Source organism: Aquamicrobium lusatiense (genome assembly GCF_014201615.1).
GTDB lineage: Bacteria > Pseudomonadota > Alphaproteobacteria > Rhizobiales > Rhizobiaceae > Mesorhizobium > Mesorhizobium lusatiense.
The window spans coordinates 1,628,462-1,858,123 of the sequence record NZ_JACHEU010000001.1 but is presented as its reverse complement, the minus strand read 5'-3'; the positions used below and the strand labels follow the sequence as shown (position 1 = coordinate 1,858,123).

Sequence of the window (229,662 nt, the reverse complement as noted above, 5' to 3'; positions counted from 1 at the left end):
CCTTCCGCGCGATGATCGACAGCGCGCTGGGTCTGAACCCCGAGGACATGAGCGAGGCGGCGAAGGCCAAGCGGGTGCTGCGCGGGCTCGCCGATCTCGACGGGATCAGCTTCGTCGCGAAGATCCAGATCGAGCCGAGCCGCAACCCCGCCTACAAGGACGCCAACAAGCTCGACCATGTCGTGCTGCCCACCGCGCCCGAATGGCAGAAGGTGATGGCGGGCGAGCCCGTGGCCGCCCAGCCCTCGAACAAGCCCCGGCCCGCCGCCGCAGCCGCGCAGTCCGCGACCCCGGCATGGGGCCAGCCGCAGTCGGCCTCCGCGCCGGCGGCGCCGGCCTGGGGCGCGCCGTCGGCTCCCGCCCAGCCCGCCACCCAGACACCGCCCGCCGCCAAACCCGGCAACGGCCCGGCCTGGCTGAACCCGTGAGCCCAGACGAATGGCAGGCGCATGTCACGACGGAGGCGGCACTGGCGATGGGACGCTGGCTCGAGGCGCGCGGGCGTCTCGACCGGCCCATCGCCAGCCTGACCCGGCGCGATCTGGAATGCATGGCATCGAACGCCATCAGCCGGTTCATCGTGCTGTCCTCCGAACGCCGGACCGCCGCGCCGGACAGGGAGGAGCGCGACGCGCTGGACCTGCTGCTCATGGGGTAACGCGCGCCGATCTCGCCCGGCGCGTGCCCTGCGTCCAGTGCGGTCGCGAGGCCCGGGGCTTCGGCTACTGCCACGGTCTGCGCTGGGATCGTCACCCTCATTACCGCTTCTGCTCGATGGCTTGCCTGATGGCGGGCTCGGCCAACGCCAAAAGGAACCACGGCATGATCGACAAGACCGACATGGAGACGCGCGCCATCGTGGAGGCCCGCAGGATGCTCGCCGAGGCGCTGACGGAGATGGGCCTGATGGAGCCCTTCTTCGACCGCCCGGCCGCGGACATCGACCGCGTGATCGAGGCCTGCGTCGACGGCTTTCAGGCTTCGATGCAGCGCCAGTCCGACAATGGCGACGTGCCGTTCTGAGGGGGGTGCTGATGCTGGTCGATTTCAATCACGGTTCGGGTTTCGTCTATGGTCGCGACGCCTCTGAACCGGAACCCCTCGGCGCGCGGATCAACGGCCGCATCGATGCCGCGCTGGAGGCCGAACGCGAGGGCCAGCGCCCGCGCAATTATCTGGGCGCCAGCCGCATCGGCGAGCCCTGCGCGCGGCGGCTGGTCTACGAGGTCACCCACACGCCGCCCGATCCCGGCAAGAGCCTCGAGGGGCGCGTTCTTCGCATCTTCGCGGCCGGGCATGTCTTCGAGGATCTGGCGATCCGCTGGCTCCGGCAGGCCGGATTCGATCTGCGCACGCAGACGCAGGCTGGCGGCCAGTTCGGTTTCGAGACGGCGGGCGGGCGCATTCGCGGCCACGTGGACGGCGTGATCGTCGGCGGCCCGGAGATCGGCCTCGAATGGCCTTTGCTCTGGGAGCACAAGGCGCTGAAAGCCTCGTCCTGGTCCGACACCGCGAAGAAAGGCGTGCAGCTCTCGAAGCCCGTCTATTTCGGCCAGATGCAGATCTACATGGCCTACATGGGCCTCGGGTCCGCGCTTTTCACGGCGCTGAACAAGGACACCTGCGAGCTTTACCACGAGCATGTGTTGTTCGATCCGGCCGCCGCGCAGGCGCTGTCGGACAAGGCGGTCGACGTGCTGCGCGCCGCCGACGCGGGCGATCTGCTGTCCCGCATCGCGGCCAGTCCCGACTTCTTCCTCTGCCGGTTCTGCCCGTTCGCAACCCGCTGCTGGGAGGGCCGCGAATGACCATCACCCTTTCTGATACCCAGGGCCGCGCCATCGCCGCGATCCGTGACTGGTACGAGACGCGGCGGGACGAGCAGCAGATCTTCCGCCTCTTCGGCTATGCCGGGACCGGCAAGACCACCATCACCGCCATGGCGATCGAGGCGCTGGGGCTTGAACCGATGACCCCGGGCGGGCTTGGCGGCGTGCTTTTCGCCGCCTTCACCGGCAAGGCGGCGCTCGTCATGACGCGCAAGGGCACGTCCGCGCAGACCATCCACAGCCTGATCTACCGCGTCTCCGAGGCGACGCCCGAAGAGATCGCGCGCGCGACCGAGGATCTGGCGGCGCTGCGGCGCGACCTGCCGCGCATGGGCCCGGCCGAGCGCGGCTTCGCGATGACGCGCATCGCCCAGCTCGATCTGCGCCTGGAGGACATCCACCAGCCGAAGTTCCTGATCAATGAGCAGTCGATCCTGCGCGACGCGGACCTCCTGGTGCTCGACGAGGTGTCGATGGTGGGCAAGGAGATGGCCCACGATCTCCTGGCCTTCGGCAAGCCGATCCTGGTGCTGGGCGATCCGGGGCAGCTGCCGCCCGTCAAGGACACGGGCTTTTTCACCGAGACCGCCCCGGACGTGATGCTGACCGAGGTGCACCGCCAGGCAGGCGACAGCGCCATCCTGCGGCTCGCGACGCTGGCCCGCGAGGGCCTGCCGATCCCACCCGGCGCGCATGACGACCATGTCTGGAAGATGTCCCGCCACGAGGTCGGTCCCGCGCAGATGCTCCAGGGTGGCCAGGTGATCTGCGGCACCAACGCGACGCGGCGCTGGCTGAACACCGCGATGAAGCGCGCGGCCGGGTTCGGTGCGGATTTTCCGACAGGCGGCGGCGAGAAGATCATCTGTCTCAAGAACCGCCACGATCTCGGGCTGATCAACGGCATGTTCCTGACCCTCACCGAGGTGCGGCAGGATCCGGACGACGCCTTCGCCTTCAGCGCCAAGGTCGAGACCGAGGACGGGGTGAGCCTCGGTGGGCGACAGAGCTTCTGGCGCGGCGAGTATGCCGATCATGTCGCCTACGACCCCGAGCGCGGGCGGCGTGAATGGCAGATCCGGCGCGGGCTGATCGAGTCCAGCTGGGGCTACGCGATCACCTGCCACAAGTCGCAGGGCTCGCAATGGGAGAACGTCGTCGTGTTCGACGACGGCTTCGGACGCAGCGCCGCCGACCGCAACCGCTGGCTCTACACCGCGATCACGCGGGCCGAGAAAGGTCTGGTGATCCTTGCTTGACCTCAACGACGCCAAACCGCTCGGCGGCGAGCCTCTGCGCTACGATCTCGATCTGGTGGTGGCGCGCCTTCGCGAGACCGCGGAAGTCTGGGTGCCACGCCTGTTTCCGCGCGGGCGCAGGTCGGGCGACGAGTGGCGGCTCGCCAACATCCGGGGCGCCGCGCCGCGCAATACCGGCTCCTGTGTCATCACCCTGCGCGGCGCGCATGCCGGCGACTGGATCGATTTCGACGGCAATCAGGGCGGCGGCCCGATCAGCGCCATCGAGGAAGCGACCGGGCTCGACGGCCGGGCGCTGATCGTCGAGGCGGCCGAGATCGCGGGCATTGCGCCCGGCACGCCAGAACGGAGGGCGCCTTCGAGCCCTCCACCCGCCAAGCGCGATCCCGCGCTCGAGATCGCGCATATCCTGACGGCAGCGAAGTCGATCGAAGGCACCCCGGTCGCGCAGTATCTGACGGGTCGTGGCCTCGCCGTACCCGAAAATGCCGATCTGCTGTTTCACGCCGACCTGGCCCACTGGGAGACCAAGACTGGATATCCGGCCATGCTGGGACAGGTCCGCGACCGCAACGACGCGGTGATCGGCCTGCACCGCAGTTACCTCTCCATTGAGGAAGAGGCGGTCACCAAGGCGCCGCTCGACAAGGCGAAGAAGATGCTGGGCCGGGTGGCTGGTGGCGCGGTGCGTCTCGCCGATCTCGGCGACGGCGACAGGCTGGCGCTTTCCGAAGGCATCGAGACCGGCCTCGCGGTGATGACCGCATGCCCCGATCTGCCGGTCTGGGCGACGTTGTCGACATCGGGCCTCGAACAGGTCGATCTGCCGCCTGGCGTCCGGCGCGTGCTGATCCTGGCCGACAACGACACCTCCGGGGCCGGTCTGCGGGCCGCCGAGGCCGCCGCCCGGCGCCTGCGCGCGCAAGGGCGCGACGTGGCCGTCGTCTTGCCGCCCGAGGAAGGCGAGGATTTCAACGACCTGCTGCTGCGCGAGGGGCCCGAGGCTGTCGCCGCCCTGATCGCCGATGCGGAGGCCATCACCGAGGCCGAACCCACACTGCTGATCGGGCAGCATCGGCCGGTCAACTATCAGGGCAGCGGCGAGGCCATCCCCACCTTGCGTGCCGACGAAGGCGATCTGGCCCGCTCGGTCGAGCGGGTCTGGAGCCTGCTGATGGCCTCGAACCGGACGCCATGGGTGTTCCGTTTTGCCGGGCAGCCGACATGGGTGGTGCCCGACGACGAGGGCCGTCCGGTCGCCACCGCGATCACCGAGGAACGGCTGCGTCACATGCTGGCGCGGCTGGCGCACTGGAAGAAGCTGAACGGCAAGGGCGAGCTGGTCGCGGCCCCGCCGCCGATCGCCGTGGTCAAGTCCGTGCTGGCCACGCCCGATCCCGCGCTGCCCGTGCTGGTGGGCATCGTCAACACGCCCGTGTTCGGTCGCGGCGGCACGCTGCTGACCACGCCGGGATATCATCCCGACGCGCGGCTTCTCTATGCCCCGACGCCCGGATTTGTGGTGCCGACCATTCCGGCCAAGCCGTCAACCGCCGAGGTTGCCGCCGCCCGCAATCTGCTCTGCGAGGATCTGCTCGGCGACTTCCCGTTCGTCGGCCCCGCCGAAATGGCGCATGTGATCGCGCTGCTGCTGCTCGGCTTCCTGCGGGGCATGATCGACGGGCCGACGCCGCTGCACCTGATCGAGAAGCCCAGCCCCGGCTCCGGCGCCACGCTGATGGTCGATGCCGTGGCCACCATCCTCACCGGCTCAGGCGCTAGCGTGATGACCGAAGGGCGCGACGACGACGAATGGCGCAAGCGCGTCACCGCCAAGCTGCGCCAGATCCCCGCCATCGTGCTGATCGACAACCTGCGCGCCAAGCTCGACAGCTCCGCCGTCGCGGCCGCCCTGACGGCGCCCTTCTGGGAGGACCGGATCCTCGGCGCATCGGAAATGGCGCGGCTGCCGATCCGCTGTCTCTGGATCGCCACCGGCAACAACCCCGAGTTCTCCAACGAGATGGCGCGCCGCCTCCTGCGCATCCGGCTCGATCCTCACGAGGAGCGCCCGTGGCAGCGCACCGGCTTCCGCCATCCCGATCTGATGACATGGGTGCGTGCCAACCGCCCCCGCTTGGTCGCCGCCTGCCTCACGCTCTGCCAGGCGTGGATCGCCGCCGGAAAGCCGCGCGGGGCGCGCACCATCGGCTCCTTCGAGAACTGGGCGCATGTCGTGGGCGGCGTGTTCGAGGTCGCAGGCATTCCCGGCTTTCTCGGCAATCTCGACGAGATGATGGAGGCCTCCGACAGCGAGGGCGCGGGCTGGAGCGCCTTCATCGCCGCCTGGTGGGACCGGTTCGGGACCGCCGAGGTGGGCGCGGCCGACCTCTTCGACGTGGCCCTGTTCTGCGATCCGGCGCCCCCGATCACCGGCCACACGGATCGCGCGCAAAAGACCAGCTTCGGGATCGCCATCAAGAAGATGCGGGACCGCGTGTTCCGGGTGGGCGATCTGACCCTCAGGCTGGTCCAGGCGGGCACGTTTCGGCGGGCGGTCAAGTGGCAGCTGAAGGTCTCCGAGCAGCCGTCGCGTCCGCAATCCGGCGCACGAGGGCCCGACGCGTGTGAACCTCGGGCCGCGGGTGTGAACCTCCAGAACCGAGGTTCACACGACCAGGCCATTGATCGGAATGATAAATGTGAACCTTGTGAACCTTGTGAACCTCTCCCAACCCTTACGCACGCGCGCGCGCACGCACATGCGAAGGATGATGCCGGAAAAGGTTCACAAGGTTCGCGAGGTTCACAAAGCCCCGTGAATTCAGAGCCTTGTAGGTGTGAACCTCCGTGTGAACCTCCCGCGGCAGGTTCCCGAGGTTCACCCGTCCCCGATTGGCTGCGGGAGCTCGATCCATGAGCCCCGCATGCCCCGGCCGTCACCCCATCGAGCACCAAACCGGAAAGGAGCCCATCATGGCCCACGCATCTTTGACCCCGACCCCCACGAACGCCCCGTGCCCCGGCGTGCCTGTCGTCCTCGCCCTCGATCTCGGCACCACGACCGGGTGGGCCTTGCAGGCGGCGGACGGTCTGATCACCAGCGGCACCGTGTCCTTTCGGCCCAGCCGCTACGACGGCGGCGGCATGCGCTATCTGAGGTTCCGGGGCTGGCTCGAGCAGCTGGCCCACGACGCCGGAGCTATCACCGCCATCCATTTCGAGGAGGTGCGCAGGCACGTCGGCACCGACGCGGCGCATGTCTATGGCGGGCTGCTCGCCACGCTGACGTCGTGGGCGGAGACCGCGGGCGTCGCCTATCAGGGCGTGCCGGTCGGCACCATCAAGCGCCACGCCACCGGCAAGGGCAACGCGAACAAGGAGGCCATGATGGCGGCCGCCCGGGCGCGCGGCTTCAGCCCCGCCGACGACAATGAGGCCGACGCCATCGCGATCCTGCTCTGGGCGCTGGAGACCCGGGGAGGTGTGCAATGAGCGGCATGCGGTTCACGCCCAAGGGCTACGGCGGGCACCGCCGCAACCCCGACGAGGTCAAGCGCGACGGCTGGAAGGAGCAGGGGCTGCTGGCCGTCGCCATCGACGACGACCGTCTGACCTGGCCCGAGCGGGAGCTGGTGCGCCAGCTCGGCGAGCGTCTCTACGGCAAGCGGGAACGGGAGGCGCGCCATGGGTGAGTGGACCACAGCACAGGTGCAGGACCGGCTGGAACTTGCGGCGGGCGTGATGCGGCAGATGCCGGGCGTCATGCCACAGGGCTTCTTCAACGCCTGGCCAGAGTATTTCCACAGCTTCGCCGACAAGGTCGGTCAGGAGCCGCAGATGCGGCGGCCAAGGCCCAGCCCGCGTCAGATCACGCAGGCCGAGGAGGCGATGCTCTGGCTGCGCTGGCTCGAGCCCGAGGATGGCCGCCTGGTCTGGGCTCGGGCCGACGGAATGGCGTGGAAGCCGATCTGCTGGCAGTTTGGTCTGTCGCGCACGGCCGCGACCAAGCGCTGGCAGTACGGCCTTGCGGTGATCACCTGGCGGCTGAACGGTCGCGTGCCGTCGCCTCGACGCTCGCAGCAGTTCGTCATCGAAAACGCCAATCGGCTGTCAAGAAAAATCGTCCTCTGAGGAAATTTTCGGGTGTACATCGCAGGGCCTTACACATTTCGTCGAGGCCGTTAGAAAACCAATATGCTCGGGAGAGGAGCGCGCAGGCAGACGCCGCGCCGCTGGCTTCCGGGGTCCAGCGAAGGGTCCAGCCGGGGTCCAATGGCTAACCCATCGAGTTCTTGGTTCCTTCCTGGCGATATTCGTATGCTGGCGGGCGAAGCGCGGAACATCGCCAGCGACAGGGCCGGATTTTTGGGAAGCCACCCGGAAGCCGGACCCATCCGCGCCCCGCGCAAACACCAATGAACGCTGGCCTTCCGACCGGACACCGCTGGTAGCCGCTGGACCCCGCGTGGAGTCCGGCCCGGCATCCGGAGTCCGGAAGCCACCGGCATCCACCCGACCGAGGAACCTTGCCCACCATGACGCTGAGCTTCGCCCCGGACGCGATCGAGACGTGGCCGCTGTCGCGCCTCCAGCCCTACGCGAAGAACGCGAAGGCGCACGGGCCGGACCAGGTCGCGAAGATCGCCGCCAGCATGGCCGAGTTCGGCTGGACCGTGCCGTGCCTCGTGGGCGAGGACGGGGAGCTGATCGCGGGCCACGGGCGCGTGCTGGCCGCGACGCAGCTGGGGCTGACCGAAGCGCCGGTGATCGTGTTGGGCCACCTGACCGAGGCGCAGCGCCGGGCTTACCGCATCGCGGACAACAAACTGACGGAGTTGGGCACCTGGGACGAGGCGCTGCTGTCGGCGGAACTGAACGACCTTCTAGCCGAGGACTTCGACCTGTCGCTGGTCGGCTTCTCCGATGGCGAGTTGGACAAACTGCTGGCCTTCGATCTCGACGGTGGCGGCGAGGAAGAGGGCGCCGGGGGCTCCGTGCCGCCGGTGACCATCCCCGAACCCCCACGCAATCCGGCGTCGCGGACGGGCGATCTCTGGATCCTCGGCGATCACCGGCTGCTCTGCGGCGACAGCACCAGCGCGGCCGATGTGCGCCGCCTGATGAATGGCGAACGGGCGATCCTGTTCGCGACTGACCCGCCGTATCTTGTGGACTATGACGGCTCGAACCACCCGACCCGCAACAAGGACTGGTCGGCGTCCTACGGCACGACTTGGGACGACAGTTCGCAGGGCGCGGAACTCTATGACGGGTTCATCGCTGCAGCCGTGGCGGAAGCCATCGCCGAGGATGCTGCCTGGTACTGCTGGCACGCCTCGCGCCGCCAGGCGATGCTGGAAGCCTGCTGGGAGAAGGCAGGCGCCTTTGTGCATCAGCAAATCATCTGGGTGAAAGACCGGGGCGTCCTGACCCGGTCGCATTACCTCTGGAAGCACGAGCCCTGTTTCATGGGCTGGCGTCGCCCGAACCGCCCGCCGAAGGTGGCCGAGGAAACGCTGCCATCGACATGGGCGCTTCCCAGCTTCGCCAAGGATGACCGGCCTGACCATCCGACGCCGAAGCCGCTCGACGCCTTCGGGATCCCGATGCGCCAGCATGTGGCGCGGGGCGGCCTCTGCTATGAGCCGTTCTCCGGCTCCGGGTCGCAGATCATGGCGGGCGAGGCCAATGGCCGCCGCGTCTTCGCAATGGAGATCAGCGCGGCGTATGTCGATGTCGCCGTGGAGCGTTGGCAGGCCGAAACCGACAAGGACGCGATCCTCGACGGCGACGGCCGGACCTTCGCGCAGGTGAAGGCGGAGCGGCTGGGCGACGTCACCGATACGCCGGACACGGACGCCGAACCCGAACCCGCGCGAAAGCGCCAGACCGCCGCGTGACATGCATGACCTGGCTCTACCTTCCTCCGGAGACGCTTCCGGAGCCGGAGACGCATGTCTGTTCGGCCTCTCCCTCTGCTCCGGCGCGGGCGGTATCGACCTCGGGCTCACCATCGCCATCCCCGGATATCGTGCTGTGGGCCATGTCGAACGGGAAACCTTCGCCGCAGCCACTCTCGTGGCGCGGATGGAAGACGCGTCCCTGGATCAGGCTGTTGTCTGGGACGATGTTGCAACTTTCGACGGCCGCCCGTGGCGCGGCGCGGTGGACATCGTCACTGCGGGCTATCCGTGCCAGCCGTTCTCCGTCGCGGGCAAACGCCGGGGCGCCGACGACCCGCGCCACCTCTGGCCGCATGTCGCCCGCATCATCGGCGAGGTCGAACCGCCCTTCGTCTTCCTCGAGAATGTCGCCCATCATCTCCGCCTCGGCTTCCCCGAAGTCGCCGCAGGACTGGTCGGCATGGGCTACCGCCTTGCGGCAGGCCTCTTCACGGCGGCGGAAGTCGGCGCGCCCCACAAGCGCGAGCGGCTCTTCATCCTCGCCATCCGCGAAGGGGACGATCTGGCCGACCCCGCGCGCCTGCTCTGGCACCCGGTCGAGTGGCGGGAACCGGACGGAACTGCTGCGGCTCTGGCCGACGCCAAGGGCCAGCGCCAACGAGAACAGGCAGACAATACCGACGCCGTCGCAGAAAGCGGGCCAGCACGGCATGAACCTGGCGACCACGGCTGCGATGTGGCCCACGCCGCAGACCGACAGTTTCCGCAGCCGGGGCGGCGAACGACGAGACGAGAAGGGTCTGGACCGCATGGCGCGGGACTGGCCGACGCCGATGGCGAACGACGGCTGCAAGCCGAGCGAGGGCAACCGCAAGACGGCCGGTCTGACCCATGCGGTGGGATTGTGGATGACGCCGACGGCGCGGGATCACAAGGACGGGGCGACGACACTCGCGAACACGCCGGTGAACGGCCTGCTTGGCCGCCAGGTCCTGGTGACGCCGATGGCTGGGAGCGATACCTCCGAGCCGCGCCGGACCTTGAACCCGCTGTTCGTCGAGGCACTGATGGGTTGGCCCACCGGGTGGACCGGCTTCGCCTCTGTGGCAACGGCGTGGTCCCCTTGGTTGCGGCGCATGCGCTGCGAACTCTCGCGGCTGAACTGCTGGCCGATGGATGAGGCAGCGGCATGAAGCAGACCCGCCTCATGTCGCTGGTCGAGTCCGTCGCCAACGTGATCGTCGGCTACGGCGTCGCGGTCGTGACGCAGATCCTGATCTTCCCGATCTTCGGGCTGCACACGACGCTGGCGCAGAACCTGAAGATGGGCGCCATTTTCACCGTCGTCTCGATCGCCCGTTCCTTCGCCTTGCGGCGGGTGTTCGAGGCGATCCGGATGCGGAGCGCCAAATGATCGACCGCCGCCCCGTAGGGACGGCGGTCATCAGCTTGTCGGGGTCCGGCGCGTCAGGCGGCGGGGAGTTTGTACACGCGCCCCCGATCCTCGACCTTCTCCGAGGTCACCTCGAGCCCGAGCTTCTTCTTCAGCGCCCCCGCCATCGCGCCGCGCACCGTGTGCGACTGCCAGCCCGTCGCGGCCATGATCTCCTCGATGGTCGCGCCGTCCGGTGCGCGCAGCATGGCGATCAGCGTGGCCTGCTTGGTGCCCTCGCGCGGTGTGCGCGTCTTGGGCGCGGTTTCGGCTACGGTGGGGGTGTCCGGCGCGGCCTCCTCGGTAGGCGCGTCCGTCGCGCCCGCAGGCGCGGGGTTCGCGTCCTCGGTCTCGATCCCGATGGCGGCAAGGCCCGCGTCGGTGGCAACCAGCGTGGTGCCGTGGCCTTCACCGGTTTCGCGCCACATGGGTTCGCCCTTGCGCAAGTCGGCGTCGACCTCCTGCAGTAAGCCCTTAGTGAGCATCGCGCCGACTACCTTGGCGGCAGCACCTCCGCGCAGGCTTTCGGGTAGCGGCAAGGCGATGCGCTCGGGCCGCTGGGCGGCAGCGCTCAGGATCAAGGCTTGGGTGTCGGAAAGCTTGGTCATGGGATCGTCTCCGTATTCGGGCCCGCGTCATGCGGCGCCTCCTACGACCCCGAGCCGCGCAGGGCGCGCGGCGGGAGTTCCGGCAGTGCCGGAGATCAGCGGGCGTGCTCGCCCTCGCCGAAGGCGCTGTCGGTGATGCGCTTCAGGAGGCTGGCGTAGTGTTCGAGGGTGCCGACATGGCCCCAGTTGATCTCGTCGGGGTGGGCGTTGAAGTGGTCGTCGCTCAGCGTCTGCAGCCGGGCGAGCATCTCGTCGATCTCGGCCTTCTTGCCGATGAAGGCCGCGAGCGCGGCTTCCTTATTCCGGCGCGCCTTCTCGGCGCGGAGTTCGTGGCGCGGGGTGGTGATCGGGTTCAGGCGCGTGGTCATCGTGATGGCTCCTTGGTGAGTTGCATCGTCCTTCTGAACGGACGTTCGCTCCGGTCGCGCTGCTTATCAACTCGATAAGAACATGATTTCGATAGATAATCGGAGCCGTCGATGCAGGGCATGAGCGAGCGCCAGTACGCCGCGCATGTCGGGCTGTCGCGGGGCGCGATCCAGAAGGCCAAGGCCGCCGAGCGGCTGGTCCTCTATCCCGACGGCAGCATCAACGCGGCCGCCAGCGACGCCAGACGTGCCGAGACGACCGACCCGTCCAAGACCCGCAAGCCGCCCACGCCGAAGCTGAAGCCCGTCCCCGAGGCGGCCGTGGCCGCTGTTGGCGACACGCTGCGTGAACAGGGGCTGGCAGTCCCGGCCGTCGGCGGCGGCACGACCTTCCTGCAGGCGAAGACCGCGAACGAGGTGCTGAAAGCGCAGGAGCGGCGCATCCGGCTCCAGAAGCTGAAGGGGGAGTTGATCGAGCGGGCCCGCGCGCTGGCGCTGGTGTTCCGGCTGGCGCGGGAGGAACGGGACGCGTGGGTGAACTGGCCTGCACGCGCGGCGGCGCTGATGGCGGCCGAACTGTCAGCCTCGTGCGCCGACGTGACCGGCCAGCAGATCACCGTGGAGCCAGCCGCGATGCAGAAGGTCCTGGAGAAACATGTACGCGCCCACCTCGACGAACTCGCCGAGGTCCGGCCCGACTTCCGGTGACGATGATGGCCTGATCGACTTCGACGGCGCGGGCGAAATCCTGCGCGCCTGGGGCAACGGGCTGCGGCCCGATCCGGACCTGACCGTCTCGGAATGGGCGGACCGGCACCGGATGCTCTCGGGCCGCGCCTCGGCCGAACCGGGGCGGTATCGGACAGAGCGCACGCCCTACATGCGCGAGATCATGGACCGGCTGTCGCCCGGCGATCCCACGCAGCGGATCGTGTTCATGAAAGCCGCGCAGGTCGGCGCGACCGAGGCGGGCAACAACTGGATCGGGTTCGCCATCCACCAGGCGCCGGGCCCGATGCTCGCGGTCCAGCCGACGGTGGAACTGGCCAAGCGCAACTCGCGGCAGCGGATCGACCCGCTGATCGAGGAGAGCCCGGAGCTGCGGGAGCGGGTCAAACCGGCCCGGTCGCGGGACGCGGGCAACACGATGCTGTCCAAGGAGTTCGCGGGCGGCATCCTGATCATGACGGGGGCCAACTCGGCGGTCGGGCTGCGCTCGACCCCGGCGCGGTACATCTTCCTCGACGAGGTCGATGCCTATCCCGCCTCGGCCGACGAGGAAGGCGATCCGGTCACGCTGGCGGAAGCCCGGTCGCTGACCTTCGCGCATCGGCGCAAGGTGTTCCTGGTCTCGACGCCGACGATCCGGGGGCTGAGCCGGATCGAGCGCGAGTACGAGGCCAGCGACCAGCGGCGGTACTTCGTGCCGTGCCCGCATTGCGGTGCGATGCAGTGGCTGAAGTTCGACCGGCTGCGCTGGCAGAAGGGCCGCCCGGAGACGGCGGAGTATCATTGTGAGGGGTGCGACACGCCCATCGCGGAGCACCACAAGACGGCGATGCTCGAGGGCGGCGAATGGCGGGCGACCGCCACGGCCGCCGATCCGAGCACGGTCGGGTATCACCTCTCGGCGCTCTATTCGCCGATCGGCTGGCTGAGCTGGGAGCGGATCGTGCGGGCCTGGGACGCGGCACAGGGGTCGGACGAGGCGGTCAAGGCGTTCCGCAACACGATCCTCGGCGAGACATGGGTCGAAACCGGGGAAGCCCCCGACTGGCAGCGGCTCTACGACCGGCGCGAGCGCTGGACATCCGGCACCGTGCCCGCGGGCGGGCTGTTCCTGACCGCCGGGGCCGACGTGCAGAAGGACCGGATCGAGGTCGATGTCTGGGCCTGGGGCCGCGGTCTCGAAAGCTGGCTCGTCGATCACGTCGTCATCGAGGGTGGGCCGGATCGGCATGACGCATGGTCGGAACTGACCGCGCTGCTCGACCGGTCCTGGCCGCACGAACGCGGCGCGCATCTCAGGATCGCGCGGCTCGCCATCGACACGGGCTACGAGGCCCCGGCGGTCTATTCCTGGTCGCGGGCGCAGGGGTTTGGGCAGGTATCGCCGGTGAAGGGCGTCGAGGGGTTCAACCGCTCGAGCCCGGTGTCGGGCCCGACCTTCGTCGACGCGACCGAGGGCGGCAAACGGCTGCGGCGCGGCGCGCGGCTCTGGACCGTGGCGGTGTCCACCTTCAAGGCCGAGACCTACCGCTTCCTTCGGCTGACGCGCCCCACCGACGAAGACATGGCCGACGGAGCCGCGTTCCCGCCCGGATCGGTGCATCTGCCGCACTGGGTCGAGAACGAATGGCTGAAGCAGTTCGTGGCCGAACAGCTGGTGACGGTGCGCACGAAGCGTGGCTTCGCCCGGCTGGAATGGCAGAAGCTGCGCGAGCGCAACGAGGCGCTGGACTGCCGGGTCTACGCCCGCGCCGCCGCCTGGATCGCGGGCGCGGACCGCTGGCCCAACGAGAAATGGCGCGACCTCGAGGATCAGCTCGGGGCCGCCCCCACCGACACCGATCCTGCGGGACAGATCAACCGGCAGGGACAGGCCCCGCAGGGCAAGCGCCGCTCCGACTGGCTCGGACGGCGCGGAGGATGGTTCTGAACATGACCGACTGGACGGAAACCGAGCTTTCGGCGCTGCGCCGGGCCTATGCCAGCGGCACGACCCGGGTCAGCTATGACGGCAAGTCGGTGGACTACGGCTCGGCCGAAGATCTGCTGGCCCGCATCCGCACCATCGAGCGCGCCATCGCCGGGACCACACGACCACTGCCGGTGGCCGGGCTGGCTGGCTTCTCGCGCGGGGATCGCTGATGTCCGCGACCTGGTTCGACCACGCCATCGCCACGGTGGCGCCGCGCATGGCGGCTCGGCGCGTGATGGCGCGTCAGGCATTCGAGACGCTGACGCGTGGCTATGACGGCGCGGCGCGCGGGCGACGGACGGAGGGCTGGCGCGCGCCGGGATCCTCGGCCGACACCGAGATCGGCGTGGCCGGGGCGCTGCTGCGCGACCGGATGCGCGATCTCGTGCGCAACAACCCGCATGCGGCCAAGGCCGTGGCAGTGCTGGTGAACAACATCATCGGCGCGGGCATCATGCCGCGCGCCGCCAGCGGCGACGACAAGCTTGACCGCAAGGTCGACGCGCTGTTCGAGCGCTGGACGGCGGACTGCGACGCGGATGGCCAACTGGATTTCTACGGACTGCAGACGCTGATCTGCCGGGAGATGGTCGAGGCGGGCGAGGTTCTGGTGCGCCGCCGCCTGCGGCGCGCGAGCGACGGCCTGCCGGTGCCGCTGCAATTGCAGGTGCTGGAAGCCGACTTCCTCGACGCCACCAAGTCCGGAGCCCTCGGCGCAGGGCGCCTCGTGCAGGGGATCGAGTTCGACCCGGTCGGGAAGCGCCGGGCTTACTGGCTGCATGCCGAGCATCCGGGCGACGCCTACGGGGCCTTGCAGAACGGGTTGCAGAGCCGCCCGGTCCCCGCGACCGAGATCGCCCATGTCTACGAGAAGCAGCGCACGCAAGCGCGCGGCGTCCCCTGGGGCGCGCCGGTGATCCGGTCGTTGCGTGATCTCGACGACTATGAAGTGGCCGAACTGGTTCGCAAGAAGACCGAGGCCTGCGTCACCGCCATCGTCTTCGGCGACGACGAGGCGCAACAGGGCATCGCGCCCTCCGTGGTCGATGCCGACGGCAACCGGGTGGAACAGTTCGAGCCGGGGCTGATCGCCTATGCCCGCGGCGGCAAGGACATCCGCTTCAACCAGCCCTCGGCGACGGGCGGCTACGGCGAATACAAGCGCGCGAGCCTGCACACGATCTCGGCAGGCTTCCGCGTGCCCTACGAGCTGCTGACGGGGGACCTGTCCCAAGTGAACTACTCCTCGATCCGGGCGGGTCTCGTGGAGTTCCGCCGCCAGATCGACGCCGTCCAATGGCAGCTGTTCATCCCGATGTTCTGCGCCCCGGTGTGGCGGTGGTTCACGGAAGCCGCATGGGCGGCGGGGCAGATCCCGTCGCCGATCGTGCCTGTGGAATGGTCGCCGCCGAAGTTCGAGGCGGTCGATCCGCAGAAGGACGCGATGGCGAACCTGCTGTCCATCCGCTCGGGCACCATGACGCTGGCCGAGGTGATCGCCCGGCAGGGCCGCAACCCCGACGCCGTGCTGGCCGAGATCGCGGCGACCAACGCCAAGCTCGACGCGCTGGGGTTGGTCCTCGACAGCGACCCTCGCCGCGTCACCAAGACCGGCAGCGCACAATCCAAAGACGGGGCCAGCGATCCGGCGAACGATCCGGCCGCCGACGAACCAGACGCCGACGACCCGACCGCCGACGCGGATACAGACCCGGCGCAGGCCGACCAACAGGACTGACCTTCATGGACACGATGATCGAACTGCCGGCCATGCGCCGGTCGGCGGAGCTTGCGCCGAACACGGCCGATGCCGACAACCGCACCGTCGAGGTGGTCTGGTCGGCCGGGGCTCGCGTCCGCCGTGCCACCTTCTTCGGCGAGCCTTATGACGAGGAACTCAGCCTCGACCCGGCCCATGTCCGGCTCGACCGGCTGAACGCGGGCGCGCCGTTCCTGAAGGTGCACGAGCTCGACACGCTCGACGCGGTGATCGGCTCGGTCGTGCCGGGCTCGGCCCGGATCGAGAACGGTCGCGGCATCGCCTTGGTCCGGATCAGCGAGCGTGCCGATGTCGAGCCGATCTGGCGCGACATCCAGGCAGGCCACATCCGCGCGGTCTCCATCGGCTACCAGGTCCACCGCTTCGAGGTCTCGAAGCCCGAAGCCGCGCGCGAACTCTGGCGGGCGGTGGACTGGACGCCCTTCGAGGTCTCCGCCGTCGCCGTCGGCGCGGACCCGGCAGCGGGCTTCCGCGCCCAGCATCCCCTTCACGACTGCGTCCTCCACCGCCGGGACGCCCCCACACCGCAAGGAGCATCCCCGATGACGGACAAGACCCAGACCCCCGCGAGCAACGCCGCAACCACCGCCACCACCCAGCCGACCGAGCCGGTCGAAACCGAGGACACCCCCATGACCGAGCCGAAACCGGCTGCGCCCGACCCGAAGGTCGCCGCAGTGGAAACCCGCTCCCAGCCGAAGACGCAGGCAACGCCCGCGCCCGACACCGAGGCTGTCGCCACCCGCGCCCGCGAGGCCGAGCGCGATCGCGTCTCCACCATCTACGATCTGGCCGGGCGGCTGAACCTCGAGCGCGGCTTCGCGGAGGACCTGGTGAAGCGCGGCGTCAGCGTCGACGAGTCCCGCCGCCTGATCCTCGATCAGGTCGCCGCTAAATCCGATGAGACGCGGACTTTCCCGCATGTATCCGTCCCGCTCGGCGGGCGCGACGAGCGCATCACCCGCCGCGACGCGGTCGCGAACGCACTGCTGCACCGCTACAGCCCGACGCTGTTCCAGCTGGAGGACGCCGCGCGCCAGTATCGCGGCATGACCCTGCTGGAACTGGCCCGCGAAAGCCTCGGCAATGCCGGGGTCAACACGCGCGGCCTGTCGCGCGACGAGGTGGCGACGCGGGCGCTGCACTCGACCTCCGACTTCCCCGAGATCCTGTCGGCGGTCACCAACAAGACCCTCCGGCAAGCCTACGAGGCCTATCCGCGCACCTTCATGCTGTTCTGCCGCCAAGTGCTCGCCACTGACTTCAAGGCGATGCACCGGGTGCAGCTCGGCGAGGCGCCGCAACTGCTGGAGGTCGGCGAGAGCGGCGAGTTCAAGCGCGGGACGCTGGGCGAGAGCAAGGAGAGCTACAAGGTCAAGACCTATGGCCGGGTGGTCGCGATCACCCGCCAGACGCTGATCAACGACGACCTCGACGCCTTCACCCGGATCCCGGCGATGTACGGCAACTCCATCGCGCAGCTCGAGTCGGACGTGGTCTGGGGCATCATCACCGCCAACCCGGCCATGGCCGACGGCAACGCGCTGTTCCACACCACCCACAAGAACCTCGCGGGCACCGGCGCGGCGCTCGACGTCAGCAGCGTCGGTGCCGCCCGCGCCGCCATGTCCAAACAGACCGGCCTCGACAAGAAGACGGTGCTGAACGTCCGCCCCGCCTTCCTGATCGTGCCCGCCTCGCTGGAACTGAAGGCCGAGCAACTGGTCGCGCAGAACCTCGTGCCCGCCGCGACGTCCAGCGTGGTGCCGCAGTCGATCCGGACGCTGGCGCCGATCAGTGAGCCCCGGCTCGATGGGGCGAGCGAGACCGCCTGGTATCTGGCGGCCAGCCCGAACCAGATCGACACCATCGAGTACGCCTATCTCGAGGGTCAGCAGGGCGCCTACATCGAGACGCGCAACGGGTTCGACGTCGACGGCGTCGAGATCAAGTGCCGCCTCGACTTCGGCGCCAAGGCGATCGACTGGCGCGGCCTCTACAAGAACCCGGGCGCGTAACTCGCACCCCATGCTGAACCCTGACATGCGGGCGGTCCTGACGGGCCGCCCTTCGTCTTTCCACGAGGATCACCTCCATGAAAAACTACGTCCAGCCCGGCAACACCATCACCCTGACCGCGCCCTATGCCGTCGCCTCCGGCGATGGTCTGCTCGTCGGCTCCATCTTCGGCATCGCCGCCGGAGCGGCCGCCCTCGGCGAGCCCGTCGAGACCGCGCTCGTCGGCGTCTTCGACATCACCAAGGTCGGCTCGCAGGCCTGGACCGTCGGCGCCAGGGTCTATTGGGACGACACCAACAAGCGCACCACGACCGTCGCGACTGACAACACGCTCATCGGCGTGGCCGTCGAGGCGGTGGCGAGCGGCGCGGGCGACACCATCGGACGGGTCCGCCTGAACGCGGCCTTCTGATGAGCGCCTTCGCCGCTGCCGTGGGCGCGCTCTTCGCCGATCCGAACATCGGCCGGGACGCGGTCTACATCGCCGACGGCGGCGCGCCCGTGCTGGTGCGCGTTGTCGCCCGGCGCGCTGACGCGATCACGGACTTCGGCGACGCGCGGCTCTGGTCCGAGACCACCAGGATCGACCTGCGCGTGGCCGAGGTTGCGACCCCGCGCCCCGGCGACCGTATCGAGATCGATGGCGACGCCTTCCTCATCCAGGGCGAGCCCGTCCGCGACCGCGAGCGGCTGGTCTGGACCGTGGATCTGAGGCCCGCGTGAAACTCAAGCTCGACATCGATCCCGACATCGTCGCGATGATGGCGGCCGAAGTTGCGGCGGGCGAGCGCGCTGTGACGGCCGCGATGCGCGAGGCCGGGACCGGGCTGAAGTCGGCGTGGCGGTTGCAGATCACCGGCGCGGGGCTCGGCACACGGCTCGCCAACTCGATCCGCAACCAGAACTTCCCGAGGTCGGGCGAGAGCCTGGACGCCGCGGCGCTCGTCTGGTCGAAGGCCCCGGTCATCGTAGGCGCGCATGACACCGGTCCTCTGATCCGCTCGAAAGACGGGTTCTGGCTCGCGATCCCGCTGCCTGCCGCAGGTAAATCCCTGCGCGGCGGCCGCATCACCCCCGGCGAATGGGAGCGCCGCCGCGGCCTGCGCCTGCGCTTCGTCTATCGCCGCACCGGTCCGAGCCTGCTGGTGGCGGAGGGGCGGCTGAACACGAAGGGTCAGGCGGTGGTGTCGCGCTCGAAGACCGGGCGCGGCAAGGTCACCGCGCCGATCTTCCTTCTGGTGCCGCAGGTCAAGCTGCCGAAGCGGCTGGATCTGGCGCGGGATGCAGACCGGGCGTTGGACAGCGTGCCGGGGCTGATCGTGGGGAACTGGATAGAGGGAAGGATCCGCAAATAGAGAGGTGGCGGTTGCGCACTTGCCTCACGCAAAGTCATGCAGGAGGATGACGCTCAGGAGGCTGAAGATGGCGTTTTTCAAGTGGTTGTTCGGACGAGAGAGATCGAGTTCCGCTCAGTCGCCGAGCTCTGCCAATCGGTGGACGGTCTCAGAGAACGGCAACCCGACGTTGGTCGAGGGTTCGACGCGCATAACGGTCTTTCAGCAGGACCGCGGTTGGAAATACTGCATTGCGGACGTCGGCGATCGGGAAGACCCACACTTCTCCGACGCGTACGCTACCGAAAGGGAGGCGCAAGAAGAAGCGCTGGCCCACTTCCGAGGCGAACCATCTCGCCACCAGTCCCTTTCCGCCTCCACCACTGAGGATCGTCGGCAGCGCTGGGAAGCGCACATTCAAGAACGCTCGCTTACGATCGAGGAGCTGCAGCGATTTCTCGCGGAGAACAAAGATCTCGGCATCACGGCCCTCCGAAAGCCCGAGGCCAAGATCGCGAGTCATCTGAAGCAACTGGATTGGCAGATCGCAGAATACCGGAACGCCGGTGTTTCAGCGAACCTCATTTCTCTGGCTGAGCGACAGAAATCCGCGCTCGCAAGGCTGGCCGAAGAAGTCGCAGCGCGGATCGAAATCAAACAGGCGAAGCGACCGCCAAAAAGAACGCCGGTGTCGGACAGTCAGTTATCGACCGAGCTTTCTCGGAAAGTCGATGATCTGATCCGACTGTTCGCCGAAACCCCCGTAGTGGATCCGAGTGAGGTGGAAAGGCGATACAGTCGCGCGATGCGTGATGCCACCGCGAAGATGCTCGACGGCGGAACCACTTACGGTCAGGCATCCGGAGCGCCGGAGTTCCTGAGCCAGGACGAGGAATCCTTTCGAGCTTTCATGAAGGAGGCTGATCAGGATCTCGCATGGCAATGCAGTACGGTTTCGGACGCGTTCAAGCGCTATCTCGAAATCGGCGAGACGCCGGCACCTCACTATCCGATGCGTGTGGCCGTGCTTCTCAGCAAGGCCAAGGACCTCGAGCGAGAGAAGCAGTTTTTGGCGGCGTGGTGCATGCATTTTCCATCCGGGAACGGCGTGAAATATGCTGCACTCGTAGAAAGAGCGAAGAAGGTAGGCGCAATTCCCGCCTGACGGTGGAACCAGAAGGCTTCGGTTCAGACCGGAACAAAGATCGGTATTCCGATCCAACCTCAGTTTGTGGTCGCCATGCCCACCTCACGCGAAACCATCCTCGCCGCGCTGCACGCGCGGCTCTCGGCGCTGCCCTCCACCGCTCTGCGCGGCGATGTGCTGCCGGAGCGCGTCCCGGCCGAGGGCCTGCTGATCCTGCGCGACGGTGAGCCGGGCGAGCCGGAGGTGACGTTGTCGCCCCTGCGCTACCATTACCAGCACCGGGCCGAGATCGAGGCGGTTGTCCAAGGCGCTGCGCGTGACGCCGCATTCGACACGTTGTGCGCCAGCATCGGCACGGCACTCACCGCCGACCGCACGTTGGGCGGTCGTTGCGACTGGCTGGAGGCGGAAGCGCCGCGACCGGTCGATCTGCCGGTCGAGGGCGCCGCCAGCCTGAAGGCCGCCGTGATCCCGGTCGTCCTGCACTACACCACGGCCGACCCGCTCGGCTGATCCCGACAACCTGAGGAGACCACCATGGCACGAGCCCAAGGGGCGCGGGCGCAGATGGCGCTTGCGTTCGAGACGACCTATGGAACGCCGCCCGCCAGCGGTTTCACCCGCATGCCCTTCGCCAGCACCTCGCTCGGCGCAGAACAGCCTCTGCTGAACTCGGAGCTGCTCGGCTACGGCCGCGATCCTTTGGCCCCGATCAAGGACGCGGTGACGGCCGACGGCGACGTCCTGGTGCCGCTGGATGCTGAAGCATTCGGCTTCTGGCTGAAGGCGGCGTTCGGACCGCCGACGACCACAGGCGCGGAAGCCCCATACAGCCACGAGTTCCAGTCGGGGTCGTGGACGCTGCCCAGCATGTCGATCGAGACGGGCATGCCCGAGGTGCCGCGCTATGCGATGTATTCGGGCTGCGTGCTCGACCAGATCACCTGGCAGATGCAGCGCTCGGGGCTGCTCACCGCAACGGCTCGGCTGGTGGCGCAGGGTGAGACGGTGGGCGCGACCACTAGCGCCGGGACGCCCGCAGCGTTGGAGCTCAAACGCTTCGGCCATTTCAACGGGTCGATCACGCGGAACGGGTCCGCGCTCGGCAACGTCGTCTCCGCCGATATCACCTACGCCAACAACCTCGACCGGATCGAGACGATTCGGGCAGATGGCCGCATCGACGGGGCGGACCCGTCCATAGCGACGCTGACGGGCTCCATCGAGGTGCGCTTCGCCGACAGCACGCTGGTGACGCAGGCAATCAATGGCGAGCCTTGTGAATTCGAGTTCGCCTATGCGCTGCCCTCGAGCGAGAGCTTCACCTTTACCGTGCACGCCGTCTACCTGCCGCGTCCGCGCATCGAGATCTCCGGGCCGCAGGGCGTGCAGGCCACTTTCGACTGGCAAGCCGCGCGGGACAGCACCGTCGGCAGGATGTGCACCGCCACTCTCGTGAACGATGTGGAGACCTATTAATGCTGACTCTCGACCTGACGAACGCGCCGCGCTGGCATGATCTGGCGCCAGGCGTGCGGGTGCAGTTGCGCCCGCTGACCACTGCGCTGATGGTGGCGACGCGCAGCGATCCAATCATTGAGGCGGTTTCGGAAGAAGCCTCCGACGAGGAGCGTGCCGTCGCCTTCGCCAAAGCGCTGGCGAGGCGGGCGGTGCTCGCCTGGGAGGGTATCGGCGATGCCGACAGCAACCTGATCGACCCCAGCCCCGAGGGCATCGACGCGCTGCTCGACATCTGGCCGATCTTCGAGGCCTTCCAGCTGACCTATGTCTCGAAGGGTTTGCTGCTGGAACAGGAAAAAAACGCCTCCGCGCTCTCGCCGAATGGTCCTTCGGTGGGGGCGAGCGCTACTGCGAAGCCTGCCCGCAAACCTGCCCGGACTGCCCGGCGCGGCTGAACCGTCCGGAAACTCCGGAGGGTTGGCAGGTCTGGGACCTCGTCGGGCGTCTCGGCGGCCAGCTGCGCGTCCTGCCGGGCGCGGTGATCGGCTGGGACATGTCGGCCGCGCTGGCGCTCGGCGACGCGCTCGGCGTGCCACCGCGCGCCATTGCCGAACTGCTGCCCGTCATCGAGGCAGTGATGGTGGTCAAGCTCAACGAACAAGTGGAACGTCCCAATGGCTGAGAAGCGTGTCTCCGTCCGGCTCGCGGCGGTCGGCGGCCGGCAGGTGCGCGCCGAGCTCGAGGGCGTCGGCGAAGCCGGATCGCGCGGCTTCGGGCGGCTCAACCGTGAGATGGAGGCAGCCAACGTCCGGCTCGCAGCGTTCTCCCGCCGTGTCGCTGTAGCTGCTGCCGCCGCCGTGGCCGCCGCTGCTGCTGCTGGCATGGCAATGATGCGCTCTGGGCTCCAGACGGTCGATGCGCAGGCGAAACTTGCACAGTCCCTGGGCACTACCGTCGCTTCGATCCAGACGCTGGAGCGCGCGGGCGAGCTGGCAGGCGTCTCGATGTCCGGCATCGAACAGGCGACGAAGGATCTGACGCGGCGTCTCAGCCAGGCGGCCGCCGGCACCGGCCCGGCTGCCGACGCGCTGGACCGTCTTGGGCTCTCGGCCGGCGAGCTGATCGCCCTGCCGCTGGATCAGCGCGTCGGCGCGATCAACGCCGCCATCGAGCAGTTCGTCCCCGCTGCCGAGCGTGCCGCCGTGGCTGGTCAGCTCTTCGGCGAGGAAGGCTCCATCGCCATGAGCCGGATCGACACTGCGACGCTGCGCCAGGCGACCGAGGACGTGCTCGCCTTCGGGGTCGTGGTCTCGGAGCAGGATGCCGATCAGATCGAGCGCACGAACGACGCGATTTCACGGCTCGGGCTGATCTGGCGCGGGCTGTCAAACCAGCTGGCCGTTGCCGCCGCGCCGGCGCTGGAAGCCGTCGCCAATGCCATGGCGGCGGTCGCCAGCCGCACCGGTCCGCTCGGCATTGCCATTCGTGGTCTCTTCGACAACATCGGTCGCCTGACCACATATGCCGCGACCTTCGCCGCCTTCCTCGGCGGCCGGTGGGTTGCGGGACTGGCAGCAGCGGCGCTGTCGGTTCGCGGCCTCGCGACAGCGCTCGTTGTTCTACGCGGGGCGCTCATCCGCACCGGCATTGGTGCGCTCATCGTTGGCGCTGGCGAACTGATTTATCAGTTTACCCAACTTGCCCAAGGCGCCGGTGGTTTCGGCAATGCGATGGCCCTGCTGGGCGATGTCGCTTCGGAGGTCTGGGATCGGATCAAGCTGGGCGGTCAGTCGCTTTCGCTCTCCCTTCAATCGGTGTGGGCTTCCATTCGCGCAGGCTGGCTTTCAGCGCTCGAAAACATCCAGAAAACCTGGGCGGATTTCCTCCACGCTGTGGCGCGCGGCCTTGACGGCATTCCCGGCATGGAGTCCACCATGCTTGCCGTCTATGGAGCGGCGGTCAGCGCCGGGTCTGCCTTCTACGAAACGGCTGGCGCGGCTGCGGAGGCGAGCGCAGAGGCAGATCGCCTCGCGGCTTCTGCGAGGGCAGCAGCAAATGCCGCAGTAGCGCCCCTCAGCTCGATCGAAGCGCTGCGTCAGGCACTATCGCGCGCCAGTGAACCCGAAGGTTCTGCGCTGACCGATGCCACGGATGCAGCCGAACGCTTCGAAAGCGCGCTCGGCGATGCCGGGCGCGCAGCCACAGAAGCAGGTGCTGCCGCCGGAACGGCGGCCGCCGCTGCGAAGCCCGACACCGAGGCCGCCGTCACAGGGTGGCAGGCGGTCACGGCGGCGCTGTCGGACTACGCCAGCAAGGCGCGCGAGATCGGTGGCGATATCGGCCAGAGCCTCGTTAGCGCCTTCCAGTCGGCGGAGAACGCCGTCGGCGAGTTCGTGAAAACGGGCAAGCTCAATTTCACCGACCTCGTCACGTCGCTCATTGCCGATCTCGCCAAGCTCGCGGCACGGCGGTTCATCCTCGGTCCAATCGCGAATGCGCTGGGCGGCATCCTCGGCCAGGCTGGTGGCCTGTTCGCCAATGTGCTGCACGCGGGCGGCATCGTCGGAGCTGCCGGACCGGCACGCATGGTGCCTGCGCTCGCCTTCGCCGCAGCGCCCCGGATGCACTCCGGGGGAACCGTGGGTCTTCGCCATGATGAGGTGCCCGCTATCCTCCAGCGGGGCGAGCGGGTGCTCTCGAGGCGCGAAGCGCAGAGCTACGGGACGGGCGGGGTCAACATCACGATCATGGCCCGCGACGCCGAGAGCTTCCGCCAGTCACGCACCCAGGTCGCGGCCGACATTGCCCGCGCCGTGTCGCTCGGCCGGAGGGGCATGTGATGGCGTTTCACGAGATCCGATTTCCCGACAATATCAGCAGGGGCGCACGCGGCGGTCCCGAGCGGCGCACGCAGATCGTCGAGCTCGCCTCAGGCGACGAGGAGCGCAACGCCAGCTGGGCGAACTCGCGCCGTCGATATGACGTCGCCTACGGCATCCGTCGCGCCGATGACCTGGCGGTGGTCGTCGCGTTCTTCGAGGCGCGCAACGGGCGGCTCCACGGCTTCCGCTTCAAGGACTGGGGCGATCACAAGTCGTGCCTGCCCTCGGGTGCGCCATCACCGAGCGACCAAGCTATCGGCACCGGCGATGGTGCGACGACCGCTTTCCAGCTGGTGAAGCACTACGCCTCCGGGGCGCAATCGTGGACGCGCGCCATCGCCAAGCCAGTGGCGGGCACCGTGCGCATCGCACTGGGAGGCGTCGAGCAGGTTTCCGGCTGGTCGGTCGATACCACGACCGGCGTCGTCAGCTTCAGCGCCGCGCCGGGCGCTGGTGTCGCCATCACTGCGGGCTTCGAATTCGACGTACCCGTCCGCTTCGACACCGACGCGCTCGACGTGACGCTCGACCTCGAGCGGCTCGGCTCGATCACGTCCATTCCGCTTCTGGAGATCCGGCGATGAAGTCGCTCGACCCAAACTTCCAGGCACATCTTGATGAGGGCACCACGACGCTCGCCTGGTGCTGGCGGATTACCCGTGCCGACGGTGTCACCTTCGGCTTCACCGATCATGACCGGACGCTGACCTTCGACAGCACCGACTTCGAGCCCGAGAGCGGACTCACGGCATCTGAGGTGCGTTCGGGCTCGGACCTGTCCGTCGATGCGCAGGATGCTGAGGGCGTGCTGACCTCCGACCGCATCACCGAGACGGACATTCTCGACGGCCGCTGGGACAATGCCGAGGTGGAGGTCTGGCGCGTGAACTGGACCGACACCGGCCAGCGCGTCCTGATGCGGCGCGGGGCCATCGGCCAGATCCGGCGCGGGCGGCTGGCCTTCGTCGCCGAGGTGCGTTCGCTTGCCCATGTGCTCGGCCAAACTGTCGGACGGACGTTTCAGGCGACATGCGATGCCGCTCTCGGTGATATCCGATGCGGGGTCGACCTGGACGACCTGACCTACAAGGGCACGGGCACCGTCATCGATCTGCTGCGCGATCGCGCCTTCACCGCCTCGGGGCTCGGCGGTTTTACCTCCGGCTGGTTCACCTTCGGCACACTGGAGTGGACGAGCGGCGCGAACGCCGGGCGGCGCACCGAGGTGCTGGGCCATGACCTCACGGACGGAGTCGCGGTGCTGACACTGCTGGAAGCACCGGTGCGCGCGATCGACGAGAGCGACGGTTTCACCATCCGCGCCGGCTGCGACAAGCGCATCGAGACCTGCGGGACGAAGTTCGCCAACACGGCCAACTTCCGGGGCTTTCCGCACATCCCAGGCCAGGACACCATCCTGCGCTACGCCACAAGAGATGGCGGCCATGACGGAGGGGTGTTGTGATCCCCGCCGATCCAGAGCGCATCATCACCGCCGCGCGCTCCTGGCTTGGCACGCCATATCACGATCAGGCGTCCCTCAAAGGTGTGGGTTGCGACTGCCTTGGGCTCGCTCGCGGGGTTTGGCGCGAGGTGGTGGGGTCCGAGCCGTTCACGATGCCGCCCTATAGCCGCGACTGGGGTGAAACTGGCCCCCGCGAAGTTCTGGCCGAGGGCGCACGGCGCATGATGATCGAGGTCGAACCCTCGTATGCCGGTCCCGGCGCGCTGGTCGTCTTCCGAATGAAGCCCCGCGCCATCGCCAAGCATGTCGGGATCCTGACCGCGCCCAACAGCTTCCTCCACGCCTATGAGCAGCTGGGCGTAATCGAAGTGCCACTCACGCAATCCTGGCACCGGCGCATCGCCTTCGCCTTCCTCTTCCCGGAAAAGATCTGATCCACCATGGCAACTCTCGTTCTCGGCGTGGCTGGCGCTGCCATCGGCGGCAGCATCGGCGGGGCCATCCTCGGCGTGAGCGCGGCGACGATTGGCGGCTTCGTCGGCTCCGCCATTGGTTCGGTCGTCGACAGCTGGATCATTTCCTCGCTGGCGCCCACCCAGCGGATCGAAGGCCCGCGGCTCGACAGCTTGCGCATCACCTCGGCCACCGAGGGAGCCGTCATCCCGCGTGTCTACGGACGAATGCGGATGGGCGGCAACATCGTCTGGGCGACCGACTTCCGCGAGGAGATCAGCACAACCACGCAGGGCGGCGGCAAGGGTGGTGGCGGCGGCAAGGTTCAGACCACCGAATATCTCTACTATGCCTCCTTCGCCGTTGCCGTGTGTGAAGGTCCGATCACCGGGATCGGTCGCATCTGGGCCGATGGCAAGCTGCTTGATACTGCCGGGATCACCTGGCGCTGGTATCCGGGTGACGAGACACAGACCGCCGACCCGTTCATTTCGGCCAAGATGGGCGCCGCCAGCACGCCCGCCTATCGCGGTACCGCCTATGTCGTCTTCGAAGAGCTGCCGCTCGGCAACTACGGCAATCGCCTGCCGCAGCTCTCCTTCGAGATCTTCCGGCCGCTCGCTGATCCGGATACCGCCGAGGGTCTGACCCGCGCCGTGACGATGATCCCGGCCTCGGGCGAGTTCACCTACGCCACCGACGGCGTACGCAAGGGCGGCAGCGGCGCTCAGGTCGCGGAAAACCTCAACGCGCTAACGGACACGGCCGACATGATGGTGGCACTCGACCGGCTGCAGGCCATGGCGCCGAAGGTCGAAAGCGTCAGCCTGGTCGTCGCCTGGTTCGGCAACGATCTGCGCGCGGGGGCGTGCCAGATCAGGCCCGGCGTCGAATACGCGGAGAAGACCACGAGACCGAAGACGTGGAGCGTCAACGGCGTCAGCCGGGCTGCTGCCCATCTGGTCAGTCGCGTTGAAAAGGACCGGCCGGTCTATGGCGGGACCCCCGCCGACTTCGCCGTGGTGCAGGCGATCAAGGAGATGAAGGCCCGCGGCCTGCGCGTCACCTTCTATCCCTTCATCCTGATGGATGTTCCGCCCGTGAACACCTTGCCGAACCCGTACTCGGACAACGCCGCCGAGACTGGTCAGCCCATCTTCCCGTGGCGCGGCCGGATCACCTGTTCGCCCGCGGCCGGTTATACTGGCAGCGTCGACAAGACTGCCACGGCGGGCACACAGGTCGCGGCGTTCTTCGGCGGGGCCAGTTCGTCCGACTTCGCGGTATCTGGCGAGACCGTCTCCTGGATCGGTGCCTCCGGGGACTGGGGTCTGCGCCGCATGGTGCTGCACTACGCCCATCTCTGTGCGGCGGCGGGCGGCGTCGACGCCTTCCTGATCGGCACCGAAATGCGTGGGCTGACCACCATCCGCTCGGGCGCCAGCACCTATCCGGCAGTGCTGGCCTTCCGCGATCTGGCGGCCGATGTGCGCAGCATCCTCGGCGGTGCGACCGAGATCAGTTACGCCGCGGATTGGAGCGAGTATTTCGGGCACCAACCCGCAGATGGATCCGGAGACGTTTTCTTCCACCTCGACCCGCTCTGGGCTGACGGAAATGTCGATTTCGTCGGGATCGACAACTACATGCCGGTCTCCGACTGGCGCGATGGTTTCGAGCATCTGGATGCCCAAGATGGCTGGCCGGCGATCTACGACCGCGCCTACCTGCAGGCGAACATCGCCGGCGGCGAAGGCCTCGACTGGTTCTACGCCAGCGCGGCCGATCGCTCGGCGCAGGTGCGGACACCGATCACCGATGGCGCCGCCGGCAAGCCGTGGGTCTTCCGCTACAAGGATCTGCGCGCCTGGTGGTCGAACCCGCACTACGACCGTCCAGGCGGGGTGGAGGCCGGAGCGCCGACGGCGTGGACGCCCGAGTCGAAGCCTATCCGCTTTACCGAACTCGGCTGCCCGGCCATCGACCGCGGCACCAACCAGCCGTACATGTTCTTCGATCCGAAGTCGTCGGAGAGTTTCGTACCGCACTTTTCGCGCGGCTGGCGCGATGACGCGATACAGCGGGCCTATCTCGAGGCGACCTATCTCTTCTGGAGCGATGGGGCGAACAACCCGGTGTCGTCGATCTATGGCGACCGCATGGTACACGTCCCCGAATGCGCGGCATGGACGTGGGACGCGCGGCCTTATCCGTTCTTCCCCGAGCTGACCGACGTCTGGACCGACGGTCCGAACTGGCGACTCGGGCACTGGCTGACCGGGCGGCTCGGGGCCGTGTCGCTGGCCGCACTCGTTCGGCATCTCTCCCTTCGGGCCGGGATGCCCGAGGACCGCATCGACGTCTCCGGCCTTTGGGGTGCGATCGAGGGCTACGCGATCGGCGCGCTTGAAAGCCCGCGCGCCTCGATCACAACGCTCGCCCGCCACTTCGGCTTCGATGCCGTCGAGAGCGAGGGCGTGATCCGCTTCGTCATGCGGGGGCGGGCCGCGGTCGCGAACCTGTCGCTTGACGGTCTGGCTGCCCAGCGGGAGGGCGACATCCTGGAACTCACCCGCAGTCAGGAAACCGAGCTCCCGCAGGCACTGAAATGGCAGGTGGCCCGCGCCGACGAGGACTACGAGGCCGCACAGGTCGAGGCCCGGCGCATCACCGTGGACACGACCCGTATCGCCTCCGAGACCTTCCCCTTTGCCGTGTCGCCCGAGGAGGCCGAACGACGCTGCCGACGCGCGCTCATGGAAGCCTGGTCCGGACGCGAGAGCGCTGTCTTCCGCCTGCCGCCTTCGAGGCTGGCGCTCGACCCGTCCGATGTCGTGACGGTTGATCACGACAGCCGATCGGTTCCGCTGCGCATCGTCTCGATCGCGGATGCGGAGGCGCGGAGCATCGAGGCTCTTTGCCAGGACCGGGAGGCCTACGATCTGCCGCCAGGGGCGCCGCGCCCTGCGGCGCTCTCGAAGGCCGTGGTGTTCGGCGCACCCGAGGCGGTGCTTCTCGATCTGCCGCAGCTGACCGAGAACCAGCCTGCGCACAGGCCCTTCGCGGCGGCCCACGCTACGCCATGGCCCGGCGAGATCGCGGTGTTCCGCAGCGCCTCGACGAATGGATTCGAGCTGCTCACGAGCCTCGGCTCGCGCGCCCGGATCGGCACCCTGGTCTCAGACTTCTACGCCGGGCCCACCTCGCGCTTCGACCTTGGCAATGTGCTGGTGGTCGACCTGCTGTCGGGAACGCTGGAGAGTGTCACCGATCTCACGCTCTTCGGCGGCGCCAACGCACTCGCCATTGAGAGCGCACCGGGTACGTGGGAGATCGTGCAGGCAGGCGCGGCCGAGCTGATCGCGCCGGGCCGCTACCGGCTGACGCGGCTCCTGCGCGGCCAGCGCGGCACCGAAAGTGCGATGGGCAATCCGGCTCCCGCAGGCGTGAGAGTGGTGGTGCTCGACGACAGCCTTGCATCGCTGCCGATCGCCGAGGCAGATCTCGGGTTGCCGTGGAACTGGCGCATCGGTCCGGTGAGCCGGCCGGTCAGCGACGAAACCTACATTGCGCAGGCCTTCACACCCGAAGGCGTCGGGCTGCGGCCGTTCTCCGTCGCCCATACCGAGCAGCCTTGGCGCAGACCGCGCATACCCGGCGATCTGACGATCCGTTGGACGCGCCGTTCCCGCGCGATGTCTGCCGACAGCTGGGGCGCGCTCGAAGTGCCGCTGGGCGAGGAACTCGAAGCATTCGAAGTCGAGATTCTCGACGGCGCCGCCGTGAAGCGGCTGCTTACCGCGACCACCACCAGCGCGCTCTATGCGGCAGCCGACCAGATCGTCGACTGGGGCGCATCGCTCGCCCCCGGCGACACACTGACCGTCCGGATCTTTCAGCTCTCCTCCCTTGTCGGGCGGGGAGCGCCGAAGTCTGTCACGCTATCGTTCTGAAGGACTTCCCATGTCTGACGCCACGACCCATCTGCTGCTGCCCTACATCCTGGCGGCACAGGCCCAGAAGCATGTCGCTCACAACGAGGCGCTGCGGCTCCTCGACGGTTTGGTGCAACTCTCCGTCATTGATCGGGACCTGACCACGCCGCCTGCCATCCCTGCGGACGGCGATCGGTACATCGTCGGCTCTGGCGCAACCGGCGACTGGTCCGGATGGGACCTGAACGTGGCGCTCTGGACCGACGGCGCCTGGCTGCGCCTGCCGCCGCGGGCCGGCTGGCGGTCCTGGATCGAGGATGAAGGCACGCTGCTCGTTTATGACGGCTCTGATTGGGTCAGCACGACGCCTGCGGCGCTGCAGAACCTGGAGTTGCTCGGTATCGGCACCACGGCGGACGCGGCGAATCCGTTCTCCGCCAAGCTCAACGCCGCGCTCTGGACAGCCAGGGCCGTCGGCGAAGGCGGAACCGGCGATCTCTTCTACACGATGAACAAGGAAACGGCCGGCGACGACCTCGGGCTCACGCTCCAGACCGCCTATGTCACGAAAGCGCTGATTGGGCTCTTCGGCTCGGACAAGTTCAGGCTTGCCGTGTCGGCGGATGGCTCGAGCTTCTTTGACGGCTTCATCATCGACAACGCAAACGGCATCGTCGACCAGCCGCGGCTGCCTCGCTTCAAGGCCTACACGAACTACGACAACTACGTCGCCATCGACACCTGGACGAAGATCGGCATCAACAACACGGACTACAATGAACAGGGTGCCTTCGACGCCGGCAACAACCGTTTCGTCGCGCCGGTCGCCGGCACCTACCTCTTCGGCGCGACGCTTCTCTACAAGGTCAATTCCAGCACGACGGCGCGCATGCGCGGTCGCCTGGTTCTGAACGGCACGGCCGAGATCCGGGGCTCCTCCGGCGAAATCTCGGGAACCCATGTCTCCGAGTCTACTGCGCTCTGGCTGCAGACGATGGTGCCGCTGAGCGCCGGCGACACGGTCGAGCTGCAGGGCACGTTCCGCGTCGCCGATGGCTATTTTGCCACCGATCACACCTCGTTTTGGGGTGCGAAGGTCGGCTGATGAGCGGGAAAGGAGAGATGATGACACCCCCCCGTTCCGATCAGGGCTTCATTCGCATTCCGGAGGTCGAGTTTGAGGCGATGCTGGCGCGCGCCGCCGAAGAAGGCGCAAAACGTGCGCTCGCCGACGTGGGGCTGGAGGGCAAGGAGGCCGCCCTAGATATCCGCGACATCCGCTCGCTACTGGAATGCATCCGGCTCGTGCGGCGGACTGCCGTGCAAACTTCGGTGCGGATGATCACCACCGGGATCATGCTGGCGCTGCTCGCCGGCATCGCGATCAAGCTCAAGATCTTCGGCGGTAGCCCGTAGCTGCACCTACCTACCGACCGATTGACCAACCGCACCCGCCCTCGAGGCGGGCTTTTTCATGTCCAGCATCAAGAGGAGAACCGTCGATGAGCACGGCCAAATTCCGGCGCTGCCATGACGTGACCAAGACGTGGGAGGGCGGATGGTCTGATCATCCCGCCGATCCCGGCGGCAAGACAATGTATGGCGTGACCGAAGCCGTGTACCACGCCTGGCTGCGCCAGCAAGGCAAGCCGGTCCGCCCGGTTGGCCAGATCACGATTGCCGAAGCCGAGCAGATCTACTTCGAGCAATATTGGGTGCCAAGCGGTGGGCCGACGCTGGCGATTGGTGTCGATCTTGCGACCTACGATGCCTCGGTGAACTCCGGCGTCTCGCGCGGTCGCAAATGGCTGCTCGCTTCGATCGGCGGGCCGGACCATGAGACGGTAAAGCGCATCTGCGCCACCCGGCTCAGCTTCATGCGGTCGCTGAATATCTGGAACACCTTCGGCCAGGGCTGGGCGCGTCGTGTCGCTGATATCGAAGCCAAGGGCGTGGCGTGGGCCCTGACGGCCGCGAACGACAACCGTGATCGGGTCAAGCAGCAGTTGGGCGAAGAGGCGAACAATGCTCGCTCCCAGGCAGGTAAGCAGGCCGGGGCAGCGGCTGGCGCTGGCGGTGGCGGCGCAATCTCCATCGATCAGGGCGCGCAGCTTGGCGACTGGCTGCTCGCTGGCGTCGTCTCCGTCGCGTTCGCGGCGCTCGCCTTCCTCATCATCCGCGCGGTGATCAACACCCACCGCGCCTCCGCCTATGAACGTGAGGCCGCCAATGTTTAGCTCCCTGGCTCCCGTCCTTGTCAGCCTCGGCGCGCCGATCCTCGGCTCGATCCTGCGCACCCATATTGGCGGCGTCGCCGGTGAGGCTTCTGCGCGAGTGATCGAGGCGCTCGCCCACGCCTTGGGTTCCGAGCCCACGCCAGAAGCCGTGAAGAAGGCGATTGAAGCCGATGCCGATGCTGCCGCCAAGGTGCAGTCGATCGAGCGCGAGCGGAGCGCCGAGTGGGTGGCCTATCTCACCATGGCCACCTCGCAACGCAATCAGATGCTGGACCGGGAGGACGAGCGGGGCGCCGTGTTTTCGTGGGGATGGCGCCCCGCAATGTCCTGGATGTTGCTGTTCCTCTGGTCGTGGAACGGCGTCATCCTTCCGGTTACCAACGCGACAGCCGGAACGTCGATTGTGCCGATCCCATGGGAACACCTGCTGGGATTCGCCGGCCTCTGGCTTGCGATTTATGGCGGGGGCCACACCATCAAGTCGGTGCTGGGGAAATAGCCACGCGTGTGGCTGCAGACGACTGTCTCGTACCCTGCTTAGGAACAATCGAGCTGCAGCGTGCTTCCGCGCCGCGGACATCTCCGGCTTCCGAAAGGCACCCGCTGTGACCGGACCGCCATGATCGTCAGATCATCCGCTTCAGCTCGCTATAAGCCCCCCGGGTCCTCAAGGTTATGGTCAGCGGCTCAGAAGTTCGGTTCCTCCAAAACCAGCCGTGATTGCCCGTGAAAGCCGCTTCGAGCACGCCCTCTTGCTCGCCAACGCCGCGCCCCTTCTCGTAGGAAACGGACTGACCTCCTCCGTCGCCATGTGTATCATAGTTCACGACCGCGCCATTAGCTGTCCAGAAGAACTCTGCTTGCGCCCCCTGGTCCATGACGAGCTTGAACTCGGCCCCTTCGCCTGGAGCGAGCGTGAACGACACCTCGTCTTGCCACTCCGGAGAAGCTGGTTGTCCCTCCGTGACCTGCGGCGCGGGCGCGACCATGGGTGCGGGTACAGCGGCGACCGTCGATGCTGGCTCGGGCACCTCCTCAGGTGAAGCGGGCTGTGCGGCTCCGACGTCTGCGAGCAGGGTCTCGATCCGGTCCAGACGCGCGAGAATTTGAGATTCGGATAAAGAAGGGGCGGAAGCGCCTGCACTGGCCGCGTCGAGCTCGGCCTCCGTGGCAAGCTGAACCTTTATTTCGCCCATCTGCGTCAGGCCGAGCACGCGACCAATGCCGGTAGGATCAACGGCGTATTCGGAGGGCAGGACGACGAAAGCAAGGAGGGCCGTAGCGGTGATGCCGGCGATCGAGGTGGAACGCTTGAGTTGGGCTGAGGTCGGCAGTTCCGCCCGACGGGGAAGGTCAGTGTTGTACATGTGGTCAATCCTTAGACGGCAGGCGCGAAGAAGAAGCCGGCGATTTGGTAACCGGTGAGAACGAATCCGGCGGCCATCATCGCGACGTTCATGGTGTAGGCGTGCTTCCAGAAGCTCGGCTTCCAGCGCCAGTAGCTGATGACGATCAGGATCGCCGACAGCGCAAGAAGCTGGCCGATCTCAACGCCGACGTTGAAGGCAAGCAGGTTCGGCACCAGACCATCCGGCGAGATATTGTATTCGATGATCTTGGTCGACAATCCGAAGCCGTGGAAGAAGCCGAAGATCAGCGTCGCCGCCTTGGTATTCGGCTGAAAACCGAACCAGCGCTGGTAGGCCCCCATATTGTCGAGCGCTTTGTAGACGACCGACAGTCCGATGATGGCATCGATGATGTAGCTGTTGATGCCGATGTTGAAGTAGACGCCCGCAAGCATCGTCGTCGAATGTCCGATGGCGAACAGACTGACATAGGTGGCGATGTGCTTCGGCCGGTAGAGGAAGAAGATCACACCCAGCAGGAACAGGATGTGGTCGTATCCGGTGACCATGTGCTTGGCTCCGAGATAGACAAAGGGGATCAGGTGAACCCCGGTGATCTCCTGAATGTAACCCTTGTCGCCCTCGGCAACGGCGTGCGCGAAGGCTGTGCTGGCAAAGAGCGCCTGTCCCACAAGAACGGCGAGCATAATGAGGGTGGACCGGCCCAGCGCACAGCGCGGCGGACCCTCGCGAGAAGGTTGTTGCATGGATACTCCAATCGTCGTTGTCGACTTTAGCCGCGCATGCGGCCGCGATCAGGCAATGACGATCCGTCTCGGAGGACGTTCGAGCCGGTAGCTCGTGCCGAGATGCGCCACATGCGGTGGCATCGGCACCCACGTCCGCGCCAGCGCCGGCACTACGGGCGCGCTGGCTGGCGGCGCCGTCGGCGTCTCGTGCGAATGGTCGGCGGGGTTGTGGCCGTGGGAATGACCGGCTGCCTGCTCGTGCTCCTCCCCGTCCTCGTGACTATGACCGTGTTCGGCCATTTCCACTTCAGGCTGAACGTGGCGCTTGGCCTCGGTTGCAAGGGCGGTCGGGTTCTGCGACGGGGGGTGCGCGGCATGCGGCAACAACGAACCGAACGCCATCGCGAGAGCGACGACGAGGGAAAGGACCGCTCTTCCTACCCAGTTCGACATGTTAACGGTTTCTCACCAAAATCTTAACAACTCTTTGTCTTTGGGTCGGATTCATTCCCGAAGTGGATTGTCCTATCCCCTCCAGGAGGATAGGACCGATCTATGGATCAGGCATCACACGTTCACAAAACACACTCGCAAATCGTCAAGAGATTGAGGCGAGCCGATGGCCATATACGCGGCGTCATCGAGATGATCGAGGCTGGCCGCCCCTGCCTCGATATCGCCCAGCAGCTCCATGCCGTCGAGAAGGCCATTGCACAGGCCAAGAAGACGCTCATTCAGGATCATCTCGATCATTGCCTTGAGGAGGTGGTTGGGCCGCTGGCGCGTGAGCGGCGGCGGTCAATCGACGAGTTCAAAGAGATTGCGAAGTACCTCTGATGCTGGCCGTCCTCTCCAACCGAACCTATCGCCACTTGTTCTCCGCCCAGGTGATCGCGCTGGTCGGCACGGGACTGCTGACCGTAGCACTCGGCCTACTTGCCTTTGACCTGGCGGGAGAGAATGCGGGTGCGGTGCTCGGGACTGCGCTCGCCATCAAGATGATCGCCTATGTCGGCGTCGCGCCGGTCGCGTCTGCGTTTACGGAACGGGTGCCGCGGAGGGCAATGCTGGTGGTGCTCGATCTCGTCCGCGCCGCGGTCGCAGTGTTTCTGCCCTTTGTCACCGAGGTATGGCAGGTCTACGTCCTGATCTTCCTGTTGCAGTCGGCCTCGGCCGCCTTCACGCCGACGTTCCAGGCGACCATTCCGGACATTCTTCCCGACGAGAAGGAATATACCCGCGCGCTGTCGCTCTCCCGGCTCGCGTATGACCTCGAAAGCGTCGTCAGCCCGATGTTAGCCGCTGCGCTCTTGACCGTCATTTCCTTTCATAGCCTGTTTGCGGGCACGGTTATCGGCTTCCTCGCCTCGGCCGCTCTCGTACTAACAGTGGCCCTGCCAAGCCCGAAGCCAACCAAACCGCGCGGTGTCTACGACCGCACCACGCGTGGCATCCGTATCTACCTCGCCACGCCACGCCTTAGAGGGCTCCTTGCGATCAACCTCGCGGTTGCTTCCGCAGGGGCATTGGTGATCGTGAACACTGTCGTCTACGTGCAGGCAGCGTTCGGGCTCGACCAGCAGGCGATGGCGGTCGCCCTTGGAGCGTTCGGTGGAGGCTCCATGCTCGCGGCGCTCACCTTGCCCCGCCTGCTGGAGGCTTTCCCTGACCGTGTGGCAATGCTTGGCGGCGCCGGATTGCTTGCGGTGGGCACGTTCGCCGCCGCGACCCTGCAATCCTACGAGTGGCTTTTGCCGCTCTGGTTCATGCTCGGGTTGGGTTACTCGATGGCGCAGACCCCTTCAGGCCGACTACTGCGGCGCTCGGCGCACGCCGAGGACCGCCCGGCGGTTTTCGCCGCGCAGTTCGCGCTCTCGCATGCCTGCTGGCTGCTCACTTATCCGCTCGCAGGATGGGCTGGGGCAACGCTAGGCCTACCTGCGACGGCGATGTTGCTCGCCTTGCTCGCGGCTGCCGCAATCGGCATTGCGCTGGTCGTCTGGCCCGCTGCAGATCCCGAGGAACTAGAACACAGCCATCATGACCTCCCGGCCGACCATCCGCACCTTTCTGAGGCTGGCGGACCGCACCGTCATGTGCATGCCTTTGTCATCGACGACCTGCATGTCGCCTGGCCCGGCCGGAGCTGACGGCGCGTGGAAGGACTCCTTGAGCTGTCTGGCCTGTTCGCCGTCGCCTTTCTAGCGGCCACGATCCTTCCCGCTCAATCGGAAGCGGTGCTGGTGGGGCTTCAGCTTGCTGGATACCCCATCGTCCCGCTGGTCGCCGTCGCAAGCGTCAGCAACACGCTCGGCGCGGTTGTTAACTGGGGGCTCGGACGCGGTGTCGAGCGTTTCCAGGAACACCGCTGGTTCCCGGTTTCCGCGTCTGCTCTGGATCGGGCGTCGGCCTGGTATGGCAAGTGGGGTCGATGGACTCTGTTGCTGTCGTGGCTGCCTGTCGGCGGTGACGCGCTCACCGTCGCGGCGGGAGTCCTTCGGGAGCCGTTCTGGAGCTTTCTCTTGCTGGTCGCCATCGCCAAGACGGCACGGTACATGGTGCTGGCGACGGCGACGGCGGAGCTGGCCGCATGATGTGGCTGTTCCAGGATCTCGTAGCGATCCAGCGCGAGATCTATCTCGCCTTTGCCGATCGCATCAAAGCGTTCGCCGAGTCGGGAGACTGGTCGCTGCTGGCAACCTATCTTCCCATGGGCGTTTTGTTCGGCGCCGTCCACGCGCTGACACCCGGCCATAGCAAGGCCGTGCTCGCGACCTATCTGACCGGATCGAGCGCGAGCGTGCCGCGCGGTCTGACGGTCTCCCTAGTGCTCTCCTTTGTCCATGTTGGCATGTCAGTCCTGATCGCGCTTCTGTCGCTGCCGCTCGTCTCCGTCACGCTCGGCAGCGTCGGTCGCGCGCCGCTTCTTGAGGACCTCAGCCGCGGGCTGCTCGGCGCCATAGGAGTCTGGATGCTATGGCAAGGCTTCCGCGGGACCGGCCACGTCCATGGCCACGGCTTGGCTGCAGGATTCGCAGCGGGGCTCATCCCATGCCCGCTGACCCTCTTCGTCATGACCTTCGCGATCTCGCGAGGCGTGCCCGAGGCGGGTGTCGCTTTCGCCGTGGTCATGATGGCGGGAGTGACGCTTGTGCTCGCCTCCGTAGCGCTCGCCGCGATTCTGTTCAGGCGCCAGCTCCTCCAGTTGTTGTCGTCGCGGCCTAAGCTTCTCGACCGAGTCACGCGTGCTATCCAGATTCTGGCGGGGCTCATTCTCGCGGCAGTCGCCCTTAATTCGCTCCTGGACTAGGAAGCTCTTGACACCGTGCCGCCCGTGGCGCGATGAATCTTTCATGGGGACTGCGGTCTCCCCATGAGGCTACGGCTCAAGCATCGCGTCCTGATCAATCCGGCAACGGAGGACGCGCCATGCCATCTCCCACAACAATTTCCATAGAAAAGCTCTCCCGTCTCTATGGCACGCCCGGCTGCCCGACGCTCGTAGACGTGCGGACGGACCAAGACTTCGCCGCCGCACCACGTCTTGTTCCCGGATCGGTCCGCAAATCCCATTCATCGGTTCCAGACTGGGCGGGCGACCTCGATGCTCGCCAGGCGATCGTCATATGCCAGCAAGGCAGGAAGCTCAGTGAGGGTGTGGCCGCTTGGCTGCGACATCACGGGATTGCGGCGGAAGCGTTGGAGGGCGGATACGAAGCTTGGGCGGCTGCGGCACTGCCCACGGTGCCCGAGGAGCGTATCCCGCCTCGTGACGCGCAAGGGCGCTCGGTCTGGGTCACACGGGCGCGACCAAAGATCGACCGCATCGCTTGTCCCTGGCTCATCCGCCGCTTTGTGGACCCGCATGCCGTGTTTCTGTTCGTCGCTCCACAGGAAGTGGAGGCCGTGGCCGAGCGGTTCGGCGCCGCTCCCTTCGACGTGGAGAACGTATTTTGGAGCCATCGCGGCGAGCTGTGCACCTTTGACGTGATGGTCGAAGAGTTCGGAATCGGCACAGAACCGCTGCTGCGGCTGGCGCGGATCGTCAGGGGAGCAGACACCGCCCGCCTGGACCTGGAGCCGGAAGCGTCGGGGCTCCTTGCCGCTTCTCTCGGCCTCTCGCGGATGTTCTCTGATGACCTCGAACAGCTCGACGCAGGATTAGCGCTATATGACGCTTTCTATCGATGGGCGCGCGATGCGACGGCCGAGACGCACAACTGGCCCTCCGCAAAAGCGGGAGGTGCAAGATGAACTCCTCTTCGACCTCTAACCAGATTCCTGCCGAGACCATCGCATCCGGCGGGGCGGCTGACCTGTCGCCACCAGCGCAGTCATCTTGGCAGATCTTCGTTCGTTTCCTCCGCTTCGGCCTGCTCGCCTGGGGCGGGCCCGTCGCTCAGATCGCAATGATACGCCGAGAGCTGGTCGACGAGGAGCGCTGGTTGTCGAGCGAGCGTTTCAACCGCCTGCTTGCCGTCTATCAGGTGCTGCCCGGACCAGAGGCGCATGAGCTCTGCGTCCATATCGGCATGTTGGCGGGAAAGCGCCTCGGTGGTCTCCTGGCTGGCCTGGGATTTATGCTGCCGGGCTTCATATTGATGTTCGCCCTGTCGTGGCTCTACTTCACCATCGACATCACTCAATCGGCGCTGGGGCCGATCTTCCTCGGCGTTCAGGTCGCGGTCATTGCCCTGATCGTCCGCGCGGTTCACCGGATCGGCGAACACGTCCTACTCGACAGATGGCTGTGGGGCATCGGCGCGGCGAGCGCGGTGGCGGCGCTGGTAGGTGCTAGCTTCTGGATCACCCTTCCGGCGGCCGGCATTTGTTACGTACTGGTGCAGCGGGGACAACCCGCAGTCGCGGCAATAGCATTGCTGGCGGCTGCTTTGATTGCCTACGCTGTTGGTCAAGAAAGTGGGATCCTGCCGCCCCTCTCGCCTGGCACGGCATCTGCGGAAGGAATGGCAGACCAGCCTTCGGTTTGGGGCCTGTTCCTCTCGGGCCTGAAGGCGGGGCTGCTGACTTTCGGCGGAGCTTACACGGTCATCCCGTTTCTGCGTGACGATGCGGTTGGCAGTGGCTGGATGACCGACGCCCAGTTCCTCGACGGCCTTGCGCTCTCGGGTATCCTTCCGGCTCCGCTCATCATCTTTTCTACCTTCGTCGGCTATTTCGGAGGTGGCCCGCTAGGGGCTGTCGCCATGACGGTCGGCATCTTCCTGCCCGCCTTTGGCTTTTCGCTGCTCTTTCATGAGCGGCTCGAGCAGGTCGTCGAGAATAGGACCTTGCATGGTTTCCTCGAAGGAGTCGCCGCAGGGGTGGTCGGTCTCATCGCGGCAACGACAGTGGAACTAGCGGTGACGCTTATACCGCGGCTGCCGTCTCTGCCCGCCGGCATGTTGATTTTCGCGCTGGCTCTCGCTGTGCTCTACCTCTGGAAGTCGAAGCTGAACATCGTCCTGGCGATACTCGTCGCCGGGGTACTGGGATGGCTCCTGTTCGGGATATACGGCTGAACGGCGGTTCAGATATGCGAGGGACGCAGTCCGCGAAAACGTTGGCCGCGCCAGAGAAGGTTCGACGTCAGACCCATCCCCTCCGCCAGAAATTCTCCATAAGTATCTGAAATTACACAAGAAAATAAACTCGTACGCAAGGCAGACATACGGTATGACATACATGTCGTGGGTGGCTTTCCGTCCACGTTGATGGCGCTCCGTGGACTGACGCCCCAAGCCGGCGTGGGTTCTGAGGGCCCGGGACAATCGATTCCATCAGTTCGGGCAGCCCTCTTGTCCGGTTCAAGGGCAGGTCCAACTCCCCGGCGTTGCAAGGACGTCGGAAAAGCGATATCCGCAAGACAGGTCGCCCCCACTCGCGTTCACCGCACGCGGGCTTTCTCTTGCATGTTGTTGCCTGCCATGAGCACGACCCTCGCCGGCATATTCCCGAACAACCGTAAATCCGGCAGGCGGAACGCCACGCCGAACAGAGAGCGGGACTGTCACACATGACGGATTTCGCCCTCCCGGAGAAAGGTGACGAGCCCCGGCGCTTGCTGGCGGAGGTCGTCGAGCGGTGCTACGCGGAATTGCGCAGCTATGCCCGCCTGAAGGTTGGCGACGACGGGATTGCCGAGGAGCTTGTTCAGGAAGCCTGCCTGCGGCTGGTGACTTCGGGCGGCGAGGTGCCGCGCAATCCTCGCGCCTTCCTCTACCGCGTGCTTTCCAACCTCGTCACGGATCATCACCGGCGAAGGGCGCGCTTCAACAAGAGCTTCATCCATTCGGACGCGCTGGATGCGGCAGATGACCGGCCGGATGCGGAACGACAGATCATTGCCCGTCAACGGCTGGCCATACTCGTGCGGGCGGTGGCGGAGCTTCCGCCCAGATGCCGGGAATGTTTCGTCCTGCGCCGCTTCGACGGGCTTTCGCACACGGAGATCGCGGATCGGATGAACATAACGCGAAGCGCCGTGGAAAAGCACCTGGCGGCAGCGACCGTTCATTGCGCCCGGCGCTTGAAGGCGCATGATTAGAGCGGCTGCGGACCTGCGGTTTTTGTCTACCCAAACGTCTTATGTGTCGGTCGGAGATGGTCGTCCTGTCCTTCCGGCACAGCGTGAGGCAAGCTGATATTCATGAAAGACCCGGACAGCAGAGATTCGCTCGAGGAAGCGGCCGAATGGTTCTTCCGGCAGGATGGAGGCTCTCTGTCCCCTGCGGAGGAGGCGCGGTTTCGGGCATGGCTTGCCGCTTCGGAGGAGCATCGCGCCGCCTATGCGGAAATCTCCGGCACATGGCATGAGATGGGAAGCGTCCCGGTTCCGGCTCGTCCGCTCCGGGCGCCGGCGCGGCGAGCCCGGACCGGCTTTTCCATGCCCGGCTTCAGGCCGCTCTCGGCCGCTCTCGCCGTCTGCCTGTTCCTGATAGGGGGCGCCTGGTATCTGGATGTCCCCACGCGGGTTCTGGCCGACAATTATGCGGCGGTGGGAGAGCTGGAGACCGTTACGCTGCCCGACGGCTCCGTTGCCGAATTGAACAGCGGCTCGGCGATCACGCTTGCCTACACCACCGGCGAGCGGCGGATAAGGCTGCTGAAAGGCGAAGCCATGTTCACGGTGAGCGCCGATGCCGGACGGCCCTTCATCGTGGAAGCCCTCGGCGGCGAGGCAAAGGCTCTCGGCACGGTCTATGGCGTTCGCGAAGACGCAGGGAGCGTGACGGTGACGGTGGTCGAGAGCCATGTCGCCGTCTCCGCCGGCACTGGTGGAGAGTCCGTGCGGCTCAATCCGGATGAGCGCGTCCGTTATGAAGGCGGGCATCTCGGCGCCGTCGAGCCGGTCGATACCGAGTCCGAAACCGCCTGGAGGCGGCGGAAGCTGATTTTCGTCGACCGCCCTCTCGGAGAGGTGGTCGACGAATTGAATCGCTACCACAGGGGCGTGATCCGGATCATCGACGGCTCCATACGCGCCAAGCGCATCAGCGGCGTGTTCGAGACCGGCGATATCATCGGCGTCATCGACGCGCTGGAAAAGTCCTTCGGCTTCAGGGACACGCGGCTGGGCGACTTCGTGATCCTGATCCACCGATAATTTTTTCGATTTCCTGATTTTTTTACTCCGGTTTTCTCCGGCGCGAACGTCTTAACCGGCGGAAGGGCTGGCCGATCGACTTGTTCGGCTCGTCCGGTTGACGCATGGGGACAGGGTATCGAGATGAATTCCAGCATTGTATCGCAGCGCCTTTCCGCGCGAGGCTTTTCCGCGTTCCTGATGGCGACGGTTTCCCTGGCGGTCTTGCTGCCCGCCGGCGCCCAGGTGGCGTCGGCGCAGGAGCGCGCGGCAGCCGTTCGCTACGCCATTCCGGCCGGACCGCTACCCCAGGCGCTCAACCGCTTCGCGGATACCTCGGGTCTCCAGCTCGTCTACGACGCCGCGGCAACGCGCTCGTTGCGCACAGGCGGCTTCAACGGAGCGGGGACGACCGCTGATGTCCTGTCGCGTCTGCTCGCCGGAACGGGCCTGTCCTACAGCTTCACCAACGCGAACACGGTGACGATCACCGACCGGGTTTCCGCCGCCCATGATGCGCCGGTAGATGCCGATGGTTCGCTGGTGTTGGATACGATCACGATCAGCGGCGGCGGCGGCGCGTTCTCGCCGGACACGCCCTACGAGACGGCAGGTTCGAGCAACTACATTTCGCAGGAACAGATCGAACGGTTCCGGGGAACATCGGTTGGCGACATGCTGTCCGGCACGCCGGGCGTGCTCAACGCCGACAACCGCCTTGGTGGTGGTGCTCTCGACGTGAACATTCGGGGCATGCAGGGACAGGGGCGCGTGCCGGTCAGCGTCGATGGCGCGATACAGGAAACGACCGTCTATCGCGGCTACGCCGGCATTGCGGGCCGTTCCTATGTCGACCCGGATTTCATAGGCAGCGCGATGGTCGAGAAGGGGCCGAGTTCCGCGGCGGACGGGGCTGGCGTGGTCGGCGGCATCGTTCGCATGAATACCATCGGTGTTGACGACATCCTACTGCCCGGCAAGAGCTTTGGCGTGCGGTTCAAGGGCGGATTCAACTCAAACAGTTCTTCCGTGCCGCCGATCGACACTGTAGGCGGTCTGCGCGGTGCCGGCACTTATCCCAATAATGCGCTTCCTTCTTCCTTCGGTGGACCGGAAGGAATGGACAGGCCGGGATTTCTGGAACCAACCGGAGGCAGCGGCAGCGTGGCAGCCGGCTTCAGGTCGGAATATATCGATCTCGTTGCGGCCTATGCTCGCCGCAAGAATGGCAATTATCATGCGGGAACGAGAGGCGATGGAATTCCAAGCCCCGTGATAAAGCCGGCAGAAATCTGGAATGGGACTGAATGGGTCAATGAATCCCCGACCCACAGCGCAATGACATTCGAAGGCCTGAATCGCTATCGGGCGGGCGAAGAAGTATTGAACACTTCACAAGACAATAAGTCTGTCCTCCTTAAAGGTACGATCCGTCTCCCATACGATCAGCAGATAGATTTGGGCTACATGCGATATGAGAGCGACTATGGCGAGATGATGCCGTCGCAGGTCGCGCGCGGAGACGGCGCTTATCAGGCGCTGCTCAACAGCGTTACCATGGACACCTATACTGCGAAATATAAATGGAATCCGTCGGATAGCGACCTGATCAATCTGAAAACTGGTCTATGGATGACCGACGTCGATATGACGGTGCCGAACCAGGCATACGGAAGGGGCAACGATGCGACTTATGTGAACTATGGCGACACCGCTAACAAGAGATGGGGGTTCAACGTCGAAAACACCTCCGTTTTTGACACAAGTTTTGGCGCGGTCTCGCTGACATATGGTGGCTCCTACACCCATGAGGACATAAAGCCGGGAGAGGGAGCGCGGCTCAATTACGGCAGTTCCGGGAACCGCCGCGAAGTGAGCCTGTTTACTTCCGGCGAATGGAAGCCTGCGGACTGGCTTACGCTCAACGCGTCTCTTCGTTATTCTGATTTTAAGTCCAACGACACTCAATTGCAGCAAAGAAACGTTTCTTATTACACGATTTCAGACGGGAATGGTGGAACAACCGAGATCAGTGCTCTTGAGTGGAGTACGTTGCCGGACCCCCGCCCTGATATAATCAGAATAAGGCGCGAACAATTGTGGGAGCGTGATGATAAAAGCTTCAATGGTGATGGACTCGCGCCCATAATAAGCGCAACGGTCGAGCCTTGGGACGGCATCCAGTTCTATGGCAAATATGCCGAGGCAATACGGCTTCCGAGCCTGTTCGAGACGACGCGCAGCTTTTCGACTAGGCCTACCGCGTTCGGTCTGGAGCCGGAGCATGCCAAGACTTGGGAGGTCGGCCTCAACGTGCTTCGCGACGATGTATTCATGGGAGGGGATAGGCTTCGGTTCAAGGCAAACTATTTCAACAACAATGTCGATAATTACATAACACGTACGAACACGCCTGAAGCAAACCTGATAACTGTCAATATCGACAAAGCTGAACTGCGCGGTTTCGAGATTTCAGCTTCCTATGACATGGGAAGATTCTTCGGAGACCTGGCCTATACCCAGTATACACACACAAATTTTTGCGTGAAACCGGGGCAGATATCTGGCTTGATGCTCACCGAGCTTTGTTACGCAAGCGGTATCGACTCTAGTTATATCATCAACCAGCTTCCACCGAAGAACAGTCTGTCGCTCACGCTCGGCACTCGTGCTTTCGATGAAAAGCTGACCGTTGGAGGCCGAGTGACCTATATCGGCAAGAGGCCAACCGGTAACATCGGTGGCGCCTATACGGTCGAAAGTACGGTCTCACAAATCGACTGGAAGCCTTACACGCTCGTCGACCTTTTCGCGAGCTACAAGGTCAACGATCAGTTCGAGATCGATGCGGCGATCGATAATGTCACCGATGTCTATTATATGGACGCGCTTACGCTCGGCCTGATGCCTTCGCCCGGCCGCACCTTCCGCCTCAACATGACAGCGAAGTTCTGACGCTCGTGTTTCATAGGGCGGGCGTTGGTCCGCCCTGACCTGTTTTCCATGTCCATTCCCACGAGGCCGTATCTATGAATGAAGCTGTCATTCTTGACAATCCTCCTGCCTTGTCCCGCTCCAAGCGGCTGAAGGCTGCAGCACACGACACCCATGATCGTCTGGACAAGGCGATCATGGCGGGTGAACCGTTTACGAGCCGCAAGCGATATGGGCTGTTCGTGCAGGTGCAGCATGCCTTCCACCGCGACATCGACGCGCTCTATGACGACCCGGAACTGGACGCGCTGCTGCCCGATCTTGCCGGACGGCGACGCCTGCCGCAGATCAAGCAGGATCTCGTCGATCTCGGCATGGGAACGCTGGCTTTCGATGCGCCGCCAGTGTTCACACCCGGCGCTGTCTTCGATCTGCCGAACGCGCTCGGCTGGCTCTATGTCGCGGAAGGCTCGAACATGGGCGCGGCCTTCCTGCTCAAATGGGCGAAGGAGACGCTCGGCCTTTCGGAAGATTTCGGCGCGCGGCACCTGGCCGGCGCGCCTGAAGGGCGCGGCCTGCATTGGCGCACCTTCACTGCCGCACTCGACGAGATCGCGCTGTCGGAGGCGGAAGAGGCCCGCGTCGTCGCCGGCGCGCAGGCCGCCTTCCGCCAGGTGCATGGTCTGGTCGACGCGGTGTTTGGATGACCATTCCGCTCTTTCACTACTCCTCCGCACCGGCCGCCGCGTCCCTGCCTTGCAACCCCGCGCCGGAGCCTGTGTGCCTCATGGGCCACGGCTTCCTGCGCTGTCTCAAGACGCGGCTGCTCGAACGAGAATGATGGGGCTGGCGGACGACAACCGGCGGCTTGCCGGCCGACGCTTCGCCAGCGAACTTCGCCGGAGCTGGTTCTTCGCCGCCGGCGTCGTCATGCTGGCGCTCGGCGTGATCGGTGCGTTCCTCCCCGTCATGCCGACGACGATCTTCCTGATCCTTGCTGCATGGTGCTTCGGCCGGTCCTCGCCACGGCTCGAGGCCCGGCTGCTCGATCATCCTCGCTTCGGCCCCGTCATTCGCGACTGGCGCGAATACGGCACGATACCGCGCCGGGCGAAGTGCATGGCCTGCTCGGGCATGGCGCTCGGCTACGGCCTGTTCTGGATCGGAGCCCGGCCGTCATTTTCGCTGGCGATGCTTGTCGCAGCCCCGATGCTCCTCTGCGCTGCGTGGATGGTGATGCGGCCCGAAGGAGGACGGCGACCATGAGGATGACGCGGCAGGCGGAGATCGCCATCGACGTGCTGGTGCTATGCGCGCTCAAGGCCGGTTCCACCACTCCGGTCACGACGCAGATCGCCGCCGACCATGCCGGAACCACGAAGAACCATGCCGCGCAGGTCGTCGCCAGGCTGTCGCGCAACTTCTATCTCGTCAGCGAGCGCGGCCGTGCGGGCGGCCTGCGGCTGGGGCGGCCGGCTGACGAGATCAATATCGGCGCGGTGCTGCGGCTCACCGACCCCGTCATCGGCGGGGTGCTCGGCCAAGACACGGCCACGCCCGCGTTCAGCGCGCTGCGCCGCGCGGCGTGGGAGACCTATCTCTCCACCTTCGACGGCTTCACCATCGCCGATCTCGTCATTCACCCGAAGCATAGCCGGACGAATTGCCTCGACTGCGACCTCACCCGATTGGTCCGGCATGGACGAACCATGTCGCGGCTGCACGACCATGTCGGTTGCCGTACGCCGTTTTCCGGACCCGACGCCGGCGCCACAGCCTGATCGCCATAGCGCCAGATACCGAGAAGAAGAGCGTACCCATGTTCCTTTCCGTCTTGTCCCGACCGCTTCGCAGCACGCGCACCGGCGCGGGGACGGGGGACGCGCGGCGGCGCAGGCGTCAACAAGACAGTCACCGCTCCGGTCCGGTTCAGCGTGAGGTGAGCCAGCGGGAAGCAACGGAGGAACAGCACCCGGAGGCGGTTGGGGGATCAAGAGGCGAAGCGCGCTGGCGTGAGCATGGTCATCGGCAAGGGAGGATAGTCCTGATGAAACTGCGTCTCCTGAGATACTTCGTCGTCGTGGCCGAGGAAAAGAGCTTCGTGAAGGCGGCGGTCAGGCTGCGTGTCGACCCCACACCCCTGTCACGCGCAATCCGGGATCTGGAGCACGACATCGGCGTCGATCTGCTCGCTCGCGCCAAGGGCAGGGTCAGGCTCACCCCGGCGGGCCAGGCGTTCCGCGAGTCCTGCCTGCGCCTGCTCGCCCTCTACGACGAGGCGAGGAAGCATGCCCATTCGGTCGCGAACGGCAGCAGGGAGCGCCTGCGTATCGGCATCGCCGATCAGCTGGCGCAGCCGAACCTGATGCGGTTGCTCGCGATGTCCCGGGAGGAAGAGCCCGCGACGGGGATCGGCATCCTCTGGATGACGGCCGGCGACCTGCTACCCGCCCTCGATCACGACCTGATCGACGCCGGCGTCACCGTTGACGGCGATGTCGTGTCGAGCTTCATCAAAGAGCCGATCTGGTCGGAACGCCCGATCGCCGCCATTCCGAGGCATCATCCGCTTCTTTCTCTCGAAAGGGTGTCTATAGCCGACGTGCTGCGCTATCCGTTGGTGCTGTGCCATCCCGAGCAATGCGCCGGGGGCTACAAGCTGTTCATGAAGTCGCTCTACATCAGCGGACTGCCGCCGCCGATCGTCGCCGAATATGTCCTGGGGCATGAGTCTATGATGATGCTGGTGGGAGCCGGATACGGCATCGGGTTCGGGCTCGAGACGCAGGCGGCGACCTACAACTACCCCGACATCATCATCCGGCCGGTCACGGACGAGCTCGCGACCGCAAGGACGTTCATCGTGACCAACAAGGCCCGGGACAGTCACGAACTGCAACGCTTCATCGAACGGGCCAGGCGCATCGGCAGGGCAGCCGAACCGGAAGGCGATGACGCCGCGTCGGTCGAGAACTGACCGGACGGGGGGCGAGGATGCGCCGCTCCAGACTCGTGTTGCGTGGCGCCGGTGATTCGCTCCAGGCGTGGTCTTGCTGCCGCAGCGGTTCGCGGTTCTGGCCCGATTGTTGCCGCATTTTGCCATTCGGCCAACGTCCCGAGAGACCCGTCGCCGCGCTTGCTCGGGTTCTCACGAACCTGCCGCGACGGCCATCCTGATCGGCTGCTGCAATTGTCGGCCGTTTCGGCGGCAGACCCCGCCAGCTTTCGATGGACGCTGCCGCAGCCCGTATATCTTGCTCGCGCCGTCACTGGGGTTCCGCAGTGACGTGGCGGGCAACTGCCGCAACGGCAAGGCGTGGAGCATGATCCAATAATTTGATGGGCTCATGTCGATGGGGGTGGTAGGGTAATTTTGTACTGAGACTGGTGCAGCGCAGTCGTGCCGTAGGCACATATTCTGCTGCAAGGCCGTATCCAGTCGGCCATTCCCAGGCGCGCTCCGGCTCCCTCGCGCGCGTCGGCCCTGCCAACAGGGTGGAGCCATACTTGTCATAGCCGGGCGTCCGTCAGAACGGAGGCTGGCATCTTTTCCCGAGCCTCGCTGCAAATGCGGGGTAGCTTGTTTGCAGCCGCGCATTTTTGTGCGGCCACTCCCACCAGCCGTAGGTTGTTTGCCTGCGGCAGTGCGTGCGTATGCCCAGGTCGCTGCGGCAGTACGCATCTTCTCTCTCTTCCCTGCGGCAGCGGTCACCTGCCGCCCGTTTCCTTTCATCGACCTGGCAGGCCCTCGCGCTCCGCGGGTTTTTCCTGTTCCAGCGACCGCCAGCACTTCGCCAGTGGCCGCTTGCCGGCTGTCGGCCTGCGGCAACGCCTGCCCGTCTTCATCGTCCCGGTCCCGCCTTAGGGCAGGGCTGCTTTTTGCCGTCTGCCTTTCGGCAAGCCGTCAGCTTCCACTCGACCATCATCGGAGATCTACCCATGCACGCCAACACCATTCCTTCGCTTTCAGCATCCCGCTGCGGCAGAACACCAACGCAGCACCCGCCATGACGCGGCTTTTTCGATCCTTGCGTCCCGATCATCGCCGCGCGGTCTTCCCCGCGCCCCCTTCCGTCTGGCCTTCCCGCAGGAAGCAGGACGGACGCCTCATTCGAGGCATCAGGTGATCGAGCGCATCTGGCCCCTGGGCCCCTACGGGGCATCCCGCGTCTCGCGGCGATGGCATGAACACTGACCCAACGCACTCCGCTCGCAACGACAAGACCGACACCATTCGAGGCTCGATGAAGCCGGAGGAAGAACCATGGACGACCTGACCTATGACCTGAAGCAGCTCTGCCGTCGCAACAAGGACGGCGGCGCCATGACCCAAGCCCAGCGGATGCACTCGCTGGCGTCGATCGCCCGGCAGTTGAAGGAGATGGGCTTCTGCAATATGCGCGCCACATCGCTTAAGGGAACGCATGTCGATGCGCTGCTGGAACGCTGGCAGGCCGAGAAACTGTCTGTCGGCACGATCAAGAACAGGCTGTCGCATCTGCGCTATTGGGCACAGAAGATCAGCAAGGCCGGAATCATTCCCGCCGACAACGCCAAGCTCGGCATCCCGCAGCGCCAGTATGCCGGCAGCGGCAGCAAAGCGCGCGATCTTGACGGCGCTCGCCTCGACCGTGTCACCGACGCGCATGTCCACATGAGCCTACGCTTGCAGCAGGCGTTCGGCCTGCGGCGGGAGGAGTCGATCAAATTCCAGCCGGCCTATGCCGATCGCGGCGACCACATCGCGCTGAAAGGATCGTGGTGCAAGGGCGGCCGGGAACGGACGGTGCCGATCACCACGGCAGAGCAGCGCGCTGTTCTGGGTCAAGCCCATGCCCTTGCCGGTTCCGGCTCGCTGATCCCGGCGCACAAGAGCTACATCCAGCAGCGCCATGTCTATGACGGCCAATGCAAGGCAGCCAGCCTCAGCGCCATGCACGGGCTCCGGCACGCCTATGCGCAAACCCGCTACGAGGCGCTGACCGGCTGGAAACCGCCGGCCGCAGGCGGCCCCGCCGTTAGGGAACTGTCGCCGGAACAGTGCGCTGTCGACGCCGAAGCGCGGCAGCAGATCAGCCGGGAACTGGGGCACGAGCGCATCCAGGTTACGTCCGTCTATCTCGGCCGATGAATGAAGCGCCCGGCGCAGGCCGAACGATCGGGCCAATCCATCAGGAAGTCGCGGGGGTTCGTTGAAACAGAGGTAAGGACATAGAGAAAAACCTCTCCTCGCGCCAACGAGAAGAGGTTTCCGGGAAGTCAGATGCCGGCTCTTTGGAAGCCAACCCAAACAGCTTCCGAAAATAGCCGAGTGTCACCGAACCTGCAAGAGACGCCTCTCGCGGGAACGGCGGAGCTTTGCCTGCTGCCCGGCTGTGCCTGCCTGAACGGAAGGTTGAAGGACCCATGTTCGAGCAGATTGGGACGGTGCTCGCGAGAACACTGAGCAACCAACGGGCGCGTGTGCCCGTGCGAGGAGACAGCTACGAGCGCGGCCGGTGCGAAGGCGCGTTCTGGAAAGCGACCAGCCGGCAGGAGGTCCGGCTCATCCTGTTTGCCGCAAAACGCTACGAGCTGAACATGCGCCGCAAGGGCCGGCGCTGCGGCCCGCTCGGCTCGGTGGCGATCGAGGTGCTGGAATATCTCGCCAATCTCGTCGACTTCAGGACTGGCCGGTTGGAGCCGTCGATCGACACGCTGATGCGTCGGCTGAAACGATCACGCGATGCGATCGTGCGGGCGCTGAGGAACCTACGGGCGCATGGCTTCCTCGACTGGCTCAGACGCTACACGCCGACAGGCAACGAAGGACGCGGCCCTCAGGTGCGGCAGGCCAGCAACGCCTATCGCCTGTCGCTTCCCGAACGCGCGAGGCAGTTTCTCGGCAGATGGGGTCGTCCCCAGCCGCTTCCTGAGGACTGCGAGCACGCGCAGGAGGTTCGTGCGGCAGAGTTGGAGCAGCATGACAAATCGCTCTCTCGCGAGGGCCCGGACCTGTCTGTGATCGAGGACGAAGGTTTGAGACAAAGCCTCACCCTCCTTGGAAACAATGTCAAACGCGAGTCCGCCAAACGAGCGGAATCCAAATCTCATTATAATAAACCTGCGCCGGATTGAACGGCGATCGCTGTCGCAGCCTCCGGCACGAGGCATGAGGCGGCTCCGGCCCGTGTGAAGCCAGCCGTCAGACATCCCATGCAGCTCCGAACCGCGACATCCATGTCCGCGGTAGTCGACGCATGGGTTGCCGCGCTGGATGCTGCCGGCGTCGCGCAACCGAACGCGGCGGCCGGTCGGCTCACGTCAGCCCGCCCCGCTCGATGATGCAGCCCCGTCGGATTTGAGCCTGATGCAGCATAAGTGCTTTCTGGTTGCCGGAGCCGGTACGTAAACGGCAAAAGGCACAAGGGCGGAAATGGCTCGAAAGGAATGGGTCAAGGGAACGGGATCAAGGGACAAAGGCCCTATCAGAAAGGGCGAAAGGGAAAGGGAGATGCAGGTCACAGCCTTGGGACCATGAACTGCGGCAGTACGGAGGTAGCCGGCCTTGCTGCAATTATGGGGAAGGTCGTTAACGGGGCCGGTAGCTGACCGGCAGGTTCTGCCAGACGGAGGGCAAAAGCCGACGCTGGATCCCGACCAAGTGTTGCTGACGATTCCAGCGGAACGCGTTAAATAGGTTCCTCAGTCTGGGGCTTAAATCAGCGGCATTGGGGATCGGTATAGAGTGATAAACGGCAACGAGGTTGAAGACGAGACCGACTATGTGCTCAAGCCTGCGTTCTGGCTAAACGGCCAAGCACTCGGATTTCCAGTGCAATTCGACCTGGTATTGAAGCATCTCCGCCAGGATATGCGCGACGACTGGTATTTCGACTGCCTGCAGTACGATGACCTCTTCAACAACCCAGCTGAGGCGAAACAGATCATCATCTCGCTCCTGCAGGAATGGAACGGGGAATATCGCGGCACGCGCAGCGTCGTCCGCAACATCCCGAAGAAGGGATATGGCGAGCGCTATGGGCTAGAAACCGATTTCTTCGACCGCTTCGTCTATCAGGCAATCTGTAGCTTTTTGATCCCGTTCTACGACCCACTCCTGGGACACCGCGTGCTAAGCTACCGCCACGAGCCCGCTCCCCTCAATCCGAAATACCTCTTCAAGAACAAGATCGACCGCTGGTTCACGTTTGAAGGCGTCACGCTGACCTTCCGCAAATCGGGGCGGCATCTGCTTGTCACCGACCTGAGCAACTTCTTTGAAAACGTTTCGCGCGCGCAAATTATCAAGGCGCTTGAGCAGGCAGTTCCCGACCTAGTGGCGACTGGACCGGAGAAGCTGCAGATCCGTAACGCGATCGCCACCCTCGACCGGCTGCTCACGCAATGGACGTTTAGCCGCGACCACGGCCTGCCGCAGAACCGCGACGCATCGGCCTTCCTTTCCAACATCCTGTTGTCCTGCGTGGACAGAGAGATGACGAAGAAGGGGTACGACTACTACCGTTACGTCGATGACATCCGCATCATTGCCAATTCCGAGCTGCACGCACGGCGGGCTCTTCAGGACCTCATTCGGCAATTGCGGACGGTCGGCCTCAACATCAACGCTAACAAAACCGAGATCCTCGCACCTGAGGTGTCGAACGAGAAAGTCTCGGAGTACTTCCCCTCACAGGACAGCTCCACCATAGCTATCAACCAGATGTGGCAGTCACGCAGCCGACGTATCGTGACCAAGTCGGTGACGTACATCTTCGAGATCCTGAGCCGATGCATCGCGGAGGGGGACTCACAGACACGAACCTTCCGCTTCGCGGTGAATCGCGTGGCAAAAATCGTGGATTCCGGACTCTTTGACGTGGGCGACGCGCTGTCGGTCAACCTCCTCGACACGCTGTCGCGTTCGCTGTCCGAGCATGCCGTTACGACTGACCAGTACTGCCGGCTGATCGCCACGCTGGATCGCGACGGACGCTGCCTGCCGACCCTAGAGACGTTTCTGCTCGCCGAGGACGGGGCTATCCACGACTGGCAGAACTACAATATTTGGATGATGCTCGCGGTGCGGCGGCACCGCTCCGACGATCTCGTGGCACTGGCGGGCCGCAAGCTGCAGGAGGACATGAAGTCGGGAGAAGCGGCGGCCATCATGATTTGGCTCCGCTGCGTCGACGAGAAGGCCCTGATCGAGAAATGCGTCCAAGAGTTCGCGAAGCTGCCCTATCAGAACGCCCGCTACCTCCTGATCGCCTCGTCGGTGCTGGACGAAGAAGCGCGGCGTCCGCTGTACGGGCAGGTACCAGTCTCCCTGAAGGGGACGGGGCGGAGGGCCGAGCGTCACTGCAACGAGGACGGCCTCCCGTTCGCCGTGCGGGAGAGCACCGATCTCCTTAACCTCGTCGACGAGGTCAGCGGCTATGATTGACCTGGCCTACAGGCTGCTGCTCTTCATGAAGGACTTCACAGGCAGAGGAGCGGACGCCTTCTACTGGTTCCAAGACGGGCAGCTCCAAGAGACCGACGCCGCGAGCGTGGTCGAATTTCCAGGCATTGTAGTGTGCCACGACTTCTGGATGATCCGCGATGCCCTGTTCGACAGAATGGGCACGCTGCCTGGCACGATCATCGACGTCGATGAGTTCCGTATCTCGATCAGCGGAATTCCCGAGGAGCGGCTCGCCCGCGAGAAGCGCGATGTCACGACGCAGCTCGGGCAGTACGGGGCCGAGCAGGAGGTCCGTGACACCTATCAGAAGATGTTTAACAAGGGCGTCGCGTTTGACGAGGCAGTCGCTACCAAGGCCGCGGCGGCGATCGTGGCGATGTACATCGACCTCTGCGCGCAGGCGTCCGCCAACGGCGAGCTCGAGCGCTTCTTGTCCGTGGAGGTGCCGGCCTATCGGTTGCTCCAGATCTCAATGTCCGCCGGGATCTTGATCGACACGGCGGGGCTCTCAGACAATCGAGCCCAGGCGGAGCACGACTACTTCCTACTGCTGAAGGACTATTCCGCGAAGCACGACATGCCGCTCGAGACGCCAAGCAAGCGCGCCATCGAGGCCAAGTTGCTCAAGGAAGGCTTCGAGCTAGACGAAGTGTCAATCGAGTACCTCCTCGAGTTCGTACCGCACGAGCGTGATTTCGGCAGCGACACCATAGCGCTCCTAGCCCTTGACACGACGCGCAGAGTGCTCGGGTCACTCACCCTGTCCACCGAAAGCACGCGACCTGTGGTGGACGTATTCGGCTCGCGCACATCTCGCGTGCAACTGCGCAGTCCGAGCCTCCAGAACATCCCGAAACGATATCGGTCGATCATCAGCGCGCACGGTAGCGCCCAGCTCGGCTATGTCGACTTCGACCAGTTCGAGGTCGGGATCATGGCAGCCCTGTCCGGCGACGAGGAGCTCAAGCGGCTCTACGCGGCGGGGGACATGTACGAGCTCTTCGCAACTACGCGCCTAGGTCTTGTCGGCAATCGGAAGGCCGCCAAGCAGCTGTTCCTGTCTTATGCCTACGGGATGAGCCGCAAGGCGCTTGTGGATGCCGCCGTCTCGCTCGGAGTTGACAGGCAGAAGGCGAAGGAGGCGTTCAGGCTCTTCCAACGCTACGAGGACTGGAAGAAGGGAGTGTGGACCGAGTTCCAGACCAGCGGCCGAGTGGCCACCGTATTAGGCAACCACTACCGCCGAGCTAAAGTAGGGCAGCTCACCGGCAAAGAGCAACGCGCGGCCGTCAGCCAGGTTGTTCAGGGCACGGCGTCGCTAATATTCAAGCGCGCGCTGCTGGCGGTAGCGTCCATCGAAGACGTAAGGGTCGTCCTGCCGATGCATGACGCCCTGCTATTCGAGTACACGCGCACCGACACGCCGGGCAGGGTCGTCGACGCCTTCCAAGGCGTCATGACTGAAGTGCTCAGCGGACGGGTCGCGGGCAAGGCGTCAATCGGCGACTTCGCCGAACGTGAGCAAATCTCGTCCGCTCCAAGAGACAACGAAGTCTGACGAGTTCAGCTCATTTAGGCGCGTCTACCAGAGCGTTTCGACAGGAAACGGTGACGGGGCCGAAAGCGGTCAGGCGTCTTCTGGGAAGACTGTGCAAGAATTTAGACGTCCCGCCAGCAGTCCCGATGTCTCGAGCAGACAGGTCTCGGACCTTACGAATGTAGACTTCCAAGCGAAGCTTTGCAGCGCATCCGCGCCAACGATGAGACCGGCGCGGATAGGCTTAATCAAATTGTCACGAATGTCAGCGGTTGTTTGATGGGGAGCTCATTCTGCAGGGCGTCAGCCTACTTCGTACGGGGATCTGCTACTCGGCATTCGCCGCATTAATATTCTTGTTTTGTTCTCAGGCATCTTACTGTATATTAGAGGTGTTGACGACAGGAATCATCGTGACGAACCCCTATTCGGCCGGCGGCGGCGGAACACACCTTGAAGCGCGAGTTGCGGCATCTGCCCTCGTAGCAGTGCTTTGCGGAGCACCTTTTCGTAGCCTGCCGGGCCTATATGCAACTGAAGTGCGCACGCAGTGCGCGGCGTTCGGCGAGCCCTTGGACGATCTGATTATCCAAGGGACATGCGAAAACGGCCTTGCGACCCACCTTCACCTCCAAATCAAGAATCGGCTCACCTTTACCGAAAGCGATTCTGAGTGGGCCGATATCCTCGGCCGTGCATGGGACACTTTTGTGGCCAGCGGTGGCGACACATCTCTGCTACGCTATGGCACCGGGTTAGGAACCTACAATGCCCGCATCGATCAGCACTATCAGACAGTACTGACCTGGGCTGCGGAAAGTATCGACGGCGACCACTTTCTTGAGCGTATTGGCAAGAAAGATTTTTCCCATCAGGACAAGAGGGCTTTCGTTGAAACCATACGCATCCATCTTACGAAACATCTCAGCCGCCCCCTAAGCGCCGATGAGCTATGGCGGTTCCTGAAAGGCTTCGTCATTCTCCACTTCGATTTTCAAACGGGCGACGGATCGCGCGACGCGGCCAGTGTCGTTGACAGGCTGGGGCACCTGCTCTCTCCTGCTGAGCGCGGTCAGGCTCGCTCTATATGGGACAATCTGGTCGCAAAGGCTGGTGAACTAATTCCGGCTGGCGGCGGGGCATCGCGCGCTACTCTTGTCGAGCATCTCATTGATGAGAGCCTGCCGACAGGCACAGCGCCGTCCTATTGGAGCGATATACAGGCGATTCACCGGGAATCCCTACGGGCGTTGGGCGATATCACCTCGGCAATCGCCGGATTGCGGCTACATAGAGATGCAGCGCACCGGCAGGTGCGTGAGGCGCTGGATAGCGGTGGGTTCATCCAGATCATTGGCGAGCCCGGCGCGGGCAAATCAGCGATCCTGAAGGCCATTGCGGAAGAGAGCGCGCGTCTTGGTCCTGTCTTTGTCTTGAAGGACCAACGCATCCATCCGCGGGGCTGGAGCGCACATGCTCATACGCTGGAGATACGCGATGATATCGGGGCGTTGCTGCGCGAGTTCGCGTGCTGTGGCGTTTCGATTCTTTTCATCGATGGCATCGACAAGATCACTGATCCTGCGGTTCAGCTCACGGTAAACGACGTGCTGCGGGCCATCGTCACCCAGGAAAGCCTTTCGAACTGGCGTGTGCTGGCGACTGTTCGGGAGCAGAATCTCAAACATCTTGAAACATGGCTTCATGAGGATGTGCTCGCCAAGCTGCCTCTCCGCAGCATCACGGTTGCTGCGTTCAGCAAGGCCGAACTGGATGTGGTGGGCGAGGAAATCCCCCGGCTGCGGCCGCTGCTGGCCCAGTCCGGCAGCATGGATGTTGTCCTCAAACGGCCTTTTTTCCTGAAGGCGATCGCGGGTTTAACCGGCCAGGGCAGCGCAGCACATGTACCGGCTACGGAAGTTGAACTGCTGCAACTATGGTGGACGCTTGGCGGATCCGACCGAAGCGACTTTTCACCAGCGCAGCACCGACGTAACGCCCTTCTCGACTTGGCGCAGCGGCTTGCCCAATCGCCGAACTCGGCGATCACGATTCGCAATCTTGCGCCGGAACCACTTGCCGAACTCATTAGCGCGGGCGTCTTACGCGAAAATGCCGTCGGCCATTCCGTCGTGTTCGCGCACGACATCTACGAGGAATGGGCGCTTTGCGAAGTCTTGGTTGGCGAGCAGGAGAGCGTCGCCGCTTACCTTCAACAGGTTGGGCAGCCGCAAACGCTAGTGCGTCCAATGCAATTGCTGGGTGCCTATGTGCTTGAAACGACCCGAACCAGAGAACAATGGAAGGTTCTTCTGGAACAGATGGCCGCGCCGTCATTGCAGCCGGTATGGCAACGGGCTGTGCTGACCTCCTGCTTTCAATCAACGCGTACCGCCGAACTTCTCGACTATGTGACTGACGAATTGCTGAAGAACGGCGGCGAACTCCTTCAGCGACTGTTGCTAGCGATCGCCACGCTGGAGGTCATTCCAAATCCTCTTTTCCTTGACGAACAACTCGTCCCGGACATGAATGCGGCAGAGCGGGCGCGTTTTGCGCATTACGCGGCTCTGCCCAAGCCGATTATCTGGGTACGGTTCCTCGACTGGCTGGTGCCACGGATCCCCCATTTGCCGCCATCGCTCATTCCGGACTTGTTACCGGTCCTGGCGACTTGGCAGAGCAACTATGCGGGCGGCAACATCCGGCATTGCCGCGAAATCGGGGGGCTGAGCTATCACTGGCTGATAGAGTTTGAATCGGCCTGCCATCCAATCAAATGGAAAGACCGCCGAGATCCGTTCGGTATTGATCTTCCCCATGATGACGAGGAGAAGATCGAAAAGAGCTTGCGCTCGCTGTTTCTCTCATCGGCAGGAAACGTGCCAGAGCTAGCCGCGCAATATCTGCGAGAGATGGCGCAGGACAAGCGCAGGCGAAAGCGGTTTCGGGCTGGAGTCATTCAAAACTGCGGCGCGCTGGTGAAGCATCTCCCAGCAGAGTTCGTCGATTTTTTCCTGAAAGCGTTCATTGAAAAGCGTGACGCTCATCGTGATCCGTTCGGCAGCTATGACCGGTTTTTCATGGAAAAGTTTGGGATTGCCGATCATCAGCAATTCTATCCGGCATCGCCGATTCAAGCTCCGTTTCTGGCCCTTTTACGGCACAATGAAGAACAGGGGCTCAGGCTGGTTCATGTCTTGTGCAATCATGCCATTTCGGTTTGGCGCTGGGCACGTTCAAGAGGCTCTTATCGCCGCGAGTCATTGACGCCACTGCCGGTGCGCGTGACGTTGCCATGGGGACGTCAAACGTTTTGGGGAGACAATCAGACCTACCTCTGGTTCCGGGGCTATTGGGGCAACGATGCCGTGAAATCCGCGCTCATGGCGTTGGAGCAATGGGCGTTCGAGCAGATTGAAATGGGCGCGGATTTTGGCGAGGTTTTTCGCAAGGCGATCCAAGGGAATGACACCGTTGCGGTGCTTGGCCTCGGCGTGAGTCTATGCCTCGCCTACCCGGAAAAAGCGGTCGCCTGTTCGGTCGGTTTGGTGACCTGCCCGCATCTGTGGGAATGGGACATCGCCCGCTTCATTCAGGATAGAAGCACGCCGTCCAACGAAATCGGGAACTGGTATCAATACGAAATGCAGCTCAAAGCGGTGCGGGCACTGAACCGCAAGCCGCATCGCGGGCAAGACGTGCGCTCCTTGGCGCCGCGGCTGTTTATGTCCAACGACGCGGCACTCAAGCGCACCTATCTGCGCGGCATACGGAGTTTCCCGAAACGTCTGCCGTTCCTCTATGAGGAAGAGAAGCAGCATGCAGAGCATGTGGCAGCGCTGCGTGAGAAAATGCAGCTCTTTTCCGAACAAGGCGATCCAAAGTACCTAAAGGCGGCTCAGACGCCAGATGGCACCCAAATCCAGATTTGGATCGAACCACCATCGTTGCAACAGCCGCAATATCAGGAACAGCGGCGCGAGAATGAGCAACTGAATGAATTTTCCGGATTGGCGCTATGGGCGGTCAAGTCGCTGGAAAACGGCCAGCTCCATGAAAATCTCACGGTCGAGCACGCAATTGCGAAGGGCAAGGAGCTCGATGGCGACGATATCTTTGATGGATTAGGGCTGGATTTTCTCGTGCACCAACGTGCAGCAGCCGTTGCTGGCGCTGCATTCGTCACGGCGAGTTATTGCGAGGATGGCGCTTGGACTGATGAGATCGGCGACTGGTGTCTCGATGTGTTCGGCCGAGCAGCGACCGGGCCTGAAGAACCCGATGACATATCGATCCGCGATGGGTTGCTCGTGATGCATCCGGCTGTGTTCGCGGCCCATGGATATTCAGCACTGTTGGCGCGTGGCTTTGCAGCCGAACGCTGCATGAATGCGATTCTTTCCCTTGCCGTGGATGCGCTGGCAGGGGTTGTTGAAGCGGTCTTTATCTCTGCGAAAGCTTATGCGGTGGCGCACCCCAAATTCTATTGGACGCTGTTGGATATCGGGCTTCGACAGTGCGTTCTCGACCGAGAAGAGATACCTGAATTTCATTCGATAGCATGGGACAAACGCGAGGCGGCACGGAATCTGTCGCTCCTTGAACGTGCGGACACGCTTCTCCAATCGCAAGTAGTCACCAATCTTCCCGACATCCCGATGCCGTGGATCAAGACGGGACAGCCGGTCGTGCGAGGGAACCGCGAGACCGACGGATATGACCGCAATGACACAATTTTCATGTTCAACCTTGCGGAGAAAATCCTCTTCAAAGCGACGTTTGATCCGATCTTGAATCAGGGGGAAATGCGCCCGTTGTTCTTGCGCCTGCTTGATCAACTGATGGAATGGAACATCCAGGAAATCGTCCCGCCCTTCGCTACGTCTCGGCGTGAACATCTTGGCGACCACACACCCTTTGAATGGGTGTTCGGTTTTTCCGCCTGGTGCGGAAAGGTTTGTTCGGCCTTGACGCCAGAGGAATGTCGCCAAGTCTTTCTGCAGCGAATTTTTGCGCAAGACAACGAGACCGCGCTGCTCGTTATGCAGAGCCTGATGCGCTCCTTCATGATCAACGCATTCCTCGTTCCGAGTGCGATCAAGGATGCACATGTGGCCCTATGGAAAGAGATGGCGGAATGGGTGTTTAGCAATCCAGAGTGGCGGCATCGCGAGCGACAGCAATATCTCGACCGCGAGTTCCAAAGCTGCGCGCAGAGCCTGCTGTTTTGCATGACGCCTGATTTCTCGCCCAAGATATGCGGCATTGCGCCGAACTGGCCCCATTGGGGGAAGTTCATGCCGATCATAGAGCGTGCGATTCGGGAGTTCGGCCTTCACAAATCGCTGTTCTCGACAGTGGCCATATTTCTCAAGAATGGCGGCGCGGATTTGTTGCCTGATCCGGCGCTTGGCTGGTTGCACGACATCGTCGTTGAGAAAAAGCGCGACCTCCCGTTCTGGAACCAGCACGGCGATCACGCGGTAGAAATCATCAAATCAGTCGTTGAAAAAAAGGCGGCGAGCTTGACGGCCGAGCACCAGGATATGATTTCGCTCATCGCCGACATTCTGGTGGATAACGGCGTCAGGGGCGCGGGGTCCTTTCAGCAGGAGCTCTTACGGGCGAGCCAATAGTCTGAATGATGGAAGTAGCGCAAGCGCGACCGACAGGATGGTGCCCATAATGCCCGCTTTTGGCAAATTTCTAAGCCCATCTCTGCGGCCGCGACGAGGTGCATGATTGCCGTTCAAAGGCTCCTACGCGACTTTTGCGCGGGAGAAAAAATCGGCAATCAACCGGAAGCGATTCGAACGTTTTCACCGCCGAACGCCGTCGTTTCTGAGCCTTTTGTCGCACCGGCCGTCCTTCGTTCTATGCATAGGCGTACGCTCGGCCGCTACAGCATGTATTGTGGAGGGCAATCGGTGGTATTTGGCGTGCCGTCTCAGGCGAGATGAGAACTACGTCTACGCTATAGCCCTCTAAAGCGAAAACAACCGCCGTCGGTATCCCCATTTTCGTAGAAAATCTCCGACCCGCGGCCGGCGACCTATAGGTCGGGAAACGGCTCGAGCCTTTTCGGGCTAATCTTCGTCTCCTTGGGCAACTCGGCCAGCAAACGGCGAGCGAGATCGCCGAGAGGGTCGGTCCGGTCTTGGGTGACATGGACGAGCCACGCAATTGCTATGCGGGCAGACCCGTTGCGCACTTTGTGTTTGCCTTGTCGGCCAGTCAGCGCGCTTCTCCACCCTTTTTCGACTACACTCAGGTCGATGTGACTGAGAATGCTTTCGAAGGCTTCCGGCGCGACCTGCCGACACACGCGCAGGAACAACAATGCATCGTCGAAGAAGCTTGGGCTTTCCTCGGAGAGGGCCTTGGCCATCAATGCTGGATGATTGCCAAGCAACGCTTGAACCAGCTCTGGCCGGCGCTTGTGAAATTCAGCCAGGACGACCGCGCCCAGCTGCCATCGACCAGACAGGTTGACCCGAGCGCCCCGCTCTATCTGCCGAAACGCAGCTTTCGGCGCGATAATGGCGAACCGCGCGTCGAGCCTGTCGATCTCCTCGATATGCTCTTCGATCAGGCGGGCGACTTCCTTTCGCCCGGCCTTGCTCGCATGACATTGAGCAATGAACATGTCCGCATTATGCGGCAGCTTCGCCCAGTTGTCGCCAACGGCTGCTTCGACCGCCTTCCAGTCTAGCGCAGCGACCGTCTCATCATAGATATCCCGACGAGATGTGTGCAGGACATTGAGCAGTTCTGCCGCGCCCTGGAATCCGCGCGGCGTCAGTTGTGAAAGCTTGGCTGCGAGCGCCTTCGGCTCCCATACCGAGCACAACTCGCTGGCGATCGCGCGCGATCGCGCGGTCGGTGCCAACTTGCCCCTATATACCCCCAAGGGGTCGAAGACCCGGAGAGTGCTTCCAAATATATCGTCCAACTGTTCGATGGCGTCGATCGGGTTGGCACGCATCCGTTCGGCGATCGCCGGCCCCAGCGCCTCGGCACAATCGAAGCCGAACTCCCGGTCCAGGTAGGTGAATTGCTCACAGAACCATGCAGCGTGGTAGATTTGGCTCGAAGCCGGCCAGTTGGCGATGAACCTCAGCGCCTTTCTACGATCAACGCGGGTGAGATAACGGGCGATCCATTCCGGCGTCAGCGCGCCGAAGGACTGCGAGACCATTTTTGTGATCTCGCAGGCAAAGTCTGCCGACGCCGCTTCCATTGCTTGGTTTAACGCATCGGCGATCGCTTCAGGGTTTGAGGCGCGGATGATCGCCCGACCGAAGCGCCGGTTGCGGTAAGTGCCGTTGATGAATGCCCCGACCCGGTAGGCCGCCTCGGGCATCGGCCTGCTGAACCAGCTGGCAATCGTCTCAACCTGCGCTTTGGTGGGGTACTTAAAATAGTCATCGATGTAGCTGTCGATCTCACGCAGTGCGTATGCCGCCGCAGCGATGTCCGCCGGCTCGTGCGCGTTCCAGCACCGATCGAGAAAGGGCTCAAGCAAGTCGCGCCCAATGAGAGGGGTCCAGATTACATTGCCTCGGCTCATTCGGAATTGTGTGAGCAGACTGCCGAGACCTGCGAGGGGCATCATCGGGTCGGCCAAAGTGTGACCAATCATAGCGGCGAGCTGCTGGCGCCCGCCTTTGTCTTGTTCAGTCAGGATCGGATCGAAAACTTCGGCGGAGAAACGTTGGTGCGGGCAGCGCAGGTCGCTGGCGGCGAGGACGAGGCGTTGTTCGACGAGCCATGCGATAGCACGCTCGGCGGCGTCTGGCGCAACTTGTGCGGCCCCGAGCAAGGGGGCGAGGTCGCTCGCGCCTGCACGTGCGTCCCGTGACGCGAGTTGACGGATTGCCACAGCCCCGAGCACAATGTCAGCGCCAGCCGCGCGGGCGGAAGCGATGATCGACCGCACCCGGCGCCACCCGCCGCTCAAGACGAAACAGAACTGCCAAGGGAAATCGGATTGGGCTGCGGCATCGAGCCGCCAGTCAATGCTCTCTTCGCCAAGCCCGTCGCCGATCCGATCATCAATTGTGCGAACCGCCGCCAAGGTCTCGTCGCGTCGGGCGCGCAACTCGTCCGCGATCACCCGGACCGCACGCTTGGCATCGAGATGTATTGTGCCGGGCCGAGTGCCCGCTCCGTCAACGCTGGTGAACGTCGACAAGAGCAGCTTCGTCTCGCTCGCGCACTGCTCGGCAAGCACGAGCCCATGAGGAGAGGCGAGATGGGCGTCATCGATAAGATGTACGGTCGGCGCATCATCGTCGGTCAGCTGGATCCGCGCGCTTGCTGGATCGATCAGCCGCAAGACGCGATAGCCTTTACCCGCCCAGGTCTCGGCTGCCTGGAGCGCGCAAACCGACTTTCCCGCGCCCGGCACGCCTGCAAGCCTTGCCGAATAGCTTACCTTCAGCTCCCGGACGAGGTCCCCAGCTTCCGGCAATCGCGGACATTGCATGGTGTCTGCCGCGCCGAGCGCTCGACCGAGCAGCGCCGGACCTAAACCGCGGCCTTGGTCGAAGCGAACCGGCTGCCAGGCGCCCTTCGCATCCGCGGAAGGGTGGTTCGCCGCAACGGTGAATTGCTCGATCATGGCGAACACCTCGTCGCGGCGAGGCAACGCGCGCACGGCGGCAAGCAGCTCCTGCATATGGCCGCCATGCTCAGGATAGAATTGCTCGATGACCTTTGGGTGTTCGCCCATCAAAGCGACCAAGGCTTCCCAACCGAGCACATTGACCGGAAAGGCGCCCCGCGCTTCACGTTTCGCCGAGCGAACCCTAGCGTGCTCCTGCAGGACTCCATCGGTCGGCGCAGTGGTTGCGAGGAACCAATAGGCGGGCTCGGGCTGGAAATGCTCGGCCTTGGCGAGCTCGGCGTCGAAATCGGCGGTCGTGACCTTTCCGCCATAGTTCGCATCCTTGCCTTTGCATTGGACGCAGTGCGTGCCGGCATGAGGTCCGCATGCCCGTCCCCAGACGTCGACGCCGTGCTGGGGCTGGCCCGTCCGACCGTTTTTCTGCGTGTAGGGATCGCCCCATACCGCCGCGAACAGGCAGCGACACAAGTCCTCGAACCGGCCCCAATCCTTGGGCGGCAGAATCTGGAGGGCGGTGAATTCCATCGCTCGCGGCCTCAGAGTTATTTGGTCCAAGAGGTGGCCGATTACGCCGCACGACGGCGCTGGTGCCAATCGTGGGTGCGCTCCATGCCAGCCTCTATCCACTAGGTAAGCGCATCGACCTCATCGAGAGCTTTCGCCAAGCCGTGGGCGCTCACCTTGCGATTTGGCATGAGCAACGAAGCCAGCGAGTCCCGCTCGTCAGAAATAGAAGCATCCATACTCCTATAACTCGCGCATTTGTTCTTGGCTGAGCAAGCACGAAATTGAGGAGAAAACCTTTACCGTGACAGCCACTCTCATCTGGCACCATCCTTTCACGCGGCGACTCATCTATCGGTAGCGAGCCGGCCATCTGAGGAAGTGGCAAGAGCTCGGGAGATGCTCTTTGTCATGCCGTTTCAATACGACGGCCAAGCCTCAATAACGGCCATCTAGCTGAGCCGTCGTACCGATGAACGAACGGCAGCTTCCAGGATCACCATCAGATTCACTGAACGACCGATATTAAGGCGCAAAGCCGTCGCCTAAATTGGCGACGTGATTCAGCTTCTGACATAGTCTACCTCTTTGTTAGCGAAGGCGAAAAAGGGAAAGAGACACACTTATGCGGCCTTCGCCTTCCCGCTCGTGACGAACGCCGCCCAATCCTTCATCAGCTTTGCGCGCTTCACCAGATAGTCGGTACGCTTGTAGGCCAGCTCCACGGCGTTGCCGACTTCATGCGCAAGGCTGGCTTCCACGATCTCGCGGGGATGATTGGTCAGCTCGGCCGCCCATGTCGAGAAGCCAGAGCGGAAGCCATGTACCGTCTCGCCCTTGCCGCCACGCAAGCCCCGAAGGCATTGCAGCATCGCCATGTTGGACAGCGGCTGGGTGGGATCGTGGGCCGCGAACACATGGTCGCCACGGCGCGGCAGCGACTTCAGCAACGCCACCGCAGCATCCGACAGCGAGACGCGATGCTCCTTGCCGGCCTTCATCCGTTCGGCGGGAATCACCCAAACCTTCGCCTTCAGGTCTATCTCGTTCCATGTCGCCCCGATGGTCTCGCCGGTACGCGCCGCCGTCAGGATAGTGAAGCTGAGCGCCCTGGCGCTGATCGATGTCAGTTCGCCGAGACGCTTCATCAGGGCGGGGATTTCGGCATAAGGAACCGCACCATGATGCGCGGTCTTGCGCTGGACCTTGCCCGGAGCCGGCAGGCGATGGCTCAGACCTTCCTTCCACCGTGCCGGATTCTCCCCCGAGCGAAGGCCGGTCGCCCGTGCCCAGTCCAGAACACGCTCCAGACGACCGCGCAGCCGCGTGGCAGTTTCCGTCTTCGTCGTCCAGATCGGCTCCAGAATCTTGAAGACATGATCGGCATCGACCTGATCGACGGCCAGCTTGCCGATGACCGGATTGGCATAGGTCTCCAGCGTCGATGTCCACTGCGCGATGTGCTTCTCGTTCTTCCAGCCTGCCTTGTGCGTTTCGACATACTTCTTCGCGCACTCGGCGAAGGTCATCGCGGCCGGGCGACGTTCGGCCTTGCGGGCCTTTGCAGGATCGATGCCGTCGAGGATGAGCCGCTGGCTGGCAAGCGCCCTGCGTTTCGCTTCAGTCAGCGTGAGTACACGCGCCGGCCCCAGCCCCATCCATGTCGGGCGACCCTTGAACCGATAGCGCAGGAGCCATGAGCGTGTCGCGCCGCCGCGGCGAATTTGCAGATAGAGACCATGATCGACGCGGTGCAGGCCGTCCATGGTCAAGGCCTCGACCTCGCGGGCGGTGAGGGATTTGGGCATGATCGGACCACAAAATCGAAAACATACACGTCCAGAGAGGGTATAATTACCACGTTCCGCTGAGCATGAACATACTAAAAAACATACACTCCTTTGTTGGAAATCAGTAAAACTCACGAGACGCCAGCAGACAATTGGACAGTAGCACAACCACTATCAACATACTGAAAAACAAGGATTTTACCCAGAGAAATCCCTTGTATATCAAGGATCTGCCAAACCCCTTGAAACCCGCCTTCCAGCGGACATCCTCTCCGCCACCATTGAAATAAAAAATCCAAGCATTTTCAAAGCCGTTATCATTACCGGCAAAGCTGGCAGCCGATCAAACTGCTATTCACTTTATGGCATAAGCCTCAGATTCTCCGGTGAAAGCCAGCCCTTGTTCATATTTGCCTCCTGCATCTGAGCAGGGTGGCCAGATGGTGCTTTCCGATCTGTCTGGAATCGGGCTAGGTCACAATCATTCAGGAGGAAACGCATGTTCAGTCACGTCATGGTCGGCTCGAATGATCTCGAGCAATCCAAAAAGTTTTATGATGCCATTTTCACCGCTTCAGGTGGCACCGCAGGTACGATCGATCCGAAGGGGCGCGTTGTTTACAGCAAAGGCGGGCCTCGTTTCATGATTACGGCGCCGATCAACGGAGATTCCGCATGCCATGCCAACGGCGGCACGATCGGTTTTGCCCTTTCGTCGCCCGATGAGGTTGATGCATGGCACGCGGCGGGGGTTGAAAACGGGGGAACGTCGATCGAAAACCCGCCCGGTATCCGCGAAGTCGGAAGCCGGAAGTTATATCTGGCCTATCTTCGTGACCCCACAGGCAACAAGCTTTGCGCAAGCGCACTGGCTCCGTGACCGCATAGATTCCCGGCCATGTTCTGATCCGCATTGATGCTGCGGCGCCGTTGCTGATGGCCAGATGTAACCGGTGTGGGCGACAAGGGAGCGACATGCCCAGACATGCGGCATGGCGGAGATGCCTTTCAGGCGACCCGCCATGCCGGATCCGCTCCGTAGCAGTTGCTCCAGCCACGCCCCCCCGGCAGAGCCTCAAAATCACACATCGCTCCCAAGAGGTAACTACGGAAGCCTTTGCCCGGCGTGAGGGAACAGGGGACCTTGCTCCGCGCCTGCGGCTGCGCTTAAAGCATTGTGTGAGGTCTCGGGGGCTATTTGCGCTGGAGACATCCGGGCTTGCTATTCAAGATGTGCGGTTGCCTTGAAAAGCACCCGCCGTGTGAATGCAGCCCGTTTCGGCCGCAACCGTTTTGACGACTGGATCGCCATGCCCATCTATCCGCCGTTCACGCCCATTATCTCAGCCCTGCCCTCGACCGTTCCGTTCGTGGGGCCGGAAGCGCAGGAGCGCGCAGGCGGCCAGAAATTCCGTGCCCGGATCGGCGCCAATGAAAGCAGCTTCGGTCCCTCCCCTAGCGTCATCGCCAGTATGACCGAGGCCGCGCCCGACATGTGGATGTATTGCGATCCGGACAATCACGACGTCAAAGTCGCGGTCGCAGCCCATCATGGCGTGAAACCTGAGAACATCGTGATCGGGGAAGGCATAGACGGGCTGCTGGGGCTGATCGCACGCATGTATGTGGGCGCGGGCGAACCGGTGGTGACGTCGCTTGGCGCCTATCCCACGTTCAATTTCCATATTGCCAGCGTCGGCGGCAGGCTGGTGCCGGTGCCATACAAGAATGACCGCGAAGATCTTGACGGGTTGCTGGAAGCGGTGCGCCGGGAAAATTCCCGGCTGGTCTATCTCTCCAATCCCGACAATCCGATGGGAAGCTGGTGGGATGCCGACGAGATAAACCGCTTTGTCGAAGCCCTGCCCGAAACCACCATGTTCATTCTCGACGAGGCCTACTGCGAGCTGGCGCCGGCTTCCGCCCTGCCGGCAATCGATGTTTCGTGCCCTAACGTGGTGCGCATGCGCACCTTCTCCAAGGCTTACGGGCTTGCAGGCATTCGCTGCGGGTATGCCATCGGAGAAGAGGCGGTTATCGCCGCCTTCGAGAAGATCCGTAATCACTATGGCGTCAGCCGCATGGCGCAGATCGCGGGCGAGGCCGCGATCAAGGATCAGGCATGGCTGGCAGAGGTGGTGCGCAAGGTGGAAGCCGGACGGCAGCGCATCGCCGCGATCGCTGCGGAAAATGGGCTCGACGCCCTGCCCTCCGCCACCAATTTCGTGGCCGTGGACTGCGGCAGGGACGGCGCTTTTGCGCTGAAGGTGCTCCAGAACCTGCTGGCGCGTGAGGTGTTCATCCGCAAGCCGATGGTGGCCGGGCTTGATCGCTGTGTCCGCATCAGCGTCGGGCTCGACCACGAGCTCGATATTCTGGCTGAGGAACTGCCGAAAGCACTGGCCGCCGCTCGCGCGGGATAGGCTGGCTGTTCATCGGGAGACCATACGCAGAGCCCAGCGACGGCCATCGCTGGTGAAGTGGGTCAGGCTGAGAGGCTGAACATCTACTGCCCGGAAAGCCTGCGATGGCGCGCCAAGCACTTCGCAGACGGCAGCACGAATGACTGCGGGGTGCGTGATTGCAAGCGTATGCCCCGAAAGGCCGAGGTTTTCCTTCAGAAAAGCCGCGATACGCCGGCGCAGATCGTTCAGCGTTTCGCCGCCGTGCGGTGCAACATCCGGGTCGGACATCCATGCGGCAAGTTCCGCCGGATCGAGCTCGGCAAGCCTGCGGCCGGCCCACAAGCCGAAATTCTGGTCGGCCAGCGCCGCGACAGGCTCCCCCTTCAGGCCCAGAGCATTCGCCGTTTCCAGAACCATGAGCTCCGGCCCGTGCCAGACACGATCCGCATCCGGGATTTGAGTGGCCAGCCTTTGCGCCTGAGAGAGCGATTTCTGCTCCAACGGTTCATCCCGATGAAAGGCATTGCGGCGCAAAGCGGCGGTCGCACCACAACAAATCAGGGTCAGGCGTCCTGTCATATTCTCTCGCGTCTCCCCTTCAGTTCAATTGACAGCCATACAGGACGGCGGGTAATTTCGGCAAAGGTTACGGATCCGGAAGCTGGTGAAAATCCAGCACGGTCGCGCCACTGTGACCGGCAGGAGTGCCGGAAGTCAGACCTTGGTTCGTCTCCCCAGCTTGCATGAACGGGACGCAGGATCCCAGGGAGAAGCACGATGTCCGACATTACTTTTGCACCAGACGTGCGGCCGGTTCCTATTCCGGTTCGCGAAATCATGCCATGGGCCATTTTCGGCGGCCTGCTCATGATTCTGGGCATCTATTTCATCGGCGCGGAAGAAGGGGCAACGACCCTGTTCTCAAGCCTGAGCACGCATGAATTTGTTCATGACGCGCGTCACCTCCTCGGCTTCCCCTGCCACTGAAAGAACAGCGCCATGGTTGGAAATCTTCTGCTTCGCGGGATGCTGATCGGCGTCCTCGCTGGTCTCTTCGCATTCGGTTTTGCCCGCGTGTTCGGCGAACCTCACATCGACACCGCCATCGCTTATGAAGAAGCGGCGGCCGCAGCCTCCGGCGAACCGGCCGAGGAAGAGGAAGAGCTGGTCAGCCGCGAAACGCAGGCCGGACTTGGCCTGCTGACAGGTTCGGTCGTCTATGGCGCCGCCATCGGCGGGCTGTTCGCGCTGGTCTTCGCCTTCGTCTACGGGCGTGTCGTCACGCTCACGCCCCGCGCCACCGCCGGCCTGCTGGCGATCGCCGCCTTCATCGCCGTGGTGATTGCCCCAGCCATGAAATATCCGGCGACGCCGCCGGCCGTCGGCAATCCCGAAACGATCGGCGAGCGCACCGAGCTGTTCTTCGTCATGCTGATCGTCTCGATCATAGCGGCCGTGATCGCCGTTGCGCTGGCGCGGCGACTGTGGAGCCAGCTGGGCGGCTGGAATGCCGGCATCGTCGGAGGCCTCGCCTTCCTCGCCATCATCGCCATTGCCCAGTATGCGCTGCCGACGGTAAACGAGATTCCAGAAGGCTATTCGGCCGATCTGATCTGGCATTTCCGCACCTCCTCGCTCGGCATGCATGCGGTGCTGTGGACGGTGATCGGGCTCGGCTTCGGCGCGGTTGCCGAGCGTGCGCTGGCGACCCGCCAGCGCGGCCGGACGGCCTGAGATATGCAGGCGCGGCACGCTTCTCCTCTGGCGCGTGCCGCGCTTGTTCTTGCCCTTGCAGCGACGGGTTTTGCCAGCAGAGAGGCCGAAGCGCACCGGCGCTTCAACCCGGAAGAAATCAAGGGCATTCCGATCGCCAGCCTGTCGCACGGGCAGATGGCGGTGATCGCCGACTACCGCAGCGACATCATGAAACTGGCCGCGCAGGAGCGGCAGATGGACGACACCTTCGTGCGCCTGCTGAACTATGGCAACATCCAGTACACCTATTGCCTGTGGGGTCTGGTTCCCGGCACACTGGCCGACGAGGAAAGCCCCTTCAACGAATGCGCCCACGCCTATCTGTCGGCCGCGCGCGAACTACTTTCCCACATGCGTGAAACATCGGCCAACAAGGAGGCGGTCGAAGATCTCGTGTCGCGCATCGATGCGGACATGGTGCGCAAGGAATCCTCCTTCGTGCTATGCCAGTACAGCGCCGACACCTTCGATACGGCCAGCGTGGTTCGCCCCGTATGGAGCGATATTCCCAAACATTTGCCGAGCCTCGCCGCCTTTTCCGGGTTGGGGCTGGCCTTAGCCGCGGCAGGAATGGTGCTCGGCAAGGGACGCTCGCGGCCTGACAACCACAACTGAGTTCACAATCGACCTGCTATCCCCTGCTATTCATGATCTTGTCTGCCTCTTGAATTAATTGAACGTGCGTTTTATTAAAGGAGTGGAGGAACCCGATGGCACGCACTGCAGGATCGGATGGCGAGAGAACGGAAGCGGCGATCCGCGAGGCGGCCGTCGATCTGATCGCGCGCCATGGCTACGAGGCTGTATCCATGCGCCAGCTTGCGGCGCGGGTCGGCGTCCAGGCGGCGGCGCTCTACCGCTACTTTCCCACCAAGGAAGACCTGCTCTTCACCCTGATGCGCGAGCACATGGAGGCATTGCTCGGCGCATGGAGCGAGGCGCGCCCTGCCACCACGGACGCCACCACGCGCCTTGCCACCTTCGTCGCAAACCACATCGCCTTCCATATCGAACGGCGTTCGCAGACCCATATTTCCAACATGGAGCTGCGCAGCCTCTCACCCGAACGGCTGACCTTCATCCTGCGGCTGCGCACTTCTTACGAAAAAGAGCTGCGCGCCATCCTGCGCGACGGCGCGGAAGCCAGCGTCTTCGATTTGGACGACATCGGGCTCACCGCCATGGCGGTGATCCAGATGATCACCGGCGTCATCGTCTGGTTCCGGCCGGACGAGCGGCTTTCGGTGGAAGGGGTGACGCAGACCTATCTTTCCATGACAATGCGCCTTGTCGGGGCGACCACGAACCGGGAGACACAGCATGTACACGCAGGCACTCGACTTCGGGCTTGACGAAGACGTCGCGGCACTTCGCGACCTCGTTCACCGCTTCGCGCAGGAAAAGGTCGCGCCGCTGGCGGCGGAAATCGACCGTAGCAATGAATTCCCTGCCCATCTGTGGGGCGAAATGGGCGCGCTCGGCCTGCTCGGCATGACCGCCAACCCGGCCTTCGGCGGAACCGGCATGGGCTATCTGGCGCATGTGGTGGCGATGGAGGAGCTTTCGCGCGCCTCCGCCTCGGTCGCTCTCTCCTACGGCGCGCATTCGAACCTGTGCGTGAACCAGATCAATCGCTGGGGTACCGACGCCCAGAAGGAAAAGTACCTGCCGGCGCTGTGTTCGGGCGCTGCGGTCGGCGCGCTGGCCATGTCCGAGCCCGGTGCGGGCTCCGACGTGGTGTCGATGCGGCTGAGGGCCGAGAAGAAGAACGACCGCTTCGTGCTCAACGGCACCAAGATGTGGATCACCAACGGACCGGACGCCGACACGCTGGTGGTCTACGCCAAGACCGATCCGGAGCGGAAATCGCGCGGCATCACCGCCTTCCTGATCGAAAAGGGCTTTGCCGGTTTTTCGGTGGCGCAAAAGCTCGACAAGCTCGGCATGCGCGGCTCCAACACCGGCGAACTGGTGTTCGAAAATGTGGAAGTGCCCTTCGAGAACGTTCTTGGCGAGGAAGGCAGGGGCGTCGAGGTGCTGATGTCCGGCCTCGATTACGAGCGCACCGTGCTTTGCGGGGGACCGCTCGGCATCATGGCCGCCTGCCTCGACGTCGTGGTGCCCTATGTGCGCGAGCGAAAACAGTTCGACCGCCCGATCGGCGACTTCCAGCTAGTGCAGGGCAAGCTCGCCGACATGTACACAACGCTGAACGCCTGCCGGGCCTATGTCTATGCGGTGGCCTCTGCCTGCGACCGCGGCCAGACCACGCGCAAGGATGCGGCCGGCTGCATTCTCTACTCGGCCGAAAAGGCTACGCAGACGGCGCTCGACGCCATCCAGCTTCTTGGCGGCAACGGCTACATCAACGATTATCCGACGGGGCGGCTGCTGCGCGACGCCAAGCTCTACGAGATCGGCGCCGGCACGTCGGAAATCCGCCGCTGGCTGATCGGCCGCGAGATCATGAGCGAGGAGATCTGAGGTGGCGGTGCTTCGCTCGCAGATCTCCCCTTCTTCCGACACCTTCCGCGCCAATGACGAGCGTATGCGCGCATTGGTGGAGGACATTGCCGCCAAGGCCGAAACCGTGCAGCGGGGCGGCACGGAGGAGTCGCGCCAGCGCCATGTGAAGCGCGGCAAGCTTTTGCCGCGCGAGCGGCTGGCGCAACTGCTGGATGCCGGCTCGCCCTTCCTCGAAATCGGCCAGTTCGCCGCATGGGACATGTATGGCGGCGACATCGCCTCGGCCGGCATGATCGCGGGCGTCGGCCGCGTCGAAGGGCGCGAGGTGATGATCGTGGTCAACGACGCCACGGTCAAAGGCGGCACCTATTATCCGATGACCGTGAAGAAGCATCTTCGGGCGCAGGAGATCGCGCGGGAGAACAACCTGCCCTGCGTCTATCTGGTCGATTCCGGCGGCGCGAACCTGCCCAACCAGGACGAGGTTTTCCCGGACCGCGAGCACTTCGGCCGCATCTTCTATAACCAGGCCACCCTGTCGGCGGCCGGCATTCCGCAGATCGCCTGCGTGATGGGCTCGTGCACGGCGGGCGGCGCCTATGTGCCGGCGATGGCCGACGAATCGATCATGGTGCGCAAGCAGGCGACGATCTTCCTTGGCGGCCCGCCGCTGGTGAAGGCCGCGACCGGCGAAGATGTCAGCGCCGAGGAACTGGGCGGTGCCGACCTGCACACGCGCGAATCCGGCGTGGCCGATCACCTCGCTGTGGACGACGAGCATGCGCTGGCGATCACGCGGCGTATCGTCAGAAATCTGAATCGAAAGAAGGAGATCGGGCTCGATCTTCGCGAACCACGCCCACCGCTTCACGATCCGCGCGAACTTTACGGCATCGTGCCGACCGATCTTCGCCAGCCCTATGACGTGCGCGAGGTGATCGCGCGCATTGTCGACGGCTCCGACTTCGACGAATTCAAGCAGAATTACGGCACCACGCTGGTGACGGGTTTCGCGCACCTCTACGGCATGCCGGTCGGCATCATCGCCAACAATGGCGTGCTGTTTTCCGAAAGCGCGCAGAAAGGCGCGCATTTCATCGAGTTGTGCTGCCAGCGCGGCATTCCGCTGGTGTTCCTGCAGAACATCACCGGCTTCATGGTCGGCAAGAAGTACGAGGCCGGCGGCATCGCCAAGGACGGCGCAAAGCTGGTGACGGCGGTGGCCACGGCCAGCGTGCCGAAGGTGACGATGATCATCGGCGGCTCGTTCGGCGCCGGCAATTACGGCATGTGCGGACGCGCCTATTCGCCCCGCTTCCTTTGGATGTGGCCCAATGCCCGCATTTCGGTGATGGGCGGCGAGCAGGCGGCCATGGTGCTGGCGCTGGTCAAACGCGAAGGCATCGAGCGCAAGGGCGGCACCTGGAGCGCGGAAGAGGAAGCGGAGTTCAAGCAGCCGACGCTGGAGAAATACGAGCGCGAAGGCCATCCGCTCTATTCCTCGGCACGGCTGTGGGACGACGGCATCATCGATCCGGCCCGCAGCCGCGAGGTGCTGGCGCTGTCGCTTTCGGCAGCGCTCAACGCACCGGTGCCGGACACCAAGTTCGGCCTGTTCAGGATGTGAGGGCGGCCATGTTCAAGAAGATACTCATCGCCAACCGGGGCGAGATCGCCTGCCGCATCATCCGCACCGCGAGGCGCATGGGCGTGGCGACGGTCGCCGTCTATTCCGACGCAGATGCGGGTTCCATGCATGTGGCCATGGCCGACGAAGCGGTTCGCATCGGCCCCGCACCCGTAACCGAAAGCTATCTCGTCGGCGAACGCATCGTCGCCGCGGCGCTGGAGACCGGCGCCCAAGCCATTCATCCGGGCTACGGCTTCCTGTCGGAAAACCCCGATTTCGTGGACCGCGTGGTCGACGCCGGGCTGGTCTTCATCGGTCCCTCCGCCGCCTCGATCCGGGCCATGGGCCTCAAGGATGCGGCCAAGCGGCTGATGGAGAAGGCCGGCGTGCCGGTGGTGCCCGGCTATCACGGCGAGGCGCAGGACATCGTGCTGCTCGCCTCCAAGGCCACTGAAATCGGCTATCCGGTGCTGATCAAGGCGCGCGCCGGCGGCGGCGGGCGCGGCATGCGGCGCGTCGATCATCCGGGCGATTTTGCCGAGGCGCTTTCTTCAGCACGGCGCGAGGCCAAGGCCGCTTTCGGCGACGACCGAGTGCTGGTCGAGAAATATGTCGAGAAGCCGCGCCACATCGAGGTGCAGGTGTTCGGCGACAATCACGGCAATGCCGTGCATCTGTTCGAGCGCGACTGCTCGGCTCAGCGCCGCCACCAGAAGGTGATCGAGGAGGCCCCCGCCCCCGGCATGACCGACGAGATGCGCGCCGCCATGACCGAAGCCGCGATCAAGGCGGCGAAGGCCATAGCCTATTCCGGTGCCGGCACCATCGAGTTCATCGTCGATGCCTCGCAGGGGCTGCGGCCCGACCGCTTCTGGTTCATGGAGATGAACACGCGCCTTCAGGTCGAGCATCCGGTGACCGAGATGATCACCGGGGTCGATCTGGTGGAATGGCAGTTGCGCGTTGCCCATGGCGAGGTGCTGCCGCTGCGCCAGGACGAGATCGAGCTCGACGGCCACGCATTCGAGGCGCGGCTTTACGCCGAGGACGCCGCGCGCGGTTTCCTGCCGGCGACCGGAACGCTGCACCATCTGTGGTTCCCCGATGAAGCCGCGCCCGGCACGTCGCTTCGCGTGGAAACCGGCGTGCGTGAAGGCGATACGATTTCGCCCTTCTATGATCCGATGATCGCCAAGCTGGTGGTTCACGGGCCGGATCGTAAAACGGCGCTCGACGGGCTCGGCGACATGCTGGCTGAAACCGAAATTGCCGGCTCGACGGTGAACACCGCCTTCCTTGCCGCCCTTGCCGCGGACCCGGATTTCGCCTCCGGCGACGTCGATACCGGACTGATCGGGCGCAAGCAGGACGAGCTGACCGCAATTCCTGCCCCTTCCGGGGCGGTGGTGGCCGCGGCCGTTCTGTCCGCGTCCGGCCTTTCCGACATGGCGAATGCCGGCGATCCATGGTCCGCGCTTGCCGGCTATGCGCATTTCCATGCAACGCCCAGACGCGTCACACTCGGCTATGGTGAGGAAGTCGTCAGCGCCAAGGTGGGTGTCGAGGCAGGCCGGACATTCGTCGAACTGGATGCACGCGATGGCGAAACGCTTCGCCTGCTTCCGCCATCGATCAATCTGGCGCGCTGGCTGGGTCATGTCAGCGTCTTCGACGGGCCGGTCAGCTACACATTCGCCGTTCCCGACCCGCTGGACCGGGCCGACGAAGCGGGCGGCGGCACCGACAGCCTGCGCGCGCCGATGCCGGGGCTGGTGAAGGTGGTGCGGGCTGCCGCTGGCGACAGTGTGACGAAGGGGCAACCTCTGCTCATTCTTGAGGCCATGAAGATGGAACATTCCATCGCAGCACCTCATGACGGCGTGATCGTGGAGATCGCCACGGAAGGCAGTCAGGTGAGCGACGGAACGGTACTTGTGCGCTTTGCCGAACAGGCAGGCGAGTGAACAGCCAGACTGACGAAGGGCGCCTGCTGCCTTTGCTGCCCGCGAACTGAGCCTGTTCTCCGGCCGCGGGACGCTGGAAAAGCCGAAAGCCACGCCGATCTTGTTCCGATCGGTCGCGGCCCGGCTTGCGTGGGTGTTTATCTGCATGGCATCGCCCCTCTGTTAAGGGTCCGATGCTCAAGACGCGCCCCCGCGCCTTTTATTTCCCACGCTTTCCCTGTTTTCTGGCCCTGTGTTCTGGCCCTGTGTTCTGGCCCTGTTGCTGGCGGCTTGCCGTTGGAGCGGCGACCGCCTGTATTCAGGCCGCGTTCTGCGCGCGGCTTTTCTTCCGGATCAGTGCATCGTCATCCATTCACGCGCTTCGCGCAGCGCCCGTGCCAGATCGGTCTTCGACATGCTGGCCGAGATTTCCGAGCGGAGTTCGGCAGCGCGGGCCGACCCCTTGATGGCTGCGATGTTGAACCACTTGTGCGCTGCCACCTGATCGACCTCGCAATCGCGGCCGGTGGCGTACATCATGCCCAGTTCAACGAACATGTCGGCCTGAGCCATCGTGCCCATGGTGCCGAAACCAGCGTCGTGCATTTCAAAACGTGCCATTTTCAAACCCCTGTCCCGTTGCGAGAGCGCCCCTTTCTTTGAAGCTGTGGGGCTGCTCTTCGATGCTTCCGAGAATGCAGCAGGCGCTTGAATTCGCCGTAAAAAGACGTGCTTAATTTGAAGAAAACAAAGCTAAAACAAGAGGTAAACGTGACCATTCGTTAACGATGGAAAGCCCGGCAATCGCTGGCTTTTGTCTCGAATTTTACGGAAAATTCGGAATTGAAATTCAACGCTTCGCTAACCAAGCCAAAGCATCGCTTTTCAGGCAGCGGTCATTTTCAGGCCGGAAAGGCTGCTAATATTTCTTGTCATCCTTCCCCAGCGGCACGGCTTTCGCTTTGCAAAAGAGTGGATTAGCCTGCGTTTTCGTAAGAGGAACGCAGTGCTCAGGGAGGAGACATGTTTCGCATTACCAGCGTGGCGGCACTCGCCATCATCATGACGGCCGGCGTTGCATTCGCCGATCCGATCGAAGGCTCGTGGAAGCGGCCGAACGGCACCGTGATTTCCTATGCTGGCGGCGGAGCCAAATATTGCGGCACCGTGATGACCGGAGAATACAAGGGCAAGTCGATCGGCTGCATGGAAGGCAGCAACGGCGCCTACAAGGGCACCGTGAACAAGCTGGACGAGGGCAAGACCTACAACGGCAAGGCCAGCGTTTCGGGCAACACGCTGTCGCTTTCCGGCTGCGTGCTCGGCGGGCTGATCTGCAAGAGCGAGAAGCTCACCCGTCAGTAAAGCTGCCTGCGCATCAACGGAAAAGGCCGCCGGTCGGAGCATGTCCACCCGGCGGCCTTTCCATTTTCAGGGAGCGGCTTTTCAGCCGCGCGCTGTCTGACCGAACAGAATTTTCTGCGCTTCCTTGTCGTCGGCCAGATTGTTGCGGTGATCCTGACCGACTTCCACCGCCTTCTGCACGGCGGGCCGCGCTGCGATCGCCTCGAACCAGCGCTTCAGGTTCGGAAATTCTTCCAGATCCTGTCCCTGATTACGGTAAGGCCGCACCCACGGGAATGACGCCATGTCGGCAATCGAATAGTCGCCGGCGAGATATTCACGGTCGGCAAGACGCTTGTTCATGACGCCGTAGAGGCGGTTGACTTCGTTGGTGTAGCGATCGATGCCGTACTGGATTTTTTCCGGCGCATACTGGCGGAAGTGATGCGCCTGTCCGGCCATGGGGCCGAGGCCGCCCATCTGCCAGAACAGCCACTGATCCACTTCAGTGCGTTGGCGCTCATCGGCAGGATAGAACCGCCCGAACTTGCGGCCGAGATATTGCAGGATGGCGCCGGATTCGAAGACGGAGATCGGCTCTCCATTCCATTTTCCATCCGAAGAGGGGCCTTCCGGATCGACGATCGCCGGCATGCGGTTATTGGGCGCGATCTTCAGGAAGGACGGCTCGAACTGCTCGCCACGCCCGATGTTCACATAATGCACCTCATAGGGGATGCCTGCTTCCTCCAGGTAGATCGTGATCTTGTGGCCGTTGGGCGTCGGCCAGTAGTGGAGTTCAATGGGAGCGCTCTGCGTCGTCATACGTCTTTCTCCGGCAGCTTGATGACCTGTTCAACCAGATAAGCGCTCCGCCGGCCGGCGCAATGCGCCGGTGTGGTTAAGGAGCGTCAATAATTTTGAACCTCACATGAACGGCCCTCTCAGAGAGGGTTCAGCCGGGCAATGCGATGCTGTTTCCAACATCAAGGGAAACGAGACATGCTCGCTCGCCGCTTCACCATCGTCTGTCTGCTGGCCACCCTCTTCGGCATCGGCTTTGCCATGATCGTCGCGGAAAACGGCCGCCAGCCCCGCCACTGGGAGCAGGTGCGAGCCGGAAAATGCCTCTTTGGCTGCACCAGCATCAGCCGCTGAAGCAGGAACGGAGATCAGGACCATGAACGCCATCACCGAAAACAGCCTGAGCTTCCTGCGTGTCCTGCCCCGCGCGCTGCTCATCCTCACCATGCTTGCAGCTCCGGTTCTCGCCGTTCCGATGGTGCGCGGGGATTTGGGCCAGACCATCGAAGCACCGTCGCTGAAGAAGAAGGGCATGGGCTTCGTGCTTCTGGTCAGCCTGCAGCGGGGCTGAGGATCAACAGCAAGCTCCATCAGCCCCCTTCCCCACCATCCTGCCCCGGCCATATAGTGGGCCATGGAAAACAGAATCTACCCGCAAGCCATCGAAACGATCATCACGCCGGAGCCGGTGAAACCACAGAGCTTCGACGATCCGGCCGCCATCGTCGCGGCGCTGCGCCGCATCTATGAGCGCAACACCCGGTTCCTGAGGGATTCCTTTGCCGCGCTTGCATCGGGCGGCGATACCGACAGGCGCTATCGGGCCTTCTATCCGGAAGTCGGCGTAACGACGACCTCGTTCACGCAGGTGGATTCGCGGCAGGCCTATGGCCACATGCCCCTGCCCGGCTATTTCTCGACCACCATCACCCGCCCAGATCTGTTCGAGACCTATCTCACAGAGCAGTTTCGCCTGATCATACGCAATCACGGCGTCCCGATCACGGTGCAGGAATCGACCACCCCCATCCCCCTGCATTTCGCCTTCCTTGAAGGCACCTATGTGGACGGCGCCGCGGCCGAGCGCATCCGGCGGCCGATCCGGGATCTGTTCGACGTGCCAGACCTCGACGGTATCGACGATCATATCGCCAACGGCACCTTCGACCTTGGGTTGGGCGAGATGCGCCCGCTGGCGCCCTTCACGGCGCAACGCATCGACTATTCGCTGCACCGGCTGCCTCACTACACGGCCACCAGCCCGGAGCATTTCCAGAACTTCGTGCTGTTCACCAACTACCAGTTCTATATGGACGAATTCGTCGCGCTGGCGCGCAAGCTGATGGCGGAAGGCGGCGGCGGCTATACGGAGTTCGTGGAGCCCGGCAATGTCGTCACGCAGGCCGGCGACCAGACCAGCCCGCAGAGCAATCTGGTGCGGCTGCCGCAGATGCCGGCCTATCATCTGAAGAAGCCCGGCCATGCCGGCATCACCATGGTCAATATCGGCGTCGGCCCCTCCAACGCCAAGACCATCACCGATCACATCGCGGTGCTGCGCCCGCATGCCTGGGTGATGCTCGGCCACTGCGCCGGCCTGCGCAACACGCAGGCGCTGGGCGATTATGTTCTGGCGCATGCCTATGTGCGCGAGGACCATGTGCTGGACGATGACCTGCCTGTGTGGATACCGCTGCCAGCGCTGGCTGAAATTCAGGTGGCGTTGCAGGAGGCTGTGGCGGAAGTCACCGGCCTTTCCGGCTACGACCTGAAGCGCATCATGCGCACCGGCACGGTCGCCACCATCGACAACCGCAACTGGGAACTGCGCGACCAGCGCGGGCCGGTGCAGCGGCTTTCGCAGTCACGCGCCATCGCGCTCGATATGGAATCGGCCACCATCGCCGCCAACGGCTTCCGCTTCCGGGTACCCTATGGAACGCTGCTGTGCGTTTCAGACAAGCCGCTGCATGGCGAGCTGAAGCTGCCCGGCATGGCCAGTGAATTCTACAAGCGTCAGGTGGCGCAGCATCTCACCATCGGCATCCGGGCCATGGAAAAGCTGGCGGAAATGCCGATGGAACGGCTGCATTCGCGCAAGCTGCGCAGTTTCACCGAAACGGCGTTCCAGTAGACCCGAACGGTTTCACTCGCCGTTGACCAGCCCCAGAATGAGGCGGTGGATGTTGGCGCCTTCCGCCATTTCCGCCCGGTCGAAATTGCTGCTGCGCTGACGCTGGCGCAGCGACGCAGCTCCGAGAGGCGCCTGAATATCCTGCCGGATTTTCTTGCAGCCGGGATCGTTTTCAGCGGTGACACCGATCGTGTTCGCCTCGATCTCGGCCACCATTTCCTTCATGTGGACGCCATGGACTTCCTCATGAAGCCTGATGCCCTCGATAAAGTTATCCCAGCGTTTCCTGGTATCCGGCGGCAGCGCCTGCGAGGGCTTGGGCAGGGTGTAGGTGATGATCAGGCGTGGCACGGCGGAGACCAGCGTGCATGACGTTCCCTGAGGCTGGTAGTTCCTGCGCCATGTGAGCTTGAAGGTGGTATGGGCGATCGCCCGCCCGACGCCGCTTTTCGGCCCGCGCTCGCCTATGGAACGGTAAAGCTCGATGCCGGTCCGGCCCGAAACAGGATAGTGCTCGACCCGCTCAATGATCTCGCCACCGGCAAAAGCAGGGCTGCCGGAGACAGCAGCAAGCAGGCAGACCATGTATAAAGATGCTGCAATGGTCGCCTTCAAGCGCTTTTCCCGATATTGAACGACTGTTTCCGGGCCGCATCCTATTCGAGCTTCAACGCACCATCAATGAGCCGCAATCAGAACCTCAAGAAGTCCGCATGAAAAGCAGATTGCGTTCCATCGCCACCGTCATCCTGTTCGGCGCTTCTCTGGCGCTTCTTCTGGGTTTTCTCAGCAGCGTTCATCCCGCATTCGATTCCTTCGCGCATTTCCGGGCGCATCTGGCGATTCTGACGATGGCGATCGCGCTTCCCCTGCTTTTTACGCCCGAAAGGCTGCTGGCCCTGTCGGCGCTGGTTTTTGCAGTGACCAGCTTTTCTTCCATCCTGCCGTTCATGCGTGTGCCGATGGTGCCGGCAGCCGCTTTTGCGCCGAAGCCGGCTGACAGCGCGGTATACCGGCTGCTTGAAATCAATCTGCGCTACAACAACCCGACGCCTGAAAAAGTGCTGTCGCTGATCGGCCGGATACAACCTGATGTGGTGACCCTCACAGAGGTCGGGTCGATGTGGGAGGAAAAGCTGGCGCTGCTGAAGCAGGCCTATCCTCAACAGCTTATCTGTCCGCGCATACGTCAGCCATTCAGCGTCGCCATCCTCTCGCGCCGACCGCTGGACGAAAGCCGCGAAGCGCGCTGCGCCGCGCGACTTTCACTGGCTGTTGCGCCGGTCGATTTCGGCGGCACCACGATCGATGTTGGCGCCATACATCTGGGCTGGCCCTGGCCACGGCCGCAGGCCCGACAGATATTCAGGCTTGAGCCACACCTTGCAGGTCTTGGTGACGACGCGATCGTGGCGGGAGACCTCAACGCCGCGCCATGGAGCGCTGCGGCGGCGAGTGTCGCGAAGGCAGGCGGGCTGATGCTCATCCCTTCGCCCGGTCCGACATGGATCCACAGGCTGTTGCCGAAGGCGCTGCTGTTCGCCGGTCTGCCGATCGACAATGTCTTCGCCAAAGGAAGCGTGATCGTCCACTCATCCGAGCGGCTGGAAGATATCGGCTCCGATCACGTTCCACTTCTCGTTGAATTTTCGATCAGACCTTCTTCGGACGAACCGGAAGACGAGCAGGAAAGCGCCACGGTTTTCCTGAGGCAACCGTTACGCCGAGACAGCCCCAGCATGTGAGGGACAAGAAAAAGCCCGACTGAACAAGCCGGGCCAAAATGCCTTACATGTTTGCGTAAACCGGCCCCTCGCCACCCTGCGGCGGCACCCAGTTGATGTTCTGGTTCGGGTCCTTGATGTCGCAGGTCTTGCAGTGAACGCAGTTCTGCGCGTTGATGACGTAGCGCACATCCTTGGCGGTCGGATCGGCCGCGGCATTGCCATCGGCATCCACCCATTCATAGACGCCCGCCGGGCAGTAGCGCGTCGAGGGACCGGCAAACACGTCGTGCTCGGAATTCACCTGCAGGGCCATGTCCCGGACGTGAAGGTGGACCGGCTGGTCCTCTTCATGGTTGGTGCCGGACAGGAACACGGAGGAAAGCCGGTCGAAGGTGAGAACGCCATCCGGCTTCGGATAGTCGATCTTCTTGTGCTTCGCGGCCGGCTCCAGCGAGGCGGCATCGGTCTTGCCGTGTTTAAGCGTGCCAAAGGGCGAGACGCCGAAGAGCGTATTCAGCCACATGTCCAGACCGCCGATGCCGACGCCGAGGATCGTTCCGAACCGCGACCACAACGGCTTGACGTTGCGAACGCGCTTCAGGTCCTTGCCGATGTCGGAACCGCGCCAGGCTTCCTCATAGGAAATGAGATCGTCATTGGCGCGCCCCGCATGAATGGCTTCCGCCACATGGTCGGCCGCCATGATGCCGGACAGCACCGCATTGTGCGAACCCTTGATACGCGGAACGTTGACCAGACCGGCCGAGCAGCCCATCAGCACCCCGCCGGGGAACGACATTTTTGGGACCGATTGCCAGCCGCCCTCGGTGATGGCGCGCGCGCCATAGCCGATGCGCTTGGCGCCCTCGAAGGTGCCGCGAATGGCGGGATGCGTCTTGAAGCGCTGGAATTCCTCGAACGGCGACAGATAAGGGTTCTTGTAGTTCAGATGAACGACGAACCCGACCGCGACCAGATTGTCCTCCAGATGGTAGAGGAACGAACCACCGCCGGTCTTCATGTCGAGCGGCCAGCCGAAAGAGTGCTGCACCAGACCCTGCTTGTGGTTCTCCGGCTTGATCTGCCAAAGTTCCTTCAGGCCGATGCCGAACTTGCCGGGCTCGCGGCCGGCCGACAGATCGTATCTGGCGATCAGTTCCTTGGCCAGCGATCCGCGGGCGCCCTCGCCGATCAGCACATATTTGCCCATCAGCGCCATGCCCGGCGCGAAATTCGGACCCTGCGTTCCGTCACGCTCGACGCCCATGTCGCCGGTGTAAACGCCGGTGACTGCGCCTTCATCATTGTAGATGACGCCGGCCGCGGCAAAGCCCGGATAGATCTCGACGCCGAGCGCCTCGGCCTTGCCGGCCAGCCAGCGGCAGACATTTCCCAGCGAAACGATATAGTTTCCGTGATTGTTCATCAGCGGCGGCATGAGGAAATTGGGCAAACGGATCGAGCCGGCAGGACCCAGAACCAGAAAATGGTCGTCGGTCACGGGTGTCCTGAAGGGATGATCGGCCTCTTCGCGCCAGTCAGGCAGCAGCTTGTCGATGCCGATCGGATCGACAACAGCGCCTGAGAGGATGTGAGCACCAACCTCGCCACCCTTTTCGAGAACGACCACGGAAAGCTCGGGATCGACCTGCTTCAGACGGATCGCTGCCGCCAGACCAGCCGGTCCCGCACCCACGATCACCACGTCGAATTCCATGCTCTCGCGTTCAATATCGCTCATCAATCCCTCCGCATCGGCTTGCTGATACTGTGCTGGCTCCCGCGCTCCATAGCGCATCAGTATGCGACGGGGAACCGGCAGAAAAAATTAGCGGCCATTTTCCCTTGTAACGTAAGGTCGCAGATTTTTACGTAAACGTAAACGTCAAAATATGATTGCAACCGGCTTGTTGTGAGCTTGAGGGCTGCCGATACACCGGCTTCCCCTCGGCCCGACGCCGCCTGCAGACATCTCGACACACGCCAACGCATAATTGAGTGTGCGCCAGCCCGCATATCGGCGATACTGGGCCAATGCGCACCTATGGATGGCCCGGCCTGCCGCAGTTGCGCCTCGCGAAATCGCTCGGCAGTGCCCGGAAACTTGCGGTTTTGACCTTTGTTCCGGTGATGCTTGGTGTTTTCCCGAGCCTCGCCGAAGAGAGCGGCATGTGGCCTGCGGGCTCCTATATGCTCTCCGACGAGCTCGGCGACTTCGTCATCACCGCGGTCGGCGGATCCGGCACGGCGGACGATCCGCTGGTGGTGCTGGAAGAGTTCCGCTCAGCAACCCCGGCCACACTGACAATACACAACGCGATCCGAAGGATGCCCCGCCTGCCTGGCCACGGTCACCTCATGGTGCTTTACCTGCGCATCGACATCCTGAACAACAGCGGTCACCCATGGATCGAATTTGAGTTCGAACTGCAGGAAGGGCGCGACCGGCCGAGCATCTTCGGCGACGGCCTTTCCTTCGACCAGCGCAACCGCTCTCCGGAAGCTATCTTCTCCAGCGCATTTTCCCGTTTCGACCGCAGCTTCGAACCTTATGACCGGCTGTTGTTCTCCGGCGGGCAGGTCGATCCGCTGAGCACCGCGTCGTTTCAGTTCGTGATCACCGATTTCACGCCGCGGTGGACATTCTATCTGGTGCAAGACCCGCGTATTCCCTCGTCCTGACTTGAAAATGCCGGCCGATACGCCGAATGTGGCTCCATGAGCGCAGCCACCCCTGACAGCATTGCCGACATCCACGCCCTGCTGGCTTTCTATGCCGAGGCTGGCGTGGACGAGGCGCTGGACGACATGCCGGCGAACCGATTCGAGGAGCGCGCGCCCCAGCCCCGACCTGTCGACCTGCCAGCGGCCGAAGTACAGGAACACCGGCCGCAGGCCGGGCGACAGGCACCGTCGCCAAGGACACCACCTGCCGAACGCCCGCCGGCCCAGCCGGCCACCGTTCCGGACAGCCAGCAGATCGCCTTTGCGCGCGAGCTTGCGGCAAGCGCCGCAACGCTCGATGAGCTGCGAGAGTGCATGGCCGGGTTCGAGGGATGCAATCTGAAATTCACAGCCAAGAACATGGTTTTTGCCGATGGAAACCCGCAGGCCAACGTGATGTTCGTCGGCGAGGCTCCTGGACGGGACGAGGATCTGGACGGCAAGCCGTTCGTCGGGCGTTCCGGCCAGCTTCTGGACCGCATGCTGGCGGCCATCGGGCTCGACCGCAGCAGCGCCTATATTTCCAACGTCATCCCGTGGCGCCCGCCGGGGAACCGTGCGCCGACCCCGCAGGAAACCGAGATCTGCCGCCCCTTCATCGAACGCCACATCGAACTGGTAAAACCGAAGGTTCTGGTACATCTGGGCGGCGCTTCGGCCAAGACCCTTCTGAACACCACGGAAGGGATCCTGAGATTGCGCGGAAACTGGCGCATCTACAGCGGGGCCGCAGGTCTGGAAATTCCGGCCATGCCGACATTGCATCCGGCCTATCTGCTGCGCACCCCGGCGCACAAGCGGCTGGCCTGGCGCGATTTTCTGGAAGTTAAGATGAAGCTGCGCGCGCTTTCGTAGGCGCACGCCATCCATGCTGTGCCGCAGATTCAGCCCTGCGCAGGCGTGACCTTGACCGCTCTTGCCCGCTCCAGACCCAGCCGGCGCTCGCGGAAGATGATAAACAGCCCGGCCGCGACCACGATGGTGCCACCGATCAGCATGTAGATGCCCGGCAAATCCCCGAACAGCACGTAACCGATGATGATGGCGAGGATGATCGAGGTGTATTCGAAGGGCGCGACCACCGAAATCTCGGCATGGCGATAGGCCGCGGTCATGAAGATCTGAGCCACACCGCCGCAAATGCCGCTGGCAATCAGCAGCATGGCCTGATGAGCCGTGATCGCTTCCCAGCCGAACGGCAGGGTGCCAAGCGAAATGACGCTCGCCATCAGCGAGAACCACAGCACGATGGTGGCGGTGCGCTCGCTGCCGACAAGGTTACGCACAAGGATCGCTGCCAAAGCGGAGGTCGCCGCACCCGCCAGCGCCGCGACCACCCCCATCACCTGCTGATCTTCCATCGCCCCGCCGGAGCGCAGCATGGTCAGTTCGGGCCACGAAATGATGATGACACCGACGAGCCCGATGGCGACGGCTCCCCATCTGTACATGCGGATCGGCTCGCCCAGAAACAGGGAACTGAACACGACGACCATCAAGGGCTGCGCATAATTCAGGGTGATCGCATCCGCCAGCGGCAGCCGCGCCAGCGCAAAGAAAATCAGTCCCATCGAACAAACGCCGACGAAGCCACGCGCCATATGCCCAAAGGGTCGTTCCGTTGCGAAAGCGGTTCTCAGCCTTCCCTTCAGGCCGAGGAAAAGAAGGATCGGAAACATCGCGAAGAAAGACCGGAAGAACACCACCTGCCCGGCCGGCAAGGCGCCGGCTGCCTTGATGAACGAGGACATGCCAACGAATATCACCACCGAAATGATTTTCAGACTAATGGCGGTCAGAGGCCGGCTGTTTTCAGGCGTGAGATTACTCAAATTGGTCCCGCATTCTTCGTCTGTGGATACTCCCCACCTGACGCAGGCTTCCCGACGCAGGCCCTCATCATGTAAAGAACACCAACCGGATTGTCTTGAGCCAAAAGGTGAAGGCGGGCTGCCACGACTGCATCGGGGCAGAGAAGGAAAGAGAGCATATGCGTACAGATACAGGTCAGGTTTTCAGGCTCGAGGATTACCGGCCAAGCGACTACCTGATCCCCCGGACGCATCTGACCTTCCGGCTTGATCCGATCCGGACGATCGTGATCGCGGATCTGACCATCGAAAGGCGCGCCGGCGTTGATCCATCCGCTCCGCTGATCCTCGATGGCGACGACCTCAATCTGAAGCGCATCGAACTGGACGGCATCGAACATACGGCCCATGAAGCGACGCCCGAGCGCCTCGTGCTGAAGGATCTGCCCGAAACGGCACAGTTCCAGCTAACGATAGAAACCGAACTGGAGCCTGACCGCAACAAGGCCCTGATGGGGCTTTATCGTTCCAATGGCGTCTACTGCACCCAGTGCGAACCGGAAGGCTTCCGCCGCATCAGCTATTTTCTGGACCGGCCGGATATCCTGTCGGTCTATCATGTCCGCATCGAAGCACCGCGCGCTGAGGCACCGCTTCTGCTCTCGAACGGAAATCCCGTTGACAGCGGCGAACTCGACAATAGCCGGCATTTTGCCGAGTGGCACGATCCCCACCCCAAGCCGTCTTACCTGTTCGCACTGGTGGCAGGCGATCTCGGGTGCCTGCGCGACAGCTTCACCACCATGGGCGGCAGGAAGGTCGACCTCGGCATTTATGTCGAGCACGGCAAGGAGAGGCTTGCCGCCTATGCCATGGATGCGCTCAAGCGGTCGATGAGGTGGGACGAAGAGGTGTTCGGGCGCGAATACGACCTTGATGTTTTCAACATCGTCGCCGTTTCCGATTTCAACATGGGCGCGATGGAGAACAAGGGCCTCAACATCTTCAACGACAAATATGTGCTGGCCGACGAGGCGACCGCGACCGACACCGATTTCGCCAATATCGAGGCGATCATCGCGCATGAGTATTTCCACAATTGGACAGGCAACAGAATCACTTGCCGCGACTGGTTCCAGCTCTGTCTGAAGGAAGGCCTCACCGTTTTCCGCGACCATGAGTTCTCCGCCGACCAGCGCTCGCGCGGCGTGAAGCGCATCGCAGAGGTGCGCGCACTGAAGGCGCTGCAGTTTCCCGAGGATCAGGGACCGCTTGCCCATCCGGTCAGGCCGCGCCGCTATCGCGAGATCAACAATTTCTACACGGCGACCGTGTATGAAAAGGGCTCTGAGGTGGTGCGCATGCTCGCCACCATTCTGGGCAGGGAAACGTTCCGGGCCGGCATGGACCTCTATTTCGAGCGCCATGATGGCGAGGCCTGCACGATCGAGGATTTCCTCAAAGTGTTCGAGGATGTCTCGGGCCGGGACCTTTCTCAGTTCGGCCTCTGGTACAACCAGTCCGGCACCCCCAACCTGACCATCAAACCGAGCTACGAGGCAGGCACGCTGACACTCGAAATCGAGCAGTCGGTGCCGCCCACCCCGTCCGAAAGCCGCAAGCGCCTCATGCACATTCCACTGGCCTTCGGCCTCATAGGCAGCGACGGCAGGGAATTGCAGTGGAGCTCGGCGGAAGGCGGCACGGTGGACGGCGGCGTCATCCATGTGCGCAAGCGCAGCCAGAAGCTTCGGTTCCACGGTGTTGCCGAACGGCCGGTCCTCTCGCTCAACCGCGGCTTCTCAGCGCCCGTCACGCTCGCGGTCGAGCAGAGACCGGAAGACCTGATCTTCCTCGCCCGCCATGACAGCGATCCATTCGGGCGCTGGCAGGCGTTCAACACGCTGCTTACCGAAGCCCTCATCGCAGCCTACAGATGCGTTCTCGGCGGCAAGGCAACGGTTTTCGAGGACAGCATCGCCCGCCTGGCCGGCTCCATAGCGGCCGATGACGATCTGGAACCAGCCTATCGCGCCCTTGCCATCACATTGCCGTCGGAAGCCGACATTGCCCGCGATATCGGTAAGGATATCGATCCCGATGCTGTGCTTGTCGCCCGCAAGGCGCTGGTGGGCTTCATAGCAGGCGCCAACCGTGACAGCTTCCATGCGCTTTACCAGCACCTCCATGATACGGGACCTTTCAGTCCCGATGCAGCGGCTGCCGGACGGCGCGCCTTGCGCAACGTCCTGCTGGGGTATCTCGCCCGCAGCAATGACGGCACCGACATCGCCACAAGTCACTTCACGCACGCGACCAACATGACCGACCTGATCGCCGGCATGGGCACGCTTGCGCATGAGCATCCCGGATCGCCGCAGGCCCGCGCCGCCCTCGCCGATTTCGAGCGGCGCCATGCCGATATGCCGCTCGCCATGGACAAATGGTTCCAGATTCAGGCCACCGTGCCCGGCGAGCACGCGCTGGAAACGGTGCGCACCCTGATGCGGCACCCCTCGTTCTCCATCGATAACCCGAATCGGGTGCGGTCACTGATGGGAAGCTTCTCCGCAGGCAACCAAAGCGGGTTCCATCGCGCGGATGGAGCGGCCTATCTGTTCTTCGCAGAGGCGCTTATGGATATCGACAAGCGCAACCCGCAACTCTCCGCCCGCCTTGCCACGGCGTTCCGGTCCTGGCGTTCGCTTGAGCCGATACGTCAGGAAAAGGCGCGGCAGGCACTGGTTTCCATGGTGAAAATGCCCGGCATATCAGTCGATCTCGGGGACATTGCCGAACGCTCTCTGGCGTAGTCATTCACCCGTCGCAGCGATCTTTTTACGCCGTGCCTCTGGACAAGGCGAATCAGCTTTGATTCCTTAGGGGCGATTCGGATGTTCAGTGTAGCCGGATCTTCAAACGGGACATAGTTGGGGAGTGCCATTTCATGGCGAAGGCGGACGCGTTCAGCGCGCCCGGTGGGATGTCTGTTGATCGGAAGGGCAAAGGCCTTGCCGGCAATGCACAGCTCATCGCCCAGCCGGCTTATCAGAAGCTGGTTGCTGCGGAGCCGTTCCTGCGCCGTCTCATTCCCGTGCTCATCGTCATTTTCCTGATTGTGGTGGCCGGCCTGCATTTCATTTCGCTGATGAACTGGCGCGATGACGTCGAGAACAGCGCCCGGTCTGCGCTCGCGCTCGCCTCCGGCCAGCTCATCGCTGCTGATTTCGACAGCATCAGCCCGCAGGAACGGCTTGAGCAGGTCAGCCGCACCGCTTCGCTCTCCGAGGGCCATGTGCTGGCCTTCACGAATGAGAAGTTCACCGTTTCGGCCGTAACGCCGCGCTCCACGCGCTGGTATGGCCGCGCACTGGATGAAATTATAAGCGACGGCCAGCCGCTTTTCCTGTTCGGCGAGCGGGCCGGCGTCATCCCCGTCAAAATCGACGGCGCCGACTGGTTCGCGGCTGTGGCCATCGACACCACTGAAAAGCGGGCCGCGGCCGCGCTGATTCCGCAGGATGCGGTTTTCGCGCAGTGGCGCCGGACCGTGTCGCTGAACGTTTCCCTGTTCGTGCTGACGGCAAGCGTGCTGATCGTCATCCTCTACGCCTATTTCAGCCAGGCGGCGCGGGCTCAGGCTGCCGACCGCGTCTATCTCGAAGGTCAGCAGCGCATAGACATGGCGCTGGTGCGCGGCCGCTGCGGCCTGTGGGACTGGGACATGGTGCGCGGCAAGATGTACTGGTCGCCCTCCATGTACGACATGCTGGGTTACGAGCCCTGCGACGCCATGCTTTCCTTCGGCGAGGTCGACCGCATCATCCATCCAGACGACGGCAATCTGTTCGAAATCGCCAATAGGGTCATGGCGCGCGAGATCGACCAGATCGACCGGGTGTTCCGCATGCGCCACGCCAATGGCCAGTGGGTGTGGATGCGGGTACGCGCGCAGGTCGTCGACCCGGACGCCTCCGAAATCCAGCTCATCGGCATCTCGATGGACGTGAGCGAGCAGCGCCATCTCGCCCTGCGCTCGGAAGCGGCCGACCTGCGGCTGCGCACCGCGATCGAGAACATCACCGAATCCTTCGTGCTGTGGGACCCGGCCGACCGGCTGGTAATGTGCAACTCAAAATTCCAGCAGGACAACGGCCTCTCCGACCATGACGTGGTGCCGGGCGCGCATCGCGTGGCACTGGAGGAGCGGATGCAGGCCTTCGCCTCCGAACGCAGGCTGGCCAATGTCAACGGCCCGCGCGGCGGCACCACCTATGAGCGCCAGCTTGCGGATGGCCGCTGGCTGCAGGTCAACGAACTGAAGACGCGCGACGGCGGCACGGTGGCGGTCGGCTCCGACATCACCCAGATCCGCCAGCATCAGGACAAGCTGCTCGACAGCGAGCGCCGGCTGATGGCAACGATCCACGACCTCAGCCTCGCGCGCCGCGCCGAAGAGGAAAAGGCGCGCGAACTGGCCGAGCTGAACCGCAAATACATCAAGGAAAAGGACCGCGCCGAGGCTGCGAACCAGGCCAAGTCCGAATTCCTCGCCAACATGTCGCATGAGCTGCGAACCCCGCTCAACGCCATCATAGGCTTTTCGGAGTTGATGGCACAGAAACTGTTCGGCCCGCTGGGATCCGACCGCTATGAGGAATATGCAACCGACATCAACTCCAGCGGCAAATATCTGCTCGGGGTGATCAACGACATTCTCGACATGTCGAAGATCGAGGCCGGCCAGTTCTCGATGGACCGCGAGGAGATCGACCTGTGCCCGCTCATCCGCGAGACGGTGCGGGTGGTGTCTCTGCAGGCGGCGGAAAAGAAGATCACGGTCGAAACCAAGATCGCCGAGACCCTCAAGCTCTACGCCGACCGCCGCGCCATCAAGCAGATCGCGCTCAACCTGTTGTCGAATGCGGTCAAGTTCACCGGAGAAGGTGGACGCATCTCCGTTCGGGCACGCCATGCGTCGGGTGCGCTGATCCTGTCCATCGAGGACAATGGCTGCGGCATTCCCAGGCATGCGCTGAAGAAGCTTGGCCGCCCCTTCGAGCAGGTGCAGAACCAGTTTTCAAAGAACCACACCGGATCCGGCCTCGGCCTCGCCATCTCGCGCTCGCTGGCGGAGCTGCATGGCGGCGCGCTCAAGATTCGCTCCACCGAAGGCACGGGCACCATCGTTTCCGTGAGGATCCCGGCCACGGCAAAGAAAAAGCCCGCCGGTCAACCCATGAAAGCTGCGGCCTGACTACCCGGCCTTGCCGCCAATGATCCAATCGAAATCGTCTCGTACCGTTTCCGACATATCCCTGAGCTGGGCTTCCATGACAGAGAAATCCGGCATCGCGGTAACCGCCAGCAGCAGATCGGCAAGTCCGGGGGGAACATCTTCCTTGTCGAAATGTCCGGTCAGGCACAGACGGATGATCTGCGTCAGTGACAGATAGAAGGCGAAAGCCTGCATCAGATTTTCGCGCATGCCGGCATCGGCATAGTCGGGTGCCAGATTGGCGAGAACATCGACCGTTGCTGTTGTTCCGGGCTTTCCGGTGAATTTTCCGGTCAGAACCGCCACCTGCGCGATAAACTCCAGGTCGATGAGACCACCGGGAATGAGCTTGATATCCCACAGATCGTGCGGCGGCTTTTCCTCGTCGATCATGCGACGCATCTTCAAAGCCTCGTCGCGCACTTTTGCCGCGTCGCGGGGCTGGGCAAGGATGTCGGCAACCTCCACCGCTATATCGGCGCAAAGCTGGCGGTCGCCGGCCACGGCGCGCGCGCGGGTCAGCGCCATCTGCTCCCAGACCCAGGCTTCCTGCCGCTGATATTTGCGGAACGCATCCATATGGGTGGCCACCGGCCCCTTGTTGCCGGAAGGGCGCAGGCGCAGGTCGAGTTCGTAGAGCACGCCTTCGGCAGTCGGGGCCGAGACCGCCGCGATCAGGCGCTGCGTAAGACGGGTGTAATAGTGGGCGGGTGCGAGCGGCTTGTCGCCGTCCGATTCCTCCGCCTCCGGATCGTGATCGTAAAGAAGGATCAGGTCCACGTCGGAACCGGCGGTGAGTTCCTGGCTGCCGAGCTTGCCCATGCCGAGCAATGCCACCCTGCCCTGTGCAATGCGGCCATGACGCCTCTCGAATTCCGCCGAGACGGCATCGAGCGCCGCACCAAGGGTGAGATCGGCAAGGTCCGAGAAAGCCCGCCCCGCCTTGCGCGCATTGATGGAGCCGGCGAGAAGCCGCACGCCGATGAGGAACTTCTGTTCGGCCGCGAAGATGCGCAGCCGGTCGAGCACTTCCTCGTAAGGTCGGTCGCCGTCCAGAAAGGCGGTGAGCCGCGCGGCCAGATAGGCCCGGTCGGGCAATTCGCTGAGCAGTGCCGGATCGAGCAGCCCGTCGAACACATGCGGGCGCCGGGTGATGATGGCGGCCAGACGCGGTGCTGCCCCCATGATCGTCGCCATCAGGCGCAGAAGGGCCGGATTGGATTGCAGCAGCGAAAAGAGCTGCAATCCGGCCGGCAGGCCGGACAGGAACTCATCGAAGCGCATCAGCGCCTCGTCGGCGCGCCGCGTCTTGCCGAAGGCTTCCAGCAAGGCCGGCGTCAGTTCCGTCAGCCGCTCGCGCGCCTCGGCGGAGCGCGTAACCCGATAGCGGCCGAAATGCCAGGCACGGATGACGCGGCAGATGTCGCTGGGGCGCTGGAAGCCCAGCGTGTGGAGCGTCTGCAAGGTGTCGGGGTCGTCGACATCGCCGGTGAAGACCAGATTGCCGACACCGGACGAAAGCTCGGGCGCCGCCTCGAACAATGCAGCATAATGACCCTCGACCTCTATCAGAGAAGCGCGAAACGCCTGCGAGAACGCATCGGCACTGCCGAAGCCCAGCATGTGGGCGATGCGCTCCAGCCCCTCGTCATCCTCCGGCAGCATATGGGTCTGCTCGTCGGCGACCATCTGGATTGCATGTTCGACGCGCCGCAGGAACCAGTACTGGCGGGTGAGCGCATCGCGCGCGTCCTCCGTGATCCAGCCATTGCCTGCAAGCTGAGCGAGCATGGCCACGGTCTCGCGGCCACGCAACTCGGGAAAGCGTCCGCCGGCTATGAGCTGCTGGGTCTGCACGAAGAACTCGATCTCACGGATGCCGCCGCGCCCGAGCTTGACATTATGGCCTTTCACGGCGATTTCGCCGTGCCCCTTATGGGCATGGATCTGGCGCTTTATGGAGTGAACGTCCGCGATCGCGGCGTAGTCCATGTATTTGCGCCAGACATAGGGGCGCAACTCTTTCAGGAAGGCTTCGCCGGCGGCAATGTCGCCGGCCACCGGCCGCGCCTTGATCATGGCCGCACGCTCCCAGTTCTGGCCGCGCCCTTCATAGTAATTGAGGGCCGCGCCCACCGGAATGGCGAGCGGGGTGGAGCCGGGATCAGGGCGCAGCCTCAGGTCAGTGCGGAACACATAGCCGTGCTCGGTGCGGTCCTGCATGATGCGCACCAGACGCCGCGCAAGCCGCGAGAAAACATCCGTCGCCTCCATCGGATCGCCGACCACCGCCTTGTGATCGAAGAACAGGATGAGGTCGATATCGGAGGAAAAGTTGAGCTCGTGCGCGCCGAGCTTGCCCATGCCGAGAACGATCAGGCCGCTCTCACGCGCGGGCTCCTTCGGGTCCGGCAGCTTAAGCTTCCCCTGCCGGTCGAGATCGGCCAGCAGGAAAGCGCATGCGGCGCGAACACAGCCTTCGGCCAGCACGCTGAGGCGAAAGACGGTCGTCCGGGTGTCGGCCTCCCCGGCAAGGTCGGCCAGAGCGATCAGGAAATGTGCCTCCGTCTTGAGGAGACGAAGCCGCTTCATGAGTTCGGCTTCCGAAATCCCCTCGCCTTGCCAGCAAGCGTCTATATCGGCGGCGATCGCCTCCAGCCGTTCAGCAACCGTCTGGTCGAAAAGAGCATCAAGCATGCGGGGCCTGCGCCGCGCCAGATCGCGCAGGAATGGCGACAGATCGAAAACGGCAGCCAGAAAGCCGCGTGCATCGCTGTCGCCGGAAAGAAATTCCGCAAGACGAGGCAGATCGCTTTCCGCGGCACTGGCGGCGATATCGCCGATTACAGTGGCGGCATGGCTGTCATCGAGCGGCCTGAGTTGCAGCGAGGGGTTCAGCAGCAGCACGGATGCGGCGCGGTCGGCCACGGATGTGGAAGCCATAGGGGGTCAGGACCTGTCCTTGTCGGAAAACACCATGACCACGGATAATCCTGGATCAGCAGGCAAAAGATCAAGCCTGCCGCCATGAAATTTCATCACAGCGCCCGCGAGACTGAGGCCAAGCCCTGATCCCGGCTGCGAACGGCTTTTTTCAAGCCGCACGAAACGCTCTGTCGCGCGCACGCGATCTTCGGCGTCGGGGATGCCATGGCCGTTGTCCGTCACCGAAAGCCGGATCTCGCCACCGGCGCGTTCGAGCCTGACGCTCACGTGCGGGCCTGCATCGGCGTCCGCCGAATATTTGATGGCGTTGTCGACGATGTTGGACAGCGCCTGAGCGATCAGTTCGCGGTTGCCGCTGATGGTCGTCGCCTCCATCGGCCCGGCTTCCAGCGCAACGCCGCTGTCCTCGGCAAGAGGCTCGTAAAGCTCGACGACATCGCGGACGGCTTCCGCGAGATCGACGCCGGTCATGCTCTCGGCCGAATAGCCTGCCTCCAGCCGGGAGATCATCAGGATTGCGTTGAACGTCTTGATGAGCTGATCCGATTCGGCAATCGTGGCTTCAAGTGCCGCGCGGTAATCGGCGGGCTTCTGCTTGCCGGCCAGTGTTGCCTCGGCCCGGTTGCGAATTCGCGTCAGCGGCGTCTTCAGGTCGTGGGCGATGTTGTCGGAAACCTGCTTCAGCCCCTCGTTGAGGGTGTCGATACGCGTCAGCATGGCGTTGAGATTTTCCGACAGCCGGTCGAACTCGTCGCCGGCCCCGGTCGTCGGCAGGCGACCGCTGAGATCGCCCCCCATGATGCGGCGGCTGGCGGCGGAAATGCCGTCGATGCGCTTGAGTGCGGCGCGCCCCACGAAAAACCAGATGACAATGCCGCCGATGCCCATCATGCCCAGCGCCAGCATCAGCGAATGGTTGACCACCTCGCGGAAGCGCTGCGGCTCGCCCAGATCGCGGCCGACCAGCAGGATCATCTGGTTTGGAAGGCGCAGCACCAGCGCCAGCGCATCATGCCCGCGCACCTGCGCGCGCTGAGTCTCGTTCTGGCCGTTTTCGGCCCGTTGACGCTCCGCCTCGGTCTCCCCGTACCGGCGATAATAGAAGGATCTCGTCGTCCAGCCCTCCGTTTCCAGAACGCCGGGTTCGAGGCTTTCAACGTTGCCTGTGAGAATCTGGCCATTGGCGTCGGCCAGAAGGTAAAGATTGGCGCCCGGCTGGCGGGCGCGCTGCTCGACCACACGCACCAATGTCGGCAGGCCGCCGCGCTGATAGGCACGGCCAAGGCTCAGAACTTCTTCATTGATGGTTTCCTGCGTCTGCGTGGTCAGCATGCGCACCGACAGCGAGGTCATGTAGAAAACCAGCAGGATGGCGCAGAGGGCAAAAAGAAGCAGGAAAAGCGCTGAAAGCCGCGCCGCCGTTGTTTTCATGATGGCTGGCATCGGCAGCGCCATGGCCCTCAGCCGTGCTTCAGCATGTAGCCGGCACCACGCACGGTGTGCAGGATCGGCTTGTCGAAGCCCTTCTCGATTTTGCCACGCAAGCGGGAAACATGCACGTCGATAACGTTGGTCTGCGGATCGAAATGATAATCCCAGACATTCTCCAGCAGCATGGTGCGCGTGACCACCTGGCCGGCATGGCGCATCAGATATTCCAGCAGACGGAATTCGCGCGGCTGGAGGGTGATTTCCTGCCCTGCCCGCCTGACGGAGTGAGACAGGCGATCAAGCTCCAGATCGCCGACGCGGTAAACGGTTTCGCTCTCGCGGCTGCCGGCGCGCCGGTTCAGAACCTCGACGCGGGCAAGCAGTTCGGTAAAGGCATAGGGCTTGGTGAGGTAATCATCACCGCCGGCGCGAAGACCGGTCACCCGGTCATCTACTTCGCCCAGCGCCGACAGAATAAGTACAGGCGTCGTATTCCCCCGCGAACGCAGGCCGGCGATGACGGACAGGCCGTCGCGCCGCGGCAGCATGCGGTCGACCACCATCACGTCATAGTCGCCGGCATCGGCCAGCGCAAAGCCGGTTTCACCGTCGCCAGCGACATGGGCGGTGTGGCCGGCTTCCGAAAAAGCCTTCTCAAGATAGTCCGCCGCTTCGCGGTCGTCTTCAATGACGAGAATCTTCATCGCATCACTATAGGTGATTCCGGCATTCATGGTGGAGGATTGCCCGTTCCGGGGTTAGTTCGGAAGAATTGCCGGCCGCTGCACCATTGTGCAGCGGCCGGGAGCGGGGTCAGCCCTGATTGATGGGCAGCGCCACGAAGCGGTTGGCGGAGTCGCGGCTGATCTGCACCAGCACGGATTTGCGGCCCGCCTTGGCGGCCTTGTCCATGGCGTCGGTAACGTCCTTGACGCTGGTGACGTCTTCGGAATTCACCGCCGTGATGACATCACCGGTACGGATACCGCGATCGGCAGCATCGCTGTCGGGGTCGACATCGGTAACGACCAGGCCTTTGCCGTCATCCGCGGTCGTCACGGTGAGACCAAGATCGGCCAGTGTATCGGAGGAAGAGGCCGATGGCGCGGAATTGTCAGCCGATGCCTGCTTGTCCGCGCCCGGAAGCGCCCCGAGCTCGACCTTCACGGTTTCCGCCTTGCCGTTGCGCCACACGTTCATGTCAACGGTGGTCCCCGGCGCATAACCGGCAATCACCCGGGCCAGATCGCGGGAGGACGACACATCCTTGCCGTTCACCTGGGTGATGACATCACCGGAGACAATGCCGGCCTTCTTCGCGGGGCTGTCGTCCTGCGCATTCGCGACGATTGCACCCTTGTCGGACTGCAGCCCGAGCGATTCAGCGATTTCCTTGGTGACTGGCTGGATTTCCACACCGAGCCAGCCACGGGAAACCGAACCGTCCTTGATCAGGCCCTCGACAACCTGCTTCGCGGTGGAGGCAGGGATGGCGAAGGCGATACCGACATTGCCGCCCGAAGGCGAGAAGATGGCGGTATTGATGCCGACAACCTGGCCACTGAGGTTGAAAGCTGGACCGCCGGAATTGCCGCGGTTCACGGCAGCGTCGATCTGGATGAAGTCATCATAGGGACCGGCGCCGATGTCACGGCCACGCGCGGAGACGATGCCGGCCGTCACCGTGCCGCCGAGGCCGAACGGATTGCCGACAGCGACCACCCAGTCACCGACACGCACGTTGGAGTCGTCGGCAAAGTCGACATAGGTGAATTTGGTATCGCTATCGACCTTGAGCACGGCCAGATCGGTGCGCTCATCCTTGCCGACCAGCTTGGCGTCGAGTTCCTTGCCGTCATTGGTGACGATGGTGAACTCCGTTCCGTTGTCGACAACATGGTTGTTGGTGACAAGATACCCGTCCTCGGAGATGAAGAAGCCGGAGCCCTGCGCCACGGGACGCGGCTTGGCCGGACCGCGGCGTTCTGCGCGCGGATGGGAATCACGATCACCGAAACCGCGGAATTCGCGGAAGAAGCGACGCATGGGATGATCGGGGGGCAGGTTGCCGAAGCCTTCTTCGGGGAAGCCGAAGCTCTGGCCGCGATCGGAGGTCTGCTCGACCTTGGCCTTGACGCGGACGCTGACGACTGCCGGCGTCACATTGGACACGACGTCGGCGAAACTGGGAACCTGAGGCGCTTCGACGCGAACGGCCTCGGCGAGCACAGGGGCGGTGCCGGCTGTTACGGCGGTAAAGCCAACGGCGCCGGCAATGGCGAGGGAAGCAGCGGCAGCAGCAAGGCTCCTGCTCCTGCGGGAAACCACATGTGAGATGCTGGTCATCAATCTCGATCCTTCTTGCACTGGATGCTTATGAAGCATCATCGCAGGCAGAGATAGGACACGGGACCTTACGGCGCCATTTCCGCTTGATGAAACTTTGTTAATGTTGCGAAGGAGGATCGCGGCGCAGCACTTCTTCCAGCGCAGCGCGTTCATCGTCACTGAGGCCTGCCTCTGCCACCGGACGCCTGCGCCGCGAGGCAAGCAGCACGAACGCGCCACCCGCAACGAGAAGGGCAAAGGGTGCGATCCACAAAAGCATGGTCTGCGTATTGAAGCGCGGCTTGAGCAGCACGAACTCGCCATAGCGGGAAACGACGAAATCGACCACCTGCTTATCCGAGTCACCGGCCTCAAGCCGCTCGCGCACAAGCACGCGCAGATCGCGGGCCAGATCGGCATCCGAATCGTCGATGGACTGGTTCTGGCAGACCAGACAGCGCAGGCCGGCGGAGATATCGCGCGCCCGCTGCTCCAGCGCGGGATCAGCGAGAATCTCGTCTGGCGTCACCGCGCGCGCCGCCGGCGAAAGCAGTACGGCAGCACAGACTATGGCAAAGGCCGCGCGACGCATCATCTCAGGCCGCTCCAGCAACAGGGGTCGCGGCATTTTTCCTGCCGCGACGCGCCGGCGCGCCGACACGCAGGCGTCTGTCCAGCAACGACATCGTGCCGCCCGCCATCATGACGAGGCCACCGCCCCAGATCAGGATGACGAAAGGCTTCCACCAGATACGCACGACCATGCCGTTGCTGGTGTCCTCGCCAATGGAAATGTAGAGCTGGCTGAAACCCAGCGTGGCGATGCCGGCTTCCGTCGTGTTCATCCGGCGCACCGGATAAAAGCGCCGCGACGACCAGATTTCACGGCGCACTTCGCCAGCAGGGCCAAGCAATGAGAAATGCGCCCGCTCATCATTGTAGTTGGGGCCGCGAACCTCGACCACATTGTCGAAACGCACCCTTTTGCCGGACAGCTCCGTAATCTCGCCCGGCTTCATGGTCAGCACGCTTTCGATGCCGAAGCAGATGGCGCCGACCAGCCCGAGCACCGTCAGGCCAAGCCCGAGATGGGCAAGAGCGGTTCCGAATACGGAACGCGGCAGACCGATGAACCGTCTCACCGCAACGGAAGGGCTCACATTGCCGATACCGGCCTTGATGGCCAGATCCGTCAGCGCTCCCAGTACCAGCCAGACCGCCAGCCCCACGCCGAAGGCGGCAATGGCGGAAGAACCGTCGATCAGGAACGCGGTGACCAGCGCCGCGATCAGGGCAGCGCCAAAGGCGAACATCAGCCTTTGTGCTGCGGCCATCACATCGCCGCGCTTCCACGCCAGTAGCGGACCGAACGGCACCAGAAGAAGCAACGGCACCATCAAGGGAATGAAGGTGAGATTGAAGAAAGGCGGCCCGACGGAGATCTTGTCACCGGAAATGGCTTCGACCAGTAACGGATAAAGCGTGCCGATGAACACCGTTGCCGTCGCGGTGGTCAGGAACAGATTGTTCAGCACGAGCGCGCCTTCGCGGGAGATCGGCTGGAACAGCCCGCCCTGCGTCAGCGACGGGGCCCGCCATGCAAACAGCGCCAGCGACCCGCCGATGAACAGCATTAATATGCACAGGATGAACACCCCGCGCGAGGGATCGGTAGCGAATGCGTGAACGGAAGTCAGCACACCCGAACGGACAAGGAAGGTGCCGAGCAGCGACAGCGAAAAGGTGAGGATCGCCAGCAGCAGAGTCCAGATCTTGAGTGCCGAACGCTTTTCCATGACGATGGCCGAATGCAGCAGCGCTGTTCCGGCCAGCCATGGCATGAAGGAGGCGTTCTCGACCGGATCCCAGAACCAGAAGCCGCCCCAGCCCAGCTCGTAATAGGCCCAGTAGGAGCCCATCGCGATGCCGCCTGTCAGGAACACCCACGCAACCAGCGTCCACGGGCGCACCCAGCGCGCCCAGGCCGCGTCGATGCGTCCCTCGATCAATGCTGCAACCGAAAAGGCAAAGCAGATCGAGAATCCGACATAGCCGAGATAGAGAAGCGGCGGGTGAATGGCGAGGCCGATATCCTGAAGGATCGGGTTGAGATCCCGCCCCTCTATCGGCGCTGGAGACATGCGGGTGAAGGGGTTCGACGTAATGAGAATGAACAGGAAGAAAGCAACCCCGACAGCTCCCTGCACGGCCAGAACGGTGGCCTTGAGGGATGCGGGCAGATTGTTGCCGAACAGGGCAACAAGCGCGCCGAAGAAAGTCAGGATCAGCACCCACAGGAGCATCGAGCCTTCATGGTTTCCCCACACGCCGGTGATCTTGTAAAGCATCGGCTTCGCCGAATGAGAGTTCTCCCATACCGTTTGCAGGGAAAAATCCGACTGGGCATAGGCGATCGTCAGGACGACGAAGGACAAAGCCGTGAAGGCGAAACCCGCAAGCGTCACGGGTATGGCCGCCGCCATCATGCGCTCGTCGCCGGCGCGCGCGCCGATCAGCGGAACAGTCATCTGCACAAGGCCCAGCGCCAGTGCCAGAATAAGCGCGAAGTGACCGATCTCAACCATGACGCCGCCTACTCATTGTGTTGCCACAAGCCTTTTTCCTTCAGGCTGTCGGCAACTTCCTTGGGCATGTAGTTTTCGTCATGCTTGGCCAGAACGGTGTCTGCGACGAACCCGCCATCGGCACCGAAGGCGCCCTCGGTGATGACGCCCTGCTCCTCGCGGAACAGGTCGGGCAGAATGCCCTTGTATGTGACCTTAACCGTCTCGGTGATGTCGGTGACGGCAAAGGTCACGGACGCATCTTCGCCACGAACAATGGAGCCCTTCTCCACGATGCCGCCAAGGCGGATACGCTGGCCGGGCTGCAATTCGGCAGCGGCAAGATCGCCCGGGGTGTAGAAATAGGATGCCTTCTGCCCAAGGGCGACGAATGTCAGCGCCGTGGCAGCGCCGAGAAAAGCCAATCCTCCGATAATGACAGCTAGCCGTTTCTGCTTGCGGGTCATAAACCTTATTCCGTCATTTTCAGGCCATTTGCCGAGGCGAAGGCGACAAGCATGCGTGCCTCTTCGCTTTGAGGTCCGAAAGCCGCGGCCGCACGTGCCAGCGCGTCTCTGGCTTTTTCTTCGTCACCGAGCACAAGATGCGAGCGGATGAGCTGCTTCCAGCCCTCGGCGTCCCTGGGATTCTCGCGCAGGCGTTCGTCCAGCCGCTCCACCATTCCGGCGATCATATCAGCACGGTCGCCGGCCGACATCCCTGCGGCGGCCTCGACCTCGTCCTGACCGGGGCCTCGCGCAACCGGCGCCTGCCCTGCCTGCAAAAGGGCCTGCTCGGCCGCATTGCGCCAGGGCGAACCCTCCGGCAGGTCATCGCGCATCCGCGTCCAGCCTGCAACCGCCTCTTCCATATGTCCATCTTGTGCGGAGGCCATAGCCACGAAGAAGCGTGCTTTCGGATTGGCGCCATCGTGCTTCAGGGCCATGGCGAAAGCGGCGCGCGCGTCATCGGCTATCCGGCCACCTGCCATGTTGATCCTCGCCTCGCCCAGGCCGGCTTGCCGGTCGGCGCTCGAACCGAGAAGCTTGATGGCGTTTTCATAGGCCAGCGAGGCTTCGGCAAATCGCTGTGTGCGCATGTAGATGGGCGCCAGCACGTCCCAGCCTTTGCCATCGGAAGGATTGGACGCCAGATGCGCCTCGGCGCGGGCTACGAGTTCTTCAACCGTGCTCTCGGCAGGATTTCTAGTCAGCCGCTCACTCAGCGGCTGCGACGGCAGATCGGGCGAGCCCAGATTGGCATATATAGTCCAGCTGATCAGCGGAACAGCCAGCACCGCCGCGGCCGAAACCAGACGAAGCCCTGTGCCGCTGCGGGAAACAGAGGCCGGTGCAGAAGACGTATCGCCGAGGCGCAGGATACGACGCCCGATTTCAGCGCGTGCCTGCTCTGCTTCCGAAGCGAGGATCAGGCCCCGCGCCAGATCGCGGTCCAGTTCCGCAAGCTGGTCCCGATAGACCTCGAGATCGTGCCCGGTACCTGACTTGTCGGATTCGGGTCGTGCTGCGAGAGGCAGCAAAACCGCCAGACTCGCGCCCAAAGTCAAGACAGCGGAAAGGACCCAGAACAACATTCCGACTAAATAGCCTCAGCGCTCCGGACTGCCAACATCACGGGCCTGCGACCCTTTGACGAATCTGCGGGAGCGCCCGCGGGGAACTACCCCGTCGTTCAGGTCAGCGGTGTCCAACTCCCGTCTGAATTCCGGCAGGCGGTGCCACGCGCGGTGGCTCCGGCGCCCCCGGTGTAAACCGTGTGCGTGTATTGCCGGCAATCCTGCGAACCAACGCGATAGGGCTGCGCGGCCACCACTTCGCCGTAACGGTTGGGCTGGCTGCCTTTCCATGTTACGGGCTGGCCGCTTGCGGTGTATTCAAGAGCCTTGTACTCGGCTTCCAGCCCGTTGCGTCGCTCTGCGCCGCTCAGCCCCGAACCTATCGAGCCGCTGACGAGACCGCCGCCCATTGCCGAAATCACCGTGGAAGACAGTTGCCCGCCGGGCTGTGCCGTTCCGCCGCTGCGGCCTATCCCTGTCGTGCTGCAGCCGGCCAGCATGAGGGAGCCTGCAACCAGAACCAGACGAACGCTCATTTTATCCCCTGCCCGCTAACACCGTATTTTCCGGACGTGATCCGCATTAATATCCCACTTTGGCTGAAATTGGGTTCGCCACAAGGTCACGCATCACTCAATTTTCCGTAGTTGAATCGCAACCTTAAGCCCACCAAGATCTGCGCGCTCCAGATAAAGCTTTCCACCATATTCATTGACAAGGTCTGTCACGATCGACAAGCCAAGGCCGGTTCCGGGCTTGCTTTCATCCAGACGGCGTCCCCGTTTCAGGGCCTCACGCGCCTTGTCTTCCGGGATTCCCGGCCCATCATCTTCGATGACAATCTCGAGCAGATCGGGCTGATCTTCCACCTCAGGCAGGGATTTTACGGATATCGAAACCTTGCTTCGCGCCCATTTCATCGCATTCTCAAGCAGGTTTCCAAGCATCTCTTCGAGATCTTCGCGCTCTCCTGCGAAGACAAGCTCTTCGTCCGGAAGGGAAACGGAAATGGCCATGTTCGGGTTTAGCTTGCCCATAACCCTTGCAAGACGCTCGATGATCGGCCTGACCGGCGTGCGATAAACCACGCTGTCGCGCTGCGCGGCCACGCGGGCGCGTTGCAGATAATGCTCCACCTGCTGCTGCATCGAGGCGGCCTGCTCCGAAAACAGCCGTCCTTTTTCACCACCAAGCGCCCGCCCTTCATTGAGCATCACCGCCAGCGGCGTCTTCAGCGAATGGGCCAGATTGCCGACCTGCGTTCGCGAGCGCTCGACGATGCGGCGGTTGTTCTCGATCAGCGCATTGGTTTCATTGGCGAGCGGTTCGATTTCCGCCGGGAATCGGCCATCCAGCCTCTGTGCCGTTCCCTCGCGAACCATGGCGAGTGCATCGCGCACCCTGCGCAGCGGTTTCAGGCCATACAGAATGGCGATTGCGTTTATGGCGATCATGCCAAGACCAAATATGGACAGATAAACCAGCAGACGACGCTGGAATGCCGCGATTTCCTGTTCCAGCTCGCTTTCATTGCCCATCACACGAAAACGGGCGATCTGGTTACCAGTGTCCAGAACGAATTCGCTCTCGAAAACAGCGAGGCGCTCGCCGGCAAGACCGTCGGCCATATAGCTGCGCTGGAATTCGACATTGAAGGGCACTTCCGAAGTGCTTGGCGAGGGGATGGCTCCTGTCATGGACGACGAGCGCAGGCCACCCGTGATCCCGTTCGATGCCGGCTCCACCGACCAGTACCACCCGGATCTCGGCTCGGAAAAGCGCAGGTCGCCAAGATCCGGCGCGCCCGTCAGGGCGCCGCTCTCCGAGACGCCGACCGATCCGATCAGGTTGAACAGATGGGCCGAGAGAAGGCTGTCGAACCCCCGCTCGCTCGCCTGCCGATAGAGGGTAGTGATGAGAGTGAAAACGACGATCTGAGCCAGAACCGCCCAGATAGTCGAGAAAGCTATGACCCGGAAGGTCAGAGAGCGCGGCCAGAAACGCATCCGTCCAAAAATGCCGGAACGTTTGCCTGTGCGCATCCGTGGATTGGCAGGCTGACCGGTCGACTTCAAGCCTCAGGCTCTCGAATGCGGTAGCCCATGCCGCGCACGGTTTCTATCAGGTCAACGCCCAGCTTCTTGCGCAACCGGCCCACGAACACCTCGATCGTGTTGGAATCGCGATCGAAATCCTGATCGTAGAGATGCTCGACCAGTTCGGTTCGCGAAACCACCTCGCCCATATGGTGCATCAGATAGGCCAGCAGGCGGAACTCCAGCGACGTAAGTTTCAGAGGAACACCGTCGACATCCGCCTTGGACGACTTTGTATCGAGCCGCAGGGGACCGCAGACGAGTTCGGATGAGGCATGGCCGGCAGCCCGCCTTATCAGCGCGCGAAGCCGGGCCAGAACCTCTTCGATATGAAAGGGCTTTGCGACATAGTCGTCGGCGCCAGCATCGATACCGGCCACCTTGTCGCTCCAACGGTCGCGAGCGGTAAGCATGAGGACCGGCATCTTGCGGCCATCGCGGCGCCATCGCTCCACAACGCTGATCCCATCCATCTGCGGCAGGCCGATGTCCAGCACGACAGCGTCGTAAGGCTCGGTGTCACCGAGAAAATGGCCCTCCTCGCCGTCAAAGGCCTTGTCCACAACATAGCCGGCATCAAGCAGCGCATCAGCAATCTGCCTGTTCAGATCCACATCATCTTCGACGACGAGCACACGCATTGAAAACGATCCTGCCTTTAACGGCCAGTCGGCCAGGGTCCTGTCAGCTATAGAGCGAATCCGGAATCATTGAAATGAAACGCGAATCATCCTTTCGGGACAACGATCTCGGTCCGGCGAGGCCGCTCGCCGTCCTTGCCGGGCACCAGCACTACAATGACGCAGACCGCCTGACCGCCCCTGTTGGCTTCGGAAGCCTTGGCCAGCGTACCGCCGTTCTGGGCCGCCACCTGCTGGCCGATCGAATAGCAATCGGCAGCGGCGGCGGGCGGCGCCAGTATGGCGCCGGCGCAAAGCACCAGCATCGTTGCCCGGATCATGTTTCTGAACTTTTCCATACTCAACGTTCTAACCCGCCATGGCTGAACGCGAAATGAATACCGAACCCACTGCGCATCTCCCCCCAACCAGGCATTTGCACAAAAAAGGCCTCAAGCGAGGCAATGCTTCATGATCCTAACCTATCCTGTCCTTTGCAGACAACCTGCCGATGATTGCAATAAGTCCGGCAACGGCACTCACCCCCTGCAAAAGCGTGTCAGTGATCAGGGTGCCGTCGGCAGCATCGAAGGGCAATCCGGCAGCACCTGCCACACCCGTCAGAACCGCCACAGCCGATGCCCAGATGGTGCGCGAAAGATACCAGGGTTTGGTCTCAGTCATTGACCGTTCCTTTCTCAAACCGTTTTTTTTCAAATGATTTTCAGATGGAAAGAGCTGGGGATTCCCCAGCCGGTCGGCCCGCCGGCCTGACACACGGTCACGTCCAGCGCTCCGGGGCGAACTCCGAAATCCGCCACGATCAGGGCCTCGGGATAAAGCCAGTTTGGCTGCTGGGTGGAGAGCGCCCGCACTGTCTCGCCGCCCGGACCTGCGATCTCGACCCTGTATTCTTCCTTTTCCTCGCCAAGCGGAATATCGGGAAGATCCCAGCCGTCGGCATCGAGGCGTCCGCGACGTTTCCAGGAAAGCATGACATCGGCTCCGGCAAGACGCGCGCTGGCATGAACCGGCGCCAGCGGAATCCGGACCCGCAGGCCTCCAATCTGGCGGCTGGTTGCAAAATGCAGATCGGATATGTCAGTTGCAGCCGGCCCGATCTTCCAGTTCAGCTCCAGACCGATTTCAGATGATCCCAGACCTGCCGGCACGACCGCATCGTCGAGGATAACGAAATCGGAACCTGAAGCAGCCCCTGCAAGCATCGCATCCATGGTTCCCAGCTGGCCGCGCAACAACTCCGAAAGCATCCAGATATTCTCGGCCACCTGTTCGGCACGCCTGAACTGGATCACCTCCCATGCGCCGGCTGCCGAACGCAGCGCGGCGGCATTGGCGCCATTGAGCATCTGTTGCAGGCTGACGCTTGACGCATCCGCATCGAACAATTCGACCCTGAGGCAGGAATTGCGCAAAACCCGGCCTTCCACGCCCGGCCCAAGGTCCTCGACCAGCTGCCCCAGCGAGGCCGGGCGCGTCAGCAACTGTCGCGAAGCAAAGCCGTCATCTTCGGGAGAAGCGAAAACGATCTGGCTTCTCCACGGTTTTTGCCAGACGGCCACACGGAACTGCTCCGTCGGCTCCGTCCCGCCAGCCCCGGCCGGCAGGTCGAGAAACAGGACATGCGGCTTGCCCGCCACCAGCGGCGGCGGCGGCAATGCAGGCAAAACCGTCTCGCGCCAGGGTGCGGGCGCGGCGCGGATGATCTGCCGCGCCTCCACCTTGCGCGTCATCCCGTCATCGATGCCGGTGATGAGGAAATCGGAATTGGTGGCGGATGCAGGCAGCGTCACCAGTGCGCCGGGGCTGAAACCGGCATTGGGCTGCGGCACCGCGAAGGAAACGGTTTCCCGCTGATACCAGACGCGTTTCAGCCAGTCGTCCAGCAGGGCGCCTGCCTGCCCCGGTTCCAGAACGCCCGGAAAGTGGATCATGTGCTGGCGCGCGCCGGGCACGCCTGTGCGGGTACGCCGGACGGTAGCTGCCTGATAGTCCTGCGACGGATTGACGAAGCTGATCAAGGCCTCCGCCGGTAGCTCGTGATCGGGAATGCGAACCGTTTCCAGCACGGTCTCCGCACCGTCCACGACCAGATCACCGGCCTCGATCACCGCACCGGCACCCGCCCCCGAGCGCTCGACAACCAGCCTGCCGTTTTCCTCGCGCAGGCTCAGATCGAACAGCTCGCAAAGCGGCTCGACCGCCGCGCGCGCGGTGGCGGGGTCGGCGATCACATAGCCCTGAACCGATCCTCCCACCTCACCGATGATGGCATCGTCATACCCATGATCCGCCAGAATGGCACCGACAAGCGCGCCGACATCGGGATTGGAGAGCCGTCCGTTCAGCCAGTGGCCCCGGCTCCAGTGGGGCCCGTCCGACCAAAGGTCGGCGCGCTGGGGAAATGCCGGGAACGGGCGCGTGTCCCAGGCCCACAGATAGGTCCTCTCGAAATCGACCATTCTGCCGACATACTCGGGCGAAAGCGGATTGTTCGCCTCCTCGAACCCTTCCGTGGCCGGATCCCAATGCTTCATATGCGCTTCGAGGAAACGAAGCTGCGCCAGATCGGAGCGACCACCCGACGAGAAATAGGGCGTGAAGCTCTCGGCCGACTTCGGGTCCGGGAACACATTCGGCTGGTTTGGGCCCTTGTCGACGGCAGGGCAGCCCAGTTCCGTGAACCAGATCGGTTTTTCCCTGGGAATCCAGTCGGTTGGCGATGTTTTCTCGGTGCCGGCGATCCGCTCGAAATGCTGACTGGACCACCAGTTGACGATGTCCTTGTAGCGGAAAACCCATGGCTTGCCGTGCGCGCCATCGGATATGGCCACGCGCATGCGCGCCTCACGCGCCGCCCCATCCGGATAGTACCAGTCGAAGCCTTCGCCTGCAGCGATGGATGCACCAAGCCCCTGCAAGTCATAGGGACCGGAAAATCCGTCGGGATTGCCGCCGCCGTAATCCCCGTCACGCCAGTCGGAAAGCGGCATGTAATTGTCGATGCCGACCGCATCGATCGCCGGATTTGCCCACAAGGGGTCCAGATGAAAGAAGACGTCACCCGACCCGTCGGGCGGGTGATAGCCGAAATACTCGCTCCAGTCGGCGCCGTAGCTCAGGCGCGTCTGGGCTCCCAGCACCGCGCGCACATCCGCCGCCAGCAACCCAAGCTGCTCCACGAAGGGAAAAGCGTTTGACTGGTCACGCAGGGTCGTCAGCCCACGCAATTCGCTGCCGATCAGGAACGCGTCGACGCCACCCGCCCTTGCGGCGAGATGCGCATAGTGAAGAATGAAGCGGCGGTATCCCCAGTCGGCTCCTCCGGTGAACGAGATCGTCTCGCCAGAGTTGGCGAATTGCGTTCTCTGCGCGGTGCCGCAGAAGGCCGCCACCTGCGTTCTCGCAGCCGGCGTGCGATCCGCCGATGCCGGCTGCATGGGGCCGGGATAGCAGCTTATGCGCCCGCGCCACGGATAGGCCGGCTGGGCCGATCCGCCATGGGGATTTGGCAAGCTGTTGCCGTGCGCCACATCCATCATGATGAACGGATAGAGCGTTACGCCAAGACCCCGTGCCCTGATTTCCGAAATCGCTTCCATGACGCTTTTGTCGGAAGGTGTGCCGCCATAGGCGGAGCCGCCGTCATACTGTGAGACGACCGCAGCATCCTGCCGTGAAAGGCCGGACACTCGCCATTGCTGCGAAAATCCAGCATCGACGGCGGTTGTCGTCATCGGACGGACCTTGCATTGGCCGGCCCGCAGGTCGTCGCCGAACCAGGAAACGACCAGCGCTACATGCTTCAGATTGGGGCAGGTCTGCTGCAACTCGTCGAGCGAGGCCTGAATGTCGGTCGCACCGAAAAGCACGTTGCGGTTCACATATGTCTCGTCGCCGGGCCGCCTGCGGCTCGTCACCGGTGTCGTCGCAAGCCCATATTCGGTGGCGCCGGGCAACAACGTTACTGCCCTGACATCCTTGTGCAGACGGCCGACCGGCCGGATCACCTCGAATTGCAGTTGCGGGATACGGTTGCCGAAGCCGCCAATATCCAGACGCTCGATGACGACATAGGCCACGCCGCGATAGGCGGGCGCGTTACCGGCCCCCTGCCTTGCCTCGATCAGCGGATCGGGCTGCTGCTCCTCACTGCCGGTGTATACCCGCAGTTCCACCGCCTCACGGTCCATCTCGCGCCCGTCGGCCCAGATGCGCCTGATGCCGGCGATCTCGCCTTCGCACAAAAGGAAGGCTGCGTTGGCGTAGTAAGAATATTCGGTAACCTTCGGGCCCAGCTTGCCCTGACGCCGCGTCGAACGGCTCTCCTCGAACCGCGTCGCCCAGATCAGGGTGCCACCCAGCCGCGCCGTGCCGTAGAGACGGGGGATCGACGCACCCTCCTCCGCGCTGAAAGGCCGTGCGCTGGCCAGCCGTGGCCCTTCGATGCGCTGCGTGCCGTTGATCAGTGCCCGGTCGAGCGCATATCCGGCCATGGCGCCCACGGCAGAGCCGATCGCGCCGCCGAAAGTGCCAAGGAAGCCGCCGATATAGGCACCGGCAGCCTGCAACAGGATGGTGGCCATGAAAAGCTCCGGCGCTGTTCAGTTGTCTGGAAAAGCGAAGACGCCGGCGATACGCCGGCGCCATTGCGGAACAAGAGCTGATTTCACCACCCCCCGTCCGCCCTCATAGGCATGCACGAAACTGTCTTCGGCAACGGCGATGCCGGCATGTCGCGCGGGCAGATGCGGCCGCCAGCGAAACACCAGAACCCGGCCGCGCAACTGCTCGCCCGGCCCGCATTCGTCGAGAAGCCGGCGCGCTCCCGTCAGCATCGCCTCATTGGCATCGCCGCAGGACCAGTCCGGCGCGTAGTCCGCCGGCATATCGGGTGCGCGACCGTAGAGCGCCACCCACACGCCTCTCACCAGACCGATGCAGTCGCAACCTATGCCTTTTGTTGCGGCCTGATGCCGGTAGGGCGTGCCGACCCATGACAGGGTTTCTGCAATGATGCGCTCCACATCCATCACGGCACCACCGAGCCACCGTCGAAGACGCCGTCCTCGGAGACGTAGGAATAAGCCACATCGTTGCCGGGCAGATGCGGAAAGCCGCGGAAATTCCGTGCGTTGGCGAACTTAGCCTTGCAGGTTGCGAAGGAATTGTCGCAACCGGCAACCACCGTGAAGCCATCGCCGATGCCGAATGGCGGTCCATTGCTTGCCTGCAGCGTCAGAACCGCCAGCGAGCCGTCATTCCTTTGGTCGACGATCCGCTCGGTTCTGCCCTGCCGTGCGCCGCTCGTCCAGGTCAGCGTGCCAAAGGAAAACCAGCCCGTATCGATGCCATCCAGGCCCGAAACCCGCAGCATGTCGGTTCCATCGAGGCTTTCCACCGCCCCCATCGCATTGAAAGCCGGCTTGCTCAAGCTGGCCCGGCAGCGACCATCACCCAGTTCGGCATCGCATTTGCGCGTTACATAGCGGCCGTTGGGCTGGTCCAGCCTGTGCATGAGGCTTTGCAGCTCCGCCACGAAGCGACCGTCCGCACGGGTGATCTTGCCAATGGTCGCTTTCCTGATCAGCGCGAACTTGGTCGGGCTGCGCCAGTTGACGAGATAGGTCTCCACGGTCGCCCCGTCATAGAGGCCGGCGGCTATGTCCTCATCGCGTATGCGATCCGAGGCCAGCGCTCCCTCCACGTCGACCGTATCGACGGAAAGCCCGAGAGACTGGCGCGCCTCGCTGGCGCTCAGGCCGGTCTCAGGCTCGAAAACGCCGCTGTCGAGAACCAGGCGTCGATCATGATCGGTGAAGCCAAGGACGGTTCCGTCCCTTCGGATCAGCTTCCAGCAGTGGCAGACGCTGGTCACGTCCTGCGCAAAATGATCGAGCAGAGCCTGCGGGTAAGCATTCATGGCTGCACCTCGATGAGTGGAATGGAGGGAATTTGCCCGGCCCTGAAAGCCCTCAGGCTGATGGACAGACGATCCGTATCGAAGCGGACGGGAACGTCGAACTCATAACCGGCCGTCACCGCCTGCCCGCCCGTGGGCGCCTTGCCAGCGGAAAAAACGACCTCTCCGGTTTCGGCATCGAAACTGAAGTTTCCGGCCGCATCCGCTCCTCCCACCGCCACGCGCAGAGAACCGGCCGCCGGTTTGAAGATCGGACGCTGATAGGCATCGGGGCCTGACCCATAGGTCTTCACCAGCGCGAAACGGCGCGCCGAACCGTCGCCGGTTCCGAGCATCTGGTCGAGCGGACCTGGAGTTGCGCCCGGCGCACAGGATTTCATGTCGAACGGATCCCGGAAGCGAAATGCATGCAGCGAACCGCGCCTGGCCTCGAAGAAGGCCAGCACCTCGTGCAGGTCCTCCAGCGAGCGCAGGCCGGTTCCAGCATCGTAGTGGCGGCGGGAATGAGCAAAGCGCGCATTGCGCTTTTCGCGACCCGATGTCAGCGTCACGATCTCGTTGCGGCGTTCGGGCCCGCCGGTCGCCCCGAAGGAAACGGCGAGCGGAAAGAGCACGTCATGAAAGCTTGCCAGTTCGGACACGCGCCACCTCAGAAGGTTCGGGTTCCGCGCGACACCGCACGCGCCAGCATGCCGGTGATCTGCGCTTCGGATTTGCGGAAGGAGGCCGCATCCTGCGCGGTCACGTTGAAAACGACATTGACCGGCGCGCTGGTCCCGCCGGCCGCAACGCCAAGACTGCCATCAGCACCGCGTCGCAGCGGCAGGATCGCCTCGCTGCCCGCTTCGCCCATCAGGCCAACCTGTCCACCCATCGGGAAATAGGTCGGCGACGACACCACGCCGCCGGATGCGAACGGCACCACGCCCCCCTTCGCGAAGGGAAGCGCGCCGCCCAGTCCGCCGAGCAAGCCCGAAAACAGGGACCCGGCCAGCGATTGCAGCGGTTTCAGCCCTTGCGAAAGCGCCATGCCCGCAAGGTTCAGCGCCAGCTTGCGCAGCACGTCGTCAAGCTCGCGTCCGCCAACCACCGCCTGCTTCATCGCGCCGGCCAGATTGGTGCCAAAGCTGTCGGACAGTTTTTCCAGACTGGCGAGCGCGGTCTGGAACGGTGCGACATCGGCCCTGATGGCCACCGTCACGTCATCGGCCATAGTCAGCCTCCTGCATGTTGATCGGGAAACGCACGCATCAGTTTCGTCAGATCGGCACGCGCGGGGGCAGTCTGCCGACGCTGCGAAAACGGTCGCGATGCGCGCTCGAATTCAATGGGCGTCATCGCCCAGAACTCTTTCGGAGAAAGCCGCAGCAGGCCGAGGCCCATGGTCATCACCTCATCCCATGGAAAGGCGGTGACGCCCGCTGCGGCATTCAGGGGCGCGACGGCGTGGTGTCCTCCGCGGCCCCTCCGAAGGTGGTGGTCAGAAGGTCGCTCACGATCGCCGCATAGCCGGCGGCCCCGCCGGTCGCCGCCATTTTGCCGACATCCTCGTCGCTGACCGGCTCGCCAGCCCCGCGCAGGCCGGCACCGATGATGCGGATCATGTCGAGCGCCGAAAGCTTGCCGCTGCTGAAGCGCTCGACCAGCCTGCCAATGTCCTCGGCGGCGAATGCCGATTCCAGCTCGGCCAGCGCTCCCAGCGTCAGGCACAGCCTGTATTGCTTCCCATCCAGTTCGGCGGCAACCTCGCCTCGCCTGCGGTTCGCGCTCATGGCGTCACCGTGAAGCTGACCGGCCCGGCCGATTCCAGCGCCATCTCGAAAGTGACCTCGCCGTCATGCGCGCCGGTATATTCGAGCGAGGTGATCTGGAATGGGCCGGAAATCACACCGAAATCCGGGACGGCAAGCTGCCACGCAACGATGTTCCCGGCGAAGAAATTCTGCCGCATCAGCGCGTCGGACTGAGCATCCTTGAAGATGCCCGACCCGCTCACCGCTGCGCGCTGCACACCGCTGCCGGCGAGAAGCTCGCGCCAGCGGCCGGTCGAATCCGCGTCGGTCACGTCCACGGTCTCGCTGTTGAAGGCGATGCGCTTGGTGCGCAGCCCGGCGACGGTGACGAAAGCGCCAAGCCCCGTCGAATCGATCTTGAGAAGAAGGTCCTTGCCCTTCTGTGCGACCATCTCGATCTCCCTGATTGTGATGAAACGAAAGTTCAGACGGCGCTTTCGGTCACGGCGCGCAGCCGCAGCAGGCCATGGTGGACGGAAATGTCGTCGTCGAAGGTCACTTCCGAGAATTCAAAGCGGAAGTTCACCAGATGCTGGTCGTCCAGCGAAAGCGGAGTGCCAAGTGCTGCGCGAACGGCATCCAGAACGGCGAAAGCCTCTTTTCTTCCCTTCGCCTTGGACCAGACATGCAGCGTGACCAGATGCTCAAGTCCGTCTTCGGTCGACGTGCTCCAGTCGAACACGCTGGTGCGGCCGAAGGTGACAAATGGGAAAGCGGCATCGGTCGGCGCACGGTCGAAGATGCGCGCGCCGCCCATCAGGGCAACGAGCGCCGCATTGCCCGTCAGTGCCGCGAACATGGCTTTCTGCAGGTCAGCGCTGGCTGCGGTCATTGCGCTCCTCCTTTGCCCGATCGGCATCGCGGGATTCCGGCCGGTGAAGCTCGGCTTCATCGGCCAGCTCATGGGCTTTCCGGCGCAGCGCGCGCACCAGCCCGTCGAGCGTCAGGGCGATATTCACATTCATGGCTCGCCCTCCCGCACCCGGCAGACCAGATAGCGGCCGGTCTCGTCCGGATCGTGCACGGTCACGATCCGGAAGATGCGTCCGTTGCGCGTGAAGCGCATGCCGCCGACGATGCCGGCCCGCATGCGCAAGGTGATTCGGTGCGTCACCGATTCCAGAGTCTTGTCGGCTCCGAAGCGGCTATCGGCGGACAGTGTCTCGATATGCGCGAACACCGTCGCCACCTCGCTCCAATGTTCGGCAAAACCGCCCATGCCGTCTGGCACGTTGTCCGCCTTCTCCAGCGCCAGCTCGGCACGCATCGCGCCGGGATTGAGAAAGGAAGCGAGCATCTAGAGCCTCCTTGCCCGGAAAGGCGCGATCAGCCGCTCGTAACCGGCCGGATAGCCGACAGGCTGGTCTTTCGGACCAAAGGCGGTGCGGAACTCGTACCAGTGCGCCACCAGAAGCAGCATGGCCCGGCGCAGCAGATCCGGCACATCCGTCGCAGCCTCGCCGAAACCGGCAGTGAAGTCGATTTCGATACCGTTCATCGTCCGCAACGCAGGCGGTGCCTCGCGAAAGCCGATACGTGCCGGACGCGAGACCGTATCCGCCTGATAGGAGGAAGGATTGACCAGAGAGACCTCCCCTTCCGGCCCGTAAGCCGTCACGGAAAGTATGGTACGAACGGGATGAAGTGGGAGCGTCACGGTCCCGTTGCGCGGCCATCTGTCCAGCACCAGTCGCCAGCTCTGCTCGATGAGCGCCAGCCCGGCTGCCCGCTCCACCTCCTCGCGCGCGGCCCGGATGAGCCCGGACAGCAAATCATCTTCGCTGGAATGGTCGAGGCGCAGATGCGCTTTCGCTTCTGCCAGCGTCACCGGCTCGGCCGATGGCTCCACGGTTCTGATCAGCGTCATATATTCGCTCTGCATTGGGAGAAAGAAAAACGGCCCCGGCGGAGGAAACCGGGGCCGTATCGACAGGCTTATGCAGCGAGCGCTACACTCACGCCGTGCCGAACTTGATCAGCTTGATGGCGTCGAAATCCTGCACGCCGCCGCCTACGCGCTTGGTCGTGTAGAACAGCACATAGGGCTTGGCGGAGTAGGGATCGCGCAGGACCCGCACGCCGGTGCGGTCGACCACCAGATAGCCACGCCCGAAATCGCCGAAGGCGATCGGGGTCGCGTCAGTACCAATGTCGGGCATGTCCTCGGCCTCGACCAGCGGGAAGCCCATCAGCATGGCGTTCTGCCCGGGACCGGCCGGCGGCTGCCACATATAGTTGCCGTCGCCGTCCTTCAGCTTGCGGATCGCCGCCTGCGTCTTGCGGTTCATCACCCAATGCGCGTTCTGGCGGTAGCCCGCCTTCAGCGCATAAACGGTATCGATGAGGATGTCGGACTCGTCATTGGCCGGGAAATCACCGGCCACGCCCGTCACCGTATAGCCGATCGAACCCCAGGCCCAGCTTGCCTCGGCTACTTTGGTGTAATCGAGGAAACCCTTCGGCTTGTTGACGCCGTCGCCCGCCACGAAGGCGGCCCCCTCCTGCTCGGCGAAGGCGGCTTCGACCTCGGAGGAAATCCACTGGTCGAGATCGACCACCGAATCCTCCAGAAGGGTGGCGGTGGCGGCGGGCATCGCATAGAGTTCCATGGTCGGGAACTGAAGCTCGGCCAGCGTCGCCGTATTGGTCTGCGGGCGGGCAGCCGTCTCGGCCACCCAGCCGACAGCCGGGCCATTCACCGCAAAGGGCTTCTTCAGCACCGCCGACGAGACCTGCCGCACCGAGGCGATGGCGCGGATCGGCGACATGGCCGCAAGCCGCTTGCCGATCTCGGCTTCCGTTTCCGGCGGCACCAGATAACCGCCGTCCTGCCCCGAACCGTAGGACATGGCTTTGGCATCGAGCCCGCGCAGATGGCGGTCGTCGCCGCTGCGCATATAGGCCTCGAAGGCCTGCTTGTGTTCGGAAGGCAGCGTTGCCTGTTCACGATCCGAAATCTGGCCGAGCACCGGCCGCGCCCGCTTCAGCGACAGATTGTCGATGGCCCGCTTCTGCTCGTCGAGGGCGCGCGAGATGCGGTCAACCTTCTCCGTGGTCAGCACATCGGCGCCGAGCCGTCGGTCCATCTCGGCCAGCTTCTGGTCATTGCTTTCCTTGAAAGCTTCAAAAGTGGACATGAAGTCGCCGAAGGCGTCCTTCAGGTCCAGATAGTCGGCGCTCATCGACTTGGTCTCGAGCGGCTGGGCAGGCTGCGATGCATTCATAGAGAACGTCCTTTCGGGTTGATGATGCTGATTGCGTGGCGGATTGCCCTTGTGAGCTGGTGCGCTCCGCTTTCGTCGGTGGCGGCGGTTTTCGGGCGTCTGGCCTTGACGGTTTCGACCCGCGCCGCCGGCTGCATGGGAAAGGTGACGACGGAGATTTCCCAAAGATCCGCCTCGACGATGCGGCGGATGCCGCTTGCCGGATCGCGCCGTGTCCGCGCCGCCCGGAAGCCGATGGAGAGGCCGTCCAGCGCGCCGCTGCGCAACAGCGCCAGCACTTCCTGCGCGCGCCACACCCCCGGCGTCAGCCTTCCGCGCACGAACAGGCCGCGCCTGTCCTCGCGGATTTCGGTCCACACGCCGATGGGCTGAGCCGGATCATGCTGGTAGAGCATGCGGATACCGCCGACCTTGCGCTTTTGCAGGGATCTGGCGAAAGCGCCCGGCTCAACCACGTCCTTGCCGAGATCGACGGCGCCGAACACGCTGGCATAGCCGGAGAAAGTGCCGTCGGCTTCCACCTCATCCACCACAAGATCGACATGCTTGCGCTCGAAGCGGCGTTGGATGCGATCAGCTGTCATTGCCGCCCACCCCAGTTTCATTGCGATCCGGACCAGCGGGCCGATAGTGGCCAAGCAGCCTCAGCAAAAAGCCGAGCGCCCACCAAGCGCACAGGCTGGCCAGCGCCGATCCCATCAGCACCATTTCGGAGGAGCCGATCTGCTCCTCGATGCCGAGATCGGTAGCGACCTTCAGGCCGGCCGTGCCGCCAAACACCACGCCGCACATCACGCCCACGATGAAGCGCGAGGCCGCCTCGCGGCGTCCCTGCGGCAGGATGTAGACCAGCGACGCGGCCGATCCTGCGATCGCCCCGGCGCCCTTCGCAGCCCACAGCCAGCTTCCTTGCGACATGTCCGTCATGACAGGTCTCCTTGCCCTGCGTGGCGCGGCCGATAGCCGACAGCCTCGCGTTTTTCGTCCTCGGTCAGGAAGGAAGCCGCCTCCAGCCGCGCCCACAGCGCGTCGCGGTCACTGGTCAGGCCGTCGACGCGGTCGGCGTCGTACCAGAGCCGCAGGCCCTGCCCGAAGGCCGGCCCCATCCAGGCCGAGAGGTCCTTTGCCGTGCGCGCCACCAAAGGCAGCACCGTCAGCCGGTAGAAGGCCCGGTTGGCTTCCTGATAATTCGCATAGGTGTTGTCGCCCGGAATGCCGAGCAGCATCGGCGGCACGCCGAAGGCCAGCGCGATGTCGCGGCTGGCCGAATGCTTGGCCTCGACGAAATCCATGTCGCGGGGCGTCAGTCCCATGGCCTTCCAGTCGAGCCCGCCTTCGAGCAGCAGCGGCCGCCCGGCGCGGGTGGCACCCGCATAGCCCTGCTCCAGCTCGGTCTTGAGCCGGTCGAACTGCTCGTCGGTCAGGTTGCCGCCCTCCTTCGGGGCATAGACCAGGGCCCCGGATGGCCGGGCGGAATTGTCGAGAAGCGCCTTGTTCCAGCGCCCGGAGGCATTGTGCGTGTCGAGCGCCATCAGCGCCGCCTCCAGTGGCGGGAAGCCGTAATGGTCCTCCAGCGGATGGAACAGCGTCAGATGCACAGCACTGCCCGCATCCAGCATCACCCGCCGTCGTGACGCGCCTTCGCGATGGTCCAGCGCCACCGGCCAGCCGGAGCCGTCCGTCACCACCACCACACGATCGGGGCGCAGGAGATGCAGTTCGCGCGCCTCGCCCCCCGCATCGACCAGTTCCACATAGGCATTGCCAGCCAGCAGAAGATGGCCGTAGAGCGCTTCCAGAAAGGTCGCGCCCGCCTGCCGCTGGTTCGGCCGTTCGAGAAGGTCGAGCAGCGGGTGCGTCTCGATCTCGCGAACGCCCTCATAGAGCAGCCATGGGATGCTTGCCGCCGACTCCGCGATCAGCCGCACCGCGCGGTGCACGATCGGGTTGCGCATGAAGCCTTCGCGGGCCAGCGTCGCATAGTCGCGACGGGTCCAGTTTGCCTCGCCCTGCGCATGGAAGGCGATGAAGCCGGTTCCTCCAGCCTCCTTGGTTTCGAGACGTGCACCATCGTTCCCCGCGCTTCGGGGCCAGGGCCATTTCCAAGCCATTGCAGATCCTGTTCCTTAAAGAATATCGCGGATGCGCGGGGCCGAACCCCGGCCGGACGTCAGTTCGGTAATCGCCCAGACCAGCGCATCCATGCGGTCCGGCGAGCGGCCGCCGGGCAGACCGTCCGGGCCGAAGTCACACATTTCATCTTCCAGTTCGGGAAATCGTCCGGCATGGCGCACCCTGCCCTGCTGGTAGAGCGCGGCCACCGGCTCGGCCCGCAACCACTTGCCCCGGCTCGCCCGCACCGGCTTGACCGGCACTGCCGGATCGACCGTGTGCAAGACCGCCGTCGCCATCTCGCCGCCCTGATTGACTTCGACCACCAGGCAATCCGCATGCAGCCGATGAAACAGGCCTATGGCCTTGCTTGCCCATTGCTGCGGCTTTGCGGCACGCACCGTCTCGTCGGCCAGCACCACGGCGAAGCCCTCAGCGTCCAGTCCGGCCGCCACAATGCCGCAGGCGTCCGATGTCCGGCGCGAACTCGCCGGCGGGTCCACGGCCACGACGATGCGCTGCAATTCCACCGAAGAAGCGCCGGTAATCGCCTGCTCCAGCATGGAGCGCGACCACAGGGCATCCTCGCGATCCTCGATCAGTTCGCCGCCCAGTTCCTGCCGCCCGAGCCGCGTTCCCGCATAGCGCCTTTCGATCGCCTCGATGAAGCCCGGCGCCAGATTGGCGCGGTTTTCATGGGTACCGAGCCGCGTCAGCATCATGGCCGGATCGGCCAGCAGCCGCTTCATCAGCGGCGTCGGCCGCGGCGTGGTGGTGATGAGCTGGCGCGGCCGATCACCCAGCCTCAGGCCGAACTGCAACATGTCGTAGGTCGCCTCGGCGTTCTTCCATTTGGCAAGCTCGTCGCACCAGGCGGCCGCGAATTGCGGCCCGCGCAGGCTTTCGGGGTCTTCGGAGGAAAACACCTGCGCCACCGCACCGCTCGGCCAAAGGAGCCGCCGCCGCGAAGCCTCGTAACGGGGCCGGTCGGCGCGCGCCACGCTGGCGATGCCGGAAGGTCCGTCGATCATCACCTCGCGCACGTCGCCAAGCGTTTCGCCCACCAGCGCTATCAGCCCATGGCGGCTGCCGGGCCGCGCGAAGGGCGGCAATCCGCGCGCCAGCGCGATCACCCATTCGGCGCCCAGCCGGGTCTTGCCCGAACCGCGCCCGCCCATAACCAGCCAGCCGGCGGGGTCATGCCCGAGCTGGATCTGGTTGGCCCGGCCGCAGATCAGCCATTCACGCGCCGCCCTCAACGCCTCCTGCGGTTCCAGATTGTTCCTCAACCAGTCGAGCTGCGAATTCACGTGCAAGCTCGACGATGCGCTCCTCGATCCGTCGCAACGTTTCGGCAAGGTCCTCATTATCCCTGATATGGTTTTCCCTGGCGGCTTCTTCCGGCCGCATTATTTCGCCAATCTTTTCCAGGCCACGGATCATTGCGATCAGCCCGTCTATGGCGCCCTTGTCGATGCTGCCGCCGCCTTCTGCGGCCTTGCCCAGCTCCTCCACCTTGCACAGGACCATGCCGGCCGCCTTGCGGATGCGCGCCGAGACATCCAGCGGGCCGGCTTGCGCCAGTTTCCAGCCTTCGTCGCGCGCCAGACGCCGAAGCACCGTGGCCGACCGGCCGCTGGCCAGCGCCAGCCGCTCGATCGTCGCATGCCCGCCCTCGGCCAGAACCCGCAGCGCATGCAAACGGGCCTGCAGTCCGGCCTTTGGCTCCGGCATGGTCCCTGCCTCATCAGAAATGTGTTGATTGGATCGCAAGCCGACTGACCCGGCCGGTTCCTGTGGGAACCACCAGCGCCAGTCACACTTTTTTGACGATAACCAGACACTATCAGAGCAGCGTTACGGTGTCAAGAATTAATTCCTAGGATTTTTATCTTAAACATGCCGTGCACGCTTTGATTGAGAATCCCTCTTGCCGCCCTCTGGCGGATGGGGGAAAAGGAATGTGTGGGCGGTTTCTGACGGAGTGTTTCCGGCGCCCTTTTGCAGCCGGGCAGCTTGTAGATGGTCAGTCCCTTGGAGCCGAAGAAGAAACGTGGCCGTGTCGCCGCCTTCCTGCTGGCGATAGACGCCTGGCTTGACACTACCCTTTATGAGGTCGGCTTCAGGTTCCGCGAATTCTGGGAAGCCGCGACCATTTTCTTCCGCCGCTTCCGCGTCAAAGGCTGGCGGCGCGGCGTCATCGAGATATTGAGCGAGGGTTTCACGCTGGGCGCGGGCGGTGCTGTCGTCATGCTGGCGCTTGCCATTCCAGCCTTTCAGGAAACGGGCGGCGACTGGCGCGCGCAGGACGATTTCGCCGTCACCTTCCTCGATCGCTACGGCAACGAGATCGGCCAGCGCGGCCTCATCCAGCGCGATTCGGTGCCGGTGGACCAGATGCCAGATCATGTCATCAAGGCGGTTCTCGCGACTGAAGACCGCCGCTTCTTCGAGCATTACGGCATCGACTTTCTGGGCCTCATGCGCGCCATGACCGAGAATGTCCGCGCCAATTCCGTTGTTCAGGGCGGTTCCAGCCTCACCCAGCAATTGGCCAAGAACCTGTTCCTGTCCAACGAGCGCACGCTCGAACGCAAGGTCAAGGAAGCCTTCCTGGCGCTGTGGCTGGAGGCGAACCTGTCGAAGAAGGAAATCCTACAGCTCTACCTCGATCGCTCCTATATGGGCGGCGGCACCTTCGGCATCGAGGCGGCGGCCGATTTCTATTTCGGCAAGAGCGTGCGCGACCTGACGCTGGCGGAAGCCGCCATGATGGCCGGCCTTTTCAAGGCGCCCAGCAAATACGCGCCACACGTCAACCTGCCCGCCGCCCGCGCCCGCGCCAATGTGGTTCTGTCAAACCTCGTCGACAGCGGTTTCATGACGGAAGGGCAGGTTCTGCAGGCGCGCCGGCATCCCGCCGATGTCGTGGACCGCGGCGATCGCAAGAGCCCGGATTACTATCTCGACTGGGCGTTCGAGGAAGTCCGCAAACTGGCCGCGAAATCGCGCCAGCATTCGCTGGTCGCGCACACGGCCTTCGATCCGAACATCCAGCAGGCTGCCGAAGAGTCGCTCGAGTTTCACCTGCGCCAGTATGGCAAGGATTACAACGCGACCCAGGGCGCCATCGTCGTCATCGAATCCAACGGTGCGGTGCGCGCCATCGTCGGCGGGCGCGACTATGGCGCCAGCCAGTTCAACCGCGCCACCAAGGCGCTGCGCCAGCCCGGTTCGTCCTTCAAGGCCTATGTCTATGCCGCCGCCGTAGAGCACGGCTTCACGCCGGACACCATCGTGTCGGGCGCACCCGTCAGCTGGGGCAACTGGCATCCGGGCAACTACAACGGCGCGTCCGCAGGTCGCATGACGCTGACCACCGCCTTCGTCAAATCGATCAACACCGTTCCGGTCCGCCTCGCCAAGGACAACCTCGGCATCAAGCCGATCAAGGAACTGGCCGAAGCAATGGGCGTGGAATCGACGCTGGAGTCGCACAAGACCATGGTCCTCGGCACCTCCGGCATGACTGTCATGGATCAGGCAACTGGCTACAGCGTCTTCCCGCAGGACGGCATGGCCGGCACCCGGCATGGCGTCACCCAGCTCGTCACCCATTCCGGCGATGTCATCTATGATTTCGCCAAGGACGCGCCGCCCCCTCGCCGTGTCCTGTCGGAGCAGGCCGTGTCCTACATGAATACTATGCTGGTGCAGGTGCCCGTCATCGGCACGGCACGACGGGCGGCACTTCCCGGCATCGTCTCCGGCGGCAAGACCGGCACCAGCCAGGCCTACCGCGATGCGTGGTATGTCGGCTTTACCGGCAATTACACGGCTGCCGTCTGGATCGGCAACGATGACTACAGCCCGACGCGCAACATGACCGGCGGCTCGATGCCGGCCATGGTCTGGCAGCGTCTCATGGCCTATGCGCATCAGAACATCGATCTGCGGCCGATCCCCGGCATCGCGCAGCCCTTCGTCGATGCGGCCACCGCAGCCAAGGCGCAGGAGGCCGCCAGGGCAAGCGCGCAGGCCGAGGCCGACCGCGCCGCCGCCGAGCGCCCTCCGGTCCTGTCCAGCCGCACGACGCAGTTGCTGCGCCAGATCAACAGGCAGTTCCTGTCCGCTCCGGCCCTGCGCCCCGAGCTGGATCCGGAGACGGTTTCGGCGCTGTGACGGTGCCAGCCACTTGCCAGAAGCCCTTCCCCCGCGATACCAGCTCCCAAAAGATCGATCGGGCCGATAAATGCTCAAGAAAGCCTTGCTGACGCTGATCGCGCTCGTCATTGCCATCGGCGGTGGCGCGGCCAGTGTCTGGTATGCCCTGCATGTCCAGAAGGGCGCCGGCGCCATCACCATCGGTGCATGGACCGCCTTCCCTGACATCGGCACGCCGGAGGCCGATCCCTACACCAATGCCCGTGTTGCCCGCGAGGGCGTTCTGGCGCTTGGCCGCGCCGAAGGTCTCGCCTTCGTGGCCGCGCACGATTCCGCCGGCCAGCCGCTGCTGCGCGAATGCGCCTATCGGATAGAGGGGAACCTTCCGGTCGCCCGTTTCTGGACGCTCTACGCAGCCGACCAGTCGCTCGATTTCATCCGCACGGGAAAACTGCGCCCGGCTGCGTTGCAATCCTATCAGGTGCTGCGCCGGCCGGACAATTCGGTGCTCGTCGACGCCTCCGGCAGCCCCGCTCCCGGCAACTGGCTGATCACCGCGGGCGAAGGGCCCATGTATTTCGTGCTCACCTTCTACGACACCCCCATTGCCAGCAGCACCGGCCTGTCCGGCATCGAGCTGCCGCGCATCGTGCGCAGGGGGTGCAATGCGTAAGCTGCTCTACGCGGTTCTGCTCGGTCTGGTCGGAGCCGGCATCGTCCACATCCTCGTCCTGATGATGGTGCCGGAATTGTCCGAGCGCGATGCCTGGTCACGGCTGTCGATGGCCTCCGATCTCTACCGCATGACCCCGCTCGAAGCGGAGAGCGGCGGCCAGCCGGTGGTGAAATCGGTCGACCCTCTGTTTCTGGCCGCCGCCTGCCGTTTCGATCTGAACGATGGCATCGTCCACGTTCAGGCCGCAGGAAAAGTGCCGTTCTGGTCGGTTTCGGTCTATGATCGCAACGGCCACAACATCTACAGTTTCAACGACCACAGCGCAGCCAGCGCCACGCTGGACACGGTTGTGCTCACCCCGGCCCAGATGCTGGAAGTGCGCCGGCAACTGCCGGACGATCTCGACGGCTCCATCTTCGTGGAAACGCCGATTGGCGAAGGCATTGTTGTCCTTCGCGCCTTTGTGCCGGATGAGAGCTGGCGCCCTGCCGTCTCCCGGTTTCTCGAACAAAGCTCCTGCACGCTGAAGGAACTGTAGTTCAGGCTCAATGCTTCGGTGAGGGTGCGGCACCGTCCGCTGGCACTGCCGTGGATTGGCCCTCCCGCGCCGGTGCTGTCTCATCTGCACGTTCGTAGCGAACGCCGGGGAAAATCACCACGGCTGCCGCCATGCCACAGAGTCCCGAAGGTTTCTTCATGCCCGCCTTTTGCGGCGTGAAAGACAATACGATGCCCATTTCGTGCATTCCTCTCGGTTGAACCGGAGCACAACGCAACGCCTCCTCCGTAAATAAGGCGCTCCGAGGGTTAACGGAGCGCTAACGGATCAGAGCTAATTTGAAACGAGTTCTGTCGGGCATGCCGCTTGTGGCCTGCCGGCTTCATTGCGTATTCTCAAGGCGTATCTTCGTGTCATCCTCGGATTTCCGGCAAATCGCGATCAGGACTGAAGCCGGCAAGGCTGAAAGGCTGTTTCGCGCCGCCATTTCCGCTTTCTGTGCGCTGACCAGACCCTCGCGCCGGGAGATCGCCCAGCTTGACGACCTGACCCTGCCGCTGTTCGACGAAGTCTCGACCGAAGCCCGGCGCTTTGCAGCCGCCGCCCTGTCCGAATGCGAAAGCGCACCGCCGGGGCTGGTGAAACGTCTGGCCAACGAGCCTGTGCAGATCTCGGCTCCGCTGCTGGTTCGCTCGCGCGCCCTCGGCAGCGTCGAGCTCATCGCGCTGATCAGTCGTCATGGTCTGCCGCATGCGCGCGCCATCGCCCGCAGAAAAGACCTCCACCCGACCATCGCAAGCCTTGTTCGCGCCCTGAACGGTCCCGCAGCGAAGACGACGGACGAGAACCAGCACCCTTCCGGTCAGGCGGCCGACCGTGCCCGCGAGCAGCTGCGAACGATCATGGTCGACAACGGGGGGCCCTCGCTCTCCATCGCGCCCGCAACGGCCGGAACCTTCAGGCGGTTGCTCGACGGCGCGCTCAGCGCCAATGCCGCCTTTTTTCAAACCGCGCTGGCAGATGCCCTCGGCGTGGAATTCGGCAGCGCCGTCAGGCTTGTCTCGCCTTCCGATCACTTTTCGCTTCTCGTTTCGCTGCGGGCGCTGGACCTGCGCGAAGCCGAAGCCTTCCTGATCGTAAGCGCCGCCTGCCCCGGCTCCTTCCCGGATGTGGCGAGCGTGCGCCTGTTCGTCGAACGCTACCGGGGCATGGAACGGCAAGCAGCCGTGGCAAAGGTTGCGGCGTGGACGAAGACCGGCAGCTCACAGACCGGTGATGCGGCAAAGACCCTGAAGGCCAGCTAGATCACGTCATGCCGAATGTTTCCATTCGGCTGCAAAGTACTCTGATTTCAGTCCCTGATCGAAACCAGTTCCTCTATCGGCACCGATCCAACCTCGATTTCCACGACCCATATATCGGGGTCGAAGCGCTTCTCGCGCTCGATCCGCGCATCCAGTTGCTCCGCGGTCTCATCCGGCGCGATGCGAACGAACAGCCTCTCGTCGGGCCGGGCTGAGTCATAGCTGGTCTGCGGCGCCGGGCCGAGCAGCGCTAGGCTTCCGAACCTGTCCCTGACCAGCAGGAAAGCAGCTCCCGCCTCGCCCGCGCCGCGTTTCAGCACCGCAGCGAAGCCGCCGGCGCCGAAGACGCGCCGCACCAGCGCCGAGGCCCACAGATCAGTCGTCACGCGCATGTCAGTTAACCAGTCCGATTGTCGGGCGATCTCTGGCTTGAAACCGCTCCAGCCAGATCGCTTCGTACGTTTTCCGGAGTTGCTCTAGTCGGTCAGGCCGACTTCCCGCATCTTGATGTAGACAGCCGCGTCCGGCTCTCCGCTTACGGCGAGACCGAAGATCGACTGAAACTCGCGGATTGCCGCCTTGGTGCGCGCTCCGGCTATGCCGTCCATCTGGATATCTGTATTGCCGAACGCCCTCAGCCCTGCCTGGATCTTCACGATCTGGCTGCTGGCGGAGGTTGGCCCCGGATCAAGCCTCACCGATCCCGTCAGGTCGTCGCGGCTTGCCGGAACCGGCACAGCCGCGGCCTGCCCCGCCCCCAGTTGATTGAGCAAAGCATCGTCGATGGAGCCGGTCGGGGCGAGCCCCACCTTGCCCTGATAGGCGGCTATCGCGTCGCGCGTATTGGGACCGGTGAGCCCGTCTGGTTCGGCCGAATAGAAGCCCAGATCGCGAAGGATCGACTGCACCTGCCGCACGACTGGGTCACCGCGCGGCCTCTCCGGTGCCGGCGCTGCGCCAGTGTCGGGGTTGGGATCGGGACGCACGATATTGATCGTCGTTTCCGGTTCGGTCTGTTCGACAACGGGAAAGTCCTGCTGGCTTCTGGTCGCGAAGAAGGCGCTCGAATGCGGGAATGGCTGATACCAAAGCGCATTGGCGGAGACGTAGAACAACGTCACCAGAAACGCCGTGGAGCCACCAACGAGAACAGGATTGCGCGAGACGAGATCGCCTGCCGCAACCGCGCCCCGCTGAACTATGCCCGGGCGACTGGCCTTCTTCCTGGCCTTGCTGCCCTTAGCCCGTTTTGCGGAGCGAGCCATTCCAATCCCCGTTCTTCCTGCCTGCCGGCGTTGCATCCGCCAGCATCACCAGTCTGTCGCTGTCTCCCTTCGGGCCATCCACCGGAATGCTCACCGAAACCGTCGTTCCTTCGCCGGGCGCGCTGTCGATGGACATCGTGCCGTCGTGCAGGCTCACAAGCCCCTTCACCAGAGACAGGCCGAGCCCAGCCCCCTCGAAACCGCGCGTATAGTCGTTCTGCACCTGAACGAAAGGCTGGCCGATGATTGCCAGATCTTCCTCGGCGATGCCGATGCCTGTGTCGCTCACCCAGAAATGGAGGCGCGAGCCGACACGCCGCGCGCCAAGCGCCACCTCGCCGCCCTCGGGCGTGAACTTGATGGCATTGGAAGCAAGATTGATCAGGATCTGCTGGATGGCACGCCGGTCGGCGTTCACCTCGCCCGCATCTGCCGCCACCCGCAGTTCCAGCCGGATCTTTTTGGCATCCGCCTGCAACTGCATCATCGAACGGCACATCTGCGCCGCCTCCACGAAGCGGAACGGCTCCGGATGGGTGCGGTAGGCCCCGGCTTCTATACGCGAGACGTCGAGGATCGACGTCACGACCTCCAGCAGATGCTGACCGGAATCGCGCACCAGCTCGACATACTCTTTCTGCCGCGGATCGTGGAACGGGCCGAACATCTCATGCAACAGCATGTCGGAGAAGCCGATGATGGCATTTAGCGGCGTGCGCAGCTCATGGCTGACGGCGGCCAGGAAGCGGCCCTTGGTCACGTCGGCGCTGGCTGCGGCCTCTTCGGCGCGCTCCAGATCCTCGCGCAGTTCGACGAGTTCGGAATTGTCGCGCAGCAACGCCAGAAACGCATTGCCCGCTTCGTCGGCCTTGGCCAGTTCGAGCAGGAACGGCCTGTAATTGCCCGCAGAGTGACCATCAGCCTTCGGCACGCGGACGCGCAGTTCCATGCGGGCGGAAGCCGCCCCCTCGCGCATATCGGCAAGCGCGTTCAGATAAGCGATGCGATCGGCGACAAGAATGCGCTCGAACAGCGAATTGCCGAGCAGCAGATCGGGGGCGAGACCAAGCACCTGCGTGGTGCGCTGGCCCGCATCGAGAACCTCTCCCTGCCTGTTGAGGCGCAGCATCACCGCGCCCATCAAGCCTTCGACATTAAGGTCAGGCGCGGTTTCGGCACCTGCATCCGCATTGCCGCGAAGACCGGCCAGACGCGGCACAAGGGTAGCGCCCCACGCCAGCGGCAACAGCCAGTGCCACGGCTGCGGCTGCGTATAGGCAGCCAGCGACACGTCTACGGGAAGGAACTGCATGGCGCAGGCCAGCGCTGCCGCTGCCGCACCGGCCAGCACCCAGTGCCTGGAACGGCTCACCCAGAATGCTTCGATCGGCAGGGCCGCCACAAGCAATGCCACCGGCGATGCAAGGCCACCGGCGGAAGCCACCAGCGCACCCATTGCGACAGCGGATGCCACAAGCACGACCGCTCCCGCTCCCACCAAACGGCCGCTTGCCGAAACCCCGAGCGCTGCCAGCCAGCACAGCCCGAATATGCCGAGTATCGCCGCCAGCGTCGCCGAGGCGCCGAGGCCGGCGGTCACCAGCATCACCGCGCTTGCGGCTGACAGGAAGGGTGCTGCGAGCATCAGTCCGATGAAACGGGCATGACGGGCGCGCGCTTCCGGCTCAGCAACGCGGCTGTGCACGAGACGCTCGCAGCCCGACGCAATCGCGTCAGGCATTCCAACGTATCTTGCCGCAATCGAACTCAACTCAACGCCTCGTACGGACCCGCTTCGCAGATCATTTCTGATTAGAGCCGAAAGTCGCATCCAGCCTTTAAGGAATGGATAAAGCTGGAGCATGAGCAGCGGATTCGGAGTCGTTTTTCTGCAAAAACAGCGTTTGCGGGAATGCAATTCAGCCCATGGTAAACACGGGGTTAGCTGTCACGGACAGCAACACGCTCCTCACGACCACCGCACAGAACGCGGCTTTCCACAGCGAATCAAACGGATAGGGCACGAACAGCAGTGTAAGGCGTAGGCTTCATGCCCCGTTCAGGTCGGCGGGTGTGAATGAAAGCGGGAAGTCGATTGCTTCAAATTTTAATAAAGTTGTCCTCTTGCTTGCAATCGCTCATTTGGCCGGCCCGGCTAAACTGGTTTTGTTGAAGACAGGTGCTCTGGAAAGAAGACGGATATGGGTTTCCTGATCAGGTTTGCGTTCTGGTTTTCGCTCGTTCTGCTGGCTCTTCCCTTTGATGTCGGGCCAGATGGGGAGGGGCGCGAAAACGTCAATCCCGTCCAAGCGCTTCTGGCGGCAAAGGATGCTGTCGGCGACATCGCCGGTATGTGCGAACGCCAGCCGGACGTGTGCGAGACCGGCGCTTCTGCGCTCCACACGGTGACGGAGCGCGCCAAACTGGCAGCACGCATGGCGGTGAGCATGATCGAAGATGCGCCTTCGCAACCAGCCACCACACCAAAAGAGCCTGTCACGACCGGCTCCATCAGGCCCGCCAACTGATCTGCTTCGGACGCTCCTGAAGAGCGTCTTCCGCGTTCGCGCCTTTTTTCCGTGACGCCCGGCTGCCACCGAACTATATCGTTCGGCATGAGTACGACGATCCAGAGCATTACCGAAGACTTTGCCCTCCTCGACGACTGGGAGGAGCGCTACCGCTATGTCATCGAACTTGGCGAAGCCCTCCCCCCGTTCCCCGACAGCGAGCGCACCCCCTCCAACAAGGTTCCCGGCTGTGTCAGTCAGGTATGGCTGACCACCCGCTATGGAGAGGGGCCGGATCCGGTCGTCACTTTTGCGGGTGATTCCGATGCCCATATCGTGCGGGGTCTGGTGGCGATCCTTCTCGCCCTTTATTCCGGCCGCAAGGCCAGCGAAATTCTGGCGACCGATGCCGAAGGCACATTGCGCACGCTCGGCCTTGACGAGCACCTGACGCCACAGCGCTCGAACGGACTGCGCTCCATGGTCAACCGCATCCGAACCGATGCGCAAAAGGCAGGTGAGAACGTCTGAGCCGAGCCTCAGACGCTCCGCTTCCAGTCTTTTTTCTAGCGCACGTGCAGGCTCGGCCTGTAGTCCTGTGCGCCCCAATGCAGCATCTGGGCTGGTTTGCCGCTTTGCTGAGCCGCGCCCGGCCAATAATGGCGGGCCAGTGCCGCCAGAGCCGTCTTCAGCACCACCTTTCCCGAGCGCACCGGCCATGCGCGTTCAGCCTCTACGGTTTCCATTCCCTTGAGAAAACAGCAGACATCGATCAGGACGCCTGACAATTCGGGTCCAACTGCCACAATGGCTTTCTCTACCCGCATCCGCGCGCCAAGGGCGACGTCTGTAAGTTCGGCAGCACCACCTCCGCCCGCACGCTTTCCGGAAGCGACACTTGCAATCCAGTTTGCACCAAGCCGGGGCAGGAGCTGGCCCCGGGTGTAGTCGGCCCGCAGCCGCTCGCCCGCCTCGAACTCGCGCGCTGTCAGAAAGGCAGCGCCGGTCTTTGTCCGGAGGCGCGCCAGTTGTGCAAGCGGCGATTCCGCGAGATTTATCTGCGCCAGTTGCGGGCCCTCGCCCGCATCGACGCAGATGGTTTCGATATCTCTCGGCGAAGCATCGGAAGCACGTGCTGCATCCATTTCACGCATCATCCGCTCTCCCTTAGGCGTCACGGAGACACAATTGCCGTTCAGCATCAGCATCTGCTCCGCGACCAGGCAATCGAAAGGCACACGCCCCACACTGACGGTACCGCGCTCGCCGGCTTCAATCAGGACCTTGTTTGTCTGCGCAGCCGGGCTGACCTGACCCGGCCCCTTCTGCAGGAATTTCAGCACGCGCAACGTCACCTCGCGGAAAGAAGCCTGCATGCTCATATCCCCAGCCGGTTGCGGAAAGCTGCCGAGGCAATCTGCTCGAACATATGCACCACCCGGTCGAACTCGGGATCGTCACGAAGATCTTCGATGGTCTGGCATGCGTGAACCACCGTCGTGCGATCGCGCCCGAAACCGCGTCCCACATCGCCCATCGATAACCGCAGAACGACGTGCGCCACATACATGGCGATCTGCCTCACCCGTGCCACCGGCTGCGACGTGCGCCCGGGTTTGCGCAGCTCCTTCGATGAAAGCGAAAACAGCGCCGAAGCTATGTCGATCAGGCATTCGCAGACGTCCAGCGTGATCTCGTCACGCCGTTTGGGAAATGCATGTTCAGGCTCTCCATCCGGAGCAGGTTTGACTATCGGATGAATGGGATCATCTGGAATAGCGGTCATGTTGGCGTGCACGAAATTTCCTCCACCATAGGAATAGATTCCTTATAGAGGGTGTTCGCCGACATGTGAACAAACAAAGAACCCAACACAGCTTCGCATTAGGATAACATATTGATTTCATTTGAAATTGGAGAATGACCGCTTCCAGACGCAATGCATTTACTCCCCACCGCGGTTCCCCGGCCGATAGTAAGCCCCTATTTCACAGGAGGTGGCACATGCGATCGTTGAACGAGCAGGCGCAAGCTTTCGGCCAACAGAAACGGCAGCATGCCAGGCACGCCGGACAACTGGCAGCGTTGCAAATTTTATGCGGGATTGATCTGGGGGAAGCTTCGGTCAGTGAAGGAGCGGCAAGAACGAAGCTGCTTGACCGCATAGAACGCCTTCTGGAGCGCGAACGTCTGCGAGGCTTGCGCCGGCATTGGAACTACGATCTGAACCGTCACATCGCTCTCAAGCAGGCGCGCGATCAGCTCAGGGGCAATGGCAAGCCGACTTCTCCGTCGCATGCGCTTGTTGTGTGATGACACTCGAAACTGAAAAGCCCCCTGATATCTTCAGGAGGCTTTTTCGATTGGTGAGGCCGCAGGAAGGCTGCTTCTTTGAACTTCAAGGCTTCCGTCAGAACCAGGAGCGGGTGGCGCGTCCGAGCAATGTGGAATCTTCCGGCACCCCGGCATCGACCGGCGTGCCGCTCGGGTCATAGCTGGCGACCCGGGCGCCAAGCCCGTTGGTGACGACGATCGGCGTCTTGCCGGGAACGCGGCTGTGGAGATCGATGATGTCCTGATTCATCAGGCGCACACAGCCGGATGAAATGGACTTGCCGATCGAGTGCCATTCCGGAGAACCATGGATACGATAGAGCGTATCCTCGTTGTTCTGGAAAATGTAGAGCGCGCGCGCGCCGAGCGGATTCATCAGCCCCGGAGGCATGCCGCCATTGCGGACGCTGTATTTTTCGAGTTCAGGCTGACGGGCGATCATCTCGTCCGGCGGGGTCCACTTGGGCCATTCGCGCTTGTACTGAACCACTGCGCGCCCGGCCCATTCGAAACCGGCACGGCCAAGGCCAACACCATAACGGATGGCCTGTCCGCCCTCGCGCACCAGATAAAGGTAGTGCTGCGACGTATCGACGACAATTGTACCCGGGCGTTCGCCTGTCGGATCAGGAACGATCTGGCGCAGGAACTTTGAATCGATCTTGCGATAGGGAACGGCCGGAATTTCATAGCCGCCATCGAAAACTGGCCCGTACATGATGTCGTAGCTGCCGAGTTCAGGATGGGCTTGTGGTTCCGCAGGTTTCAGGGGCACCGGTGGAGCCGTTGTGGTGCAGGCCGAAACGGTGGCTGCGGCGGCTCCCATTGCCGTCAGGTTGAGAAAACGGCGTCTGGTCAGCAGGACGGGAGGTGAATCTGTTGCCATGAATTGTGGTCTCGATCTTTCTCTACTGTTCACATGGGCGAAGCCGTTGCCGGCATCGCCGCTCCCGACAGGGGCGATAGGTAGCGCCAAATCTGGCCGCAGGTAGGACAAATAAAGGCGAACATGTGACTAAGGTTCCACTGTTGCCGATCGGCAACGGGTTGTGTGAACCCTATATGGGGCGGCTGAAAGGAAGGTAAACAGATTATCCCTCCGATCACCGGCCAACTGATATGACGTCTTTGTGATCGCCATCCCGGCAATGCGGCTATCCGGATCAGGAGCAGTTTGTTCGCTTCGGAAGCAGGCATTTAGCATCTGGACCAATGGTCAAGATGCCGCGAGCCCTCTATTGAGAGAAGCGCATTCGACTCCCCCTTAGCGAATGGCTGAACGGGGAGTGATGCCTGCCCGCGGGGTGTTGTTCCCGGGGCTTACAGACCTATGTTAGTCCGGTAACCCCCCGGATTTATTTGAGGAGTAAGACGAATGGCTTTCGAACTTCCCGAACTTCCCTATGACTATGAGGCGCTTCAGCCCTTCATGTCGAAGGAAACGCTCGAATATCACCATGACAAGCACCACAAAGCCTATGTCGACAACGGCAACAAGCTGGCGGCCGAAGCCGGGCTGGGCGACCTGAGCGTCGAAGAAGTGGTGAAGCAGTCCTTCGGCAAGAACCAGGGTCTCTTCAACAACGCGGCCCAGCACTACAACCACATCCATTTCTGGAAGTGGATGAAGAAGGACGGCGGCGGCAACAAGCTGCCGGGCGCCCTGCAGAAGGCCGTCGACAGCGATCTGGGCGGTTATGACAAGTTCAAGGCCGATTTCATCAACGCCGGCACCACGCAGTTCGGCTCCGGCTGGGCATGGCTTTCGGTCAAGGATGGAAAGCTGGAGATCTCCAAGACCCCCAATGGCGAGAACCCGCTGGTTCACGGCGCTTCGCCGATCCTCGGCGTCGACGTCTGGGAGCACTCCTACTACATCGACTACCGCAACGCGCGTCCGAAGTATCTGGAGGCTTTCGTCGACAGCCTGATCAACTGGGATTATGTCCTTGAGCTGTACGAAAAGGCAAACGCCTGATCGTTTCAGCGTGAAACCCCGGGGGTAGATCCCCGGGGTTTCAGTCTTCAGGTCTTCACCAAAGCTTCACGCAAGCGTGAAGCGAAATCATCCAGATTTTGAGACAGTTTAGCACCATCTCCGATTCTGTCGGAGCAGCCACGTTTCTTCATCAGATTCGGAGCCAGACATGAAAAAGCTTCTACTCGCCATTTCCATCTTCGCCATTGCCGGCTCTGCCGCATTTGCCGACACTCTGGCCGACCGCAAGGCCCTGATGAAAGAGCGGGGCAAGCTGACTGGCGAGCTCTCCAAAGTGGTGAAGGGCGAGACCCCCTTTGACGCGGCTGCCGTTCTCAAGACCCTGCAGGACATGCAGGCTAACGCCGAAAAGTTCGATGTCGAGGCGCTTTATCCGGCCGGTTCGGATACGGGCGATACGACCGCCGCGCCAAAAATCTGGGAAGACCCGGACGGGTTCAAGGCTGCTGAAGGCAAGTTCGAGGCCGCCGTCAACGCGGCCGTGACCGATGCACCGGCTGACGTCGATGCACTCAAGGCGAAGTTCGGCGCCATCGGCGCAAGCTGCGGCGCCTGCCACGAGACGTTCCGCGTCCGCAAGGGCTGACCGGCCCCGATGTCCAGACGCGGAAAAATCGCCGCCACTCTTGGCGTTGTGGTTGGGCTGGGCGCGGTAGCTGGATGGGTCGCCTCCGCCCCCCATCGCCCGGATTCCCAAATCATGGCCTCTGCCGCGCCGGGAGACGCTGAACGCGGAGCGCGTATGTTCCATGCAGGCGGCTGTGCTTCCTGCCATGCCGCCAAGGGCGCAGAGGGCGATGCGCGCTTCACGCTTGCCGGCGGTGTGGAGCTTGCCACACCGTTCGGCACCTTCGTCGCACCGAATATCTCGCAAGACAAAAATGACGGCATAGGGAACTGGACGCTCGACGATTTTGCCGCCGCAATGCTGAAAGGCGTTTCCCCGGACGGACGCCACTACTACCCTGCGTTTCCGTATGCCTCATATGCCCGTATGAAACCGCAGGACATAGCCGATCTGTTCGCCTTCATGCAGACGCTTCCGGCAGCGGCCGGGCATACAGCTGCACATGATCTCACATTTCCCTACAACATCCGCCGCGGGATCGGGCTGTGGAAGCTCCTCTATCTTGACGAGCGGCCGGTGGTGGAATTCGCCGAAGGCACGCCGGACAAGGTTCTGGCCGGGCGCTATCTGGTCGAGGGCCCCGGCCATTGCGGAGAATGCCATACACCGCGCGATTTCGCCGGTGGAAGCGACAGGAACCAGTGGCTCGCCGGCGCGGTTGCGGCGGAAGGCGAAGGTGTTGTGCCCAACATCACCGCCGGTGAAGGCGGCATCGGCGACTGGTCGGAATCCGACATCGCCGGCTATCTCGAAACGGGCTTTACGCCAGACTTCGATTCCGTCGGCGGATCGATGGTGGAAGTGCAGAAGAACATGGCGGAACTCACCAGCGAAGACCGCGAGGCGATCGCGGCCTATCTGAAAGCCATACCGGCACGCCAGAACGGTTATCCGGCGCGCCAGTAGCGACCGCTGTCAGGTGGCGGGCTTCACGTCCGCCTTGCCGGTAGCCTTCAGGGCAAAGGAATAGGTGTAAGCTATCTCCTCCAGCCGCGAGAAGCGGCCTGACGCGCCTGCATGGCCCGAGTCCATGTTGATCTTGAACAGGACGGGATTGTCGCCGCTTTTAGTGTCGCGCAGGCGCGCCACCCATTTCGCCGGTTCCCAGTAGGTCACGCGCGGATCGGTGAGCCCGGCCAGCGCCAGGATTGGCGGATAGTCGAAAGCACCGACATTGTCGTATGGGGAATAGGCGGCAATCGTCCTGTAATCCTCTTCCGAGGCGATCGGATTCCCCCATTCCGGCCATTCCGGCGGCGTGAGCGGCAGCGACGCGTCGAGCATGGTGTTGAGCACATCCACGAAGGGCACTTCCGCTATGATGGCGCCGAAAGCTTCAGGCGCCATGTTGGCGATTGCGCCCATCAGCATGCCACCCGCCGAGCCACCCTGCGCCACGATGCGGTCATGCGACGTGTAGCCTTCATCGACGAGATGTCTTGCGACGGCGATGAAGTCGCGGAAGGTGTTTTGCTTGTGCGCCCTTTTTCCGTCGTCGTACCAGGAATAGCCCTTATCCTTGCCGCCGCGCACATGGGCGATCGCGTAGACGAAGCCGCGGTCCACCAGCGACAGGCAGTTGGTGTTGAAGGATGCGGGAATGGTGATGCCGTAGGACCCGTACCCGTAGAGCAGACACGGAGCTGTACCGTCCAGCGGCGTATCGCGCCGGTAAAGCAGGGAGACCGGCACGGCCTCGCCATCCGGTGCGGTGGCCATCAGGCGGCGGGTGACATAGGCGTCGGCGTCGTGACCGGAGGGAACCTCCTGCGTCTTGAGCAGGGTGCGCTGGCGCGTGCGCATATCGTAGTCGAAGACCTGTGCCGGCGTGGTCATCGACGAATAGGAGAAGCGCAGAACGTCCGTGTCATATTCATATGATCCTGCCATGCCGAGGGAATAGGCTTCCTCGTCGAAGGCAATGGCATGTTCCTCGCCGGTGGCGCGTTCGTGAACCACGATGCGTGGTAGGCCATCGAGCCGTTCGAGCCGGACGAGGTAATCGCGAAACCCCATGATGGACAGGATCAGGCGACCCGGCTGATGCGGTACCAGCTCGGTCCAGTTGGCGCGCACCGGGTCGGAAACCGGAGCGGTCATGATCTTGAAGTCTCTGGCTCCGCCTTCGTTGGTGAGCACGAAGAATATGTCGCCACCTTCCTCCAGATCATACTGAATGCCCGCCTCGCGCGCGGCGACGAGCAGCGGCGTGCCAAGAGGGTCGGCTGCGTTGAGTATGCGATACTCCGAAGTCTCATGATCGCTGATGCTGATCATGATCCAGTCGTTGCGGCGTGTGCCGCCAACGCTCATGAAGAAACCGGGATCCGTCTCCTCGTAGATCAGTCGGTCATTGGCAGTATCGTCGTCGAGCTGGTGGAAGAATACTTTCGACGGCCTGTGGTTATCGTCCAGCAGCGTGTAGAAAAAGCCGTTGTTATCGGATGCCCATGTGCCGCCACCGCCCGTGCTTTCGATACTGTCTGCAAGCTCGGCACCCGTGGCAAGATCACGTACGCGCAGCGTGTAGAATTCGGAACCCTTGTCGTCATAGGCCCACAACAGGCGCTTGTGGTCGGACGAATGGTCGATGCCTCCAAGCTGGAAATAGGGCTTTCCCTCAGCTTCATGGTCGCCATCCAGCAATATCTCCTCATCTCCGCCCTGGGCCGGCTTGCGGAAATAACGCGGCTGCTGGCCGCCCATGCGGTAAGACGAACCGTAGGCAAAGGGTCCATCTTTCATAGGCACCGACGAATCGTCCTCCTTGATGCGTCCTTTCATCTCGGAAAAGAGCGCCTCACGCAGCCCCGCCGTATCAGACATCAACTGCGCCTGATAGGCATTCTCCTCTTCAAGATGAGCGCGTATATCGGCGGCGAGCCGTGCAGGGTCGCGGAAGACTTCCTGCCAGTTTTCGGCCCGCATCCAGGCATATTCATCCGTGCGGGTTATACCGTGCCGCGTGTCCTCGACCGGGACTTTCACAGGGCGGGGAGCCTGCCCGGAACCGAAGGGTGCCTTTGTCGTCATCTTAAGCTTTCCATTTATTTCACAGTTCAAAGAACATGCTGCTCACCAGCGTTCAAGTCCCGTCTGCCATGGGAGATACATATTGTAATACTCTTTGCTTTGTCAGGCAGATGAACGACAGCTCGTATTGAGGCAGTATGTAGTTGTGTATTGATAATTGAACTAGGCGGTCAAAAAAAATCATTGAGCATTATGCCACCAAAGAACATATGCGATTGACTTGACAGTCATCTGGGATCATGAAGTTGACGCTGAGCGAATCGCTGACGCTCCTGCCATTAAATTCCGCAGATGCCATGCGCTGATCATCGGCATCGTTATCATGTCTCTCGTTGGGATTTCACGAACATGGACACTGCCGACACGTTCCCGAAAAATATCGATACGCTTATCGAACTTACTGCTGATGTCGTCGCAGCCTATGTGAGCAACAACCCCGTTCCGGCATCCGAGCTCTCCAATCTGATCGCCGATGTCCATGCAGCCCTTGGCCGCGTCGCCGGCAGCGCGTCGCCCGAGCCCCTGCCCGTCGACAAGCAGAAGCCGGCAGTCAATCCCAAGAGATCGGTCCATGACGACTACATCATCTGCCTTGAAGACGGCAAGAAGTTCAAATCGCTCAAGCGCCATCTCATGACACACTACAATCTGACGCCTGAGCAGTACCGCGAGAAGTGGGGCCTGGATGCCAATTATCCGATGGTTGCTCCCAGCTATGCAGCCGCTCGTTCGGAACTTGCCAAGCAGATGGGCCTCGGCCGCAAGCGCAAGGCGCGCTGATACAGATTACCTGACGAATGAAGAAACGGCGCCTTGTGGCGCCGTTTTCTTTTTAGACGTTCAATGTTCCGGACTGTTCCGAGCAGAGTTCCGTTTAAGCGCCGCCGGCACAAATCAGCGCTTGCGGGTCAGGCTACCCAGAATGCCACGCACCAAAGCGCGCCCGATCGAAGATCCCACTGAACGCACAACCGACTTAACAGCGGCTTCCGTAACGGTCTGCCGGTTCGATGTGCGCGGCGCCGGCGCTTTGCGCGTGCGGCTGGTCGGTGCGGGTGTGCTGCCAAAATCCGGCAAGGTCCACCCGCCCCCTCCTCCGCCACCCGTCTGGCTCCGGGTCTGCTGCTGTGGCTGCTGCGCTGTCTGAGCCTCGGCAGCGCGCTTCTGTAGCATTTCAAAAGCGGATTCGCGATCGATCGGCTGGTCATACTGGCCGGCGACAGGGCTGACGCTGAGAATATCCTGCCGTTCCTGCGGTGTGATTGGCCCAAGCCTTGAGGAGGGCGGACGGATCAATGTGCGTTGCACCATCGAAGGCACGCCCTTTTCCTCCAGCGTGGAAACCAGCGCCTCGCCGGTGCCAAGCTGGGTGATTGCCGTGGCGCAATTGAAATCCGGATTGTGGCGAAACGTGTCGGCTGCGGTTTTCACCGCCTTCTGCTCGCGGGGCGTATAGGCGCGCAGGGCATGCTGTACACGATTACCCAGTTGCGCGAGCACGGTTTCCGGCACGTCGAGCGGATTCTGGGTCACGAAATAAACGCCAACCCCCTTCGAGCGGATAAGTCGCACCACCTGCTCCACCCGGTCGACCAGCGCCTTGGGTGCATCGTCGAACAGCAGATGCGCCTCGTCGAAGAAGAAGACCAGCTTCGGCTTGTCGGGATCGCCGACTTCGGGCAGCACCTCGAACAGTTCCGACATCAGCCACAGCAGGAAAGTCGCATAAAGGCGCGGGCTCATCATCAGCTTGTCGGCGGCAAGCACGTTGATGGCGCCGCGCCCGTCACGCGTGGTACGCATCAGATCGTCAATGCGCAGCGCCGGCTCGCCGAAAAAATGGTTACCGCCCTGCTGCTCAAGAATCAGCAGCGACCGCTGAATGGCACCGACCGACTGCTTTGTGACGTTGCCGTAGCGTGCTCCGATTTCCGGGGCCCGCTCTGCCAGATTTGCCAGAAGCGCCTGCAGATCCTTCATGTCGAGGAGTAGAAGGCCCTCCTCGTCGGCGATACGGAAGGCAATGTTCATCACCCCTTCCTGCGCGTCGGTCAGGTTCATCAGCCGCGACAGCAGCAACGGCCCCATTTCGGAAATGGTGGCGCGAACGGGGTGTCCCTGCTCGCCGAACAGATCCCAGAAGATGACCGGAAATTCCTGAAACTCATAAGGATCGAGGCGGACTTCTGCGGCCCGCTTCTGCAAAAAATCTTTCGCCTCGCCCATCATGGCGATACCTGAAAGGTCACCCTTTATGTCGGCGCAGAACACGGGCACGCCGGCATTGGAAAAACCCTCCGCCAGCACCTGCAAGGTCACGGTTTTACCCGTACCCGTTGCGCCGGTAACCAGCCCGTGGCGGTTGCCATAACGCAGCAGCAATTCCTCCGGCCGCTGATAGCTGTCATCAGGCTTTCGGCTGGCACCCAGGAAAATGCTGTCTTCAGCCGCCATCATGAATTCTCCGCGATCGATTGGCCGGCAGGAAACCGGCCAGCTTCGCAGGTATAGTAAGGCGAAAGCCAAATTCAAAGGTGCAAGTTCCCTCCCGCCTCATCTGCTGCATTGCCGTACGTGAACAGGGACCTTACAGTGCACCACATCCGGGCCGGCGCGGCGCTCTCCCGGATAGCAGTAAAGGACCAGATTCTTGACCGACACAGCAGCAGATCGCCACGGCCAGGACAACCGTTGGAAAGCTATTGCCGAACAGGCGCTTGGCGACGGCGCTATCGCACCTGCCTCCGGCAAACCGCGCTGGGCGATCTGTCAGCGCATTGACGACCCAGATGTGGAGCGCGCGCGCGCCCAGATCGCGGACGATCTCGCGCAAGGCGCGACCGGGCTTGCGCTGGTTTTCGACGGCGCTCCCAATGCATTTGGGTATGGTCTGCCGGGGACGCCTCAGGCGCTCGGACGGATTCTTGAAGATGTGCCGCTCGACAGGATCTACCTTCGGCTTGACGTTCACCCCGCCAGCCGCGCCATGGCCGACTGGCTGGTTGGAAGCCTTGGCAAGGGAAATATCGACCCTTCACGTCTCAACCTGTCCTTCGGCATAGATCCGGCCGCGACATTTGCCGGCACGGGCCGTCTGCGCATGACCATCGAGGCATTGCAGGCCTCTATGCCGCAATCTCTGGCCTATTTCTTCGCCATGGATGTACCCGGCATCCTGCTCGAAGCGGACGGCCGCGTTCTGCACAATGCCGGCGCGACCGAAGCGCAGGAGCTTGGTGCCATGCTGGCTTCCGCCGCAGCGCATCTGCGCCTGTTTCAGGAAGCCAGGCAAGCTCTGGTCTATGCCGCCCCGCATATCGGGTTTGCCGTTGGCGTCGATGACGATGCTCTGGCATCTGCCGCCAAGATCAAGGCTCTGCGCCTACTCTGGGCGCGCCTTCAGGAAAGCTTTTCAATTTCACCGACGCCCACCGAAATCCACGCAGAAACCTCCATGCGCATCGTCGGGCGACAGGATCTTTCCGGCAATGTCGCCCGCAATGCCGCTGCCGTTTTTGGCGCTGCCGCTGGCGGTGCTGATTCGATCGCGGTTCTGCCGCACACGATTGCTCACGGCCTGCCGGAAGGAAATGCCCGCCGTATCGCGCGTAACCTGCAGATGCTTGTCGCTCAGGAACAGGCGGACCTTTCCGACGTCGATGAACTGGTCGAAGATTTTTGCCAGCAGGGCTGGGCGGAATTTCAGCGGATCGAGCAGGAAGGCGGGATTCTGCCGAGCCTGAAAGCCGGTCACATCCAGAGCCGGGTAAAGACTTCGGCCAGTCAGCGCCGGACCGTATCAGCAACTCAACAGAACGCTGATGCTGCGGCCTCCGTGCCGACCCTCTCCGCAGAGCGCCATCCGGCGCCGACGGATGGCGTGGTCTTCTGCGAGGCTCTGCATCCCCTGTTGTTCGACGGAAGCGTGGAAACGGTCGCACAGGAATAAAAGGACCCGCTTTCGCCTGGAGCCTTCGGTTTGTCGCTTTTCCGAACCGGAAAAGTGTTTCCACTTTTCCTGGAAACGCTCTGGGCGGCCAGTCGTCTTCAAGCTTCTGCGATCAGGTCGACGATCTCCCATTCGCGACCGTTGACGGTGATCAGCTCGCCAACCTTCTGGCCGAAGAGAGCCTGCGCCATGGGTGAGATATGCGAGATCGACCCTTTGGCAGGCTCGGCCTCGTCCTCCCCCACGATCTGCCATCTGGCCGTCCTGCCGTCTTCATCTTCCAGCGCTACGGTCATGCCGAAGCGGACGACATCAGAATCGGCATCCGGAACGGACAGCTCGGCATTCTCGCGCCGCGCTCCCCAATACCGCAGATCGCGTGCGGCAAGCTCCAGTCGTTCCCGATCCCCTTCGGCCTCGGCCCGCACGATCTCTTCGCGCAACCGAACGATTTCCGCCTCGATAAGCGCCAGACCGCGTTGCGTGACGAGATTGCGATGCGGGCTCACAGGGCGCTCGCCGAGGGCTGCAATCGCACTTTCGTTATCGTCCTCCCGGGTAAAAGCCCTGCTCATGGCGGTTCAGTCCGCAAATGCGGCCGGGCGGACCTCGCCAACCTTAGCGCCGTTGCGGCTCATGATAGGCTTGTGCGCCAGCTTCCGCAGTTCATCCGCAAGCGGCTCGTCCTTTTCAAGAAGCTTGGCCAAAACGCCCGCAATCATCGCTTCGGCCGCGCGGACGGCTCCGTCATCGCATTTCAGCGCGATACCGAAGCCCAGTTCCGGCACCGCGGCGCAATAGACGCCCTCTGCCCCCATCTTGACGAAGATGCGGCCGGGTGCGGCCTTCATCAGAGCTTCGTCGGCACGGCCGGTTCCCGAAACCATGAAAGGCTCCGCCATGCAGGCCGACATCAGCCGCCGTCCGGCCTTTGCCCGCTCCGGCTGCAAGCCGTTTCCGGTCGCTATTCTGGCAAACCCAACCGCGAAATTGCGCAGCGGAACCGCATAAGTCGGGATCGAGCAACCGTCAGTGCCGCAAATGTCCACCTCATGGGCCGCCCCGGTCACCGCCTCCATGGCATCACGCACCAGCCCCTGCAGCCTGTGATCCGCCTTCACATAGCCCTCATGGGCGATGCCGGAATGGCAGCAGGTGCAGAGAAATCCGGCATGCTTACCGGAACAGTTGTTGTGCAGCGCATTGGGTTCACCGCCTGCCCGCGCCATCGCTATGGTGGCGGCATGATTGTCCGGCCAGTGGCAGCCGCATTCCAGCGCTGTTTCATCCAGCCCCGCGCGCAGCAGCATCGAAAGCGCCGTCTCGGCATGAAGAGGTTCGCCGGAATGCGACGCGCAAGCCAGAGCCAGCTCACGATCTCCAAATCCATAGGCGTCCGCCGCGCCGCTCTCGACCAGAGGCAGGGCCTGAATGAGCTTTACCGCAGAGCGGGGAAAGACTGGTCGGTGCGTCTCCCCGATTTCCCAGACGGATTTTCCGTCGCCATCAAAAACCGCCACCGAACCACGATGAACGCTTTCCACCAGAGTTCCGCGAAGAACCTCTGCCAGTACCGGATTTGTCACGTCTGCCGGCTCCTCCCAGGCCAGAGCAATTCCGAAATTGAATCACGAGGCGATCTAATTTCGGAACTGCGAAAACCGCTCGCAGCGCTCGCGCGCTTCGCGTCAGTTATGAATCCGCTTTAGCGGATACGATCGAGAATCGACACATAGTTGGCGACAGCAGCGCCTCCCATGTTGAAGATGCCCCCAAGCTTTGCATTGGGCACCTGAATGCCGCCCGCCTCGCCCGCAAGCTGCATCGAGGTCAGCACATGCATCGAAACCCCCGTCGCGCCGATCGGGTGGCCCTTTGATTTCAGTCCGCCGGAAGGATTGACCGGCAGCTTGCTGTCCTTGGCCGTATAGCCTTCGAGCGCCAGCTTCGCGCCCTCGCCGCGCTTCGCCAGTCCCATCGCCTCATATTCGATCAGTTCGGCAATGGTGAAGCAGTCATGCGTCTCCACGAAAGACAGATCGTGCAGCGTCACGCCGGCCTTCTTCAGCGCCTGCGCCCAGGCCTGTTCGCAGCCCTCGAACAGCAGGATGTCGCGCTTCGACATCGGCAGGAAATCCTGCACATGCTCATTGGCACGGAAGGCGATGGCGCGGCGCATGGACAGCGCCGTCGTGGTATCGGTCAGCACAATCGCTGCAGCGCCGTCCGAGACGAGCGAGCAGTCGGTGCGCTTGAGAGGTCCCGCCACATAGGGGTTCTTCTCGCTTTCCTGCCGGCAGAAGTCGTAACCCAGATCCTTGCGCATCTGCGCATAGGGATTTTCAACGCCATTCTTGTGGTTCTTGGCGGCAATGGCCGCAAGCGCGTCCGACTGGTCGCCATGACGCTGGAAATAGGCATGGGCGATCTTGCCGAACACGCCGGCGAAGCCCGCCGGGGTGTCGCCGTCTTCCGGCAGATAGGATGCCTTCAGGAGATTGGCGCCGATCTCCGGTCCCGGTGTGGTCGTCATCTGCTCGGCACCCACCACGAGAACGAAGCGCGCGCCCGAGTCGACGGCCCGGATGCCCTGCCGCACCGCAGCCGATCCGGTCGCGCAGGCGTTCTCCACCCGCGTCGCCGGCTTGAAGCGCAGGCGGTCATCTGTCTGGAGCACCAGGCTCGCCGTGAAATCCTGTGCCGAAAATCCTGCGTTGAAATGACCGAGCACGATCTCGCCCACGTCTTCCGGTCCGATGCCCGCATGCTCCAGCGCTTCAGCGGCTACCTTGGTGATCAGACTTTCCAGCGTTTCGCCTTCCAGCTTGCCGAAGCGCGAATGCGCCCAGCCGACGATACATGCGATCATGACAACATCTCCCTGTCCGTTCAGCTGTCCGGCTGATCACGGCGCTCTAATCCGCGCAGGATAACCACCCCGCCGGCCTCGTAAAGCACCTTGTTGTGGGTCAGGTACAAATTGCTCGATTTTTTATTGATTGATCAGTCAATCAAAAATACACTTGACCTAAGGAGAGACAAGCATGCCAAAAATCGGAATGGAGCCCTTGCGCCGCCGGGCGCTGATCGACGCCACCATTTCCACCGTGGGCGAACGCGGCACGCTGAACGTGACCGTTTCGGAGATCGCCGGGCGCGCCGGCGTTTCCTCCGCCCTTGCGCATCACTATTTCGGCCCGAAAGAAGTGCTTTTGCAGGCCACGATGCGACAATTACTGGCCGATCTCGGCCGTGATGCGGTCGTGGCGCTTCAAAAGGCCAGCACCGCGCGCGAACGGCTGTCGGCGATCATCGCCGTCAATTTCAATGCCGCGCAGTTTCGCGAGGAAACCGTGCATGCCTGGCTGGCCTTTTATGTGGAGGCTCAGAACTCCCCGCCCTTGCGCCGCCTGCTGCGGGTTTATGCAAGGCGTCAGCACTCGAACCTGTTGAGCGCGCTCGTTCCACTGGCAGGCCGCACGGAAGCCCGGCGCATGGCGGAAGCAATCGCGGCCATGATCGACGGGCTCTACATCCGCCGCGCCTTGCGTGACGGTCTTCCCAATCCCGCAAGTGTGGCCTCGCTGGTCGAGGACTATGTCGATGCGAAACTCAGACAACAGGCGAATTCATCATGAGCAACCGGCCTAACATCCTGATCCTCATGGTCGACCAGCTTGCCGGAACCCTGTTTCCCGATGGCCCGGCCGAATTTCTTCATGCGCCTAATCTTCGCGCGCTTTCGGCCCGCTCGGCCCGTTTCCGCAACAACTACACCGCCTCCCCCCTGTGCTCGCCTGCCCGCGCCTCGTTCATGAGCGGCCAGCTTCCCTCACGCACCGGCGTCTATGACAACGCCGCCGAATTCGCCTCATCGGTTCCCACCTTCGCCCATCATCTGCGCGCCGCCGGCTACCACACCTGCCTGTCGGGCAAGATGCACTTCGTCGGACCGGATCAGTTGCACGGCTTCGAAGAGCGGCTGACCACCGACATCTATCCGGCCGATTTCGGCTGGACGCCGGACTACCGCAAGCCGGGCGAACGCATCGACTGGTGGTATCATAATCTGGGCTCCGTCACCGGCGCGGGCGTCGCCGAGATCACCAACCAGATGGAGTATGACGACGAGGTCGCCTTCCTCGCCGGCCAGAAACTCTACGACCTGTCGCGCCAGTCCGGCGAGGAAAACCGCCGCCCCTGGTGCCTGACCGTCTCCTTCACCCACCCGCACGACCCCTATGTAGCGCGCCGCAAGTACTGGGACCTCTACGAGGACTGCCCGCAGCTGGAACCGGAGGTGGGCTTCATTGCCCAGGACGAGCAGGACCCGCATTCCCAGCGCCTCTATATCGCCAGCGACTATGCCAGTTTCGACATCAAGCCCGAGCAGGTGCACCGCGCGCGGCAAGGCTATCTCGCCAACATCTCCTATATCGACGACAAGGTCGGCGAATTGCTGGACGTGCTCGACCGCACGCGGATGGCCGACGATACGATCATCCTGTTCTGTTCCGACCATGGCGACATGCTGGGCGAGCGCGGCCTGTGGTTCAAGATGAGCTTCTTCGAAGGTTCCGCGCGCGTTCCGCTGATGATCGCGAGCAAAGGCATCGCGCCTTCCCGTATCGACGCGCCTGTCTCCAACCTCGACATCTGTCCCACCCTCTGCGACCTCGCCGGCATCGACATTTCCGCAATCATGCCATGGACGGACGGGCAGTCGCTGAAGCCCCTCATGCAGGGCAAAGAGCGCAGCGAGCCGGTACTGATGGAATATGCGGCGGAGGGCTCCTATGCCCCGCTGGTCGCCATCCGCGAGGGCAAGCACAAGTTCGTGCACTGCGAGATAGACCCGCCGCAACTGTTTGATCTGGAATCGGATCCGCTCGAACGGGAAAACCTTGCGGCCGCTCCCGAAAATGCCGGTCTGGTCGCTGTCTTCATGGAAAAAGTCCGTACGCGCTGGGACATGGCCGCCTTCGACGCGGCCGTGCGCCAGAGCCAGGCACAGCGCTGGGTCGTCTATCCCGCGCTGCGCAACGGCGCTTACTTCCCGTGGGATTTCCAGCCTCTGCAAAAAGCGTCCGAACGCTACATGCGCAACCACATGGATCTCAACACCCTCGAAGAACAGAAGCGCTTTCCGCGAGGTGAATAGCCATGCATGAGGCAGACTTCGTCGTCATCGGTTCCGGTTCCGCCGGCTCGGCCATGGCTTACCGACTGTCCGAGGATGGAAAGCATTCGGTCATCGTCATCGAATATGGCGGCACCGATTACGGCCCACTGATTCAGATGCCGTCCGCTTTGTCGATCCCGCTCAACATGCCGCTCTACGACTGGGGTTTTTCCAGCGAGCCGGAACCGCATCTGGGCGGGCGGGTTCTCGCCACGCCGCGCGGCAAGGTTCTGGGCGGATCCTCCTCCATCAACGGCATGGTCTATGTGCGTGGCCACGCCCGCGATTTCGACCATTGGGCGGAGGAAGGCGCTGCCGGCTGGAGCTATGCCGACGTGCTGCCCTACTTCAAGCGCATGGAGCATTCCCATGGCGGCGAGCAAGGCTGGCGCGGAACCAGCGGACCCCTGCACGTCCAGCGCGGCAAGCGCGCAAACCCTCTCTACGCCGCCTTCATCGAGGCCGGCCAGCAGGCCGGTTTCGAGCTGACCGCTGACTACAACGGCTCGAAGCAGGAAGGTTTCGGGCCGATGGAACAGACCATCCATCGCGGCCGGCGCTGGTCCACCGCCAATGCCTATCTGCGCCCTGCCCTCAAACGCAGAAATGTGAGTCTGGTCAGTGGCTTCGCACGTAAAGTCATCATCGAGAATCAACGCGCCACCGGCATCGAGATCGAAGTTCGCGGACAGATTCAGCTTGTTAAAGCGCGACGTGAGGTGATCGTCGCTGCATCCTCGATCAACTCGCCGAAAATCCTGATGCTTTCCGGCATCGGCCCCGCGCGGCATCTGCACCACAACGGCATCGCCATTGTTGCCGACCGGCCGGGTGTGGGCGCCAATCTCCAGGATCATCTGGAACTCTATATCCAGCAGGAATCCACCAAGCCGATCACGCTGAACTCGGTTCTTAATCCGATCTCAAAGGCGCTGATCGGCGCACAGTGGCTGCTGTTCAAGAGCGGTCTCGGCGCCACCAACCATTTCGAGGCAGCCGCCTTCCTGCGCTCCGCCGCCGGCATCGACTACCCGGATATCCAGTATCATTTCATCCCCGCCGCCGTGCGCTATGATGGCAAGGCGGTTGCCAACACACATGGCTTTCAGGCGCATGTCGGCCCCATGCGCTCCAGATCGCGCGGCTCCGTCACATTGCGTTCGCCCGATGCATGGGACAAGCCGGTCATCCGCTTCAACTACATGTCGCATCCGGATGACTGGACCGAATTTCGTCACTGCATCCGCCTGACCCGCGAAATTTTCGCGCAGGCCGCCTTCGATCCCTATCGCGGCAGCGAGATTTCTCCGGGCGGCCATGTGCAGACCGACGAGGACCTCGACGCCTTCATTCGCGATCATGCCGAGAGCGCGCTGCATCCCTGCGGCACCTGCCGCATGGGCCGGGCCGACGATCCGATGAGCGTTGTGGACCCCGAATGCCGGGTCATCGGCGTTGAAGGTCTGCGTGTCGCGGATTCGTCCATCTTCCCGCGTATCACCAACGGCAACCTCAACGCACCGTCGATCATGACCGGCGAAAAGGCCGCCGATCATATTCTCGGCCGCGCCCCGCTGCCGCCGTCCAATCAGGAACCCTGGATCAATCCGCGCTGGCAACAGTCGGACAGATAAGCCAAAGTCCCTTCAACCGATCCGATGGAATTACCGGAGCCTGCCATGCGCGCCCAGCCGACCGCCTCGCATTACGTCAATGGACGTTACATCGACGATGACCGCGGCGCCGAGATCGCCGTCATCTATCCGGCAACCGGCGAGTGCATCGCAACGCTGCATGCGGCGACGCCCAACATCATCGAGCTGGCCATCGAGTCGGCGCGCGCCGCGCAGGCCGAATGGGCGCGCCTCAAGCCGGTCGAGCGCGGCCGCATCCTGCGCCGCGCCGCCGATATTCTGCGCGAGCGCAATGAGGCTCTGGCGCGGCTTGAAACGCTGGACACCGGCAAGGCCATTCAGGAAACGCTGGTGGCGGACGCCCCTTCCGCCGCCGACTGCCTCGAATATTTCGCAGGCGCCATTGCCAGCTTCAACGGCGAGTTCATCGACCTCGGCGGCCCCTTCGCTTATACGCGCCGCGAACCGCTCGGCGTCTGCGTCGGCATCGGCGCGTGGAACTATCCGATCCAGATCGCCGGCTGGAAATCCGCTCCTGCGCTCGCCATGGGCAACGCCATGGTGTTCAAGCCCTCCGAAAACACGCCCTTGTCAGCGCTGGCGCTGGCCGAAATCTATTCCGAAGCCGGCCTGCCGGATGGCCTGTTCAACGTGGTGCAGGGCTATGGCGACGTCGGCGCATCCCTTGTCGGTCATCCGTCCGTGGCCAAGGTGTCGGCTACCGGTTCGGTCGCAACAGGCAAGCGCGTTCTGGCACAGGCCGGAGCCGACATGAAGCACGCCACCATGGAGCTTGGCGGCAAGTCGCCGCTCATCGTCTTCGACGATGCCGATCTCGAAAACGCCATCGGCGGCGCGATGCTCGGCAATTTCTACTCCACGGGGCAGGTCTGCTCCAACGGCACCCGCGTCTTCGTCCAAAAGGGTATGCACGACCGGTTTGTCGAACGCCTTGTCGAACGCACCAAGAAAATCCGCATCGGCGACCCGCTCGACCCTGAAACCCAGATGGGGCCGCTTGTCAGTAAGGCCCAACATCAGCGTGTGCTGTCCTATATCGAGGCCGGCAAGCAGGAAGGTGCTGTCCTCGCCTGTGGCGGCAATGCCCCCGCCCTGCAAGGTTTCGACGGCGGGTTCTTCGTCGAACCGACCGTCTTCACCGGCGTCACCGACACGATGCGCATCGCGCGCGAGGAGATTTTCGGCCCCGTGATGAGCGTCTTGTCCTTCGAGGATGAAGACGAGGTGATCAGCCGCGCCAACGGCACCGAGTTCGGCCTTGCCGCCGGCGTCTTCACCCGCGACATGCCCCGCGCACACCGCGTCATCGCTGAGTTGCAGGCCGGCACCTGCTGGATCAACGCCTATAATCTCACCCCGGTCGAGATGCCGTTCGGCGGTTACAAGCAGTCGGGCATCGGGCGCGAGAATTCGCTGGCCGCCCTGCAGCACTATTCGCAGATCAAGTCGGTCTATGTGGAGACCGGCGACGTCGACAGCCCCTACTGACCTGTCTCCGCCGTCGCGTCCAGATACTGCATCAGCGCGTAGACGAGGTGATAGAAGATCGAGGCCGGCACTTCGGTCGCCACCGAGCGGCCGCGTTCGTCGATGCGATCGACCCACAGCCCCACCGGTGCCGGATCGATATGCCAGCGGAACAGGCGGCCCACGCGCGCCTCGATCTCGGGCTTCAGGTCCGGCCCGTCGGCCCGGTCCAGCGCGATCGAGGCTTTGATCGCTTCCGTCTGCGGCCAGCTTCGCGACACCAGATCGAGCGGCATGCCCTGCTTTGACACCGCGCCATAGGCAAGGCCGGTCGCGCGGTTCAGGCCGTTGGCCACCGCCGAGGCATAGAGCTTGCGGGCATAGGCGGTCAGGCTCTTCTGGCCACTGCGATTGGCGAAGTCGATCAGCAGCGAGGCCCATTCGAAATGATGGCCGGGTTCGGTCCAGTCGCCCTTGCCGTCCGGCGCAGGCGCCCAGCCATCCTCGAAAAATTCGCCGACGGTCCATGAATCGGCGTCGAAGAAATAGCTGCGGAACAGATCGACGATGCGGGCGGCACGGCGCAGATAGGTCCTGTCGCCGGTCGCCTCATGCCAGGCCAGAAACGCTTCCAGCAGATGCATATGCGGGTTGGAACGGCGCAGGCTGCCACCCTCCGGCGCTTCAAGAAAACCGGCAAGGCTGCTGTCCTCCAGATGCTCGTCGAGGAAAGCGAAGGTTTCCCGGCCAAGCCTCAGCGCATCGGGATTGCCGCACATATGAGCGTGGGCGAGCGCCAGAAGCACGCAGGAATGGTCGTAGGCGTCCTCCGTCGCGTCGTTTACCGAGCCGTCGACATTGAGAGTGCGCACCCAGCCGCCCCGGTCGGTGCGCCCGCGCGACATGAACTCCAGCCCGTGCGCGATCAGCCGGTCGGCAGGCCCGTCCCAGCCGCGCGACCCCGCGACCGCGAAACCGTAGACCTGCCGCGCCATGGTGCGCATGCGCTTCGGCCTGGCCAGCGGCACGGCATCCAGCCCCAGCGCCTCATGAAACCCGCCATGGCGCTCGTCCACGCCGACGGTCGACCACAAGGGCAGCGCCTCATCGAACAGCCAGTGCCGCACGCGGCTGCGCCACGCGCCACTTTCCACCACGCGGTCATGCGAAGGCGTGAAGCGCGTTTCCAGCCTTCCGCTCTTTTCGAGCTGCTGCACCACCTTGCGCACATTCTGGCTGTGCGAGACAGGCGCCACGAAGGTCGCGTCGGCGGTGGCGACCACGGCCGTATCCTTGAGGCCGACCGCCGACAGAAGCCGGCCATGGCTGCGGATATAAGAGTTCTCGCAATCGATGGCGACGACATCGCCGATGATGACATTGCCGTTTTCGTCGGAAGGCCCGACATCGAGCAGCGACTGCCACGAACCGAGATCGTTCCAGCGGAAACCCGCCGGCACCATGGCGATGCCTTCGGCGCGTTCCATGACGGCATAGTCGATGGAATCGGACGGGATCGCCGCATAGAGATCCTCCGGCATATAGAGCCCGGAAAGATCGCTGGTTGCCGCAGCGAAAGCTTTCTCCGTGGCTTTCCAGATTTCCGGCTGGAAGCGCAGGAAAGCATCGCGCATCACGCTTGCCCGGAACAGGAAGATGCCTGCATTCCAATAGTAATTGCCTGCCGCGAGATATTTCTGCGCCGTCTCGGTATCGGGCTTTTCCACGAAGCGCGAGACATCGAACACGCCGCCTTGCTCCGCGCCGACCTCGATATAGCCATAGCCGGTTTCGGGCTGATCGGGACGAATGCCGAACACCACCAGCCTGCCCGCGCCAGCTGCCGGCACGCCCTGCTCCACCGTCTGCCAGAACTGCGCGGTGGTGGAAATTTCGTGGTCGGAAGGAACCACCAGCACGAGGCTGTCGCCGAAATCGGCCAGCGTGCGCAGCGTAGCCAGCGCCACGGCGGCGGCCGTATTGCGCCCCACCGGCTCGAACAGCACGCCGCCGCCAGCGAGATCGATGCCGTTGATGTCGCCATGCACGCGCCCGGCATGGCGTTCGGATGCGATCAGGAACACAGGTGCAGCACCCGCCGTCCGGCCTGTCATGCGCCGCAGCGTCTTGGCGAGCATCGACCCATCGCCTGACAGATCGTGAAACTGCTTGGGATTGTCCTCGCGAGAAAGCGGCCACAGCCGCGATCCCACGCCGCCGCTCATCACGAAACAGGCGATAAGGTCACTCATGGTCACGCTCAAAATGTCTGGTTGTAGGGACCGACTTCCGGGCTGCGCCGCAATACGGCATCCAGCGCCTCGAACATTTCGCGCCGCCGTTCCGCCGAGACCGGGCTTTCCACCACCACCACCAGCTCGGGCTTGTTGGACGACGCCCGTATCAGCCCCCAGGTGCCATCCTCGGCCACGACGCGAACGCCGTTCACCGTCACCAGATCGACAATCGCCTGTCCGGCAAAGCGTTCTCCGGCGGCTTTCATCGCCTCGAAATCGGCCAGCACGCGCTCGACCACGCCATATTTCAATTCGTCGTCACAATGCGGCGACATGGTCGGCGTGCCATAGGTGACCGGCAATTCCCGATAGAGATCTGCCATCGACTTGCCCGGGTTGCGGTCGAGCATGCCGCACACGGCAATCGCCGTCACCAGCCCGTCATCATAGCCGCGCCCGATCGGCGGGTTGAAGAAGAAGTGGCCGGATTTCTCGAAGCCGGCGATGGCGCCAAGCTCGGCCACCCGGCGCTTGATGTAGGAATGGCCGGTCTTCCAGTAATCGGTTACAGCGCCGTTGGCCTGCAATTGCGGATCGGTCTTGAACAGGCCCGTCGATTTGACGTCCACGACGAATGACGAGCCGGGATATTGTTGCGAAATGTCACGCGCCAGCATGACGCCGACCTTGTCGGCGAAGATCTCGTTGCCTTCATTGTCGACCACGCCGCAGCGGTCGCCGTCGCCATCGAAGCCGAGGCCCACATCAGCGCCGGTCTCCAGCACCTTGTCGCGAATGGCATGCAGCATCTGCATGTCTTCCGGGTTCGGATTGTAGCGCGGGAAGCTGTGGTCCAGCTCGACGTCGAGGGGAATCACCTCGCAGCCGATTCGCTCCAGCGCCTGCGGGGCGAAGGCGCCCGCCGTGCCGTTGCCGCAGGCGGCCACCACCCTGAGCTTGCGTGAGATCCGTTTTCCCGCGACCAGATCATCGAGATAAGTCTCGCGAAAATCGGGCACGAATTCGTAGGAACCACCGCCGACGAGATCGAAGTCGCCTTCCAGAACGATTTTCTTCAATGCCGACATTTCGTCGGGCCCGAAGGTCAGCGGCCGCTGCGCGCCCATCTTCACGCCGGTCCAGCCGTTTTCGTTGTGCGAAGCGGTGACCATGGCGACCGAAGGCGTGTCGAGCGCGAACTGCGCGAAATAGGCCATGGGCGAAAGGGCAAGGCCAATGTCCTTCACCTTCGCGCCGGCGGCCATCAGGCCCGACACCAGCGCGAGCTTGATCGCAAGCGAATATTCGCGGAAGTCATGCCCTGTCACGATCTCGGGGCCGATGCCCATGCGGCGGATCAGCGTCGCCAGTCCCATGCCCAGCGCCTGCACGCCGATCAGATTGAGTTCCGGCTCCTTTTCAGCGCCCGGACGGCCGAACCACCAGCGCGCGTCATATTCGCGAAAGCCGGTCGGTTTAATCAGCGCCGAAGTCTCGAACCCGAACGTATTCGGCCTCGCCTGTTCTACGATCCTGAGCTTCAATTGAGCAGGCCCCCGCACCTTTTTAACACGCAACTCTGCCGCATTGCCTATCAGCAAAGCCTTTAAAGGGGGTTATTCTCGCACCATCCTGCCATGTTCACAAACAATCGTGACAAACAGGCAAATTGTCGTGTCATTGCCGCTTGCAGGAACAGATTCGCGGCGTTATAAGCCCGCCACTGGTCACGGAGTGTAGCGCAGCCTGGTAGCGCACGTCGTTCGGGACGACGGGGTCGCAGGTTCAAATCCTGCCACTCCGACCAGTTAAAACAATCAGTTAGTTTTCCCGATTTTTCTCCCCTCCCCTTAAGGCTCCGCCTGAAACAATCAGGAGAGGCCGGGTCATCGGTGCGGGGAAGCTGATTTCAGATATGCAATGAGGTTCCTGATATCCTCATCGCTCCATAGCCCCAGAAACCGCATGGAATTCCCCGGAATGGTTCTTCTCGGGCTGTAGAGGAATTCGGCCAGCAGTTCCTCGGTCCACACTCGTCCTTCCTGTCCGGCACTTTTCATTGCCTGCGAATAGGACCGGAAGTCCGGGACCGAGCCAATCTCGCGGCCAACAATCCCCATGAGGTGAGGCCCCATTCGATTGCCGTTTCTGGTTATGTTGTGGCAGGGGGCGCATTTGCGAAATATCTGTTCCCCGGCTGCAATATCTGCAGGGGCGGCGGAAGCCGTCGTCAAAGTGAGGAACAGCGCGGCCCGAACCAATCCCGCTGCACAAGACAAAACGCCGGCATCGCGCCAAAACATGTGTCGGACCGCCTCAGATTTTCGGCATGTCACGATCGCGATGCCGCGGGAATTCGGCAACATTCATAGAATACAGATTGCCTGCTATCCATCGATATTGACGGCTGACACCGGCAGGATCAATCTCCGTGAGGGTTCGCATAACCCTCCCATCCTCCGCTAAGGTGCCGAAACACATGTCTGAAGTCTCCCCTAAAGACGCCGGTCTTTTCATGCCCTTTTTGGGCCCGTTCTATCGAAACTTCGCGCAGCCATATGGATGGGCGGCGTTCAGAATTGTTATCGGCGGTCTGTTGATGATCGAGGGCTGGCCGAAGATCATTGCACCCTTTGCGCAAACCGGGTTTGTCGAAGGACTTGGCCTCTATCCCGGCTGGTTCTTCTCGCCGCTGCTGGCCATCATGCAGTTTGTGGGAGGGGCCATGATCGCCGTTGGCCTTTTTACACGCCCCATCGCTCTGGCCAATGCCGTGATGCTGGTGGTCACCATCTGGTTCCACATCACCCACCCTTACGGCGACGCTTTCCTTACTGCTGAAGGAATGGAATTTCTGAAGGATAATCTTCAGTATCTCACTGCTGATGGCCAAGCACGGCTGCTCTCCGACGGTGGTGCTGCATTCCTGCATCAGGTCCAGTCCAAAGCCGAATTCAACTCGACTTTCTGGTCGGCCGGGGCCGCGCTGATAGCAGCGTTTGGCGGAGGTCGGATTTCCGTTGATCGCCTGCTGATTGGACGGGAATTCTGAACGCACTGATCCGCCGGACAGTGAGGATCGCATGCGAAAGTAAAGGGATCGCCTGCACCCGTTGTTTCGACGGGTGCAGGCGACTCCCGCAAACCGGCAGGAAGCAGCGGCCTGATAACGCGATCCTGCTGAGACCAGAGCCTCCCGGTTTTAGCCAGCCATCTGCCCCAAAGTGCTGAGGGCAGTCAGTCAGCGCGAAAGGCGTCGCGCATTGGCCCGCACCTTCTTGCGGTAGCCTTTCACCACCTTGTCGGGCGAAGCGCCCCGCGCGATCTGGACGGAGGCCTGACCTGCCGCAGCGACCTTCTCGCTCACCATGCGGCGCGCCTCGCGCTCTCCCCGCTTGCCGCCCATGGCAAGCTTCATGGTCCGCAGCCAGATCACCTGCTGAGCCTCGATGCCCAGCATCGCCATGTTGAACCACAATCTGTGCATCGCAATCTCCTTTGCGGGCGCGACCCTCAACGCCAATGGCCGTAAGCGGTTCCACGAGGGCTGGGCCCGGCAATCCGCCTGTGTCTTGATTCTGGTCAATCCACGTTACAGAGAGCCTGCTATCAGTGGATGACCTGAGGACAGAGAGCAGATGTCTTTCGTATCATTCGTCATCGCCGCCATCATGGTGCTGATCACGCCCGGCCCGACAAACACGATCCTCGCGGCATCGGGGGCAGCGATGGGCTGGCGTCGCGCCATGGTGCTTCCTGTGGCGGAGGCGGCAGGCTATCTGGTCGCCGTCACGGCCTATCTGCTTCTTGTGCAAAGCTTCGCCGATGTCGCCGCCGCGATGCCGGTCATGAAGGGAATTGCTGCGGTCTGGCTGCTGTTTTCGGCATGGAAGCTCTGGAACCAACCAGTAAACGCCATCGCAACGGAAAGGTCCGCCGCCCTGCTCCGGGTTTTCATGACGACCCTTCTCAATCCGAAGGCGATGCTGGTGGGCGCCCTCCTCATCCCGGCCATGAGCCCGGAGTTGCGCTCGGGTGCGGTCGCATCGTTCCTTTGCCTGTCGCTGATCGCCGGAGCGGTCTGGACAGTCTGCGGCTCGTCGCTGCCCAAAGCTGTCAGGCCGCACGCCTACCGGCTTGCTGCTGTCGTCATCGGCCTGTTTTCGCTGATGGCGGCTTCCAGCGCCATTGCCGGCTGATCCCCGGCTCGTCGGCGCTCAAGGCGCTGCTGACACCACAACCTTATCGGCTGTCGGACTGGATCGTATCCAGATAGGCAAGCAGGGCCGTTACCTGATCCGAAGTGGCCTTGAATTCCGGCATATCGGGATGGCCGCTGTAAATGCCTTCCACAAAGGCTTCTTCGAGCGCATCCAGAGGATAGCGCTTCGACAGGTCACGCATGGGCGGCGCCTGCGGATGCTTGCTTTCATCCCCGGCGCCGATGGCATGACACGGCAAGCAATTCATCTCCGCGATCTGGCGGCCCCTTCTGACGAGGTCTTCGGCCTGCGCAGGGACGGTGAACGCTGTGGCTAACAGAACAATGGCTAGGCGTTTCATGAGTTCGCTTGTCTATGGAAATGGTTAACGGGCGGTTCAGAAGCGAACCGCCGAACCAGATTAAACAGGCTCCCTGTCAGGACTGGATAACCACCACGCGCGTGCCCGGCGTCACGCGTTCGTAAAGATCGATGACATCGTGATTGAGCATGCGGATGCAGCCGCTGGAAACCGCCTTGCCTATGGTGCTCGGCTGGTTGGTGCCGTGGATGCGGAACATGGTGTCGCGTCCGTCGCGGTAGAGATAGAGCGCCCGCGCGCCCAGTGGATTGTTGGGTCCGCCCGGCAAGCCGCCGGCATACCGGCGGTTGCGCGGATCGCGCCGCATCATGTTGGCCGTCGGCGTCCAGCTTGGCCATTCGGCCTTTCGGCCGATCGTCGCATTGCCGCGCAATGCAAGGCCCTGGCGACCGACGCCTATACCGTAGCGTATGGCACGGCCATTTCCGAGAACGTAATAGAGCCGGCGTTCCGGCGTGTTCACCACGATGGTGCCGGCAGCATAATCCCCGCCAAATGCCACTTCGGTGCGGCGCAGCTCCGGCTTCACTTCCGATGCAGGTATGGCCGGCAGCGGAAACCGCTCACCCGGAATGGCGCCATAATTTGCATATTGAGAGGTTGCGCAGCCTGCCATCAGCAATGGCAGCCCGATGATGAAGCCCCTGCGCGAAATCGACATGTGCCGCCCCTATTCAGTTTATGTTGCTGAATTGGTTAGGTCAGTATGGTTAACAATTTATTGTCGCGTCATGGCGGCATGCCGTAGCGATGCACGGTGACTGCCGGGGCAGCCAAGCCCGCCCACCCCGACAGCCGGCCCGGTGCGCTCCGGGCCACCGGCAGAGCCGGCAGGTTTGAACAAGCACATCTCATGCCATGAGATTTCGTGCCGAAGTGAAACGCAATCGCCCCTGTAACGGGACATTCGGCAGCCGCACCGCTTCAAAACGGGGCTGGCGCTTTCCCATCCTGAGCCATGGCGTTACTGGCCATGCGGCTTGCGCTGGGCACGATGCAGCATCCAGGTTGGCACCAGCGCAATCAGGAACACCAGCATGACGATAAGGAAACCGTCATGAAATGCCAGCGTGTTGGCCTGAATGGCGATCATCTGGCTCAGAAACTGGATGGCTGCGGGAAGCTGCTGATAGTCGGGCAAACCGCCTGCCTTGGCGATACCCGACACCGTGCCCAGCAGATCCATGGTCGCCGGATTGTGACTGGTCTGCGTCGCGGTCAGCCCGTCGGCATGGTAGACGGTGCGCCGCTCCAGGAACACGGCCAGCAGATTGACGCCGAAGGCGCCGCCAAGCTGGCGGATGAAGTTGATGGCGCCGGACCCCTGCGCCACCAGCTCGCGGGGCAGCACCTTGAGCGAGCCCGCCGTCAGCGACGGGAACAGCAGGCCAAGACCGATGCGCGAGATCACCACCCACCAGGCCAGCGTCCAGAATGCGGTATCGACGCTGACCGATGCGGTCAGCCATGACGACCACGCGAAGAGAATCATGCCGACAGCGATGAGATAGCCGGCAGGCACCTTGTCCGACATGCGTCCGGCGATCGGGAACACCACGACCAGCACGAAGCCGGACGGCATCAGCAAAAGGCCGGCCTGCGTCGGTGTCAGCCCCTGTATGGTCTGAACGAACAGCGGCACGAGATAGGTGGAGCCGAACAGGCCCGCCCCCATGATGAAGGCGACCAGAGATGCAGCAGAGAACGGCACGCTGGTGAACAGCCGCAGGTCGAGCATTGGTCTGGCTGTGGTCGTCTCCCACCAGATGAAGCCGGCGATTGCAACGGCGGCGACAGCAAACTGCAACAGAATGGGATCGGAAGACCAGCCAAGGCGCTGGGCATTGGTCAGCGCATTCAGGATCGAGGCGAGAAACAGGCACAGCAACACCATTCCGCCCCAGTCGAAACCGGGCCGCGGACCGGTCTGGGTCCGCACGGGAAGGAACAGATTGGACAAAACGATGCCGATCAGGGCGAAAGGAATACCAAGGTAGAAAACATAACGCCAGCTGAAGGCATCGATCAGGAGGCCGCCGATCCACGGTCCGAGCGCAGGCGCCAGAACCACGCCGATGCCGAATATGCCCATGGCCGCACCGCGCTGGTTCGGCGGAAACACCTGAAACAGCAGGATCATGGCCAGAGGCTGCACAACGCCGGCGGCGGCACCCTGAATGACGCGCGCGACAGTGAGAACCGTCTCGTTCGGCGCAATGCCGCCCAGCACCGAACCGGCCATGAAGATAGCCAGCGCCCCCACCATGGTTGCGCGCTGGCCAAAGGCCCGGTCGGCCCAGTCCGTCACCAGCATGGTCGCGGTCATCGCCGCCAGAAAGCCCGTCGACAGCCACTGCGCCTGCACCTGGCTGATGCCGAAGGCGCCCATCACGTCGGGAATGGCGACGTTGACAATCGTCGTGGACAAGACCACCGCGATCGTCGCGATCATCACGGTTCCCGTGGCGAACCAGCGATAGGATGGCCCGTAGCGGTCGAACAGGCCCTCAATTGACGACATCGACGCTCACTTCCACCATCATGCCGGGCCGCAGCAGGCCCTCCTGCTGATCGATCTCGATGCGGATCGGCAGGCGCTGCGTGATCTTGGTGAAGTTGCCGCTCGGGTTGGGGCTCGGCAGCAGGGCAAACTGGCTGGTTGCCGCCTCGCCGACGCGCGTGACCTTGCCGCTCACCTTGAGCTGCGGATAGGCATCAACGGTCACGGCAGCAGGCGCGCCGAGCTTCACCCTGCCGAAATCGGTTTCCTTCACATTGGCATCGATCCAGATGACGTTCGGATCGTGGTAGATGAGCAGGCGCGTGCCCGGCCCCACATATTCGCCCGCCTCGATGAAGGTGCTGTCGATGACACCGTCGAACTGGGCGCGGATTTCACGCCGTCCGAGATCGACTTCCTTCTGGCCGCGCTGGGCGACAAGGGCCGCCTTCTGGCTTTCCAGCACCGCGATCTGGCGGTCGAGCACCGCGATCTGGGCTTCCTCCGAGCGGGCGACGTCCAGATTGGCCCGCGCCGTCATGATTGCGGCAGCGGACGACTTTTCCTGCTCGGTCGCAGTGGAGAGCGTCGCCTGCGCCTCCTCCAGCGTCTGCTCGGACGTCACCTTGCTGCTGGCCAGCCTGTTGACGCGCTCGAAGCGGCTGCTGGCATTCGTGAGGCTCGCCTGGCTCGCCCGATGATTGGCTTCGGCTGCGGTGAGCTGGGCTTCACCGGCTGCCAGTTTCGCCGCAACCTGCGTGCGAACCATATCCTGCTGCGCCTGCAACTGCGCCTGCTGCGCGTTCACGCCTTCAATCTGGGCATCAAGCGCCGAAAGTTCGAGCCTTGCCGTCTCGCTGTCGATCGAGGCGAGAAGATCGCCCTTCTTCACCTGATCGCCCGCAATCACATCGATGGAGACGACACGGCCGCTCACCTCGCTGCCAACCGTCACCAGATTGGCCGCAATGCGCGAATCGTTGATGGCAACATGGCTCCAGCGGTGCGCCAGCCAGGGCCAGATCACCAGCCCGGCGACGACAAGCCCGACGACAAGTACAAGCAGTTTCGCTCTGCCGCCACGCATGCTGCGCCCACTGGCCCTCCGCTTCACGGCTTCCGAAGCGGCAGGCGCCGCCTCCGGCTTCAGCCTTTCGACCTGTTCATTTTCGTCCTTACGCAATTCCACAACCTTATCCACCGGTGCCCGACTCCAAACGATCCCCAATGATTTTCAAAAGCTCGCGCGCGCGCTCCAATTCCTCGGGCGCCACGCCTTCCAGCAACTCGTTACGCAAATCCGCAGCAATCCGGCCTATCTCGGAAAGAACCGGAGCAGATCCTTCGGCCAGTTCCACCAGCTTCACACGCCGGTCGGCCTTGCAGGCGCGACGCAGCACCAGTCCCTGACGTTCCAGATTGTCGAGAACCCGGACCAGTGTCGGACCCTCCACGCCGATAATGTCGGCAAGCTCGCGCTGCGATACCGGCGCCGAGCGCGATAGCTGCAGCAGAACCATCCACCTCGCCTGCGTCAGGTCGAGATGCCGAAGCCGCTCATCGATGCGCTTTCGCCACTGCCGGCTCACACGGGCCAGTTCGACGGCGAACAACTCGCCAGCGTCCATTTGAATGCATTCCTATTTAGTAGGTTGCTATCGATATAGAGGCAGTCCGTTGCTTTCGCAATGGTATCTGCAAAACCTCCCCCTACGACAATCCACCGCACCTGCTGGCCTAACCATCGGCACTTGCAGTTTGAAGCGATATATTTTTATGAATATAACAGTTGCAGTTTCGCGGCATGAATCGCACGCGGACCAATGGTTATATAATTGCTTTTTTGGGGGATCATAAGTTGCGATATATATGGATAGGCTCAGCGCTCACGGCGCTGGCCACGATAATGTCTGCTCAGAGCAGCCTGGCACAGACCGTTGAGAATGACGCTGCCGAGGTTCAGTCCAACGAGAAAGACAAGAAACCCCGTGTGCACCAGGCAGGGGATGAGGTCTTTGTTCTGGGGCGCATCAACGTGTCGGCCGGCAATGGTGAAGGCGGCAACAGCGGACAGACCATTTCGCAAAGCGTGGTGACACCGCAGGAAATCTACACGTCCAACCGCAACACTTTGGACGATGCCCTCAGCACGGTACCCGGCATCAGCGTTTCCACCACGGGTGGCCGCCGCAATGAGCGCCTTCTTTACGTGCGCGGCTTCGACCGTTTTCAGGTTCCGCTTTCGATTGACGGCATCCGCGTCTATCTGCCTGCGGATAACCGCCTCGACATGGGGCGCTTCCTGACGCCTGACCTTGCCGAGATACAGGTCCAGAAGGGTTATGTGTCCGTGCTCAATGGCCCGGGCGCGATGGGCGGCGCCATCAACATGGTGACCCGCAAGCCCACCCGCGAGTTCGAAGCGGAATTCCAGACTGGCATCGATGTCGGCAATACCGGCGATCTTGCTGCGGCAACCGCCTTCGCATCGGTGGGAACACGGCAGGAAAACTTCTATCTGCAGGCCAGCGCCGCGATCCGCGATTCCGACGGGTTCTTCCTGTCTCGCTCTTTCACCCCGACCCCTTACGAAAACGGTGGACGCCGTGATCTGAGCGACGTCGATGACTGGCGGCTGAATTTCAAGGCTGGCTATACGCCCAACGATACGGACGAATATGTCATCAGCTACACGCATCAGGAAGGCAGCCGCAACGCGCCTTATCACGTAACCAATCCCGATACGCGTCACTGGAAATGGCCGCACTGGGATGTGTCCAGCCTGTCCTTCTACTCGCACACGGAGATCGGCGAAGCGTCCTATCTGCGCACGAAGGCGTACTACAACACCTTCTACAACCTGTTGTCGTCTTATGACGACAATACCTTCTCCAGCCAGAACGCAGGCTATGCGTTCGACAGCGATTACAGTGACCGATCCTACGGGTTCTCGGTCGAAGGCGGAACGGAGCTCATTGAGCGTAACACGCTCAAGGCCGCCCTCCATTATCGTCGCGACATCCACCGTCCGCAGCAATTTGCCCGGCCGACGCATCCGACCTCAGCCTTCCTCGAACCACGGCTGGAACGGTCAGAGGACACGTGGTCGGCAGCGGTCGAAAATACGTTCCATGCCACCGACAAGCTCGATCTGGTTGCCGGCGTCAGCTACGACTGGAACAAGCTGCTGAAGGCGCAACGTTATTCAAACGGCATCGTGGAGTATCCGCTCGGCAGCAGCAATGCCACCAACTGGCAGCTTGCAGCCATCTACCGGCCCACGGACCTTCTGGAACTGAACGCCAGCGTTTCGTCGCGCACCCGTTTCCCGAACCTGTTCGAACGCTACAGCTCACGCTTCGGCACCGCGGAGCCGAATCCCGACCTGAAGTCGGAACGGGCAACGCACTATCAGCTTGGGGCCACAACGACGCTTTCGGAAACGGTCCGGGCAGGCGGCGCGATCTTCTACAGCGATCTCAGCGATGTGATCCAGTCGATCCAGATCGGCACGACCTCCACCGGCGGTCAGCTCACCCAGAACCAGAACATCGGCAACGGGCACTATTACGGCATCGAACTGAGCGGCGAATGGGATGTTCTTCCGGAGCTGACCATCGGCGGCAACTACACCTGGCTGAAGCGCAAGCTGGACGATCCCGTCCGTCCGGATCTGAGGCCGACCGATACGCCCGAACATACCGCTCATATCTATGCCCACTGGACGCCGTATGAGAATTTCACGGTGTCGCCTGACATCGAGCTGACGAGCTGGCGCTGGTCCGATTCCACCTACGGCGGCTATGTGAAGACATCCGGTTTCGCGCTTGCGAACCTCAACATGCAGTACGACTTCTCCGACAGCATGTCGGTCAATTTCGGCGTCCGGAACATCTTCGACAAGAACTACGAGCTGACCGAAGGCTTTCCGGAGCCGGGCCGGAGCTTCTATCTCAAGACCCGCCTCACTTTCTGAGGCATCCTCCCCAAAGCAAAGCCGCCGGCGAGAGCATCGCCGGCGGCTCTTTCAAATCTGAAGGGGCCTTCAAAGCGTATCGCGATCTTTCAGATTCGCTCTATGCGCTTCAAGTTCCGGTTTTTCACACATGTCGTTGTCCCGAAACCGGTTCCCACTTTCGGGCGACATGCTTTAACCGACCTCGAAATCGCCCGGCTGTGGCGGGGCGATGGGGGTGAAACCGGTCCGCTCCGGCTTCAGGTCGAGCAGTGGCGTGCCGTCGAGGCAATCGAGGCCGCGCACCAGAAGCGTGTTTGCCTCGCGTCCGGCCAGCGTCACGATCGAGGTGCCGATCGGATTGGGCCGCACCGGCGAGCGGATGGAGAAGGTTCCGCGAGACGTGCCATCGCTGGCGGGGCTTTGCAGCACCAGATCACGCCGCGACATGTGCAGCCAGTACAGCACTTCCAGTTCATCGAACTCTTCGATATTGGCCAGCGCCGCCACCCATGGCTCGAACACTTCGATGCGGCACACCGGGCCGTCGCGCCGGCCCTGGCGCGGCGTCATCATGCGCGAGGTCCAGGGCGTGTGAATGCGGCCGATGAAGATCAACCCTGCATCGCTCGCCGGCGGCATCTCCACGGCCCGCTCGCCCTCGCGGATTTCGTTTTCCCTCACCATCCCTTACTCCTGACGGAAGCGGCCGAGCGCGGGGGCGCATATGCTTCGCCCGGCACCCTGCATGAATTCCACGGCAACCTCCACGCCATAAAGGCCGTGCAGGCTCTCCGGCGTCACCGCCTCGCTGGGCGAGCCATCAGCGACCACACGCCCCTGCTTCATCAGTACCGCCCGGTCCGCACAGGCGAAGGCATGCCCGGGATCGTGCGTCGACAAAACGATGGAAAGACCGGACCCACGCAGTTCGTTGATGCAGTCGAGCACGCGCGCCTGATTGCCGAAGTCGAGGCTGGCGGTCGGTTCGTCCATGACGATCAGTTCCGCCTCCTGCACCAGCGCACGCGCAATCAGGGTCATCTGCCGCTCTCCGCCGCTGATCTCGTTGAAGGAGCGTTCGGCGAGATGCGAAAGACCAAGCCGGTCCAGCGCGGCAAAAGACAATTCCCGGTCATGGGCGGAGGGCGTGGCGAAAGTGCCGATGCGGCTCGCCCGCGCCATCATTACCACGTTGAGGACGGTGAACGGAAAATAGGACGAGCCCGCCTGCGGCACATAGGCGACATGACGGGCGAATTCCGCCCTCGTATAGGCCTGCACCGGCCTGCCCCGCATCTCCAGACGGCCACCCAGCGGCGGCAGAAGGCCAAGCAGGGTGCGAAACAGCGTGGTCTTGCCGCACCCGTTGGGTCCCATCAGGCACATCACCTCGCCTGAGTTGACGGAGATGTCGACCCCCTGCCCTATGGCCTTGCCACCATAGCCGAAGGCCAGATCCTGAGCGGACATCATCACTGCCATCCGCGCCTCCCGCTCACCAGCAGCCATAGGAAGAACGGCGCGCCGATCACCGCCGTCAGGATGCCGAGCGGCACCTCGATCCCGGCAATGGTCCTTGCCAGCGCATCCACGCCAACCATGTAGCCGCCGCCGAGCATGAGGGAGGCCGGCAGCAGGCGGCCGAAATCCGGTCCCACAAGGCTGCGGGCTATGTGGGGCATCACCAGCCCCACCCAGCCGATAATGCCGGAAACGGAAACCGCGGCCGCCGTCATCAGCGTGGCGGCCGACACCAGAACAAGGCGCAGGCGCCCGGTCTCAATGCCGAGTGCGCGCGCCTCCTCCTCGTCGAGCGTCATCAGGTTCATGCGCCAGCGTAGAAGCACCATCGGCACCAGCCCCAGCAGCATGGCCGGCAGGATGGACGCGGCATCGGCGCGGGTGATGCTGGCGAGGCTTCCCAGCAGCCAGAAGGTGATGGCGGGCAACTGGTTGTAGGGGTCGGCAAGTACCTTGAGAAGGGAAATGCACGCCCCGACCAGAGCGCCCACCGCCACGCCGGCGAGCACGAGCACGAGCACGGGATCGCGGCCGCGCACCATCGACCCGATCGCATAGACCAGCGCGACAGCCGCAAGGCCGCCGGCAAAGGCCATGCCCTGTATGGCCAGGACCGGCAGGGACAGGAAAATGCCGCCAACGGCGCCGAGGCTGGCACCGGCGGAAACGCCCAGAATGTCGGGCGACACCAAAGGATTGCGGAACAGGCCCTGATAGACGCAACCCGCTGTCGCAAGCGAGGCTCCCACAAGCAGCCCCGCCAGCACCCGCGGCAGACGCACATTCCAGACCACCGTCTCGATGGTGGCATCCAAACCACTCGGTGTTCCTGTCAGGCGCGACCAGACCACTCGCGCCATATCGGAAAGGGAAACGTCATATTTCCCGGCCGAAAGGGCCAGTATTACGACGACTGCCAGCAGCAAAGGCGGGAGCAGCACCGGGAAAAGAGAGCGCCCTGCCCGACTGCCGGCCTCTGGCAGCGCCCCGCTTTTGCTCATTTTATCGCGGAATCCGCCAGAAGCTGGTCAATCTGCTCTTGCGTGAGTTCGACCTGATAGAAGAGACGGTAGAATTCGCGCGTCCGCTCGCCCATGTCGAATTCCGCCTTGCCCGGATAGAGGATTTCCGTCAGCCACGTCACCGACATCAGCCGGTTGACGCCGGGCGGGGAGTCGAACCAGCCGAATGGCAACGTCGGCGCGCGGTAGACCCGGGCGTCCTTCACCGCCTTCAGGTTCGCCCATGTCGGGTCCGTCTTCACGGATTTCTGAAATTCCGGGCTGAGCGTCAAAATGACATCGGGGTTCCATCCGAGAACCTGCTCGATCGAAACGTTCGACAGCCCTCCCGATCCCGCGAGCGCTGCAACGTTGTGAGCGCCCACAACATCGAGAATTTCCATATTGATGGAGCCGGCGGAGCCGGTCTCAAGTCCGTCCGGCCCGCGCCCGTAATAGACCTTCGGTCGGTCTTCCGGAGCGATATCGGCAACCGTCTCCTTCTGCCATGCCATCGTGCGCTCGGCATAGGAAGCCAGTTCCTCACCGCGTGCTTCTACCCCCAGCAGGCCAGCCACCTCGCGCAGGGTTTCCGGCGTGCGCAGAAAGGCGCCGTCGATCAGCACATAGGGAATGCCGGTCTGCTCCTGCACCCTGTCGGCCAGTGAAGCGTAGGTCGGATCGATGGTGCCGACATCGATGATGATGTCCGGCTTCATCGACAGCACCATTTCGATATTGGCGGTGTTGCCGCGTCCGGTGAGCCGGCCGGTCTCCGGCAAGTCCCGATACGGCTCGGCGAGAAACTGCTTTTCCGCATCCGATGGCGAACGCACCCAGCCCACCATTTTTTCCGGCGACACCACATAAAGCAGCACGGAAGCAGGTGGCCCCGCTGCAAGCACGCGCTCTACCCTGTCGGGTATTTCGACAGACCTTCCCGCAGCGTCCGTGAAAAGCCGTGCCGCCTGCGCAAGAGCAGGCATGAGAACCAGTTGCAGAGCAGCAAAGGCGACAAGCAGCAGGCGAATTGGGAACATTGGGGGTTTCCGGAACCAGTGACGTTTCCATGGTTATATAAGCTGAAATATATCGATCAAGCACGAACCACACATCCCGAGGTTCGCAATCATTGCTTAATCTTTTCATCTTAAAGTTAAAATCTTGAAATCGAACACTCGTAAGTTGAATATCAATTTGGAGGGTGTCTTGATCTGCTATTTGCCGAAACGCCTCTGCGTATTCCTTCGGTGTAGACGGGCTGCAGCGGCCGTCGAATTCGCCATTCTCTCCCCGATTTTCCTCCTGCTTATATTGGGAATGATCGCTTACGGCATCTATTTCGGTGCCAGCCATTCAGTCCAGCAACTGGCCGCCGATGCCGCGCGCATCGCCATGAGCGGACTGTCCGCTTCCGAGCGCAGAGCGCTGGTAACGGACTTCATAAACCGCAACGGGTCGGGATATGCATTCGTCGACGCCACGAAGCTCACTGTCGACGCTCATGACAGCGCCGCCGATGGCAGCCAGTTCGTCGTAGCCGTTGCCTATGACGCATCCAATCTGCCGATATGGGGTCTTTTCGAGGGCGTAGCCATGCCGGGAAAGACGATCCGGCGGCAGTCCACGATCCGGATAGGAGGACTGTGATGCATGAACCTCCGGCTGCGGCCACGCAATCGTCCCGGAATTTTCTCAGGAACAGGACTGGCAACTTCGCGGTGATGACCGCGCTGATCATGCCCTTTGCCGTGGTTCTCACCGCCTTCGCGGTGGATCAGGGATCTCTCTACACCGAACGGCGCCATGCGCAGGCGATAACCGACATCGCCGCTATCGCCGCCACCGGCAACATAAGCAAGGCGGAAGCGATGGTTGCCGCCACCTTCAGCGACAATGGCCTTGGTCAGGTTCTGGTGCGCGGCGCGGGAAACACTACGAAACCCTTGCCGGGCCGGCCGGTCGCCAACGTCATTCGCGGCCGCTACACCCCCGACCCGTCCAAGCCGCGCGCAAGCCGTTTCGTACCGGGAAAGCAACCTTACAACGCAGTCCAGGTTTCAATGGAAAAGCTCGGCAACCTCTATTTCGGCAGCAGCGTGATGGCTCCGCCGGTCATCGGCACATCGGCCATAGCCAGCATGAAATCCGAGGCCGCCTTTTCCGTAGGCTCGCGCCTGCTCAAACTCGACGGCGGACTGGCCAATGCCCTGCTTGGCGCCCTGCTCGGCGGCAACATCAATCTGAACGTCATGGACTACAACGCACTGGCAGCGGCCGACGTCAGCGTCCTGTCATTTCTGGATGCTCTGGCCATTCGCACAAACGCCACCGCACTAACCTATTCCGATCTGCTTTCCACAACAGCCACCGTTGGCCAGATTGCTGCCGCCATGGCCGATGTTCCCGGCCTCGACAGTGTCAGCCGCATCGCCCTGCAAACTCTGGGCGCGCAATCGAGCGCCAGTCTGCTGGTGTCCCTGAACACGCTGATCGATCTTGGCTCCGTGGGTCAGCTCGGCATCGGCCAGCGCCCTGCCGGGCTGGACATAGCAGCCAACGTGCTTTCCATGCTGACTGCAAGTGCTGCGATCGCCAATGGGGACAATATGGTGGCCGCCAATCTTGGCGGCATGTTGCCCGGTCTTGGTGGCCTCACGCTGAAGATTGCAATCGGCGAGCCGCCACAGCGCTCGCCATGGCTGGCGGTGGGCGAAGAGGGAACGGTCGTGCGAACGGCCCAGACGCGCGTCAGCCTCGTCGCCTCCGTCAGCCCCTTGTCGAGCAATCTCGGCGGCGGCATTCATCTTCTCTCGATCAACCTGCCGCTGCATGTCGAGGTCGCCTATGCCGAGGCAAGGCTGAAGTCGATCGAATGCCCTACCGGCCGGCCGGAAAGCCTGCGGGTCACGATAGACACGACGCCGGGTATCGCCGAGCTCTATATCGCTGAAGCCTACGGTTCGGGGTTTGCCGACTTTACACGCCGCTTGCTGTTTCGCCCTGTCGCAATCGCCGATGTCAGCCTCAAACTGCTGCTGATCAAACTCGATCTGATCAAAATCAAGGGATACGCTCACGCCAGAATGGGCAATGGCGTGCCGGATCACCTTACTTTCACACGCTCGGACATCGATACAAAAGTCATCAAAACTGCAACGACGAGTGACTACACCTCGTCTCTGACATCAACGCTGATTGACGATCTGGAATTGTCGGTTGAGCCGCTGGGGTTGGGTATCGACCTGAAGGTGCTGCTTGGCACGGTGACCGCAGCCGTATCGCCAGCATTACGGGGCGTAACTCCAGCTCTGGATAAACTGCTCTACAATCTCCTCGGCATGCTCGGCATCAGCCTCGGTCAAGCCGATGTACGCGTCACCGGAGCGACGTGCGGACGCGCCCTTCTGGTGCAGTAGGGGGCCTCAAGTGATGACGCTCGGTCGCTCGCGGCCGGTATGGCGGCGGATGCCCGCGATCTCGTCCGCCGCTGCGATGAGATCGGCCAGCGCCGCCTGCGTATCTAGGCCGTGCCTGGCCGCATCGGGCTCATAGCGCTCGATATAGACGCGAAGCGTGGCACCGCTGGTTCCGGTTCCCGAAAGCCGGAACACTACCCGCGATCCGCCCTCGAACAGGATCCGGATGCCCTGCTGAACGCTCACCGAACCATCCACCGGGTCATGATAGGCAAAGTCGTCTGCCGTTTCGATTTTGAGCCCGCACACCTGCGTTCCGGGCAAGGAGGCCAGCTTTTCCCGCAGTTCCTCCATCAGCGCATTGGCAGCGGCGGCGTCCACTTCCTCATAGTCATGGCGCGAATAGTAGTTGCGACCGTATGTGGCCCAGTGCTTCGTCACGATTTCGCTGACGCTTTCGCGGCGGGCCGCGAGAATGGAAAGCCACAGGAGCACGGCCCAAAGTCCGTCCTTCTCGCGGACATGGCTGGAGCCTGTGCCGGCGCTCTCCTCACCGCAGATCGTCGCCATGCCGGCATCAAGCAAATTGCCGAAGAATTTCCAGCCTGTCGGCGTCTCGTAAAGACCGACGCCCAGTTTCTGCGCCACACGATCAGCCGCGCCGCTGGTCGGCATCGAGCGGGCAATGCCGGCGAGCCCGCCCGTATAGGCGGGCGCCACCGTTGCATTGGCGGCCAGCAGGGCAAGCGAATCGGAGGGGGTGACGAAAATGCCTTTGCCGATGATAAGGTTGCGGTCTCCGTCGCCGTCGGACGCAGCGCCGAAATCGGGCGCATCGGGTCCCATCATCTCATCGTAGAGGTGTTTGGCGTGAACCAGATTGGGATCGGGGTGATGCCCGCCGAAGTCCGGCAGGGGCCGAAAATTCCGGCATGTGCCGGGAGCGGCACCGAGACGGCGCTCGAAGATCTCCGTCGCGTAGGGCCCGGTCACGGCATGCATGGCATCGAAGCGCATGCGAAAGCCGGATTCGAACAGTTTCCGCAACGCCTCGAAATCGAACAGGCTCTCCATGAGGTCCGCATAGTCGCGCACCGGATCGACAATCTCGACCTCCATGCCGCCGGCTTCGACCGTGCCGATGATGTCGATGTCGATCTCGCCGATTTCCGCGATCCGATATTCACGGATTTCCTTCGACCGCGCATAGATCGCGTCGGTTATCTTCTCGGGCGCCGGGCCGCCGTTTCCAGCATTGTACTTGATGCCGAAATCTTGCCTTGGCCCGCCGGGATTGTGGCTGGCGGACAAGATGATGCCGCCGAAGGCCTTGTATTTTCTGATCAGATGGGAGGCGGCCGGCGTCGAAAGGATGCCGCCCTGCCCGACCATCACCTTGCCGAACCCGTTGGCTGCGGCCATGGCGATGACCTTCCCGATCACCTCGCGGTTGTAGTAGCGCCCGTCGCCACCGACCACCAGCAGCCTGCCCCCGAAGCCGGAAAGCGCATCGAAGATCGACTGGATGAAATTCTCGGCATAGTTCGGCTGCTGGAACACCGGCACCTTCTTGCGCAACCCGGATGTTCCGGGCTTCTGATCATCGAAAGGTGTGGTGGAAACGGTGCGTGTCATCTGGCGGCGTACCTTTCCGGGAAAAAGCGTCTGGTCGGGAACAACGCGCTGGCGCGCGCTTCGATCCCCGTTCCAGATACGCTTTCAGGCAGCGTCCGTGAAGATGGCACAGGATCAGGCTGCGACGGCAGCCTCCGGCGGCGTCTTTGCCCCGGTCATGAATGCCACCGCATCCGACATGGTGTAGTCCTTCGGATCGATGACGGTGAGCCTCCGCCCCAGCCTGTGAATATGGATACGATCGGCGACCTCGAAAACATGCGGCATGTTGTGGGAAATCAGCACGATCGGCAGGCCGCGCTTCTTCACGTCGAGGATCAGTTCCAGCACGCGCCGCGATTCCTTGACGCCGAGCGCTGCCGTCGGTTCGTCCATGATCACCACCCGTGAGCCGAAGGCAGCGGCGCGCGCCACCGCAACACCCTGACGCTGGCCGCCGGACAGGGTTTCAACCGCCTGCCCGATATTCTGGATGGTCATCAGCCCGAGTTCGGAAAGCATGTCGCGGGCGCGCTTTTCCATGGCAGGCCGGTCCAGCATGCGCAGCCAGCGGCCAAGCGGCCCCTGTCGCCTGATCTCGCGGCCAAGGAACATGTTGTCGGCGATCGACAGCGCCGGCGACAACGCAAGGTTCTGGTAGACGGTCTCGATGCCGGCCTCGCGCGCCTCCATCGGCGAGCGGAAGGAAACCGGCTTTCCCTCCAGCCTGATCTCGCCCTCGTCGGGCGTCATAGCGCCGGAAAGCGCCTTGATCAGCGATGATTTTCCCGCGCCATTGTCCCCGATCACCGCCAGTATCTCGCCCGGATAGAGATCGAAATCGGCTGAATCGAGGGCTGTGACGCGGCCATAGCGCTTGACCAGACCGCGTGCGGTGAGAATGGGTTCGCGCTGCATCAGCCTGCCACCTTCCTGATCCACTGGTCGACCGTTACGGCACCGATGATGAGCACGCCGATGAGCAGATAGGTCCATTGCGGATCGGTGCCGATGAGCCGCAGTGCCAGCGAGAACACGCCGACGATCAGCGCCCCGAACAGCATGCCCAGAATGGAGCCGCGACCGCCGAACAGGGAGATGCCGCCGATCACCACGGCCGTGATCGATTCGATATTGGCGAACTGCCCTGAAGTGGGCGATACCGATCCGAGACGTCCAATCAGCGCCCAGCCGGCAAGCGCGCAGATCAGCCCGGCAAGCGTGTAGACCGAAAGCAGCATTCGGTTGACATTGACGCCCGAAAGCTTGGCGGCCTCGGGGTCATCGCCCACCGCATAGACATGCCGCCCCCATGCGGTGTGGTTGAGCACGTACCAGAGCACCAGCACCAGAACCACCATGGCAATCACGCCATAGGTGAAGACGGCATTGCCGATGCGGATATTGTTGCCGAACCATTGCAGCAGCGGCGCATTGGCCTCGATATCCTGAGCTCGGATCGTCTCGTTCGCGGAATAGAGGAAGTTGGCGGCCAGAATGATCTGCCAGGTGCCGAGCGTGACGATGAACGGCGGCAGCCTCAGCCGCGCCACCAGCCAGCCATTGAGGAAGCCGCAGGCGGCGCCGACGGCGAAGCCGCAAAGGATCGCAACAGGCGCGGGCAGCCCGTAGCGGAACGTGAACTGCCCCATGACCACCGACGACAGCACCATGATGGCGCCGACGGAAAGATCGATGCCTGCCGTCAGGATCACCAGCGTCTGGGCCGCCCCGATGATGCCGACGATCGCCACCTGCTGCAGAATGAGTGTCAGGGAAAACGGCGAGAAGAAGCGCCCGCCGATCACCAGCGCGAACACGACAAGCGAAGCAATCAGGACGATCAGGGGCACCGCCGCCGGACTGGAATGCAGGAAGTGCTGCAATTTCTCGACAGGGGTGCGGTCGTATCCTTCAAAGCGCGCCACCGAACTGTAGCTGCCTTCCAGAGCCTTTTCGAACTCCTGCGCTCGCCCTTCGCCTGAAGCAGCTTCGTTCATAAGTGCCCTCCTCCCATCGAGCGCTTGCTCCCGGAGGATGCGCAGGAAATCCCGCGCATCCGCAGAATAGTGTGCTCAAGCCTGCGCCGGGATCAACCCCAGCAAAGCTCAAGGCCCTTCTGGACATCGATCGAATCGACGCCTTCGGCAGGCTTTGCGGTGACAAGCGCCACGCCGGTGTCGACAAAATCCTTGCCTTCGGTGGCCTGCGGCTTCTCGCCCGTGTCAGCGAATTTCTTGATGGCCTCGATGCCCAGAGAAGCCATCAGCAGAGGATATTGCTGCGAGGTTGCACCGATCACCCCTGCCTCGACGTTCTTCACACCCGGGCAGCCGCCATCGATGGACACGATCAGCACGTTCTTTTCCATGCCCACCGCCTTCAGCGCCTCATAGGCACCGGCAGCCGCAGGCTCGTTGATGGTGTGGACGACATTGATGGAAGGGTCCTTCTGGAGAAGGTTTTCCATGGCCTTGCGGCCGCCCTCTTCGTTGCCGTTGGTCACATCGTGGCCGACGATGCGCGGATCGTCCTCGTCACCGATGCGGTTGATGTCCTTGGTGTCGATGCCAAAGCCCTTCATGAATCCCTGATCGCGCAGAACGTCGACGGTCGGCTGCGATGGCGTCAGGTTGAGGAAGGCGATCTTTGCATCCTTCGCCTTGTCGCCGAGCGTGGCTGCGGCCCATTTGCCGACCAGTTCGCCCGCGAGCAGATTGTCGGTGGCAAAGGTCGCGTCGGCGGCATCCGCAGGTTCGAGCGGCGTATCCAGCGCGATGACGAGGATGCCGGCATCGCGGGCCTGCTTCACGGACGGAACGATGCCGGCCGTGTCGGATGCGGTAATCAGAATGCCTTTGGCGCCATCGGCGATGCAGCTTTCAATGGCCGCCACCTGGCTTTCGCTGTCGCCATCGATCTTGCCGGCATAGGTCTTCAGGTTGACGCCCAGTTCTTTGGCCTTGGCAACGGCGCCTTCCTTCATTTTCACGAAGAAGGGGTTGGTGTCTGTCTTGGTGATCAGGCATGCGCCCACTTCCTGTGCAGAAGCCGGAGCGGCAAGCGCTGCCGCACCAAGCGCGGTCGCGCAGAACAGGGCGGCCTTCAACGCGGAGATTTTCATTGCATCCTCCCAGATGATGACGGCTCCGGACCAGTTCCGGGGCCAAGATACGAGGGCTCGCACTGCCTTCCCGGCCGCGCCCTGAGACAAAAACAAACACAGGTTCCGGCACCCTGTCAATAATTAAATCACTCTTATTTATTATTGACAGCATTGCGCCGATCCAACATTCTTGCCAAAGGACAGGGGAACTTTCGGGAGACTGGCTACGGTGGAAACCGGCACTGTGAAACATGGTCCGCCCGAAGCGGCGGAAAGCCGTTTCCACCGCGGCACCAACCAGAGCGGGATGCGCGATCACAATGAGCGGCTCGTGCTGTCGCTCGTGCGCCTGCATGGCAGCCTGTCGAAATCCGACATCGCAAGGATGACCGGCCTGTCGGCGCAGACCGTATCGGTCATCATGCGCGAACTGGAGCGCGACGGGCTGCTCCTGAAGCAGGCCCCTCAGCGCGGCAAGATCGGCCAGCCCTCCGTGCCGATGTCGCTCAACCCAGACGGCGCCTTCTTCATCGGGCTCAAGATCGGCCGCCGCAGCTCGGATCTCGTGCTTATCGATTTTCTGGGAACGGTGCGCGCCTCGTCGCAACTTTCCTACCGCTATCCGGTTCCGCGCGAAACGGTGGAGTTCGTGCTGTCGGGCATGAAGGAGCTGCGGGCAACCCTGAGCGCAGGCCAGCAGAAGCGCATTGCCGGCCTTGGCATAGCAATGCCCTTCGAGCTGTGGAGCTGGGCCGACACCGCCGGTGCGCCGCGCGAGATCATGGACGAATGGCGCCACCGCGACATGCGCTCCGAAATCCAGCTTCTGTGCGATTTTCCCGTCTATCTCCAGAATGACGCCACCTCTGCCTGCGGCGCCGAACTGGTGTTCGGCCAGACCGGCGCTTTGCGCGATTTCGTCTATTTCTACATCGGTGCCTTCGCCGGCGGCGGCATCGTGCTCGACGGCAGGCTCTACAGCGGGCCGACGGGAAATGCCGGCGCCCTTGGCTCGATGCTTATTCCCGGCAACGGCAACAAGCCGACACAGCTGATCGACATCGCCTCGATCGCGGTTCTGGAAAAGCGCCTGAACGCAAATGGCGTGGATGCGCCGCATCTCTGGACGACCCCGGAAGAATGGGGCGACCTCGGCCCGACCGTGCATCAGTGGATCCTCGACGCGGCAAACGCGCTGGCCTATTCGATCGCCTCATCGACTGCCATCATCGACTTTGAGGCCGCGGTCATAGATGGCTGGATGCCGGCTTCCGTCCGGGCCCGGCTGGTCGATGCCGTTCGCGATGCCATGTCGGGCATCGATGCCGAAGGCGTTTCCGTCCCCCGCATTCAGGAAGGCACGGTCGGCGTTCATGCCCGCGCCCTCGGCGCTGCCAGCCTGCCGCTCTCCGAACGTTTTCTGATCGGCCCGACCCTTCCCGCCAGAACGGCGTAGGCGGCAGTCAATTTCATTCCTCCAGATTGAGCTACGGAGCGAACGCCTGATGATACTTTGCTGCGGCGAGGCCCTGATAGACATGCTGCCGCGCAGTTCCACGCTCGGCGAGCAGGCTTTCGCCCCCTATGCCGGTGGGGCGGTGTTCAACACCGCCATCGCGCTCGGGCGGCTTGGTGCACGCACCGGCTTCTTTTCCGGCATCTCACATGACATGTTTGGCACGCTTCTGCGGCAGGAACTGGAAGCCAGCAAAGTCGATTGCCGCTACCTCCACATTTCACCGCGTCCGACCACTCTTGCCTTCGTCCAGCTCAACTGGGGGCAGGCCAGCTACACATTCTATGACGAGAACACGGCCGGCCGCATGCTGACAGAAGCCGACCTGCCCGCGCTCGACAACGAGGTCGAAGCGATGCTGTTCGGTGCGATCAGCCTCATCTCCGAGCCTGCCGGCAGCGCCTATGAAGCGCTCATGCGCCGCGAGCACGGCAAGCGCGTGATGATGCTCGATCCAAACATCAGGCCGGGGTTCATTCCAGATCGCGAGAAGCATCTCGCCCGCATCGAAGCGATGATGTCGATGGCCGACATCGTGAAGCTCTCGGACGAGGATCTCGCATGGTTCGGGCAGCCCGGCACCACGGAGGATTTCGTTGAAGCCTGGCTGACGCGCGGCCCCGCCCTCATCGTCATTACCCATGGCGCCAGGGGCGCGACCGGATATTCGCGCGCTGGCTCGGTCACCATCCTGCCGCCACCTGTCGATGTCGTGGACACGGTGGGCGCGGGCGACACCTTCAACGGAGGCTTGCTCGCCTGCCTGTCGGAGCACGGAATGCTGTCCCGGTCCGCGCTGTCGGGCCTGTCCATCAGCGGTCTGCGCTCTGCGCTGGAATTTGCCACGTCGGCCGCGGCCGTGACCGTTTCGCGTGCCGGCGCCAATCCGCCGTGGCGCCATGAAATGAACTGACTTCACACTCATCAAATCTCCGTCGCACCTGCGCATCGAAATGTGATCTGGCCGCACCGAAGGTTGGCGCCTGCGCCTTTCCCCTGCCGGACAGGTCTGGTACTTGGCCGGCATCTGAAGCGCATTTGCATTGGAGCAGTCATGCAGTTCATCGATCTCAACGCGCAACGCGAACGCATCCGCGACCGGCTCAAAGCCGCCATCGACCGCGTCGTTGACGATGGCCGTTACATTCTGGGACCGGAAGTCACGGAGCTTGAAGAGAAGCTTGCCGCATATGTCGGCACCAGGCATGTCGTGGCCTGCGCCAACGGCACCGACGCCCTGCTGCTGCCGCTCCACGCCTCCGGCATCGGCATCGGAGACGCCGTCTTCGTGCCGAGCTTCACGTTCGCCGCCACGGCAGAGGTCGTGGCTCTGACCAAGGCCGAGCCCATATTCGTGGACGTCGATCCCAAAACCTACAACATCGACCTCGCCAGCCTCGAAGCCGCAATCGACATGGTAAAGGCGGAAGGCCGCCTGCAGCCGAAGGCCATCATTCCGGTCGACCTGTTCGGTCTTGCCGCCGACTACGATGCCCTCATGCAGATCGCAGCGCGCGAGAACCTTCTGGTGATCGAGGATGCAGCCCAGTCCATCGGCGGTTCCGCCGACGGCAAGATGTGCGGCGCCTTCGGCCATGTCGCAGGCACCAGTTTCTATCCGGCCAAGCCGCTGGGCTGCTACGGTGACGGCGGCGCCATGTTCACCGATGACGGCGATCTTGCTGAAAGGCTGCGTTCCTTTGCCTTCCACGGCAAGGGCGAAACCCAGTACGACAACATCGTCGTCGGCATCAACTCCCGCCTCGACACCATTCAGGCCGCGATCCTGATCGAAAAGCTCGCCATTCTCGAAGACGAAATGGAAGCCCGCCACCGGGTGGCCGCCCGCTATGCCGCGGGGCTCGGCGACATCGTCAAGGCCGCCAACAATCCCGAAAACGGGCGCTCGGCCTGGGCCCAATACGCCATCGAAACGCCGAAGCGCGACGGTCTGAAAGCACATCTGCAGGAGAAGGGCATTCCTTCGGTCATCTATTACGTGAAGCCTCTCCACACGCAGCTTGCCTACCGCAATTTCCCACGCACGCCCACCGGCCTTGCCGTATCGGAAGAGTTGCCGCAGCGCATCCTGTGCCTGCCGATGCATCCCTATCTGTCGGAAGACGATCAGGATCGCATCATCGAGACGATCCGCAACTACATAGGCTCGAATTCGGTCGCAGCCGGAGAATAAGCCAGAAACCGGGGGCCGGCGTGAAGTTATGCCGGCTCCACCCCACGAGCGATGAAGAACGGATTGGCGAAATCGACATCATCGGCAATGTTACGCTTGCCATATGAAAGCGGCGCGCCATCCACGGTTCTGGTCATGCCGCCGGCCGCCCGCAACACGGCATCGCCTGCCGCCGTATCCCATTCCATGGTACGGCTGAAACGCGGATAAACATCCGCCTCGCCCGCCGCAAGCAGGCAGAACTTGAGCGACGAACCGACCGAAACGATTTCGGCTGCGCCCAGACCGATAATGTATTCATCCGTTTGCAGCGTGTTGTGCGAGCGGCTTGCCACGACCGTCTGCGTCATCGACGGCTCGCGGACGCTGACGCGCTGGCGCGCCACAACAGTGTAATCATCTCCTACCCACAGCGTCTCGGCCAGACCCGGTCGCCCGGAAAAAAAACGGCCGCTGCATGGTGCGAAAACGACACCAACCTCCGGCGCACCATTGCGGATCAGGGCAATGTTTACGGTGAAATCTGACCGGCGGGCTACGAATTCCTTGGTTCCGTCAAGCGGATCGACGAGGAAGAACGCCTCGCCAAGTTCACCGGGGCGAACGCCGGCAGACGCCTCTTCCTCTGCTACACAGACGATGTCCGGAAAGGCATCGCGCAGACCTTCAAGTATGATGCACTCGCTTGCCCGGTCCGCCTCGGTCACGGGAGAGGTGTCGGCCTTGGCCTCCACCGAGCAGCCCGCCTCGAAGATCCGCATGATCTCGCGCCCGGCATCAAGCGCGAGAGTTTCAAACAAGGCAAGGACTTGCGTATCGTCAGATACCGCCGCCGCTTTCGTAATGCTGCTGGGCAATGTCACGCTCTGTCAACCACCGTTCCACCGCCTCTACCATCTCTTCCGGCGTCCGGCCGAGCGTCTGAAGGCGTAACTCGGGGTTCTCCGGCGATTCGTAAGGCGAGTCTACTCCCGTAAAGTTGTCGATCTCGCCTTTCAACGCCTTAGCATACAACCCTTTGGGGTCCCGACGCACACATTCCTCGAAAGGTGTGTCAACGAATACCTCGATGAACTCGCCTTCCGTCATCAGTTCGCGCGCCAGAAGGCGTTCAGACCGGAACGGAGAAATGAAGGAAACGATGACGATCAATCCGGCATCCGCCATCAGCCTGGCGACCTCCGCGACCCGGCGGATGTTCTCCGCGCGATCGGCTTCGGTGAAGCCGAGGTCCCGGTTCAGTCCGTGGCGAACATTGTCACCGTCGAGGATGTAGGTGTGGCGCCCCGCCGCGTGCAGCTTCTTTTCCAGAAGGTTGGCGATGGTCGACTTGCCCGAACCGGACAAGCCCGTAAACCACAGCACGGCGGGACGCTGATGCTTGAGGGTGGCACGCGCATCGCGGCCGACATCCAGCGACTGCCAGTGGATATTGTCCGCCCGCCTGATCGCCTGGCGGATCATACCGGCACCAACCGTCGCATTCGTGATGCGGTCGATGAGGATGAACGCGCCTGTTGTCCGGTTCTCGGCAAACGCATCGAAGGCCACCGGCGACTGCAGCGTGATGGTGACGTCACCAACCTCGTTCAGTTCCAGTTCGCGCGCCTCTTCCTCGGAAAAGTCGTTTATGTTCAGCCGGTGGCTTATCTTGTCCACCGTGGCGCTCGCCTGATCGGTGGCCGTGCGCAGAACATAGCCAGCGCCCGGTCTCAGCACCTTCTCATCGAACCAGACGACCGAGGCCGAAAACCGGTCGGCAACCTGCGGACGTGCCGAAGGTGCGACAAGCACGTTGCCGCGCGAAACCTCGACCTCCTCATCCAGCACCAGCGTCACCGCCTGCCCTGCGACCGCACGATCAAGGTCGCCACCTTGCGCAACGATCCGCCGGACCTTTGCCTGCCTTCCGGATTTGGCAACCACCACCGCATCGCCCGGCGAAACCGAGCCGGAGGCTATGGTTCCGGCAAAGCCGCGAAAATCGAGATTTGGGCGGTTTACATACTGGACCGGCAGGCGAAACGGCCGCTCCACCGCCTCGTCATCGACCGGAACGGTCTCCAGATGCTCCACAAGGGTGGGGCCGCTATACCAGTCCAGCTGCTCCGATCGCTGGCTGACATTGTCGCCATAGCGCGCGGAAATGGGAATCGCTTCCATGGTGCGGAATCCAAGCGTTCCCGCGAACGCGCGATAGTCGGCGACGATGCGATCGAATACGCCCTGGTCGAAGCCGACCAGATCGATCTTGTTGATAGCCACCACGATATGGCGGATCCCAAGCAGCGAGGCGATGACGGTGTGGCGCCGCGTCTGGCGAAGCACGCCCTGCCTTGCATCGACCAGCACGATGGCCAGATCGCAGGTGGAAGCGCCGGTCGCCATGTTGCGCGTGTACTGCTCGTGGCCGGGCGTGTCCGCCACGATGAACTTGCGTTTCGGCGTCGCGAAGAAGCGGTAGGCGACATCGATTGTGATGCCCTGCTCGCGTTCCGCTTCCAGACCGTCGACGAGCAGGGCGAAGTCCATCTCGTCGCCCGTCGTGCCGTGCCGGCGCGAATCCTGCTCCAGCGTGGCGAGTTGGTCCTCGAATATCTGCTTCGTGTCCGACAGCAGCCGGCCGATCAGCGTGGACTTGCCGTCATCGACCGAGCCGCAGGTCAGGAAGCGCAGCAGGGATTTCTTTTCCTGCGATGCGAGATAGGCGCGCACGCCCTCGACCGCGTCGAGATTTTCCGGCGTTACGTGCTGCATTTCAGAAATATCCCTCACGCTTCTTCTTTTCCATGGATCCGGCCTCGTCCCGGTCGATCAGCCTCCCCTGCCGTTCGGAGGTGCGCGCCGTCAGCATTTCTCCGACGATGGCCTCAAGCGTATCGGCGCCGGAATCGATCGCACCGGTCAGCGGGTAGCAGCCGAGGGTGCGAAAGCGTACAAGCCGCTCCTGCACCCTTTCGCCCGGAAGCAGTTCCATACGCTCGTCATCCCGAAGTATGAGCATGCCGCCACGATCCACGACCGGTCGGCGTTTGGCGAAATAGAGCGGGACGATGGGGATGTTTTCCTGCAGGATGTACTGCCAGATATCGAGTTCGGTCCAGTTGGACAGCGGAAACACCCTGATGGATTCGCCGGGCGAAATGCGGGTGTTGTAGATATTCCACATTTCCGGCCGCTGGCTTTTGGGATCCCAGGCATGGCTGGCATTGCGGAAGGAGAAGATGCGCTCCTTGGCGCGTGATTTCTCCTCGTCGCGGCGCGCTCCGCCAAAAGCGGCATCGAAGCCATATTTATCCAGCGCCTGCCGCAGGGCCACGGTCTTCATGATATGGGTGTGGGTGTTCGAGCCGTGTCGGAACGGATTTATACCGTCGCGCACGCCATCCTCATTGACATGCACGATCAGGTCGAAGCCAAGGCGCGTGGCCATTTCGTCGCGAAACGCAATCATTTCGCGGAACTTCCATGTCGTGTCGACATGCAGGAACGGAAAAGGCGGCTTGGCCGGGTAGAAGGCCTTGAAGGCCAGATGCATGAGGACGGCTGAATCCTTGCCGACAGAGTACAGCATCACCGGTCTGGAAAAACTGGCGGCAACCTCTCTGAAAATATGGATGGATTCCGCCTCCAGCCGCTGGAGATGGGTGAGCACCGGGGCCATGGCAGCCTGCTTTCCTTTCAACCGATCCAGAGCGGCTGCCAGATGCCGCCGGGTTCGGCCTGCCGTGCAGGTCGGTGCTTTGGTCGGTAAATCTGCGTCCGCAAACGGTTTTTAGCCGCAGCGGGACGCGCAACCAACGCAAGGTCAACTCACCAAAGCCATCGGAGGCGATAATTTTTCCACGCGTGCGACGATAACGGGTACAATTGTGCGACATGCCCTGTCGGCACGTCCACGCCATCAAACGGGCATCATTTTGTTGCCCTGTAACCTCTTCAGCTGTAGGTCCTTTTCCGTGACCGACGCGATGTGCAGCGTGTCTGCACAATCATCGCCAGCCGCGCCGGAATATCGTCATCAGGGAGCCGGAGGTTTTGACCATTCCTGAAAATCCCAAGACAGACCGAAATCGCATGGCAGCAGTCCTTGCCCGGCTTCCGCAGAACGGCATATATCGCAACAACTACATCTCGGCCTTCCTGATGGGGGCTTTGCCGGCTGTCGGCGGCAGCGTGATATCGGTGCTGCTCTATACTTTCTTCGTGTGGGCGATCATTTCCCTCTGTCTTGGCCGGTTCAGCTTCCGGATGACGCGTTCGGATCGCGTGCTGGCGTGGACTTTCACGATTTTCGTCGTGGTGATCATTTTCACCGCACTTATCGGCGAAGAGCCATCCAGGGCACCGCTATCGTTTGTATGGTTGCTGGCATTCCTCTCGCCATGGGCGATCATTCCCCGACTGCGCGCAAGCCCTTCCGTTGATTATCTCCAGCCCTATATTACGGGTGCCGCGACCGGCGCGATCGCCGCATGTGTGGTTGGTCTGGTACAATTGTCCCTCCTCGACCTGCGTCCCGAGGCCGCCGCCGGTAACCCTGCAGTTTTCGGCATGATGTCGCTCATGCTCATGGGACTGGGCGGACTCAAAATTGGATCACCATCGCGGATTGCAATGCTGTTTGGAGCCGTTGCCATAGGGGCAGGCTTCGGGGCCGTGTTTCTCTCGCTCACGCGCGGAGTTCTCATCGCGTGCATCCCGGTTCTGATATTGCTGGTTGCATTCGCTCCACAGAGCGTGCGCTCCATTGCACGCCACCCTGCCACCTTACTTGCTTTGGTCGCAGCTGCCGTCACCCTGTATCTGGTGCAGGACATGGTCGATCTTCGCTGGCAACAAACCGCCCTCGAAATCAACCTCGTGCTTCAGGACAAGTATACCAGCAGCGTGGGAGAGAGGCTCCGGCTCTGGCAAGCAGCCCAGGAGGCTGTCAGTCAATCGCCCATCTGGGGATATGGCATTCAAAACCGCATGGCAGCACTTACGCCCACCCTGATAATGGACGGCAATCTGGTTCATGGCTTCACGCATGCGCATAACGGCTTTATGAGCTTCGCGCTGGATGGCGGCGTGCTGGCTCTCAGCGCCGTCATCGCCGTGCTGCTGGTGCCCGTCTACATTGCGTGGAATGCGCCGCGTGATGCCACCTACCGGCTTCGCCTGTTTGCCGCGCTGATCGTCACATCATCCTATGCGCTGTGCGGGATGACGCAGATCATGTTCAAGCACGACATCATGGATTCATTCTTCGTCTTCTTCTCGATGCTGATTGCCGCATCCATTCCGGACAGGTCCGAAAAAGCGACAGCCTCTTCGTAAGTCAGACACCGGCGCAAAACAAAACGCCCGGCGTCGCGCTGACGCCGGGCGTTTTGTCCTGAGAATGTTTTTCCGAAGCTTAAAGCGTGTCGCGATCTTTCAGATTCGCTCCTTTACGCTTTAAGTTGTTGTTTTGACGCATGTCGTTATCCCGAAACCGGTTCCCACATTCGGGCGACACGCTTTAGCGGAAGCGGGCCAGAATGGACCAGACTGCCGGCACGAGGCTGGCAGCCAGCGCGACCTTGATGAGATCTCCGACAACGAACGGCACCACACCGAACTGCCAGGCCTTGTCGGCACCGACCAGCAGAGCAAGCCACGCAAAGCCCATCGCCATCATCACCACTTCAGCGGCCATGAAGGCCCCGAACAGCTTGAAGGGGTTGCGGTCGAAGCCGCGATCAGCGGCCCAGCCGGCGATTGCGGCCATGGCAACGAAACCGGCAAGGTAGCCACCCGTAGTTCCAAGCATATAGGCGATGCCGACGCCCTTTTCCGGCGAGCTCTGGAAAACGGGCAGCCCGATGGCGCCCTGCGCCATGTAGAGCACGAGAGTGGCAACCGCCAGACGCATGCCGAAGGCGGATGCGATGAGCAGCACCGCCAGCGTCTGGAGCGAAATATCAACCGGGCCGAGGAATACCTTGGTCTTGGCCGAAACCGTCAGCAGCAGCGTGCCGCCGATGGCAAGAAAAACCTGAGCCGCAAGGCGGGCAGCGCCTTTCTCGGGCAGAGCCAGTGAAACAAGCGGACGCATCGTCGTTGCAATTGCCATGATCTTCCTCATTCCATTTGGTCGGGGCCGCTTGGTCAGGGCCGGTTGGTCGGGTCTTTCCTTACACGGGCAGGCACCGCGCAGCATATTTCCCCTATATTGGCTTCCATGCTAAGCGGCAAATGGTTTCGCGAAACAGCACAGCGGATGGCAAGGTTTCATGGCACTTGAATTCGATACCGGTTTCGAGCCGGCGCATGGCTCGGCTGTCAGCGCGGCTCCCGGCATTTTGCGCGTCACCGCCCCAAACGCCTCGCCATTCACCTTCCACGGAACCAACAGCTATATCATCGGCCATGACACGCTGGCCGTCATAGATCCGGGCCCCGAAGACGAGCGCCACCTCAGAACCCTGCTCGACACGATCGCCGGACGGCCGGTCAGCCATATCTTCGTCAGCCATACGCATCGTGACCACTCGCCCCTCGCCGCCCGCCTGAAGGCGGAAACCGGCGCCATCATCGTCGCAGAAGGCCCGCACCAGGCTGCGCGGGAACTGGCGATCGGCGAGATCAACGCGCTGGATGAAAGCAACGACACCGGATTCCTGCCCGATAAGATCCTGCCGGACGGAGGGACCGTCGATGGAGACGGCTGGTCGATCAGCGGGCTTCATACACCCGGCCATGCGGCGAATCACATGGCTTTCGCACTGGAGGGAACGGGCATCCTGTTCAGCGCCGACCATGTCATGGCCTGGTCCACCAGCATCGTCGCACCGCCGGACGGGGCCATGGCCGACTACATGGCCTCACTGGAAAAGCTGCTTGAGCGCGACGACCGTTTCTTTCTGCCCGGCCATGGCGGGCCGGTGACACAGCCGCAGGCCTTCATGCGTGGGCTGAAGGCGCACCGCAAAATGCGCGAGCGCGCCGTTCTCGACCGTCTGGAAAAGGGCGACCGCACCATCGCGGACATGGTGAAGACCATTTATCGCGACACCGATCCGCGCCTGCACGGCGCAGCAGGACTGTCGATTCTCGCACATCTGGAAGATCTCGTCGGTCGCGGTCTGGCGATAACGGAAGGCGCACCTTCCATCACCGGCATTTACGAGCCCGTTCGCTGAGGCTTCTTACTGCCCCTGTTCAATACCTGTCTGGCCTGTCACTTCCTGATCGAGTTCCTTCAGGAAGCGGACGATGCGATCGGCATTGTCACCGAGGTCATGGCGTCCGTAACGGGATGCCGAACGCATGTCGATGACACTGATTTCCTCATTGCCCGCAACGCGGATAGCCACATCGACCGGTAACTCCAGAGCGAAGCTGGAGGCAGCGGCGGTAATCAGCAATTCCCGCGCTTCCGCGTTTTCGAGCACGGGCATGGTGGAATTTTTCCATCCCTGCCTTCGCAACACGTTCTGGACCATGACAACGGCCTCGGAAAAAGGCAGATCGTAGCGGCGGCCATTAACCAGCGGATAGGCCTGCGCCTGCAGGCGCCATTCACCCGGCGTAGCCGCGAAGATGCGCCCGTCGGCAAGAGCAGGTGCCGTTTCAAGGTCTGTTGAAATGTCGCTCAGCGGCGGGAACGTCAGCGCCCACCAGGATGCAACCGCATAGGGCGCCAGAACCACCAGCGCAATCAGTGCCCCTGCCGTGAGGTCGCGTCCTCCCTGATCACCGAAATTCCAGAGCCGGGCAAATGCCCAGCCTGCAAACAGCAAGGCGAATGCTGCCAGCAACGCCACCAGCGCCAGAACCCACAGATAGGCAGGCGTTTCGACAAGACCAAAGTGATGACCGGTCCATACTGTAATCAGCAGGACCGCCGAGAATGCCGCTGTACGGCGTGACCAGCCCGCTGCCATCGTCGTCTGTCGTTCAGGAAACGCCGTCATCGCCCGCCATCCGGATCACGCAATGGCATGGCTTAGAACATTCCGCGCCAAAGTTGAATGCACCGCCTGAAACCGGCCGCATGTTCACGCAACACGCAGCCGGGCGGCGCAAACATCTGCGCCTCAGCCAGCTTTCCGGATGGCGGATTGTGCTGCCGCCAGCCTTGCGATCGGCACGCGGAACGGAGAGCACGACACGTAATCGAGCCCCACTTCCTCGCAGAAACCGATGGAGGCCGGGTCGCCGCCATGCTCGCCACAGATGCCGAGCTTGATGCCGGGCCGTGTGGCCCTGCCCTTCTCGGCTCCCAGACGCACCAGCTCGCCCACGCCCTCGATATCCAGCGACACGAACGGGTCCTGCTCGATGATCCCCTTCTGGCGATAGACTTCGAGGAAGCTCGCCGCATCGTCGCGGGAAATGCCGAATGTCGTCTGGGTGAGGTCGTTCGTACCGAAGGAGAAGAACTCGGCGGTTTCGGCAATGTAATTGGCGCGGATCGCAGCTCGCGGCAGTTCGATCATGGTGCCGGTGAGGTACTCGATGGCGACGCCGGTTTCCTCCATCACGCTCTTTGCCACCGAATCGATACGCGCCTTGACGTAGTCGAGCTCCTTCTTGAGCCCGACCAGCGGCACCATGATCTCCGGGACCACCAGCTTGCCGGCCTTGCGCCCCGCCTCCACGGCCGCTTCGAAAATGGCGCGGGCCTGCATTTCGGCGATCTCGGGATAGGTTACGGCAAGGCGGCAACCGCGATGGCCCAGCATCGGGTTGAACTCGTGCAGGGACTCGGTGCGCTGGCGCAGCTTGTCCGGGGAGACGCCCATGCCCTTCGCCACCTCGTCAATTTCCTCGTCCGTCTTCGGCAGGAATTCGTGCAGCGGCGGGTCGAGCAGACGGATCGTCACAGGCAGGCCAGCCATGATCTCGAACAGTTCGAGAAAATCCGAGCGTTGCATGGGCAGAAGCTTGGCCAGCGCCGTACGCCGATCCCTCTCCGTGTCGGCAAGAATCATCTCGCGCACGGAGGTGATACGATCGCCATCGAAGAACATGTGCTCGGTGCGGCACAAGCCAATGCCCTCGGCGCCGAAGGAGCGCGCCATGCGCGCATCTGCCGGGGTCTCCGCATTGGTGCGCACCTTCATGCGGCGTGCGGCATCCGCCCATTCCATGATGGCAGCGAAATCACCGGACAGTTCGGGCTGGAGCATCGGCACTGCTCCCTTCAGAACCTGGCCCGAGCCGCCGTCGATCGTGATGATGTCACCCTTGCGGAAGGTCTGGCCAAGCGCCGTCAGCGTACCGCTCTTGTGATCGACCCGCAGCGAACCGACACCGGAAACGCAGGGCTTGCCCATGCCGCGCGCCACCACCGCCGCATGGCTGGTCATGCCGCCCCGCGTGGTCAGAATGCCTTGCGCGGCATGCATGCCGTGAATGTCCTCCGGGCTCGTCTCCACACGAACGAGGATGACCTTGCGGCCGACCGACTTCATTTCCTCCGCCTCATCGGAATTGAAGACGATCTCGCCTGTGGCAGCACCGGGCGACGCAGGCAGGCCGACACCGATGACGTCACGTGCGGCCTTCGGATCGATGGTGGGGTGCAGGAGCTGGTCGAGCGAGGCCGGATCGATGCGGCAGACCGCCTCATGCTTGGTGATCAGGCCCTCACCGGCCATCTCGACTGCGATCTTGAGCGCAGCCTTCGCCGTGCGCTTTCCCGAGCGGGTCTGCAGCATCCACAGCTTGCCGCGCTCGATGGTGAATTCGAGATCCTGCATGTCGCGGTAGTGGTTTTCAAGCCGCTGCGATATCTCGACGAAATGGCGGAACGCATCCGGCATCAGCTTTTCCATCGAAGGCCGGTCGGAACCGGCAGCAATGCGCGCTGCTTCCGTGATGTTCTGCGGCGTGCGGATACCCGCCACAACATCCTCGCCCTGTGCATTGACGAGGAATTCGCCGTAAAGCGTGTTCTCGCCGGTGGAAGGGTTGCGGGTGAAGGCGACGCCCGTGGCCGAGCTGTCTCCCATATTGCCGAACACCATCGCCTGCACGTTGACGGCGGTGCCCCAGCTTTCGGGAATGTCGTGGAGACGACGATAAGTGATGGCCCGCTGGTTCATCCAGCTTGAGAACACCGCACCGATCGCCCCCCAGAGCTGCTCGCGCGGATCCTGCGGGAAAGGCTTTTCCAGCTCTTCCTCAACCCTGCTCTTATAGAGCGCAATGACGTCCTGCCATTCCGCAGCGCTCAGATCAGTGTCGAGATCATGGCCGAGGCTGGCCTTGGCGTCTTCCAGAATTTCCTCGAACACTTCGTGATCGAGCCCGAGCACGACGTTGGAGTACATCTGGATGAACCGGCGGTAGCTGTCATAGGCGAAACGCGCATCGCCCGAATCGGAAGCCAGCGCCTCCACCGTCTCGTCGTTCAGGCCCAGATTGAGCACCGTATCCATCATGCCGGGCATGGAAGCGCGGGCACCGGAGCGCACGGAAACCAGCAGCAGTTTTTTGGGGTCGCCGAAGCGGCGGCCCGTCACCTTGCCGATATGATCGAGGGCTGCATCGAGCTGCGCCTCAAACTCATCCGGATAGCGCCGGCCATTGGCATAATACCAATTGCACATCTCGGTGGTGATGGTGAAGCCGGGCGGCACAGGCAGGCCGAGACTGCACATCTCGGCAAGGTTCGCACCCTTGCCACCCAGAAGGTTCTTGTCGCCGGCTCGCCCTTCGGCAGCCCCGTCACCGAAGGTGTACACCCACTTGCTCATGCCCGCTCCCGGCTTGCTGTGGTCGAAATGCCCCGGCCGGGGCTGGATGCGGGCAGCGATAAGGTGCCGAAAAGCGAAAGGCAAGCACGCGCTTGGGATAGCGGCCATCTATATCGATTAAAGACACTCGACCTTCTTCCACGATCCCTGTGCGATGCAGAGCAGAAGAGAACACAGCTATCGGCGAAAATGCCTCCGGAATCCAAACGGCCTCTTGCCTGAACGGCTGAACAGGATTAGAACATATCAGGAACAAGGAGCTAGCCATGAAACGGACCGGCAAGCTGGACTATCTTGAAATGCCTGCATCGGGAGGTGCGCTGGACAGCGTGAAAGCCTTCTACAGCGCGGCCTTCTCATGGTCGTTCACAGACTATGGCCCCAGCTACTCTGCTTTCAGTGAAGGACTGGACGGCGGTTTCCACACTGATTCAGGCGAGGCCTCATCAAAGCCGCTTCCTGTTCTCTACAGCGAAAATCTTGAAGAAACACTGGAGGCCGTGGTGTCGGCCGGCGGACGCATTGTTCGGCCAATCTTTTCATTTCCGGGCGGTCGCCGTTTCCACTTTACCGATCCCGCAGGCAATGAACTTGCCGTCTGGAGCGAATAGCGAAACTACCCTCTGCAGTGCACTGGCAATGCTGATCCGCGTTTGCGCTTGCAGACTTTTTGGCGCTCCCGATATTGCGCGTTCTCCTTCCTCATTCCCGGCAAAATTAAATCCACTGCACGCAGCCTTCCTTTAATATGACGGATTGTGCTTTTGATTTTCACTGCCTATAAGGCCGCTCTGTCCGATCAAGGATATTTCCGTTGGGGCGTAGCCAAGCGGTAAGGCATCGGTTTTTGGTACCGACATTCCCAGGTTCGAATCCTGGCGCCCCAGCCACTGCGTGAACAACGACAATATCACAGCCCGTTCACCAGTGATGGCCCATGCTGCATTGGGGCTTGGACCGCTTCAGGATTGGTCACGAACCTTACATCACCGGGTCTGACACATCAGCCGCGATTCCGGGTGGTTAAGTACCCACACCGCCGAGACCCGCTTCGACCAGGTCAGCCTACCGCCGAAACGATCGAAAGTGTCCCGGTTACATTGCGTATGAAGCTCAGGAGCTTGCACGCGAACCAGACCGGCGGAACTCACGGTGCAACGGTAGGGCCAACACACCACCACCCACGATGAGGCGCTATCCTATTCGCCTGAGGTCATTGCCGGATGTCAGAACCGTGATAAAAAAGCTTGCCTCTGTGGTTCCATCCCTGCAGCCGTCTTCAACCGCCCAAGGCTTTCGGCAATCCATTCAGCTTATTGGATCATCGCCCGCCAAACCAACGCTGATCGGATCCCATCATCCGCAGGATAATATCCTGCAGCTGCGCAAGGTATTGTCACAGCTGACATTCTACAGTACCCGCTACCTTTGATCTTCCCAAAATGAAAGCTCTTGAAATGCAGCTTCCCTTTATCGATCTGGCCGCCCAGCAGACCCGCATTCGCGCGGCCCTCGAAAAATCCATCCTCAACGTTCTCGACGATGGCAAGTACATCATGGGGCCTCAGGTCGCACAGCTGGAAAAGCAGCTGGCCGATTTTTGCGGTGCCAAACACTGCCTTTCCTGCGCCAACGGCACCGACGCGCTCCAGCTCGCGCTCATGGCGCTGGGCGTGAAGGCCGGCGACGCGGTGTTCGTGCCGAGCTTCACTTTCGCAGCGACGGCGGAAGTCGTCCCTCTGGTCGGGGCGACCCCTGTTTTCGTGGATGTCCTGCCCGACACCTTCAACATGGATCCGGAGAGCCTGAAGCGCGCCATCGCCCATGCCCGTACGCTCGGCCTCAATCCGGCCTGCGTCATCCCGGTCGACCTGTTCGGCCTTCCCGCCGACTACGACGTCCTCATCCCCATCGCCCGCGAAAACGGCATGAAGGTGATCGGTGACAGCGCGCAGGGCTGGGGCGGCGTCTACAAGGAGCGCATCACAGGCTCGCTGTGCGACATCACAACCACGTCATTCTTTCCCGCCAAGCCGCTCGGCTGCTACGGCGATGGTGGCGCGCTGTTCACCAACGATGACGAACTTGCAAAGCTGATCGACTCCTACCGGGTGCACGGCAAGGGCTCGCACAAATATTACAATGAGCGCATTGGTCTCAACAGCCGGCTCGACACGCTTCAGGCCGCGATCCTCCTCGAAAAGCTGGCGATCTACGCCGACGAGGTCGAGGCCCGGCAGGAGGTTGCCCAACGCTACAGCAAAGGCCTCTCCGGCCACTACGAGACACCTTTCATTCCGGAAGGGCTGAAAAGCATCTGGGCGCAGTACACGCTCAAGCTCGCTTCAGGTGAGGAGCGCGAGGCGTTCCAGAAGCGCGCAAGTGCAGCGGGCGTTCCCACCGTCGTCTACTATCCGGTTCCGCTGCACCGTCAGAACGCCTACAAGGATTTTCCCGCCGATCCTGCGGGCCTGTCCGTCAGCGACGATCTGGCAGGCCGGGTTATCAGCCTGCCGATGCATCCCTACCTCGCATCGCAGGTGCAGGACGGCATAATCTCAGCGGTGATCGGCTGATATCTAGAGTGTGGCGAGGTTCAGGACCTCGCCCACGACCGTGGCCGTTCTGGATATCTCTTCCCCGGTCAGGGTTGGATGGACCAGAAACATCAGGCTGGTCTCTCCCAGTTCGCGCGCCACTGGCAGGCGATCGGCCGGTCGCCATCCGGTGCCGTCGAAAGCCTTCTCAAGATAGACCTCGGAACAGGAGCCCTGATAGCAGGGCACGCCCCGCGCGACGATCTCGCCAATGATGCGGTCACGGCTCCATTCCGCCGACAGATTCTCCGGCCTGACATAAGCGTAAAGCTTGTAGAATGCGTGGCGTGTCTCATTGTTGTGGTTGTTAGCATCCTTGCCGGGCACAGGTGCGCGCACCGGGCAGCCCTCGCCCGCGAAAGGCGCCAGTGCCTCAAGAATCTTTTCCGCGTTGGCCGTACGCGCGGCCGTCCAGTCAGCCATGCGCGCCAGTTGTATGCGACCGACTGCGGCCTGCATCTCCAGCATGCGCCAGTTTGTGCCGAAGCTCTCGTGCAGCCATCGGAAGCCCGCCGGGTGCTCGCGCTCGTAAACCGCCTCCCAGCTCTTGCCGTGATCCTTGAACGACCACATGCGTGACCAGAGCTCGCGATCGTTTGTCGTCACCATGCCGCCCTCGCCGCCCGTGGTGATGATCTTGTCCTGACAGAACGACCACGCGCCGACATGGCCGATCGCGCCGACCGAACGGCCCTTGTAGCGCGCGCCATGAGCCTGCGCGCAATCTTCGATCACCTTGAAGCCATGGCGCCCGGCGAGCTCCATGATCGGATCCATGTCGCACGGCCACCCGGCGAGATGCACGGGGATGACGGCCATTGTCCGCTCTGTCAGAACGGCCGCGATCGTTTCAGCTGTGATGTTGCCGCTGTCGCGGTCGACATCAGCAAAGACGGGCGTAGCTCCCGCATTGACCACGGAGGACACCGAGGCAAGGAAGGTGCGCGGCGTGACCACCACCTCGTCGCCCGGTCCGATGCCAAGACCATGGAGCGCCACATCGAGCGCCAGCGTACCGTTGCCGAGCGCGACCGCATGATCCGTACCGACCCACGCGGCGAACTCGCGCTCGAACATCCGGCACTCATCACCCGTCCAGTAATTGACCCGGTTTGAACGCATGACCCGCGAAACCGCCTCGACCTCTTCGTCAGTGAAGGAGGGCCATGGGGAGAAAGGTGTGTTGAGCAAGGCAGGCTCCTACAATATTTTTTCTTTGAACGGTCGTGCCGGCACGCCCACATAGGTTCGGTGAGGGGCGAGGTCACCAACGACGGCGGCACCTACCCCAACGACTGCGCCGGAGCCAATCGTCACGCCCTGCCGGACCGAGCAGCCCGTTCCAAGCCAGACCTTCTCGCCGGTCTTCACATTCCCGGAAAGCGTCGCGCCGGGAGCGATGTGGCTGGCCGTCCCGATATGGCAGTCATGATCTATGCGTGAGCCGGTATTCAGGATGGCCGCATCTCCGATGCGTGCACCCGTATTGACGATAGCGCCAGCGGCAACGAACACGCCCTCCCCCAAACCAGCAGCGCGACTGACCACGGCAGACGGGTGAACGATGCAGGGAAGCCGGAACCCATGGGCGCGCAGGCGCATAAAAAGCTCCAGCCTGCGTTCGTTGTCGCCTATGGCCGCTATCGCCGCCGGCCAGTCACCCGCCAGATCCTGCATCTTTGCAATCGGCCCCAACACCTCGAAGGGGCTGCCGGGTTTCACCGTTGCATGCGCATCGTCCAGAAAGGCGACAGCATCATAGCCGCAATCAAGAGCGGCATCGGCTACGACGCGGCCGTGCCCGCCGCATCCCAGCACGAGGAGCCGCTTCGTCATGAACGCCCTCCTCTTCCGTCGAAGCGCGGCATGGTTGCCTCGCCATCAGCGGATATTCCGGAGCGTTTCAGGACCTTGCCAATCGTAGCCACAATGATTTTCAGATCGAGCCGGAGCGAACGGTTGTCCACATACCATATGTCGAGAGCAAATTTCTCTTCCCACGACAGGGCGTTGCGACCATTGACCTGCGCCCAGCCCGTGACGCCCGGCCGAACTTCATGCCGGCGCGCCTGCTCGGGCGAATAGAGTGGCAGATATTCCATGAGCAGCGGGCGCGGACCGACGAGGCTCATATCGCCCTTCAGCACGTTCCAGAGCTCCGGAAGCTCGTCAAGACTGGTCGAGCGCAGGAACTGACCGAAAGGCGTAAGCCGGTCAGCGTCCGGCAGCAGCGCACCATCCGTGTCCCGCGCATCTGTCATGCTGCGGAACTTGAGCATCTCGAACGGCTTGCCGTCCTTGCCGGGCCTGACCTGCCGGAACAGGATCGGACTGCCAAGCCTGCGGCGGATCAGGAGAGAAAGGACGACAAGCAACGGCGACAGAAGAGCAAGCGCACATAAAGCAACAACAACGTCGAAGAGACGCTTCATGCCACTCTCACGCTCCCTTGCCGGCGAGATGCGAGCGCATCGATGGCGCCGGACGTTCGCTTGCCGCTCGCTCCAGGACATGGATGAGATCAGAGGCAAGCTTGTCGCGCGAGAAGCGGTCCCGCGCTAAGCTTCCGGACGCATCACGCGCGCGCTTCATGGCTGCTTCATCGTGGAGAAAATCGCGCAATTTCGACGCGGCCGCCACTGGGTCACCGTGATCAAGCACGACGCCTGCGCCTGTCTCCCGCAGCACATCCGCCTGCCAGCCACCGTAATTTATAGCCAGCGGACGGCTCGCAGCGAGAGCGTCGAAAAACTTGTTGGCACTGTTGTGCCACATTGCTTCCAGCGGGATAAACAAGGATGTAGATACCGTTGCTGCATTGAACAGCGCCGGCACCTCGGCTTTCGGCAGGGATTCCTCGATAAAGAAATTCTCACCCAACACGCCGAGTTCCCGGGCCCGAGCACGTACCAGATCGACCTCTGCTCCCCCACCGACGGCAAGAAAGCGAATTTCCGGATCGAGCGGCCGCATGGCGGCGGCAAGTTCGGCCAGATAGGCAACTCCGTTTATCTTTCCGAAGGTACCGGCATAAATAACCAGAGGTCGCTCACCTAGCCAGGGCCGCTTGTTTCGGAACGACTTTCCATGCTCTGCGGAAACGTCGAATGTCGCTGTATCGCAGCTGTTGGGGATGCAGTGAATCTGATCGGCCGGATAGCCCGTTCGCGCAACACCTTCGCACATGCCCGGCGAGAGGCCGACAACCTGCGCGGAATTGAAGTAGGCCCATTTCTCCAGATAACGTGCCACCGGCTTCGCGAATGGAAAATTGAGAGCGCCCATGGCGATAGGGAGTTCGGGCCAGAGATCCCGAACTTCGAAAACCAGCGGCACCTTCCGCCGTCGACTGGCCTTTACTGCCGGTATGGCCACCGTGAGTGGCGTACTCGTGGCAAAAACAACGTCAGCATCCAGTCCGGCTGCATATCCTCCCGCCCGCCTCGCGAAAGAAATAAATGCCAGAATCCGGCGCATATAGCTCATGCTGTTGTTGTAAGGAACCGGCAGCCAGTGAACATCGATCCCGTCAATTTTTTCACGCACCCATTTGTTACCCGACAGCTTTCCATCGGTCCGCGAGGCGATCATGTTGACCTGATGGCCGGCTGCAACCATGCGCCGTGCCATCTCGTATGAGCGGGTCCCCCCAGCCATCTCCGGAGTAATGAAGTACTGGTGAATGTAGGTTATTCTCATACGATTCCAGGGCGGGGGGTTGCGGTCGCCGCATCGGCAACGCAAAAGGCAGATAGCGCAATGCCAGTGGATACATCCAGCGGGAGTTAGATATAGCAGGCCCGTCAAAAAAAAAAGCACGAAAGAGCCTAGGGTGCATGTTAGGCGGAAATCGGCGACCGAAGATGCCTCCTTCAACAGACCGGCTGTATCATAGCCATTTTTCCTACTCTGGAGAGAAAACTTGAAAGCAACTGTGTTCGGGACGGGATACGTCGGTCTGGTTCAGGCTGCCGTGATGGCGGCAAGCGGGCATGAAGTGGTATGTGTCGACAAGGACGCAGAGAAGATCGCCAAACTTGAGCAAGGCATAATTCCCATCTTTGAGCCGGGCCTTGAGGAGATCGTTCTCACCAATCGCAAGAATGGACGACTTCGCTTCACGACGGATCCGGAAGTCGGCGTGAGCCACGGCCTTGTTCAGTTCATCGCTGTAGGCACGCCGCCCGATGAGGACGGCGCCGCAGATTTGAAGTATGTGCTCGCTGTCGCCGACACCATCGGTTCGCTGATGTCGGAAAAACGAATTGTCGTCGTCAAATCCACCGTACCGGTAGGTACCTGCGACCAGGTCAAAAGAACCATTGAAGCGAGGCTTTCAAAACGGGAACGCTCGCATATCCCGTTCGATGTCGCATCAAATCCCGAGTTCCTCAAAGAAGGTTCTGCCGTTTCAGACTGTCTCAAGCCCGATCGGATTATCCTGGGGACCGCGAGCAGCGAGACCGAGGCAATCATGCGGGAATTGTACATGCCGCAAAATCGCAATCACGAGAAGATGATCGTGATGGACGTCCGTTCTGCGGAAATGACAAAATATGCCGCCAATACGCTGCTGGCGACCAAGATCTCCTTTATCAACGAAATCGCAAACCTTGCCGATATTCTCGGCGCCGACATTGAGATGGTCCGCAAAGGGATCGGCAGTGATCCCCGTATCGGCTACCATTTTATTTATGCAGGTATAGGATACGGCGGTTCCTGTTTCCCAAAAGATGTGCAGGCCCTCATCCGTACCGGCGATCAGCAGAAATATGACATGCACCTGCTGAAGGCCGTCGAGGCCCGAAACGCGACTCAAAAAAGGGTGCTTCTCGACAAGATCCTTCGGTATTTCGACGGTAATGTTGAAGGTCGCACCTTTGCCTTGTGGGGTCTGTCATTCAAGCCGAACACAGACGACATGCGCGAGGCGCCCTCCCGCGCAATTATGGAGTCTCTCTGGGAAAAGGGAGCCCGCATCCGGGCCTATGACCCCAAGGCAATGGACGAATGCAGGCGCATCTATGGCGACAGGGAAGATCTGATACTTGTCGAACAGCAGGAGGACGCTCTCGACAACGCTGATGCCTTGATTGTAGCGACTGAATGGAAGTCCTTCTCCGCACCCGATTTCGACGAGATCGCAGCGAAACTGAAATCGCCTGTAATCTTCGACGGTCGTAATCTCTACGATCCGCATCAACTCAAGCGTCATGGACTCGACTACTTCGCCATCGGTCGCAATGGGCTGACCTCATCGGCGCCGGCAGACCTGCCCATCAAATGACAGCAGTGCTCCGCGTACCTAACCCGTTTCCGGGTTAAGAGAGTTGTCATCCGAAGGCCATGAACAGAGTGATGCCGCTACGGCGGCGTGACTGTATTCATCCACACCCTGCACCAACCGCTTACACTCGCGCCAGGCATTCATCACGCAAGGCGCAAACCATGGAAAACACGGCCAACCTTACCCTCCCCTATATCATGCCCTCGCAGGCGCAGAAGCATGTGACGCACAATGAGGCGTTGCGAATGCTGGATGCAATCGTCCAACTCTGCGTCATCGACCGGGATCTCATCACACCGCCGTCGAGCCCGCAGGATGGTGATCGTTACATCGTCGCTCCGGGAGCGGTCGGCCCGTGGGAAGGTCGCGAAGGCTGCATTACGGCATGGCAGGATGACGGATGGGCGTTTTTTCTGCCGCAATCCGGCTGGTTGTGCTTCGTGGCCGATGAAAGAGCGTTGCTCTGCTGGACCGGCACCGCATGGGACAGCGCGGCATCAACGCTCGGCGCCCTCCAGAATCTCGCGCTTCTGGGTGTCGGCACCGCGGCAGACGCAACCAACCCCTTCGCCGCAAAGGTCAACAACGCGCTTTGGGCAGCGCGCGCCACAGACGAAGGCGGCAGCGGCGACCTCCGTTACATCATGAACAAACAGGGGCCGCAGCACGCCCTCTCGCTGCTGATGCAATCGAACTGGTCTGGTCGTGCCGAGATCGGTCTCGCCGGCAGCGATGACCTGTCGTTCAAGGTCAGTGCGGACGGCGCTGCCTGGACGGAGGCCCTGCGCATCGACCGTGCGAGCGGCAGGGTCGATCTTCCGCGCACCAACATGCTCACCGATTTTGCCGTAAGCCTCCTGCCCGACAGCGGTCGCTTCGCCGGCAACGCATCGAAGGAGGTCGGTGTTGGCAGCTTCGTGTTCCCGCCATACTTGTCGCTGACGAACGGCGCAACCGCGGCGGATTCAGGCAAGTTCATCACCAACAACAACGACTATGGCGGCTCCGCAGGGGCGCTGACCGGACATGCCAAAGACCTTATCGACAAGATCCGCGCCGCAAGCAATCGCCGCTACGGCATCGAGTTCCGGATCGCCACCGTGACGCATGGTCCGGGAACGGCCTCCCCTGTGACGGTGGGCGGGGTTCCCTATCATTTCAGCCTGTTCCTCACATTCGGTCCGCGCGCTCCCGCGATGACGTTTCACTGCTACCTGCGTGCGCTGGATCGGCCGATCCTGTTCTGGCGTCGCAGCGCCGGCCAGACGCTCGTGCGGGACGGCGTCAGGATCAGTAACCACGTCGTCATCGACCCCGCCGACGGATGGGTCTCTATGGCATGTGAGGACAGGCAGGACCCGCGCAGCTACGATGGCTACAATCCAACGCCACTGAACGTCAGTGCGCAGGTCTCCGGCGACCGTTATCTCATCGCGTGCCCCGCGCTCATGGCCGGCATCACACGTGTCGATCCCGACGCCGGCGTCATCTCCGGCATCAACAGATGGATGCCGTGACAGCACAGGGCAGCGCCATTCATGCGTTCACGGGAACGCCGAATGGCTTTTTGTTTCAGCCCGCCTATGCAGCGCCGGCTGATCCATCCAGAGGCAACGATACTCCAGATCAGCCGATGGGCCTCAGAATGCCGCCCTCCTCCGCGTACCGCTCGCCGGTGCGCGGGCAGGTGAGGGTCTCATCAAGGATCTCTCCGGCCCGGGACACCCAGCCGATACGGCGCGCCGGCACGCCCACCATCAGCGCATAGGCAGGAACGTCCTTCGTCACTACCGCGCCGGCACCGATCATGCAGTATTCGCCGAGCTCGTGACCGCACACGATCGTTGCATTGGCCCCGATGGTCGCGCCCCGGCGAACATGCGTCGGCCGGAACTCGTCCTTGCGCTCGATTTCCGCGCGCGGGTTGAGCACGTTGGTGAACACGCAGGATGGGCCGCAGAACACGCCATTTTCAAGTTCCACGCCCTTGTAGAGCGAGACGTTGTTCTGGATCTTGCAGTTGTCGCCAACCGTAACATCCGGTCCTGCCACCACGTTCTGACCGACCGAGACATTCCTGCCGATCCGGGTTCGCGGCAGGATATGGCTGAAATGCCAGACCTTGGTGCCTTCGCCAATTTCGACACCGTCATCGACATAAGCACTTTCGTGGACGAAGGGCTGCGCTGAACTCATGCATTTTCTCCCAACGGGGCAGATTCAATCAGATTAGTGGCCAGAGATTTCTCCGCCCGGTCAAGCACACGAAGCACGGCAAGCCCCTCGCGCCCGTCAGTCCGTGGAGCCGTGCCGGCCTTTATGGACTGGATGAAATGCCTGCACTCCTGCTTAAGGGGCTCTTGCTTCTCAACCGCGACGCGCTCCCCGTCTGCCTTGGCGGGAGCGGGAACAGGTCCCGCCACATCGACGATGTGACGATAAATGATGAGCTTGTCATCCCAGTCGGGCTGGCTGTCTTCGAAAACCGCCATCCCCTTGTCGCCGATCACGACCAGACGCTGCTCCTTGAACGGATGCATCCACGAGGCAAGGACGTGCGCCGCCGCGCCACCGGGAAAGCGCATCTGCACCGACACCAGATCGGCGACCCCCGGCGTGAAGGCGACATTGCCCTGCGCCGAAACCGTGACCGGCTCTTCACCGACGAGCCCGAGAATCATCGAAATGTCGTGGGGAGCGAACGACCACAGCACATTTTCCTCGGTCCGGAATTTTCCGAGCGACAGGCGGTTGGAATAGACATGGAGCAGACGCCCCAGTTCACCGGCCTCCACCATCGCACGCAACTTCAGATAGACCGGATGGTATTGCAGCAGATGACCTACCATCAGCGTCAGCCCTCGCGCCTCCGCCAGCGCGCAAAGCTCCGCCGCCTCAGCGACATCGAGCGCCAGCGGCTTTTCCACATAGACATGCTTGCCTGCTTCAAGCGCGGCCTTCGCCTGCCGGTAGTGCAACCCCGCCGGGGAGGCGATGGAGACACCGTCTACACCGGCGTCCGACAGGACCTCCTCAAAAGTGGCGGCACGAACCCCGTAGCTCGCTGCCGCCGCTTCAGCTGCCTTCGGATCCGGGTCCACGACAACCGCGAGATGGCCAAGTTCGTGGAAATTGCGCGCAAGGTTGCGGCCCCAGTAGCCGTGCCCGACATGTGCGATCGACGTCATTTCAATACCTTCATTATGCGTGTGCTTTCATGGCGGTAGTGGCAGATCACGCCGGCTCCGCGCGCGCGGTGCTGCGCGTCAGTATCTCAGCGATTGTCTCGGCTGCCTTGCCATTCCCATAGGGTTGCGCATCGACACCGCGCGTACCCAAAGCCGCCCTGATGATCTGCGCAACATCGCCTCTGGCGGGCGATACCAGCCTGTTCCAGCCAAGCTCGATCAATTCCACCCATTCGGTCTCATCGCGCAGGGTCACGCAAGGCACATGGTAGAAGAATGCCTCCTTCTGGACGCCGCCGGAATCGGTAGCGATCAGCGCAGCCTGCGATTCAAGCGCAACCATGTCGAGATAACCGACAGGCGGCACGGTCTGAACTTTTTCGAAGGCAAGACCGGCAGCTTTCATCCGTGTCTGCGTGCGTGGGTGCAGCGGCAGCACGACCGGCAGCGTTGCCGCAACCGTTTCGAGCGCGGAAACGATATTGGCCAGCCTGGCCGGATCGTCGGTGTTCTCCGCGCGATGAATCGTGGCCAGCACATAGCGGTTCGGTTCTACCCCCAGCCGGGAGAGGAGTTCTCCACGCTGTGCGGCGATGGCCGCGAACTGCATCGCCGCGTCGTACATGACGTCTCCGACCGGGAAAACACGTTCGGCGGCAACCCCCTCGCCCCGCAGGTTTTCAACCGCCGCCCGTGTCGAGGCAAACAGGATGTCGGACAGCTGATCTGCGACGATACGGTTGATTTCCTCCGGCATAGCACGGTTGAAGGAGCGCAAGCCGGCCTCGACATGAGCAACCGGAATATGCAGCTTGGCCGCAACAAGAGCCCCCGCCAGCGTCGAGTTGGTGTCGCCGTAGACCAGAACCCGGTCAGGCCGCAATTCCTGCAGCACCGGCTCCAGCTTCTGCATCATCGCCCCGGTCATGGCGCCATGCCCACCGCCATGCACGTCGAGGTGATGGTCGGGCGCGGCGATGCCGAGTTCTTCGAAGAAGATATCCGACATATCCGCATCGTGATGCTGGCCGGTGTGGATGAGCACTTCCCTGACCAAACCGGTAGCGGCCAGAGCCTTGCTCACCGGTGCGACCTTGATGAATTGCGGCCTGGCGCCGACGATCGTGGCAATGGTCTTCATTATTCCATGCGTTCCTCTTATTGCCTTAAGCCGAGGGCGTTATGCCTTGGGCAACAAGACAGTATCATAAAGCGCGAGAAGCTTTTTTTCCTCGATCGCCCAATTGTAGCGCTCATGCACTGCCCTCTGACCGTTCTCTCCCATCCGCCGCGCCAGATCGGGATTTTCTACCAGCCTGTCAATAGCTTCAGCGATCGCCGCCGGGTCGAGTGGATCAACGCAGATGCCGCAATTGTTGCCTTCCACGATCTCTCGCCATAGCGGAAAATCGGATGCGATCAGTGGAAGACCTGCAGACATGTACTCAAACATTTTCACAGGCAGGGAATCGAGGTAGGCAGGAGTGGGGTGAAGGGTTACAAGTCCGGCCATGGAGCGAGACAAGACATCGCGCACTCGCGAGCGATCCAGAAAGCCGAGTTCATCCACTTGCACCCAACCGGGCATTGCCTTGACTTTTTCGTGAGTATCCTTCTCGATAAAGAGGCCTCCAAGTTCGAGCCGCGCACCGGTTCGCGATATCTCCATCGACGAGACCATCTCCACAATACCGCGTGTGGCAAAGACGCCGCCGACATAACAAACCTCCCGTGCCTTCTGCTCCCATCGCACGGCGCCGTCCAGTTCGCCGAGCATCGGGAAATTGTTGATGTCAGTCGATCTAATGTCGAGAGCCAGGAACTTATCGCGAATAACGGGCGTCGCCGCCACGACATGGTTCAGCCTGCTACAGGCAAACCTTTCGAATCCCGCTATGGCCATCGAGATCGGTTTCCGCACGAACGGATGAAGATAAGCCTTAGATAGGATCTGCTTTGGCACATCCTCATGCGCATCGAAGATTACCCGCTTGCCTCGTCGTTTCAGCTTTAGGCCCACAGGAAGCAATTCCGGATCGTGAAGATGGTAGAGGTCGGCATCAAGCTCAAGCGCAGCCTTCAAAACCCGGCTTGTCGCGCGTGTCATACGATCAAGCCTTCCGCCAGGCTTACCGACATCGAGAATACGAACGCCTTCCTTTTGTTCTTCGCCTTTGCCGTCAGCCACGATCAACGTCACATCATGACCATTAGTCGCAAGGCTGCGGCACATTTTCAGGAAGATGCGGGTGTCGTAGCGAGGATGCGCAGAAGTGAGGTGTGCTAAGCGCATTTTTCGGTGCTCTCCCACTCTGTTTTTTGGAGAGCTCGATAACATTCGACGAGCTTTTCTGCCTCACGCTCCCAATTGTAAGTCACGGTGACAGCTTGCCGCCCGCGCTGCCCCATCTGTTCGGCCTGCTCCGGATAATCAAGAATCCAACGCATCGCCTCGGTAACCGCGTCAACATCAAGTGGGTCGACAAGCAACCCGCAACCTGCTCCCTCCACGATCTGCCGCCATAGTGGAAAATCTGACGCAATAACGGGGAGGCTGGCCGACATATACTCGAACAATTTGTTAGGCTGAGCCAAATCGTGGTTGGGACCGGGGTGAAATAGCACGAGCCCCGCGCGGGATCGCTCGAACACATCTGCAACACCACTCCTCGGTAACCAATTTCGAAAACGGACATACTTCCAGCCAGGCCGCTCCTTCATCTCGTCCTGTAAGGATTTGGAACCAAAGGCACCAGCGAGTTCGAGCATAGCCCCCTCGCGGTGAAGCCTTTCCATGGCATCTATCATCTGCCGAATGCCTCGGTGGCCAGTAATCCCGCCAATAAAGGCAAACTGTTCCGGTCGCTCGGCATGGGAGACAGGATGCAAAGCCGACAGTTCATCCAACATGGGGAAATTCTGGATCAGAACAGTCTTATGCTCGGGGAAACGGCTGGCGATATGGGGAGTGGCTGCAACGATGCGCGTAAAGACGCGGCTTCCGATCCATTCGAGCACGGAATAACCCAAGCTAGCAGCGCGTCGAAAGAGCAATGAAAAGCGAGTATTCATTACCTGCTGTCGATAATCTTCATGAACATCATAGACCACCCGCCAGCCTGTCAGCGCCAGGAAAATCGCCAGCGGGAGGAACATTCCGTCGTGGAAATGAATCACATCGGGCATTTCCTCCCGAACCCGGCGCATAGCGCGCCACATAGGCACGAGCCGACTGGCGAACCGCCCTTCGGCGCTACCAACATCGACAACCCTCACTTTGCCGGAATTCTCATCGCCTTGCCCGTCCCCGACGACAAACGCAACATCGTACCCTGCTTCCGAAAGACTGGCGCATTCCTTGAGCAAAATACGCGTATCGTTGCGCTTATGCAGCGTAGCTATGTGAAGGGATTTCATGGATACGGCCATAAGACTTGCAGACTTCCGTAGAGAACTGCTGAGAGAAACAGAGGGACAAAGAGAGGCCGGATCATACGAAAGGTTCCGATCCCCACAAGCCTGCCCACAGCGAGAATGAAAGCAAAATAAACAAGAATGCTGGCAAATGAAAACAGCACTATCGCCATTTTTTCAGACCCTTGCCAATACCCAACGAGAATTGCAAGGCATCGCAAGGTGAAAAGAGTTGCCTGAAGCAAGGTGTTCGTTTTCTGCGCCTCTAAACCGATCAGCGTAACCGACAGAGGCGAGGCGACCAGTTGCCAGCCGGCCCACAAAGCGGTCCATGATATGATCATACTCGCCGGAACCCACGCCTCCCCGAATAATATTCGAACCAGAGGAGACGAAAGCGCAGCAAGAAGAGTGAAGGCAGGAAAGCCAATATAGGCCAGCGCTGAGGTCAATTTCAGCACGGCGGCGGCACCGGAACCGGAGCGATTTGCTTCTATAATATGCGGCAGAAATACTCTCGCGGCCGCTTGACCGATCAACGATATAGGAGCGGCCACAAGACGCGTAGCGAAGGCATAATATCCGACCAGCATGGGAGAAAAGAAAGCGGCAAAAAGCATGACCGGAGCCTGCGTACCGGCAACATTAAGCAATCCTGACCAACTATCGTAAATTGGAAAATTCCGAAAACGGCGCGCCGCCCAAATCGCCCCTTCCGAAAGCGGCCTCGGCACGAGACGCCAAAGCCGCATTGCACCAGCAGACTGTCCAACGATCTGGCCGATTATCAGCCCTGCCGAACCAAAGCCAACCATTCCCAACACAATCTGAACACTTGTTCCAGCCACCCCTTGCTGTACCCGCGTCAACGCGAGTTGGCCGAACTCCTTTTTTCGCGTAGCCCAGCCCCGCCCAATGTTGAAGAAGCTGATGGTGGCCACAGCCAGAAGCAGAAGCCCGATAAACTGCCAAGCATACAGACCAGCAGGCAAGCTGAACCTGAAAGATAGGGCCAGCGCCCCTGCCCCGACTACCACTATTACCGCTAATGCGGAGATCAACGCCACAGCGGTAATTTGCCGGGCGACACGCTCCCGCGAAGGAATGGGAATTGCAAAATCATAGCGCAATGTCGATACGGCGGTAATACACACAACCACAGCGGCGAAAAGACCGGCAAATCCGTACTCCGCCGGGGAGTAGATGCGGGTCAAAACCGGCAACGCCGCCAGTGTGACCAACTGCCCCACGACAGTACCGCCAACAAGCTTCGCAATATTGCGTAAGAACGGGGAAAAATTTCCTCCTATGCCCATATGTCGAAAAGAGAATATCATCTAAGACAATCCAAATCCGCCGCCTTTCAAAAATATAACAATCATACAGACCCCTATGGATAATATCGGAGCAGTAATTATTTCATATGAACATTATCTTTTATGGTATTTTGGAAATTAAATACCTGACCCCACATAGCTCCAATCAAAAACCACAGCGGCATCCATGTCCAAAATGATGCCAGCACGGCGACAATCAACAACGGTAAAGTGATTGATTTAAGAGTTCGACTGACTCCCAGCGAGTAAACGGACCATACAAGTCCCGCAAAAGCTGGAAAGAACAACAAGCTTCCAATGATTCCGAGATGTGTTTGCACTGAAAAAACCGAGTGCAGATAGTAACCGGGTGATCCGGTTACGACATCGGCAGCCAGATCGCCAAAAACAGGGTTTACCGAAAGCTGCTCAAGGCCTCTATCCAGCCAAATCTCAACGCGAGACTGAATGCTGCTACCGCCGATGGAATTTACAGCGTCCATCAGGTCGCAAATCCAAACAATCGAATAGGAGGCATACCAGAAATCAGATTAATCATCCAGAAATATGAGCCTGCCGTCGCAGCGACTATAATGGCAAACCGAAGCAAACCTTCTGCATCCCAAGTCCGAAGAGAATACCAACTCTGGTAGCCAAGGGCGGTCGTATTGATCAGAAGTATCAGAACGGCCGCCGAATTTGAGCCCAGCGCTTGCGCCAACAAAAATCCAACAATAGAAGCAAAGCATGCCACCATCGTTAAAAAAAACGTCTTGATAATCGATTTAGACCAGTAAAACTCTAAAATTCTCAAAAAAACTATTACCCCAATAACGAGATACACCCCATATAGCTGATAAGAAACCTCATCCTCAGAAACATTAATCAAGAAAACATCAGTTCGCATCAAAGGATATATATTATATACTGCATAATATAATACTGCAGAAAAAGACATCAAACCAGTAAAATCAATAAACTTCCTCCTCCTATACAGCCACCCGGATTCGAGACCGTAGCGCCCGAAGGCAACGTAACCGAGCAAAATTCCGGGCAAAAGACGGTCAAAGAAATTTCGGACAAAGGATGCTGAAATTTCACGGTCCCAGTGAATTAGAGCCATCACGAGAGCATATATCAAGAAAAATGCAACTGCCGTCCCCTTCCATGAGAAAGCTATCGGCATAAGAGCCCGCGGCACAAAACCATGGGCTCTCGTGAGAAGCACGATGCACAGAGCGAACGCTATATGGGCTGGCCGAAGCAACGTATTGTCACCAGTCACGGTAAGATACGTCAACCCAAATATAATCGCCGAAATATACAGAAGAGCAAGACCCCGCGCAGGAGAGTCTGCAATCATATCTACGCCTTCACCACGTTTTCTTTCGCCTCGCGATACTTGCCTCTCGTATCGACCATCAACTTCGCATGCTGGGCGATCATCCCATAGTCGAAATCCGAATGATCCGTCAGCAGGACTACGCAATCATATGCTTCCACCGACTCCGGTGTGAGATCCACCGACTTCAGATCGAATTTGTGCTCGCGCATCTTCGGAAAGACTGGCACGTTCGGATCGGAATAGTCGACCAGTGCACCGCGATCACGCAGGATCTCCATAACCAGAACCGAAGGCGACTCGCGCATGTCGTCCACGTCGCGCTTGTACGCAATTCCGAGAGCAAGAACACGGCTGCCCTTGAGCGATTTCTGCCGCTCGTTCAACGCATCAGTTATCTTGGTCACCACCCATTCCGGCATATCACGGTTAATTTCGCCTGCCAGCTCAATAAAATGGGTGGAGAGCCCGTATTCGCGTGCTTTCCATGTCAGATAGAACGGATCAATCGGGATGCAGTGGCCGCCCAGGCCCGGGCCCGGATAATAGGGCGTGAACCCAAATGGCTTGGTGGCGGCCGCATCGATCACCTCGTAGATGTCGATGCCCATGCGATCAGCGATGATCTTCATCTCGTTTACCAGACCGATATTCACCGAGCGGTGGATGTTTTCCAGGAGCTTGGTCAGTTCGGCTGCCTGCGTTGAAGAAACCGGCACCACGCGATCGATGACAACTCCGTAGAGCGCCTCACCGGCGGAGCGGCAGGCAGGCGTCGCCCCACCCACCACCTTGGGAATAGTGCGGGTGGTGAAGTTCGGGTTGCCGGGGTCCTCGCGCTCGGGCGAATAGACGAGAAAGAAGTCCTCGCCAATCGTCAGGCCCCGCTTATCGACGAAGGGGCGCAACACCTCCTCGGTCGTCCCCGGCCACGTCGTGCTTTCCAGCGACAGTATCTGGCCGGAACGCAGATACGGCGCAATCGTCTCCATTGTGCTGGTGATGAAGGACAAATCCGGTTCACGATGGCGGCTGAGCGGTGTGGGAACGCAGATAATGATGGCGTCGACTTCCGGAATGCGCGCGAAATCAGCGGTCGCGGAGAATCCCCCGCCACCATCGAGGCGATCTCGGCACCGGGAATATGCTTTATCGGGCTTCGACCGGAGCGGAGAATCCCCCGCCACCATCGAGGCGATCTCGGCACCGGGAATATGCTTTATCGGGCTTCGACCGGAATTGAGATTAGAAACCCTGTCTCCATCGATATCGAAGCCAAGAACCCTGAAGCCAGCCTCGCTGAAGCGCAACGCAAGCGGGATGCCAACATAACCGAGACCGAGTATGCCGATAACCGATTTTTTTGATGCAATCTTTTCGAGAAGCAATGAATTTCTCCTAAGGGAATACAGGTCGCCTAGCTGTTCAGATTTTTATGCATTTGATGGCGGTGGACGTCTTATACTTCCCGCTATCAACACTCCCGTGACACTCAACAGAAGCCCTGCCAGTCCGGCGGCTGCGACGATCATCAGGCTTCTTAGAGAGATCAACGGGCTGTCACCAAGACGCGGGCCAAGAAGCGGCTCAAACAGTTCGCCGCCGCGTGTACGGAGTTGATCCTCAGCAAGCCGCAACATCTGAGAATATTGCGACGTCAATGTGTTAAGAGCAGCCGCCGCATCTCCAACGAAGTTTGTAGTGATCGTAATTTCATTGCCACCGATGGTAGCGCTCTCGCGCTCCTTCTCCAGCGCAGCGAGTTCGTTCATCAACCCTCGCCGCTCATCAAGAACCTGCTTTACAAGGCCGGCATAGGAGCCACGCTCCGCAAGTTCCACGATGCTGGAAAATGCAGAATCGCCGATCTGAATGGTGCTTGCTTGCTCCGTCTGCATAACCGGGGCCTGGGAGACCTGCTCCGATCGGCCGCTACGCTGATAATCACCGAGCCCCTTGAGAGCAGCGTCGGACGCCTCGATCTGGCGATTTTTTTCCGCGATATCGAGGCGCAATCGGTTCATATAGGCTTGTGCCGCGGTGTCTCCAGACTGGAATGCCCGTGCTTTCAACACATTGAAATATATCGCCTGGAAATTCCTCAGCTCAATGAGAAGGTCTGCCGGAGAAACGCCGTTCGCGACCCTGAGCATGGAAAGACGATTGTCTTCCAGAAACTTGTTCACACCCTCGACCATCGCCGAGACGCGATTGTTGGCAATGAGGATGCTCGCCGTTGTCTCCAAGTCCTCCTCGGTCCGTGTAACGGCAAGGTCCGCAAGGCCACGGTCGGTGAAAATGCGATATTTCGTGGTGTAGACAAGACTCCAGAGGCGGGACACATCCGCGGCGAGCGCAAGGCCCCGTTCACTGTCGAGCCCCAGCAGTGGGTAGTCCACCGTAATCCTGAGAGCCGAACGCATGGAGGTACGCAACTCTTCAAGATAGCTTTGATTGAGGGCCTGTATCTCAGCCTGCGAGAGATTACGTGCCGAAAGCCTGTCCTGATAGGATTTGGCGATTCCGCTTGAAATCGGCGAATCATAAGCCACGGAAATTGCGTCATTCAGGTTGATGTCGGCCGGAATATCGTACAATCGCCGGATCTCGGTCAGCACCTCGGGGACGAGAAGATCGCGGGGCGAAAATTCTGAACCATTTGGATAACGCTGGTTTTCGATGTTTCGCAGCGACACGAGATAAATCACTTGTCGGCTTTGTCCAAGCGCCGAAAAAACGATGGCAAGCACCGCAACGCCAACAAGCAACAGAGGAATAAAGACGACCAGTCCGCGCCATTTCCACAGCCGCCAGAATATGTCTGAAAGGGAAACACCGCTCTCTTGGTCCGCATTTTCCGACATTTTCACCTCAAATGATTTCGGGCTGTTAGCTTCGGGAATAAGAAGTGCCTTATACAATTCCCACCGGCTTCGCCAAACAAATTCAACGACGTTTTGGTCTGAGACCGTGTTCCGGCGTGGGGAAGCGAGTCAACAACCTGGCGAAATCTTTCCTCCAGAGGCTCAGACCCAAGCCCCGATTCTTTGCAAGACTGCACATTTATCGTTTGGGCCGCGTCTAAGACGATAGAATGAACGCAGCACAAGCTGGCGCAATGGTCAGAATAAGCCATCCCTCTGCTTCAGACGCTGCGCGCCGCTCAGAAAAGGGTCCTGACACCAGTCGCCGGCTGCGGATTCCCCAGCTTCTGTGCCGCACTGGAAACCAGCCACCGTGCGCATCAGAACGCCGGTCAGCAAGCTGATGTCCTGTTGCTCCACGGCCTTTCGGATGATCTCCAGTTCTGCAGCCAAATCCTCAGGAGGCACAAATCCCTCGCGTGCCATCATGATATGCGAATTGGATGTGGGTTGGGGATTGTCACCGATTAGGAGTTCTTCATAAAGCTTCTCACCCGGCCGCAAGCCAACAATTTTGATCTCGATATCGCCATCGAGATTATCGGGCGTGCGCTCGACATGGCCGGACAAACGAATCATCTTCCGTGCAAGATCCATGATCTTGACCGGCTCGCCCATGTCGAGAACGAACACCTCACCGCCCTCAGCCATCTGCGACGAGTGCAAGACCAGGCCGACTGCTTCCGGAATGGTCATGAAGTAACGAATAACTTCGGGATCAGTCACGGTGATCGGACCTCCGGCTGCGATCTGGCGCCTGAAAAGCGGAACGACCGAACCGCTGCTGCCAAGCACATTGCCGAAGCGGACCATGGAATACACGGTTTTCTGTCCGGGCTTTGCTGCCAGGCCCTGAACGATCTGCTCGGCAAGTCGCTTGCTGGCGCCCATGAAGTTTGTCGGACGCACAGCTTTGTCCGTTGAGATCAGGGTAAAACGCTCCACACCGGACGCTTCCGCCTGACTGGCGACTATCGCAGTGCCCAGAATGTTATTGGTGGCACCTTCCAACGGGTTCGATTCCACCAACGGCACATGCTTGTAGGCAGCTGCATGATAAACCAGTTGGGGCCTGAAACTGTCCATCACCGTCCTGATCCGGACAACATCCCTGATCGAGCCGAGGCAGGGTATGATCTCGGTCGGCACCTTCAGTTGCGGTGCAAGCCTGCGCAGTTCGTCGTCGATCGTATAGAGGCTGAATTCATTGTGATCGAACAGGATGAGCTTAGCTGGCCCCAAGGACAGAAGCTGACGGCTCAGTTCGCTGCCGATCGACCCGCCGGCTCCGGTGACCATGACTGTCTTGCCAATGAAAGCCGACCTGTCGTGCGATGTAACAATTGGCGCCCTGTCCAAGAGATCGATGATCTGAAGCTCCTGAATCTCATCGATTTGCGCGGTACCACGGGCCAGATCGAGGATGCCCGGAATTGTGCGGACGCGCACCTGAAGATCAGCCAGAGAGTCAACGATCTGACGACGCCTTTCCACCCCGGCACTCGGAACCGCAATGAGGATATCGCTGATGCCGAAACGATCTATGACCTCCGCAGCGTGCCTGGGATCAAACACCCGATAGCCCATCACGCGCCGGTCATGTTTTGACGGGTCGTCGTCGAAAAAACCTCTCACCCGATATTCAGGTGTCATGACCAAAGCGTCGCAGGCCTGCGCCCCTGCCTGCCCGGCACCATAAATCAGCACATTCCTGACGACAGCCTCGCCTGGCGTCGATCGAATGAGAAGCTGCGCAACCACCACACGACTGCCGAAAACAAGCGTGAAAAACAGAATCGGCTGCAAAATGCCGATGGACCGCGGCACTCCGGGAAACTTGGCTATGAAAAGTACAAGGCTGAGAACGACACCATAGAGGATGATGGCGCTACCTACGGAGACCAGACTTGACACGCCCGAATATCGAAAGATCGCGCGATAAAGCCCCAGCCTGATAAAAAACGGAATGAAAAGAAATGTCGCCAGTCCGTAAGGAATCCATTCGGCTCCCTTTGGGGCGTGATCCACATCAAACCTGAGCGAAAACGCCAGCCACATCGCGACAAGTGACATAATTACGTCGGCAAACAACGCGAGAAGTTGTTTCTGCCGTCGCGGCAAACCGATAAGCTTTGGGCGAATATTAAAAAGAGAGGCCATAATTCGCCATCTACAAGCAACACCCAGTAGTTGAAAGACAAAATAGCATTAGAGTCAAAAAATACCGCTATTATCTGCTACCGTGAACCCTGAACCTGGGTTGTGCGGACCGATTTGAGCAAGATGACCCCAGCCGGGAGCGCGAGGACAGATGCAAAATCAAACTTCGCTTTTCCCGATCTTCAGGGCGTAACGCCTGCGCATCCCTCTTACCTGCTTACCTTCAAGGTCACCGGCGCGAGCCGAAGTGCATCTGTACCGTTTGCCCAAGGCTGCGATGTGCCAGACACCACTGAAGGCGAAAAGGGCGCGCTCGTGCTGCACCACCTCAGATTGCTTTTATAATTCCTCTCATCCAGTTCGCGCGAAACGCTGCGACCAAGGGGCGGAGCAAGTATCGCCTGCTGCGCGGCAGTTCGACGGAAGCCGTGGAGAGAACCCGCTTCAGCATTCGAGCATGAGAAAGTGAAGCAAGCTGCACACCGTTTGCGAGCCTGTCAGTATCGCACGGCTGCTTCAAAATCAACGCGACTTCCGGATAGTTGATCTTCTGGTGGATCGCAGGCGATCACATATTTTATCGGCATCATCTGCCGACGTTACTCCATCGGCATGCTTTGACATCTGATACAGCGGCATTTGCAGGTCTCTCCTGAAAACGGGCTGCGCCCTTCTCAGCTTGCCTCGCGCATAGCTTCCGCTTCCTGAAGATCGACCGAGACGAGCTGGCTTACCCCCTGCTCCGCCATGGTGACGCCGAAAAGGCGGTCCATACGGGCCATGGTGATCGGATTGTGGGTAATGACGACGAAGCGCGTCTCGGTGCTCGCCGCCATTTCGTCCATCAGGTTGCAGAAGCGTTCCACGTTGTGATCGTCCAGCGGCGCATCGACCTCGTCCAAAACGCAGATCGGAGCCGGATTGGTCAGAAACACCGCGAAGATGAGCGACATGGCCGTCAGCGCCTGCTCGCCACCAGACAGCAGCGTCATGGTCTGCGGCTTCTTACCTGGCGGCCGGGCGAGGATTTCAAGGCCAGCCTCCAACGGATCATCCGATTCGATCAGTTGCAATTCGGCGGTTCCGCCACCGAACAGATGCGTGAACAGGCGTTGGAAGTGGCCGTTGACGACCTCGAAAGCGGCAAGCAGGCGCTCGCGGCCTTCGCGATTGAGGCTCTGGATGGCCTGCCGCAGCTTGCGGATCGCTTCGATGATGTCATCGCGCTCCGACACGATCACTTCCAGCCGTCCGGAAAGCTCGCGCTGCTCTTCCTCGGCGCGCAGGTTGACCGCGCCGAGCCGCTCACGCTCGATCTTCAGGCGCTCCAGCGTGCGCTCCACATTGCCGGCGTCGGGCATCGGATCATCGGCCTGCAACCCCGTATGACGGATGACCAGATGGGGTGGCGTATTCAGGCCCTCCTGAATGCGTGCCTCGACCTCCTGGCGCCTGTCGTCAGCAGCCGTGAGGCGCTCTTCGGCGCGGGCGCGGGCCTCGCGGGCCTCGGACAATTGCTGGATGGATGCGGTGGCGGCCTTGTCCAGCTCGATCTGCCGGTTTTCCGCTTCCCGCAAGACATCCGAAGCCGCGCTGTGGCCGGCTTCGGCTTGCGAAAGTTGCGACAGCAGCGAGCGTCGGCGCGCATCGAACTCATCCGGCGCATCCGCCAGTCCCTCGCGCTCTTCCAGCGCTTCGGCGCGGCGTTCCTGAAGTGCCCTTATATGGCCATCGGCGTTTTCCGCCCGCATCAGCCAGTTGCGGCGCTCGGCTTCGATCGCCTGAAGGCGGCGGGCCCGTGCATCCGCCTCCCGGCTCAGGCCATCATGGATGGCACGCGCTTCCGCAAGGGCGCCGCGGTCGGCTGAAACACGTGCCATGGCCTGTTCAAGGCGCAGTTGCAGGTCCGCCGGGTCAGATGTTTCACGCAACGCCTCTTCAGCATCGGCATGGATGGCGGAGGCTTCCTCCAGTTCCTCCATCAGCCGCTGGCGCGCATCTTCCAGAGCATCACGGCGGCTTGCGATCTCGCCCGCCGCCCGTTCCGCTTCAGCCAGCGCCCGGCGTGCATTGTCGAGCCCATGCTGCGTATCGCGCAGCGTCTGACGGGCAACACGCTCCATTTCCGCATTGGCTCGGATGGCGGCTTCGGCGGCAGCAAGCACCTCTTCCGCCGCACGCACTTTCGCCGCCGCCTCGATTGCCTCGGCGTCAAGCTCGGCCAGCCGGTTCTTCTGCGCCAGACGAAGGGCCGCCGCCGTCGGGGCATCGGCGCTGGCCGTAAAACCGTCCCAGCGCCACAGCGCACCTTCGCGCGTCACCAGCCGCTGGCCGGGCGCAAGCATCAGCTGAAGCGCCGGACCGTCGGCTGCCTCCACGATGCCGATCTGGGCCAGACGCCGCGCCAGTTGCTGCGGCGCGCGCACGACAGAGGCAAAGCTGCGCACGCCCTGCGGCAGGACAGGATCGCTTGCCGCAGACTGAACATCGCCCCAATGAACCGGCGCGCCACGGTCGAGCGGCACATCGAGGTCTTCACCCAGCGCCGCACCCAAAGCCGTCTCGAAGCCGCGCTCGACACTGATTTGCTCCAGAACGGCCGGAAACAGGTCACTGCCGCCCACGCTCAGCATCTTTGCCAGCGTGCGCGCCTCGGTCTCGATGCCGGCCAGTTCGGCGCGCGCATCCTGCAAGGGGCCGCGCGCTTCAGCCTCGGCCTCGCGCGCCTCAGCCACGGCCTGCTCACAGGTCTCGACGGAAGCTTCCGCTTCTTCAAGTGCGGCTTCCGCCTGCTCGACCAGCAGCTTCTTTTCGGCAGGATCGGCAAGTGCCGCCAGACGCGATGCGATCCCGGACAATTCGTGATCCATCTCGCCGAGCTGGCGTGCGAAGCGCTCGCGCCGCTCTCCGGCTTCACGCAGGGAGCGTTCGAGCTGGTTGCGGGATGCTGCCGCCTCCGCCCGCTCGGCGGTCAGACGCGAAAGCGCATCTTCGCTGGCTGCCAGCGTTTCGGAAGCGGCCTCAAGAGCTGCTCGCGTTGATTCCGCGCGCTCGTCGGACCCTGCATTTTCGTCAAGAAGAAGACTTTCCTCTTCGGCCAGCCGCTCCAGAATATCGGCGTTCTCGCGCACCATGCGCTCTTCGCGCGCGATGTCGGCATCGAACTGCTCCAGCCGCCTGTCGAGCTCCGACTGGCGCGAGAGGATACGCCTTGCTTCTTCCTCAAGCTGCGCATTGGCGATGGACAGTCGCTGGAAAGCGGCCGCTGCCGCGGCTTCCGCCTCGCGCAACTGCGGCAGCTTGTGCGCGCTGATGGCCTGCTCTTTCGCGGCCTCCACCTGTGCTGCCGCGCGCTCGCCGACCAGCGAGGTTGCTTGCGCCAACGCGGACCGCGCCTCGCCTTCCTGCGTCTTCGCGGCTGTCCAGCGCAGATGCAGAAGCGTGGCCTCGGCCTTTCGGATGTCCGAAGAGAGGCTCTTGAAGCGCGAGGCCTGCCGTGCCTGTCGTTTCAGGCTCTCGATCTGGCCTTCCAGTTCGCCGACCACATCGTCGAGACGCTCAAGGTTCTGCTCCGCCGCCCGCAGCCGCAGTTCGGCCTCATGGCGGCGCGTGTGCAGGCCGGAAATGCCGGCCGCCTCTTCCAGAAGCGCGCGCCGCGCCTGCGGCTTGGCCTGAATGAGTTCGCCGATGCGGCCCTGCCCGACCATCGAGGGCGACCGCGCGCCGGTCGACTGGTCTGCGAACAGAAGCTGCACGTCCTTGGCGCGCGCGTCCTTGCCGTTGATGCGATAGACCGACCCCGCCTCACGCTCGATGCGGCGTGATACCTGCAATTCATCGGCATCGTTGAAGGCCGGCGGTGCGGTGCGGTCGCTGTTGTCGAGAAACAGCGTCACCTCTGCCGTGTTGCGGGCCGGACGCGACCCGGAGCCGGAAAAGATCACGTCATCCATGCCGGATGCGCGCATGTTCTTGTAGGAGCTTTCGCCCATCACCCAGCGCAGGGCCTCGACAAGGTTGGACTTGCCGCAACCATTCGGCCCGACGATACCGGTCAGGCCGCGCTCGATGACGAATTCACCGGGTTCAACGAAGGACTTGAAGCCGAGAAGGCGAAGGCGCGAAAACTTCATCCGCGCCGTCCCGCCGCAGGCGAGAGGCCGTGCATCAGGGCGCACGGCACGCCAAAAGCGCGCCGCCCCGATGCTGCCGAGACGTTACAGCAGCGGATCGATGACCGCCGAGAACTCGTCAATCGACATGGCTCCCTTGTAGACCTTGCCATTAATGATGAAGCTCGGCGTGGAGTCGATCCTGAACTCTTCCGCACCGCGCTTCTGCACTGCTCTCACTTGGTCGAGAAGATTCTGGTCCGTCAAGCAGGCGTTGAAGCTCTCCTGTGTAAAACCGGCGAGCTTGGCGAGCTGGAACATTGCGTCCTTGACGTTTTCGGCCGCTGCCCAGTTCATCTGCTGCTTGAACAGCACATCGATCATCGCAAAATAGTTGTCGCCCGAGCAACGGGCCAGCATGAAGCCTGCTTCGGCGCGCGGATCGAAGGGGAATTCCCGCAGGATGAAACGAACCTTACCGGTGTCGACATATTTCTTCTCGACTTCCGGATAGGTGTTCACGGCGAAACTGGCACAATGCGAACAGGTCATCGATGCGTATTCGACGACCGTGACCTTGGCGTCCTCGCTGCCTTTCACCTTGTCGGGCAGCGCGCCCGGCTTCAGCACTTCGGCCATGTCCAGCGTTCCCGACGGTTGCGGTGCGGCAGCCGATGGCGCGGCATTGGCAGTCCCCTGCTGTCCGGAATCGCTGCACGCCGCCAGCAGCAGGCCGGCGGGAACAGCCGCCATAGAGGACAGGATCGTTCTGCGGGACAAGGTCATGCGAATCACCCGATTTGTTTTCCGATTGTGCACTGTGAGTGGCTATAAAAGCGAGAGTTGTGGCCAATTAAGGCATTGTCGCGAACAATCCAATCGGCTGGTCCGTTTTGTCCGATCACGAAAGCGCGATGGCGCAACGCGCTGCTTCACTTCTGGCTGCCGAGAACCGTCGCGCCCAGCCGCTCCAGCGAGGCCCTCAGTCCTTCATCCTCGATGGCCTCCACGGTATGCGCCAGCTTCGCCTTTTCCTGTTGCGACAAGGCGCGCAGAACGGGCCGCGCTTTTCGCGCAACTCCAGCGATGGGTTTCTGAACGATCCTGATGCGGCCGATTGCGGCGAACCCCAGAAAAGCGTTGACCCGGCCGATGATCTCGCTGCTCTGGTGCTGGATATGAAGCGCTGCCAGCCCCTCGCACGCCACGATCAGAACCGCCGGCTCGAACGGATCTTCCTCGCGCATGCGCCGGGGCCACTGTATTTTCTCAGGCCTGCAGCTTCCTGCCAGCCGCTCGCCCACGATCTCGTCCCACGACTGGATGAGCCCCACCGATATGCCGGTGCGCTTACGCAGCACGGGATCGAGGATAGCGGTAGCCAGATCGCTGACCGGAACGGGATTGCCCCGGAAGGGTTTCCCTGCCATGTGCGTACTCCAGCGACGTTTATCTGAACCTCAGGCACCGGAAACCGGCACTTCCCGATCAATGGCACCGCAGGACCAAAGCCGCAAGTCCGGCATAGCCGCCCGGCTCCTCGACTGGTACGACGCTCACCATCGCGAATTGCCATGGCGCGTGGCGCCGCCGAAACTGGCGCGCGGCGAGCGGCCCGATCCCTACAGGGTGTGGCTCTCCGAAATCATGCTGCAGCAAACCACCGTGGAAGCGGTCAAATCCTATTTCACCGCCTTCGTCGCGCGCTGGCCGACAGTCGGCGCGCTCGCTGCCGCATCGAATGACGACATCATGAAAGCCTGGGCAGGGCTCGGCTACTATTCCCGTGCCCGCAACCTGAAAGCCTGTGCCGATCTGGTCGCCGCGCAAGGCGGCACCTTTCCGGATACGGAGGAAGGCCTGCGCGCCCTGCCGGGCATCGGGCCCTACACGGCGGCAGCCATTGCCTCGATCGCCTTCGACCGCCCGGCCGCTGTTGTGGATGGCAATGTCGAGCGCGTCATATCGCGGCTTTATCGCATTGAGACGCCGCTGCCGCAGGCCAAGGCGGAAATCCGTGCCCTCGTCGGCCAGTTGCTGCCTCCGAACCGGCCCGGCGATTTCGCGCAGGCCACCATGGATCTCGGCGCCACCATATGCACGCCGCGCCGGCCGAAATGCATGCTGTGCCCTTTGCGCGAGGACTGCGATGCGCTGAGCGCCGGCGATCCGGAACTCTATCCGGTCAAGCTGGCGAAGCCGGAAAAGCCCCTGCGGCGCGGCGCGGCCTTTGTTGCGGTGCGCGCGGACGGCGCGGTGCTCCTGCGCAAACGCCCTGAAAAAGGCTTGCTTGGCGGCATGAGCGAAGTTCCGACAACCGGCTGGACCGCGCGTCAGGACGGCGAGACGTCGCCCGATGCCGCGCCCTTCCCGTCACAATGGGAACGCAGCGGCCAGATCACCCATGTCTTCACGCATTTTTCGCTGGAACTGGACATCTATCGCACCAGCTTCGATGGAAACACTCCGCAAGACCATTTCTGGTCGGGTCCCGATGCGCTTCATGGCGAGGCGCTGCCCACCGTCATGAAAAAGGCGATAGAGGCTGCCATTCCCGGCGCAACGAAGCGGAAGAAGGAATGAAGCACATGGAAATCCGGCACATCGTTTTCGATATCGGCAAGGTGCTGGTTCACTATGATCCTGACATTCCCTTCAGCCGCATCATTCCCGACCCGGCCGAGCGCCATTGGTTTTTCGGAAATGTCTGCACCAGCGCGTGGAATATCGAGCAGGATCGCGGGCGCACATGGGAAGAGGCGGAAGCGCTGTTGATCGCCGAACATCCGGACCATGCGGACAATATCCGCGCCTTTCGCCGGCACTGGCACGAAATGGTGCCGCATGCCTATGACGACAGCGTCGCGCTGCTGGAAAGGCTGATCGACGCCGGCCACGACGTGACCATGCTGACCAACTGGGCGGCGGATACGTTCGCGGAAGCGCGCAGCCGCTTTGCGTTCCTCGAAAAACCGCGCGGCATCACCGTTTCAGGCGAGATCGGGCTGATCAAGCCGGACCGGGCCATCTACGACCATCATGTGGCGAGCTTCGGGACGGAACCGTCGGCCACGCTGTTCATCGATGACAGCGAAAAGAATGTCGAGGGTGCGCAACGCGCCGGATGGCAGGCGGTGCTGTTCACCGATGCCCGCGCGCTCGAGCGCGATCTCATCGCGCGCGGGATCAGTTTCTAGCCGGTCAGGCTCTTTCCAGTCGGTCAGGCGCCGGCCTTTTCCATGCCGAGGCGCGCGATGCGGCGCAACTCGTCGATCGGGGTCAGGCCGCCGGCACGCTCATAGTGCCAGAAGGTCCAGCCGTTGCAGGCATCGAAACCCTGCACGCGCGCGCCCATCTTGTGGATGGAACCGGCATCCTCGCCGATCGAGAGCGTGCCATCGGCGCGCACCTTCGCCGACCAGCGGCGCTGCGAATCCCACAGCGTTGTCCCGGCCTTGATCAGGCCCGTATCGACGAGGCTGCCGAAGGCGACGCGCGGTTCGGCGCGCTTGCCGGTCAGAACGGTAAGCTCCATCGCGCCCAGCGGCTTCACGTCCGCGATGCGCTGCATCGCCGCGTCGATATATTCCTGCTCGCGCTCGATGCCGACGAAATGGCGGCCGAGCCGCCTGGCAACGGCGCCGGTGGTGCCGGACCCGAAGAACGGGTCGAGCACGACATCACCCGGTTTGGTCGACGCCAGCATCACACGCGCCAGAAGGGCTTCCGGCTTCTGCGTCGGATGCAGCTTGTCGCCCTTGTCGTCCTTCAGACGCTCATTGCCGGTGCAGATCGGGAACAGCCAGTCGGAGCGCATCTGCACATCCTCATTGGCCGCCTTCATCGCTTCATAATTGAAGGTGTAGCCCTTGGCCTTGTCGTCGCGCGAGGCCCAGATCATCGTCTCGTGCGCGTTCTGGAAACGGCGGCCGCGGAAATTCGGCATCGGGTTGGTCTTGCGCCACACGATGTCATTGAGAATCCAGAAGCCCAGATCCTGCATCTTGGCGCCGACGCGGAAAATGTTGTGGTAGGAGCCGATCACCCAGATGGTGCCATTCGGCTTCAGCACACGGCGGGCGGCCAGAAGCCAGGCGCGGGTGAAGGCGTCGTAAGCCTCGAAGCTCTCGAACTGATCCCACGCATCGTCCACCGCATCGACCTTGGACTGGTCCGGCCGGTGCAGGTCGCCATTGAGCTGAAGGTTGTAGGGGGGATCGGCGAAGATGACATCGACGGAAGCGTCGGGAAGCCGGTTCATCGCCGCCACGCAGTCGCCCTTGAGGATCGTGTCCAGCCATTCCGTTCTGGAAGAAACGCCGGAAAACTCGTTGAGACGACGTACTGCAGACATGTTGTACACCCAGGATGCGCGTTACTGTTTACCTGCTGTTATGGTTACCGATCAGCGTAAATAATCCGTGAAGGACCGGCGCAATTTGCGTGGCCCCGCACCTTGATGTATGCCCGCGCCACCAGATGCTGGTGCCCTCTCCCCCTTGAAACAGAAATGCGGAACGCCATGGAAAAGCCCGACCTCATCATCTTCGATTGCGACGGCGTTCTGGTCGATTCGGAAATCATCGCCGCACGCGTGGAAGCCGAACTGCTCACCGAAGCGGGTTTCGGGATTTCGGCCGAAGAACTGGCGCAGACCTATGCCGGCCTCACCTTCAAGGACATATTGCTGCGCATCGAGGAAATCTCAGGCCTGCCCTTTCAGGCCACGCTGATTGATCAGGCTGAAGCTGCCGTCGATCGCAGGTTGCGACAGGAAGTGCGCGCCATCGAAGGCGTGCGCGAGGCCGTCGCGCAGGTTTCCGTGCCCTGTTGCATATGCTCCAATTCGTCCAGCGAACGCATTCGCGCCATGCTGGAAAAGACGGGCATCCTCCCGCTGTTCAGGGGTCCGATATTCTCCGCGCCTGAATTGCCCACGGGCAAAACCAAGCCAGCGCCCGATGTGTTCCTGCATGCTGCAAAGGAATTCAATGCCGATCCGGCACGCACCTTTGTCATCGAGGATTCCGTGCATGGCATTGCCGGTGCGCGCGCAGCCGGCATGCGCGTCATCGGCTTCACCGGGGGGGCGCATTCCTATCCCGGCCATGCCGATGTGCTGACGGAAGCAGGTGCTGAAACCTCGATCCGCCGCTGGAGCGATTTCCGGGGCGTGCTCGACGCCCTGCTCACATGGTCGGAAGACGACTGAGCATCCAACATACTAAAAAGGCCGCTCGAAAGCGGCCTTTTTTCAATCAGCGCGGAATATCCGATGCCGAGGTGGTGGCTGGCTGCTGCTGCGCCGCAGGAGCGGCGGGCGCAGGCTGCTGCGCGGTGCGGGCCGGTGCCTTCTTGCGCGCGACGGGGCGCGGCTTGTCAGCGGCCTTGGGCTTCGGCGGACCTTCGTCATAGCCGACGAACACCTGATAATCGCGCCCGCTCGGCTCGGGAACCGTCACGTTCGGATCATTGAACACGAACTGGGTGGCGGAGGTGGTATCGCTCACCTGCACCTTGTGCTGGTGAAGCTGTGAATAAAGCACGTTGCTGCCACGCGTCACCACCACGCGGATCGGCATGGTGATGGTTCCGGCTGCGCCCTGCGGGCCGGGAACGATGCGGCCGGCAGCCGCGACATTCATGGTCAGCTGGCCGTTCGCCCTTTTGCAGTCGCGGGTAACCTCGCCGATGGACGCCTGATAGACGATCTTTGAAGCATCGTCCTGACCGCCTTTGGCATATGTGTTGAAATAGGCTGTGCCTTCACGCAAGGTCAGCGTCGGGCAGTAGGCGGTCAGCTCGCTGGCCAGAACCTTTCCACCCCCGGCGGCCTGCTTGTCCTGCACGTTCAGCACATCACCGCTGTTCGACTGACACCCCGCCAAAGCCAGCAACATGCCGGACAGGGCGACGCCCGTGAAAAAGCGAAAATTCGATGTAGCAGCGACCATGAAGTGCATTTCCCTCTCGCGACGGTGGTGTCCTATAGCAATCCGGCGGCGAAAATGCGACTGACGAAAGCGACAAATCCACACGCCTGCCGACTGGAAAGACGGAATACCTTTCATGAACTACATCAGCACCCGTGGTGAAGCACCTCGTCTCGGTTTCTCGGATGCCGTCCTTGCAGGGCTGGCGCGCGACGGCGGCCTTTATCTTCCGCAGGAGTGGCCGCAATTTTCCGCCGCAGACATCCGCGCCATGCGTGGTCTTTCCTACCAGCAGATCGCGCTGCGTGTGCTGACGCCTTTCGTGGGCGGTGAGATCGCAACCCCGGTGCTGGAAAGGCTGATCAACGAGGCCTACGCCACATTCCGCCATGAGGCAGTGTGCCCGCTTGTGCAGCTCGGCCCCAACAGCTTCGTGCTGGAGCTTTTCCACGGTCCCACGCTGGCCTTCAAGGATGTGGCCATGCAACTGCTGGCCCGGCTGATGGACCATGTGCTGACCGAGCGCGACCAGCGCGCCACCATCGTGGGCGCCACCTCCGGCGACACCGGCGGCGCCGCGATCGAGGCCTTCGCCGGGCGCAGCCGCACCGATATTTTCATTCTCTTCCCCAATGGCAAGGTCTCGCCGGTGCAGCAGCGCCAGATGACGACCTCGACTGCGGACAATGTCCATGCGCTCGCCATCGAGGGGAATTTCGACGACTGTCAGGGGCTGGTGAAGGAGTTGTTCAACGATCACGCCTTCCGCGACCGCGTGGCGCTGTCGGGCGTGAACTCCATCAACTGGGCGCGCATCATGGCCCAGATCGTCTACTACTTCACCTCGGCTGTTTCGCTCGGCGCACCGGACCGCACTGTTTCCTTTACCGTGCCGACCGGCAATTTCGGCGACATCTTCGCCGGCTATGCCGCAAAGCGCATGGGCCTGCCGGTGGAAATGCTCACCATCGCCACCAATGACAACGACATTCTGGCCCGCACACTGGAAACCGGCGAATACCGGATGCAGGGCGTGGTCGCCACGACCTCGCCTTCCATGGACATCCAGATCTCGTCGAACTTCGAGCGCCTGTTGTTCGAAGCCTCGGACCGCAACGCGGAAACGGTGCGGCGCTACATGAACGGGCTCAGGCAATCCGGCGCCTTCACCATCGAAAAGCAGGAGATCGAAACGATCCGTGGCGGCTTCGGCGCTGGCCGGGCAACGATGAAGAACACGGCCGAAACCATCCGCTCGACCCTTGAAAACAGCGGCTATCTGCTGGACCCGCACACGGCGACGGCCGTTCATGTTTCTGCCGGCCAACCCCGGTCGTCCGCCCCCAACGTCATCCTAGGCACGGCTCATCCGGCCAAGTTCCCGGCTGCCGTCGAGGATGCCTGCGGCATATCCCCTGCGCTGCCCGCATGGCTTTCCCACCTGATGGACGCAAAGGAAAACTATACAGTGCTTCCATCGGACAAAAAAATGTTGGAAGATCATATTTCCCGCCATACGCGGGCACGTCAGTAGGGAGTGAGATCTACATGGGTGTTGAGGTAAGCCGTCTGTCGAACGGCCTGACAGTCGCCACCGAAACCCTTCCAAGCATGGAATCCGTTGCTCTGGGGGTCTGGGTAAAGTCCGGAGCCCGCAACGAACGTGACGATGAGCACGGCATGGCTCACCTGCTGGAGCACATGGCGTTCAAGGGTACAGCCAGGCGTTCGGCGTTCGAGATTGCCTCCGAGATCGAGAATGTGGGCGGCGAGATCAATGCCGCCACCAGCGTCGAGACCACCTCCTTCTACGCCCGCGTCCTGTCCGACGACGTTCCGCTGGCGGTCGATCTTCTGGCTGACATTCTCCAGAATTCCACCTTCGATCCCGAAGAGCTGGAGCGCGAACAGAACGTCATCCTGCAGGAAATCGGCGCCGCCCACGACACGCCCGACGATGTCGTCTTCGATCATTTCACCGAGACAGCATTCCGCCACCAGACGCTTGGCCGCTCCATTCTCGGCACGCCGGAAACGGTCCTGTCCTTCAGCTCTGCGCAACTCCACCGCTTCATGCAGCGCGAATATGGCGCCGACCGCATGGTCGTCGTCGCCGCCGGCGATGTGAAGCATGACGAGTTCGTGCGCGAGGTCGAAAAGCGGCTCGGTGGTTTCCGCCCGCATGCGCAGGGCGCGGTTTCGCAATATGCGCAATATGTCGGAGGCGATTTCCGCGAAGACCGCGACCTGATGGACGCGCAGGTGATCCTCGGCTTCGAGGGCCGCGCCTATCATGTGCGCGATTTCTACGCCTCGCAGGTTCTTTCCATGATCCTCGGCGGCGGCATGTCTTCGCGCCTGTTTCAGGAAGTGCGCGAGAAGCGTGGCCTGTGCTATTCGGTCTATGCTTTCCACTGGGGCTTTTCCGACACCGGCATTTTCGGCATCCATGCCGCCACAGGCCAGAACAATCTGTCCGAGCTCGTTCCGGTGATCGCCACCGAGCTTCAGAAAGCCGGCGACCGCATTCTCCAGGAAGAGCTGGACCGGGCACGCGCGCAATACCGCGCGGGGCTGATCATGTCGGCGGAAAGCCCTTCCAGCCGCGCATCGCAGATCGCCCGGCAACTGCTTCTGTTCGGCCGGCCGATCCCCAAGGAGGAACTGATGGAGCGCCTTTCAGCTCTCACCGTGGGGCGGCTGACCGATCTGTCGGGGCGTCTGTTCTCCACCCGGCCGACGCTGGCAGCTGTCGGCCCGGTCGGTTCGCTGACGTCGTATGAATCAATCGCCAGCGCGCTTCCATCGTCCGCGTCGGTGCCGCATCGGCTGGCCGTGTAGAATTTTCCGCAGCCGTGTTCTCCCTTCCGTTCATCCGCCGCGAAACGCCGGAACTGGAAGGCGACAAGGTACGGCTGCGCATGCCGCAGGCAAGCGACTATCGCGAATGGGCAGAGCTTCGCGCCATCAGCCGCGCCTTCCTCGAACCGTGGGAACCGCGATGGATGCCGGACGAATTCGAGCGCTCTGCCTGGCGGCTGCGCATCAATCATTACCGGCGTGATTATGCGCAGGGTGCGGCCATGGCCTTCTTTATGTACGAGCGTGGCCACGGCCGGCTTGTCGGCGGCATAACGCTTGGCAACATACGTCACGGCGTCTCCAAAAGCGCGCAGATCGGCTACTGGATCGGCCAGCCCTACGCTGGCCAGGGGCTGATGACCGACGCGGTGAAGACGCTTTCACGCTTCGCATTTGGCGAGCTGACATTGCACCGGATCGAAGCAGCCTGTATTCCCGAAAACAGCCGCTCGATCCGCGTGCTTGAAAAAGCCGGATTCCGGCGCGAAGGACTGCTGAGGTCTTACCTGAGGATCAATGGCGTCTGGCAGGACCATTATTTGTATGCCCGGATCGCCGACGATCCGCCCGTTGCGTGAACGAAGGACTGATTTTGACGACATCCCTGAAAGCGAGGTCGCTGCTGGCCGCCCTTCTCGCCGCCATGGCCCTCTTTTTCCAGATGGCTGCGGCACACGCGGTCGAGCCGATCAAGATTGCCCGCGACGACGTGGCCCTCGACCTGTCGGGAGCCGTCGAGATCTACCGCAATCAGGGTGAGAATTTTCAGGTTTCCACAGCCCCCGGCCCTGATGGCATCGTGCGCCGCATCGAGGTCGAGGCAAACGACAACCGCTCCACCGGCGACTGGGCCGTCTTCGCGCTCGCCAACACGACCGAAGAGCAGATCGACAGGCTGATCGTCGCGCCGCATTTCAGGCTGGTGAATTCCGGATTGCTGTGGCCCGATCTCGGCTCCACCCGCATTGCCGCCATCACCCCCAGTGAAGGCTTTGCGCTCGACCGGCAGGCAAGCCCCGACGCCGATGTCTTCCGCGTCACGCTCAATCCCGGCGCGGTCGTCACCTTCGTAGCTGATCTCGCTTCGCCAAAACTGCCGCAGGTCTATCTGTGGGAGCCGGAAGCCTACAAGGATTCCATCAATTCCTATACGCTTTATCGGGGCATCGTCATCGGCATCGCCGGGCTTCTGGCCCTTTTTCTGACAATCCTGTTTGTGGTCAAGGGCACTTCCATGTTCCCGGCCACGGCAGCGCTTTCCTGGGCGGTTCTGGCCTATATCTGCGTCGATTTCGGCTTCCTTTCCAAGATCATAGAGATGTCACCCGGCAATGAGCAGATATGGCGGGCGGGAACGGAAATCGGCCTTGCCGCAACCTTCGTGGTGTTCCTGTTCACCTACCTCAACCTGAACCGCTGGCATGGCCATTTCAGCTATGGCGCGCTGGTGTGGATGCTGTGCCTGACCGTGATCGCTGGCATCGCCATCATCGACCCGCCGATCGCTGCCGGCATCGCGCGCTTCTCCTTCGCCGCCACGGCGATTGTCGGCCTTGGCCTGATCGTGTTCCTCGGTATACGCGGCTATGACCGGGCCATCATGCTGGTGCCGAGCTGGGTGATGGTGCTTCTGTGGCTGACGGGATCGTGGATGGCGGTTACCGGCCTGCTCGACAACGACATCGTCCAGCCCGCGCTGGGTGGCGGACTGATCCTCATCATCCTGCTGATCGGCTTCACCATCATGCAGCACGCTTTCGCCGGCGGCGCGCTCCATCAGGGCCTGTTCTCCGACATCGAAAGGCAGGCGCTGGCCGTGATGGGCGCCGGCGACACCGTCTGGGACTGGGACGTTCTGCGCGACCGCGTCGTCACCCGCCCCGACATCAGCGTACAGCTTGGCCTTGCCCCCAACAGCCTTGGCGGACCGGCCCGCAACTGGCTGCCGGTGCTGCACGCCGACGACCGCGACACCTTCCGCACCACGCTCGACATCGTTCTGGAGCACAGGCGCGGGCGCGTCGCCCAGCAGTTCCGCATGCGCGGCGCCGACGGCCACTATCACTGGTTCGCCCTGCGCGCCCGCCCGGTGATCGGATCGGACGGCGAAGTCATCCGCTGCGTCGGCACCATGATCGACGTCACCGAGCAAAAGAAGGCGGAAGAACGCCTGCTGCACGACGCCGTGCATGACAATCTCACCGGCCTGCCCAGCCGCGAGCTGTTCATGAACCGGCTGGAGGCGGTCATTTCCATTGCCCGCACCGAGGAAAAGGTGCGCCCGACCGTCTTCGTCATCGACATCGACCGCTTCAAGCAGGTCAATGACGGGCTCGGCATATCGGCCGGCGACACCATCCTGCTCACCATCGGGCGGCGCCTGCACCGCCTGCTCAAGCCTCAGGATTCGCTTGCCCGCTTCGCCGGCGACCAGTTCGCGCTGATGCTGCTTTCCGAGCAGGAGCCGGCACGCATCGCCGCCATCGCGGACGCCATCAAGCACGCCATCAGCGCGCCCATCACCTTTGCGAAGCGCGAGATCGTGCTGACCGCCTCCATTGGCCTGATCACATGGACCTCCGACCAGTCGTCGGCCGGCGACATGGTCAAGGACGCGGAGCTCGCGCTGCATCAGGCCAAGCGCTTCGGCGGCGACAGGATCGAGCCGTTCCGTCCCGCTTTCCGCACCGTTGGCACAGACAAGCTGCAGTTCGAGTCCGACCTGCGCCGCGCAATCGAACGCAAGGAACTGACGCTTGCCTACCAGCCGATCGTGCGGCTGGAGGACAACAGTATCGCCGGGTTCGAGGCGCTCATGCGCTGGGAGCATCCGCGTCGCGGCATGATCCCGCCGGCCGACTTCATCCCGATTGCGGAAAACTGCGGCCTGATCGTGCCGCTCGGCCTGTTCGCCATGCAGAAGGCGGCAGAGGACCTCGTTTCCTGGCAGAAGCAGATCGGCGATGTGCCGCTCTCCGTGTCCGTCAATCTCTCCAGCCGTCAGCTCATCCGCCGCGATCTGGTCAGCGATGTGCGCTCCATCATCGCGCGCGCCAATCTCAAGGCACGCTGCTTCCGTCTGGAGCTGACCGAATCGCTGGTCATGGACAATCCCGAGCAGACGGCCCACGTCCTCAACAGACTGAAGCAGCTCGGCATCGGCCTTTCGCTCGACGATTTCGGCACCGGCTATTCGTCGCTCGCCTATCTGACCCGCTTCCCCTTCGACACGATCAAGATCGACAAGAGCTTCGTCGACGACACCACGCCCAAGCGCACCATGCTTCTGAAATCCATGGTCAACATGGCGCATGAACTGGGACTGTCGGTGGTTGCCGAAGGCGTGTCGGATCAGAGCGACGCGCTGGAGTTGCGCCAGATCGGCTGCGAATATGTGCAGAGCTTCATGTTCGGTCCGCCCGTAGCGGCCGATCAGGTCATCCGCCTGCTCAAGGAGCAATATCCGCTGACGCAGGCCTGAGCCGAAAAGCGAACGCCGGTCAGGCGTGGCCGGCGTTGGGGCTCAGATGCGCGATGTCGATGCCGATCGCCGCAAGAATACGATCATACTGGCTTTCGATGTCGGCATCAAAAAGCAGTTCCGGGGTTGCCGGGCAGGTCAGCCAGCCGTTCTGGGCGATCTCGGTTTCGAGTTGCCCCGAACTCCAGCCGGAATAGCCGAGCGCCATCAGCGCGCGCTGCGGGCCGCGCCCCTTGGAGATGGCGCGCAATATGTCGACCGTCGCCGTCAGGCAGATGTTGTCTGCAATGCTCAGCGAAGATTCCACCCGGTAGTCGCCCGAATGCAGCACGAAGCCACGGCTGCGGTCGACAGGGCCGCCGTTGCGGATGACCAGATCACGCGCCGGCGGCGGCAGGCGGATTGCCTCCTGCTCTTCCATGATGCCAAGCTGCACAAGAAGGTCGGGAAAGAGTATCTGCTGGGTCTGGTTGATGATCAGACCCATGGCGCCCTCTTCGCTGTGGGCGCAGACATATATGACGGAGCGCGCGAACCTGTCGTCCTTCATGCCTGGCATGGCGATGAGGAACTGATCCTCGAGGAAACCGCCGCGCCCCGAATTCGCGTTCTTGCCGGACAGAATATCCATGGCCTGAAAGTTAGCGTGTTTCGGCGACAGTTGAAAGATGGACTTGTATGGTCCAACGGATCTGAAAATCAGCGCACCGAAAAGGCTCACGCAAAAATGATGCCCGCTGCGTGGCGAAAAAGCTTGCAGGCATACCGGCTGGATATCAAATCAATGGCCATGCGCATCACGTCCGCCATTGCTGCCGCGTCTCTTGCCGCTTTCGTCGTTTCCCCTCCCGCGTATGCGGGCTCTTCCGGCTGGCACGACAGCGAAGGCGGCCGCATCCGGCTGGTCACTGCCAGCCAGCCCGATGCATCCGGGCAATTGAACGGCGTGTTGCAGATCGATCTGAAACCCGGCTGGAAGACATACTGGCGCGATCCCGGCGACAGCGGCGTGCCCCCACAGATCACGGTCGATGGCGAGCAGATCCGGGAAGCAAAAATGGCCTTTCCCGCCCCGGTTCGTCACGATGACGGCTATTCGGAATGGGCCGGCTACGACCGCTCCGTGCTGCTTCCCGTCAGCTTTACCCTCCCCGACAGGGCATTGCCGGAGGGCGGCATTGCAGCAACGGTTCTCGTTGGAATCTGCGAGAAGATCTGCATTCCGGTTCATGCCGATCTGGTTGTCGAGACCGCACATCCCACCCATGCGGTGATCGAGGAAGCATTGGTGCGCAATGCACAGGCGGCCCTGCCCGGCCCTGCCACGCCCGCTTTCGGCGCCAGCCTTGCCGGCTCGCACGACAAAGCAATGACGGTGGCGGCATCGCTGCCCCAGGCCGTGCAATCAGCCGAGCTTTTCGTGGCCGGCGAAGACGGCTATGCCTTCGGCACGCCTGTCGCGAAAGCCGGTGACGGCAAGTTTACGTTCGAAGTGCCCGTGCTTTCCCGCCCCGCAGAAAAGCCGTCCGGAGAAGGCGTGCCCTACACGCTGACTTCCTCTGCGGGAGCCGTTTCGGGCTTCCTGCCCTACCCTTAGGCGCAGCGTCATTGCGGCGGCCGGCATAGTCCGCTATCGATTTCACTCCCCTGTTCATGATGAGGAATTGAAATGACGATCTCCGTTGGCGACAAGCTGCCTGAAGCCACCCTCAAGACGATGACCGCCGACGGCGTGAAGGAACTGACCACCGCCGATATTTTCGCGGGCAAGAAGGTCGTGCTGTTCGGCGTTCCCGGCGCCTTCACGCCCACCTGCAACAACAATCATCTACCCGGCTATCTGGAAAACAACGACGCCATCCGCGCCCGCGGCGTGGACACCGTCGCCGTGGTTGCCGTCAACGATCCCTTCGTCATGGGCGCATGGGAAAAGTTCACCGGCGGCGAAGGCAAGATCACCTATCTGGCAGACGGCAGCGGCCATTTCGCAAAGGCTCTCGGCCTCGACATCGACCTCAGCGGTGCCGGCCTCGGCCTGCGCTCGAAGCGCTTTTCCATGATCGTCGACGACGGCAAGGTGACGGCGCTCAACGTCGAACCGGTTCCGAGCCAGGCCGACGAAACGGCGGCTGCGAAAATTCTCGAACAGCTTTGATTTTTGTGCTGCAAGCCTGCCTAGGGTTTCCCGAAGCGGCTTTCAGTAACTTTGCGAAGACCGGCGCGCTTTGACGGGCGCCGGTTTTTTCGTGTCCGGAGCGGAAGGACCAGCAGAAGGTCTTGCAGCGCCCTTCTTGAACGGCGCCATGCCCTCGCGGGCCAGTTCATCGGCGCGCTCGTTCTCGGGATGGCCGGCATGGCCCTTGACCCAGTGCCACGTCACCTTGTGGCGCCGCCGCGCCTCGTCCAGCGCCTGCCAAAGCTCCACATTCTTGACCGGCTTGTTGTCGGCGGTTTTCCAGCCACGGCGTTTCCAGTTTTCCATCCAGCTGGAAATGCCGTCCTTCACATAGCTGGAATCGGTATGGAGATCGACTTCGCACGGCTCCTTCAGCGCGTTCAGCGCCGAGATCGCCGCCATCAGTTCCATGCGGTTGTTGGTGGTCTGCGCCTCGCCGCCGCACAGTTCGCGCGTGACACCGTTGAAGCGCAGGATCGCGCCCCAGCCCCCCGGCCCCGGATTGCCGGAGCAGGCGCCGTCGGTGAAGATTTCAATGCACTTCATGACAGTCCGTATTCCTGCGGCGAGACGATGGCGCGGTGAAAGCGCATCTTGCGGATATACTCGGCCGGGTCGCGCTTGACGACGAGATCGCCTTCCGGCCCATGCAGCCAGTCGTAGAGCCGCGTCAGCATGAAGCGCAGCGCCGATCCACGCGCCAGCATCGGCAGGGCCTGCTTCTCGGCAGCGCTCAGGGGTCGCACGCTCTCATATCCGGCAAGCAAGGCTGTGCCCTTGGTGAGGTTGTAGGAACAATCCTTCTCAAAGCACCATGCATTC

Annotated in this window: 210 protein-coding genes, 2 tRNA genes, 1 pseudogene and 1 riboswitch (2 of these 214 only partly in view); of the genes and pseudogenes, 112 read left to right on the top strand and 101 right to left on the bottom strand. The window is 62.4% G+C overall.

Features of this window, described 5'->3' with window-relative positions:
* The 13 genes and pseudogenes from HNR59_RS08850 to HNR59_RS08795 all read left to right on the top strand — a co-directional run.
* On the top strand, positions 1–428 hold the 3' portion of the coding sequence (locus tag HNR59_RS08850; protein ID WP_183828784.1) for a hypothetical protein. The gene continues 298 nt to the left of window position 1, outside the view; only the last 428 of its 726 coding nucleotides appear in the window; its start codon lies off the left edge, out of view; its stop codon occupies positions 426–428.
* Entirely contained in the window at positions 425–658 is a 234-nt protein-coding gene (locus HNR59_RS08845; protein WP_183828781.1) for a hypothetical protein, read from the top strand. The genes HNR59_RS08850 and HNR59_RS08845 overlap by 4 nt, the downstream gene beginning before the upstream one ends.
* A 164-nt stretch (positions 659–822) precedes the next feature.
* Complete coding sequence (locus tag HNR59_RS08840) at positions 823–1,023, top strand: DUF6511 domain-containing protein (protein WP_234184572.1); 201 nt, start codon at positions 823–825, stop codon at positions 1,021–1,023.
* Between the two features lie 11 nt (positions 1,024–1,034).
* Positions 1,035–1,808 carry a hypothetical protein gene (locus HNR59_RS20740; RefSeq protein WP_183828778.1) on the top strand — a complete coding sequence of 258 codons (774 nt, stop codon included), beginning with the start codon at positions 1,035–1,037 and terminating at the stop codon, positions 1,806–1,808.
* A complete protein-coding gene (locus HNR59_RS08830; protein ID WP_183828775.1) occupies positions 1,805–3,088 on the top strand; it encodes an ATP-dependent DNA helicase in 1,284 nt (427 codons plus the stop codon). The genes HNR59_RS20740 and HNR59_RS08830 overlap by 4 nt, the downstream gene beginning before the upstream one ends.
* Complete coding sequence (locus HNR59_RS08825; RefSeq protein WP_183828772.1) at positions 3,081–6,008, top strand: DUF7146 domain-containing protein; 2,928 nt, start codon at positions 3,081–3,083, stop codon at positions 6,006–6,008. Before HNR59_RS08830 ends, HNR59_RS08825 begins: the two co-directional genes overlap by 8 nt.
* Positions 6,009–6,064: 56 nt before the next feature.
* Positions 6,065–6,583, top strand: a complete 519-nt coding sequence (locus HNR59_RS08820) for a hypothetical protein (RefSeq protein ID WP_183828769.1) — start codon at positions 6,065–6,067, stop codon at positions 6,581–6,583.
* Positions 6,580–6,783 carry a hypothetical protein gene (locus tag HNR59_RS08815; protein ID WP_081969308.1) on the top strand — a complete coding sequence of 68 codons (204 nt, stop codon included), beginning with the start codon at positions 6,580–6,582 and terminating at the stop codon, positions 6,781–6,783. The genes HNR59_RS08820 and HNR59_RS08815 overlap by 4 nt, the downstream gene beginning before the upstream one ends.
* Positions 6,776–7,222, top strand: coding sequence for a DUF6362 family protein (locus HNR59_RS08810; RefSeq protein ID WP_023851473.1), 447 nt, complete (start codon positions 6,776–6,778; stop codon positions 7,220–7,222). The genes HNR59_RS08815 and HNR59_RS08810 overlap by 8 nt, the downstream gene beginning before the upstream one ends.
* A gap of 404 nt (positions 7,223–7,626) precedes the next feature.
* Positions 7,627–8,991 carry a site-specific DNA-methyltransferase gene (locus HNR59_RS08805; RefSeq protein WP_183828767.1) on the top strand — a complete coding sequence of 455 codons (1,365 nt, stop codon included), beginning with the start codon at positions 7,627–7,629 and terminating at the stop codon, positions 8,989–8,991.
* Position 8,992: 1 nt separating this feature from the next.
* Positions 8,993–9,502: pseudogene (locus HNR59_RS20735) on the top strand (DNA cytosine methyltransferase); the annotation flags it as partial.
* Between the two features lie 202 nt (positions 9,503–9,704).
* Entirely contained in the window at positions 9,705–10,187 is a 483-nt protein-coding gene (locus HNR59_RS20730; protein WP_246374703.1) for a hypothetical protein, read from the top strand.
* Positions 10,184–10,408 carry a DUF7220 family protein gene (locus HNR59_RS08795; RefSeq protein WP_028720220.1) on the top strand — a complete coding sequence of 75 codons (225 nt, stop codon included), beginning with the start codon at positions 10,184–10,186 and terminating at the stop codon, positions 10,406–10,408. The genes HNR59_RS20730 and HNR59_RS08795 overlap by 4 nt, the downstream gene beginning before the upstream one ends.
* 53 nt (positions 10,409–10,461) lie before the next feature.
* Here the strand turns inward: HNR59_RS08795 and HNR59_RS08790 are convergent, their stop codons facing one another.
* Both HNR59_RS08790 and HNR59_RS08785 read right to left on the bottom strand, forming a co-directional pair.
* Positions 10,462–11,034, bottom strand: a complete 573-nt coding sequence (locus HNR59_RS08790; RefSeq protein WP_183828764.1) for a DUF3489 domain-containing protein — start codon at positions 11,032–11,034, stop codon at positions 10,462–10,464.
* 95 nt (positions 11,035–11,129) lie between these two features.
* A complete protein-coding gene (locus HNR59_RS08785; RefSeq protein ID WP_028720222.1) occupies positions 11,130–11,402 on the bottom strand; it encodes a hypothetical protein in 273 nt (90 codons plus the stop codon).
* A 111-nt stretch (positions 11,403–11,513) separates the two neighbouring features.
* Here HNR59_RS08785 and HNR59_RS08780 point away from each other — a divergent pair, with 111 nt between their 5' ends.
* The 22 genes from HNR59_RS08780 (at position 11,514) to HNR59_RS08675 (ending at position 33,315) form a co-directional block, all read left to right on the top strand.
* On the top strand, positions 11,514–12,110 hold the full coding sequence (locus tag HNR59_RS08780; RefSeq protein ID WP_028720223.1) for a hypothetical protein: 597 nt from the start codon (positions 11,514–11,516) through the stop codon (positions 12,108–12,110).
* A complete protein-coding gene (locus HNR59_RS08775; RefSeq protein WP_183828762.1) occupies positions 12,058–14,061 on the top strand; it encodes a phage terminase large subunit family protein in 2,004 nt (667 codons plus the stop codon). The genes HNR59_RS08780 and HNR59_RS08775 overlap by 53 nt, the downstream gene beginning before the upstream one ends.
* A gap of 2 nt (positions 14,062–14,063) precedes the next feature.
* Positions 14,064–14,273, top strand: a complete 210-nt coding sequence (locus HNR59_RS08770; RefSeq protein WP_028030714.1) for a phage head-tail joining protein — start codon at positions 14,064–14,066, stop codon at positions 14,271–14,273.
* Positions 14,273–15,841 (top strand): phage portal protein, encoded by a 1,569-nt coding sequence (locus HNR59_RS08765; protein ID WP_183828758.1) that lies wholly within the window; start codon positions 14,273–14,275, stop codon positions 15,839–15,841. The genes HNR59_RS08770 and HNR59_RS08765 overlap by 1 nt, the downstream gene beginning before the upstream one ends.
* A gap of 5 nt (positions 15,842–15,846) precedes the next feature.
* Positions 15,847–17,901: a prohead protease/major capsid protein fusion protein gene (locus HNR59_RS08760; protein ID WP_183828754.1), complete on the top strand. Its 2,055-nt coding sequence runs from the start codon at positions 15,847–15,849 to the stop codon at positions 17,899–17,901.
* A 77-nt stretch (positions 17,902–17,978) separates the two neighbouring features.
* The gene (locus HNR59_RS08755; RefSeq protein WP_183828752.1) at positions 17,979–18,314 is read left to right on the top strand and encodes a DUF2190 family protein; all 336 of its coding nucleotides are present in this window, start codon (positions 17,979–17,981) and stop codon (positions 18,312–18,314) included.
* Entirely contained in the window at positions 18,314–18,625 is a 312-nt protein-coding gene (locus tag HNR59_RS08750; RefSeq protein WP_183828748.1) for a head-tail joining protein, read from the top strand. The genes HNR59_RS08755 and HNR59_RS08750 overlap by 1 nt, the downstream gene beginning before the upstream one ends.
* Positions 18,622–19,257, top strand: coding sequence for a DUF6441 family protein (locus HNR59_RS08745; protein WP_183828745.1), 636 nt, complete (start codon positions 18,622–18,624; stop codon positions 19,255–19,257). Before HNR59_RS08750 ends, HNR59_RS08745 begins: the two co-directional genes overlap by 4 nt.
* Positions 19,258–19,324: 67 nt before the next feature.
* The gene (locus HNR59_RS08740; RefSeq protein ID WP_183828742.1) at positions 19,325–20,401 is read left to right on the top strand and encodes a hypothetical protein; all 1,077 of its coding nucleotides are present in this window, start codon (positions 19,325–19,327) and stop codon (positions 20,399–20,401) included.
* A gap of 75 nt (positions 20,402–20,476) precedes the next feature.
* Positions 20,477–20,896 carry an acyl-CoA transferase gene (locus HNR59_RS08735; protein ID WP_183828739.1) on the top strand — a complete coding sequence of 140 codons (420 nt, stop codon included), beginning with the start codon at positions 20,477–20,479 and terminating at the stop codon, positions 20,894–20,896.
* 24 nt (positions 20,897–20,920) lie between these two features.
* Complete coding sequence (locus tag HNR59_RS08730) at positions 20,921–21,862, top strand: phage tail tube protein (protein WP_183828736.1); 942 nt, start codon at positions 20,921–20,923, stop codon at positions 21,860–21,862.
* Positions 21,862–22,299: a hypothetical protein gene (locus tag HNR59_RS08725; protein ID WP_183828733.1), complete on the top strand. Its 438-nt coding sequence runs from the start codon at positions 21,862–21,864 to the stop codon at positions 22,297–22,299. Before HNR59_RS08730 ends, HNR59_RS08725 begins: the two co-directional genes overlap by 1 nt.
* A gap of 98 nt (positions 22,300–22,397) precedes the next feature.
* The gene (locus HNR59_RS20910; protein WP_281379419.1) at positions 22,398–22,526 is read left to right on the top strand and encodes a DUF7697 family protein; all 129 of its coding nucleotides are present in this window, start codon (positions 22,398–22,400) and stop codon (positions 22,524–22,526) included.
* On the top strand, positions 22,519–24,684 hold the full coding sequence (locus HNR59_RS08715) for a phage tail tape measure C-terminal domain-containing protein (protein ID WP_183828730.1): 2,166 nt from the start codon (positions 22,519–22,521) through the stop codon (positions 24,682–24,684). Before HNR59_RS20910 ends, HNR59_RS08715 begins: the two co-directional genes overlap by 8 nt.
* Entirely contained in the window at positions 24,684–25,310 is a 627-nt protein-coding gene (locus tag HNR59_RS08710) for a DUF2460 domain-containing protein (protein WP_183828727.1), read from the top strand. The genes HNR59_RS08715 and HNR59_RS08710 overlap by 1 nt, the downstream gene beginning before the upstream one ends.
* A complete protein-coding gene (locus HNR59_RS08705) occupies positions 25,307–26,191 on the top strand; it encodes a DUF2163 domain-containing protein (RefSeq protein ID WP_183828723.1) in 885 nt (294 codons plus the stop codon). The genes HNR59_RS08710 and HNR59_RS08705 overlap by 4 nt, the downstream gene beginning before the upstream one ends.
* Complete coding sequence (locus tag HNR59_RS08700; RefSeq protein WP_183828720.1) at positions 26,188–26,625, top strand: NlpC/P60 family protein; 438 nt, start codon at positions 26,188–26,190, stop codon at positions 26,623–26,625. The genes HNR59_RS08705 and HNR59_RS08700 overlap by 4 nt, the downstream gene beginning before the upstream one ends.
* A 6-nt stretch (positions 26,626–26,631) precedes the next feature.
* On the top strand, positions 26,632–30,597 hold the full coding sequence (locus HNR59_RS08695; RefSeq protein WP_183828718.1) for a baseplate multidomain protein megatron: 3,966 nt from the start codon (positions 26,632–26,634) through the stop codon (positions 30,595–30,597).
* A gap of 10 nt (positions 30,598–30,607) precedes the next feature.
* Positions 30,608–31,684, top strand: a complete 1,077-nt coding sequence (locus tag HNR59_RS08690) for a DUF2793 domain-containing protein (RefSeq protein ID WP_183828715.1) — start codon at positions 30,608–30,610, stop codon at positions 31,682–31,684.
* Positions 31,685–31,701: 17 nt separating this feature from the next.
* A complete protein-coding gene (locus HNR59_RS08685) occupies positions 31,702–31,995 on the top strand; it encodes a DUF6127 family protein (RefSeq protein ID WP_246374544.1) in 294 nt (97 codons plus the stop codon).
* Between the two features lie 86 nt (positions 31,996–32,081).
* A complete protein-coding gene (locus HNR59_RS08680) occupies positions 32,082–32,816 on the top strand; it encodes a glycoside hydrolase family 108 protein (protein ID WP_183828712.1) in 735 nt (244 codons plus the stop codon).
* The gene (locus HNR59_RS08675) at positions 32,809–33,315 is read left to right on the top strand and encodes a hypothetical protein (protein ID WP_183828710.1); all 507 of its coding nucleotides are present in this window, start codon (positions 32,809–32,811) and stop codon (positions 33,313–33,315) included. The genes HNR59_RS08680 and HNR59_RS08675 overlap by 8 nt, the downstream gene beginning before the upstream one ends.
* A 127-nt stretch (positions 33,316–33,442) precedes the next feature.
* Here HNR59_RS08675 and HNR59_RS08670 read toward each other — a convergent pair whose 3' ends face one another.
* From HNR59_RS08670 to HNR59_RS08660, 3 genes are read right to left on the bottom strand one after another with little or no spacing between them, the layout of a single operon-like run.
* Positions 33,443–34,183, bottom strand: a complete 741-nt coding sequence (locus HNR59_RS08670) for a hypothetical protein (RefSeq protein WP_183828707.1) — start codon at positions 34,181–34,183, stop codon at positions 33,443–33,445.
* Between the two features lie 11 nt (positions 34,184–34,194).
* Positions 34,195–34,932 carry a HupE/UreJ family protein gene (locus tag HNR59_RS08665; RefSeq protein WP_183828704.1) on the bottom strand — a complete coding sequence of 246 codons (738 nt, stop codon included), beginning with the start codon at positions 34,930–34,932 and terminating at the stop codon, positions 34,195–34,197.
* 48 nt (positions 34,933–34,980) lie between these two features.
* Positions 34,981–35,367 (bottom strand): hypothetical protein, encoded by a 387-nt coding sequence (locus HNR59_RS08660; protein WP_183828701.1) that lies wholly within the window; start codon positions 35,365–35,367, stop codon positions 34,981–34,983.
* 102 nt (positions 35,368–35,469) lie between these two features.
* Between HNR59_RS08660 and HNR59_RS08655 the strand changes: the two genes are divergently transcribed.
* The 18 genes from HNR59_RS08655 (at position 35,470) to HNR59_RS08570 (ending at position 61,058) form a co-directional block, all read left to right on the top strand.
* On the top strand, positions 35,470–35,751 hold the full coding sequence (locus HNR59_RS08655; RefSeq protein WP_183828698.1) for a metal-sensing transcriptional repressor: 282 nt from the start codon (positions 35,470–35,472) through the stop codon (positions 35,749–35,751).
* Positions 35,751–37,064, top strand: a complete 1,314-nt coding sequence (locus tag HNR59_RS08650; RefSeq protein WP_183828695.1) for an MFS transporter — start codon at positions 35,751–35,753, stop codon at positions 37,062–37,064. The genes HNR59_RS08655 and HNR59_RS08650 overlap by 1 nt, the downstream gene beginning before the upstream one ends.
* A 6-nt stretch (positions 37,065–37,070) precedes the next feature.
* On the top strand, positions 37,071–37,508 hold the full coding sequence (locus HNR59_RS08645) for a VTT domain-containing protein (protein WP_183828692.1): 438 nt from the start codon (positions 37,071–37,073) through the stop codon (positions 37,506–37,508).
* The gene (locus HNR59_RS08640; RefSeq protein ID WP_425488632.1) at positions 37,505–38,224 is read left to right on the top strand and encodes a HoxN/HupN/NixA family nickel/cobalt transporter; all 720 of its coding nucleotides are present in this window, start codon (positions 37,505–37,507) and stop codon (positions 38,222–38,224) included. Before HNR59_RS08645 ends, HNR59_RS08640 begins: the two co-directional genes overlap by 4 nt.
* 119 nt (positions 38,225–38,343) lie before the next feature.
* Positions 38,344–39,168: a chromate resistance protein ChrB domain-containing protein gene (locus HNR59_RS08635; RefSeq protein WP_183828688.1), complete on the top strand. Its 825-nt coding sequence runs from the start codon at positions 38,344–38,346 to the stop codon at positions 39,166–39,168.
* A complete protein-coding gene (locus HNR59_RS08630) occupies positions 39,165–40,436 on the top strand; it encodes a chromate transporter (protein WP_183828685.1) in 1,272 nt (423 codons plus the stop codon). The genes HNR59_RS08635 and HNR59_RS08630 overlap by 4 nt, the downstream gene beginning before the upstream one ends.
* Before the next feature lie 494 nt (positions 40,437–40,930).
* Entirely contained in the window at positions 40,931–41,461 is a 531-nt protein-coding gene (locus HNR59_RS08625) for an RNA polymerase sigma factor (protein ID WP_183828683.1), read from the top strand.
* A gap of 102 nt (positions 41,462–41,563) precedes the next feature.
* Positions 41,564–42,520 (top strand): FecR family protein, encoded by a 957-nt coding sequence (locus HNR59_RS08620; RefSeq protein WP_183828680.1) that lies wholly within the window; start codon positions 41,564–41,566, stop codon positions 42,518–42,520.
* Positions 42,521–42,643: 123 nt separating this feature from the next.
* Positions 42,644–45,454 carry a TonB-dependent receptor gene (locus HNR59_RS08615; RefSeq protein ID WP_183828677.1) on the top strand — a complete coding sequence of 937 codons (2,811 nt, stop codon included), beginning with the start codon at positions 42,644–42,646 and terminating at the stop codon, positions 45,452–45,454.
* 74 nt (positions 45,455–45,528) lie between these two features.
* A complete protein-coding gene (locus HNR59_RS08610) occupies positions 45,529–46,140 on the top strand; it encodes a biliverdin-producing heme oxygenase (RefSeq protein ID WP_183828674.1) in 612 nt (203 codons plus the stop codon).
* A 130-nt stretch (positions 46,141–46,270) separates the two neighbouring features.
* Complete coding sequence (locus HNR59_RS08605; protein WP_183828671.1) at positions 46,271–46,699, top strand: YbaN family protein; 429 nt, start codon at positions 46,271–46,273, stop codon at positions 46,697–46,699.
* Entirely contained in the window at positions 46,696–47,214 is a 519-nt protein-coding gene (locus tag HNR59_RS08600) for an RrF2 family transcriptional regulator (RefSeq protein ID WP_183828669.1), read from the top strand. The genes HNR59_RS08605 and HNR59_RS08600 overlap by 4 nt, the downstream gene beginning before the upstream one ends.
* A 266-nt stretch (positions 47,215–47,480) precedes the next feature.
* Positions 47,481–48,410 carry a LysR family transcriptional regulator gene (locus HNR59_RS08595; protein ID WP_183828666.1) on the top strand — a complete coding sequence of 310 codons (930 nt, stop codon included), beginning with the start codon at positions 47,481–47,483 and terminating at the stop codon, positions 48,408–48,410.
* 1,287 nt (positions 48,411–49,697) lie between these two features.
* Complete coding sequence (locus HNR59_RS08590) at positions 49,698–50,564, top strand: phage integrase N-terminal domain-containing protein (RefSeq protein WP_183828663.1); 867 nt, start codon at positions 49,698–49,700, stop codon at positions 50,562–50,564.
* 275 nt (positions 50,565–50,839) lie between these two features.
* Positions 50,840–51,550 (top strand): helix-turn-helix domain-containing protein, encoded by a 711-nt coding sequence (locus tag HNR59_RS08585; RefSeq protein ID WP_183828660.1) that lies wholly within the window; start codon positions 50,840–50,842, stop codon positions 51,548–51,550.
* Between the two features lie 610 nt (positions 51,551–52,160).
* Positions 52,161–53,861: a reverse transcriptase domain-containing protein gene (locus tag HNR59_RS08580; protein WP_183828657.1), complete on the top strand. Its 1,701-nt coding sequence runs from the start codon at positions 52,161–52,163 to the stop codon at positions 53,859–53,861.
* Entirely contained in the window at positions 53,854–55,440 is a 1,587-nt protein-coding gene (locus tag HNR59_RS08575) for a DNA polymerase (RefSeq protein ID WP_183828653.1), read from the top strand. The genes HNR59_RS08580 and HNR59_RS08575 overlap by 8 nt, the downstream gene beginning before the upstream one ends.
* A 392-nt stretch (positions 55,441–55,832) precedes the next feature.
* Positions 55,833–61,058 carry an ATP-binding protein gene (locus HNR59_RS08570; RefSeq protein ID WP_183828650.1) on the top strand — a complete coding sequence of 1,742 codons (5,226 nt, stop codon included), beginning with the start codon at positions 55,833–55,835 and terminating at the stop codon, positions 61,056–61,058.
* Positions 61,059–61,474: 416 nt separating this feature from the next.
* On the opposite strand, the gene HNR59_RS08565 is transcribed toward HNR59_RS08570, so the two are convergent.
* A complete protein-coding gene (locus tag HNR59_RS08565; protein WP_183828646.1) occupies positions 61,475–64,576 on the bottom strand; it encodes a hypothetical protein in 3,102 nt (1,033 codons plus the stop codon).
* Between the two features lie 602 nt (positions 64,577–65,178).
* The gene (locus tag HNR59_RS08560; RefSeq protein ID WP_183828643.1) at positions 65,179–66,363 is read right to left on the bottom strand and encodes a tyrosine-type recombinase/integrase; all 1,185 of its coding nucleotides are present in this window, start codon (positions 66,361–66,363) and stop codon (positions 65,179–65,181) included.
* 481 nt (positions 66,364–66,844) lie between these two features.
* Between HNR59_RS08560 and HNR59_RS08555 the strand changes: the two genes are divergently transcribed.
* Together HNR59_RS08555 and HNR59_RS08550 are read left to right on the top strand one after the other, a co-directional pair.
* Positions 66,845–67,225 carry a VOC family protein gene (locus HNR59_RS08555; protein WP_183828640.1) on the top strand — a complete coding sequence of 127 codons (381 nt, stop codon included), beginning with the start codon at positions 66,845–66,847 and terminating at the stop codon, positions 67,223–67,225.
* A 430-nt stretch (positions 67,226–67,655) separates the two neighbouring features.
* A complete protein-coding gene (locus HNR59_RS08550) occupies positions 67,656–68,768 on the top strand; it encodes a pyridoxal phosphate-dependent aminotransferase (RefSeq protein ID WP_183831458.1) in 1,113 nt (370 codons plus the stop codon).
* Positions 68,769–68,777: 9 nt separating this feature from the next.
* Here HNR59_RS08550 and HNR59_RS08545 read toward each other — a convergent pair whose 3' ends face one another.
* Positions 68,778–69,329 carry a histidine phosphatase family protein gene (locus HNR59_RS08545; protein WP_183828637.1) on the bottom strand — a complete coding sequence of 184 codons (552 nt, stop codon included), beginning with the start codon at positions 69,327–69,329 and terminating at the stop codon, positions 68,778–68,780.
* Between the two features lie 69 nt (positions 69,330–69,398).
* A riboswitch (adenosylcobalamin (AdoCbl) riboswitch) is annotated at positions 69,399–69,480 on the top strand.
* Between the two features lie 47 nt (positions 69,481–69,527).
* Between HNR59_RS08545 and HNR59_RS08540 the strand changes: the two genes are divergently transcribed.
* The 7 genes from HNR59_RS08540 (at position 69,528) to HNR59_RS08510 (ending at position 76,565) form a co-directional block, all read left to right on the top strand.
* Positions 69,528–69,737: a CbtB-domain containing protein gene (locus HNR59_RS08540; RefSeq protein ID WP_183828634.1), complete on the top strand. Its 210-nt coding sequence runs from the start codon at positions 69,528–69,530 to the stop codon at positions 69,735–69,737.
* A 12-nt stretch (positions 69,738–69,749) separates the two neighbouring features.
* The gene (locus HNR59_RS08535; protein WP_183828631.1) at positions 69,750–70,484 is read left to right on the top strand and encodes a CbtA family protein; all 735 of its coding nucleotides are present in this window, start codon (positions 69,750–69,752) and stop codon (positions 70,482–70,484) included.
* Positions 70,485–70,487: 3 nt separating this feature from the next.
* Positions 70,488–71,120, top strand: coding sequence for a hypothetical protein (locus HNR59_RS08530; protein ID WP_183828628.1), 633 nt, complete (start codon positions 70,488–70,490; stop codon positions 71,118–71,120).
* A gap of 95 nt (positions 71,121–71,215) precedes the next feature.
* On the top strand, positions 71,216–71,857 hold the full coding sequence (locus tag HNR59_RS08525; RefSeq protein ID WP_183828626.1) for a TetR/AcrR family transcriptional regulator: 642 nt from the start codon (positions 71,216–71,218) through the stop codon (positions 71,855–71,857).
* Positions 71,826–72,989, top strand: coding sequence for an isovaleryl-CoA dehydrogenase (locus HNR59_RS08520; protein WP_183828623.1), 1,164 nt, complete (start codon positions 71,826–71,828; stop codon positions 72,987–72,989). Before HNR59_RS08525 ends, HNR59_RS08520 begins: the two co-directional genes overlap by 32 nt.
* A gap of 1 nt (position 72,990) precedes the next feature.
* On the top strand, positions 72,991–74,598 hold the full coding sequence (locus tag HNR59_RS08515; protein WP_183828620.1) for a carboxyl transferase domain-containing protein: 1,608 nt from the start codon (positions 72,991–72,993) through the stop codon (positions 74,596–74,598).
* Positions 74,599–74,606: 8 nt separating this feature from the next.
* Positions 74,607–76,565, top strand: coding sequence for an acetyl/propionyl/methylcrotonyl-CoA carboxylase subunit alpha (locus HNR59_RS08510; protein ID WP_183828617.1), 1,959 nt, complete (start codon positions 74,607–74,609; stop codon positions 76,563–76,565).
* 333 nt (positions 76,566–76,898) lie between these two features.
* Here the strand turns inward: HNR59_RS08510 and HNR59_RS08505 are convergent, their stop codons facing one another.
* Entirely contained in the window at positions 76,899–77,165 is a 267-nt protein-coding gene (locus tag HNR59_RS08505) for a sel1 repeat family protein (protein WP_183828614.1), read from the bottom strand.
* A gap of 402 nt (positions 77,166–77,567) precedes the next feature.
* Here HNR59_RS08505 and HNR59_RS08500 point away from each other — a divergent pair, with 402 nt between their 5' ends.
* Positions 77,568–77,909 carry a DUF2147 domain-containing protein gene (locus HNR59_RS08500; RefSeq protein ID WP_183828611.1) on the top strand — a complete coding sequence of 114 codons (342 nt, stop codon included), beginning with the start codon at positions 77,568–77,570 and terminating at the stop codon, positions 77,907–77,909.
* An 81-nt stretch (positions 77,910–77,990) separates the two neighbouring features.
* On the opposite strand, the gene HNR59_RS08495 is transcribed toward HNR59_RS08500, so the two are convergent.
* Positions 77,991–78,713, bottom strand: a complete 723-nt coding sequence (locus HNR59_RS08495) for a glutathione binding-like protein (RefSeq protein ID WP_183828608.1) — start codon at positions 78,711–78,713, stop codon at positions 77,991–77,993.
* 177 nt (positions 78,714–78,890) lie between these two features.
* On the opposite strand from HNR59_RS08495, the gene HNR59_RS08490 reads away from it, so the two are divergent.
* The 3 genes from HNR59_RS08490 to HNR59_RS08480 all read left to right on the top strand — a co-directional run bounded on the left by HNR59_RS08490 (position 78,891) and on the right by HNR59_RS08480 (position 80,826).
* Positions 78,891–79,046, top strand: a complete 156-nt coding sequence (locus HNR59_RS08490) for a hypothetical protein (RefSeq protein ID WP_183828605.1) — start codon at positions 78,891–78,893, stop codon at positions 79,044–79,046.
* Between the two features lie 22 nt (positions 79,047–79,068).
* Positions 79,069–79,263: a hypothetical protein gene (locus HNR59_RS08485; RefSeq protein ID WP_183828602.1), complete on the top strand. Its 195-nt coding sequence runs from the start codon at positions 79,069–79,071 to the stop codon at positions 79,261–79,263.
* A gap of 63 nt (positions 79,264–79,326) precedes the next feature.
* Positions 79,327–80,826, top strand: coding sequence for an AMP nucleosidase (locus HNR59_RS08480; RefSeq protein WP_183828599.1), 1,500 nt, complete (start codon positions 79,327–79,329; stop codon positions 80,824–80,826).
* Positions 80,827–80,838: 12 nt separating this feature from the next.
* Here HNR59_RS08480 and HNR59_RS08475 read toward each other — a convergent pair whose 3' ends face one another.
* Entirely contained in the window at positions 80,839–81,411 is a 573-nt protein-coding gene (locus HNR59_RS08475; protein WP_183831456.1) for a DUF922 domain-containing Zn-dependent protease, read from the bottom strand.
* A 128-nt stretch (positions 81,412–81,539) separates the two neighbouring features.
* On the opposite strand from HNR59_RS08475, the gene HNR59_RS08470 reads away from it, so the two are divergent.
* Positions 81,540–82,571 carry an endonuclease/exonuclease/phosphatase family protein gene (locus HNR59_RS08470; RefSeq protein ID WP_183828596.1) on the top strand — a complete coding sequence of 344 codons (1,032 nt, stop codon included), beginning with the start codon at positions 81,540–81,542 and terminating at the stop codon, positions 82,569–82,571.
* A gap of 43 nt (positions 82,572–82,614) precedes the next feature.
* Here the strand turns inward: HNR59_RS08470 and HNR59_RS08465 are convergent, their stop codons facing one another.
* Positions 82,615–84,294 carry an electron transfer flavoprotein-ubiquinone oxidoreductase gene (locus tag HNR59_RS08465; protein WP_183828593.1) on the bottom strand — a complete coding sequence of 560 codons (1,680 nt, stop codon included), beginning with the start codon at positions 84,292–84,294 and terminating at the stop codon, positions 82,615–82,617.
* Positions 84,295–84,620: 326 nt separating this feature from the next.
* On the opposite strand from HNR59_RS08465, the gene HNR59_RS08460 reads away from it, so the two are divergent.
* Together HNR59_RS08460 and HNR59_RS08455 are read left to right on the top strand one after the other, a co-directional pair.
* Positions 84,621–85,235, top strand: coding sequence for a hypothetical protein (locus tag HNR59_RS08460; RefSeq protein ID WP_246374542.1), 615 nt, complete (start codon positions 84,621–84,623; stop codon positions 85,233–85,235).
* A gap of 36 nt (positions 85,236–85,271) precedes the next feature.
* Positions 85,272–86,132 carry a uracil-DNA glycosylase gene (locus HNR59_RS08455; protein WP_183828590.1) on the top strand — a complete coding sequence of 287 codons (861 nt, stop codon included), beginning with the start codon at positions 85,272–85,274 and terminating at the stop codon, positions 86,130–86,132.
* A gap of 29 nt (positions 86,133–86,161) precedes the next feature.
* Here HNR59_RS08455 and HNR59_RS08450 read toward each other — a convergent pair whose 3' ends face one another.
* A complete protein-coding gene (locus HNR59_RS08450; RefSeq protein WP_246374541.1) occupies positions 86,162–87,109 on the bottom strand; it encodes a DMT family transporter in 948 nt (315 codons plus the stop codon).
* 158 nt (positions 87,110–87,267) lie between these two features.
* Here HNR59_RS08450 and pepN point away from each other — a divergent pair, with 158 nt between their 5' ends.
* Entirely contained in the window at positions 87,268–89,901 is a 2,634-nt protein-coding gene (gene pepN / locus HNR59_RS08445; RefSeq protein WP_183828584.1) for an aminopeptidase N, read from the top strand.
* A gap of 134 nt (positions 89,902–90,035) precedes the next feature.
* A complete protein-coding gene (locus HNR59_RS08440) occupies positions 90,036–92,345 on the top strand; it encodes a PAS domain-containing sensor histidine kinase (protein ID WP_183828581.1) in 2,310 nt (769 codons plus the stop codon).
* Here the strand turns inward: HNR59_RS08440 and HNR59_RS08435 are convergent, their stop codons facing one another.
* The 31 genes from HNR59_RS08435 to HNR59_RS20725 all read right to left on the bottom strand — a co-directional run bounded on the left by HNR59_RS08435 (position 92,346) and on the right by HNR59_RS20725 (position 120,734).
* Positions 92,346–95,309, bottom strand: a complete 2,964-nt coding sequence (locus tag HNR59_RS08435; protein ID WP_183828577.1) for a bifunctional [glutamine synthetase] adenylyltransferase/[glutamine synthetase]-adenylyl-L-tyrosine phosphorylase — start codon at positions 95,307–95,309, stop codon at positions 92,346–92,348.
* Between the two features lie 6 nt (positions 95,310–95,315).
* Entirely contained in the window at positions 95,316–96,767 is a 1,452-nt protein-coding gene (locus tag HNR59_RS08430) for a sensor histidine kinase (RefSeq protein WP_183828575.1), read from the bottom strand.
* Positions 96,768–96,772: 5 nt separating this feature from the next.
* Positions 96,773–97,447 (bottom strand): response regulator transcription factor, encoded by a 675-nt coding sequence (locus HNR59_RS08425; RefSeq protein ID WP_183831454.1) that lies wholly within the window; start codon positions 97,445–97,447, stop codon positions 96,773–96,775.
* A gap of 109 nt (positions 97,448–97,556) precedes the next feature.
* Positions 97,557–99,089 (bottom strand): DegQ family serine endoprotease, encoded by a 1,533-nt coding sequence (locus HNR59_RS08420; protein WP_183828572.1) that lies wholly within the window; start codon positions 99,087–99,089, stop codon positions 97,557–97,559.
* A 100-nt stretch (positions 99,090–99,189) separates the two neighbouring features.
* The gene (locus tag HNR59_RS08415; RefSeq protein ID WP_246374651.1) at positions 99,190–99,663 is read right to left on the bottom strand and encodes a cytochrome c-type biogenesis protein; all 474 of its coding nucleotides are present in this window, start codon (positions 99,661–99,663) and stop codon (positions 99,190–99,192) included.
* A 4-nt stretch (positions 99,664–99,667) separates the two neighbouring features.
* Entirely contained in the window at positions 99,668–101,656 is a 1,989-nt protein-coding gene (locus HNR59_RS08410) for a heme lyase CcmF/NrfE family subunit (RefSeq protein ID WP_183828566.1), read from the bottom strand.
* Between the two features lie 8 nt (positions 101,657–101,664).
* Positions 101,665–102,102, bottom strand: a complete 438-nt coding sequence (gene ccmE, locus HNR59_RS08405; protein WP_183828563.1) for a cytochrome c maturation protein CcmE — start codon at positions 102,100–102,102, stop codon at positions 101,665–101,667.
* Positions 102,103–102,107: 5 nt separating this feature from the next.
* A complete protein-coding gene (ccmI, locus tag HNR59_RS08400) occupies positions 102,108–103,229 on the bottom strand; it encodes a c-type cytochrome biogenesis protein CcmI (RefSeq protein ID WP_183828560.1) in 1,122 nt (373 codons plus the stop codon).
* A 98-nt stretch (positions 103,230–103,327) separates the two neighbouring features.
* The gene (locus tag HNR59_RS08395) at positions 103,328–103,747 is read right to left on the bottom strand and encodes a hypothetical protein (RefSeq protein WP_183828556.1); all 420 of its coding nucleotides are present in this window, start codon (positions 103,745–103,747) and stop codon (positions 103,328–103,330) included.
* A gap of 93 nt (positions 103,748–103,840) precedes the next feature.
* Positions 103,841–105,217, bottom strand: coding sequence for an ATP-binding protein (locus tag HNR59_RS08390; protein WP_183828554.1), 1,377 nt, complete (start codon positions 105,215–105,217; stop codon positions 103,841–103,843).
* Between the two features lie 65 nt (positions 105,218–105,282).
* Positions 105,283–105,948: a response regulator transcription factor gene (locus HNR59_RS08385; protein ID WP_183828552.1), complete on the bottom strand. Its 666-nt coding sequence runs from the start codon at positions 105,946–105,948 to the stop codon at positions 105,283–105,285.
* 86 nt (positions 105,949–106,034) lie between these two features.
* Positions 106,035–106,286, bottom strand: coding sequence for a hypothetical protein (locus HNR59_RS08380; RefSeq protein ID WP_183828549.1), 252 nt, complete (start codon positions 106,284–106,286; stop codon positions 106,035–106,037).
* A gap of 118 nt (positions 106,287–106,404) precedes the next feature.
* Positions 106,405–106,611 (bottom strand): hypothetical protein, encoded by a 207-nt coding sequence (locus HNR59_RS08375; protein ID WP_183828546.1) that lies wholly within the window; start codon positions 106,609–106,611, stop codon positions 106,405–106,407.
* Positions 106,612–106,640: 29 nt separating this feature from the next.
* Complete coding sequence (locus HNR59_RS08370; protein WP_183828543.1) at positions 106,641–110,534, bottom strand: baseplate multidomain protein megatron; 3,894 nt, start codon at positions 110,532–110,534, stop codon at positions 106,641–106,643.
* 18 nt (positions 110,535–110,552) lie between these two features.
* Positions 110,553–110,984, bottom strand: coding sequence for a C40 family peptidase (locus HNR59_RS08365; protein ID WP_183828539.1), 432 nt, complete (start codon positions 110,982–110,984; stop codon positions 110,553–110,555).
* Positions 110,981–111,871, bottom strand: coding sequence for a DUF2163 domain-containing protein (locus HNR59_RS08360; RefSeq protein ID WP_183828536.1), 891 nt, complete (start codon positions 111,869–111,871; stop codon positions 110,981–110,983). Before HNR59_RS08360 ends, HNR59_RS08365 begins: the two co-directional genes overlap by 4 nt.
* A complete protein-coding gene (locus HNR59_RS08355) occupies positions 111,868–112,503 on the bottom strand; it encodes a DUF2460 domain-containing protein (protein WP_183831453.1) in 636 nt (211 codons plus the stop codon). The genes HNR59_RS08360 and HNR59_RS08355 overlap by 4 nt, the downstream gene beginning before the upstream one ends.
* A 17-nt stretch (positions 112,504–112,520) precedes the next feature.
* Complete coding sequence (locus HNR59_RS08350; protein ID WP_183828533.1) at positions 112,521–113,084, bottom strand: phage tail tape measure protein; 564 nt, start codon at positions 113,082–113,084, stop codon at positions 112,521–112,523.
* A 2-nt stretch (positions 113,085–113,086) separates the two neighbouring features.
* Positions 113,087–113,305 (bottom strand): rcc01693 family protein, encoded by a 219-nt coding sequence (locus HNR59_RS08345; protein ID WP_183831452.1) that lies wholly within the window; start codon positions 113,303–113,305, stop codon positions 113,087–113,089.
* Complete coding sequence (locus HNR59_RS08340; protein ID WP_183828530.1) at positions 113,302–113,643, bottom strand: gene transfer agent family protein; 342 nt, start codon at positions 113,641–113,643, stop codon at positions 113,302–113,304. Before HNR59_RS08340 ends, HNR59_RS08345 begins: the two co-directional genes overlap by 4 nt.
* Positions 113,640–114,056 carry a phage major tail protein, TP901-1 family gene (locus tag HNR59_RS08335; RefSeq protein WP_183828527.1) on the bottom strand — a complete coding sequence of 139 codons (417 nt, stop codon included), beginning with the start codon at positions 114,054–114,056 and terminating at the stop codon, positions 113,640–113,642. Before HNR59_RS08335 ends, HNR59_RS08340 begins: the two co-directional genes overlap by 4 nt.
* 32 nt (positions 114,057–114,088) lie before the next feature.
* The gene (locus HNR59_RS08330; protein ID WP_183828525.1) at positions 114,089–114,496 is read right to left on the bottom strand and encodes a DUF3168 domain-containing protein; all 408 of its coding nucleotides are present in this window, start codon (positions 114,494–114,496) and stop codon (positions 114,089–114,091) included.
* Positions 114,477–114,629, bottom strand: coding sequence for a hypothetical protein (locus tag HNR59_RS08325; protein ID WP_183828522.1), 153 nt, complete (start codon positions 114,627–114,629; stop codon positions 114,477–114,479). Before HNR59_RS08325 ends, HNR59_RS08330 begins: the two co-directional genes overlap by 20 nt.
* Positions 114,626–114,961 (bottom strand): phage head closure protein, encoded by a 336-nt coding sequence (locus HNR59_RS08320; protein WP_183828519.1) that lies wholly within the window; start codon positions 114,959–114,961, stop codon positions 114,626–114,628. Before HNR59_RS08320 ends, HNR59_RS08325 begins: the two co-directional genes overlap by 4 nt.
* Positions 114,962–115,531 carry a head-tail connector protein gene (locus HNR59_RS08315; RefSeq protein ID WP_183828516.1) on the bottom strand — a complete coding sequence of 190 codons (570 nt, stop codon included), beginning with the start codon at positions 115,529–115,531 and terminating at the stop codon, positions 114,962–114,964.
* A gap of 88 nt (positions 115,532–115,619) precedes the next feature.
* Positions 115,620–116,888 carry a phage major capsid protein gene (locus HNR59_RS08310; protein ID WP_183828513.1) on the bottom strand — a complete coding sequence of 423 codons (1,269 nt, stop codon included), beginning with the start codon at positions 116,886–116,888 and terminating at the stop codon, positions 115,620–115,622.
* Positions 116,885–117,472: an HK97 family phage prohead protease gene (locus HNR59_RS08305; protein WP_183828510.1), complete on the bottom strand. Its 588-nt coding sequence runs from the start codon at positions 117,470–117,472 to the stop codon at positions 116,885–116,887. The genes HNR59_RS08310 and HNR59_RS08305 overlap by 4 nt, the downstream gene beginning before the upstream one ends.
* Positions 117,462–117,815, bottom strand: a complete 354-nt coding sequence (locus tag HNR59_RS08300) for a DUF6107 family protein (RefSeq protein WP_183828507.1) — start codon at positions 117,813–117,815, stop codon at positions 117,462–117,464. The genes HNR59_RS08305 and HNR59_RS08300 overlap by 11 nt, the downstream gene beginning before the upstream one ends.
* Positions 117,812–118,999, bottom strand: a complete 1,188-nt coding sequence (locus HNR59_RS08295) for a phage portal protein (protein WP_183828504.1) — start codon at positions 118,997–118,999, stop codon at positions 117,812–117,814. The genes HNR59_RS08300 and HNR59_RS08295 overlap by 4 nt, the downstream gene beginning before the upstream one ends.
* Before the next feature lie 15 nt (positions 119,000–119,014).
* A complete protein-coding gene (locus HNR59_RS08290; protein WP_484477025.1) occupies positions 119,015–120,310 on the bottom strand; it encodes a DNA-packaging protein in 1,296 nt (431 codons plus the stop codon).
* A complete protein-coding gene (locus tag HNR59_RS20725) occupies positions 120,243–120,734 on the bottom strand; it encodes a hypothetical protein (protein WP_246374538.1) in 492 nt (163 codons plus the stop codon). The genes HNR59_RS08290 and HNR59_RS20725 overlap by 68 nt, the downstream gene beginning before the upstream one ends.
* 288 nt (positions 120,735–121,022) lie before the next feature.
* Between HNR59_RS20725 and HNR59_RS08285 the strand changes: the two genes are divergently transcribed.
* The 4 genes from HNR59_RS08285 to HNR59_RS08270 all read left to right on the top strand — a co-directional run bounded on the left by HNR59_RS08285 (position 121,023) and on the right by HNR59_RS08270 (position 125,643).
* Entirely contained in the window at positions 121,023–123,182 is a 2,160-nt protein-coding gene (locus HNR59_RS08285; protein WP_183828499.1) for a transglycosylase domain-containing protein, read from the top strand.
* A 70-nt stretch (positions 123,183–123,252) separates the two neighbouring features.
* On the top strand, positions 123,253–123,837 hold the full coding sequence (locus HNR59_RS08280) for a DUF1214 domain-containing protein (RefSeq protein ID WP_183828496.1): 585 nt from the start codon (positions 123,253–123,255) through the stop codon (positions 123,835–123,837).
* A complete protein-coding gene (locus HNR59_RS08275) occupies positions 123,830–124,378 on the top strand; it encodes a DUF1254 domain-containing protein (protein ID WP_183828486.1) in 549 nt (182 codons plus the stop codon). The genes HNR59_RS08280 and HNR59_RS08275 overlap by 8 nt, the downstream gene beginning before the upstream one ends.
* 371 nt (positions 124,379–124,749) lie before the next feature.
* Positions 124,750–125,643, top strand: a complete 894-nt coding sequence (locus HNR59_RS08270) for a hypothetical protein (protein ID WP_183828484.1) — start codon at positions 124,750–124,752, stop codon at positions 125,641–125,643.
* Positions 125,644–125,690: 47 nt separating this feature from the next.
* On the opposite strand, the gene HNR59_RS08265 is transcribed toward HNR59_RS08270, so the two are convergent.
* From HNR59_RS08265 to HNR59_RS08255, 3 genes are all read right to left on the bottom strand, one after another.
* A complete protein-coding gene (locus HNR59_RS08265; RefSeq protein WP_183828481.1) occupies positions 125,691–126,035 on the bottom strand; it encodes a DUF1491 family protein in 345 nt (114 codons plus the stop codon).
* An 84-nt stretch (positions 126,036–126,119) separates the two neighbouring features.
* Positions 126,120–126,908, bottom strand: coding sequence for a peptidoglycan-binding domain-containing protein (locus HNR59_RS08260; protein WP_183828478.1), 789 nt, complete (start codon positions 126,906–126,908; stop codon positions 126,120–126,122).
* Positions 126,883–128,649 carry a PAS domain-containing sensor histidine kinase gene (locus HNR59_RS08255; RefSeq protein WP_183828475.1) on the bottom strand — a complete coding sequence of 589 codons (1,767 nt, stop codon included), beginning with the start codon at positions 128,647–128,649 and terminating at the stop codon, positions 126,883–126,885. The genes HNR59_RS08260 and HNR59_RS08255 overlap by 26 nt, the downstream gene beginning before the upstream one ends.
* A gap of 460 nt (positions 128,650–129,109) precedes the next feature.
* Here HNR59_RS08255 and HNR59_RS08250 point away from each other — a divergent pair, with 460 nt between their 5' ends.
* Both HNR59_RS08250 and HNR59_RS08245 read left to right on the top strand, forming a co-directional pair.
* The gene (locus tag HNR59_RS08250; RefSeq protein WP_183828472.1) at positions 129,110–129,436 is read left to right on the top strand and encodes a DUF5330 domain-containing protein; all 327 of its coding nucleotides are present in this window, start codon (positions 129,110–129,112) and stop codon (positions 129,434–129,436) included.
* 87 nt (positions 129,437–129,523) lie between these two features.
* Complete coding sequence (locus HNR59_RS08245) at positions 129,524–129,949, top strand: SufE family protein (RefSeq protein ID WP_183828469.1); 426 nt, start codon at positions 129,524–129,526, stop codon at positions 129,947–129,949.
* Positions 129,950–129,984: 35 nt separating this feature from the next.
* On the opposite strand, the gene HNR59_RS08240 is transcribed toward HNR59_RS08245, so the two are convergent.
* Positions 129,985–130,794 carry a DUF6456 domain-containing protein gene (locus tag HNR59_RS08240; protein WP_246374537.1) on the bottom strand — a complete coding sequence of 270 codons (810 nt, stop codon included), beginning with the start codon at positions 130,792–130,794 and terminating at the stop codon, positions 129,985–129,987.
* Positions 130,795–130,796: 2 nt separating this feature from the next.
* Positions 130,797–131,216, bottom strand: coding sequence for a helix-turn-helix domain-containing protein (locus tag HNR59_RS08235; protein ID WP_287945234.1), 420 nt, complete (start codon positions 131,214–131,216; stop codon positions 130,797–130,799).
* A gap of 206 nt (positions 131,217–131,422) precedes the next feature.
* Here HNR59_RS08235 and HNR59_RS08230 point away from each other — a divergent pair, with 206 nt between their 5' ends.
* Positions 131,423–131,731, top strand: a complete 309-nt coding sequence (locus HNR59_RS08230) for a cytoplasmic protein (protein WP_183828463.1) — start codon at positions 131,423–131,425, stop codon at positions 131,729–131,731.
* 97 nt (positions 131,732–131,828) lie between these two features.
* On the opposite strand, the gene HNR59_RS08225 is transcribed toward HNR59_RS08230, so the two are convergent.
* The gene (locus tag HNR59_RS08225) at positions 131,829–132,638 is read right to left on the bottom strand and encodes a L,D-transpeptidase (RefSeq protein WP_183828460.1); all 810 of its coding nucleotides are present in this window, start codon (positions 132,636–132,638) and stop codon (positions 131,829–131,831) included.
* Between the two features lie 489 nt (positions 132,639–133,127).
* On the opposite strand from HNR59_RS08225, the gene HNR59_RS08220 reads away from it, so the two are divergent.
* The 3 genes from HNR59_RS08220 to HNR59_RS08210 all read left to right on the top strand — a co-directional run bounded on the left by HNR59_RS08220 (position 133,128) and on the right by HNR59_RS08210 (position 135,285).
* Complete coding sequence (locus tag HNR59_RS08220) at positions 133,128–133,730, top strand: superoxide dismutase (protein ID WP_183828458.1); 603 nt, start codon at positions 133,128–133,130, stop codon at positions 133,728–133,730.
* Positions 133,731–133,899: 169 nt separating this feature from the next.
* The gene (locus HNR59_RS08215; RefSeq protein WP_183828455.1) at positions 133,900–134,337 is read left to right on the top strand and encodes a c-type cytochrome; all 438 of its coding nucleotides are present in this window, start codon (positions 133,900–133,902) and stop codon (positions 134,335–134,337) included.
* 9 nt (positions 134,338–134,346) lie between these two features.
* The gene (locus HNR59_RS08210; RefSeq protein ID WP_183828452.1) at positions 134,347–135,285 is read left to right on the top strand and encodes a c-type cytochrome; all 939 of its coding nucleotides are present in this window, start codon (positions 134,347–134,349) and stop codon (positions 135,283–135,285) included.
* A 9-nt stretch (positions 135,286–135,294) separates the two neighbouring features.
* Here HNR59_RS08210 and HNR59_RS08205 read toward each other — a convergent pair whose 3' ends face one another.
* Complete coding sequence (locus tag HNR59_RS08205) at positions 135,295–137,412, bottom strand: S9 family peptidase (protein ID WP_183828449.1); 2,118 nt, start codon at positions 137,410–137,412, stop codon at positions 135,295–135,297.
* 348 nt (positions 137,413–137,760) lie between these two features.
* Between HNR59_RS08205 and HNR59_RS08200 the strand changes: the two genes are divergently transcribed.
* A complete protein-coding gene (locus tag HNR59_RS08200) occupies positions 137,761–138,192 on the top strand; it encodes a Ros/MucR family transcriptional regulator (RefSeq protein ID WP_183828446.1) in 432 nt (143 codons plus the stop codon).
* 114 nt (positions 138,193–138,306) lie between these two features.
* Here HNR59_RS08200 and HNR59_RS08195 read toward each other — a convergent pair whose 3' ends face one another.
* A complete protein-coding gene (locus HNR59_RS08195; RefSeq protein ID WP_183831450.1) occupies positions 138,307–139,866 on the bottom strand; it encodes a helicase HerA-like C-terminal domain-containing protein in 1,560 nt (519 codons plus the stop codon).
* A gap of 196 nt (positions 139,867–140,062) precedes the next feature.
* Here HNR59_RS08195 and HNR59_RS08190 point away from each other — a divergent pair, with 196 nt between their 5' ends.
* On the top strand, positions 140,063–141,361 hold the full coding sequence (locus HNR59_RS08190; RefSeq protein ID WP_183828444.1) for a methylmalonyl-CoA mutase family protein: 1,299 nt from the start codon (positions 140,063–140,065) through the stop codon (positions 141,359–141,361).
* 98 nt (positions 141,362–141,459) lie between these two features.
* Here HNR59_RS08190 and HNR59_RS08185 read toward each other — a convergent pair whose 3' ends face one another.
* The 3 genes from HNR59_RS08185 to HNR59_RS08175 form a co-directional block, all read right to left on the bottom strand.
* Positions 141,460–141,936, bottom strand: a complete 477-nt coding sequence (locus HNR59_RS08185; protein WP_183828441.1) for a GreA/GreB family elongation factor — start codon at positions 141,934–141,936, stop codon at positions 141,460–141,462.
* A gap of 6 nt (positions 141,937–141,942) precedes the next feature.
* Positions 141,943–142,947, bottom strand: a complete 1,005-nt coding sequence (locus HNR59_RS08180) for an asparaginase (RefSeq protein ID WP_183828438.1) — start codon at positions 142,945–142,947, stop codon at positions 141,943–141,945.
* A gap of 119 nt (positions 142,948–143,066) precedes the next feature.
* The gene (locus tag HNR59_RS08175; RefSeq protein WP_183828435.1) at positions 143,067–144,230 is read right to left on the bottom strand and encodes an acetyl-CoA acetyltransferase; all 1,164 of its coding nucleotides are present in this window, start codon (positions 144,228–144,230) and stop codon (positions 143,067–143,069) included.
* Positions 144,231–144,405: 175 nt separating this feature from the next.
* Between HNR59_RS08175 and betI the strand changes: the two genes are divergently transcribed.
* Genes betI through betB form a run of 4 tightly spaced genes read left to right on the top strand, consistent with a single transcriptional unit; the run spans position 144,406 to position 149,686 of the window.
* The gene (betI, locus tag HNR59_RS08170; RefSeq protein WP_183828432.1) at positions 144,406–144,999 is read left to right on the top strand and encodes a transcriptional regulator BetI; all 594 of its coding nucleotides are present in this window, start codon (positions 144,406–144,408) and stop codon (positions 144,997–144,999) included.
* Complete coding sequence (gene betC, locus HNR59_RS08165; RefSeq protein ID WP_210307230.1) at positions 144,996–146,522, top strand: choline-sulfatase; 1,527 nt, start codon at positions 144,996–144,998, stop codon at positions 146,520–146,522. The genes betI and betC overlap by 4 nt, the downstream gene beginning before the upstream one ends.
* A gap of 2 nt (positions 146,523–146,524) precedes the next feature.
* Positions 146,525–148,177 (top strand): choline dehydrogenase, encoded by a 1,653-nt coding sequence (betA, locus tag HNR59_RS08160; RefSeq protein WP_183828429.1) that lies wholly within the window; start codon positions 146,525–146,527, stop codon positions 148,175–148,177.
* Positions 148,178–148,222: 45 nt separating this feature from the next.
* The gene (betB, locus tag HNR59_RS08155; protein WP_183828425.1) at positions 148,223–149,686 is read left to right on the top strand and encodes a betaine-aldehyde dehydrogenase; all 1,464 of its coding nucleotides are present in this window, start codon (positions 148,223–148,225) and stop codon (positions 149,684–149,686) included.
* Here the strand turns inward: betB and HNR59_RS08150 are convergent.
* Positions 149,680–151,917, bottom strand: a complete 2,238-nt coding sequence (locus tag HNR59_RS08150) for a mannose-1-phosphate guanylyltransferase/mannose-6-phosphate isomerase (protein ID WP_183828422.1) — start codon at positions 151,915–151,917, stop codon at positions 149,680–149,682. The genes betB and HNR59_RS08150 overlap by 7 nt on opposite strands.
* 8 nt (positions 151,918–151,925) lie before the next feature.
* On the bottom strand, positions 151,926–153,446 hold the full coding sequence (locus HNR59_RS08145; protein ID WP_183828419.1) for a phosphomannomutase/phosphoglucomutase: 1,521 nt from the start codon (positions 153,444–153,446) through the stop codon (positions 151,926–151,928).
* A 186-nt stretch (positions 153,447–153,632) separates the two neighbouring features.
* On the opposite strand from HNR59_RS08145, the gene HNR59_RS08140 reads away from it, so the two are divergent.
* Positions 153,633–153,709 (top strand) — tRNA-Pro (locus HNR59_RS08140).
* 79 nt (positions 153,710–153,788) lie between these two features.
* On the opposite strand, the gene HNR59_RS08135 is transcribed toward HNR59_RS08140, so the two are convergent.
* A complete protein-coding gene (locus HNR59_RS08135; protein WP_183828416.1) occupies positions 153,789–154,205 on the bottom strand; it encodes a c-type cytochrome in 417 nt (138 codons plus the stop codon).
* 176 nt (positions 154,206–154,381) lie between these two features.
* Between HNR59_RS08135 and HNR59_RS08130 the strand changes: the two genes are divergently transcribed.
* Positions 154,382–154,954 (top strand): DoxX family protein, encoded by a 573-nt coding sequence (locus HNR59_RS08130; protein ID WP_183828413.1) that lies wholly within the window; start codon positions 154,382–154,384, stop codon positions 154,952–154,954.
* Between the two features lie 189 nt (positions 154,955–155,143).
* Here the strand turns inward: HNR59_RS08130 and HNR59_RS08125 are convergent, their stop codons facing one another.
* Positions 155,144–155,389 carry a hypothetical protein gene (locus HNR59_RS08125; RefSeq protein ID WP_183828410.1) on the bottom strand — a complete coding sequence of 82 codons (246 nt, stop codon included), beginning with the start codon at positions 155,387–155,389 and terminating at the stop codon, positions 155,144–155,146.
* 151 nt (positions 155,390–155,540) lie between these two features.
* Here HNR59_RS08125 and HNR59_RS08120 point away from each other — a divergent pair, with 151 nt between their 5' ends.
* The gene (locus HNR59_RS08120) at positions 155,541–156,101 is read left to right on the top strand and encodes a LysE family translocator (protein WP_183828407.1); all 561 of its coding nucleotides are present in this window, start codon (positions 155,541–155,543) and stop codon (positions 156,099–156,101) included.
* A gap of 43 nt (positions 156,102–156,144) precedes the next feature.
* On the opposite strand, the gene HNR59_RS08115 is transcribed toward HNR59_RS08120, so the two are convergent.
* From HNR59_RS08115 to HNR59_RS08095, 5 genes are all read right to left on the bottom strand, one after another.
* On the bottom strand, positions 156,145–156,465 hold the full coding sequence (locus HNR59_RS08115) for a c-type cytochrome (RefSeq protein ID WP_183828403.1): 321 nt from the start codon (positions 156,463–156,465) through the stop codon (positions 156,145–156,147).
* A 76-nt stretch (positions 156,466–156,541) separates the two neighbouring features.
* Complete coding sequence (locus HNR59_RS08110) at positions 156,542–157,147, bottom strand: L,D-transpeptidase (protein ID WP_183828400.1); 606 nt, start codon at positions 157,145–157,147, stop codon at positions 156,542–156,544.
* A gap of 303 nt (positions 157,148–157,450) precedes the next feature.
* On the bottom strand, positions 157,451–159,007 hold the full coding sequence (locus HNR59_RS08105; RefSeq protein ID WP_183828397.1) for a DHA2 family efflux MFS transporter permease subunit: 1,557 nt from the start codon (positions 159,005–159,007) through the stop codon (positions 157,451–157,453).
* Positions 158,994–160,187, bottom strand: a complete 1,194-nt coding sequence (locus tag HNR59_RS08100) for an HlyD family secretion protein (RefSeq protein WP_183828394.1) — start codon at positions 160,185–160,187, stop codon at positions 158,994–158,996. Before HNR59_RS08100 ends, HNR59_RS08105 begins: the two co-directional genes overlap by 14 nt.
* Positions 160,180–160,614 carry a MarR family transcriptional regulator gene (locus HNR59_RS08095; RefSeq protein WP_183828390.1) on the bottom strand — a complete coding sequence of 145 codons (435 nt, stop codon included), beginning with the start codon at positions 160,612–160,614 and terminating at the stop codon, positions 160,180–160,182. Before HNR59_RS08095 ends, HNR59_RS08100 begins: the two co-directional genes overlap by 8 nt.
* Before the next feature lie 278 nt (positions 160,615–160,892).
* Between HNR59_RS08095 and HNR59_RS08090 the strand changes: the two genes are divergently transcribed.
* A complete protein-coding gene (locus HNR59_RS08090) occupies positions 160,893–162,962 on the top strand; it encodes a TonB-dependent receptor plug domain-containing protein (RefSeq protein ID WP_246374536.1) in 2,070 nt (689 codons plus the stop codon).
* A gap of 174 nt (positions 162,963–163,136) precedes the next feature.
* Here HNR59_RS08090 and tsaA read toward each other — a convergent pair whose 3' ends face one another.
* Genes tsaA through HNR59_RS08070 form a run of 4 tightly spaced genes read right to left on the bottom strand, consistent with a single transcriptional unit; the run spans position 163,137 to position 166,506 of the window.
* Positions 163,137–163,628 carry a tRNA (N6-threonylcarbamoyladenosine(37)-N6)-methyltransferase TrmO gene (gene tsaA / locus HNR59_RS08085; protein WP_183828384.1) on the bottom strand — a complete coding sequence of 164 codons (492 nt, stop codon included), beginning with the start codon at positions 163,626–163,628 and terminating at the stop codon, positions 163,137–163,139.
* Between the two features lie 3 nt (positions 163,629–163,631).
* Positions 163,632–164,420, bottom strand: coding sequence for an ATP-binding cassette domain-containing protein (locus HNR59_RS08080; protein ID WP_183831447.1), 789 nt, complete (start codon positions 164,418–164,420; stop codon positions 163,632–163,634).
* Positions 164,417–165,466 (bottom strand): FecCD family ABC transporter permease, encoded by a 1,050-nt coding sequence (locus tag HNR59_RS08075; protein ID WP_183828381.1) that lies wholly within the window; start codon positions 165,464–165,466, stop codon positions 164,417–164,419. The genes HNR59_RS08080 and HNR59_RS08075 overlap by 4 nt, the downstream gene beginning before the upstream one ends.
* Positions 165,463–166,506 (bottom strand): iron ABC transporter substrate-binding protein, encoded by a 1,044-nt coding sequence (locus tag HNR59_RS08070; RefSeq protein ID WP_183828378.1) that lies wholly within the window; start codon positions 166,504–166,506, stop codon positions 165,463–165,465. Before HNR59_RS08070 ends, HNR59_RS08075 begins: the two co-directional genes overlap by 4 nt.
* A gap of 169 nt (positions 166,507–166,675) precedes the next feature.
* On the opposite strand from HNR59_RS08070, the gene HNR59_RS08065 reads away from it, so the two are divergent.
* Both HNR59_RS08065 and HNR59_RS08060 read left to right on the top strand, forming a co-directional pair.
* Positions 166,676–167,116, top strand: coding sequence for a TadE/TadG family type IV pilus assembly protein (locus HNR59_RS08065; RefSeq protein WP_425488660.1), 441 nt, complete (start codon positions 166,676–166,678; stop codon positions 167,114–167,116).
* Positions 167,116–168,885: a TadG family pilus assembly protein gene (locus HNR59_RS08060; protein ID WP_183828375.1), complete on the top strand. Its 1,770-nt coding sequence runs from the start codon at positions 167,116–167,118 to the stop codon at positions 168,883–168,885. The genes HNR59_RS08065 and HNR59_RS08060 overlap by 1 nt, the downstream gene beginning before the upstream one ends.
* A 6-nt stretch (positions 168,886–168,891) precedes the next feature.
* On the opposite strand, the gene HNR59_RS08055 is transcribed toward HNR59_RS08060, so the two are convergent.
* The 4 genes from HNR59_RS08055 to HNR59_RS08040 form a co-directional block, all read right to left on the bottom strand.
* Entirely contained in the window at positions 168,892–170,520 is a 1,629-nt protein-coding gene (locus HNR59_RS08055; RefSeq protein ID WP_183828372.1) for an alpha-D-glucose phosphate-specific phosphoglucomutase, read from the bottom strand.
* Between the two features lie 114 nt (positions 170,521–170,634).
* Entirely contained in the window at positions 170,635–171,417 is a 783-nt protein-coding gene (locus HNR59_RS08050; RefSeq protein ID WP_183828369.1) for an ATP-binding cassette domain-containing protein, read from the bottom strand.
* Positions 171,417–172,499 carry an ABC transporter permease gene (locus HNR59_RS08045; protein ID WP_183828366.1) on the bottom strand — a complete coding sequence of 361 codons (1,083 nt, stop codon included), beginning with the start codon at positions 172,497–172,499 and terminating at the stop codon, positions 171,417–171,419. The genes HNR59_RS08050 and HNR59_RS08045 overlap by 1 nt, the downstream gene beginning before the upstream one ends.
* Before the next feature lie 92 nt (positions 172,500–172,591).
* Complete coding sequence (locus HNR59_RS08040; RefSeq protein WP_183828363.1) at positions 172,592–173,623, bottom strand: sugar ABC transporter substrate-binding protein; 1,032 nt, start codon at positions 173,621–173,623, stop codon at positions 172,592–172,594.
* Between the two features lie 211 nt (positions 173,624–173,834).
* Between HNR59_RS08040 and HNR59_RS08035 the strand changes: the two genes are divergently transcribed.
* From HNR59_RS08035 to HNR59_RS08025, 3 genes are all read left to right on the top strand, one after another.
* Positions 173,835–175,061: an ROK family protein gene (locus HNR59_RS08035; RefSeq protein ID WP_183828360.1), complete on the top strand. Its 1,227-nt coding sequence runs from the start codon at positions 173,835–173,837 to the stop codon at positions 175,059–175,061.
* A 49-nt stretch (positions 175,062–175,110) separates the two neighbouring features.
* On the top strand, positions 175,111–176,034 hold the full coding sequence (locus HNR59_RS08030) for a carbohydrate kinase family protein (RefSeq protein ID WP_183828357.1): 924 nt from the start codon (positions 175,111–175,113) through the stop codon (positions 176,032–176,034).
* 141 nt (positions 176,035–176,175) lie between these two features.
* On the top strand, positions 176,176–177,315 hold the full coding sequence (locus HNR59_RS08025; protein WP_183828354.1) for a DegT/DnrJ/EryC1/StrS family aminotransferase: 1,140 nt from the start codon (positions 176,176–176,178) through the stop codon (positions 177,313–177,315).
* Between the two features lie 26 nt (positions 177,316–177,341).
* Here the strand turns inward: HNR59_RS08025 and cysQ are convergent, their stop codons facing one another.
* From cysQ to cysD, 3 genes are read right to left on the bottom strand one after another with little or no spacing between them, the layout of a single operon-like run.
* Positions 177,342–178,172: a 3'(2'),5'-bisphosphate nucleotidase CysQ gene (gene cysQ / locus HNR59_RS08020; protein ID WP_183828351.1), complete on the bottom strand. Its 831-nt coding sequence runs from the start codon at positions 178,170–178,172 to the stop codon at positions 177,342–177,344.
* Positions 178,135–180,072, bottom strand: a complete 1,938-nt coding sequence (cysN, locus tag HNR59_RS08015) for a sulfate adenylyltransferase subunit CysN (RefSeq protein WP_183828348.1) — start codon at positions 180,070–180,072, stop codon at positions 178,135–178,137. The genes cysQ and cysN overlap by 38 nt, the downstream gene beginning before the upstream one ends.
* A 1-nt stretch (position 180,073) precedes the next feature.
* Entirely contained in the window at positions 180,074–181,009 is a 936-nt protein-coding gene (cysD, locus tag HNR59_RS08010; protein WP_425488659.1) for a sulfate adenylyltransferase subunit CysD, read from the bottom strand.
* Positions 181,010–181,353: 344 nt separating this feature from the next.
* Between cysD and HNR59_RS08005 the strand changes: the two genes are divergently transcribed.
* A complete protein-coding gene (locus HNR59_RS08005; protein ID WP_183828342.1) occupies positions 181,354–182,637 on the top strand; it encodes an O-antigen ligase family protein in 1,284 nt (427 codons plus the stop codon).
* Positions 182,638–182,821: 184 nt separating this feature from the next.
* On the opposite strand, the gene HNR59_RS08000 is transcribed toward HNR59_RS08005, so the two are convergent.
* Positions 182,822–183,415 carry a biotin transporter BioY gene (locus HNR59_RS08000; RefSeq protein WP_183828339.1) on the bottom strand — a complete coding sequence of 198 codons (594 nt, stop codon included), beginning with the start codon at positions 183,413–183,415 and terminating at the stop codon, positions 182,822–182,824.
* A 160-nt stretch (positions 183,416–183,575) separates the two neighbouring features.
* Between HNR59_RS08000 and HNR59_RS07995 the strand changes: the two genes are divergently transcribed.
* On the top strand, positions 183,576–184,484 hold the full coding sequence (locus HNR59_RS07995; RefSeq protein ID WP_183828336.1) for an MBL fold metallo-hydrolase: 909 nt from the start codon (positions 183,576–183,578) through the stop codon (positions 184,482–184,484).
* A 6-nt stretch (positions 184,485–184,490) separates the two neighbouring features.
* On the opposite strand, the gene HNR59_RS07990 is transcribed toward HNR59_RS07995, so the two are convergent.
* Positions 184,491–185,258, bottom strand: a complete 768-nt coding sequence (locus HNR59_RS07990) for a DUF1499 domain-containing protein (RefSeq protein WP_183828333.1) — start codon at positions 185,256–185,258, stop codon at positions 184,491–184,493.
* A gap of 123 nt (positions 185,259–185,381) precedes the next feature.
* Complete coding sequence (gene ppdK, locus HNR59_RS07985) at positions 185,382–188,048, bottom strand: pyruvate, phosphate dikinase (RefSeq protein WP_183828330.1); 2,667 nt, start codon at positions 188,046–188,048, stop codon at positions 185,382–185,384.
* 266 nt (positions 188,049–188,314) lie between these two features.
* Between ppdK and HNR59_RS07980 the strand changes: the two genes are divergently transcribed.
* From HNR59_RS07980 to HNR59_RS07970, 3 genes are all read left to right on the top strand, one after another.
* Complete coding sequence (locus tag HNR59_RS07980) at positions 188,315–188,659, top strand: VOC family protein (protein WP_183828327.1); 345 nt, start codon at positions 188,315–188,317, stop codon at positions 188,657–188,659.
* 204 nt (positions 188,660–188,863) lie between these two features.
* Positions 188,864–188,938: transfer RNA gene (locus HNR59_RS07975), tRNA-Gln, on the top strand.
* Positions 188,939–189,490: 552 nt separating this feature from the next.
* Complete coding sequence (locus tag HNR59_RS07970) at positions 189,491–190,624, top strand: DegT/DnrJ/EryC1/StrS family aminotransferase (RefSeq protein ID WP_246374534.1); 1,134 nt, start codon at positions 189,491–189,493, stop codon at positions 190,622–190,624.
* Positions 190,625–190,627: 3 nt separating this feature from the next.
* Here the strand turns inward: HNR59_RS07970 and HNR59_RS07965 are convergent, their stop codons facing one another.
* Genes HNR59_RS07965 through HNR59_RS07950 form a run of 4 tightly spaced genes read right to left on the bottom strand, consistent with a single transcriptional unit; the run spans position 190,628 to position 194,344 of the window.
* The gene (locus tag HNR59_RS07965; protein ID WP_183828325.1) at positions 190,628–191,836 is read right to left on the bottom strand and encodes a DegT/DnrJ/EryC1/StrS family aminotransferase; all 1,209 of its coding nucleotides are present in this window, start codon (positions 191,834–191,836) and stop codon (positions 190,628–190,630) included.
* 9 nt (positions 191,837–191,845) lie between these two features.
* Entirely contained in the window at positions 191,846–192,481 is a 636-nt protein-coding gene (locus HNR59_RS07960; RefSeq protein ID WP_183828322.1) for an acetyltransferase, read from the bottom strand.
* Entirely contained in the window at positions 192,478–193,077 is a 600-nt protein-coding gene (locus HNR59_RS07955; protein ID WP_183828319.1) for a sugar transferase, read from the bottom strand. Before HNR59_RS07955 ends, HNR59_RS07960 begins: the two co-directional genes overlap by 4 nt.
* Positions 193,078–193,084: 7 nt before the next feature.
* Positions 193,085–194,344, bottom strand: a complete 1,260-nt coding sequence (locus HNR59_RS07950) for a glycosyltransferase family 4 protein (RefSeq protein WP_183828316.1) — start codon at positions 194,342–194,344, stop codon at positions 193,085–193,087.
* A 223-nt stretch (positions 194,345–194,567) separates the two neighbouring features.
* On the opposite strand from HNR59_RS07950, the gene HNR59_RS07945 reads away from it, so the two are divergent.
* Positions 194,568–195,932, top strand: a complete 1,365-nt coding sequence (locus HNR59_RS07945) for a UDP-glucose dehydrogenase family protein (protein WP_183828313.1) — start codon at positions 194,568–194,570, stop codon at positions 195,930–195,932.
* Between the two features lie 161 nt (positions 195,933–196,093).
* Entirely contained in the window at positions 196,094–197,449 is a 1,356-nt protein-coding gene (locus tag HNR59_RS07940; RefSeq protein ID WP_183828310.1) for a DUF2793 domain-containing protein, read from the top strand.
* Positions 197,450–197,558: 109 nt separating this feature from the next.
* Here HNR59_RS07940 and HNR59_RS07935 read toward each other — a convergent pair whose 3' ends face one another.
* The 14 genes from HNR59_RS07935 to HNR59_RS07870 form a co-directional block, all read right to left on the bottom strand.
* Positions 197,559–198,128, bottom strand: coding sequence for an acyltransferase (locus HNR59_RS07935; RefSeq protein WP_183828307.1), 570 nt, complete (start codon positions 198,126–198,128; stop codon positions 197,559–197,561).
* The gene (locus HNR59_RS07930) at positions 198,125–199,120 is read right to left on the bottom strand and encodes a Gfo/Idh/MocA family protein (RefSeq protein ID WP_183828302.1); all 996 of its coding nucleotides are present in this window, start codon (positions 199,118–199,120) and stop codon (positions 198,125–198,127) included. Before HNR59_RS07930 ends, HNR59_RS07935 begins: the two co-directional genes overlap by 4 nt.
* A gap of 46 nt (positions 199,121–199,166) precedes the next feature.
* A complete protein-coding gene (gene wecB, locus HNR59_RS07925; protein ID WP_210307229.1) occupies positions 199,167–200,261 on the bottom strand; it encodes a non-hydrolyzing UDP-N-acetylglucosamine 2-epimerase in 1,095 nt (364 codons plus the stop codon).
* A 39-nt stretch (positions 200,262–200,300) separates the two neighbouring features.
* Entirely contained in the window at positions 200,301–201,413 is a 1,113-nt protein-coding gene (locus HNR59_RS07920) for a glycosyltransferase family 4 protein (protein WP_183828300.1), read from the bottom strand.
* Positions 201,404–202,537, bottom strand: coding sequence for a glycosyltransferase family 4 protein (locus HNR59_RS07915; protein WP_183828297.1), 1,134 nt, complete (start codon positions 202,535–202,537; stop codon positions 201,404–201,406). The genes HNR59_RS07920 and HNR59_RS07915 overlap by 10 nt, the downstream gene beginning before the upstream one ends.
* On the bottom strand, positions 202,534–203,871 hold the full coding sequence (locus tag HNR59_RS07910) for an oligosaccharide flippase family protein (RefSeq protein ID WP_183828294.1): 1,338 nt from the start codon (positions 203,869–203,871) through the stop codon (positions 202,534–202,536). The genes HNR59_RS07915 and HNR59_RS07910 overlap by 4 nt, the downstream gene beginning before the upstream one ends.
* A gap of 77 nt (positions 203,872–203,948) precedes the next feature.
* Positions 203,949–204,353 (bottom strand): hypothetical protein, encoded by a 405-nt coding sequence (locus tag HNR59_RS07905; protein ID WP_183828291.1) that lies wholly within the window; start codon positions 204,351–204,353, stop codon positions 203,949–203,951.
* Positions 204,353–205,213, bottom strand: coding sequence for a hypothetical protein (locus tag HNR59_RS07900; RefSeq protein WP_183828288.1), 861 nt, complete (start codon positions 205,211–205,213; stop codon positions 204,353–204,355). Before HNR59_RS07900 ends, HNR59_RS07905 begins: the two co-directional genes overlap by 1 nt.
* Before the next feature lie 2 nt (positions 205,214–205,215).
* On the bottom strand, positions 205,216–206,580 hold the full coding sequence (locus HNR59_RS07895) for a nucleotide sugar dehydrogenase (RefSeq protein WP_281379412.1): 1,365 nt from the start codon (positions 206,578–206,580) through the stop codon (positions 205,216–205,218).
* A gap of 45 nt (positions 206,581–206,625) precedes the next feature.
* Positions 206,626–208,113, bottom strand: a complete 1,488-nt coding sequence (locus tag HNR59_RS07890; RefSeq protein WP_183828285.1) for a hypothetical protein — start codon at positions 208,111–208,113, stop codon at positions 206,626–206,628.
* A gap of 201 nt (positions 208,114–208,314) precedes the next feature.
* Complete coding sequence (locus tag HNR59_RS07885) at positions 208,315–210,276, bottom strand: polysaccharide biosynthesis protein (RefSeq protein ID WP_183828283.1); 1,962 nt, start codon at positions 210,274–210,276, stop codon at positions 208,315–208,317.
* A 674-nt stretch (positions 210,277–210,950) separates the two neighbouring features.
* Positions 210,951–214,409 (bottom strand): chromosome segregation protein SMC, encoded by a 3,459-nt coding sequence (gene smc, locus HNR59_RS07880; RefSeq protein ID WP_183828280.1) that lies wholly within the window; start codon positions 214,407–214,409, stop codon positions 210,951–210,953.
* A gap of 84 nt (positions 214,410–214,493) precedes the next feature.
* A complete protein-coding gene (locus HNR59_RS07875; RefSeq protein WP_183828277.1) occupies positions 214,494–215,174 on the bottom strand; it encodes a DsbA family protein in 681 nt (226 codons plus the stop codon).
* A 146-nt stretch (positions 215,175–215,320) separates the two neighbouring features.
* A complete protein-coding gene (locus HNR59_RS07870; RefSeq protein ID WP_183828274.1) occupies positions 215,321–215,818 on the bottom strand; it encodes a DUF721 domain-containing protein in 498 nt (165 codons plus the stop codon).
* A gap of 61 nt (positions 215,819–215,879) precedes the next feature.
* Between HNR59_RS07870 and mutY the strand changes: the two genes are divergently transcribed.
* Both mutY and HNR59_RS07860 read left to right on the top strand, forming a co-directional pair.
* Positions 215,880–216,971, top strand: coding sequence for an A/G-specific adenine glycosylase (mutY, locus tag HNR59_RS07865; protein WP_183828271.1), 1,092 nt, complete (start codon positions 215,880–215,882; stop codon positions 216,969–216,971).
* Positions 216,968–217,585 (top strand): HAD family hydrolase, encoded by a 618-nt coding sequence (locus HNR59_RS07860; protein ID WP_246374533.1) that lies wholly within the window; start codon positions 216,968–216,970, stop codon positions 217,583–217,585. Before mutY ends, HNR59_RS07860 begins: the two co-directional genes overlap by 4 nt.
* Positions 217,586–217,608: 23 nt before the next feature.
* On the opposite strand, the gene HNR59_RS07855 is transcribed toward HNR59_RS07860, so the two are convergent.
* Entirely contained in the window at positions 217,609–218,742 is a 1,134-nt protein-coding gene (locus HNR59_RS07855; RefSeq protein ID WP_183828268.1) for a site-specific DNA-methyltransferase, read from the bottom strand.
* Between the two features lie 168 nt (positions 218,743–218,910).
* On the opposite strand from HNR59_RS07855, the gene HNR59_RS07850 reads away from it, so the two are divergent.
* A complete protein-coding gene (locus HNR59_RS07850) occupies positions 218,911–219,600 on the top strand; it encodes an HAD family hydrolase (RefSeq protein WP_183828266.1) in 690 nt (229 codons plus the stop codon).
* A gap of 46 nt (positions 219,601–219,646) precedes the next feature.
* Here HNR59_RS07850 and HNR59_RS07845 read toward each other — a convergent pair whose 3' ends face one another.
* A complete protein-coding gene (locus HNR59_RS07845; protein ID WP_246374531.1) occupies positions 219,647–220,342 on the bottom strand; it encodes a hypothetical protein in 696 nt (231 codons plus the stop codon).
* Positions 220,343–220,457: 115 nt separating this feature from the next.
* On the opposite strand from HNR59_RS07845, the gene thrC reads away from it, so the two are divergent.
* From thrC to HNR59_RS07825, 4 genes are all read left to right on the top strand, one after another.
* Positions 220,458–221,855, top strand: a complete 1,398-nt coding sequence (thrC, locus tag HNR59_RS07840) for a threonine synthase (RefSeq protein WP_183828263.1) — start codon at positions 220,458–220,460, stop codon at positions 221,853–221,855.
* Positions 221,856–221,869: 14 nt separating this feature from the next.
* Positions 221,870–223,162 carry a M16 family metallopeptidase gene (locus HNR59_RS07835; protein ID WP_183828260.1) on the top strand — a complete coding sequence of 431 codons (1,293 nt, stop codon included), beginning with the start codon at positions 221,870–221,872 and terminating at the stop codon, positions 223,160–223,162.
* A 14-nt stretch (positions 223,163–223,176) separates the two neighbouring features.
* Positions 223,177–223,761 (top strand): GNAT family N-acetyltransferase, encoded by a 585-nt coding sequence (locus HNR59_RS07830; protein ID WP_183828258.1) that lies wholly within the window; start codon positions 223,177–223,179, stop codon positions 223,759–223,761.
* A 65-nt stretch (positions 223,762–223,826) separates the two neighbouring features.
* Positions 223,827–226,664 carry an EAL domain-containing protein gene (locus HNR59_RS07825; protein ID WP_183831441.1) on the top strand — a complete coding sequence of 946 codons (2,838 nt, stop codon included), beginning with the start codon at positions 223,827–223,829 and terminating at the stop codon, positions 226,662–226,664.
* A 19-nt stretch (positions 226,665–226,683) separates the two neighbouring features.
* Here HNR59_RS07825 and HNR59_RS07820 read toward each other — a convergent pair whose 3' ends face one another.
* Entirely contained in the window at positions 226,684–227,295 is a 612-nt protein-coding gene (locus tag HNR59_RS07820) for a YqgE/AlgH family protein (protein WP_183828255.1), read from the bottom strand.
* A gap of 153 nt (positions 227,296–227,448) precedes the next feature.
* Here HNR59_RS07820 and HNR59_RS07815 point away from each other — a divergent pair, with 153 nt between their 5' ends.
* Both HNR59_RS07815 and HNR59_RS07810 read left to right on the top strand, forming a co-directional pair.
* Positions 227,449–228,261: a protein-disulfide reductase DsbD domain-containing protein gene (locus HNR59_RS07815; protein ID WP_246374530.1), complete on the top strand. Its 813-nt coding sequence runs from the start codon at positions 227,449–227,451 to the stop codon at positions 228,259–228,261.
* 72 nt (positions 228,262–228,333) lie between these two features.
* A complete protein-coding gene (locus tag HNR59_RS07810) occupies positions 228,334–228,819 on the top strand; it encodes a peroxiredoxin (protein ID WP_183828252.1) in 486 nt (161 codons plus the stop codon).
* 42 nt (positions 228,820–228,861) lie between these two features.
* On the opposite strand, the gene rnhA is transcribed toward HNR59_RS07810, so the two are convergent.
* Both rnhA and HNR59_RS07800 read right to left on the bottom strand, forming a co-directional pair.
* Complete coding sequence (rnhA, locus tag HNR59_RS07805; protein ID WP_183828248.1) at positions 228,862–229,386, bottom strand: ribonuclease HI; 525 nt, start codon at positions 229,384–229,386, stop codon at positions 228,862–228,864.
* Positions 229,383–229,662, bottom strand: the final stretch of a protein-coding gene (locus HNR59_RS07800) for a homoserine kinase (protein WP_183828245.1). It continues 683 nt past the right edge of the window; only the last 280 of its 963 coding nucleotides appear in the window; its start codon lies beyond the right edge, outside the window; the stop codon is at positions 229,383–229,385. The genes rnhA and HNR59_RS07800 overlap by 4 nt, the downstream gene beginning before the upstream one ends.

What these genes read in the sequence shown, in the direction of transcription:
- HNR59_RS08840 (WP_234184572.1), top strand. Translation starts at nt 823, where the DNA reads ATGATCGACAAGACCGACATGGAGACGCGCGCCATCGTGGAGGCCCGC.
- HNR59_RS20740 (WP_183828778.1), top strand. Translation starts at nt 1,035, where the DNA reads ATGCTGGTCGATTTCAATCACGGTTCGGGTTTCGTCTATGGTCGCGAC.
- HNR59_RS08830 (WP_183828775.1), top strand. Translation starts at nt 1,805, where the DNA reads ATGACCATCACCCTTTCTGATACCCAGGGCCGCGCCATCGCCGCGATC.
- HNR59_RS08820 (WP_183828769.1), top strand. Translation starts at nt 6,065, where the DNA reads ATGGCCCACGCATCTTTGACCCCGACCCCCACGAACGCCCCGTGCCCC.
- HNR59_RS08815 (WP_081969308.1), top strand. Translation starts at nt 6,580, where the DNA reads ATGAGCGGCATGCGGTTCACGCCCAAGGGCTACGGCGGGCACCGCCGC.
- HNR59_RS08810 (WP_023851473.1), top strand. Translation starts at nt 6,776, where the DNA reads ATGGGTGAGTGGACCACAGCACAGGTGCAGGACCGGCTGGAACTTGCG.
- HNR59_RS08805 (WP_183828767.1), top strand. Translation starts at nt 7,627, where the DNA reads ATGACGCTGAGCTTCGCCCCGGACGCGATCGAGACGTGGCCGCTGTCG.
- HNR59_RS20730 (WP_246374703.1), top strand. Translation starts at nt 9,705, where the DNA reads ATGAACCTGGCGACCACGGCTGCGATGTGGCCCACGCCGCAGACCGAC.
- HNR59_RS08795 (WP_028720220.1), top strand. Translation starts at nt 10,184, where the DNA reads ATGAAGCAGACCCGCCTCATGTCGCTGGTCGAGTCCGTCGCCAACGTG.
- HNR59_RS08790 (WP_183828764.1), bottom strand. Translation starts at nt 11,034, where the DNA reads ATGACCAAGCTTTCCGACACCCAAGCCTTGATCCTGAGCGCTGCCGCC.
- HNR59_RS08785 (WP_028720222.1), bottom strand. Translation starts at nt 11,402, where the DNA reads ATGACCACGCGCCTGAACCCGATCACCACCCCGCGCCACGAACTCCGC.
- HNR59_RS08780 (WP_028720223.1), top strand. Translation starts at nt 11,514, where the DNA reads ATGCAGGGCATGAGCGAGCGCCAGTACGCCGCGCATGTCGGGCTGTCG.
- HNR59_RS08775 (WP_183828762.1), top strand. Translation starts at nt 12,058, where the DNA reads ATGTACGCGCCCACCTCGACGAACTCGCCGAGGTCCGGCCCGACTTCC.
- HNR59_RS08770 (WP_028030714.1), top strand. Translation starts at nt 14,064, where the DNA reads ATGACCGACTGGACGGAAACCGAGCTTTCGGCGCTGCGCCGGGCCTAT.
- HNR59_RS08765 (WP_183828758.1), top strand. Translation starts at nt 14,273, where the DNA reads ATGTCCGCGACCTGGTTCGACCACGCCATCGCCACGGTGGCGCCGCGC.
- HNR59_RS08760 (WP_183828754.1), top strand. Translation starts at nt 15,847, where the DNA reads ATGGACACGATGATCGAACTGCCGGCCATGCGCCGGTCGGCGGAGCTT.
- HNR59_RS08755 (WP_183828752.1), top strand. Translation starts at nt 17,979, where the DNA reads ATGAAAAACTACGTCCAGCCCGGCAACACCATCACCCTGACCGCGCCC.
- HNR59_RS08750 (WP_183828748.1), top strand. Translation starts at nt 18,314, where the DNA reads ATGAGCGCCTTCGCCGCTGCCGTGGGCGCGCTCTTCGCCGATCCGAAC.
- HNR59_RS08740 (WP_183828742.1), top strand. Translation starts at nt 19,325, where the DNA reads ATGGCGTTTTTCAAGTGGTTGTTCGGACGAGAGAGATCGAGTTCCGCT.
- HNR59_RS08735 (WP_183828739.1), top strand. Translation starts at nt 20,477, where the DNA reads ATGCCCACCTCACGCGAAACCATCCTCGCCGCGCTGCACGCGCGGCTC.
- HNR59_RS08730 (WP_183828736.1), top strand. Translation starts at nt 20,921, where the DNA reads ATGGCACGAGCCCAAGGGGCGCGGGCGCAGATGGCGCTTGCGTTCGAG.
- HNR59_RS08725 (WP_183828733.1), top strand. Translation starts at nt 21,862, where the DNA reads ATGCTGACTCTCGACCTGACGAACGCGCCGCGCTGGCATGATCTGGCG.
- HNR59_RS20910 (WP_281379419.1), top strand. Translation starts at nt 22,398, where the DNA reads ATGTCGGCCGCGCTGGCGCTCGGCGACGCGCTCGGCGTGCCACCGCGC.
- HNR59_RS08715 (WP_183828730.1), top strand. Translation starts at nt 22,519, where the DNA reads ATGGCTGAGAAGCGTGTCTCCGTCCGGCTCGCGGCGGTCGGCGGCCGG.
- HNR59_RS08710 (WP_183828727.1), top strand. Translation starts at nt 24,684, where the DNA reads ATGGCGTTTCACGAGATCCGATTTCCCGACAATATCAGCAGGGGCGCA.
- HNR59_RS08705 (WP_183828723.1), top strand. Translation starts at nt 25,307, where the DNA reads ATGAAGTCGCTCGACCCAAACTTCCAGGCACATCTTGATGAGGGCACC.
- HNR59_RS08695 (WP_183828718.1), top strand. Translation starts at nt 26,632, where the DNA reads ATGGCAACTCTCGTTCTCGGCGTGGCTGGCGCTGCCATCGGCGGCAGC.
- HNR59_RS08690 (WP_183828715.1), top strand. Translation starts at nt 30,608, where the DNA reads ATGTCTGACGCCACGACCCATCTGCTGCTGCCCTACATCCTGGCGGCA.
- HNR59_RS08685 (WP_246374544.1), top strand. Translation starts at nt 31,702, where the DNA reads ATGATGACACCCCCCCGTTCCGATCAGGGCTTCATTCGCATTCCGGAG.
- HNR59_RS08680 (WP_183828712.1), top strand. Translation starts at nt 32,082, where the DNA reads ATGAGCACGGCCAAATTCCGGCGCTGCCATGACGTGACCAAGACGTGG.
- HNR59_RS08675 (WP_183828710.1), top strand. Translation starts at nt 32,809, where the DNA reads ATGTTTAGCTCCCTGGCTCCCGTCCTTGTCAGCCTCGGCGCGCCGATC.
- HNR59_RS08670 (WP_183828707.1), bottom strand. Translation starts at nt 34,183, where the DNA reads ATGTACAACACTGACCTTCCCCGTCGGGCGGAACTGCCGACCTCAGCC.
- HNR59_RS08665 (WP_183828704.1), bottom strand. Translation starts at nt 34,932, where the DNA reads ATGCAACAACCTTCTCGCGAGGGTCCGCCGCGCTGTGCGCTGGGCCGG.
- HNR59_RS08660 (WP_183828701.1), bottom strand. Translation starts at nt 35,367, where the DNA reads ATGTCGAACTGGGTAGGAAGAGCGGTCCTTTCCCTCGTCGTCGCTCTC.
- HNR59_RS08655 (WP_183828698.1), top strand. Translation starts at nt 35,470, where the DNA reads ATGGATCAGGCATCACACGTTCACAAAACACACTCGCAAATCGTCAAG.
- HNR59_RS08650 (WP_183828695.1), top strand. Translation starts at nt 35,751, where the DNA reads ATGCTGGCCGTCCTCTCCAACCGAACCTATCGCCACTTGTTCTCCGCC.
- HNR59_RS08640 (WP_425488632.1), top strand. Translation starts at nt 37,505, where the DNA reads ATGATGTGGCTGTTCCAGGATCTCGTAGCGATCCAGCGCGAGATCTAT.
- HNR59_RS08635 (WP_183828688.1), top strand. Translation starts at nt 38,344, where the DNA reads ATGCCATCTCCCACAACAATTTCCATAGAAAAGCTCTCCCGTCTCTAT.
- HNR59_RS08630 (WP_183828685.1), top strand. Translation starts at nt 39,165, where the DNA reads ATGAACTCCTCTTCGACCTCTAACCAGATTCCTGCCGAGACCATCGCA.
- HNR59_RS08625 (WP_183828683.1), top strand. Translation starts at nt 40,931, where the DNA reads ATGACGGATTTCGCCCTCCCGGAGAAAGGTGACGAGCCCCGGCGCTTG.
- HNR59_RS08620 (WP_183828680.1), top strand. Translation starts at nt 41,564, where the DNA reads ATGAAAGACCCGGACAGCAGAGATTCGCTCGAGGAAGCGGCCGAATGG.
- HNR59_RS08615 (WP_183828677.1), top strand. Translation starts at nt 42,644, where the DNA reads ATGAATTCCAGCATTGTATCGCAGCGCCTTTCCGCGCGAGGCTTTTCC.
- HNR59_RS08610 (WP_183828674.1), top strand. Translation starts at nt 45,529, where the DNA reads ATGAATGAAGCTGTCATTCTTGACAATCCTCCTGCCTTGTCCCGCTCC.
- HNR59_RS08605 (WP_183828671.1), top strand. Translation starts at nt 46,271, where the DNA reads ATGATGGGGCTGGCGGACGACAACCGGCGGCTTGCCGGCCGACGCTTC.
- HNR59_RS08600 (WP_183828669.1), top strand. Translation starts at nt 46,696, where the DNA reads ATGAGGATGACGCGGCAGGCGGAGATCGCCATCGACGTGCTGGTGCTA.
- HNR59_RS08595 (WP_183828666.1), top strand. Translation starts at nt 47,481, where the DNA reads ATGAAACTGCGTCTCCTGAGATACTTCGTCGTCGTGGCCGAGGAAAAG.
- HNR59_RS08590 (WP_183828663.1), top strand. Translation starts at nt 49,698, where the DNA reads ATGGACGACCTGACCTATGACCTGAAGCAGCTCTGCCGTCGCAACAAG.
- HNR59_RS08585 (WP_183828660.1), top strand. Translation starts at nt 50,840, where the DNA reads ATGTTCGAGCAGATTGGGACGGTGCTCGCGAGAACACTGAGCAACCAA.
- HNR59_RS08575 (WP_183828653.1), top strand. Translation starts at nt 53,854, where the DNA reads ATGATTGACCTGGCCTACAGGCTGCTGCTCTTCATGAAGGACTTCACA.
- HNR59_RS08565 (WP_183828646.1), bottom strand. Translation starts at nt 64,576, where the DNA reads ATGGAATTCACCGCCCTCCAGATTCTGCCGCCCAAGGATTGGGGCCGG.
- HNR59_RS08560 (WP_183828643.1), bottom strand. Translation starts at nt 66,363, where the DNA reads ATGCCCAAATCCCTCACCGCCCGCGAGGTCGAGGCCTTGACCATGGAC.
- HNR59_RS08555 (WP_183828640.1), top strand. Translation starts at nt 66,845, where the DNA reads ATGTTCAGTCACGTCATGGTCGGCTCGAATGATCTCGAGCAATCCAAA.
- HNR59_RS08550 (WP_183831458.1), top strand. Translation starts at nt 67,656, where the DNA reads ATGCCCATCTATCCGCCGTTCACGCCCATTATCTCAGCCCTGCCCTCG.
- HNR59_RS08545 (WP_183828637.1), bottom strand. Translation starts at nt 69,329, where the DNA reads ATGACAGGACGCCTGACCCTGATTTGTTGTGGTGCGACCGCCGCTTTG.
- HNR59_RS08540 (WP_183828634.1), top strand. Translation starts at nt 69,528, where the DNA reads ATGTCCGACATTACTTTTGCACCAGACGTGCGGCCGGTTCCTATTCCG.
- HNR59_RS08535 (WP_183828631.1), top strand. Translation starts at nt 69,750, where the DNA reads ATGGTTGGAAATCTTCTGCTTCGCGGGATGCTGATCGGCGTCCTCGCT.
- HNR59_RS08530 (WP_183828628.1), top strand. Translation starts at nt 70,488, where the DNA reads ATGCAGGCGCGGCACGCTTCTCCTCTGGCGCGTGCCGCGCTTGTTCTT.
- HNR59_RS08525 (WP_183828626.1), top strand. Translation starts at nt 71,216, where the DNA reads ATGGCACGCACTGCAGGATCGGATGGCGAGAGAACGGAAGCGGCGATC.
- HNR59_RS08520 (WP_183828623.1), top strand. Translation starts at nt 71,826, where the DNA reads ATGTACACGCAGGCACTCGACTTCGGGCTTGACGAAGACGTCGCGGCA.
- HNR59_RS08510 (WP_183828617.1), top strand. Translation starts at nt 74,607, where the DNA reads ATGTTCAAGAAGATACTCATCGCCAACCGGGGCGAGATCGCCTGCCGC.
- HNR59_RS08505 (WP_183828614.1), bottom strand. Translation starts at nt 77,165, where the DNA reads ATGGCACGTTTTGAAATGCACGACGCTGGTTTCGGCACCATGGGCACG.
- HNR59_RS08500 (WP_183828611.1), top strand. Translation starts at nt 77,568, where the DNA reads ATGTTTCGCATTACCAGCGTGGCGGCACTCGCCATCATCATGACGGCC.
- HNR59_RS08495 (WP_183828608.1), bottom strand. Translation starts at nt 78,713, where the DNA reads ATGACGACGCAGAGCGCTCCCATTGAACTCCACTACTGGCCGACGCCC.
- HNR59_RS08490 (WP_183828605.1), top strand. Translation starts at nt 78,891, where the DNA reads ATGCTCGCTCGCCGCTTCACCATCGTCTGTCTGCTGGCCACCCTCTTC.
- HNR59_RS08485 (WP_183828602.1), top strand. Translation starts at nt 79,069, where the DNA reads ATGAACGCCATCACCGAAAACAGCCTGAGCTTCCTGCGTGTCCTGCCC.
- HNR59_RS08480 (WP_183828599.1), top strand. Translation starts at nt 79,327, where the DNA reads ATGGAAAACAGAATCTACCCGCAAGCCATCGAAACGATCATCACGCCG.
- HNR59_RS08475 (WP_183831456.1), bottom strand. Translation starts at nt 81,411, where the DNA reads ATGGTCTGCCTGCTTGCTGCTGTCTCCGGCAGCCCTGCTTTTGCCGGT.
- HNR59_RS08470 (WP_183828596.1), top strand. Translation starts at nt 81,540, where the DNA reads ATGAAAAGCAGATTGCGTTCCATCGCCACCGTCATCCTGTTCGGCGCT.
- HNR59_RS08465 (WP_183828593.1), bottom strand. Translation starts at nt 84,294, where the DNA reads ATGAGCGATATTGAACGCGAGAGCATGGAATTCGACGTGGTGATCGTG.
- HNR59_RS08455 (WP_183828590.1), top strand. Translation starts at nt 85,272, where the DNA reads ATGAGCGCAGCCACCCCTGACAGCATTGCCGACATCCACGCCCTGCTG.
- pepN (WP_183828584.1), top strand. Translation starts at nt 87,268, where the DNA reads ATGCGTACAGATACAGGTCAGGTTTTCAGGCTCGAGGATTACCGGCCA.
- HNR59_RS08440 (WP_183828581.1), top strand. Translation starts at nt 90,036, where the DNA reads ATGGCGAAGGCGGACGCGTTCAGCGCGCCCGGTGGGATGTCTGTTGAT.
- HNR59_RS08435 (WP_183828577.1), bottom strand. Translation starts at nt 95,309, where the DNA reads ATGGCTTCCACATCCGTGGCCGACCGCGCCGCATCCGTGCTGCTGCTG.
- HNR59_RS08430 (WP_183828575.1), bottom strand. Translation starts at nt 96,767, where the DNA reads ATGGCGCTGCCGATGCCAGCCATCATGAAAACAACGGCGGCGCGGCTT.
- HNR59_RS08425 (WP_183831454.1), bottom strand. Translation starts at nt 97,447, where the DNA reads ATGAAGATTCTCGTCATTGAAGACGACCGCGAAGCGGCGGACTATCTT.
- HNR59_RS08420 (WP_183828572.1), bottom strand. Translation starts at nt 99,089, where the DNA reads ATGACCAGCATCTCACATGTGGTTTCCCGCAGGAGCAGGAGCCTTGCT.
- HNR59_RS08415 (WP_246374651.1), bottom strand. Translation starts at nt 99,663, where the DNA reads ATGCGTCGCGCGGCCTTTGCCATAGTCTGTGCTGCCGTACTGCTTTCG.
- HNR59_RS08410 (WP_183828566.1), bottom strand. Translation starts at nt 101,656, where the DNA reads ATGGTTGAGATCGGTCACTTCGCGCTTATTCTGGCACTGGCGCTGGGC.
- ccmE (WP_183828563.1), bottom strand. Translation starts at nt 102,102, where the DNA reads ATGACCCGCAAGCAGAAACGGCTAGCTGTCATTATCGGAGGATTGGCT.
- ccmI (WP_183828560.1), bottom strand. Translation starts at nt 103,229, where the DNA reads ATGTTGTTCTGGGTCCTTTCCGCTGTCTTGACTTTGGGCGCGAGTCTG.
- HNR59_RS08395 (WP_183828556.1), bottom strand. Translation starts at nt 103,747, where the DNA reads ATGAGCGTTCGTCTGGTTCTGGTTGCAGGCTCCCTCATGCTGGCCGGC.
- HNR59_RS08390 (WP_183828554.1), bottom strand. Translation starts at nt 105,217, where the DNA reads ATGCGTTTCTGGCCGCGCTCTCTGACCTTCCGGGTCATAGCTTTCTCG.
- HNR59_RS08385 (WP_183828552.1), bottom strand. Translation starts at nt 105,948, where the DNA reads ATGCGTGTGCTCGTCGTCGAAGATGATGTGGATCTGAACAGGCAGATT.
- HNR59_RS08380 (WP_183828549.1), bottom strand. Translation starts at nt 106,286, where the DNA reads ATGGAAAAGTTCAGAAACATGATCCGGGCAACGATGCTGGTGCTTTGC.
- HNR59_RS08375 (WP_183828546.1), bottom strand. Translation starts at nt 106,611, where the DNA reads ATGACTGAGACCAAACCCTGGTATCTTTCGCGCACCATCTGGGCATCG.
- HNR59_RS08370 (WP_183828543.1), bottom strand. Translation starts at nt 110,534, where the DNA reads ATGGCCACCATCCTGTTGCAGGCTGCCGGTGCCTATATCGGCGGCTTC.
- HNR59_RS08360 (WP_183828536.1), bottom strand. Translation starts at nt 111,871, where the DNA reads ATGAATGCTTACCCGCAGGCTCTGCTCGATCATTTTGCGCAGGACGTG.
- HNR59_RS08350 (WP_183828533.1), bottom strand. Translation starts at nt 113,084, where the DNA reads ATGGCCGATGACGTGACGGTGGCCATCAGGGCCGATGTCGCACCGTTC.
- HNR59_RS08340 (WP_183828530.1), bottom strand. Translation starts at nt 113,643, where the DNA reads ATGAGCGCGAACCGCAGGCGAGGCGAGGTTGCCGCCGAACTGGATGGG.
- HNR59_RS08335 (WP_183828527.1), bottom strand. Translation starts at nt 114,056, where the DNA reads ATGGTCGCACAGAAGGGCAAGGACCTTCTTCTCAAGATCGATTCGACG.
- HNR59_RS08330 (WP_183828525.1), bottom strand. Translation starts at nt 114,496, where the DNA reads ATGACCGCAGCCAGCGCTGACCTGCAGAAAGCCATGTTCGCGGCACTG.
- HNR59_RS08325 (WP_183828522.1), bottom strand. Translation starts at nt 114,629, where the DNA reads ATGAATGTGAATATCGCCCTGACGCTCGACGGGCTGGTGCGCGCGCTG.
- HNR59_RS08320 (WP_183828519.1), bottom strand. Translation starts at nt 114,961, where the DNA reads ATGCTCGCTTCCTTTCTCAATCCCGGCGCGATGCGTGCCGAGCTGGCG.
- HNR59_RS08315 (WP_183828516.1), bottom strand. Translation starts at nt 115,531, where the DNA reads ATGACGCTGATCAGAACCGTGGAGCCATCGGCCGAGCCGGTGACGCTG.
- HNR59_RS08310 (WP_183828513.1), bottom strand. Translation starts at nt 116,888, where the DNA reads ATGAATGCATCGCAGCCTGCCCAGCCGCTCGAGACCAAGTCGATGAGC.
- HNR59_RS08305 (WP_183828510.1), bottom strand. Translation starts at nt 117,472, where the DNA reads ATGACAGCTGATCGCATCCAACGCCGCTTCGAGCGCAAGCATGTCGAT.
- HNR59_RS08300 (WP_183828507.1), bottom strand. Translation starts at nt 117,815, where the DNA reads ATGACGGACATGTCGCAAGGAAGCTGGCTGTGGGCTGCGAAGGGCGCC.
- HNR59_RS08295 (WP_183828504.1), bottom strand. Translation starts at nt 118,999, where the DNA reads ATGGCTTGGAAATGGCCCTGGCCCCGAAGCGCGGGGAACGATGGTGCA.
- HNR59_RS20725 (WP_246374538.1), bottom strand. Translation starts at nt 120,734, where the DNA reads ATGCCGGAGCCAAAGGCCGGACTGCAGGCCCGTTTGCATGCGCTGCGG.
- HNR59_RS08285 (WP_183828499.1), top strand. Translation starts at nt 121,023, where the DNA reads ATGGTCAGTCCCTTGGAGCCGAAGAAGAAACGTGGCCGTGTCGCCGCC.
- HNR59_RS08280 (WP_183828496.1), top strand. Translation starts at nt 123,253, where the DNA reads ATGCTCAAGAAAGCCTTGCTGACGCTGATCGCGCTCGTCATTGCCATC.
- HNR59_RS08275 (WP_183828486.1), top strand. Translation starts at nt 123,830, where the DNA reads ATGCGTAAGCTGCTCTACGCGGTTCTGCTCGGTCTGGTCGGAGCCGGC.
- HNR59_RS08265 (WP_183828481.1), bottom strand. Translation starts at nt 126,035, where the DNA reads ATGCGCGTGACGACTGATCTGTGGGCCTCGGCGCTGGTGCGGCGCGTC.
- HNR59_RS08260 (WP_183828478.1), bottom strand. Translation starts at nt 126,908, where the DNA reads ATGGCTCGCTCCGCAAAACGGGCTAAGGGCAGCAAGGCCAGGAAGAAG.
- HNR59_RS08255 (WP_183828475.1), bottom strand. Translation starts at nt 128,649, where the DNA reads ATGCCTGACGCGATTGCGTCGGGCTGCGAGCGTCTCGTGCACAGCCGC.
- HNR59_RS08250 (WP_183828472.1), top strand. Translation starts at nt 129,110, where the DNA reads ATGGGTTTCCTGATCAGGTTTGCGTTCTGGTTTTCGCTCGTTCTGCTG.
- HNR59_RS08245 (WP_183828469.1), top strand. Translation starts at nt 129,524, where the DNA reads ATGAGTACGACGATCCAGAGCATTACCGAAGACTTTGCCCTCCTCGAC.
- HNR59_RS08240 (WP_246374537.1), bottom strand. Translation starts at nt 130,794, where the DNA reads ATGCAGGCTTCTTTCCGCGAGGTGACGTTGCGCGTGCTGAAATTCCTG.
- HNR59_RS08230 (WP_183828463.1), top strand. Translation starts at nt 131,423, where the DNA reads ATGCGATCGTTGAACGAGCAGGCGCAAGCTTTCGGCCAACAGAAACGG.
- HNR59_RS08225 (WP_183828460.1), bottom strand. Translation starts at nt 132,638, where the DNA reads ATGGCAACAGATTCACCTCCCGTCCTGCTGACCAGACGCCGTTTTCTC.
- HNR59_RS08220 (WP_183828458.1), top strand. Translation starts at nt 133,128, where the DNA reads ATGGCTTTCGAACTTCCCGAACTTCCCTATGACTATGAGGCGCTTCAG.
- HNR59_RS08215 (WP_183828455.1), top strand. Translation starts at nt 133,900, where the DNA reads ATGAAAAAGCTTCTACTCGCCATTTCCATCTTCGCCATTGCCGGCTCT.
- HNR59_RS08210 (WP_183828452.1), top strand. Translation starts at nt 134,347, where the DNA reads ATGTCCAGACGCGGAAAAATCGCCGCCACTCTTGGCGTTGTGGTTGGG.
- HNR59_RS08205 (WP_183828449.1), bottom strand. Translation starts at nt 137,412, where the DNA reads ATGACGACAAAGGCACCCTTCGGTTCCGGGCAGGCTCCCCGCCCTGTG.
- HNR59_RS08200 (WP_183828446.1), top strand. Translation starts at nt 137,761, where the DNA reads ATGGACACTGCCGACACGTTCCCGAAAAATATCGATACGCTTATCGAA.
- HNR59_RS08195 (WP_183831450.1), bottom strand. Translation starts at nt 139,866, where the DNA reads ATGGCGGCTGAAGACAGCATTTTCCTGGGTGCCAGCCGAAAGCCTGAT.
- HNR59_RS08185 (WP_183828441.1), bottom strand. Translation starts at nt 141,936, where the DNA reads ATGAGCAGGGCTTTTACCCGGGAGGACGATAACGAAAGTGCGATTGCA.
- HNR59_RS08175 (WP_183828435.1), bottom strand. Translation starts at nt 144,230, where the DNA reads ATGATCGCATGTATCGTCGGCTGGGCGCATTCGCGCTTCGGCAAGCTG.
- betI (WP_183828432.1), top strand. Translation starts at nt 144,406, where the DNA reads ATGCCAAAAATCGGAATGGAGCCCTTGCGCCGCCGGGCGCTGATCGAC.
- betC (WP_210307230.1), top strand. Translation starts at nt 144,996, where the DNA reads ATGAGCAACCGGCCTAACATCCTGATCCTCATGGTCGACCAGCTTGCC.
- betA (WP_183828429.1), top strand. Translation starts at nt 146,525, where the DNA reads ATGCATGAGGCAGACTTCGTCGTCATCGGTTCCGGTTCCGCCGGCTCG.
- betB (WP_183828425.1), top strand. Translation starts at nt 148,223, where the DNA reads ATGCGCGCCCAGCCGACCGCCTCGCATTACGTCAATGGACGTTACATC.
- HNR59_RS08150 (WP_183828422.1), bottom strand. Translation starts at nt 151,917, where the DNA reads ATGAGTGACCTTATCGCCTGTTTCGTGATGAGCGGCGGCGTGGGATCG.
- HNR59_RS08135 (WP_183828416.1), bottom strand. Translation starts at nt 154,205, where the DNA reads ATGTTTTGGCGCGATGCCGGCGTTTTGTCTTGTGCAGCGGGATTGGTT.
- HNR59_RS08130 (WP_183828413.1), top strand. Translation starts at nt 154,382, where the DNA reads ATGTCTGAAGTCTCCCCTAAAGACGCCGGTCTTTTCATGCCCTTTTTG.
- HNR59_RS08125 (WP_183828410.1), bottom strand. Translation starts at nt 155,389, where the DNA reads ATGCACAGATTGTGGTTCAACATGGCGATGCTGGGCATCGAGGCTCAG.
- HNR59_RS08120 (WP_183828407.1), top strand. Translation starts at nt 155,541, where the DNA reads ATGTCTTTCGTATCATTCGTCATCGCCGCCATCATGGTGCTGATCACG.
- HNR59_RS08115 (WP_183828403.1), bottom strand. Translation starts at nt 156,465, where the DNA reads ATGAAACGCCTAGCCATTGTTCTGTTAGCCACAGCGTTCACCGTCCCT.
- HNR59_RS08110 (WP_183828400.1), bottom strand. Translation starts at nt 157,147, where the DNA reads ATGTCGATTTCGCGCAGGGGCTTCATCATCGGGCTGCCATTGCTGATG.
- HNR59_RS08105 (WP_183828397.1), bottom strand. Translation starts at nt 159,007, where the DNA reads ATGTCGTCAATTGAGGGCCTGTTCGACCGCTACGGGCCATCCTATCGC.
- HNR59_RS08095 (WP_183828390.1), bottom strand. Translation starts at nt 160,614, where the DNA reads ATGGACGCTGGCGAGTTGTTCGCCGTCGAACTGGCCCGTGTGAGCCGG.
- HNR59_RS08090 (WP_246374536.1), top strand. Translation starts at nt 160,893, where the DNA reads ATGTCTGCTCAGAGCAGCCTGGCACAGACCGTTGAGAATGACGCTGCC.
- tsaA (WP_183828384.1), bottom strand. Translation starts at nt 163,628, where the DNA reads ATGGTGAGGGAAAACGAAATCCGCGAGGGCGAGCGGGCCGTGGAGATG.
- HNR59_RS08075 (WP_183828381.1), bottom strand. Translation starts at nt 165,466, where the DNA reads ATGAGCAAAAGCGGGGCGCTGCCAGAGGCCGGCAGTCGGGCAGGGCGC.
- HNR59_RS08070 (WP_183828378.1), bottom strand. Translation starts at nt 166,506, where the DNA reads ATGTTCCCAATTCGCCTGCTGCTTGTCGCCTTTGCTGCTCTGCAACTG.
- HNR59_RS08060 (WP_183828375.1), top strand. Translation starts at nt 167,116, where the DNA reads ATGCATGAACCTCCGGCTGCGGCCACGCAATCGTCCCGGAATTTTCTC.
- HNR59_RS08055 (WP_183828372.1), bottom strand. Translation starts at nt 170,520, where the DNA reads ATGACACGCACCGTTTCCACCACACCTTTCGATGATCAGAAGCCCGGA.
- HNR59_RS08050 (WP_183828369.1), bottom strand. Translation starts at nt 171,417, where the DNA reads ATGCAGCGCGAACCCATTCTCACCGCACGCGGTCTGGTCAAGCGCTAT.
- HNR59_RS08045 (WP_183828366.1), bottom strand. Translation starts at nt 172,499, where the DNA reads ATGAACGAAGCTGCTTCAGGCGAAGGGCGAGCGCAGGAGTTCGAAAAG.
- HNR59_RS08040 (WP_183828363.1), bottom strand. Translation starts at nt 173,623, where the DNA reads ATGAAAATCTCCGCGTTGAAGGCCGCCCTGTTCTGCGCGACCGCGCTT.
- HNR59_RS08030 (WP_183828357.1), top strand. Translation starts at nt 175,111, where the DNA reads ATGATACTTTGCTGCGGCGAGGCCCTGATAGACATGCTGCCGCGCAGT.
- HNR59_RS08025 (WP_183828354.1), top strand. Translation starts at nt 176,176, where the DNA reads ATGCAGTTCATCGATCTCAACGCGCAACGCGAACGCATCCGCGACCGG.
- cysN (WP_183828348.1), bottom strand. Translation starts at nt 180,072, where the DNA reads ATGCAGCACGTAACGCCGGAAAATCTCGACGCGGTCGAGGGCGTGCGC.
- HNR59_RS08000 (WP_183828339.1), bottom strand. Translation starts at nt 183,415, where the DNA reads ATGGCAATTGCAACGACGATGCGTCCGCTTGTTTCACTGGCTCTGCCC.
- HNR59_RS07995 (WP_183828336.1), top strand. Translation starts at nt 183,576, where the DNA reads ATGGCACTTGAATTCGATACCGGTTTCGAGCCGGCGCATGGCTCGGCT.
- HNR59_RS07990 (WP_183828333.1), bottom strand. Translation starts at nt 185,258, where the DNA reads ATGACGGCGTTTCCTGAACGACAGACGACGATGGCAGCGGGCTGGTCA.
- ppdK (WP_183828330.1), bottom strand. Translation starts at nt 188,048, where the DNA reads ATGAGCAAGTGGGTGTACACCTTCGGTGACGGGGCTGCCGAAGGGCGA.
- HNR59_RS07980 (WP_183828327.1), top strand. Translation starts at nt 188,315, where the DNA reads ATGAAACGGACCGGCAAGCTGGACTATCTTGAAATGCCTGCATCGGGA.
- HNR59_RS07970 (WP_246374534.1), top strand. Translation starts at nt 189,491, where the DNA reads ATGAAAGCTCTTGAAATGCAGCTTCCCTTTATCGATCTGGCCGCCCAG.
- HNR59_RS07960 (WP_183828322.1), bottom strand. Translation starts at nt 192,481, where the DNA reads ATGACGAAGCGGCTCCTCGTGCTGGGATGCGGCGGGCACGGCCGCGTC.
- HNR59_RS07955 (WP_183828319.1), bottom strand. Translation starts at nt 193,077, where the DNA reads ATGAAGCGTCTCTTCGACGTTGTTGTTGCTTTATGTGCGCTTGCTCTT.
- HNR59_RS07950 (WP_183828316.1), bottom strand. Translation starts at nt 194,344, where the DNA reads ATGAGAATAACCTACATTCACCAGTACTTCATTACTCCGGAGATGGCT.
- HNR59_RS07940 (WP_183828310.1), top strand. Translation starts at nt 196,094, where the DNA reads ATGGAAAACACGGCCAACCTTACCCTCCCCTATATCATGCCCTCGCAG.
- HNR59_RS07935 (WP_183828307.1), bottom strand. Translation starts at nt 198,128, where the DNA reads ATGAGTTCAGCGCAGCCCTTCGTCCACGAAAGTGCTTATGTCGATGAC.
- HNR59_RS07930 (WP_183828302.1), bottom strand. Translation starts at nt 199,120, where the DNA reads ATGACGTCGATCGCACATGTCGGGCACGGCTACTGGGGCCGCAACCTT.
- wecB (WP_210307229.1), bottom strand. Translation starts at nt 200,261, where the DNA reads ATGAAGACCATTGCCACGATCGTCGGCGCCAGGCCGCAATTCATCAAG.
- HNR59_RS07920 (WP_183828300.1), bottom strand. Translation starts at nt 201,413, where the DNA reads ATGCGCTTAGCACACCTCACTTCTGCGCATCCTCGCTACGACACCCGC.
- HNR59_RS07915 (WP_183828297.1), bottom strand. Translation starts at nt 202,537, where the DNA reads ATGAAATCCCTTCACATAGCTACGCTGCATAAGCGCAACGATACGCGT.
- HNR59_RS07910 (WP_183828294.1), bottom strand. Translation starts at nt 203,871, where the DNA reads ATGATATTCTCTTTTCGACATATGGGCATAGGAGGAAATTTTTCCCCG.
- HNR59_RS07905 (WP_183828291.1), bottom strand. Translation starts at nt 204,353, where the DNA reads ATGGACGCTGTAAATTCCATCGGCGGTAGCAGCATTCAGTCTCGCGTT.
- HNR59_RS07900 (WP_183828288.1), bottom strand. Translation starts at nt 205,213, where the DNA reads ATGATTGCAGACTCTCCTGCGCGGGGTCTTGCTCTTCTGTATATTTCG.
- HNR59_RS07885 (WP_183828283.1), bottom strand. Translation starts at nt 210,276, where the DNA reads ATGGCCTCTCTTTTTAATATTCGCCCAAAGCTTATCGGTTTGCCGCGA.
- smc (WP_183828280.1), bottom strand. Translation starts at nt 214,409, where the DNA reads ATGAAGTTTTCGCGCCTTCGCCTTCTCGGCTTCAAGTCCTTCGTTGAA.
- HNR59_RS07875 (WP_183828277.1), bottom strand. Translation starts at nt 215,174, where the DNA reads ATGACCTTGTCCCGCAGAACGATCCTGTCCTCTATGGCGGCTGTTCCC.
- HNR59_RS07870 (WP_183828274.1), bottom strand. Translation starts at nt 215,818, where the DNA reads ATGGCAGGGAAACCCTTCCGGGGCAATCCCGTTCCGGTCAGCGATCTG.
- mutY (WP_183828271.1), top strand. Translation starts at nt 215,880, where the DNA reads ATGGCACCGCAGGACCAAAGCCGCAAGTCCGGCATAGCCGCCCGGCTC.
- HNR59_RS07860 (WP_246374533.1), top strand. Translation starts at nt 216,968, where the DNA reads ATGAAGCACATGGAAATCCGGCACATCGTTTTCGATATCGGCAAGGTG.
- HNR59_RS07855 (WP_183828268.1), bottom strand. Translation starts at nt 218,742, where the DNA reads ATGTCTGCAGTACGTCGTCTCAACGAGTTTTCCGGCGTTTCTTCCAGA.
- HNR59_RS07850 (WP_183828266.1), top strand. Translation starts at nt 218,911, where the DNA reads ATGGAAAAGCCCGACCTCATCATCTTCGATTGCGACGGCGTTCTGGTC.
- HNR59_RS07845 (WP_246374531.1), bottom strand. Translation starts at nt 220,342, where the DNA reads ATGGTCGCTGCTACATCGAATTTTCGCTTTTTCACGGGCGTCGCCCTG.
- thrC (WP_183828263.1), top strand. Translation starts at nt 220,458, where the DNA reads ATGAACTACATCAGCACCCGTGGTGAAGCACCTCGTCTCGGTTTCTCG.
- HNR59_RS07835 (WP_183828260.1), top strand. Translation starts at nt 221,870, where the DNA reads ATGGGTGTTGAGGTAAGCCGTCTGTCGAACGGCCTGACAGTCGCCACC.
- HNR59_RS07825 (WP_183831441.1), top strand. Translation starts at nt 223,827, where the DNA reads ATGGCCCTCTTTTTCCAGATGGCTGCGGCACACGCGGTCGAGCCGATC.
- HNR59_RS07820 (WP_183828255.1), bottom strand. Translation starts at nt 227,295, where the DNA reads ATGGATATTCTGTCCGGCAAGAACGCGAATTCGGGGCGCGGCGGTTTC.
- HNR59_RS07815 (WP_246374530.1), top strand. Translation starts at nt 227,449, where the DNA reads ATGGCCATGCGCATCACGTCCGCCATTGCTGCCGCGTCTCTTGCCGCT.
- HNR59_RS07810 (WP_183828252.1), top strand. Translation starts at nt 228,334, where the DNA reads ATGACGATCTCCGTTGGCGACAAGCTGCCTGAAGCCACCCTCAAGACG.
- rnhA (WP_183828248.1), bottom strand. Translation starts at nt 229,386, where the DNA reads ATGAAGTGCATTGAAATCTTCACCGACGGCGCCTGCTCCGGCAATCCG.